Below are 224,705 nucleotides of genomic sequence, written 5' to 3' on the forward strand. Positions count from 1 at the left end.
TGTTGATGGTGGTCACCGGGTTCCTGATGACCCTGATCGCTTACACGTTTTTGCGAAATCAGCTGCGACCGATCCGCCGTTTGGCGCGCGCGGCTGAAGCCTTCGGGAAAGGGCAGGTGCTGCCCTACCGTTTGGCAGGCGCAACCGAGGTGCGTGCGGCGGGTAAAGCCTTTTTGGATATGCGATCCCGCATTGATCGCCAGATTGAACAGCGCACCCTGATGTTGTCCGGGGTGAGCCATGATTTGCGAACGCCTCTGACGCGGTTACGCCTTGGGCTCTCGATGCTCGAGGACGAGGCGCGCGAGGATCTTGAGCGGGATGTGGATGACATGGAGCGTCTGGTCGATGGTTTTCTGGGATTCGCGCGGGCGGATGCGCTTGAGGATGCGCCCGAGCAGGTGGACCCTGTCGAACTGATACATCACCTGGCAGAGAATGCGCAGCGTGCGGGGATGGATGTCACGCTGGGCGAGGTGGCAGATCCCGGCGAGCGCCCGCTCAGGCGCGCCTCGCTGGAGCGGGCGTTGGACAATTTGCTGGGAAATGCCACACGCTATGGAATGCGCGCGCGCCTGTCTTTGCTGCAGGGCCGGGGGGATTTGCGGTTTGTTGTCGAAGATGATGGGCCGGGTATTGCGGTTGAAGACCGCGAAGAGGCGTTGAAACCCTTCGCGCGTCTGGACAAATCCCGCAATCAGAACAAGGGATCCGGCGTGGGCTTGGGGCTGTCCATCGCCAGCGACATTGCGCGCGGACATGGCGGGCATTTGCGCTTGGGCGAAAGTGCTGATCTGGGTGGTTTGAAGGTCGAACTGGTTTTGCCGCTTTAAGCTGGTCGCAAATAGGCTCGACACGGCGCGAATTGACCTGTCTTCTGGACCAAATCGAAAGGAGCCCCCATGACCGCCACTACTCCCAATATTTCGCACTGGAATGAACGTGTTGATATGGCGGCGGCGTTTCGCTGGACCGCACGCCTGAATATGCACGAGGGCGTGGCGAACCATTTCAGCCTTGCGGTGAACGACAGCGGTACGAAGTTTCTGATGAACCCGAACCAGATGCATTTCGCGCGGATCCGGGCTTCGGACCTGCTCGAGATCGACGCGGATGATCCCAGCACGATGGACCGCCCGGATGCGCCGGACCCGACCGCGTGGGGTCTGCATGGCGGCGTCCATCGCCACTGCCCACACGCGCGTTGCGTGATGCATGTGCACTCGATCCACGCGACGGTTCTGGCGTCCTTGGCCGACAGCAACCTGCCGCCCATCGATCAGAACTGCGCGACCTTCTACAACCGCTATGTGATTGACGACGGCTATGGCGGACTTGCGTTCGAGGACGAGGGCGCGCGCTGTGCCGCGCTTCTGACCGACCCCAAGGTGAAGGTCATGATCATGGGTAATCACGGCGTTCTGGTGATCGGAGACAGCGTCGCGGACACGTTCAACCGGCTCTACTATTTCGAGCGTGCCGCCGAGACCTATATCCGCGCCCTGCAAACCGGCCAGCCCTTGCGGGTGCTGTCAGACGAGATCGCGGAAAAGACAGCGCAGGAACTTGAGACTTACCCCGAACAGGGGGATCGCCATATGGCCGAACTGAAGGCCATCTTGGATGACGAGGGCTGTAGCTATGCGTCGTGAGCGAGGCTGCATCGGCTATGTACGCTGTCAAAGGAGGTCAACGGGGAGTTGGCACGCGTAAGATCATCGCGGGCGAAACCACCCTCGAATTGCTACATCTGAAGCGCTACGAAACGCAACGAATACGGCCGCGGCGCTAAGTTATTCGGTCGCCGCTTTCTGAAGGACCAAAAAGGTCATCATCCCCAGAGGCGGGAGAGACCTTTGTTCTTCGAGTGTCAGGGTTTCTTCGTGCAACACTGTCTCGATCTCGAAGTCCGAGTGCCAGCCGATGGTGTTTGCGAATGGCGCAATGAGTCGTTCCAGTGACGCTATGGCCCCTTTGCTTCGTTGAAAATGATTGGTTATCACGATTTTGCCGCCCGGTTTGCATACGCGCGCGATCTCGGCCATTACCTTTTCCGGCTCTGGTACGACAGACAATACATGCATCGCTGCAATCGTATCAAAGTGGTTGTCCGGAAAATCGAGCTCGCGTGCATCCATCTGACGCAACTCTTTAACTTGGCCGAGCCCCAAGGCCTGCACCTTGTCGCGGGCTTTTTGAAGCATCTCTTCGCTGAAATCGATCCCGGTCACCTTCATCGCGGGGCTGTAGTGCGCAAGCGATAGGCCGGTGCCCACACCCACTTCAAGGATGTTTCCGCCCCGGTTGTTGATGTAGTCCACCGCGCGCCTTCTACCAGCGTTGGTGATGGCTCCGAATGTCTTGTCATAAACGGGGGCCCAGCGGGCATAGGATGCTTGAACAGCTTTGATGTCCATGTCAGATCCTTATCGATTTGGCAGAAAATCTTTTTCAAGCCACGCCCATATGACCATCGCAACATAACCGAGGCACAGCACGATCAGTGTGACCCAAGCGAAGGTCAGAAGCGCTGCCCCTGCAATGGCGACTCCGACCAGAAAGTATTTCACATTCCCTCGTGAAATCTTGGTGGTTTTGAATGACCAAGTTGGAATACGGCTGATGAGAAGAAGGCCAATGAAGGCCATGTAGATGCAGATCGCAATGGCGTTCGGCAAAGGCGCATCTGTAAACGCAAAAGACAGATACATTGGCAACATGACCAGCAACGCACCTGCCGGTGCTGGTACGCCTTGAAAATAAGAGCTCTCAAGTGTTGCGTCTTCGGATTTGCTGCCGACGTTAAAGCGGGCCAGCCGTATGACGCAACAAGCCGAGAATACCAGCACGAAAATCCAGCCTGCACTGGGAAATTCCTGCAATCCCCAGAAGTAGATTATGAGAGGCGGTGCTACTCCGAAATTCAGGAAATCAGCAAGTGAATCAAGTTCCGCGCCCATTTTGCTGTCGGAACCAAGAAGCCGCGCAATCCGCCCGTCCAGCCCATCCAGAATACAGGCTGCCATCACAAGCTGCACTGCGAGGGTATAGTTGCCTTGAACGCCAAATTTGATGGATGTCAAACCGGCGCAGATCGCTGTTATGGTTAGTACATTTGGTAACAGCTGAAGAAGCGAGAGCTCTTTTTCCTTTTTGTCGAGAGGGTCCGCCATCAATCTGATTTACCGGTCATCCGACAAATTAAGTTCCGCCAGAACGGTTTCACCTGCGATCATCGTTTGCCCAACGCGGACCAGCGGCTCCACATCGTCTGGCAAATAAACATCAAGCCGTGACCCGAACCGGATTAACCCAAATCTCTCGGCGGTCTGCATCCTGTCTCCCGGCTTCACAAAGCAGACAATGCGCCGTGCCACGAGGCCGGCAATCTGTACCACCGCAAGATCCTGACCGTTTGCCATCCGGATGCGCAGGCTGTTTCGTTCATTGTCTGCGCTGGCTTTGTCCAGCGAAGCATTGAAGAACTTACCAGGGCGATAGGCGATTGCAGTAATCTCACCTTCGATGGGCGTTCGATTTACATGGCAGTTAAATACACTCATGAACACGCTCACGCGGGTAAGCGGCGCATCTGGCATCCCAAGTTCCTGAGGTGGAACAGCTTGTTCGATCAGAGAGACAATGCCATCAGCTGGACTGACGATCAGGCCTTCTTTCTCCGGCGGTATGCGCTCGGGATCGCGAAAGAAGTAATAGCACCAGATTGTAAGACCCACACCGATCCAACCCATCAGGTTAGAAATCAGGAACAGGACAACTGTGATGGCGGCAAAAATGGCGACAAACTTGAAGCCTTCAGGATGCATTGGTTTAATGAACGTATCACGCATTCGCATCGCAGTATTTCCCAAAGGACAATCGACGACACGTTCATAAACGGATTACACCTAAAGGCAAGTGCGTGGAGTGGGTATTGTTCAGATACCGGTTGCTTGGGGCTCTAACCTGCCAACAGCAGCTATGTGCGGCCGATGTGGCATCAGCAAATCCCTAGGAGTTTTCAAAACAAAATATTGGGAAACTGGTAGGCCCGGCAGGACTTGAACCCGCAACCAAAGCGTTATGAGCGCTCTGCTCTAACCAATTGAGCTACAGGCCCACTGTTACTCTTGGTGGCGCCATTGCTAGCAAACTGGTCGGTGGGGTCAAGCAAGCCGTAGACTCTTTCTGCCCCTTACGCTATCGCAGGCGCAGAAAATTTGCCGCGCGACCACAGCCACCATGGGGGACAGACATGAGCGACGCATCCAAGGGCATCACATACGCAGACGCAGGCGTGGATATCGACGCGGGCAACGCGCTGGTTGAGCGCATCAAGCCAGCAGCCAAACGCACCAACCGTCCGGGCGTCATGGCCGGGCTTGGCGGCTTCGGCGCGCTGTTTGATCTGAAGGGCGCGGGCTTCAAGGATCCGGTTCTGGTCTCGGCCACCGATGGCGTGGGCACCAAGCTGCGCATCGCGATTGACACCGGTAACGTGGACACGATCGGCATCGATCTTGTGGCCATGTGCGTGAACGACCTTGTGTGTCAGGGCGCGGAGCCTCTGTTCTTCCTCGATTATTTCGCGACGGGCCGTTTGGAAACGGACAAGGCCGCACGGATCATCGAAGGCATCGCCAAGGGCTGTGAGCTGTCGGGCTGTGCGCTGATCGGTGGCGAAACCGCTGAAATGCCGGGCATGTACGAAGACGGTGATTTTGATCTGGCTGGATTCTCGGTTGGCGCGATGGAGCGTGGCACAGACCTGCCCAAAGGTGTCAAAGACGGTGATATTCTGCTGGGATTGGCCTCGGATGGTGTGCATTCGAATGGCTATTCGCTGGTTCGTAAACTGGTCGAGGTCTCGGGTCTTGGCTGGAACGCAGACTGCCCGTGGGATGCCGACATCTCGCTCGGTGAAGCTCTGTTGGCGCCGACTCGCCTGTACGTTCGTCAGGCGCTGGAAGCGGTGCGGGCAGGAGGCGTGCATGCGCTGGCCCACATTACCGGCGGTGGCCTGACCGAAAACCTGCCGCGCGTTCTGCCCGAAGGGCTGGGTGCTCTGGTCGATCTGGACGCATGGGACCTGCCGCCCGTCTTCAAATGGCTGGCCGAAACCGGACAGATGTCCGAAGCCGAAATGCTGAAGACCTTCAACTCGGGCCAGGGCATGGTGCTGGTGGTTGACGCGCAGGCCGCGCAGTCGCTGACCGATCTGCTGACCAAAGCAGGCGAGACCGTGACCCAGCTGGGCCGTATTCAGACGGGCGAAGGCGTCAGCTATCTGGGATCGCTCGCGTGAGCGACGCCGCCAAGAAACGGGTCGCCATCCTGATTTCAGGCGGCGGCTCGAACATGGTGACGCTGGCAGACTCCATGACTGGCGATCACCCGGGACGTCCCTGCCTTGTGCTGTCCAATGTGCCGGACGCGGGCGGCTTGGCCAAGGCAAAGGCGATGGGTATTCCCACCGCCGTCGTGGATCACCGCGACTTCAAAGGCGACCGCGAAGGGTTTGAGGCGGCTCTGAATGCCGTGTTGGACGCTGCCAATCCCGACATCATCTGTCTGGCTGGCTTCATGCGCATCCTAACGGAAGGCTTTACGGGTCATTGGGCCGGACGCTGCCTGAACATCCACCCCTCGCTTTTGCCGAAGTACAAGGGCCTGCACACCCACCAGCGTGCGCTGGATGCGGGTGACGCCGAGGCTGGGTGTTCCGTGCACGAGGTCACAGCGGAACTGGATGGTGGCCCGATCCTTGGACAGGCACGTGTGCCGGTCGAAGCGGGCGACACGGCGGACACGCTGGCCGCGCGGGTTCTGGTGCAAGAACACAAGCTGTACCCAGCCGTCTTGCGCCGCTTTGCGGAAGGGGACAAAACCCCGATCCTGCTGCCCTAAAGCCGCAGTCCTACGGCATCTTTGTGCAAGACTTCCCTTTCATGGCATTTCCCCTTAAACCCGGGCGAAACCCGTATCTGGTACGGTAAAAAGCAGGTAGAATTATATGATCACGATCACGACCACCGAGGCCCTGGAAGAATTTTGTATCCGCGCCACCTCGCACCCTTATGTGACCGTTGATACCGAGTTCCTGCGCGAGCGCACCTATTACTCCAAACTCTGCCTGATCCAGCTGGCCGTGCCGGGCAATGACGAACAGGACGCGGTGCTGGTGGACCCGTTGGTGGATGGCCTGTCACTGGAGCCGCTTTACGAACTGTTTCGCGATGAGCGTGTCGTCAAAGTGTTCCACGCCGCCCGTCAGGATTTGGAAATCTTCTTCGTCGAGGCCGGCGTGTTCCCGCGCCCGCTGTTCGACACACAGGTCGCTGCGATGGTCTGCGGCTTTGGCGATCAGGTCGGCTATGAAACCTTGGTGCGCAAGATCGAACGGGCGCAGTTGGACAAATCCAGCCGCTTCACCGATTGGTCGCGCCGCCCGCTGACCGATGCCCAAAAGAAATATGCGCTAGGGGATGTGACCCATCTGCGCGGCATCTACGAATACCTATCGAACGAGCTGGACAAATCGGGCCGCGCCCATTGGGTGCAGGAAGAGCTGACCAGTCTGACCTCCCCCGAGACCTATACGATCCACCCGGAAGACGCGTGGAAGCGTTTGAAAACGCGCACCAATTCGGGCCGTTTTCTGGGTGTGGCAAAGGAACTTGCGCGCTTCCGCGAGGCCTATGCACAATCACGCAATATTCCCCGCAATCGGGTGATGAAAGACGATGCGTTGTTGGAGCTGGCTTCCACCAAGCCGCGTAGCATTCAGGAACTTGGCCGCTCGCGCTTGCTTTTGCGCGAGGCGCGCAAAGGGGAGGTGGCCGAAGAAATCCTGCGCGCCATCGCCATGGGGCTGGAACTGCCGCAGGATCAGCTGCCCAAAGCCCCCGATCGCTCGAAAGAGAAATTGCAGGTGAACCCGGCCTTGGCCGACCTTCTGCGCGTCCTTCTGAAAGCGCGCTGCGAGCAGGAAAAAGTTGCGCAGAAACTGATCGCCTCGGCGGCTGATCTGGACGCACTGGCCGCGGGAAAACGCGATGTGGTTGCTCTGACTGGCTGGCGGGCCGAGGTTTTCGGAGACGATGCACTGCGCCTGTGCGAAGGCAAACTGGCGCTGGCCGCCAAGGGGCAACGCGTCGAAGTTTTTGAAGTCTAAGAAAGACTTAGCGGCGCGCCGAACGGCTGGTGTTCGCACCAACAACGCGGATCGTACGCACGCCCTGAAGCTTGATGTCCGACACGAAGTGACCCACATACACCTCGCGCTGTTTCGGGCGCCCGGTCTGGGTGCGATAATAGGGCTCGGTGATCCGGAACATATAGGTCAGAACGCCATTTTCCGCCCGTTCGAAATTCTCGGGCACCAGTTCGGCATCCCAATAGCCAAGGCGCGGAGGTAGGCCTTTTGCGCGAATGATGGCCCCACCTTGGGCGCGGAGAACCTCAAGCTCAATCACCTCGGTGACCAGACCGCGCGAGTCCTGATCCTCAAGAAAACCGCCTTCGGGGATCAGCGCAATTTCTTCGACGCCGTTAGAGCTGAACCAGCCAAAGGGATTGAGGCTTGCACTTCCACCGCAGGCCGTCAACGCCAGCAAAGATGCGGTCAGCAGGGCAGGGGCAGCAAATTGGCGGAAAATCATGTCGGCTCCTTTATCTATGCCCAAAGGGTTAGCTCATGTAAGCGCCTTTGAAAAGACAGCAATCCGCACCAAGGCTGGACCTTTGGCCGCGCAACGCTTAGGTCATGCCAAAACGAGGAAAGGATCCCCCATGGCCAGCCCTGCATTTGAAGAGATTGTCGAGGATTTTGCCTTCCTGGATGACTGGGAAGATCGCTATGCCACTGTGATCGACATGGGAAAATCTCTGCCTGATATGGATCCAGCCCTGAAAGTGCCAGCCACCAAGGTTGAAGGCTGCGCCAGCCAGGTTTGGCTGCACCCAGAAATCACCGATGGCAAGTTCAGCTTTGCAGGCGACAGTGACGCGATGATTGTGAAGGGCTTGATCGCGGTACTGTCTGCGCTTTACACCGATCTGCCATTGTCCGAGGTTTCCAAGGTTGACGCCCCTGCTGAACTGGCCCGCCTCGGTCTGAACGAACACCTGTCCTCGCAACGTTCAAATGGGCTGCGCGCGATGGTCGAGCGAATCCGCCAATACGCGTCAGAAGCGGCCTGATCCCCTTTTTCTTGTTTGAAGTATCCCGGGGGAGCGCCGTAGGCGCGGGGGCAGAGCCCCTCAGGCTCGCGACGTGAGCCCACCCAGCGCAGTTGCGAGATCACCATAGCCAGTAAATCGGCGTTCATAGGCCAACCCAAGCCGTTCGGCGGCGGCTTCGGCCATCTTGTCTAGTTCGGGATTGTCGGTTTGCGCCAGATACATCACCTTGGTGTAATGCCCAAAATACATGTCGCGCAGCTGCGGGTGGCGATCTAATCCAAGCGGTTTGACGATGAAACTCTCAAACCCACGCGCCAGAAAATCTGTCAGATAGAATACGTCGATCTCGCCTTCAGCGCGCGCGCTGAATGCATCATTGCCTTCAAAGAACGAATAGCAATGGGGACCGCGGATCATTTTGATCCCCAACTCTTCACACAGCGCGTCAAGTTGACCGCCGGTGCCGCAATCCGCATAAGCCAAAAAGACGTGGTCATAACCGTCGCGATGCTTGCCCACGGCAGCACGTACTGCGTCGGGAATCTTCTCGGGTGAATTGTGCAGGATTGCGGGCAGGCAGGTCAGGCTCATGTGATCCCAGCCGTTTAAGCGGATGAGCGCCAAGATTTCGTTTGCCAAGGCGCCACAGGCCAAGATCAGAACCGATCCCGAGCCTTGGGTCACATCAAGCCCATCATGGGTAAGCGCGTCGTCATTCAGCATCAGTCGTCCCGTCCTGCACTCAAGGCGCGCCACGCAATGGACGCCAGCATCACAAGCGGCAGCAATGCCATGGCAAGCTGCCCGTTTAACTGCCCCGCAGTAGCTGCCCATCCGGCAACAAGAACCGTTAGCCCGCCAGCGGCAATCACCATCGTGATCAGAAAGATGAAACGTGTTTTGCTCATAGGATCAATCTGGGGGCGGGTGGGGAAAAAGAAAAGGCCCCGCCAGATGGCGAGGCCCAAATTCTCGGACTAAACCCGCATCGGGATCAGTGCGCGGCCAGCTGGTTGTGCTTGCTGGCCATGTATTCCTTGGCGGTTTCAACGGCCACAGCCGCATCACGGCAATAGCTGTCAGCACCAATCGCCTTGCCGAACTCTTCGTTCAGGGGCGCGCCGCCAACCAGAACGGTATAGTCGTCGCGGATGCCTTTTTCGACCAGCGTGTCGATCACCACTTTCATGTAGGGCATGGTAGTGGTCAGCAGGGCCGACATGCCAAGGATATCGGGCTCTTCTTTTTCTAGAGCTTCCAGATAGGCCTCGACCGCGTTGTTGATGCCGATGTCTACGACCTCGAACCCGGCGCCTTCCATCATCATCGACACAAGGTTCTTGCCGATGTCGTGGATGTCGCCCTTTACGGTGCCGATCACCATCTTACCCATGCGCGGTGCGCCGGTTTCGGCCAGCAGGGGCTTCAGGATGGCCATGCCGGTTTTCATGGCGTTTGCGGCCAGAAGAACTTCGGGCACGAACAGGATGCCGTCACGGAAGTCGACGCCCACGATGGTCATGCCGCCAACCAGTGCATCGGTCAGGACATTGTAGGGCTGCCAGCCACGTTCCAACAGGATATTGACGCCTTCTTCGATCTCTTCAGCGAGACCGTCATACAGGTCGTCATGCATCTGCTGCACCAACTCTTCATCATTGAGTTCGCTCAGGATGATATCTTCTTCTTGATCAGACATGTGCGTCTTTCCCTGGCTAAAGGTCTATTTCATATCCCCTAATGCGACATCTTGGCGCTTTAGGTCTGGACAATTTGCGACATGGAGTGCCCTTTCACCGACCTGAAGGCAAATGAATATTCCGCGCCATGATTGTGAATATCATTTGATTGTTCTGCAAATGTTCCTATTTTGGTCCTATGGAAAAGATGGGTTCCGACAGAATTGATGCAGATTGCCGTCGCGGACGTGGGGCGGGCTCGAACAGCACTGGTCGATTCGAGGAATTTCAGCGTGAACGTGTCGATGATGGCTGGACAGAAGAGCCTCTGCCGCCGTTCCGAACCGAGGTTTCGATTGAACGGCCAAGGTCGGTTATTACCCGAAACAGTTCGCCCGATCTGGCGTTTGACCGCTCGTTGAACCCGTATCGGGGCTGCGAACACGGCTGCATCTATTGCTATGCGCGGCCGACCCATGCGTGGCTGGGGTATTCCGCAGGGCTGGATTTTGAAACCCGGCTGATTGCGCGTCCGGATGCGGCTACACAATTGGAACGCGAACTGCGGCGGAAGGCCTATCAGGTGGCCCCGTTGGCGCTCGGAACAAATACCGACCCGTATCAGCCGATTGAAGGGCAATACCGGATCATGCGGCAGGTGCTTGAGGTGCTGGAGGCGTTTCAGCACCCGGTTCTGATCATCACCAAGGGCACGCTGATTGAACGGGATCTGGATATCCTGTCGCGGATGGCGGCCAAGGGGCTGGCGCAGGTGGGGATCTCGGTCACAAGTCTACAAGCCGATCTGTCCCGCAAGATGGAACCCCGCGTGCCCAGCCCGGTGCGGCGGTTGAGGATGATCCAGAACCTATCGGATGCCGGAGTGCCGGTGCGGATCATGGCCTCTCCCATCGTGCCGGGCCTGACGGATCACGAGCTAGAACCGATCTTGCAGGCCGGGCGGGATGCGGGCGCGGTCGCGGCCAGCTATATCCTGCTGCGTCTACCCGGAGAGGTCGCCCCGCTGTTTCAGGACTGGCTGGATGAGAATTACCCAGACCGCGCCGCACGTGTCATGAACCGGGTGCGCGAAATGCGAGATGGGAAGGACTATAAATCCGAGTTTGGCGAGCGATTTGTCGGGCGTGGTGTGGTGGCCGAGCTTTTGAAGCAGAGGTTTCAGAAAGCTTGTCAGCGGCTGGGGCTAGTCAAGGATTTGCCGGATATGCGTTGTGATTTGTTCGCGCCGCCCTTGCGGAAGGGTGATCAGCTAAGCCTGTTTTAGGTCCGTGAACGGACCGGCGCCTGCGGCGGGCAGGGGGGCGCGCTGCGCGCGCGCCCGGTCAGTTTGGGAATGATGTCAATCAGCTTCGACGGCGGCGGGTGCGGCGCGCGGGTTGATCGGCGTCGTCACCTGTGCCGTCTGATGCAGAGGAAAACCCACCAATTGCGTCCGAGATCTGATCTAGCGTGGGGCGCGTACCGCTTGCCGGACGGGTCTCGAGCGCTTCGCGCATCGCTTTCAGGTGCTCGGGCGTCGTGCCGCAGCAACCGCCGATGATCTTGGCGCCACAATCGCGGGCGAGAACGGCGTAGTCGGCCATCAGTTCAGGCGTGCCGTCATAGTGGATATGACCGTCCACATATTGCGGAATTCCTGCGTTTCCCTTGGCGATGATCGGGCGTTCGGATCCTTGGGCGGCAAAGCCCAGCACGGTGCGCAGAAGGTCTGCAGCGCCCACGCCACAGTTGGCGCCGAAGGCGATCGGCGGATTCGGCAGAGTTTCCACCATCTTCGCCAGATCGGCCGAGGTCATACCCATCATGGTGCGACCTGCGGTGTCAAAGCTCATCGTGCCACACCACGGCATGTCCGCCAGTTCGGCGGCGCGTGCGGCGGCCTTGTATTCTTCTGGGGCCGAGATGGTCTCGACCCACAGCACGTCCGCGCCGCCTTCTTTCAGGCCCTCGGCTTGCTCGTGGAACATCTCGACCGCGCCGTCGAAGGTCAACGATCCCATGGGCTCCATAATTTCGCCGGTCGGGCCGATCGAGCCCGCCACGATGACGGTCCGCCCCGAGGCGTCGGCCACTTCACGGCCCAGTTCAGCGCCGACGCGGTTCAGTTCGCGCACGCGACCCTGTGCGTCGTGCAGCTTCAGGCGTGAGGCGTTGCCGCCGAAGGTGTTGGTCAGGAAAATATCTGACCCGGCCTCGACCGGGCCACGATAAAGCGCGCGGATGTTGTCCGGCTTGTCCACGTTCCACAGTTCCGGCGCATCGCCCGAGGTCAGGCCCATATTGAACAGGGTCGTCCCGGTGGCACCATCCGCCATCAGCCAATCGCGTTCGTTCATCAATTTTGTCAGGGCATCTGTCATGGGTGTCTCCGTTCACCGCTGGTCTCTGCGCTACCTGCCACGTAACGCCGCCCGGCGCAAATGCAATACGCTCATGTTGCATTTGAATGGCATTCAAACGCGCAGTTTGATGTGCGGCGCGATCTGAAGTCGAATTTGGGATCAATCGGCCCAGAAAATGCGGCTAGTGCTGCCGTTTCATGGATCCGAACTCAAATTTACGGCAGATCTCGCGCGAGACATCAAGCGCCCCGAACGCCAGCGCTAGACGCGAGGGTGCTGCCGCATAGAGCATCTCCCAACTGGGCGCGAAGGCGGTCTTGAACTGGCGCAGCCCGGCGGCCCCGCTGATCTTATCCAGTTTCAGCCGTGCATGGTGGAACGCCCATGGTTCGCCCGATTGTTCTTCTAACGGAACGGCTGCCAGAGACAAGCGCGTGCAGCCGTCAGTAGCTGCCCGCGCGATGGCGTAGTTCAAGAGCGCGTGCATCGTGCCGTCTGGGGCATCGGGGCGCATACGCATCAGGTCCAACACTTGTTCAGCAGCGTTTTCGTGAAGGGTCAGGAAGCCAATAAGATCTTCGTTTTGCCACGCCAGATAGACACGGGCATGGGGCAGGTGGTCGGGATGCCATTTGCCCATCGAGAAGCCACGCTCGCCTCCGCGGGCCTTGCGCCAGTCGTCAGCAATCCGTTGCATCTTTCCAAGCGGCAGGTCCGCGCCGGCTTCGCGCAGGGTTAGCCCCGCAGCATCAGCTTGCCGGAGTTTGCGACGCAATTGGCGCTTGTTTGACCCGTCCAGTGTAAATGTGGTCGGGTTGATCCAGCCTTCGCGTGCGATGGGCAAGACCTGCCACCCAGCTTGGCGCGCAGCTGCGGCCCAGCGGCCGCCAGCTTTGTATAGAAATGGTGTTAGAAAGCTGTTTTTTGCGAGCGAGCGTATCTCCGAGATCAACGCCCCGCGGTCGGTGGCTATTGAAAGTGGATCCGACAACACCAGAAGACTTTGGCCCGAGGACGCTGCCATTGCGACCGGAGCCCCTTGCGCTGATGTCATTAAGGAAAGTCGGCCTTGGCGCAGCAATCCTGCTTCAGCGCGCGGTGCCTCGGCGATGACCTGTGCTACATGCACGGGCAGGCTGGGCGCGGATTTCAGGGATACAAGTGCCGGGCCGCTGGTGTCCGCCTTGGAGCGGGACTTGGCTAAGGGGCCCCGGATCGTGACCACCGCAGCAATCAAAGCTGGAAGAGCATAATACACGGCGCGGAAGGCCAGAATGGCGGCCAGAAGGGGTTCGGCGTCAAGCGCAGGTAGTAGAGCCAGAAGCGTCACCTCGAACGCGCCCATGCCACCGGGGGCGCTGCTGATCAGGCCTGCGCCCAAGGCCAGAAGATAGGCTGCGATCAAAGGCAGAAGTGCGACTTCGCATCCGTCCGGCAGGACCATCCAGAGGGCCGCCCCGGCGGCGGCCGTATCAATCAGCGCCAGCGCCAGAAACGCGCCCATGGCGCGTATGGGCGGGATGTGCAGCGCGGACATGATCGAGGGGCGCTGGACCGATAAAACCGCGAACAGCGCAGCCCCGGCCAGAACGATCCATGCGATCCAGCCCGCCCACGGCAGGGTCATTGGGACGGTCAACGCAATCAGCGACGCCACAACGGCCCAAGCAGACAGGAATGACGCAGCCACGATCGCCGAGATCCGCATGGCTTGCATCAAAGAGAGGTCTGGCAGCATGCGCCAGCGCACAAAGGCCGACGAGATCACGCCCAGCCCCACGGTTTGCGACAGGGCGATGGCGGTGATCCCCGCACGCTCGGCCGCTTTGGACGAGACATCGGTGCCGATTAGGCGATGGACGACACCATCATATTTTCCAAGCGCCCAAAACGAGATGACCGAAAACATTGCAGCGCCAAGCCATTGCAGCGGCGAGACAGTTTTCAGCGAGGTATAGATATAAGGTAGATCCAATCCACCCGCGCGTTGCCAAAACAGGATCACCAGACCAATGGTCAGGCCAATCGGCAACAACTGACGCAGCGCCGCGCGGCGCAGGTCGAGCCCGTTTTCGGCACTGCGCGAAAGTGCCGCTGACAGCCCACGATTGGCTGTTCTACCTGATGTGTCCTTGGCGTATTTCATAGATCAAGGCCCCCATCTTATCTCAAGTGCCTCTGTGCAGCATCAGGGTTCGCGACGAAGGAAGTCTTAATGTCTCCAACTTTAGGAACTTTTCGTGCCCCACCGCCTGTGAGCAGCGCGATCGGTTCCTCTTGAGAAAAAGGCGCGTCTTGCGGACGCGCCTTCCAGCATTTTCACCTGATGACGAGGATTAGACCTCGTTCATGATCTCGTTTTTGGCTTGAGCCAGCAGTTCGGCGCGCTTGGCGCGAACTTCGTCAGCAGTGACGCTGTTCAGGTCGCCGGTGACTTTGCGCACCACATCTTCGTGGCCAGCTTCTTCGAAATCCGATACGATAACTTCGCGCGCATAGGCTTCGGCGTCGTCACCGGTTTTGCCCAGCTTTTCAGCCGCCCACAGGCCAAGTTTCTTATTCGCGCGGGCTTCGGCCTTGAACTTCATTTCCTCGTCATGCGCAAACTTGTTTTCAAACGCGTTTTCGCGATCGTCAAATGTGGTCATTGTGTTCCCTTATCACCTGGAGGGGTCTTGGTCTTACCGTGCACAAGCGGCAGGCGCCTGCGTCCGCATTCCTGTCTGATATGCCAATCACAGGCGCGCATCGCAACCCCGCTAGCGCTCTCACGGGGCTGATTTCCTGTATTTGTTGTTTCATGAGGCGATATTCTTGCCCCACATGGGCCTTTCCCGTATAGGGCGGGCAACGACGGAGTCGCGACCGGGCAGGGGGCCCGTGACGTGCATGCCCGTCCAACCTGACGCGAGGGACCCTATGGCACGGCGCAAGAAGCTTTATGAAGGCAAGGCAAAGGTTCTGTATGAAGGCCCCGAGCCCGGAACCATCGTTCAGTATTTCAAGGATGACGCCACCGCGTTCAACGCCGAGAAGAAGGACGTAATCGACGGCAAAGGCGTGTTGAACAACCGCCTGTCCGAGTTCTTCATGAACGGTTTGACCCAGATTGGCGTGCCGAACCACTTCATCAAACGCCTGAACATGCGAGAGCAACTGGTCCGCGCGGCCGAGATCGTGCCTCTGGAAGTGATCGTGCGCAACTATGCCGCAGGGTCGATGGCGAAACGTCTGGGGCTTGAGGAAGGCACCCGCTTGCCGCGTCCCATCGTTGAATTCTCGTATAAAGATGATGCGCTTGGCGATCCGCTGGTGCCTGAAGAATACATCATCGCCTTCGGCTGGGCCTCGCAGCAGGATATGGACGATATCGTTGCCATGGCGCTGCGTGTAAACGATTTCATGTCCGGCACGATGTTCGGCGTCGGCATCAAGCTGATCGATTTCAAGATCGAGTTTGGCCGCGTGTACGAAGGCGATTTCCCGCGTCTGATCGTGGCCGACGAAATCAGCCCTGACAGCTGCCGTCTGTGGGATATCGAAACTGGCCAGAAGCTGGACAAGGATGTGTTCCGTCAGGACCTTGGCAGCCTGAACGATGCTTATACCGAGGTCGCGCGCCGTCTGGGGGTTCTGCCCTCGAACGTGACCCATGCCACCACCAAACCGACCCTGATCAACTAAGGAAGTGTACCGATGAAAGTACGTGTTGATGTGATGCTGAAAACCGGCGTTCTGGACCCTCAGGGCGAGGCCGTGCGCCACGCGCTTGGCAATCTGGGCTTTGAAGGCGTCGAAAAAGTCCGTCAGGGCAAAGTGATCGAGCTGGACGTGGCTGAAGGCACCTCGGAAGCGCAGATCAAGGATATGTGCGAGAAGCTTCTGGCCAACACCGTGATCGAAAACTATGCCATTCAGGTGCTGTGATGAAGGCCGGTGTCATTGTCTTTCCCGGCTCGAACTGTGACCGCGATCTTGCGGTAGCGTTCGAGCGCGCCGGTGCGCAGGTCCAAATGATCTGGCACAAGGAAACCGAGCTGCCGACCGATCTGGATATCGTGGGTGTACCTGGTGGATTTTCGTTCGGGGATTACCTGCGCTGCGGGGCCATTGCAGCCCAGTCGCCGATCACCCGTTCGCTGATCAAGCACACCGAGCGCGGCGGTTATGCCATCGGCATCTGCAACGGCTTTCAGGTGCTGACCGAAACCGGCATTCTGCCCGGTGCGCTGATGCGCAACGCGAACCTGAAGTTCATCTGCAAACCCGTTGGTTTGAAAGTGGAAACCACCGAATGTGACTTCCTGTCGGGCTACGAGCAAGGGCAAGAGATTACCGTGCCGGTGGCGCACCATGACGGCAACTATAACGTCACGGATGAAAAGCTGGCACAGCTGCGTGACGAGGGTCGGATTGCCTTCACCTATAGTGACAACCCCAACGGCTCGACCGGGGATATTGCGGGCGTGATTTCCAAGAACCGTCGCGTTCTTGGCATGATGCCGCACCCGGAGCGCTGTGTGGATGCGCTTCACGGTGGCACTGACGGGGTGGCAATGTTCCGCTCGTTGGTCGACAGCGTCGTCGCTGCCTGATTGTGATGGGGCGTGATGCGCCCTATCTTTCCCCTATGGGGGATGAGACCACACACACCTTGCCTGACCCGCGGCCACCGCGCCCTGGGGTCAGCATGCGCGGGCGGCTGGTGCTGATCGCCCTGATTTCTTTGGCCGTGGCGGTCGTCTATTTCTCGAACCAACTGCTGACCGAGCGCTATACCGAAACGACTCGCAACCGGGCCGAACTGCGTGTCGCGCTGTATTCCGGCAACCTGATCAGCGAGTTACAGCGAAATTCCGTCGTCCCGCTGTTGCTGTCCCGCGATCCCGCGCTGATCTCGGCACTCAATACCTCGGACTATTCGCAAAGTACGGCCCGCCTGATCTCGTATCTGGACGAGATCGAGGCCGCATCGCTTCTGCTTTTGGACCGGGACGGGCGCGCCGTTGCGGCGAGCAACCGCGAAACACTGGGGTCCCAACATCGCACTGATCCCTATTTCGTCAGCGCATTGCGTAGCAACGATACCGTTTTCACGACCGTTCAGACCGAGGCCGGGCAATACGCCTTTACCTATTCGCGCAAGATTGAACAGGCAGGCAATCTGCTGGGCGTGATTGTCGTCGGCGTGGACCTGCGCAAGTTCGAAACCAGCTGGGCCGGGATCTCGGACGCGGTATTGGTGACGGACAGCGAAGGCAACGTAATCCTGGCAACAGAATCGCGATGGCGCGGCAAGCCTGAAGGCGAAGCGTTGGCGACCGTATCGGCGCCCGAGGCGATACGCCGCTCGGCCCGTCAGGCGATTGATTGGTCAGGCCTGCCTGCCGAAGTGCTCTATCTGGGCGAGGCGGTGATGCGCCATGAAACCCGCGTGCCGTTTCAGGGCTGGCGCATGACCTCGTTCACCTCATATGCGTCGGTGCGTGAGAAGGTGAATACGGTTTTGTCGTTGGAAATCATGACATTCGCGATCCTTCTTTCACTGCTTTTCTACGTAATCAGCCGACGCGCTCAATGGCGCAGCGCCGAGTTCGCGCAGGAATCAGCCGAACTGCGCCAGCTGAACCTTGCCCTTCAGCGCGAGATTGCCGAACGCAAACGGGCCGAAGAAAACCTGCAAGTGGCAGAACAAACTCTTGCCCAGAGCTCGAAGCTGGCCGCGTTGGGCGAGATGTCGGCAGCTGTCAGCCACGAGCTGAACCAGCCCTTGGCAGCGATGAAAACCTATCTCGCGGGCGCGCGTCTGCTGCTGCAACGCAAACGACCTGACGAGGCGTTGTCGAGCTTCCAGCGGATCGACGATCTGATTGGCCGCATGGGCGCCATCACCCGCCAGCTGAAATCCTATGCCCGCAAAGGCGGCGATTCCTTTGAACCGATGGACGTGCGCGACTGCGTGTCCTCGGCCCTGTCGATGATGGAACCGCAGCTGAAACGCCGCGAAGTTCGCATCACGCGCAATATTCCGCGCGATCCGGTGATGGTTATGGGCGATCGGTTGCGTCTGGAACAAGTCCTGATCAATTTGCTGCGCAACGCACTGGACGCGACCAAGTCGGTCGAGATGCCTCAGGTGGACATCATTGTCAGCCTTGGCGACTACGCCTTGATCACAGTGCGGGACAACGGAAACGGCGTGGACGATTTGGACAGTCTTTTTGAACCCTTCTACACCACGAAGGCCCCGGGCGACGGGGTTGGGCTGGGTCTGGCGATTTCGTCGGGCATCGTATCTGACCTTGGCGGGCGCTTGATTGCGCGCAATGGTCAGGACGGGGGGGCTGTATTTGAGGTCGAACTTCCTATCTTAAAAGCGGAAGACGCCGATATTGAAGCCGCTGAATAGCGGCCAAGACAAGAAGCGCACTTAGGAGGGCGCCATGGCACAGGCAATTAAAGTCGCGATCGTCGATGACGAACAGGATATGCGGCAGTCCATTTCTCAGTGGCTGTCCCTGTCGGGGTTTGAAACCGACACATTCCCCTCGGCCGAAGAGGCCTTGAAAAGCATCGGACAGGATTATCCGGGCATCGTTGTGTCCGATATCCGTATGCCGGGTTTGGATGGTATGGGCTTTCTGAAGAAGCTGATGAGCCAGGACAGCAGCCTTCCTGTCATCATGATCACCGGCCACGGCGATGTGCCGATGGCGGTCGAGGCGATGCGTGTGGGCGCCTATGATTTCCTCGAAAAACCTTTCAATCCGGATCAGCTGACCAAGCTGGTGAAAAGCGCGACCCATAAGCGCCGCATGGCGATGGACGCCCGCGCGTTGCGCCGCGAGCTGGGCGATGGCACTACTATCATGAAAAAGCTGATCGGTGCGTCTCCGGTCATGTCGCGCCTGCGCGAAGACATTTTGGATATCGGTCAGTCCGACGGCCACGTGTTGATTGAGGGCGAGACCGGCACCGGAAAAACCCTTGTGGCCCACGCGCTGCATGCGGTGGGGGCGAAGGCGGGGAAGCGGTTTGTCGTGACGTCCTGTGCCGGTGTGGACGAGGACGAACTGACCCGTCGTTTCTTTGGTCCGATCGACGAAGGCGGCGTTCTGCCTTTGGTCGAAGAGGCGCGTGGCGGTACTCTGGTGCTGGAAGATATTGAAGGCATGCCGATGGGGCTTCAGGCGCGGTTGCTTGCGTGGATTAACGATCAAGGCAGTCCTGCGGAAACACGTGTTGTGGCGATCTGCAACCTGCAAGAGCAGGGCAAAACCTGCGAGGATTGCCTGCGTCCCGACCTGTTTTATCGCCTGGCCGCCATGAAGATCACGCTGCCGCCTCTGCGTCAGCGGGGTGAAGACATCTTGATGTTGTTCACGGTCTTCGCGGACCAGTTCGCCGATGAATATGGCTGTGCTGCACCGGGCGTCAGTGCGCAAGAGGCCGCCCAGCTTCTGCAAGCGCCGTGGCCGGGCAACATCCGTCAGCTTGAAAACATCGCAGAACGTGCCGTGCTGCAATCACGTCGCGGCTCTGGCACGATTTCCTCGCTTCTGATGTCGGACCATGAAGAGGTTCAGCCGGTCATGACGACCGAGGGTAAGCCCTTGAAAGAATACGTGGAAGCGTTTGAGCGGATGCTGATCGACAACACGATGCGCCGCCATAAGGGGTCTATCGTGGGTGTGATGGAGGAACTCTGCCTGCCGCGTCGGACCTTGAACGAAAAGATGGCGAAATACGGTCTGCAGCGCTCGGATTACCTGAACTGACAACCAGAGGGGCTTGTCGGACGGGCAGGGATGTTCTAGCCTTATTGTTGCGATGTTAAGCAATGGAGGGCGCAATGCCAGCATCACCCAATACGCTGAAGAAGAACTTGGCCGTAGGTGACATGCAGATCGGCCTGTGGCTGAATCTTGGCGATGTCTCGGCGACTGAAATTGCGGCGGCGGCAGGGTATGACTGGTGTCTGATCGACGGAGAACATGCACCTTATGATCCTGTGACGATCCAGAACCAGCTGCGTGCGATGACGGGCTATGACAGCCATCCCATCGTGCGCGTTCCGATCGGCGAGGATTGGGTGATCAAGCAAGTCCTTGATCTTGGGGCGCAAAGCGTACTGGTGCCGATGGTCGACACCGCTGACCACGCCCGCCAGATGGTCGCGGCCACCCGCTATGCCCCGGAAGGACGGCGCGGTATGGGCGCGGCGGTTGCACGCGCCTCGGGCTGGGGGCGCGTTGCGGATTATGGCGCCAACATCAATGACGAGATCTGCCTGATCGTACAGGCCGAGACCCGCGTGGCGATGGAAAATCTTGACGAAATTGCCGCTGTCGATGGCGTCGACTGCGTCTTCATCGGCCCCGCTGACCTGTCCGCCGATATGGGCCATCGCGGAAATCCCGGCCATCCTGACGTAAAGGCGGCCATTGCCGAGGGCATCGCCAAGATCCGTGCCGCGGGGAAGGCGGCGGGCATTCTGCATTACGACAGCACCAACTTTGCCTATTACCGTGATCTTGGTGTGACCTTCCTTGGGGTTGGGTCCGAAGCCTCGCTTCTGAGGGCGGCGGTGCATCAGACGCTCTCGGATGCGCGAAAGTCCGTCACCGGCTGACACAGACGTGATAGGATGCGACAATAGCGCGCTTTGGCTGGGCTTTCGCAATCGATTAGCGCGCGTTACATCAGGGCAAGCCGAAAGGATCCCGCATGAGCAAGAAGCCCTATTTCCCGCCTCCACCCCCCATTCCCGAGAAAACGCGCCTGTTTCAGCGCACTCCACCCGCAATTTTTCCGCCGATCATGGGGGCGTTCGGGCTGGGTCTGGCATGGCGTCGTGCGGCTGACGGGTTCAGTGTGTCGGGAGCTTTCGGAGACATGATCCTTGGCGCGGTGACGCTACTTTACCTATTTTGTCTCGTGGCTTACATCGGGAAGTTGATGCAGAGATCCGCCACATTCACAGAGGATTTGAAGATCTTACCGGGGCGCGCGGGCATCATCGCGATGGTTCTGTCGGGCTATCTGCTGGCGGCAACTGTCGTGCCGTTTTCGACCACATTGGCAACCGTGATCTTTGGTCTGGCGCTGGCGGCCCATGTCGTCGTGGTTCTGCGCGTGGCGCATAGCCTCATCACAGGCCCGGTCGAGGCGCGATCCGTCACACCGGTCTGGCATCTGATTTTCGTGGGCTTCATTCTGAGCCCGTTGGCGGCACTACCGCTCGAGCTCCACACCTATTCCACCGCGGTCTTCTGGATCAGCCTCGCCATTGCGCTGGCCATCTGGGGCGCAAGCCTTGCGCAGTTTATCCGCGCAGATGTGCCGCCGCCTTTGCGCCCTCTGCTGGCCATGCACCTAGCGCCTGCAAGCGTGTTGGGAACGATCGCATTCCTAATCGGAGAGGTCCAAGTCGCTTATGGTCTGAGCGTTCTGGCCGTAGCACTGCTCAGTCTTTTGGTCCTGCGGGCCCGCTGGCTAACCGTCGCAGGCTTCAGCCCGCTGTGGGGGGCGTTCACCTTCCCGCTAGCCGCGTTCTCGACCGTGATGCAGATCGCCGCCGCGCACACGGGATCAGACGTTCTGCGCATCATCGCGGGGCTGAGCCTTGTGGCCGCGAGCCTGATTATCCCACCCATCGCCTATAAGGTCCTGATGATGTGGTCCAAAGGGGTGCTGGCTGTGAAAACCAATGCGGCACAGGCCTGATCATGGCTAAGCGGGGGAACAACCCGCTTGGCAGCCATCCGGAAGAGTGCTAGCGTCGCGCCCATGAAACGGAAAAGCATCATCATTATCTGCTGCATTACCCACTGACATCGTCAGGCGGGCCGTTCTTCTATTCCATACATGTCAAGAAGTTGCTAAGCCCGCACGGGAAATTCTGTGGGAACATTTGCGCGCGGACGCACGAGGACATCATGACGGACATCAAGCTTTACAACACGATGGCGCGGGCGAAGCAGGACTTCACCCCGATCGACGATAAGAATGTCCGCATGTATGTCTGTGGGCCGACCGTCTATGACCGCGCCCATCTGGGCAACGCGCGCCCCGTGGTGGTGTTTGATGTGCTGTATCGCCTGCTGCGTCACGTCTATGGGCCGGATCACGTGACCTATGTGCGCAACTTCACCGACGTAGATGACAAGATCAACGCCACCGCGCTGGCCCGCAAAGAAGCAGGGGCCCCCGGCACGTTGGAAGAGCTTGTCCACGAACGCTCGAACGAGACGATTGACTGGTATTTGAACGACATGCGCGCGCTGGGGGCGATGGATCCCAACGAAATGCCGCGTGCGACCGAGTTCATCCAGCCGATGATCGACATGATCGAGGATTTGATTGCCAAGGGCCATGCCTACCCGGACGGGGCAGGGCATGTGCTGTTCTCGGTCAAAAGCTATGGCGACTACGGCCAGCTATCAGGCCGCTCGGTCGATGACATGATCGCCGGCGCGCGGGTCGAGGTCGCGGACAACAAGCGCGACCCGATGGATTTCGTGCTGTGGAAGCCCTCGACCGATGATCTGCCCGGTTGGGACAGCCCGTGGGGCCGCGGTCGCCCCGGCTGGCATATCGAATGCTCGGCCATGAGCCACGACCTGCTGGGCGCATCGTTCGACATCCACGGCGGCGGCAATGACCTGCAATTCCCGCACCATGAAAACGAGATTGCCCAGTCGAAATGCAGCCATCCCGATGCGGGGTTTGCGAATTACTGGCTGCACAACGAGATGTTGCAGGTCGAGGGCAAGAAAATGTCCAAGTCGCTGGGCAACTTCTTCACGGTACATGACCTGTTGGAGCAGGGCGTTCCGGGTGAGGTGATCCGCTTTGTGTTCTTGGGGACACACTATCGCAAGCCGATGGATTGGACCGAGAAGAAGCGGGCCGAGGCCGAGGCAACATTGCGCAAGTGGCGTGGTCTGGTCGCTGGTCTTGAAGGCAATGAGAAACCCCATGATCTGATTGTTCAGGCACTTGCAGACGATCTGAACACCTCGTTGGCAATATCAGCTCTGCATACCCTCGCTAAGAAGGTCGAAGAAACTGGAGTAGGCGGAAGCGTTCTTAAGTCTTCTGCGAAACTGCTTGGGTTGTTGATAGATGATCTTGGCGATTGGGCCGTAGCCCCGTCTATCGATCTGTCTGGCTTGGCGCAAAAGCTCCACGAAACCCGTGTTGAAGCCATGCAAACCAAGGATTTCGCTGCAGTGGACGCGCTGAAGGCCGCGCTGACCGAGGCAGGTGTTCAGATCCGTATGTCCAAAGAAGGCGTCGAGTTGGAACCCGGTACCGGCTTTGACGCATCGAAACTGGAGGGGCTGCTATGACCGAGCGCCTATATCTCTACGACACTACGCTACGCGACGGCCAACAGACTCAGGGAGTGCAGTTCTCGCTGACCGAAAAGCAGCAGATCGCGACCGCTCTGGACGCACTCGGTGTGGATTACATTGAGGGCGGCTGGCCCGGTGCGAACCCCACCGACAGTGATTTCTTCGATGCGGCCCCCAAGACCCGCGCCACCTTCACCGCCTTTGGCATGACCAAGCGGGCAGGGTACTCGGCGGAAAATGACGACGTGTTGGCGGGCGTGATGAACGCGGGCACCTCGGCGGTCTGCTTGGTGGGCAAAAGTCACGACTTCCACGTCACCACCGCGCTTGGTATCACGCTGGACGAGAATGTGGAAAACATCAGCGCGACAATGGCTTACATGGTCAAAGAAGGGCGCGAGGCGCTCTATGATGCCGAGCATTTCTTTGATGGCTACAAGGCCAATCCTACTTACGCGCTCAGCTGCGTGAAAGCCGCCTATGACGCCGGTGCGCGCTGGGTTGTGCTGTGCGACACCAATGGCGGAACGCTGCCCCATGAAGTGTACGAGATCACCAAGGCTGTGATCGCCGCGGGCATCCCCGGCGACCATCTGGGCATCCACACTCATGACGACACCGGCAATGCGGTAGCGTGTTCGCTGGCCGCAATCGACGCAGGCGCACGTCAGGTGCAAGGCACGCTGAACGGGCTGGGCGAGCGCTGCGGCAATGCCAACCTGACCACGCTGATCCCGACTTTGCTGACCAAGGAACCTTACGCCAGCCAGTTCGAAACGGGTGTGAGCCAAGAGGCGCTGGCCGGTCTGACCCGCCTGTCGCGCCAGCTTGATGACATCCTGAACCGCGTTCCGAACAAGTCGTCGCCCTTCGTCGGCGCCTCGGCCTTTGCGCATAAGGCGGGACTACATGCGTCTGCGATCCTGAAAGATCCGACGACTTACGAACATATCCCGCCCGAAACTGTCGGGAACACTCGCATCGTGCCCATGTCCAATCAGGCCGGGCAATCGAACCTGCGGGCCCGTTTGGCCGATGCCGGGATCGACGTTGAACAAGGTGATCCGCGTCTGGGTGAAATCCTGAACCAGGTGAAAGAGCGTGAGGATCAGGGGTACGCTTATGACGGCGCGCAAGCCAGTTTCGAGCTGGTCGCGCGTGACGTGTTGGGCCAGCTCCCGCAGTTCTTCGAAGTGAAGCGCTACAAGGTCACCGTCGAGCGCCGCAAGAACAAGCGCAACCAGATGATCAGCCTGTCCGAGGCCATCGTCGTGGTGAAAATTGGCGACGACAAGAAGCTGTCCGTGTCCGAAAGCATGGACGCCTCTGGCACCGATCGCGGCCCGGTGAACGCGCTGGCTAAGGCGCTGGCGAAGGACTTGGGGCCGTATCAGGCGATCATCGAAGACATGCAACTGGTCGACTTCAAGGTGCGCATCACCCAAGGCGGGACCGAGGCTCAGACCCGCGTCATCATCGACAGCGAAGACGGGGCCGGGCATCGCTGGTCCACCGTGGGCGTCAGCCCGAACATCGTTGACGCCTCGTTCGAGGCGCTGTTGGACGCAATCATCTGGAAACTTCTGCGTGACGGGGCGAAACCCGCATGACATCGCCCCCTGAAGACTACGACCCAATTGCCGCCTGCGCCGAGCAGGTTCTGAAGGGCGATCCGGATCGTTTTCTGGCGGCGATGAGCGGCACGGTGGACGAGCGCAAACGGCTCTTTCCGCTTTATGCGTTCAATCTGGAAGTCGCGCGCGCGCCGTACATGTCGCAAGAACCAATGGTCGCTTTGATCCGGCTTCAGTTCTGGCGCGATGTGGTCACCGGCGCTGTCGACGGCACCGAGGCACCGCGTCATGACGTGGCCACACCGTTATCTCAATTGGTGATCTGGGGCGATATGCGGGCTGATCCGTTGCTGCGTATCATTGAGGCGCGCGAGGGTGATGTGCAGAGAAACCAGCCCCAAGGTGCGGATCAGATCCGCGCCTATCTGCGGGCAACATCCGGCGCTTTGATGCTAGCGGGTGGTCAGCTATGCGGCATGACCGAGTTTGCAGGCGATTACGAAATCGACACCGCTTTGGAAGATTTGGGCGAGGCCGCGGGGCTTGCCAATTGGTTGCTGGCTCAACCGGCTTTGGCAAAGGCCGGACGCGGTCATGTTGTGCCAGACGCCGCGATCATCCAAGAGCTCTGCGCTGGCGGTCTTAAGCACCTTAGCGCCGCGCGGGCGGCTTTGGGACGTCAGGGGAACCCCGCTTTGCGCAGCGCATGGCGGGCTCAAGGGATCCTGAAGCAAGCTGCAAAGCACCCCGCGCTTGTGGCAGATGGTGCACTTGGCGGCGCCGAGGTTTCCCGGCGCGGCCGTATGTTGTGGTTGGGGCTGACTGGCGGCTGGTAATCACGCCCAGTTTTCACCCCATGTACCATCTTTGATTCCAGCGGCGCAGCTCTTGCTTTGCGCGGATCTGGTCGTCGTTCAAGGCTTTCCTCTCATCCCGAAAGACAGGTTTCTGGCCATCGGTCTGACGCTCCATGCGTGTGGCAGTCCGAAACGAATTTGAAAGTATCGAGATCATCTTTCTTCTCCTCATTGCGTGTGTCCTGCTAAGTAAATAGGGTTGAAATACCATTTTTGGCAAAGCAGTATGATTTTCATCATGTAAGTTGAGGTAACAATATGGATTGGAGGTCTCTGCCATCGCTCGCTACGTTGCGCGCATTCGAGGCTGCGGCACGGCATCAAAACCTCAGTCAGGCAGCGCGTGAGTTGAACGTGACCCATGCAGCGATCAGCCAACATGTGCGCAAGCTGGAAGAAGAGCTGGGTGAGCCTCTGTTGCTGCGTCAGGGGCGCGGTATGGCCGTGACCGATGCAGGGCGACTACTGGCAGAAAGCCTTGGAAACGGCTTTGCCACCATCGCCGACGGGGTAGGGCAGATCCGGCGGCGGGGGCAGGACCGGGCAGTGCAGATTTCAGTTACGCCCGCTTTCGCCTCACATTGGCTGATGCCGCGGATAGGATCTTTCTGGTCCGAACATCCTGAGATCAGGATCAGCATCAACCCCAGCGCCGATTTGGTCGATCTGCGCAACGATGGAGTGGATTTGGCCGTACGTTATGGTGACGGCAACTGGCCGGGCCTCGATGCCGAGCTGTTGACCGATGGCGAGTTTGTCGTTGTCTCTCATCCTGATCTGGTGCGCGGGCGGCAGGTAAACAGCCTGTCCGATCTGGTGGACCTGCCTTGGGTGATGGAAGATCACATGATGGAGCGCCGCCGGATCGTTGAGGAAGAGGGCATTGATCTGGACACGGTCAAGCTGACCACAATGCAGACCAGCGATCTGGTCTCGTCCGCCGTGGCGGCAGGGTTGGGCGTGTCCGTGCAGCCCAGATCCTTGATCGAGGCACAGATCGAGGCCGGAACCGTCGTATCCCTACACCGCATCGCGCAGGCCGAGCTTGGTTATTACATCGTTACCAGGCCCGGGGCAGTAACCCCGAATACTGCGATTTTCCGAAAGTGGCTCCGGCGCAAAGGGGCCGAGGCGCTGACGACGTAACACGGAGTTATGCCGGAAGCGCAGCAGCTTCGGCGGCCAAGGCCTCGATCCCTGCCCAATCGCCAGCGTTGACCAAATCGCTTGGTGCAACCCATGATCCGCCCACGCAGAGCGTATTGGGAAGCGATAGATAGTCCTTCGCGTTCGTCAGGCTGATCCCACCGGTTGGGCAGAAGCGGATTTGGGGCAGGGGCGAAGACAGCGACTTTAGGAACGGTGCGCCGCCTGCGGCCTCTGCTGGAAAGAATTTCTGGACCGAGTACCCACGTTCGAGCAACCTCATGCTTTCCGAGGCCGAGGTCGCACCGGGCAGAAGCGGCAGATCATTGGCTTCGCAGGCGTCCAGCAACCGGTCTGTCGCGCCAGGGGATACGCCGAATGTCGCGCCCGCTTTTTTGGCGGCTTCGACGTCGTCCGAGGTCAGCAGCGTGCCCGCACCAACCACGCCGCCCTCGATTTGGGCCATCTCGCGGATGACATCCAATGCCGCCGGGGTGCGCAGGGTGACTTCCAGCGCTGGAAGGCCTCCGTTGACCAAGGCCTGTGCCAGCGGCGCCGCGTGGGCCACCTCTTTCACCACAAGCACCGGCACGACGGGGGCCAGACGGCAGATCTCTTCAGCGAGGTGGCTTGCCATTTCAGGTGTCATGTCTTTGTCATCCTTAGAAAATCGAGGTTGCGCCTTCGGTCGCCGGGCGGGCTGCACGGCGGAAGGTTTCAAAGAGTTCGCGGCCACAGCCATCGGCGTTTCCGCTGAGGTCCACCTGTACTGCAGCGCGGTCGGTGGCGCCTTCGGTCAGCACCTCAAGCGTTCCATTGGTGGCGTCCAACCGTATGATGTCGCCATCCCGGATGCGCGCGATGGGGCCGCCGTCAGCGGCCTCGGGGGCGATGTGAATGGCTGCAGGAACTTTGCCCGATGCGCCAGACATTCGCCCGTCGGTGACCAAGGCCACTTGCTGCCCGCGGGATTGTAGGACGGACAGCACCGGCGTCAGCCCGTGCAGTTCTGGCATGCCGTTGGCGCGTGGGCCTTGGAAGCGGACCACAAAGATGATGTCGCCGGTCAGCTCGCCTGCCTTGAAGGCGGCTTTGACGCTTTCCTGATCGTGGAAGACGCGGGCAGGGGCCTCGATCACGTGGCGTTCGGGGTCCACGGCGGAAATCTTGATTACGCCCTGACCCAGATTACCCGACAGCTGCGACAGCCCCCCGGTTTTCTGGAACGGATCGCTGGCAGGGCGCAGGATCTTGTCGTTCAGGCTTTCACGCGGCGCGGGCTCCCAGAGTACGCGGTCCCCGTCCAGCTTTGCCTCTTGCGCGTAGGCGGTCAGGTCGCCTGCGTTGGTGGTGGCGTCTGGGTGCAACAGGCCTTCCTCAAGCAGGTTGCCGATCATATAGCCCAGACCGCCCGCCGCGTGGAAATGGTTCACATCCGCCAGCCCGTTGGGATAAACCCGCGCCATTAGCGGCACCAGCGCCGAGATGTCGGCGAAATCTTCCAGCGTCAGGATGATGCCAGCAGCGCGCGCCATGGCGGGCAGGTGCAGCACAAGGTTCGTCGAGCCGCCTGTCGCCATCAGGCCGACCAGCCCGTTTACAAAGGCCTTTTCGTCCAGCACATGGCCGACTGGTGTGAATTGGTCCGTGCCATGGGCGATTTCCAGTACACGGCGCGTGCCCTCTGCGGTCAGCGCATCGCGCAGGGGGGTGCCGGGGGTGACAAAGGAGGCGCCGGGAAGGTGCAGCCCCATGAACTCCATCAGCATCTGGTTGGTGTTCGCGGTGCCATAGAAGGTGCAGGTGCCCGGCCCGTGATAGGCAGCCATTTCAGACGCCATCAGCTCTTCGCGCGTCGCGTCGCCGGTGGCGAAGCGTTTGCGCGTCTCGGCCTTTTCGTCATTCGTAATGCCCGAGGTCATGGGGCCAGCCGGCAGGAACAGAGTGGGGATATGGCCAAAGCTGGCGGTTGCGATGATCAGTCCCGGCACGATCTTGTCACAGACACCGAGATAAAGGGCGGCGTCGAAGGTGTTGTGGCTCATAGCGACGGCGGCGGCCATGGCGATTACGTCGCGGGAAAAGAGGCTCATCTCCATTCCCGTTTCGCCCTGCGTGACCCCGTCGCACATGGCGGGGACGCCGCCCGCAACCTGAGCCGTCGCGCCCTGTTCGCGGGCGACTTGCTTGATCAGGTCCGGGTAGGTGGCGAAGGGCGCATGGGCCGACAGCATGTCGTTATAGGCCGTGACAATCCCGATATTCGGCGCGCGCTCCGTGGCCAGTTTGGCCTGATCCACGCCCGCGCCTGCATAAGCGTGCGCTTGACCCGAACAGCTAAGATGCGCGCGGCGCGGGCCGTCCTCGATCGCATTTGCGATCTTTTTCAGGTAGGCGTCGCGGCTATCGCGCGAACGTTCTGCGATGCGATCGGTGATGGCTGTAAGTGTCGGATGGATGGCCATGTTGTGCTTTTCCAAGTGCTTACGGTTGCGCGTTGCGGTTAGGATACCGCGTTCCTGTCCCAGTTAACAGAAAATGATAGCGCTAACAATAGATGGAATTGCCTTAAGGGCAGATTGTTGGCGCGCCGCTGTGCCGCGTTTTGCCTTTCCGTTGTCCCTGCCACGGGTTAGGGAGGGCCAGACACGCACAGAACTTGCAGGCCGCCCATGACCCAAGACACCGACCGCCCAGTGATCCGCCTGAAGCCCAAAGCAAACGCGCGCGCCATCCGGCATGGGGCGCCTTGGGTCTATGATAACGAGCTGGTCACGGATCGGCGCACCAAGAAGATTGAAGCGGGCAGCATTGCCACGCTGGAAGATGCCGGGCGCGAGGTGATTGGCACCGTCGCCGTTACCCCAGGCTCGCGCATTTTTGCACGCATTCTGGATCGAGACCCGGCGGCGCAGATAGATCTGGAATGGTTTAAAGCCAAGTTTCAAGCCGCACTGGACCACCGCGCGCGCCTGTTTGATGCCCCGTTCTACCGTCTGATCCATGCCGAGGCGGACGGGTTGCCGGGCGTGATCATTGATCGGTTCGGCGATACGGCGGTGGTGCAGCCCAATGCTGCCTGGGCCGAAACGCATCTGGATCTTCTGACTGAGGCTCTGGTTCAGGTCACGGGCGTCACAAATGTTCTGAAAAACGCTTCAGGCCGTTCGCGGCAGTTGGAGGGGTTGGATGCGGATAACGCGGTCCTGCGCGGCGCTGCCCCCGACGCACCAGTCCACGTGCCGATGAACGGAGCGACCTATCTGGCGGACCTGACGGGCGGACAGAAAACCGGCCTGTTCTATGATCAGCGCCCGAACCACGCCTTTGCGGCGGGGCTGTCGAAGGATGCACGCGTGCTGGACGTGTTCTCGCATGTGGGCGGGTTTTCTCTGGCGGCTTTGGCGGGTGGCGCGTCCTCGGCGGTTGCTGTTGATGGATCGGCGGCGGCTTTGGCTCTGGCCGAAGGCGGGGCCGAAGCGATGGGTGCAGCTGACCGCTTCTCGACCCGTCAGGGCGACGCGTTTGATGTGCTGACCGCCCTGAATGACGAAGGCGCGCGGTTCGATGTGGTCATCTGTGACCCGCCCGCCTTTGCGCCGTCCAAAAAAGCGCTAGAGCCCGGTTTGCGTGCGTATGAGCGCGTGGCCCGTCTGGCGGCGCCTTTGGTGGCCCCCGGTGGCTATCTGGGCCTCTGTTCCTGTTCGCACGCAGCGACGATCGACAAATTCCGCAACGCCTCGATCCGCGGGATCGGGCGGGCAGGGCGCGCCAGCCAGTTGATCCACACGGGCTTTGCTGGGGCTGACCACCCGATGCACCCGCAGCTCGCGGAAAGTGGCTATCTGAAGTCGCTCTTCTTCCGGATCCTGCCGTGAAGGTTCTGATCGACGCCTGCGTCCTTTACCCGACCGTCATGCGCGAGATGGTGTTGGGCGCGGCGAAGCTGGGGTTGTTTACCCCTCTTTGGTCTCCTCGCATTCTGGAAGAATGGGCACGTGCAGCGACGAAACTTGGCCCGGATCAAGAGGCTTTCGCGCGCGGAGAGATTGCGCTGTTGAATGCTTATTGGCCCAAGGCGACGGTTCAGCCGGGCGCGGGCGTCGAGGCGCGCCTGTGGCTGCCGGATCAAAACGACATTCATGTTTTGGCCGCAGCCGTAACAGGTGGGGCTGACGTACTTCTGACGCTGAACAATGCGGACTTCCCGCGCCACACACTGGCCGAGGAAGGGGTGCGTCGCGATAGCCCGGATCTGTTCCTTCTGGAGTTTCTGAAAAGCCATCCCGCAGAAATGACCGTGCTCGGCCAGCGCGTGCTGTCCGAAGCGATCCGCTTGTCAGGTGATGACAGCTGGACGATGCGCAAACTGATGAAGAAGGCGCGTTTGCCTCGGTTGGGTAAGGCACTCGAAGCGCTCTAGCCCGTTTTCTTGCCAGAAAACGCAGCGGAGTTTTGCAAAACTCCGATCACACCCATTTCTCTTGGTTTTTCTCGATCGCAGCGATGCGGTCGGCGGTTTTCGGGTGGCTCATCAGCCACGCGGGCATCACGCCGCCACGCCCCTTGGTCAGCTCGTCCAGTTTCCCAAACAGGCTTTTCTGTCCCTCGGCCCCGATGCCCGACTTGATCAGAAGCGCGGTGGCATAAGCGTCGGCCTCGTATTCGTCGCCACGGCTCAGGCCCGCTGCCACCAACCGTGTCAAGATGCGCGCGATATAGACGCCAGCGCCGGGCAGGAAGCGCGAGATCATCATCGTCAACACCGTGCGCAGGGCGTTCTGGCCGGAAAAGTCGATCATCCGTTTGCGTGCGTGGCCCAAGGCGACGTGGCCCAACTCGTGCGCGATGACGCTGGCCAGTTCCTCACCGGTGACGCGCCCTTTCAGATACTCGTCGTAAAAACCCCGCGTGATGAAGATCCGGCCGTCCGGGGCCGCAAGCCCGTTCACCGGCTGGATCTCGTAAATATGCACAGGGATATCTGCCAGGTCCAAGCTGGCCGCCATCCGGTCCGTCAGCTCCTTCAGCTTCCGGTCCGCCAGCCGCGTGGACTTCGCATCCAGCTCGCGATGGGTGCGCCAGACCGAGAACCTGTAAAGGATCAGGCCATAAAGGATGGGCAAAAGGATCGGCAGAAGCTTAGTCATGGCCCCTATATGGGGGTAAATCGTCGGCCATGAAAGGGGCTAAGGGGCAGAGTTCGCTACCTCCTCCGCGAGATGCTTATGCCGTTCATGCGCGCGGATCATTGCCTTAATCCACACTAACGCGCCTGCAGCCACTACAAGAGCCGCCAGAAGGCCCGCGATGTTGCCCATCAAGTCGGCAAGGATTTCGATCCGCGAGGCAAATATGAAGCCAAGTCCGACATAGAGCGTGACCCAGATGGTCTCGCCCAGAATGTCCCAGATCGCAAAGCGAAGCCAGCCCAGACCAGTCGCGCCTGCGGCGAAATTCACCCACGGACCCAGCGGGGCAACCGCCCAGGTGGACAGGAACACGCCCAAGCCTCCGCGCCGATTGACGAAGGCATGCGCCTTGGCCAGTACGGCTTTCCGGGCGGGGTTGCGGGCCAGCTTTTCGAGCGCTGGGGTGCCTCCAAAGCGCCCAATGGCAAAGCCTGTTTGGTCTCCGATCACGGCACCGATGAAGGCCGCTGCGACCACATTGGTCAGCGCCAGATCTCCGGTCGCGGCAAAGGCTCCACCTGCCAGCATCATCAACGAGGTCGGGATGGGTAGGGCAAGGCAGGACAGGAAGGCCGAGGCAAACACCACCCACGGGCCATAGTCGGACAGAAGTGTAAAGACGAGCTCGGTCGAGATCATTACCGTCCGCCTTCATCCGGCGCAGAGGCCCGATGCGCCTCGATCGCGGCTTCAATTCGGGCGATCAGTTCGTCCAGCGGGATGCCCTGTGCTGCGGCAAGGCGTTTCAGGTTGCGCCCTTTCGGATCCTTGTCGCCCAAGGCCAGTGCCTCGATCATCACGGGGCGCGGTACGTCCCAAGAATGCGCGACATAATGCGGTGTCATCCACCCTGCGATCGGCTGGTCGATGTGATCAGGATCGTTCCAATACACCCAATTGCTGACGGTGCGCACGCCAAAGAAGGTCGAAGCCAACAGGGCAACAACCAAGATAACGGTGGCAACAGGGGCTGCGGCCCACATGCGGCGAAGGGAAGCGATCACTGGATTTCTCCTTCCTGTCAGGGTTACACGGGTGGAACCAGAATTTCCGTCACCATCTGTGCGACATTTCGCCGGATTTCGCCAGTGCGGTGGTGGCGTCTATGCCCGCCAGAACCAAATCTGCAGGGATCACGCATATGACCAAGGCCCGTTCCATCTGGATGTTCCGCAAAATCGCGTCCGTCGAAGGGTGGAGCTATATCGTGCTTCTGTTCGTCGCGATGCCCCTGAAATACTGGGCCGGCATGACCGAGATCGTCCCCTTAGTCGGGATGGCGCATGGCTGGTTATTCATTGTCTATATGGGCGCGCTGGTGTTCGCGTCCTCATATGGCGGCCTGTCGATGACGCGGGTAAACTGGGCCATTCTGGCCAGCTTGCTGCCCTTCGGCACCTTCGTTCATGATCCGTATCTGAAACGCGAAGAAGAGGCCGTGCGCGGCGAATCCGCTTAACGCCCCAAATCCTTCATACCGCGTTCGATCCCGTCGATGGTCATCGGCACCATGCGGCCTTCGAAGATCTGGTTGATCATCTGGACCGACTGGGTATAGCGCCAGTGATGCTCGGGCAGGGGGTTGATCCACATATTGTCCGGCCACTGCTCGCGCGCGCGCTCCAGCCAGACCTGACCGGTTTCATCGTTCCAATGCTCGTTCGCACCACCGCGATAGGCGATCTCGTAGGGCGACATCGAGGCGTCGCCGACGAAGATGCATTTGTAATCCGACCCATAGGTGCGCAGAACCTCCCACGTTGGGATTTGCTCGGTCCAGCGGCGTGAATTGTCGCGCCACACACCTTCGTAAAGGCAGTTGTGGAAATAGTAGTATTCGAGGTGCTTGAATTCAGACCGTGCGGCGGAAAAAAGCTCTTCCACCACTTTGATGTGTGGGTCCATCGATCCGCCAACATCAAGGAATAACAATACCTTGACGGCGTTCTTTCGTTCGGGGCGGGTCTTGACGTCCAGATAACCATGCTCGGCTGTGGCGCGAATGGTGCCGTCAAGATCCAGCTCGTCATGCGCGCCATCACGCGCCCAGTTACGTAGACGTTTCAGGGCGACCTTGATATTGCGGGTGCCCAGCTCGACCGAGTCGTCGAGGTTCTTGAATTCGCGCTTGTCCCAGACCTTCACGGCCCGCTGATGCCGCGAGCGATCTTGACCGATCCGCACACCTTCCGGGTTGTAGCCATAGGCGCCAAAGGGCGACGTGCCCGCCGTGCCGATCCACTTGTTGCCGCCTTGGTGGCGGCCTTCCTGTTCCTTCAGACGCTCTTTCAGCGTCTCCATCAGCTTGTCGAATCCGCCAAGCGCCTCGATCTCGGCCATTTCCTCGGGGGACATGAACTTCTCGGCCATTTTTTCCAGCCATTCCTGCGGGATATCGACGGCTTCAAGCATCTGATCAGCGCTGATCGCCTCGAGACCTTCAAAACTGGCGGCAAAGGCGCGGTCGAACTTGTCCAGATTGCGTTCGTCCTTCACCATCGCGGTGCGGGCGAGGTAATAGAACCCCTCGATGTCATAGGTGACCAGCCCGGCCTTCATCGCCTCCAGAAAAGACAGGTATTCGCGCAGGGATACCGGCACATTGGCGGCGCGGAGGTTTTCGAAGAAGGGTAAGAACATGGGCGGGCCTTAGGTTCGGGTGATCATGATGGCGATGAAGGTCGCGATCAGTGCCAGAACGATGCCGTAGACCGCCCCATATTGCGCCATATCCAGCCGGTTTCCGCCGCGTTTCTTTGCCCGCAGCGCACCAAAGGTTGCGCCCATCACAAAAGCCACAATTACAATCATCTTCGCATCCCTGGCTTATGGCCCCCTTGCCCCGGGGAACCCTGTCATCCTGCCTAGCCGGGTGCAATGGCTGCGATCTCGCGAAGCCGTGCCCCCACCTGAGCGTTTGAGCCGAAGCCATACCGCGCCCAGCCCAGACTGTCGAGCCGTAGGCGCGCAGCGTCACTTGCGTGACCTTTGCGATCCAATGCCTCGGCTTTGATCATCATCATCGTGGCCAGAAGGGCGGCATTTTGGGCCTGCCGGACCGCGGGAAGGTGACGGTTTACGGTTGCAATGGCCTGATCCAAATTGCCCGCCGACAGCGCATAGGCGGCCAGTTGTACACCGATATGCGCGGCATGCAGGTCAGTGCCGGCGCGGTCGCGATAGATGGCATTGGCGTCTTTGAAGGCTGCAAAAGCGAGCTTGCTGTCGGACTGAATATGCAACTGGCCCATGGCAAACAGGCTGAAGGCCAACCGATTGTCCTGCCACCCTTTCTGTCGCGCGATCGAGACTGCGCGCAGGGCTGCTAGCTGACGCTGCTTGATGGCTTTGCCCTGTCCCAGAGCGTCAGAGATAGCGCGCTTCCATGCCGTAGGCGTTGGGGGCGTAAGGCGTGGGGTGCCGGATCCGCCCGCTGGGTTCAGGCGCTTCAGCACGACGGGAAGGCGTTGCGCCACCTCGGCCCGCGACTGGCCCGAGCGCAGGTCCGGCGCGTAATAGGCCCGCAGGATCAGCATGTCGAAGCCGGTGAGCACCGTGTGGAAGTTATCGTCGTTGAATACGCTGTTTTCCAGCCGATAGAGGTCATTCACCGGGCCAAGCGCCTGTGCGACTTCCTCGTGCAGGCAGTCGCGCATCTCTTGCGGGCTGACATCGGACGGGATGATCACGGTCATCTGCCTGCGCTGCCGCATCCGTGTCCAATCGGTGCGCGCGGTGCCGCGATGGCGCAGGTAATCATCCCACCCTGCCACGTTGGGGGCTACGAAACAGGCCGCATGGGGCACGTGCCGTTGGAGCTTCCGCTTAGGGATCAGCTCGACGGTTATCTGTCCCCCTGACGCGCCCGCGCCGCGGCGAATGTCGATGCCGGCCTCTTGGCGCAGACGGAACAACAGCTGGTCCAGATCGGCCTGCATCCGGGCCGGAGCACGCCCGGCGACCGTGACGGAAATCGGGCCTTCAAACCGCGAGAGGGCGGCAAGGGGGCGACCGCTTTCCAACTGAAAGCTCAGATCCAGGAAGTCTCCTATGATCAAGCTGTTGGACCGGATCGGGCGTGTACCTTTTGTTGTCGGAAAGACCTTCATGGCGGGCAAGGTGGCTGGTAATCCAGCGCGCCGCGTTGCGACCTCGTCTACGCTGGTCCCGCGCGAATTGGGAACCGTCGCCACACATCCAGCTAGTAGAAAGGCGGCGGGGATCAGGAATGAGAGGCGGCGAGACCACATTAGAAGCTCCTTCCACAGCTGGCGGAGGACACGCGCCAAGGCGATCCACCGCGAACGTGATGTGTCAGAAGGGGGCGAACGCTCCCGGATAAATGCAAGCATCCGGCCGATCTGGGGTCAGATCGCCGGTAAAAACGCGCCACGTCAGCGCGCGCCCTGACGGGCGGGGCCCGGTCGCTCAGGGTCTCGTTCAAGGCGGTCAGGACTGCGTCGGACGGGGTGGTTTCATATCCCCGTGGCCCAACGTATTTCTCGCCATGCAGCCTGCGATCGTTCCACCGGTCGCAAGGCACTACATTGGCGCGGCTCGTCTCGCTCTGAACGGAAATGCAGGCATTGTTTCCCATTACAATACAAACACACCGTTTTTATGCCCCCCCAGGCATCAAAAAATCATAAGGGTGGTGGTGGTCCGATCCCAAGCAAAACCATCACATTAAGTGCAAACGGACCGTCAAAAAACACGTTTTGTCAATATGTTGTGGGGCTGAGTTGCATCGGCACAACGGCAAATGGACTGGGCCTGCGCACGGGGTCGAATCATAAACGGGGCCAAGTTGCCTTGACCCCGCCTGTATTTCGATTGAATTTCTGGTGCGTCAGCGCTGTCCACGTGCCATGAACGCCAGCCGTTCAAACAGGTGCACATCCTGTTCGTTCTTCAACAGCGCCCCATGCAGGGTGGGCAGTGCGCTGGCGCCATCACGCTTCAGCTCGGCCGGGTCGATATCCTCGGCCAAAAGCAGCTTCAGCCAATCCAGAACTTCCGAGGTCGACGGCTTTTTCTTCAGCCCGGGCTGTTCACGGATCTCATAGAACTGGGTCAGCGCTTCGGTCAGCAGGCGCGCTTTGATGCCGGGGTGATGGACTTCGACGATGCGGGCCATCGTTTCTGCATCCGGGAAGCGGATATAGTGGAAGAAACAGCGGCGCAGGAAGGCGTCGGGCAGCTCTTTTTCGTTGTTCGACGTGATGATGATGATCGGACGGTGGCGGGCCTTGATGGTTTCGCCGGTCTCGTAGACGTGGAATTCCATCTTATCCAGCTCTTGCAGCAGATCGTTCGGAAACTCGATATCCGCCTTGTCGATCTCGTCAATCAGCAGAACCACGCGCTCGTCGGCCTCGAATGCTTCCCAAAGCTTGCCACGCTTGATGTAGTTCTTGACGTCATGCACCCGTTCGTCGCCCAGCTGGCTGTCGCGCAGACGGCTGACCGCGTCATATTCATACAGACCCTGTTGCGCCTTGGTGGTGGACTTGATGTTCCACTCGATCATGCGCGCGCCCAAGGCACTGGCGACCTGCAGGGCCAGCTCGGTCTTGCCGGTTCCGGGTTCCCCTTTTACCAGAAGCGGACGTTCCAAGGTGACCGCTGCGTTCACAGCGACCTTCAGGTCATCGGTGGCCACATAGCTGTCGGTTCCGTCAAAGCGATTGGTCATGCCCATTCCTTACATCCGGTGCGTACGATGTGTGACGAGGTAAACGCCAACGTGCATTTTGGCAAGGCCAAGGCGCTTTGACGCTACGGCGTCAGATTGGAATCGTTCCTGCGTAATCTGCGGTCAATCTGCTCACAAATTGAACACGAGATGTCACACGCTATCAGTGGCTTAGTCGAAAGTGCCGAAATGCTTTTCTGGGTTAAGTTTTTCAGGCGTGACATTCCATGTAAGCGGGTGTACATCAGCGCCAGAAGAAACCGGGCGCTTACTGGCGAAAAGGTCTCCAGGAACCGCGATCCGGTATAAGAGGGAGTTGGTATGAAAGCCGAGACTTTCCTGTCCGACGATTATCGGCCAGCCGAAGACGAACCATTCATGAATGACAGGCAGCTGGAGTACTTCCGGCGCAAACTTGAAGCTTGGAAGGCCGAGCTTCTGGACGAAAGCCGTCACACGATCGAAGGCCTGCAAGACGGCACGCGCAACATTCCCGACATCGCGGATCGCGCCTCGGAAGAGACGGACCGCGCGCTGGAACTGCGCACCCGCGACCGCGCACGCAAGCTGGTTGCCAAGATTGATCAGGCGCTGCGCCGGATTGACGAAGGTGAATACGGGTATTGTGAAGACACGGGCGAGCCGATCTCGCTGAAGCGTCTGGATGCACGTCCGATCGCAACGCTGAGCCTTGAGGCTCAGGAGCGCCACGAGCGCCGCGAGAAGGTGCATCGCGACGACTGATCCGGGGTCGGGTGGGGCGTTCTGGTTGGAGGACGGCGCGTTTTGTCACGTACCCTTGGAAAAAGAACCATGTCACAAAGGCGGCGGGCTTACCGTCGCCTTTGTCGTTGAAGGGGGCAGAGCTTCAACGATGACGCAGACGCTGAGCAGGGACCGCAAGGCATGATTAAAGATCAGCAAATCACCATCTTGGGCGCCGGGATCGGCGGATTGGCTGCGGCCGTTGCCTTGGCCCAGCGCGGCGCGAAAGTAACCGTTCTGGAGCAAGCCCCTGCCATCACCGAGGTCGGCGCGGGATTTCAGATCAGCCCGAACGGTGTCCGTGTGCTGGACGCCTTGGGACTGGGGGATAAGGCGCGGGCACAGGCGGTGCGGGGGCAGGGTGTCTGGCTGCGGGATGGGGTCTCGGGGCATGGCGTTCTGGATTTGGACTTTCGCAAACTGAAACCTGACGACACGTTCCTGCTGTATCACCGCGCAGATCTTCAGAAACTGCTTCACCAGGCTGCGCTGGATGCGGGTGTCACAGTTCTCTGTGGACAGCGGGTGCAGGCGGTGCACCCGGGGCCGGATGGCTCCGAGGTGACGCTTGAAGGCCAAGACCCGGTCAACATGGGCTTTGTGGTCGGCGCGGACGGGCTGCATTCGGTCATGCGCGCGGCGCTGAACGGCCCGGCGACGCCTGAGTTCACCGGGCAGGTGGCCTGGCGTGCGCTGGTGCCCGCCACGGGGCGCGAGCAAAGCGAGGCGACGGTTTTTATGGGGCCGGGGCGCCACATGGTGACATATCCGCTGCGCGAAGGCCGCGTGGTTAACATCGTCGCGGTTGAAGAACGCGACACTTGGGCTGAAGAAGGCTGGTTTCACAAGGATGATCCAGCCAATCTGTTGGCGGCATTCTCGGACTTTTGCGACGATGCGATGGCGCTTCTTGAGCGCGTGGACAAGGCGCATATCTGGGGTCTGTTCCTGCACCCGGTGGCCGAGTATTGGCATCAGGGGCAGGCGGTGTTGCTGGGCGATGCAGCCCACCCCACCTTGCCCTTCATGGCGCAAGGGGCCGTGATGGCGTTGGAGGACGCGTGGGTGCTGGCAGACTGTCTGGATCGGTTCGGGGTCGAACGCGGGCCTGCGGTCTATCAAGACAAGCGCCGCCCGCGCACAGCAAAAATCGTGGCCGAGGCGCACAAGAACGCGCGCAACTATCACTATGCAAACCCGTTGGTGCGCAACGCGGGGCACACGGCGATGCGGCTGGTCGGGCGGTTTGCGCCGCACGCGTTGATGCGGCGCTATGACTGGATCTATGACTTCGACGTTACGGCTTAAAGCAACGCGTCGATCTTGTCGCCCGAGATGCCTTTACCCAAAAGGCTGAAATCTCCGTCTTCGAACATGCCGTGGGCCGCGTCAAAGATCACCCGATGCGTCGCACGGGCGAGCGCTGATCCAAGCGAGATCCGCGCCACGCCTGCCTTGGCAAAGTCCCGGCGGCTGTGTTGCGTGAACGGTCCTGCGGCCAAGGCATTCACGGGCAGATCCGTCGACGCACAAATCGCCGCCTGATCCTCGATCGTGCCGGGCAGGGGGATGTAAAGGCAGTCCGCCCCGGCGTCCTCGTACCCCTTCAAACGCGCCATCGCTTCGGACAGATTATATTGCCCGTTCATCACCCCATCCGCACGCGCGACCAGCACGAAGTCACCGGGAAGCGCGCGGGCGGCTGCCGCAGCCGCACGGATGCGCTCAATCGCCTTGTCGCGGGCATAGGGTTTGGCGTCGGGCAAAGCCGTATCCTCGATCGAGATGCCCGCCAGACCGGCCTCGTAGGCCAGCTTCACGGTCTCGGCGCAGGTGTCGGGATCATCGCCAAAGCCGTTCTCGAAATCGCCCGAAACCGGGATGTCTACAGCGGCCACCAGATCCTGCGCATGGGCCAGTGCTTCGTCGCGGGTCACATGACCCATATCCGGGCGGCCCAGCGTGAAGGCATGCGCGGCTGACGATGTGGCGATTGCCTCGGCCCCTAAGGCCGCCAGCATCTTGGCGCTGCCAATGTCCCATGCGTTGGCCAGAATGAACGGGTTGCCCTTTTGGTGCAGGACGCGAAAGGCGGTGCCGCGATTGGTGTCGGTCATGATGTGCCTCCCCATGTTCACATTTGTTCCCCTTCAGGAATTCACGTGCTATTCGGTTTGTCAAACCCCGGAAATCGGTGCGGAATGCGGTTCCCAAAGAAAACAGGTCCTTTAGGGACAGAAATATCACCTCGCCCCTTTCCAAATGCCCCAACCCATGAGATAGGGACGTGCCAAACGAAAACTCCCAAGGAGAACGCTCATGGAGATTCGCGAGGCCCTTACCTTTGATGATGTCCTGCTGGTGCCAGCGGCCAGCAACGTGCTGCCCTCGACTGCGGATACGTCCACCCATGTGACCCGCTCGATCGCGCTGAATATCCCGCTCTTGAGCTCGGCAATGGATACAGTGACCGAAGCCCGCATGGCCATTGCGATGGCGCAGGCTGGCGGCATGGGCGTGATCCACAAGAACCTGGACGCGGAAGAGCAAGCCCGTCAGGTACGTCGCGTGAAGCGTTTTGAAAGTGGGATTGTCTATAACCCGATCACACTGACCGCAGATCAGACGCTGGCAGATGCCAAGGCGCTGCAAGAACGCTATCGCGTCACCGGTTTCCCGGTTGTTGGCCCGGATGGCCGCGTGGTGGGCATCGTGACCAACCGCGACATGCGTTTTGCCACCTCGGATGATACGCCGGTCAGCGTCATGATGACCGCGGACAATCTGGCGATGTTGCAGGAACCCGCCGAGCTGGAAGAGGCGAAAAGCCTGATGAAGGCCCGCCGGATCGAGAAGCTTCTGGTAACCGATGCGAACGGCAAGCTGACGGGCCTTCTGACCTTGAAAGACACCGAACAGGCCGTGTTGAACCCGACCGCCTGTAAGGACGATCTGGGCCGTCTGCGCGTCGCTGCGGCAAGCTCGGTTGGGGACAGCGGGTTTGCGCGTTCAGAGATGCTGATTGATGCGGGTGCAGACATTGTGGTTGTCGACACCGCACACGGCCACTCTGAAGGTGTGATCGAGGCCGTGAAGCGTGTGAAAGCGCTGTCCAGCACGGTTCAGGTGATCGCGGGCAACGTGGCCACGGGTGATGCCACCCGCGCGTTGATTGATGCGGGTGCGGACGCGGTGAAAGTGGGCATTGGCCCCGGCTCGATCTGCACCACGCGGATGGTCGCCGGTGTGGGCGTCCCGCAGCTGACCGCGATTTCGGATTGTGCCGAAGCGGCTGGTGACATTCCGGTCATCGCCGACGGTGGCATCAAGTTCTCGGGCGACTTCGCCAAGGCCATCGCTGCGGGCGCAAGCTGTGCCATGGTTGGTTCCATGATCGCAGGCACCGATGAAAGCCCGGGCGAGGTGATCCTGTATCAGGGTCGTTCGTTCAAAGCCTATCGCGGTATGGGTTCGCTGGGTGCGATGGCCCGTGGTTCGGCGGATCGCTACTTCCAGAAGGACGCAGCCTCGGACAAGCTGGTGCCGGAAGGCATCGAAGGTCAGGTGCCCTATAAAGGCCCCGCAGGCACCGTGATTCACCAACTGGTGGGCGGTCTGCGGGCCGCCATGGGCTATACCGGCAATGCCACCGTGGACGAGATGCGCAAGAACTGCCAGTTCGTCAAAATCACTGGCGCAGGTCTGAAGGAAAGCCATGTGCATGACGTTCAGATCACGCGCGAGAGCCCGAACTATCGGATCGGCTAGTGCCATGACAGGGATCCTGCGATGACACCCGGCGCACGCGTCGCCGCTGCAATCGAGGTGCTGGACAGCTATCTGTCCGGCACACCGGTCGAGCAAGCCCTGACCGGCTGGGCACGCAGCCACCGTTTTGCAGGCTCGAAAGACCGGGCCGCCATCCGCGATCACGTGTTTGACGCGGTGCGCCGCTTGGCGTCGGCGCAGGCGCTTGGCGGCGGCACGGACGGACGCGCCGTGATGATTGGGCTTCTGCGCGGGCAGGGACTGGATCCGGAAGAGCTGTTCACCGGAGAAGGCCACGCACCTTCTGTGTTGAGTGACACCGAAGCGTCAGTCTCGGCAGATATGACCCGCGCGCAGTCGCTGGACTGCCCGGACTGGCTGTTGACAGAGTTTGATCGCAGCCTTGGCGCAGATGCAGACGCCGTGCTGGACAGTCTGCGCAACCGGGCGCCCGTGTTCGTGCGGGCAAATCTGGCGAAATGCGATCGCGAGAGGGCCGCGACGATCCTGGCGGAAGATGGGATCGAAACACGGCCGTCCGTATTGGCGTCCTCGGCACTTGAAGTGATTGAGAATCCCCGCAAAATCAAAACTTCACGCGCGTTTCTTGAAGGCTATGTCGAGCTTCAGGATGCCGCTTCCCAAGCCGTGATCGAGGCTTTGAACATTCAGCCTGGCATGCGGGTTCTGGACTATTGTGCTGGCGGTGGCGGCAAGGCGTTGGCGATGGCCGCACTGGGGGCGGATGTGACCGCGCATGACCTGTCGTGGGAGCGGATGAAAGACATCCCGGCGCGGGCCGCGCGTGCTGGTGTCTCGATCAAACGGGTCCGGCACGAAGACCTGAAAAACCTTGGCGGGTTTGATCTGGTGCTAGCCGATGCTCCGTGTTCTGGCAGTGGATCATGGCGGCGTGCTCCGCATGGAAAGTGGCTTTTGACGCCTGAAAAACTCGCCGGGATCCAGTCTGCGCAGTGGGACATCCTACGCGCGATGCCATCCTGTCTGACACCCGGCGGGCAAATGGCCTACGCCACCTGTTCGGTTCTGAAAAGCGAAAATCAGGATCAGGTGCAGGCGTTTCTAAGTGATTGTGATAATTACAAGATGTCGTCAGAGCGCCAGTTTACACCGCTGGACGGCGGCGACGGATTTTACGTGTCACAACTTATGCACAATTCGGGCAAATAAAAAACAATCATAGGTAGTCTACCTTCCTTCATTAATCGGGCATTAACCCTCTTCTTTCAGAAAAGAGGGGATTTCTGAGAAGGAACCATCGTGCATTCACTCGCCTTCACCTCGCATCCATTTGCTCTTGTTGCATTGCGCCTCGCGCCCAGAACGTGGCTATTGATGCTGATTGGCGCCGTGTTTTTAGGGGCATCTTGGTTGGTTGTGTCTCCTAAGGTCGGGCTTGGTCTGATTCTGACCGGGATGGCCTTCATCAGCTTGGCTACGGTCATTGGGGGACTCGCTTTATTGCAGAAACTGCGCAGGGGGCGGTTGGCGTCTGCTTTGTCGGGCCTGTTCGAGAATGACAAGACCGCGGCTTTCCTAACAGATGGCGATGGCGCGGTGATCTATCGCAATGCGGCATCACGAGATCTGTTCGAGGGCGCATCCAGCAATGCCCTGTCGATGCAACTGGCGGATTTCTATGCGGCACCGGCCTCGGTTCTTTATGGGTTGCAAAGGCGTGCGCAGGCGTTGGGAAACGCAACGGAAGAGGTCAATACAGCGCGCGGGCGGATCCGCATACAGATCCACCTTGTCGAAGAAGGTGGGTTTCTATGGAAGATAGAGCAGTATTCTTTGCGGGATGCGGGCGCGCGCGGGGGCGAGCACATTGGCCTTCCGATGATGACTGCCTCGAAAACCGGGACCATCCTGTTCATGAACGACGCTGCGCGGAACCTGTTGGGCGGGCGCGAAACCACGCTGGATCGAATTTTTACCGAGTTTCCACTGCAGCCGGGTACGATCATGCAGGTGTCCGGGCGTGATGGACCCGTGCCTGCCTTGGTATGCGAGCTTCCCACTTCTGCTGGGCGACGAGAGCTTTACCTGCTGCCGCCAAGCTCGGCGCCAGAGCTTTCAACCGATGAATGGGCGTTTATTGATGGGCTGCCGGTTCCCTTGTTAAAGGTCGATCTCGGCGGTCGCATCACCATGGCCAACCGCCGTGCCCGTGATCTGCTGGGGGATAAAGACGCGATTGGGTCCTTGATGGCGGATCAAGTTGAGGGGCTTGGGCGCCCGGTGTCTGAATGGCTCCGAGAGGCCCATGCCGGGCGGCATCTTGGCCGCTCTGAAATTGTCCGTGCAACACGCATTGATGAAGATGTCTTCATCCAGATTTCGCTGGCTCAAATCAGCGAAGAAAACAGTACCGCCCTTGTGGCTGTGCTGCAGGACGCGACCGAGTTGAAGTCGCTGGAAGCCCAGTTCGTGCAAAGCCAGAAGATGGAGGCGATTGGCCAGCTCGCCGGTGGTGTTGCCCATGATTTCAATAACTTGCTGACCGCGATCTCGGGGCATTGCGACCTTCTGATGATGGGGCGCGACGAGCAAGACCCGGCCTATTCCGACCTGTCTCAGATCATTCAGAATGCCAACCGCGCCGCCGCGTTGGTTCGGCAGCTTCTGGCATTCTCGCGCAAGCAGACGTTGAGGCCTGAAAAGCTTCTGTTGACCGAGTCGCTTGCGGATTTAACCCACCTGTTGAACCGTTTGGTGGGCGAAAAGATCTCGCTCCAACTGGATCACGATGCAGAGCTTATGCCCATTCGCGCCGACCGGCGGCAGCTGGATCAGGTGATTATGAACCTTGTGGTAAATGCTCGGGATGCGATGCAAAATGGTGGAACGATCCGCGTCGAAACCCGCAATGTTTTCCTTGAAACGGCCCTTCGGCGCGATCGCGCCAGCGTTCCTGCTGGGGACTACGTTGCCATTCGCGTGATAGATGAAGGAACGGGTATTCCGGCTGATAAAATCGGTAAAATTTTCGAGCCGTTTTTTACCACCAAAAAAGCCGGTAAAGGCACCGGGCTTGGTCTGTCGATGGCTTATGGCATCGTGAAGCAGATGGGCGGGTACATTTTCGTCGACTCACTGCCGGGGCAGGGCACGACCTTCACGCTGTATTTCCCGGTCAGTCGAGAGATCGATTTTCCGGAAGATGCCGTCGAGGCGGACGTGGACGATAATATCCAAGATATGGGCGCCCCGCAGGCAGTGTTAGAGCTGTCTCTTGATACGCCTGCGGTTACCCAAAAAACTGAGCCAACAAATGCAGATGCCGGTGGTGTGGTCCTGTTGGTCGAAGATGAAGCGCCCGTGCGCGCCTTTGCCTCGCGCGCACTTCGCATGCGGGGGTTCACGGTTTTGGAAGCGGACTGCGCCGAACAAGCCTTGCAGGTTCTGGAAGATACCGCGCTAAAGATCGACGTGTTTGTCACCGATGTGATCATGCCCGGAATGGACGGCCCAACTTGGGTGAGCAAGGCACTCAAGGATCGCCCGGACGCGAAGGTGGTGTTCATGTCGGGCTATGCCGAGGATTCGGTGTCGGATCATCAGGCGCGTATCCCAAACTCGGTCTTCCTGCCAAAACCGTTCTCGCTAACGGATCTGACTGCAACCGTGAATGACCAGATACACTGATAGCCCGGATCAGATCACCAAAATCGTCATCGGCACTTGGCATAACCTACCGTAATATAACACTATAATAGGCATTGTTCTGCTTTGTAACGCGCGTGAATCTGGCGTTAAGAAATTGGTTACCCTTTGCTCGTACACTGTCGATTAGCAAAAACTTTACTTGAATTGTTCTTTTTTTGTACTCATACAGATGGGTGAGAACAAGACGGGAACAATCCTGTGATTGCTGCATGCAGGCGGGTGTGGAATAAGTGAGGGCAAGAGATGGCAACAGCGGATATTTTTCAGATGAAGAAAGACAGCGACAAGCAAAAGGCGCTCGATAGCGCGCTGGCCCAGATCGAACGTCAGTTCGGCAAGGGCTCGATCATGAAACTTGGCGCGGACAATCCGGTTGCCGAAATTGAATCGACCTCGACCGGATCGTTGGGGCTGGATATCGCGCTGGGGATCGGTGGTCTGCCGAAGGGTCGGATCGTGGAAATCTATGGCCCGGAAAGCTCGGGTAAGACGACGCTGACGCTGCATTGTGTTGCCGAGGAGCAGAAAAAGGGCGGCGTCTGTGCGTTCGTGGACGCGGAACACGCGCTGGATCCGCTTTATGCCAAGAAACTGGGCGTCGATCTGGACGAGCTGCTGATTTCGCAGCCCGACACCGGCGAACAGGCGTTGGAGATCGTGGATACGCTGGTCCGTTCGGGCGCGGTGAACATGGTTGTGGTCGACTCGGTTGCGGCCCTGACGCCGAAATCCGAGCTTGAAGGAGATATGGGCGACAGTAGTGTGGGTGTTCAGGCCCGCTTGATGAGCCAAGCCATGCGCAAACTGACCTCGTCGATTGCACGCTCGAATTGCATGGTGATCTTCATCAACCAGATCCGTATGAAAATCGGCGTGATGTTTGGTAGCCCGGAAACGACGACGGGCGGCAATGCGCTGAAATTCTACAGCTCGGTCCGTCTGGACATCCGCCGTATCGGCGCGATCAAGGACCGTGACGAAGTGGTCGGCAACGCTACACGCGTGAAAGTCGTGAAGAACAAGGTAGCCCCGCCGTTCAAACAGGTCGAGTTCGACATCATGTATGGCGAAGGCATCTCGAAAATGGGCGAGCTTCTGGACCTTGGCGTAAAGGCCGGTGTGGTCGAGAAATCGGGCTCGTGGTTCAGCTATGGAGACGAACGGATCGGGCAGGGACGTGAGAACGCCAAGAACTACCTGCGCGAACACAAACGCACCGCGCTGGAAATCGAAGACAAGATCCGCGCCGCGCATGGTCTGGATTTCGATATGCCCGAGCATGAAAAGGGCGAGGATGATGACGGGCTTCTTGAGGCTTAATATCCCCCGATAATTTGATCAAAGGACTGGCCCCGGCCGGTCCTTTTTTCTTTGAACCCACCTGAAGGGCTTCGCGCTGTGGACAGCACGCGCGCGCAAGGGTAAACGAAACCGACAGCGCTTAAGAGACGAGACAAAATGGCCAGCCTCAACGATATCCGTTCGACTTTTCTGAACTATTTTGAACGCGAAGGGCACACGATCGTGGACAGCTCTCCGCTGGTGCCACGCAACGATCCGACGCTGATGTTCGTGAATTCGGGCATGGTGCAGTTCAAGAACCTCTTCACCGGGGTGGAGAAACGCGACTATGTACGGGCCACCACGGCGCAGAAATGTGTCCGTGCGGGCGGCAAGCACAACGATCTGGACAATGTGGGCTATACAGCGCGTCACCACACGTTCTTCGAGATGCTGGGGAATTTCAGTTTTGGCGACTACTTCAAGAAAGAGGCCATTCCCTTTGCCTGGAACCTGATCACCAAGGAATTCGGGATCCCGAAAGAGCGCCTTTACGTCACTGTCTATCACACGGATGACGAAGCGTTTGATATCTGGAAAAGCCTCGGCGTGCCCGAGGATCGGATCATCCGTATCGCGACGTCGGACAACTTCTGGCAGATGGGGCCGACTGGTCCTTGCGGACCGTGTACCGAGATTTTCTATGATCACGGCGAGCACATTTGGGGTGGCCCTCCCGGTTCGCCCGAGGAAGATGGCGACCGTTTCATCGAAATCTGGAACATCGTGTTCATGCAAAACGAGCAGTTCGAAGACGGCTCGATGATTGATCTGGACATGCAGTCGATCGACACCGGCATGGGGCTGGAACGTATCGGCGCGCTGCTTCAGGGCAGCCATGACAACTATGACACCGATCTGTTCAAGTCGCTGATCGAGGCGTCTGCCCATGCGACGGGCGTGGATCCATATGGCGACAACAACGTGCATCACCGCGTGATCGCGGATCACCTGCGCTCGACCTCGTTCCTGATTGCAGATGGCGTGATGCCGTCGAACGAAGGCCGTGGCTATGTGCTGCGCCGCATCATGCGCCGTGCCATGCGCCATGCGCACCTGCTGGGCGCAAAAGATCCGGTCATGCACCGTCTGGTGCCAGAGCTGGTGGCCCAGATGGGTCAGGCCTATCCGGAACTCAGCCGCGGTCAGATGATGATCGAGGAAACCCTTCTGAACGAAGAAACCCGCTTCAAGAAGACGCTGGATCGCGGTCTGAAGCTGCTGGATGACGAGGTGTCCGGTCTGGCTGAAGGTGCGGACCTGCCGGGTGAAACCGCGTTTAAGCTTTACGACACTTACGGCTTCCCGCTGGACCTGACACAGGATGCGCTGCGTGAAAAGGGTCTGGGTGTGGATCAGCCGGGTTTTGACGCCGCGATGGAAGAGCAGAAAGCACGTGCACGTGCCGCTTGGTCCGGTTCGGGCGAAGCTGCGGATGCGACCATCTGGTTTGACATGGCCGAAGAGCACGGCGTGACCGAGTTCCTTGGCTATGACACCGAACACGCCGAGGGACAGGTTCTGGCGCTGGTACAAGACGGCAAACCCGTCGACAGCGCGAAGGCCGGTGACGAGGTGCAGATCGTGGTGAACCAGACGCCGTTCTACGCCGAGAGCGGTGGTCAGGTGGGTGATACTGGCCTGATCCGCACCGAAAGCGGCTCGGCCCATGTGACCGACACCAAGAAGGTTGCAGATGTGTTCATCCACGTGGCCAAGATTGACGAAGGTGAAATCAGCAAAGGGCAGGGCGCGGAACTGGCCGTGGATCACCTGCGCCGCACCGCCATTCGCGCCAACCACTCGGCTACGCACCTGCTGCACGAGGCGCTGCGCAACGAGCTGGGAGAGCATGTCGCACAGCGTGGGTCGCTGAATGCGGATGATCGTCTGCGCTTTGACTTCAGCCACAACAAGGCCGTCACCCCGCAAGAGCTGGGCAACATCGCGCGCGAGGTGAACACCTATATCCGCCAGAACACGCCCGTTGAGACCCGGATCATGACGCCGGACGACGCGCGTGACATGGGTGCGCAGGCGCTGTTTGGCGAGAAATACGGGGATGAGGTGCGCGTGGTCTCGATGGGTCATGCGGCGACTGGCAAGGGTGCGAATGGCGAAACCTATTCGCTCGAACTCTGCGGCGGTACCCATGTGAAACAAACCGGCGATATCGGCATCTGTGTGATCCTGTCAGAAGGGGCCTCGGCCGCGGGTATTCGCCGGATCGAGGCGCTGACCGGTAAAGCCGCCGTCGCGCATATCGAAGCCGAAGCCGCGCGCGGGTCCGAGCTTCAGGGCATGCTGAAAGCCAAGCCTGAACAGGTAGTCGACCGTGTGAAAGGTCTGATGGACGAACGCAAGGCGCTACAGAACGAGATTTCGGCGCTGAAGCGCGAGCTGGCCAAGGCGGCTGGCGCGGGCGCAGAAGCCAAGGACATCAACGGTGTGAAATTCCTGGCCATGTCGATCTCTGGCGTGGGCGGAAAAGACCTGCAAGCGCTTGTGAATGAACAGAAAGATGCGCTGGGATCCGGCGCGGTTCTGATCATCTCGGACAATGACGGCAAGGTGGCTGTTGCTGCGGGCGTCACCGCAGATCTGACCGACAAACTGTCCGCGGTCGATCTGGTGAAAGCCGCTGTGCCTGAACTGGGCGGCAAAGGCGGCGGTGGCCGTCCCGAGCTGGCACAGGGTGGCGGTGCGGATGCCTCGAAAGCGGCTGAAGCCATCGCAGCTGCCGAGGCCGCAATCGCGGGCTAAGTCGCTCTTTCCAAAAGCATTAAGGCCGCGTATCGTTTGCCCGATACGCGGCCTTTTTTGCATTCGACCTTAAAGTCGAGACACGAATACCCTGCCATGCTTCGCATTCTCGGGACATTCGTGTCACTGTCTGCACGAGAAAGGTCGAATGCAAATAACTGGAGAACTGCCCATGCCCGCCCTTTGGATTGCTCACGTCACCGTCACGGATGAAGACGCCTATGGCAAGTACGCCAAGCTTGCTGGTCCTGCCGTAGCGAAACATGGCGGCAAGTTCATCGCCCGCGGAGGGCGCTATGTGCAGCTTGAAGGCAAAGACCGCCCGCGCAATGTCGTCGCGAAGTTTGAAAGCGTCGAAGCAGCCGAGGCTTGTTATCATTCGCCCGAATATCAAGAGGCGCTGAGCCACGCGCGCAACGCGTCCGAGCGTGAATTGCTGATCGTAGAGGTGGATGAATAAACCCGTCTAACATGCAGATATAAAAGAAAAAGGGGCCTTTCGGCCCCTTAACTATTCCTAAATGTGAAACACGTTACTGTGCAGCGCGTGCTTGGCGTTTGCGCTCGTGCGGATCCAGATAACGTTTGCGCAGGCGCACGTTCTCGGGAGTCACCTCGACCAGCTCGTCGTCGTTGATATAGGCGATGGCCTCTTCCAGCGACAGGGTGACTGGCGTGGTCAGGCGGACTGCTTCGTCGGTGCCCGAGGCACGTACGTTGGTCAGTTTCTTACCCTTCAGCGGGTTCACCTCGAGGTCGTTTTCACGGCTATGCTCGCCAATGATCATGCCTTGATAGACATCAACCTGAGAGCTGATGAACATCTTGCCACGATCTTCAAGGTTCCACAGTGCGAAGGCGACCGACTGGCCGTTTTCCATCGAGATCAGTACACCCGCGCGACGGCCGGGAATGGAGCCTTTGTGCTCGGTCCAGCCATGGAATACGCGGTTCAGCACACCAGTGCCGCGCGTGTCGGTCAGAAACTCGCCGTGATACCCAATCAAACCGCGCGATGGAACATGCGCGATGATGCGAGTCTTGCCGGCACCAGCGGGTTTCATCTCGACCAGCTCGCCTTTGCGCGCACCGGTCAGTTTCTCGATCACGGCGCCGGAATATTCGTCATCCACATCAATCGTGGCTTCTTCGACGGGCTCCATACGGACACCGTTTTCTTCCTTCATGATCACCTGCGGGCGCGAGATCGACAGTTCGAAGCCTTCGCGACGCATGTTTTCGATCAGAACGCCCATCTGAAGTTCACCACGGCCCGAAACCTCGAAGGCCTCGCCACCGGGAGTGTCTGCGATCTTAATGGCGACGTTCGATTCCGCTTCCTTCATCAGGCGATCACGGATGACGCGCGACTGGACTTTCTTGCCGTCACGACCTGCCAAGGGGCTGTCGTTGATGCCAAAGGTCACGGTGATGGTGGGCGGGTCAATCGGCTGGGCGTCCAGCGGCGTATCGACCGCCAGCGCACAGATTGTGTCGGCCACGGTGGCCTTTGCCATGCCCGCGATCGAAACGATGTCACCGGCCTGCGCTTCTTCGATGTCGGCCTCTTCCAGACCGCGGAAAGCGCGGATCTTGGTGACGCGGAACTGTTCGATTTTTTGACCGATGCGGCTGAGAGCCTGTACGGTAGCGCCGACTTTCAGCGTCCCGCTTTCAACGCGACCCGTCAGGATACGACCCACGAACGGGTCGGAACCCAGCGTGGTGGCCAGCATACGGAAATCTTCGTTCTGATGTGCGATCTGCTTGGGGGCGGGGACGTGGTTGACGATCAGGTCAAACAGCGCGTGCAGGTCTTTGCGCGGTCCATCAAGCTCGTGATCTGCCCAGCCCGAGCGGCCCGAGGCATACATGTGCGGGAAGTCCAGCTGGTCTTCGGTAGCTTCCAGGCTGGCGAACAGGTCAAAGCATTCGTCCAGTGCGCGATCGGGCTCGGCGTCGGGCTTGTCGACCTTGTTCAGGACCACGATCGGGCGCAGGCCCAGCGCCAGCGCTTTCGAGGTTACGAACTTGGTTTGCGGCATCGGGCCTTCTGCGGCGTCGACCAGCAGAACAACGCCGTCGACCATCGACAGAATGCGCTCGACCTCGCCACCGAAATCGGCGTGGCCGGGGGTGTCCACGATGTTGATCCGGGTGTTTTTCCATTCGACCGAAGTTGGCTTGGCGAAAATCGTGATGCCACGTTCGCGTTCAATCGCGTCGTTGTCCATGGCGCGCTCGGCCACGGCTTGGTTTTCCCGGAACGCGCCGGATTGTTTCAGAAGCTCGTCAACAAGGGTTGTTTTGCCGTGGTCAACGTGTGCGATGATCGCAATATTGCGCAGGTCCATAAGGGCCACCTTCGAAAGAAAAGGGATAAGTTAGGGCGCGCATAGCCCGGTTAGGACGTGATTGCCAGTGGAAATGCGCGCAGGCGCGGGTATTTCGCCTGTTCAGTGTTGGGCAGACTGCGAAAACAGGTGAATGATCAGAATTCCGCCAAGGATCATCGCAAGGCCCAGAATGGCGGGCAGGTCCAGTTTCTGGCCGAACAGCGCATAGCCAATACCCGCGATCAATACGATCCCAAGCCCCGACCAGATGGCATAGGCGACGCCCACGGCCATGTATTTCAGCGCCCAGCCCAACAGGAAAAAGCTGATCCCATAGGCCACGACCACGGTCACCGAAGGTCCAAGCCGCGTGAATTGCTGGCTGGCTTGCAGGGCGGTGGTGCCGATGGTTTCGGCGATGACGGCAAAGATCAGGATCAGATAGGGCATGGTTTGACTTTCTGTTTCAGCGTCGTTCTAGATCGCCGATGTGGGGCTGTCAGGCCTCAAAGCGACAGTTCTGTCGTTTCCTTCAACTCTTCCATGACGAAGCTGGCGGAGACATCGCTCAGGTCCACTTTCTCGATCAGACGCTGATAGAGAGCATCATAATCCTTCACGTCATTCACCCGCGCATGGATCAGATAATCCAGATCGCCTGTCATGCGATAGGCGCCGAGGATTTCAGGCATCAACTTCACCGCGCGTGAAAACTTCCCCAGCCAATCGGGGGCGTGGTTCGAGGTGCGGACCTGAATGAAGACGGACAGGCCAAGCCCCAGTTTCTGGGGGTCCAGAAGGGCCACACGTTTTCGGATGATCCCGCTTTCCTGAAGGATGCGCACGCGCCGCCAGCAGGCATTGCGCGACAGGCCCACCTTTGCGCCCAGATCCTCGAGGCTTTGGTCGGCGTCTTGTTGCAGGGCGCTCAGGATTTTGCGGTCGATTGTGTCAATGTCATGCATAAGTTAAGTATAGTGGGATAAACTCCCACAATCAATCGAAAGCGCCCTGAGATTGGGAACTCTGCACGGCCACAAGGCCTATCATGGTGTCACGCAACAGGAGACAGACCATGATCAACCGCATTTTCATCGAGCACCCACAGTCGGTCGACGAAACCTATTTCCAGCACGCCCGATTTGCCGCCACGTTCAGCTTTTGGCTCTTTCTGGCGGCGGGTGCTGCCCTTATACATGCGATCATTCCGGCCGCGTTTGAAAAGACGGGCAGCCGCATCATCGCGCGGCTTTATGCAAAGACCCATAATCGCGGCCAATAAGCCCGACGGGCTCAACTGGAAAGCAAGGGGGCAGCATGTGCCGTTGGGCAGCCTATCTGGGCGCACCGATTTTCATGGAAGAGGTCGTGGTTCAGCCCGGCCATTCGCTGATCCAGCAAAGCCAGGAAGCAGAAGAGGCAAAGACCGCCATCAACGCTGATGGGTTCGGGGTGGCGTGGTATGACCAGCGCCCCGAGCCGGGGCTTTATCGTGATGTATTGCCGGCCTGGTCCGACCCAAACTTGCGGGCCATTGCGCATCAGGTGAAATCGCGGCTGTTTCTGGCGCATGTGCGGGCCTCGACCGGATCGGCCACCAGTCGGAACAACTGCCATCCCTTTGCCTACAGGCAATGGAGCTTTATGCATAACGGCCAGATCGGCGGATTTGACCAGTTCCGCAAGCAGGCGGACATGCTGATCCCGGACGCGCTTTATCATAAGCGGCAGGGGGCGACGGACAGCGAAGTGCTGTTTCTGCTGATGATGGATGCGATCACGCGGGGCGCGACGGTCCCGCGCGCGTTAGAACAAGCAACGCGCGCTCTTTTGGATCTGTCGCACAATAGTGGGACTGCTCCACATCTGCGCCTCTCGGCGGCATTGTCAGACGGCACATCCCTCTGGGCCGCGCGCTGTGCGTCGGATCAATATGCGCCGTCCGTCTACTATCGCTGGTCAGAAAGCCGTCAGGGCTGGGCCGTCGTGTCCGAGCCCTTGGATCGGGACGAGGATGATTGGGTCTGTCTGCCCCCCGGCCACATCGCGCAGTTTAACGGGCGCGATGTGACGGTGGTGCCGTTTCAACCTTAGGCGTCTTCGGCCTGCGACCAGTCCGGATTGCGCTTCTCGATGAAGGCTTGGATGCCCTCGGCCGTGTCGCGTAACATCATGTTTTCCGCCATCACGCTGCCTGTGTAGGCATAGGCCTCTTCCAGATCCATCAAGGCCTGATCATAGAAGGCAGACTTGCCGATCTTCACGGCGGCCCCCAGTTTCGAAGCGACCGTTGCCGCAAGTTCGTCTGTTGCGGCGCACAGGTCTTCATGGGGAACGACGCGATTCACCAATCCCACTTCGCGGGCGCGGGTGGCGTCGATGAACTCGCCCGTGGTCAGCATCTCGAACGCGACTTTGCGCGGGACATTTCGGGACAGCGCCACCATCGGGGTCGAGCAGAAGAGACCAATATTCACGCCGTTTACGCCAAAGCGCGTGCCCTCGGCAGCCACGGCCATATCGCAGGTGGCGGCCAACTGGCAGCCAGCCGCGGTGGCGATGCCGTGGACCTCGGCGATGACGGGTTGGGGTAGACGGGGAATGAGGGTCATGACCTCGGCGCAGCGGCTAAAGAGGTCGTTGAAATAGGCGTGCCCGCCATCTTCGGCGGCGCGGCCAGCGGTCATTTCCTTTAGATCATGGCCCGCACAGAACACCTTTCCCGCGCCGGCAATCACCACCGCACGGATCGAGCTGTCATTGGCCAGCGCTTCAAGCTCGGCTTTCAAGGCCGCCAGCATCGCATCCGACAGCGCATTCAGCGCGCCGGGGTTGTTCAGCGTCAATCGCGCAACTGACGCTGCGTCCTCGCGGATCAGAATTGGGTCTGCCATCTTGTCCTCCCATGGTTCGCGTCACACGATAGGCGCGTGAAACGGAAGGGGAAACCATGCAATTGAAAATGACGCAGCGTGACTTGCAGGCTTTCCTGCATGCCGAGTTCCCGCAAGTATCAGATGACTTCGAAGTGGCCGAGGTCGCGCCGATGCGCGCCATCATACGCAAGAAGATTGACACCAAACACCTGCGTCCCGGAGGCACCGTGTCTGGCCCCAGCATGTTCGCCTTGGCGGATGTGGCAATCTATCTAGCGGTGCTTGCGATGATTGGGCCAAAAGCGTTGGCTGTCACCACCAACTGTTCGATTGATTTCATGCGCAAACCGGCATCCGGCGCGGATCTTCTGGCCCATGCGACCATCCACAAACTGGGCAAGGTCTTGGCCGTAGGCGACGTACTGATTTATTCCGAGGGCGACGATCGCCCCGTGGCCCGCGCCAGTTTGACCTATTCGATCCCGCCGGAACGGGGTTGACCCGGGCAGGGGAAAGGCGCACGACATTAGAAAATTGCAATATGTCGCGCGAGGATTATATCGCCTATGATTGACACGACCCAAGCCCCCGATCCGAACACCCCAATGGCCGGGTTCAGCCGTCTGGCGCATTTTCCGGTCACGTTTTTTGCCATCGTCATGGGGCTGATGGGACTGACCTTGGCCCTGCATGCAGGCGCCCCCGCAATGCCGATCTTAGAGCCCGCGTCATCGCTGATGCTGTTGATTGGCGCGGCGGTGATGATCGTGATCGCGATGATCTATATCGCCAAGGCGCTGCGTCATCCTGCCTCTGTGGCAGAGGAATGGCATCATCCGGTGAAACTGGCCTTCTTCCCGACGATCTCGATCTCGCTTCTGCTGCTGGCGACGGCGGTATTCCCATACAATACCACGCTAGCGGAATATGTCTGGCTGGCGGGGGTTGCGGGGCAGGGCGTGCTGACGATCGCCGTGATCTCGGGATGGATCAGCCATCGGTCCTTTCAGGTGGGCCATCTGACGCCCGCATGGTTCATCCCGGCGGTGGGCAACGTGATTGTACCCGTACTTGGTGCGCGCATGGGGTACATCGAGACGTCGTGGTTGTTCTTCTCGGGTGGCATGATCTTTTGGATCGTTCTTCTAACGCTGGTGATGAACCGCTTGATCTTCCACGACCCGATCGTGGCGCGGTTGTTTCCCACTATGGTCATTCTGATCGCGCCACCAGCAGTCGCGTTTCTTGCCTATGTCAGTATGACCGGCGACGTGGATGGTATCGCGCGGTTGCTGATTTATTCGGGCTATATCTTTGCCGTACTCGTCATCGCACAGGTGCCGCGTCTGGCCAAATTGCCCTTCGCGCTCAGCTGGTGGGCGCTTAGCTTTCCGATTGCGGCCCTGTCGATTGCATCTTTCCGCTTTGCGCAGCTGGATGGCTCGCGGACGCATCACAATATCGGATTTATTTTGTTGATCGTGTTGGTTTTGGTGGTTGCGGGCCTGATTTGGCGAACCGGGCAGGCGATCTTGCGCGGTGAAATCTGCCAGCCTGAATAAAAAATGGCCGGGGGAGTGCCCCGGCCCAGGAAAAGGTTTCGGTTCGGCGTTACCCACGCCAGAAGGGCTTTTCCGCCTCGATCTGTGCTTGGGTCTTGGTGATGCCAATATCTTTGTAGAGGTGATCTGGTAGATCCCTCAGGGCACATCGCGTATTGCGCGACATGCGCCATTTGGTGACGGTCACGGCGACAACAAGCGCGGCTTCTGCCAGGGCGGGCAGGGGGCGGTTCGTGTCAAGAAAGGCGAGCCGGTCATGCCGGTACGTGTTTCCGTGTTCCATCTTAAACTCCAGATATTGTATTGATACAATGTGGCGTGTATGCCATGTTGTACTGATACAAAGCGAATCAATGCCACACAATTGGAATATTGTTATGGGTACAATTTTTTCAGAGCAGCTTATGGACGGGCAGGGCCCCAAATATCGCCGTTTGGTGGACGGTCTGGTGGCCGCCATCAAGTCTGGCGATTTACCCGAGGGCGAGAAGTTGCCGCCTGTGCGCGAGTTGGCATGGGATTTGAAGATTACCCCGGGGACAGTGGCGCGGGCTTACTCGATCTTGGGAGAGGAGGGCTGGGTCTCGGCCGAGATCGGGCGCGGCACATTTGTGCGCCCCCTCAGTGCACGCCCAAAGGCGAAACCGGCCCTGAGCGACGGCTATATGAAGCATCAGGCGCATGCCTTGCACAGCGAGCCCGAGACGGATTTCCTGTTCGCGCCGCGCCTTCCGGATGTCGGGCAAGTCGACATCATTCGCGACGCCATCCGGGCTGCGGCGGATCTGCCTGACACGCTGCTGCTGCGCTATCCGTTCCACGGATCGCAAAGCTATTTGCGCGAAGCCTTGCTGAACCACATTCCTGAACAGGAAAGAGGCGGGATCAACCCGGATGACATCGTGGTCACCAATGGCGGGCAGAACGCGATCATGCTGTCGATGCAGACCCTGCTGTCAGAGGGGCCGCGCGTCGTCATGGTCGAAGAACACTCCTATCCCGGATTGCGCCGTGCGGTCGAATTGCTGGGGGCGAAGGTTGTTGCCGTGCCGATGGATGACGAAGGCGTGGATCCGCTGGCTTTGGAGCATGTGGCGCGCGGTAGTGGTGCCAGCCTGTTCTTCACAATGCCCGAAGCCCATAACCCGACCTGTCGTGTCACAAGCGAAGCGCGCCGACACGAGGTCGTGCGGATTGCGCGAAAACACGGGTTCCATGTTGTGCAGGACGATTGTTACCGCCTTGGTCCGGCTCAGGCGCCCAGCTATCGCGCTCTGTTGCCCGAGCAATCCTGGTTCATTTCCTCGTTCTCAAAGACCATCTCTCCGGCGCTGCGGGCAGGGTATGTCGTGACCCCTGCGAACTGGTCGGGCAAGCTGCGCCGCGTCGTTGATGTGAACTACTTCGGTATTTCGTCTCCAACGGCCGAGATCCTCTATCAGGTGCTCGTACATCCACAGCTGCCCAAGGCGATCGAGGATATGCGCCGTCGGAACCGGGAATATATTGAGATCGCGGTGAACATGTTGGGGCGGTTTGATCTTGGGTGGAGCCACGACGTGCCGTTCTTCTGGCTTCGCTTGCCCTTGGGGTGGCGGGTGTCGAATTTCTGCCAGGTCGCAGAAACCAAAGGCATTCGCGTGCGTCCCGGCGACGATTTTGCGCTTAGGGGCGGACCGTCTCCGCAGGCAGTGCGTATTTCGGTCAATGGGCAAATGCCGCTTGAACGGTTCAGAAGCGTTCTGGCGGATCTAATCGCGCTTTTAGACAATCCGAGCGATACATTAAGCGTCTAGGGGTGGTTTTGGGTGGGGTAAAATAATACCATATTTGCAACCCATTGTTATCACAGTATAAAAGCGGAAAGACAGTGCTTGACCCGGCCTGCAAAATCACTAAAACCACCCCATCCGAAACCCAATCAGGGCTGAATCAATGAAAACCTTCTCTGCAACGCCTGCAGATATCGACAAAAAGTGGATCATCATCGACGCCGAAGGCGTTGTTCTTGGTCGTCTTGCATCGATTATCGCTATGCGTCTTCGTGGCAAACACAAAGCCTCGTTCACGCCGCACATGGACATGGGTGACAACGTCATCGTGATCAATGCGGACAAAGTACAAATGACCGGCAAGAAGCGCACCGACAAAGTGCACTACTGGCACACCGGTTACCCGGGCGGCATCAAGTCGCGCACTGCTGGCCAGATCCTCGAGGGTGCCCACCCCGAGCGTCTGCTGACCAAAGCCGTGCAGCGTATGCTGCCGGGCGGCAAACTGAGCCGTCAGCAGATGACCAACCTGCGCATCTACGCCGGCGCCGAGCACCCCCACGAGGCCCAGAGCCCCGAAGTGCTGGACGTCAAGTCGATGAACCCCAAAAACACACGTGAGGGCTGATCATGACTGAAGAGATCAAATCGCTGGACGAGCTGAACGCCGTCGCAGAAGGCACCGAAGCCGTTGTTGAGGTTGCCGCCCCCCGTGAGCCCGTCCGTGACGAGCTGGGTCGTTCCTATGCCACCGGCAAGCGTAAAGACGCTGTTGCGCGCGTGTGGATCAAGCCGGGTTCCGGCAAGGTCACCGTGAACGGTAAGGAAATGGACAAATACTTCGCACGCCCCGTGCTGCAGCTGATCGTACGTCAGCCCGCACAGGTTGCTGGTGTTGAAGGCGAATTCGACGTTGTTGCCACCGTTAAAGGCGGCGGTCTGTCGGGCCAAGCTGGTGCTGTTAAGCACGGGATTTCGAAAGCTCTGCAGCTTTATGAACCCTCGCTGCGCGGCGCCCTGAAAGCTGCTGGCTTCCTGACCCGTGACTCGCGTGTTGTTGAACGTAAGAAGTTCGGCCGCCGCAAAGCACGTCGTTCGTTCCAGTTCTCGAAGCGTTAATCGCCGAGATGCAGAATTTGGGAAGGGCTGCCGGTTCGGCGGCCCTTTTCTTTTACGCTGGCTCGATTTGCATCTGTTTGATGTTGCGGGGGGCAGGGCGATGGCCTATATCCCGCCCTTAGGCACCCGTAGCTCAGCTGGATAGAGCGCTGCCCTCCGAAGGCAGAGGCCAGAGGTTCGAATCCTCTCGGGTGCGCCAAAAATAACTTAAAAACAACGCATTTTGGGTCCATAGTATTGGAAATGGCTCAAAATTTGCCCATCACAAAACATGCACAAATTCTGTGTCAGTGTTCTAACCTACTGATTACACTTGAAAAGTGTCAGGAGGTGAGATGGTGAGACGTTTCGAATCCGATCCGATTGATGTCAGGGGTGACGGTCGGGTCATGCTGTACAAGCGGGATGGGCTGAAGAAACCCAAGTATCAGGCTCGTATTCGGGTGCCGGGTTCTGCTGGCTACAAGCGTATCAGTACGAGGACCGGCGATCTTCTCGAGGCAGAGAGGTTTGCTCTAAATCTTTATGATGAGCTTGCCCTTCATGTGAAAGCGGGTGGGTCACTTAATACCAAAACCTTTTCTCAGGTATTCGATGAGTGGGAAAAGGCTCAACACACCATCAGACCAACAAAGCTAGGTGGAAAGTGGGATGCTACGGTCGAACGGGTTCGCTCGTACGCTTTGAAATACTTTGGGTCGATGAAGATCGACAAGATCTCCTCGAAAGAGTTCTCTGAGTACTGGCTTTGGAGGAAAACCAATTTCAACCGAAAATCACCTTCTAACGGTACTTTGAAACGTGAAAAGACTTGCTTGGTTCCTCTCTTCAAATTTGCAAAGTCGAAGGGATACATCTCTGACTTACCGGATTTTTCAACTCCAGCCGTCAAGCCTGAGCGACGGCCGACCTTCACACCCAAGGAATGGAAGCGAATAACACGGATGGCACGAGAGTGGATAAAGGATGGGCATACCAAGGGATCGTGGAGAGATAGATTTGTTGCTTGGCAATATTTCCTTATCCTTGCAAATTCCGGCCTTAGAGTGGGGGAGGCCAGAAGGTTAAAGTGGAGTGACCTGAGAACCGTATCTACGGAAGATGGGACGAGGATCATTGCTGAGGTTTATGGTAAAACGGGTCATAGGGAAGTCGTTTTCCAAACTGGAGCTAACGAGTACGTCAAGCGGTTATATGACCTACGGTTGAGTGAGTTGGGGGAGGCCCCAAAGCTTTCCGAGCACTTGTTCGTCCACCCCAATGGAGATGTTATCAAGTCAATGAAGCGAGCTTTGGTTTCGCTGCTTGAGTTTGTTGGAATCCCGGTAGAACGTCATGGGAAAAATCGGACGATCTACTCCCTACGGCACTTTTACGCTACCCAACGTTTAAGTAATGAAGTCAGCCCGTTCATCCTGGCAAAACAAATGGGGACGTCGGTAGAGATGCTTGAGAAGCACTATGGTCACATCGTAACTTCGACCTTGGCAGCGACGTTGACTAAAGGTCCACAACGAGCAACGATTAGTAGCGAGACGAAGTATCCGTTTGAGTGAGTGTTCCGATAAAGAAGGATTTTTTAATGTTTTGGACTACAGGCTTACCAAAAAGAATCTCGATGACAGTTTTGGCTGCCGTTGCTCTGTCGGGGTGCAAAGTTGACAGTGATTTCGATCTTTTTGTAACGGATGTTTTCGCTGTTTCCGAAAGTGGACAGTACCTAAATACTCCGACGCAAATTCGCATTGAAGCTGTTTCAAAAGAAAGGTGTGAGGAGAACAAGGAAGCCGTTCGTGAAATTTTGTCAAAATACTATCCTCTTAAAGATCCCCCGGTTTGCCAAAATGTAGGGCTGGACACATACGTGTCACTTCGGGTCCACGTTCCCGTAATGAAGCTCCCGGAAGGAAACTTCGAACTCCCGGAATCGGCTCCATCGGCTCTTGGTCTTAAAGAGCTACCCAACGGTTCGGTGGAGGTCTACGGACTGATTTCACCCTCACGTTTTAAATTGATGGAAAACGACTTTCAAAATCTCAACTCTTCGATCAGACTTCAAATAGGAGACGTACAGATAACTCTGACAAATGATGATCGAAATCCGCATAGAGTTTTTGGACCAGCTTCGTGGATCAATGACATCCCAAACTTCGGACCATCGATTGATGTAGAAGGACGAGAGCGAGTCGTGTGGAAAGCCTCGGACGTTGCAGAAGCATTTTTAGCAATCAATCACTTTGTCTGGCTAATGACCATCGAACCCTAATAGGCCAACCCCCAAAAAACTCTCTGTTAGAATGAACCTACGTCGAACTTGTCGTTATTTGAACAGGTAGGCAGATGTGTTGAGGTTGCACTCTTCCTGCCAGTGGGAGTCGTAACCACCAGCTTGAGTAATCAACCCCAAGAGAAAGAATTGATAGAGTTCACCATTCTTCAGCCTTTCTCTCACATTTTGAATCTGTTTGGTTGTAAGACCAGAATCTGAGAGACGTTCTTTGTACTTGGCTTCAATTCGTGCCCACATCGATGGTGGAATGTACCGGCCCTCATAGCAAAGTTCCAAAAATAGACGATCAAGCATAGAGTTCTCGAACTCCTTGCTTATAGTTGATGAACTATTTGATTGTGTGGCAACGCTGTCTAAAACCGCTGGTTGGTTTGTGCTTTCGTCTTGGGTGACAGTTTCTTTTGTAACCCTCAGGTATTTGGCTGACACCCAGCCTGTCATCCCATTTGGAGTGATGATCTCAAACCAAACTTGATTTCGTTGAAAACACTGAGAGCTTATTTCGTCCGAAATAACTGTACTTCCAGAAACTAGCTTTCTGCACATGGATTGGCATTCCCAATCGAGGAAGTACCTGTCACCCCCGTATCTGATACCGACTTCATTATGACGAAGCTCAGTCACAACTGGATACTTTGTGGTTGGCCCTGCTCGAACATTGAGAGTGTCGTCACTCATTACACCACCTACGGAAAATTCCATTTCCGACGTAGGAGTGCAGGTAACAGCATTCGCTGTCGAGTTCATGCCAAGAAATGCAAATATCAGAATGTAGAAGGTTTTTTTCATAGCTTTAGCGAGATTCTCTCAATTAATTAAACCAAGTTTACAAGCTTTCTGCGGACATTTGACTCCGACTCAATGTACCGCTGTGTGGTTTGGAGGGAAGAGTGTCCAGCAAGCAACTGAACGTCCCGGATGCTCCCACCTACCGTTGAAACCTTTCTCGCTGCATTAGTTATAAAGGTTCGTCGACCGCTGTGAGAAGAACATCCAGACAGACCTAGTGCCGAAAACCAACCGTGGAACATGTTGACTATGACTTGCGCAGTCGTGCATTCTGATCGTTCGGTTTGAATCAGCCTAGCTTCGGGGAGAAACGAACCATTGTCGTTCTGTTTATCCAATAGCTCCTGTATATGACGACGAAGCTCGTCGTTCATAGGAATCACACGTCCGGAGGTTCCCTTTGATGCAACGTTCTCGAGACGGATATTTTCTCCCAGATTTCCATCAGCGTCGATAACCATCGACCATGTAATGCTGGAAATTTCCTTGGCTCTTAGTCCAGCCTTGACAGATAGTAAGACGACCACCCGATTTCTCAATCCGTTTCTAAGTCCTCCAACATAGTGGAGTAATACCTTCACTTGCTTGCTGGTGAGTGTTTTTGCCTGCTTTCCAAGTGCCATAGTGTCCCCTAACTCGTTATCTTTTGGATCTTAGGAACAGTATCAAAACGAGAAGAAATCGAACACAGATTTGCACTTGGAATTTTCCAATACGTAACAATAAGTTACTGATTTTCATTACATTTTTTATAGAACATAACGAATTTTTCGAGCTCGAGGCCTAAGTAGCTTTGCCCCTGTGGGGGAAAATGAAATGAAAATGAGGTATGAAATGAAATTGTATGATTTTGAAAGTATGGATGTGGATTTTGGAGTAGGTGATGTATTGGATTCGATCGCTAGTACAAGATTAGAACACGAGATCGAGACAGAGCAGAGGGACCGACATCGTAAGAGTTTCACGGTAACGTTTCCAACCGTCAAAGTTCACGATCCAGAGTGCAACCTCGATCTTCCTGTTAGTATCCATTTCGATTGCTATCGGGTTTGCGGCACATTCAGAGTATTGACTGTCGTCTTCTATTGGCTGGATCGAAAGTGTGCAGAATGTTTCCTGTCCTGTGTCGAGCGACTAGCCGTGACAAGACTTGGAAGGATTTCGGCTCAAGCTTGAAGCAATACCATCGACTTTAAAACAAGGGTCTGCCACTCGGCAGGCCCTTTTTGTTGCACGTACCGTTCCGCACACGAACCGATCATTGCCCAACTTTTGTTTTTTGGGATCGGAGGATCAGCCGCAATATGAGTGATAGGTCATGATTTTGTGCTCCAACAAGCTTTACTTGCTGGTTCGGTTGAGTTGACTTTCTGATCAAGCTTGCAGTTCTGTTGATCCGTCTTGAAAGTCGACCTGCCAGTTCCGAATCTGTGTACTTGGCACGTTTCCATTCTTCCAAGGCCATAAAGGAGCTGAAGCTCATTGTCTTTCTGGAATGGTTCGGACTCATTGTAGTAACTCGTCTCTCCAAGAGTCGTCAGTAGCTTTGATACCGGAAGACTTTGACTCGGACCATTTTGGTGTCTTGCTGAGTTCCTGCTCCACAAAGTCCGAGATGAACAAATTGAGACGAGCTGTCATGGACAGGTGTTTGGCTCTGCAAAGTTTCTGGAATTCATTTTTCAGTGGGCTTGGGAGTCGGAAGTTCATGAGTGTGTCAACGTTTGTTTGTGTCATATACTGGTCCTCTTCTGTTTGGGTTCTTTTTTGACCTTTAGGCATAGTTAGAATTAAAGGTTGCTGGAGCAGCCTCATCGCATAGGTTCAACGATTGTGGATGTACGGAGTAAGGAAAATTATTTCAGCGAACTGTGTACATGTTTTCGACGTCTAGGGCATCCAGACGTCCGGATTTCATGATGTAATCCAACCAGCCGTCACTGTAGACGGATTGAACATCAAACTGTCCGTAGCCCCATCTGGTCTTCGACCAAGCTTCCCAAACTTCGGTTCGAAGCTGACTGATGTCATCGAAGGGGTTTCCGAGGAAGGCATGATAGTGGAGCCGGTTGTCTCTGGATCGTTCAAGAACAGGCAGAACCTGAAGCCGCTTTCCGTATCTTCGGAAAGCATTCCCATATGCCCTTTGATTGAGCCTGTTCATAAAGTGCCGAAAGTTTTTTCGGGCTTCAATCTCGTCCAGCCAACCATGCCGGTCACCTTGCTTCATGTTTAAGGTTAGGGCAGCACTTTTTTCAGGCAGAATCTCTAAGAGAAACCCTCGAACTTCATCATCAATCAATTTTCTTTCCCCACTTAAATAAGAACTATTTATGTGGTCTAAGGTGCTGATTATATTGATGAAATATAATGTTACTTAGGTGGGTGATTTCATAGTTCGAGGACGATTGAACTCACTTAGATAAGGAGTATTTGCACCCTACCACCAGTGTTCTAGATAGAGATGAATACTATTTCACATGCAGCTATAGGTTGCTTCGACCAGTCATTCTGTGTTTTCGAAAAAGCGCATTCTCGTGCAATCCAACTCTTGGGGTATCCGCTATTTTCTGTATGCTAACTAGCTAAGAGTGTCTGGAGTCGTGAATTTGAAGCTAAATTTTGTATCCGATCACCTTTCTATTAATAAATTCAATGCTGTAGAACTTCCGGATTTTACAGTAATTACCGGCATAAATGGGGCTGGAAAAAGCCATCTACTGCAGGCCATCGCAGCTAGAAAAGTTGCGATTTCCAACAGGCCCGCAAACTTAATTGTACATTTTAACTTTCAGAATTTTCGACTTCAGAACGAAGGAAGATTTTCCGTTTCACAATTGGAGGTAGAGCGGAAAAGTTTTTGGAAATCGGTTTCACAAGGAGCAAGTGGTAAGCCAAGTATTTTGGGGCAACTAGAAAATATTGCCGAGGTTGCTCTTAAAGGTGAATGCCTGCAAGAGTTGAAAAGTATTGCTCTAGAAAAACGAAAGCCGTTGCTCTCCCTTACACTCGACGACATCGGCGATAGCGAAGTTTACGAGGCATTCGACGGCTATCGAAATCGAGTATTGCAACACATTCGTGGAGACAGTCGGCTAAAAAACACACAGCAGCAAAAGGCTATGTTAAAGCTTGCCAATAGTATTCAATCAGCTGTGCACGAATTGGGTGAATCCGACTTTGTTGAGCTAGTAGACTTGACAGCGCAGGATGGAGTTCTTCCATCGCAGTTGAGTCGGATTTTTTCCGACTACTACTCAAAGTACGATTCAAATCGATATCGGAAATATCGAAATGCAGAGTGTGGAGAGAAACTCGATGTTCTTTCGGAGGAAGAATTTACTCAGAGACATGGTCCAAAGCCTTGGGACGTGATCAACGAAATTCTCAATTTATTTGGAACATTGCCATACAAAGTTACAGATCCCGAAGGACTAGATCGGAACGACGAATTTACTGTCGAGCTTGAGCATCAAAGCAGGTCTGACGTGAAGCCGACGTTTGAACAACTTTCGTCAGGTGAAAAAGTGCTAATGGCCCTCGTGGCAACTGTTTACAGTTCTTCCTCTGCGGAGATTTGGCCAGATGTGTTGTTGCTTGATGAGGTTGATGCTTCTCTCCATCCGTCAATGGTGCAAAATTTACTTAGTGTATTATCTGAAACTTTTGTTCAGCGTGGCACTTCAGTAATTTTAGTTTCCCACTCACCATCAACTATAGCTTTGGCTCCGGAGAGTTCAGTATTCGTAATGAATGCAGAAGGAGAAAATCGGATCGCCAAAAAGAGCAAGGCCGAGGCATTATCGGTTCTTACCGAGGGATTTGCGACACTTGATGAGGGAGTAAGATTGTTTGACCAGATTTCGCAGAGTGGTTTGGTCATTCTTACAGAAGGTCGAAATGTCTCCTTTCTTAAGATGCTACTGGATCAAAATGAGATTAGTGGAGTCGAAGTCATGGATGGATTGACTGACAGATCAGGAAAGTCGCAGTTGAAGTCGATGTTCGACTTTTTCTCCAAAGTTCCTCACCAGACACCTGTGTTGGTCGTTTGGGATTCAGATGCAAATGAATATAGGGGGCTAGAGGAAGTGAATAGTACTGTACCGTTTGTTTTTAAACAGAATATAGCAAATCAGGTTGCATCGAAAGGAATTGAAAATCTATTTCCTGAAAGCCTTTTTGACGGCTTCAAGATCACCGTCACGGACTCTCTTGGACGTACAAAAAGTAACTTTGATGGCAGTAGGAAGAGAGACTTTGAAGATTTCATTCTGACTAGGAACAATGCGTCAGATTTTGAAAATTTTGTTCCCCTGATTCAATGTATTGAGGGGAAGCTGAGTGAGAAAAGTTGACCTTCGAGCATTGCACAAATTAGGCACTTACTTTTTACGCAATGCGTAAGGTATTGTAAAATATATGCTTAATGCAATGGTCATTGCCCTCCGAAGGCAGAGGCCAGAGGTTCGAATCCTCTCGGGTGCGCCATTTTCTCAATTATATCTGAGGCATCTGCCCGCGGGCGGGCTTAGCTGCCCCGATACCGGTCCACGAAGTTCCGCAGGATTTGCGCTGGCGCGTGGACGTCGGCTGCGTGGACCATCTTGACCAGCGCGTCTGCTTCCTCTGGCGGGAAATAGCCGTGATGTTTGTAGATGCCGATCCGGGTTTCAAAGCCGTGCGCGTCAGCTTCCGGGTGGAATTGTGTCGCATAGACGTTCTGGCCAAAGCGGATCATTTGGAACGGGCAGGGGGCGGAAGTCACCAGTTGCACGCAACCTTCGGGCAGGCGTTGCATGGCTTCCTTGTGGCCCACGAAAGCCTCAAACGTGTTGGGAATGCCGGCCAACAGCGGATCTGTGCGTCCGTCGTCGGTGATGCGGCAGGGGCTGGCGCTGACGGGCTCTCCGAATTGGTCTTTTGACACCGCGCCAGGTTCAAGGTGATGGCCCAGAATGCCGATGCCATAGCAACAGCCCAAGAACGGGATGTCGCGCGACGTGATCTGCGGCATCAGCGACAGGCACTCGGCTTCGATCTTGGCTTCGATCTCGGATTTCTTCTCGGGCGCATCTGACACACAGCCGGGTCCTCCGCCAACGATCACGCCGGCATAGTTGGACAGGTCCAGATCGGCCGGAATGTCTTCTTGATCTAGACGGATGCGGTGAACTTGATCCTCGGTCAGGCCACCTTTTGACAGGAACGCTTGAAACTCGTCATCCGAGGCATCAGTTTCCGGGCGTAGTTGCAGGATCAGGAAAGGTTTCATCGGGGCCTCGTCAGTCGTTCAGGACTTGATGCCAAACAACCTACGGCGTCACAACAAAAAAGCGCCCGAGGGCGCCTTTGCTTCAGTCTATGCGTTCTGGGATCAGCGACCCCAAGTGCGCACCACGCCGCAATCCATATGCACGAAGTTCGATCCGGAGTACTTACCGACGCCACCGCCATTACACGCTACCGCAGCTTTGAAAATCTGGTTCACGGAACGAGTTTTCAGGCGCAAATCCGCAGCCTGACCCTTCATATGCAGCGAATTCTTCGCCACCCCGCGAGAGCGAGTACGCAGCATTGCGTTAGTTTTCGGCGAGCGATAGCCAGACAGCATGGTGTAAGGCTCGCGCACATCCATCAGGCCGTGGGCGGCTGCCATGATGTCGATGGTGCGGGTGTCGATCTTGATCGAGGTATCCGTGCGCCAGTCACGCATGAAATGATTGATCTCTTTCAGGGCATCTTTGATGTACTTGCCTTCAACCCAGTAGATCATGTTGATGGTTTCGCCGGTGCGGCCCGAATACATGGCCAGTCGGCGCACATCGCCGCCTCCGCGCAAAAAACCGGCTGCATTCGCATACATCGGGGCAGACGTTACAGCTGTTGCTGCAAAAGCCCCAAGTAGCCCGCGCCGAGTGATGCCCGATTTCAAGCCGTTCGAAGTCCCGTAGGTCATTGTCGTAGCGTGTCCCGTCGCTTGCCTGTCACCATACCCGCCTGACTCTGTGGTCAAATCGGGGTGGTATGTTTGCCTAATCCCCAGACGTGCCTTCTTATGACACAACTCGAATCGTGCGCCAAGTAGAGTTTTCAGTCCCTTAACGGGTTCAAGAAAAATCGGCAGGAATTTGCTGAAAATCCTCAATCTGAGGTTAATCGTGGCGTGGGTGCTGCATTTGATCCGATTTGGGTAAGGTATTCCGGAAGCAGTTTAAGTGCTTTGTATTAAACGTAACGTGGATTTCTTTATTGTGAATAGACAGACTTAACCAGATGTTGGAATACTGAACATCAGTACGATCTCATTTATTTCGGACATGACATGACGAAAACATTGCCCGCGCGTGCACCCTTTTTGACTTTTGCGTTTGCAGCTGTCGGGGTCGCTGTTCTGAGTATTTCTTCACCGGCTCCTGCGACCGCGCAGAGCTCGGTTTCCGCTTTTGCCCAATCGGTCGCCGAGGCTGCGGCCCGCGAGGGCGAGGTTGCTGCATTCTATCGGGCCACTGCGTATCAGCCGATTTGGACGGGCACGTCTGCCGAAGATCTGGCCCGTCGGAAAGCACTTTTTGCTGCATTGTCCAGGGCCGCCGATCACGGGCTTCCGGCCGTTGATCTACATGATCTGAAATCCCGCATGGCGAATGTCACGTCGGTGCGTGAACTTGGCGCGCTTGAGGTTGAACTGTCCACGCTGCTGGTGGACTATGCGCAAGGGGTGAACACGGGCATTCTGACCCCGTCAAAGATTGACAGTGGCATTGCCCGTAAGGTCGAGCGCATAGATGGCGCGGATATTCTGACCACCTTTGCTGCGTCCTCGCCCGCCGGATACCTGAAATCTCTGCCGCCCAGCCACGTCGAATATGGCCGTCTGATGCGCGAAAAGCTTCGGTTGGAAGCAACCATCCAGCATGGCGGCTGGGGCAAGACCGTTTCGGCGAAAAAATTGAAGCCCGGTCAGTCTGGGGACGCCGTCATTGCGCTGCGTAACCGTCTGGTGCGTATGGGGTATCTGAGCCGCTCGGCCAGCCGCACCTATGATGCGTCAATCCAGAAAGCCGTGCAGCAGTTTCAGGCTGATCACGGCCTGAATGACGATGGAGTGGCTGGCGCTGGCACCATTGGAGAGATCAACGTTTCCCCCGAAAAACGTCTGGCCTCGGTGCTTGTGGCGATGGAGCGTGAGCGCTGGACTAATTTCGACCGTGGCGAACGTCACGTTTGGGTCAACCTGACCGATTTCACAGCCAAAATCGTCGATCATGGCGCTGTGACATTTCAGACCCGGTCGGTTATCGGCAAGAATGTCTCGGATCAGCGCAGCCCCGAGTTTTCGGACGTGATGGAGCACATGGTGATCAACCCCACTTGGAACGTGCCGCGATCCATCGCGACAAAAGAGTATCTGCCGATGCTGAAGAAGAACCCCAATGCGGTCAGCCATCTGAAGCTGATTGACAGCCGGGGGCGCGTGGTCAGCCGCGAGGGGATGGATTTCAACGAGTTCACCGCGCGTAGCTTCCCGTTTGCGATCAAGCAGGCGCCGTCGTCACGCAATGCGCTGGGGCTTGTGAAGTTCATGTTCCCGAACAAACACAACATCTATTTGCACGACACACCATCCAAAAGCCTGTTTGCCCGTGAAGTGCGCGCCTTCAGCCATGGCTGCATTCGTCTGAGCGATCCGTTTGATTTCGCTTACGCGCTGCTGGCTAAACAAAGCCGCAATCCCAAAGCGACCTTCCACAAGGCGCTGGATACCCGCCGCGAGACCCAGGTCGATCTCGAGCAACACGTGCCGGTGCATATCGTCTATCGTACCGCGGTCGCGCCTGCGAAGGGTCGGGTGAACTATCGTCGCGACATTTATGGCCGTGACGCGAAAGTTTGGGCCGCTTTGCAGAATGCTGGGGTAGCACTTCACGCCGTGGATGGTTAAATCCTTTAGTGCGGTGTTCGGGCGCAGAAGCCCGGCACCCTTAAAGGAGCGTTGAATGACTTTCACCCTGTCCGAGATTGCCGCCGCATTGGGGGCTGAATTCCACGGCGATGGCAGCATTGTCCTGTCAGGCGCAGCCGAGCCTCAGGATGCCCGCGCGGATCAACTGGCGCTGGCAATGGACCCGAAATATGCCGATGGCATTGCCGACGGACAGGCCCGCGCAGCTTTGCTGTGGGACGGGGCTGACTGGCGGGCACTTGGACTGGACGGCGCAATTTGCATGTCGCGCGGCAAAACGGCGATGCCCGTTCTGACCCGCGCATTGGATCCGGGGCTGGGCATTGCACCGGGCATCCACCCGTCTGCAGTTGTCGATGACAGCGCCGAGATCGGAGAAGGCGCCCATATTGGACCACTGGTTGTGATCGGGGCGGATGTGAAAATCGGTGCGAATGCGCAGATCGGGGCGCATGCCTCGATTGGCTATGGCACGGTGATTGGCGACGACTTGACCCTGCACCCGGGCGCGCGCATCGCGCATCTCTGCAGCATTGGAAACCGCTATACCGGGCAATCCAATTCGGTCGTGGGCGGCGACGGATTTTCGTTCGTGACACTGGACAAGGAAAGCGCGGTTGAAAGTCTGCGCGGCGGTATGGCCGAAGGTGAAACGGCCGGATCCGTGGAAGGCAGCGCGCACTGGGCACGGGTCCATTCTCTGGGCGGTGTCGAGATCGGCGACGACGTGGAACTGGGGGCGAGCTCGACCATCGACCGCGGTACGATCCGGGCCACGCGCATTGGACGCGGCACCAAGATCGACTGTCAGGTTCAGGTCGGCCACAACGCCGAAGTGGGCGAAGACGTGATGATGTGCGGCAATGTTGGCGTGTCGGGATCGGCCAAGATCGGCAACCGCGTCGTGCTGGGCGGCAAGGTCGGCGTCAGCGACAATATCTTCATCGGGGATGATGTGATCGCGGGCGGCGGCACCAACATCTATACCAACGTGCCTGCAGGCCGTGCCGTACTGGGAAGCCCAGCCGTGAAGATCGAGACCGAGATGGCCATCCGGCGCGAATTACGCCGTTTGCCGCGTCTGGCCGAGACGCTGCGCGAACTTCAAAAAACAGTTACAAAACTGGTGGACAAGGGCTAGAAATTCGCCAACGCGAAAGGGAACCACATGTCTGAAACCATTCAGGACCGCGTCATTGCCATCATCGCCGAACAGGCCGTTCTCGAGCCGGGCGATGTCAGCCTAGATCAAACCTTGGAAGACCTTGGCATCGACAGCCTGGGCCTTGTTGAAAGCATCTTCGCGATTGAGGAAGCCTTCGACATCTCGGTGCCGTTTAACGCCAACGACCCATCGGCAAGCGAGTTCGACATATCGTCTGTGGCCGCCATCATTCGCGCGGTCGAAGGACTGGTTGCGGATCAAGCCGCCTAGTTATTATGAAACGAATTGTCATCACCGGCCAAGGCACAATCAACGCGCTTGGCCGTAACGTGCCTGAGACGCTTGAAGCCATGCGCGAAGGGCGCTGCGGGATCTCGGATCTCGAGTTTCAGGACGTTGAACGCCTGTCGATCCGCATCGGGGCGCAGGTCAAAGGCTATGAGCCGGAAGAAACCTTCAATCGTCAGCAAATCGCGCTTTATGACCGCTTCACCCAGTTCACTCTGATCGCCGCACGCGAGGCGATTGGCCAGTCCGGCCTGACTTTTTCGGGCGAATTGGCGGCGCGGTCCGGTGTGGTGCTGGGTACGTCCGGCGGTGGGATGAACACGCTGGATGAGAATTACCGCTCGGTCTACGAGGACGGCAAGAACCGGGTGCACCCGTTTGTCGTGCCCAAGCTGATGAACAACGCGGCCGCCAGCCATGTATCGATGGAGTGGAACCTGAAGGGGCCAAGTTTTACCGTGGCAACGGCCTGTGCAAGTTCCAACCACGCGATGGGGCAGGCGATGCAGATGATCCGGACGGGCATGGCGGATGTCATGGTCACCGGTGGGTCCGAGGCGATGCTGTGCTTTGGTGGGATCAAGGCTTGGGAAGGCCTGCGGGTCATGTCGAAAGACGCCTGTCGTCCGTTCTCGGCCAATCGCAACGGGATGGTGCAGGGCGAAGGCTCGGCCGTGTTCGTGTTCGAAGAGTACGAACACGCGAAGGCTCGTGGGGCCGAGATCCTGGCCGAGGTGGTCGGCTTTGCCATGACCTCGGACGCAGCGGATATTGTGATGCCATCGAAACAGGGCGCGTCTCGGGCGATTACCGGTGCGATGCGGGATGCACGCCTGAACCCGGAAGACGTGTGCTATATCAACGCCCACGGCACCGGTACAGCAGCCAATGACAAGACAGAGTGTGCGGCGGTGGCGGATGCGTTTGGGCATCACGCGGATGAGCTGATGATTTCGTCTACCAAATCCATGCATGGGCATCTGATCGGCGGCACCGGCGCGGTCGAGCTTCTGGCCTGCATCATGGCACTGCGTGACGGCGTAATTGCGCCCACGATTGGCTATGAAGAACCCGATCCGGAATGCGCGCTGGACGTGGTGCCGAATGTGGCGCGCGATGTGAAGGTTGGTGCGGTTCTCTCGAACGCATTTGCTTTTGGCGGGCTGAATGCGGTGCTGGCCCTGCGGGCGCACTGAGCGCGCAAAAAAGTGACATCCAAACAAAAACGCCGCCCAGCTAGGCTAGGGCGGCGTTTTGCGTTCATTTTTTAGGTGCTTACTGTGCTGCCGGTGCAGGGCGTGGAGCCGGTACCGACAGTTCGTCAAAAGAGGCTGTAAAGCCTGCCAGAGACATCGTCAGGTTGACGCGCTGATCAGGCGCGGCAGCTGGAACGATTGATATCATTGCGTTCGCACCTGCTTTGAAGCCCGCGATTTCGTCGTTGGTGAAGCCGATATTCGCGACACAGCCCAGCTGGGTGCAGAAGCGGAACGGATAGCGGCGGCCTTGTGTGCCATCAACCGAGATCGTCAGCTGTTGGGTCAGCAGCGTTTCCAGCGGGACAACCACGGTTGCGCCGGCCACGGCCTGAGTGCCCTCGGGCAGTTTGCCCAGCGAAATCTCGGCAACGGCGTTTCCGGTGTTGTCCTTCAGAAGCTGATACATCTGGCAGGGATCGTCCCCTTGGCCTTCTGGAAGGGCAATGCACTTGCGTTCCCAGTCCCCGGTGACCTTCTCGATATAGGTCTGCCCGGGCTGGCGGGTGCTGTTCACGGGTTCGCCCAGATCCACGGCGGGTTGGGTCGCCGGAGCCTCATCCGTGGTGGCGTCCGAATTCTCCTGTGCCGTGGCCGCAGTGCCAATTGACAGGGCTGCCACCAGTGAAAGGGATTTGATCAGCTCGATATTCATGATCGTTCCTTGTTTCGAAATCAATTTTGTTGGGGATGGGATAGCATGGCGCCACAGGGGTGTCAGGTGGAAATGCGTTGGATTGGTGGGAAAACAGGGCGAAACGCATGGGGTGGCGACAGACCGCCGATCGGAGTGGAGATCACCTAAATAGACAGGCAGAAAAGCGCCAAATCTGCGCCCAAAAAGAAAGGGACCCGCTGTCGCGGATCCCTTTCGAATTTCTCTCCCTGCCGGACTGACCGGCTTATGGGGGCGACGCTATGTCACTTGCATTGGTCGGTCAAGCTAGAAAGTGAGGTGTGTTTGACATAATCGGAACTTTTTACGTCACCGCTCAATTCTGCACGTCTTTTCGTGCAAGGTATTGAACATGATAAAAAAACCGCGCCCGAAGGCGCGGCAGTCTGACAGGGAGGAAGTCTTCCCAGACCCAATTGGTCAACGGGAATGAATACAGTATGGCCTGTTTTGGTTAATTTAGTATTGTCTCAGGCAAGACTATTTTGAAGCCTAGGAGGCAGGCACGTGGACGGTACGATTTTCATTGGTGGCGGTGGAGAAAACTACGGCGAGAAACAGGGGCTTTTGCTGAAATACGCGAACCGTCACGGGCTGGTCGCGGGCGCCACGGGCACCGGGAAAACCGTCACATTGCAGATCATGGCCGAAAGCTTTGCTGCCCAAGGCGTGCCAGTGTTTTTGTCAGATGTAAAAGGCGATTTGTCAGGTTTGGCCAAGGCAGGCAGCGAGGGGTTCAAACTGCACGACGCCTTTACCTCACGCGCTGAAAAGATTGGGTTCGACGACTACTCCTATGGCGCTTTCCCGGTCACGTTCTGGGATCTCTACGGCGATCAGGGGCACCCAATCCGCACCACGGTGTCCGAGATGGGCCCGCTTTTGCTGTCGCGCCTGTTGGAACTGACCGACGCACAGGAAGGGGTCTTGAACATTGCTTTTCGCGTAGCGGACGAACAGGGGCTTGGGCTTCTCGACCTGAAAGACCTTCAGGCGCTTCTGGTCTGGGTGGGCGAGAATGCCAAGGATCTGTCGCTGCGCTATGGCAATGTCTCGACGGCCTCGATCGGGGCCATCCAGCGCGCGCTTCTGGTGTTGGAAAACCAAGGTGGCCACAAGCTTTTCGGCGAACCCGCGTTAGAGCTGTCAGACATCATGCGGACCGACACGGATGGGCGCGGGCGGATCTCGATCCTTGCGTCCGACAAGCTGATGGGCGCGCCGCGGCTTTATGCGACCTTCCTGCTTTGGCTGCTGTCGGAACTGTTCGAGGAACTGCCCGAGGTCGGTGATCCCGACAAACCCAAGCTGGTTTTCTTCTTTGACGAGGCGCATCTGCTGTTCGACGACGCCCCCAAAGCGCTGGTGGACAAGGTCGAACAGGTCGCGCGTCTGATCCGATCCAAAGGCGTGGGCGTCTATTTCGTCACCCAGAACCCTGACGATGTGCCCGAGGACATTCTGGGCCAGCTGGGCAACCGCGTGCAACACGCTCTGCGCGCCTTTACTGCCAAAGATCGCCGCGCGTTGAAGCAGGCCGCCGAAACCTATCGCGACAACCCGCGCTTTTCGACCGAAGACGCGATCCGCGAGGTCGGGGTGGGCGAGGCGGTGACCTCGTTCCTGGAATCCAAAGGCGCTCCGGGTGTGGTGGAACGCACGCTGATCCGTCCGCCGTCGTCGCAACTTGGACCGATTGAAAAATCCGAGCGCAAAGCGTTGATCGACGCCTCGCCGATTGCTGGAAAGTACGAGACTCTTAAGGACCGCGAAAGCGCCTATGAAATCCTGACCAAGCGGGCCGCAGACGCTGCCAAGGAAGCTGAAGAAGCGGAGCGTCTTGAAGAGGAAGCCGTAAGCGCGGCGGAGCGGGAATATCGGGCCGGACGGCGCTATTCAGGCAGCAAGGTCGGGCGATCGACCTCGCGCCGCAAGTCGTCCTCGGGCGGGTTTGGAAAAGCCGTGACGGATGTGGTGATCAAGGAGCTGAAAGGCACCACAGGCAAACGCATCGTGCGTGGCATTCTGGGGTCTTTGTTCAAAGGGCGCTGATTAGCCCTTATGTGTTCAATCAAAGAAGTCTGTGTGCGATCGGGACGCCTGAGAGCGCCCAGATCGCTGATTCTGTCACGGTCTTGGAAGCCACGCGATGGCCGGTGACCAAGATTTCATTGTTACTAAGTTGCTGTCATTGCTCATTTGGCAGGCGGATAACGTAACAGCTATACCAATTAAAAGTAGAAAAGGTCTCATAACAATACTCCCTCTAAATTGAGAAACAATGATTCAGAATAGCACAAACTGTTGAGGGACTCAAAAATGGGCGCGGTCTTGGTCAGGAGAGGAGGCTGTTATAGCGGTCGGATCTTCAGCTGCTCGATCCGGTTTCCGTCGCGTTTCACAACTTCGAACCGGAAGCCGTGGAAGCTGAACACCTGACCCTCGTTGGGGATCATTTGCGCTTCGTGGATCACAAGCCCAGCAATGGTGTTTGCCTCTTCATCCGGCAAATGCCAATCTTTCGCACGGTTCAGGTCGCGGATGGTGACGCTGCCTTCCACCATAAAACTGCCGTCGCTTTGAGGCTTAATCTCGTGTTCGGTCTGGATGTCGAACTCGTCGGTGATTTCACCCACGATCTCTTCCAGAATGTCTTCCAGCGTGATCAGACCTTCAAGCGATCCATATTCGTCCACCACCAGCGCAAAATGCGTGTGGCGCTTCAGAAACTCGCGCATCTGATCGTCCAGCGTGGTGGTTTCGGGGATGAAATAGGGTTCCATCGCCACCTGAAGCACGTCGAATTCCTCGATCAGTTTACCTTCGCGCTGGAAGGCATACATCGCGCGCGACAGGTCTTTGGCGTGAATAACGCCAATGATGTTTTCCGGTTCATCGCGATAGATCGGCAAGCGCGTATGGCGCGATTCCAGAATTTGCTCCAGAACCTCGACGGCGGGGGCGTCGGCGTCAATCATCTCGATCTGGCTGCGGTGAAGCATGATCTCTTCGACCGCGCGGTCGCCAAGATCCAATGCGCCCAGCAGGCGGTCGCGGTCTTCTTTCTCGACCGCGCCTTCTGAATGGCCCAGCGCGATGGCGCCCATGATTTCCTCGCGTACGGCAAGGATCTGGCTATCCGGGTCGGTTTCCACGCCGAACAGGCGCAACACGCCACGGGTGATCATGCGGACGGCGGATACGATCGGGGCAAAGACAAGGATGATCAGGGCAATCGGTCCCGACGCGCGCGAGGCTGCCATCTCAGGCCGCGTGATCGCATAGGTCTTGGGCAGCACCTCGGCAAAGATCAGGACCAGCAGGGTCATGACAAGGGTCGCCAGTGCCACGCCGCTGTCGCCGAAAAGGCGCGTAAATAAAGCGGTCGCCAGCGATGTCGCCAGAATGTTCACAAGGTTGTTGCCCAGAAGGACCGAGCCGATCAGGCGTTCGTTGTCCTCGGTGATGTTCAGCGCACGGCTTGCACCTCGGTCACCTTTGTCAGCGCGCGAGCGCAGCTTGCCGCGCGACGCTGCTGTCAGGGCCGTTTCAGAGCCGGAGAAGAAGGCAGACAGCACCAAAAGCCCGGCAATCGCCGCGCAAGAGATCCAAAAACCGCTGTCCAAGTCCATCATATTCTCCATTGTTCTGCCCAATCTTATGGGCACTTGCGGCGGGGCTTTCAAGAGACCCGGTAAGCGCACGCTGCAAAAGGAAAAGGCGAAAGCTTGCGCCTCCGCCTTTCCCGGTGCCGTGAGTGAGCGATTTATGAGGTGATGTCGTAGGCGCGTTCGCCGTGTGCCGACAGGTCTAGACCGTTGACCTCGGTTTCCAGATCAACACGCAGGGGCGTGATGGCTGCGGTTACTTTGATCAGTACGTAGGTGACGACGAAGGTGAAAATACCGACGATGATCAGCGCGCCGAACTGGGCGACAAAACTGCCCTGGCCAAAGACCGCGATCATGATCGTGCCAAAGATACCGCCGACGCCGTGCACTGCGAAGACGTCCAGCGTATCGTCGATCTGCAGCTTGTTGCGGATGAAGTTAACCGCTTCCTGACACAGGACACCTGCGACGGCACCAATGATCAGGGCTGCGATCGGGCCAACGAAACCAGATGCTGGTGTGATCGAGGCAAGACCCGCGATGGTACCGGTGACGATGCCCACAAGGCTGGCTTTACCGTATTTGATCTTTTCATACAGCGCCCAGCTTAGCGATGCCGTGGCGGCCGAGATATGGGTGACGGTGATGGCCATTGCTGCGCCACCATCCGCGGCCAGTTGCGAGCCACCATTGAAGCCGAACCAACCGACCCACAGCATGGCAGCACCCACAAAGACCATCCACGGGGCGTGGGGCGGGGTTGTGCGATGCTTGCGCGGGCCAAGGGCCACGGCAATCATCAGGGCTGCAATGCCTGCGGTTTCGTGCACCACGATGCCGCCAGCAAAGTCGCGGGTGCCGATCTCGCCAAAGATGCCGCCATCAGCCAGAGCGCCGCCGCCCCAGATCCAGTGGACCACGGGCGCATAGCACAGCAGCATCCACAGCGACGAAAACGTCAGAACGAAGCCAAAGCCCACACGTTCCACATAGGCGCCGACAATCAGCGCAGGTGTGATGATGGCAAAGGTCATCTGGAAGGCAAAGAAAAGAACCTCGGGCAGGGTGCCCGACAGGCTGTCAGCGGTGACGCCCGACAGGAACGCCTTGTCCAGCGACCCGAACCAGCCATGCGAGGCGTCGCCAAACGCGATCGTATACCCAAAGGCCAACCACAGGATGCTCATCAGACAGGCGATGGCGTAAACATGCATGAAAACGCTTAGCACGTTGCGTGCCCGCACAAGGCCGCCATAGAAAAGCGCCAATCCCGGCAGTGACATGAACAGCACCAATGCTGTTGCTACGATGATCCAGGCGGTATCTGCGCCGTTCATAATCCCCTCCTTGGGTTTGAAACCGTTAAAGTGGGGTGTGATGGAAATTCTGGCGCAAAGCACCCGGAACGCGCATTTCAAAGGTGAAGGTAGGGCGGAAAACTGAAGCTGCTTAATAAATAGGCGGGTTGCCTAGCAGGATGCACGCAGATTGCGCGCGGTGAAAACAGATTAGGCTTCGGCTGATATTGCTTCTGCCCCTTGTGTAAGCAGTTCCAAAGCGCGTTTTGCAGCAGCCTCGCGTACCTTGTCGCGACCCAGCGCGCCGAAATCCTGCGTTTCGACATAGATCGTGTCGCCATAGGCCAATCCGAAACAAACGCGCCCTTCGGGCTTGTGTTCGGACCCGCCCGGACCAGCGATGCCGGTGATCGAGACCGCAATGTCAGCGCCCGACCGGGCCAGCGCGCCGGATGCCATCTCAGCCGCGACTTTCTCGGACACTGCCCCAAACGCCTCTAGACTGGCCGTCGTGACGCCCAGCATATCTTGCTTGGCGGTGTTGGAATAGGTGATGAAGCCGCGATCAAATACGTCCGAGCTGCCCGGAACCTCGGTCAGCCATGCGCCGACCATGCCGCCTGTGCAACTTTCTGCCGTTGCCAGCTTCAAGCCGTGAGCTCGGCACAGATCCAGAAGTGCGGCCGCGTTCATCACATCAGAAACCCATGCGCTGCATAGGCCGCAATGATGACAACGATTGCAGCCGCGACCCCCGCCCAGACGTCATCCATCATGACACCGGTGGCGTCTCCGCGACGGTCGGCTGTCCCAATTGGGCCCCATTTGGTGATGTCAAACAGGCGGAAGGCCAAGAAGGCGACGATCCAACCGGGATAGAGCGCCAGAATGTCCGCCCCCATCATCCGCGCGCCGAAGGACACCGGGAAGAGCGCGATCCACATGCCCACAACCTCGTCAATCACCACTTCGGATGGGTCGTGATCGGATTTTCCAGCCGTATAGGCCTCGGTCGCTTTCAAACCGATCAGGTAGGCCAGAATGGTCGCGCCGGTCAGGGCGACAGGGCCTCCGATCACATGCAGAATCCACGCAGCGGGCAGGGCGGCAAGACTGCCCCACGTGCCGGGGGCCGGACGCATCAGGCCGGAATAGAAGAATGTGGCGATCAGCTTGGCGGTCGAGGGGGTCATATTAAGCTCCGATCAGGGTTGCCGTGGCCATCGATGCGATGCCTTCCGACCGTCCGGTAAAGCCAAGACGTTCGCTGGTGGTGGCTTTCACGCTGATCCGGTCCACGGCCAAGCCCATAATGTCAGACAGCGCCGCACGCATCGCCTGTGCATTGGGTCCGATCTTAGGTTGCTCGCAAATCAGCGTCACATCTACGTTCGAAATCTGATAGCCACGTTCACCTGCCAGCGCGACTGCGTGGCGCAGGAAAATGTCGCTGGCAGCCCCCTTCCACTGCGGGTCCGAGGGCGGGAAATGCTGGCCGATATCGCCATCCGCCAGCGCGCCGTAAATGGCGTCGGTCAGCGCATGCATGCCCACATCGGCGTCCGAATGGCCTTTCAGCTTGCGCTCATGCGGGATTTTGACGCCGCAGAGGATCACGTGATCCCCGTCTTCGAACGCATGCACGTCGTAGCCACTGCCCACCCGAATATCCATCCGGTTCTCCTTGTTCTTGTCTTGGCGCTGCATGAGCAGACGCTCGGCCCGAGCGAAATCGCCGGGTGTAGTGATTTTCAAGTTCTGTTCATCACCGTCAACAATGGTGACGTCCAGCCCGGCGGCGCGGGCGACCTCGACATCATCTGCAGCGCCGCCCGAATGCGTTGCGTGCGCGGCCAGAATGTCGGCGAAGCGGAAGCCCTGAGGAGTCTGCGCACGAAACAGCCCGGTACGATCCTGCGTGCCCGTCACCTTGCCATCCGTCCCGCGCCACAAGGCATCCGTGACTTGAAGGGCAGGGGCGGCGCCCGGCGCGTGGTCTAGCGCAGCAATCACGTCGTGGATGACCTGATCCGAGACCAAGGGGCGGGCGACATCGTGGATCAGAACACGTTCCGGAGCGCCGGATTGCAGCGCTTGAAGCCCGGCAAAGACGCTCGCATCCCGCGTTGCCCCTCCATGGACCAAGGTGACGCCGTCGATTGGGTCTGCAAAACCGTGATCATCCGGGTGAATCACCAGAATGATCTGCGAGACCTCGGGATGCGCCCGAAACGCCTGCACCGTATGGGCCGCAACGCTGTTCCCGGCAAGCTGGCGCCATTGCTTTGGCACTTCGCCACCTGCACGCGTCCCGCGCCCGGCGGCCACGATGATGGCTGCTGTCGTCATACAAGTTGTTTAGGCTGTGCTTAGAGGAAGAACAACTGTGCAGTCTGCGCCCCTAAAACTGCCTAAATAATGTGCAAAAAATAAATCCGATGCTCGAATACTCCGCGAATTGTTGATATATTACGGGCGGTCAGCCCTAACTATACGCAGTGCACAAGGAATAAGCATGTCTCTTTCCGTCGGACCCCTTCAATTGGAAACGCCCGTGATTCTGGCTCCTATGGCTGGGATCACTGATTTGCCGTTTCGTAACCTCGTCGCGTCATTCGGGGCGGGGCTTGTTGTGTCTGAAATGGTGGCCAGCCAAGAGATGGTGCAGGCCAAGCCCGGTGTGCGTGAACGGGCCGAGTTGGGGTTTGGGCTTGATAAGACCTCGGTCCAGCTGGCGGCGCGAGACGTGTACTGGGCGGGCGAGGCGGCGCGTATGGTCGAACAAAACGGCGCGCGGCTGATTGATATCAATATGGGCTGCCCGGCGCGTAAAGTGGTCGGCGGAATGTCAGGATCCGCATTGATGCGCGATCTGGACCACGCGCTCCGCCTGATCGAGGCGATCGTCGGCGCAGTCAGCATTCCGGTTACGCTGAAAACCCGGCTGGGCTGGGACGACAGCAGTTTGAACGCGCCCGAGCTGGCCCGGCTGGCCGAAGGGGCGGGCATTCAGCTGATCACCATTCACGGGCGCACGCGCTGTCAGTTTTACAAGGGCACGGCCAATTGGGCCGCGATCCGCCCGGTGAAAGAAGCGGTTTCCATTCCGGTCATCGCCAATGGCGACATCGTCGACAGCACCACCGCGCGCGACGCCTTGGCGCAAAGCGGAGCAGATGGGGTGATGATCGGCCGTGGCTCTGGTGGGCGGCCTTGGCTGTTGGCACAGGTGGCGCATGACCTTTATGGCGCGCCGGCGCCTGACATTCCGAATGGAGAGGTGCTGGCAAATCTTGTCGCAGACCACTACCGCGCCAGTCTGGACTTCTATGGCCCCGATCTGGGCGCGCGTGTCATTCGCAAGCATCTGGGCTGGTATATGGATGACGCAGGCACCAATCCCGATCTGCGGCGACAGATCCTGTCGTCGCGCGAGCCAAAGCAGGTGATTGACCTGATCCCCCAAGCCCTAAGCCCTGAAAGGAAGGCCGCATGAGCCGGGATGATCGCATCTGGTCTGTCTTGCCCGTGCCGGGGCTGGAACTAGACAGGCAGGGTCTCGTGTTGCGCGTCAACGGCGCGGCTGAGAGCTTTCTGAACCTGTCCGAGCGGCGGTTGGTCGGCAGGCATCCCAATGTGACGCTTGGGTTCTCGCTGGATTTTGACGAGCTACTGAACCGCGTTCGTGAGAGCAGCAACGCGCTTTATGTGGACGGTGTAGACATGCGTTTGGCGGACGGGTCGTCGCGGGACGTTAATCTTCGCATCGCCCCTCTGCCCGAGGAGGCAGGAAGCAGCGCGGGCTATATCGTGATCCTTCAGCCGCGCGGCGGCTCGGACACGCTGGGGCAGGTCCAAGACACGAAATCCGCCGCACGTCAGGCCATCGGCATGGCCGAGATGCTGGCGCATGAGATCAAGAACCCGCTGGCGGGGATCTCGGGGGCGGCGCAGCTCTTGTCGATGTCTCTGCCGCCCGAAGATCAGGAAATGACCGATCTGATCGTGGCCGAAACTCGCCGCGTTGTCGCGTTGTTGGATCAGGTCGAACGGTTCGGAGACCTGCGCCCGCCCGAGCGGCAGCCGACGAATATCCACGATCTTCTTGATCGTGCGTGGGCAACGGCTCAGTTGGGTTATGCCTCTGGAATCGAAGTTTCAAAGCTGTATGACCCCTCGTTGCCGGACGTCTATGTGGACGCGGATCAGATCCAACAGGTGTTTCTGAATTTGATCAAGAATGCCTCGGAAGCTACTGGTAACATGGGGAATATCATCCTCAAGACATTCTATGATAGCGGATTGCGGGTGCCAATGCCCAACGGGGATCAAGCGCATTTGCCCATTCAGGTCGAGGTCATTGACGACGGCCCCGGCCTTCCGCCGGATATCGCCGACAGCGTGTTCGATCCCTTCGTCTCGGGCCGTGAAAACGGCACCGGGCTGGGGCTCGCCTTGGTCTCGAAAATCATCACCGATCACGGGGCGCTGATTTCCGTAAACTCGGTGCCGGGGCGTACAGCCTTTCGGATCAGCCTTCCCGTCGCGAAATCCCCTCGAAACGCAAGCAGTAAACCGTAAGGAGCCCACAGATGGATGGAACAGTTCTGGTGGCCGATGATGATCGAACGATCCGCACGGTTCTAACGCAGGCACTGACCCGCGCGGGGTGCCGTGTACATGCAACGGGGTCGATCCAGACTCTGATGAAATGGGTCGAAGAGGGACGTGGCGACGTTGTAATTTCTGATGTGGTGATGCCGGATGGCAATGGGCTTGAGGCGTTGCCACGGATCCTGAAACTGCGCCCGGACCTGCCGGTGATCGTGATTTCGGCGCAAAATACCATCATGACCGCCATTCAAGCGGCCGAAGCCGATGCGTTTGACTATCTACCCAAGCCGTTTGACCTGCCAGAACTGATGAAGCGCACCGCGCGGGCGTTGGAACGCAAACGAGTACGCCCCGCAGAGCTTACAAGCCCTCAACCACAAGTGTCGCGCGATGTGGATGACCTGCCCTTGGTGGGACACAGCCCGGCCATGCAAGAGCTCTATCGTCTTGTTGCGCGGGTTTTAAATGTGGATCTGCCGGTGTTGATCACTGGCGAAAGCGGGGTCGGGAAGTCGCTGATCGCACGTGCGTTGCATGACTTCTCGGATCGCGGCAATGCGCCGTTCATCATTGCTTCACCTGATGACCTCAGCCACTCGGACGCTGTGAACACGCTGCTGGCGCGGGCGCGTGATGGGGTTATCCTGTTTGACGGCATTCAGGATCTGGACGATGTGGCGCAAGGGCGTCTGGCCCGTGTTCTGGACGCAGTGACCGACAACAACACCCGCGTTTTGTCGATCTCGCAGGGGGATCTGGGGCGGGCTGCCGCGGATGGGCGGTTCCGGTCGGACTTGTATTACCGGTTGGCGGGGATCGTGATCCCAGTGCCGCCGTTGCGCGACCGGATTGAAGACATCGTTGGGTTGGCAGAGCATTTCTTGGGCCGCGCGGCGCAGGATGGGCTTCCAAAGCGGAACCTGCCGGAAGAGGCTGCATCCGTCCTGCGGGCCTATCCGTGGCCCGGCAACGTGCGCGAGCTTGAGAACCTGATCAGCCGTCTCGCCGTGACCGGTGTCGACGACAATATTTCTGCGACCGAGGTCGAAGCGGCCCTGGGCGCGACGGGCGCGCAACCCGTCAGCACGCCCAACGGATCAGGTGTCGTTCGGCAGGAAATGGCCGATGCGCGACTGGCCGACACGATTGCGCAGCATTTGCAGCGCTATTTCGATCTGCATGGCGGTGCGCTGCCGCCAACTGGCCTGTATCATCGCATTTTACGGGAAATGGAGCTTCCGCTGATCGAAATCGCCTTGGATGCCACAGGTGGAAATCAGGCCAGATGTGCTGATTTGCTGGGCATCAACCGCAATACCTTGCGCAAAAAGATCACCGAGCTTGGAATCGAGGTGACACGCCGTCGCAAGTTGATGTAAAAGGGCAACATAGCGTGACATTCGGGCACAAGATCCGAGTCATATTGGCGGCAACTGTCTGCAAGAGGCTGCGGACAGAGATTTTATGAGGGCGAGCACAGTGGCGCAGCGCGCGGTGCGGAAGTCGAATTACGAGCGTTACCTGTCGATGCGCCGTTGGCGCAAGTACAGTTCTTACGGCGCATTTGGAATGATCGTGTTCGGGCCGATTTTGGCCGTGACCACGTTCTTGGCGCTTGGCCCCTTTGCACAGGGCGCGGACAGCAATGCACTCCGCCTGATCATCCTTGCAGACATCATCTATGTGATACTGGTCGCTGGACTCGTGTTGGCCGGTGTAAGTCGCATGATTGTCGCGCGGCGCAAGGAAAGTGCGGGATCGCGTTTGCACTTGCGTCTGACCGGCGTGTTTGCCGTCATTGCGCTCAGCCCGACCATTTTGGTGGCGATCTTTGCCATGCTCACTTTGAATATGGGGCTCGAGGGCTGGTTCTCGGATCGTGTGCGCACGGTGGTGGGCAATTCGCGCGCCGCCGCTGAGGCCTATAAAGAAGAAAGCCGGGATGGACTGGTACAGGACGCCCGCGCCATCGCTGCATTTCTTGAAGGCCAGCGCCAATCCCAGCTTTTGTTAACCGACGCTGAGGTCGGCAATCTCCTGAAACAAGCTCAGGAACGCATTCAGCGCGGGTTGCGCGAGGCTTATGTGGTATCTGGCGACGGCTCGATCCGGGTGCGTGGCACGCGGTCGTATCTGTTTGATTATGAACAGCCCACGACCGATGAGTTCGCCCAAGCCGAGGCCGGCGAGGCCGTGGTGATCGAAGATTGGGACATCAACGAGTTTCGCGTTTTGATCCGGCTGAAAGACTTCACGGATCACTATATTCTTCTGACCCGTGACGTGAATGGCGACATTCTGGATCTTGTGGACGAAACGCAAGAGGCCGCACGGGTCTACACTCAACTTGAATCGCAACGCGGGCAACGCCTGTTCCAGTTTGGCCTGATATATCTGGGGTTTGCCGCCATCCTGATATTGGCCGCGATCTGGATGGGGATGTGGTTTGCCGAACGTCTGTCGCGTCCTGTAGGGCGTCTGGCCAGTGCAGCACAACGCGTTGGGGCAGGGGATTTGGATGTACGCGTCATCGAGGAAGAGGGTGATGACGAGATCTCGATGCTGGGCCGCTACTTCAACCAGATGACCAGCCGCTTGAAGGGGCAGCGTGATCGACTGCTTGAAAACACCGATCAGATTGAGCGCCGTCGACGTTTGTTCGACAGCGTGCTCGGGTCGGTCACAGGTGGTGTGATTGGCCTGAACGCTGACGGGCAGGTGACCTTCCTGAACCGCGCTGCCGAGCTTTTGCTGGATGTGCAGGATGAAAACGATCAAGAACATGAGCTGTCGTTGGTTGTGCCGGAATTCCAGCCGCTTCTGGATGCCGTCGCGCAGGGCCAACCCAGCGCCCAGCAAGAGATGCGCTTGACCCGCAATGGTAAGCAGGAAAACCTGCTGGTCCGCATTGCCACACGTTGGAATGACGACGGCGGGATTGAGGGCTACGTGATTGCCTTTGACGATGTCACCGATCTGGTTTCAGCGCAGCGGATGGCGGCGTGGGGCGATGTGGCCCGACGGATCGCGCATGAGATCAAGAACCCTCTCACCCCGATCCAGCTGTCGGCGGAACGGATCAAGCGGAAGTTCTCGAAGGTCGATGGCGTGGATGTGGATGCGTTGGAGCAATACACGGACGTGATCGTGCGCCAGACCAATGACCTGCGCCGGATTGTGGACGAATTCTCGAAATTCGCGCGGATGCCCGAGCCAGAGCGTCGTGAAACAGATCTGACCAAGCTGTTGCGCGACATCCTGTTGTTGCAGGAAACCGGGCAGGAAGGCGTACGGTTTACATCGCAGATCGTGGATTACCCTGTCTTGATTGAAATCGACCAGACCATGATTGGTCAGGCGTTGACTAATTTGATTAAGAATGCCGGGGAAGCTATTGAAAGTCTATATGAAAATGGTCGACCAGATGGGCACATATCTGAAGTGCAGGTGACCATGGAAGACGTAGATGGCGGTGTGTGTATCACCGTGGCCGACAATGGAATCGGGCTTCCCGAAGACCGTGCACGCCTGTTTGAACCCTATGTGACGACGCGCGAGAAAGGCACCGGATTGGGCCTGCCCATCGTCAAGAAGATCATCGAAGAACATGGCGGGCGTCTGACGCTTGAAGATGCGCCCGTTTTTCAGAGTGAACAAGAAAAAGGCGGCGCCCATTTTGGCGCTATGGCCCGCATCTTTCTGCCGCTTGGCAGTACGGATCGCGGTGCGAAAGCCACAAGTAAAGGAGAACCGACATGAGCGATATTCTGATTGTTGATGACGAACGGGACATCCGCGAACTGATTTCAGATATTCTTGAAGATGAGGGCTTTACGACCCGCTTGGCGGGCACCTCGGACGAGGCCGTCGCAAAGGTTAAGGCCGAACTTCCCGCCCTGATGATCCTGGATATCTGGTTGAAAGACAGCGCGATGGACGGGATCGACATCCTGAAAATGGTCAAGCGCGAACATCCCGAGGTGCCGGTGGTGATTATCTCGGGACACGGGAACATCGAAATCGCGGTCGCAGCGATCAAGCAGGGCGCCTATGACTTCATCGAGAAGCCGTTCAACATCGACCAGTTGATGGTTGTGATCACACGGGCGATGGAGACCAGCCGTCTGCGACGTGAGAACACAGAACTTAAGCGGCGCGATAGCTTGCCAACTGAAATGGTTGGGCAAAGTTCGGCCTTCAAGGCATTGAAATCAAACCTTGAAAAGGTCACGAAGTCCAATGGTCGCGTGATGTTGACGGGCCCGGCAGGGGTTGGCAAGGAACTGGCCGCACGCTTTATTCATGCGAATTCCGATCGTGCGTCCTCGCCCTTGGTCGTCGTCAACTCGGCCTCGATCGAAGCGGATCGTATGGAAGAGGTTCTGTTTGGTCGCGAAAGCGACGAACGCGGGATCGAACCGGGATTGCTGGAAGAGGCCAATGGCGGTGTGATCTATTTCGATGAGGTCGCCGATATGCCCATTGGCACCCAGTCCAAGATCCTGCGTGTTTTGGTGGACCAGCGCTTTCAGCGTGTCGGTGGGGCTGACAAGGTCTCGGTCGATTTGCGGGTGGTGTCGTCGACCAGCCGTGACCTTCAGGCCGAAATCGTCGCCGGGACCTTCCGGGAAGAGCTGTATCATCGCCTGAACGTGGTTCCGATTGCCGTGCCGCCACTGGACGAGCGGCGTGAGGACATTCCAGAGCTGGCCGAGTATTTCATCTCGATGTTCAACGCCGAGCAAGGCTTGCCGCTGCGCGAGCTGGCCGAAGATGCACAGGCTATGCTGCAGACGATGCAGTGGCCGGGCAACGTGCGGCAGCTGAAAAATGTCGTCGAGCGGGCGTTGATCTTGGGCGATGGCACGGATCCCATCGCTGCGTCCGAGCTTCCGGGGCAGGAAGCGGCTGCCGAAGAGACGACGGATCAGGCGGTTGTGGTATCTGGTGCGCTGGCCATGATGCCACTGCGCGAGGCGCGCGAAGCGTTTGAACGCGAATACCTTCTGACGCAAATCAATCGTTTTGGGGGCAATATTTCGCGTACCGCGAATTTCGTTGGCATGGAGCGTTCGGCGCTGCACCGTAAGCTAAAGTCTCTGGGTGTTGTAACGGGCTCGAAAGCGGGTGCGCGCATGGCCTATGTCGCTGGCGAAGAGGAGGAAGCTGCAGACGCCTGATCAGGCTGTAACCGCTTGGACGCACGCACATTCCCTCGGGGCCGGGACCATTGACCCTGCCGCGCCCTTCTGCCATCCCTTCATGCAGGATTGCGCATGTCACATGCGGTCGAAGCGGTGCCTGACCAGTTGCAGGCCTGCGGTCTAAGGAGAGCCGGATGAAGGTTATCATTTGCGGTGCAGGGCAGGTGGGCTGGCAGATCGCCCGCCACCTTTCAGGCGAAAAGAACGACGTGACCGTTGTGGACAACAACCCCGAGCTGGTGGCGCGGGCAACCGATACGCTGGACGTGCAGGGGATCGCGGGTCACGCCTCGCATCCGGATGTTCTGGACCGCGCCAATGCGCGTGATGCCGACATGATCATTGCGGCGACCTATTCGGACGAGGTGAACATGGTCACCTGTCAGGTGGCGCATTCGGTCTTCTCGATCCCGCGCAAGATCGCGCGCCTACGGTCGCAAAGCTATCTGGATGCGATCTATGCTGACCTCTATCGCCGCGATCACCTGCCGATTGATGTGGTCATCAGCCCCGAGCGCGAGGTCGCCGAGGCGGTTCTGAAACGCATTCAGGCGCCGTCTGCCTTCGACATTGAAAGCTTTATGGGGGGCAAGGTGCAACTTTTAGGCATTCAGTTGGGCGAAGATTGTCCGGTTCTGAACACACCTCTGCGCCAGCTGACGGACCTATTTTCCACGCTCAGCGCGATCGTCGTCGGAGTGCGCCGTGACAAGGGGCTGTTTGCACCCGAGCCCGGTGACCAGCTGTTCGCAGGCGACCAGATTTACGTGTTTACCCGTAGCGAGGACGTAAACCGCACGCTGGAAGTGTTCGGTAAGCCCACCAAGCGCCAGGAACGTGTGGTGATCCTTGGTGGAGGCAATGTGGGGCTTGCCGTAGCACGCGAGCTTGAGACCCGTACTGACCGTATCCGCGCTAAGGTGATCGAACTGAACCGCGACGTGGCCGAACGTGCCGCTGATACGCTGGAACGAACCGTGGTCCTGCATGGCGACGGGATGAATCGAGAGCTGTTGAAAGAAGCGGGCGTGCCGCGCGCCGACGCCATTCTGGCGGTGACCGACGATGACAAGGTGAACCTTTTGTCCTCGGTCCGGGCCAAAGCTGAAGGCTGTTCCATGTCCATCGCTCTGGTCAATGACCCGTCGCTTGTAGGCCTGATGGAACCCTTGAACATCGACGCGTATATCAACCCGCGCACGCAGACGGTCAGCTCGATCTTGCGCCATATCCGACATGGTAAAGTGCGCGAGGTCTATTCGCTGGGGGACGCCGAAGCCGAAGTGATCGAGGCACAGGTGCTATCGACTTCGCCCATCGCGGGCAAAGCGATCCGAGATGTGGATTTCCCCGAAGGCGTGCTGGTTGGGGCCTTGATGAAGGGCGAAACCGTGGTCAAGCCAGCGGGCAAGACCCGTATCGACGAGGGCGATGTGGTGACGTTGTTCTGCATGGCAGATGACGTGCCCGAAGTAGAGCGTCTGCTGCAGGTCTCGATCGACTTTTTCTAAGGCGCGCCCATGCTGACCCAGATCACCAAATTGCCGCTGCTTGTAATCCTGATGGGGATCAGCGTTATGGCAATGCTGCTGCCTGCAGGTTTTGCGTGGACAGTCGAGGAATACTATCAGGGTCGCGTGTTCCTGTATGGTGCGTTTCTTTTCGGATTTCTGACTTTCTTTCTTGCCATCGCGATGGCGGATCGACCCAGATCAACGCGGCATCGCCGACACCTGATGGCTCTTTTGGGCCTTTTTGTTCTGTTGCCAATTATGCTGGCCGTCCCGTTTCATCAGGCACTGCGTACCACCACTTTTCTGAATGCCTATGTGGAAATGGTATCGGCGCTGACGACCACGGGTTTGACGCTGTTTCCAGATCCCGACCGGCTTCCAAAGTCGCTGCATCTGTGGCGGGCCATGGTGGGCTGGATGGGCGGTTTTTTCATTTGGGTAAGCGCCATTGCCATTCTTGCTCCGATGGCGCTTGGTGGGTTCGAGGTGCGCACCCGGTTTGGCGCCCGCGGCTCGGCCCTTGATACACGGCTTGGGGCAGGGCACAGCCAGATCACGCGCATCGCCGATTTCTCGGATCGGATCAGGACGTATGGCGTGCGATTGCTTCCGATTTATGCCGGGCTAACCGCTGCCTTGTGGATTGGTCTAGTCGTTGCTGGGGAAACGCCTTTTGTCGGGCTGTGCCATGCCATGTCCACGATTGCGACCAGCGGGATATCCCCTGTTGGCGGACTTTCTGGAGGGGTGTCCGGTTTCGGTGGTGAGGTCATGATCGCCGCCTTCCTGATCTTCGCGATTTCGCGCCAGACCTTCGCCAGCGATATGCAACACAGTGACGTTCCATCGCTTTGGCGTGACCCGGAAATTCGTTTGGCCTTTGTGATCGTAGCCTCGCTGACCGGGTTTCTGTTCCTGCGCCATTGGATCGGGGCTTATGAGGTTGATGAGGCATTGACCCTGACGGCAGGTCTGACGGCACTTTGGGGGTCTCTGTTCACCGTACTCTCGTTCCTAACCACCGCAGGGTTTGAAAGCCAGGCATGGGAGGCCAGCACCAACTGGTCGGGACTTGAGACGCCAGGTCTTCTATTGATGGGGTTGGCGCTGATCGGCGGGGGTGTGGCCACGACGGCTGGTGGGGCCAAGCTGATGCGGGTCTATGCACTTTACCTGCATGGATTGCGCGAGATGGAGAAACTGGTCCACCCAAGTTCGGTTGGCGGATCAGGTACTGAGGCGCGACATCTGCGCGGGCGTGGTGCCTACATGGCATGGGTGTTCTTCATGCTGATGGCCCTGTCTGTCGCTGTGATCATGGCGTTATTTGCCCTGACGGGGCAGGACTTTGAAAGCGCGACAATTCTGACCATCGCGACGCTGACTACCACCGGTCCCGTGGTCGAGATTGCCTCGGTTGACCCGTTGTCGATCGTAGACCTGAGCGACGCCGCAAAGCTGGTGTTGACGTTCGCTATGATCCTGGGACGACTGGAAACACTCGCGATCATTGCCTTGCTCAGCCCGGATATCTGGCGCCGATAACGGACGGCGTGATCGGCCGGATCAGGGTCGTCTGTTGTTTACATGCCATACCCTGATTGAGGCCACGTAAATTGGGGGTGGAAACCGCCAAAAGAGCAAGCCATAGTGACAATCAGGTGAAATTCCTGCCGTTTTCCGGCAGCACGAAACAAAAAAGGCAATAAAAAATGGCTGCCGATAAGCAAAACCTGCAAGATGCATTCCTGAATCATGTGCGTAAGTCGAAAGTTCCGGTGACGATCTTTCTGATCAACGGCGTAAAACTTCAGGGCGTCATTTCCTGGTTCGACAATTTCTGCGTCCTTCTGCGTCGCGATGGCCAGTCGCAGCTGGTGTATAAACACGCGATTTCGACCATCATGCCGGGCCAACCGATCAATCTTTATGACGGCGAAGAAAGCTGACAGACCTCATTGAACAAGAGGAGAAGGCCACCCGTGCTTGGGTCCTTCACCCCGAACTGACCTCAGACCCCAATCGCCGGACCGCTGGTCCCGCGTTGGAAGAAGCCGTTTCACTGGCGGCGGCCCTCCCTCATCTCGAGGTTGCAGGGTCCGAAATCGTGCGTCTGCGCGACCCGCATCCCGGCAAATTGTTTTCCAAGGGCAAGCTTGACGATCTCAGCCAGCGCCTGAAAGTGGCCGAGGTCGATTTGGTACTGATCGACGGCCCTGTCAGCCCGGTTCAGCAGCGCAATCTGGAAAAGGAATGGAACGTCAAGATCCTTGATCGGACGGGCCTGATCCTCGAGATCTTCTCGGATCGTGCGCGCACCCGCGAAGGCGTGTTGCAGGTCGAGATGGCCGCGCTGTCCTATCAGCGCACGCGCCTTGTTCGGGCATGGACCCACCTTGAACGCCAGCGTGGTGGGCTTGGCTTTGTAGGCGGCCCCGGTGAAACCCAGATCGAGGCCGACCGCCGCGCCATTGACGACCACATGAACCGCCTGCGCAAGCAGTTGGAAAAGGTCGTAAAAACCCGCGAGTTGCACCGCGCCGCTCGTGCCAAGGTGCCGTTCCCGATTGTCGCGTTGGTGGGCTATACCAACGCCGGCAAATCGACGCTGTTCAACCGCATGACCGGGGCGAAGGTGCTGGCGAAAGACATGCTCTTTGCCACGCTGGATCCGACCATGCGCCAGATCGAGCTGCCGGCCTTGGGCAAGACGCCGGGGCAGGGTGGTGGCCGCAAGGTGATCCTGTCGGACACGGTGGGCTTCATCTCGGACCTGCCAACGCAGCTTGTTGCTGCCTTCCGCGCCACTTTGGAAGAAGTCTTGGCCGCTGATCTGATCCTGCATGTGCGCGACATCAGCCACGAAGGCACGGATGAACAGGCGCAGGATGTGGCCACCATCATGGCCGAGCTTGGCGTCAACGAAGAGACACCGCAGCTTGAGGTCTGGAATAAGCTGGACCTGCTGGACGAGGAAGAGGCCGACGCCCGCCGTCGCGAGGCGGCCCGTCACGATGATATTCTGACCCTGTCCGCGATTACCGGCGAAGGATTCGACGATCTAGTTGCCGCTATCGACCGCGCCTTGGATGAGCCGCGAAAGACCGTCACGCTGGACCTTGCGTTCTCGGATGGGCGCAGGCGGGCGTGGCTGTTTGAGAAGGGCATCGTGGAAGATGAAGAGCCGGGCGAGACCGGCTGGAAGATCACCGTGACCTGGACCGACCGGCAAGCCGCGGAATATGCTGCACTGTAACCCCGCTTTGCACCGCTGAGATATTCGAAGGCCACCCCGAGGGATGGCCTTCTGGCCGCGAGTGGCCAATCATCGTCCAGTTGTGGGGACGCGCTAGATGGCGTTTCGGACGACAATCTGCTGAAGCGGGGTATGAACACGCTCCCAACCTGCGGGAAACGGTTTAAGGGATGACGGTATTCAAGATCCGCCCAGATGTCTCAGGTAAGTTGATGTAACGAAAACTGAGCCCCTGAAATAAGGGGAAAAGCGGGCTGGATGTCACCCCGACGCACTGAATCTGCTGCGATTAAGGACGCGGAACCAAACGTGTGACGCCGACGGCCGCGGCGCGGGCCAGATCGCGATCAAGCGACATTGGTGTAAATTCGCCCCGCCGCCACAGTTCTCCCAAATCGTCATAGTGACGTGAAAGAGGGTGGCCGGATTGCCCGGTCGAGGTCACAAAGAGCGAACTGTCGGGGTCCGAGAAGTCATAGACGCCGCGATAAGCTGCGCCATGGACGTTCTGGAAGGGATTCTTACCTGTCCCGGAAGTCAGCCCACGCAAGAGTGTGTTATCCCCGCCCGAGGTCGACTGGCGGATGTTCACGAACCACTTCAGGAAGGGCACATCGCCCAGCACCGCGTGTTTGTGCACGGCTTGGTGATAGTCACCCCAGCGTAGACTTTCTTGTTTGCCGCCTGCATTTTCTGACAGCCACAACAGCGCGTCGTCCAGCGCGACACGGGCCATGTCGGTGCAGGTCTCGGTCGCAGCGGACTGGATCACGTCACACCAGACCGAGGCGCCGTCGATGTCGCGATAGACTTGCTCCATAAAGACCGGATCAACATGGGTGAAGGCCGTGGACAGGGGGCCAAGTTCATCCCGGATCAGCCGGTTCTGAAGGGCGCGCATCCACGTGGAATAGATCAGCGGCTCGGGCATGTGCTCGCTCATCTCGCCATTCCAATTGGCGAGCAGGCCTAGCGCATCCTGACGGTCGCGTTCAGGCGTGCCAACGGGGGCGGCTTCTCCGGTGAACCACAGGTCTGCGGCGACCAAGGGCAGCAACGTTCGTGCGGTGACCGAGACACTGTCCAGCTGCGCTTCGATAAAGCTGTCGCGCGTATGCACCTCGCGCGCCTGCATCAGGCGCTGCCAGCGTTGAATGCGCTGGCTATCGCCCCAGTTGAAGCTCATATGCGCCGGGAAGGGGCGGTCGATGATCTTGTTGTTGGTGTTGCCAAGGATCCCGCCCGAGGGCTGCACGAATTCCGGATTGGCGCTGTAGCTGAACGGGACGCCCCACTGGTTATCCTTGATCCAACCCGGGCTGGGAATGCGGCCCTGCGTCTGATGGCGCGGGCTACGGCCCGGCATTTGACCAATCACCTTCATGGCGATCGTATCCGTGTCTGCCATGGTCAGGGTCATGCTGGGGGCGACGAAATCCGAAGCGGCGGCGATCCCATCCATAACGGTTTTCGCACGCATCAAGCCGATCCCGGCGCTCATCGAGCGGTCCTTTTCGGTTAATAGCGTCCAGGACAGGGACATCGCGTGGCCCACGGGCGTGATCAGACCCAGATCATACATCTCGGACGGCAGGATTGGACCGTTGTCGGTCCATTGCAGCGTAACAGTGACTGGTGCCTCATCCTTGATCCGCACGATGGTTCCGCGCGTTTTGACAGGGGCATAGCCGTCGGGGGTCAGAACCTCGTCCGGGTTATCCGGGTTCAGCTTCTCAAGGTACAAGTCCTGATCATCGAGGTAGGACGAGGTGATGCCAAAGCCAAACCCGTCGGTCCGCCCGGCCATGATCAGGGGCATACCGGGAATAGATCCGCCAATCACGCCACCGGTGCTGAGCTCTAGCCTTGCCAGATACCAGATCGACGGGGCCGAGAATCCAAGATGCGGGTCATTGGCCAGCAGCGTACCGCCCGCGGCAGAGCGGGTCGGGGCAGCCGCCCATCCGTTCGATGCGCCTGCAAAGCCGCGTTTCGGGCTGGGCCAGAGGTCTGGACGGTCTTGTGCGTCGAAGGCCGCAAAACGCGGAACGTCCCCGTCAAACAGTGTTGCGTATTCCGGCAGTGCGGCGACGCCGGTGCCGGGCATGTCGGGCAGGATCTCGCGCACGCGGTCCTCGGGCAGGGCAAGCGAAACACGGGCGCGCAGGACTTCCTCTTCCAATTGACCTGCCAGTTGCACGCCCATCAGCTTCAGGATGGCGAGGCTATCCACCGGCTGCCATGGCGAGATTTCGCTCGAAAACAGGAAGAATTCAGGTGCGCCACGGCCCAGAGCCTCGGAATTCACCCGCGCCAGATAGGCATTCACGCCCGACGCATAGGCCGAGAGCGCTGCCTTGGTGTCGTCATCCTGATACTGTAGGGATCCACGTGCGAGAGTATAAAGATCAAGACGCCGCATCAGTTCATCGGTCTTCAAGGTGCGCGGGCCGAACATCTCGGACAGACGGCCCTGAACGGTGCGACGCATCATCATCATCTGCCACAGCCGGTCCTGAGCATGGACATAACCAAGGCCGAAGAACACATCATTGTCATTCTGGCCCAGAACATGCGGGATGTTGGCGTTGTTGCGGATGATCTCGACCGGGGCGGTGATGCCGGGCGTTTCGCGGGTCACATCATAGTCAGGCAGGGACTGTGAAGCCAGATAATAGACCAGCCCCATAATCGCGACGGCCAATCCTACCAAAGCAGCGGTGCCGCGGATCATCCACAGTATGATTTTGCCCATATGCAAACCTAATTTCTGGACCGTGCGCCTGAAACGCAGGTTGAACTTGCCCTCGTGAGCGGTAACTACTGTGAACTGAATGGGAATTCAACGAAAGGGTCTTGGTATGGCAAAATGTGCGTTTTTAGGCTTGGGCGTGATGGGCTATCCGATGGCCGGTCACTTGGTTGCGCAGGGTCACGAAGTGACAGTTTTCAACCGCACAACGGCCAAGGCCGAGGCGTGGGCGAAGGAACATGGTGGCAAATGGGCCTCGACCCCGCGCGAGGCGGCGATGGGCGCGGATTTTGTCATGGCCTGCGTGGGCAATGATGACGATTTGCGCTCGGTGGTGCTGGGGGATCAGGGCGCTTTGGCCGGCATGGTAGACGGTGCAATCTTCGTGGATCACACCACGGTGTCCGCAGCCGTGACACGTGAACTCTATGCGGAAGCCAAAGCCGCAGGCGTGTCCTTCGTGGATGCGCCTGTATCTGGCGGTCAGGCCGGGGCCGAGAATGGCGTGTTGTCCGTTATGTGCGGTGGTGATCAGGCTGCCTATGACGCGGCCGAGCCAATCATGCAGGCCTACGGCCGTACGGTAAAACGTCTGGGCGAGAGCGGCGCGGGGCAGCTGACCAAGATGGTCAACCAGATCTGTATTGCCGGGCTGGTTCAAGGCCTGTCTGAAGGGCTGCACTTTGCCGAGAAAGCCGGTCTGGACCTGCGCGAGGTTGTCGACGTGATTCAGGGCGGCGCCGCGGGCAGCTGGCAGATGGTGAACCGGCACGCGACCATGGCGGATGACCACTTTGACCACGGGTTTGCAGTGGATTGGATGCGCAAGGATCTGGGGATCTGCCTGAACACGGCCAATGAGAACGGCGCCAGTCTGCCGGTTACGGCGCTGGTCGATCAGTTCTATAAAGACGTGCAGAAGCTGGGCGGCGGGCGCTGGGACACCTCGAGCCTTATTAAGCGGCTGCGTGCTTTGGATTAAACGAAAAGGGCGGCCCAAGGGCCGCCCATTGAATGTTCGGAGTGTGTGCCGGTTCAGGGGATGATCCGGGTATATTTTGCGCCTTCGATCGTGGCACCTGCGATCAGGCCGGTCTGGCCAAACACAACAGCCACAACTGGCGAGGACGAGGTGATCGTATCAGCCGTCAGGCGATCACCTTCGTTCTGAAACGCGTATTTGATGTCCGCCGAGGCGACCCATCCCGCGTCAGCCCGGAAACTCTGCAGCGCTTCATCGGTCATGAAGAACAGGACATGGGCGTATTGTTGCGCACCAATCTGAAGGCCTGCGCTGGCTTGCGTCAGCGAATAGTAGTCCACCGTGACGTCGTTGATACGCAACGCGCCACGCCCATAAGCGCCACCCAGACCAAAGCCGGCCTCGGTCACCAGTGGCATGACCAGTTGGCCAGACGATTTCGCGGCCAATTCACGCGTGTCGGGATAGCGATTGTACAGATAGCTCAGCGTACTGTCGGCACGCGCGTCGATCCGCCCTCCGCCGTTGGACCCAATGCTGTTGTCACACGCCGCAAGCGCCATGCTTGCGCCGCCAACGACGGCCAGAAATCCACGACGAGAAAATTTCGATTTTTGCATGTCTTTGCCTTTATGCCTCATGCTGGGTCGCCATACCGCCGAGGCATGTGATCGACCGGGTTGCTCGAACGCGGATCTGTGTCCGCTTTGGCACAAAATATAGCGGATCACGCGCGGGCTGTCACCTAGAAGTAAGGCGTGCTGCGGAAAATCGCCTGTGAAGAGCGTCAGGTCAGCCGTCGGCCAGAAGGCGTGCCATGCGGGGCGCAAAGTAGGTCAGGATGCCATCACAGCCCGCGCGTTTGAACGCCATCAGGCTTTCGGCCATCACTTTGTCGCCGTCCAGCCAGCCGTTCTGCGATGCCGCCATCAACATCGCGTACTCGCCCGAGACCTGATAAGCGAAGGTTGGCACGCCAAAGCTGTCTTTCACGCGGCGGCAGATGTCCAGATAGGGCATGCCGGGCTTGACCATGATCATGTCCGCGCCCTCTTGCAGGTCGCGTTCGACCAGACGCATCGCCTCGTCACTGTTGGCGGGGTCCATCTGATAGGTCTTCTTGTCGCCCTTCAGCGCGCCCGAGGCCCCGACCGCGTCGCGGAATGGGCCATAAAAGGCACTCGCATATTTCGCGGTGTAGCTCATGATGGTCAGGTTGTGATATCCGGCGGCCTCGATCGCGCTGCGGATTGCGCCAATCCGCCCGTCCATCATGTCTGACGGACCAAGAATGTCGGCGCCTGCCTCGGCTTGCCCCAGAGCCATCTTGACCAGCGCCTCGACCGTTTCGTCATTCACGATCTCACCACCCCGAACGATCCCGTCATGGCCATTGGCGTTATAGGGATCCAGCGCGATGTCGGTCATCACGGCGATCTCGGGCACCGCGGCCTTGATGGCGCGAATGGCGCGGTTCGACAAGTTGTCGGGGTTCCAGGCTTCCTCGCACGCCTCGGTCTTCAGCGCGGGGTTCGTATAAGGGAAGATGCAAATCGCCGGAATACCCAGCGCATGCGCCTCGCGCGCGGCCTCTACCACCAAATCCACCGATTTCCGCGTCACACCGGGCATCGAGGGGATTTCTTGTTCCACATTTTCACCTTCAACCACAAAGACCGGCCAGATCAGATCCGCCGCCGTCAGTGTGTTCTCTCGCACCAGATCGCGCAACGCCCCGGACGACCGTGTGCGGCGCAGGCGCGTGGCGGGGAAGGGGGCGACTGTATTGGGCTGAGGAATGCGGCTCACAAGGCTCTCCTTGGCTGGGCGTGGCCGTGTCAGGGCCATAAAAGTGATCTGAAACTTCCTGCCACGGGTCCGACAAGTTCACAAGTCCGCAATTTTCCGTATTCCGGGCTGTTCCCGCTGGCACAGGCCTTGCCCCGACGCTAGGGTGAAGCGCAAAGGACCACCAACAGGGGACCATGTTTGGATCTTTACGCCACCCTTTTCGAAATCATTGATATGCGGTCCTTTTCCAACCTGTGGTACTGGATCGGGCTGGCTGTGGCGTGGTCGATGGCCAGCTATTGGGTGATGGGCGTGCCCTATGACATGATCCAGCGTGCCGGCCGCATCGAAGGCGCGGCGCAAGAGGATCTGGAAACCATCGTGCGGGTGAACTGCAATCGCATTACATCTCTGTCCGAGCAATCGGGGATGTCCGTGATCGCGGTTGCCTCGGCCATGTTGTCATCTCTGGTTATTCTAGGGTTCTGGTACGGCGTGGAGTTTGCCCAAGCTGTATTCCTGTTAATGTTTCCGATGGTGTTCGTCGGGCTATTGTCCGCGCGAACGGCCATCACAATCCAAAGCCAAGCGCTTGAGGGCGAAGACTTGCGCCGTTATCTGCTGCGACATCGCCTGATGGTGCAATTGATTGGAATGGTGGCAATCCTGATCACCGCGCTTTGGGGCATGTATCACAACCTTGCCTATGGTGTGCTGAGGTAATCCTGACCGATCCGGCCCTTGCGTGGCCCCAACTGCACGGATACATCCGCCGCATGGACAAGCTTCTTCTTTCTGGCGCCCCCGAGGGCTTTGACGCGACCCTTCTGGTGAAGGAGCTCGACCGGTCGGGCGGCCCCCTTGTGCACGTCGCGCGCGATGAAAAACGGCTGGCGGCGATGCAGGCTGCACTTGGCTTTTTTGCGCCGGACGTGACCTGTGTGACGTTCCCCGGCTGGGATTGTCTGCCCTTTGATCGGGTGTCGCCCAATGCGGACGTGTCCGCCGCGCGGATGGCGACGCTGGCAGGGCTGGCGACAGGCCAGATCAAGGGGCGGTTTGTCCTTCTGACCACACTGAACTCCGTCACACAGCGTTTGCCGGCACGCGCCACACTGGCCGAAGCCAGCTTCATGGCGCAGGTGGATCAACTGCTGGATGTGGATGCGCTGCGCGCGTTTCTGGTGCGCATGGGCTTTTCGCAATCCCCAACGGTGATGGAACCGGGGGATTTCGCCGTGCGCGGCGGGATTATCGATATCTTCCCACCGGGCGAGAGCGGCCCGGTACGTCTGGACCTGTTCGGAGACGTTCTGGACGGTGTTCGCCGCTTTGATCCGGCCACCCAACGCACAACCGAAAGCCTGAAGGGGATCGAGCTTGCCCCGGTCTCGGAAGTCATTCTGGATGAGGCCGCAATCACGCGGTTCCGGCAGAATTATCGGATCGAGTTCGGCGCTGCAGGATCTGACGATCCGCTTTACGAGGCCGTGTCCGCTGGGCGCAAGCATCAGGGGATCGAGCATTGGTTACCGTTTTTCCACGAAGAACTGGAAACGCTGTTTGACTATCTGCCTGACGCGTCCGTGATGCTGGATGATGGCCTGGATCCCGCGCGCCTTGCGCGGTGGGAAGCGATCACAGACCAGTACGAAACCCGCAAGATCGCGATCAACGCGAAGAACCGGATGGACAGCGTCTATAAGCCCTGTCCACCGGATCTGATGTATTTGGATGATCCGGCATGGGCGACTGCGCTGGACGGGCGACGCGTGGTGCAACTGTCCGCATTGCCTCAGCCTACGGGCGCGGGAGTTGTCGATGGCGGCGGACGGATTGGGCGCAATTTCTCGCCCGAGCGACAGCAAGAGAATGTAAACCTTTTCAAATCTCTGGCGGATCATATTGACGCAAAGAGTGAAGCCCCTGTCATCGTCGCTTCCTATTCCGAGGGCGCGCGGGAGCGTTTGCAAGGATTGCTGGCCGATGAGGGCGTGATTACAAGCAGTGTGATCACAAATTACCGTGACGTGCCAGACAAGCCGGGTGGCGTCTATCTGGCCGTCTGGGCGCTGGAACATGGGTTCGAGGGACCGGGATTGACGGTGATCTCGGAACAGGACGTGCTGGGCGACCGCTTGATCCGTGCCCCCAAGCGCAAACGCCGAGCCGAGAACTTCCTGACTGAAGCGCAAAGCCTCTCGCCCGGTGATCTGATCGTTCACGTAGACCACGGGGTCGGCAAATATAATGGGCTGGAAACCGTCACCGCGATGGGCGCGCCGCATGAATGCCTCGCGCTGGAATATGCGGGCGGGGATCGCCTGTTCGTACCCGTTGAAAACATCGAACTTCTGTCAAAATTCGGTCAGGACACCGGGCTTCTGGACAAGCTGGGCGGCGGCGCGTGGCAAGCCAAGAAAGCCAAGCTGAAGGAACGCATCCGCGAGATCGCGGACAAGCTGATCCGGCTGGCCGCAGAACGCGAGCTGCGCAAGGCGCCAACGCTGGAAGCCCCGCATCACGCGTGGGAAGAGTTCTCGGCGCGCTTCCCTTATCAGGAAACGGACGATCAGCTGTCGGCCATTGAAGATGTGATCGAAGATCTGGCCTCGGGTCGCCCGATGGATCGTCTGGTCTGTGGAGATGTGGGCTTTGGCAAGACCGAGGTGGCGATGCGGGCGGCATTCGTGGCTGCCATGTCCGGCCAACAGGTTGCCGTGATCGCACCCACCACGTTGCTGGCGCGTCAGCATTACAAAAGCTTCTCGGGACGGTTCCGAGGCTTCCCGATCAATGTCGGGCAACTGTCGCGTTTCGTTGGTCAGGCCGAGGCCAAACGAACCCGCGAGGGCATGTCGCGCGGCACGATGGACATTGTCGTCGGCACCCACGCATTGCTGGCCAAAGACGTGCGGTTTGAAAACCTTGGGCTGTTGATCGTCGACGAAGAACAGCGCTTTGGGGTGAGCCACAAGGAACGGCTGAAGGAACTCCGCTCGGACGTGCATGTGCTGACGCTCTCTGCCACGCCGATCCCGCGTACGCTGCAAATGTCGCTGTCAGGAGTGCGCGACCTGTCGATCATTGGCACGCCGCCCGTCGACCGCTTGTCGATCCGCACCTATGTGTCCGAGTTCGACGGCGTCACCATCCGCGAGGCGCTGTTGCGCGAGCATTATCGTGGTGGACAAAGCTTTTATGTGGTGCCGCGTGTGAAGGATATCCCGGATATCGAGGCTTTCCTGAAAGACCACGTACCGGAAGTCACCTTCGTCACCGCCCACGGCCAGATGGCCGCGGGCGAGCTGGATGACCGTATGAACGCCTTTTATGACGGCAAGTATGACGTGTTGTTGGCGACTACTATTGTCGAAAGCGGGATCGACATTCCGACCGCGAACACGATGGTCGTGCACCGCGCCGATATGTTCGGGCTGGCTCAGCTCTACCAGATCCGGGGCAGAGTGGGTCGCTCGAAAACCCGTGCCTATGCCTATCTGACGACCAAACCGCGCGTGCCATTGACGCAGACCGCGCAGAAGCGTCTGCGCGTGCTGGGGTCGCTCGACACGCTGGGGGCTGGATTTACACTGGCCTCGCAGGACTTGGACATTCGTGGCGCGGGCAATCTGGTGGGCGAAGAGCAATCCGGCCAGATGCGCGAGGTGGGCTATGAGCTTTACCAGCAGATGCTGGAAGAGGCGATTGCCAAAATTAAGTCCGGTCAGTTGGAGGGCCTATCGGATGCGGACAGCAGCTGGGCACCGCAGATCAACCTTGGCGTTCCTGTATTGATCCCAGATACTTACGTTCCAGATCTTGATGTCCGTCTGGGCCTTTATCGCCGCCTGTCGTCGCTGTCCAAGAAGGTCGAGCTAGAAGGCTTCGCCGCCGAACTGATCGACCGTTTCGGTCCGCTTCCGAAAGAGGTGAACACCCTGATGCTGATCGTCCGGATCAAGGGCATGTGTAAACGGGCTGGCATTGCCAAGTTGGATGGCGGACCGAAAGGGGCCACGATCCAGTTCCATAACGACAAGTTCGCTTCGCCTGTTGGATTGGTCGAGTTCATTCAGGCGCAAAATGGTCTGGCAAAGGTGCGTGACAACAAGATTGTCGTGCGGCGCGACTGGCGTAAAACGTCCGACAAAATTAGAGGCGCCTTTGCCATTGCGCAGGATCTGGCAATGAAGCTGAAAGAGGCCAAGGCGCAAGAAAAGAAAGCGTGATTGGCGCAGGATTTGCACCCCAAGGCAGCCAGATGTGCAACACCTCGCAAACACCGTGTTTCGCGCTTTGACAAGGCGGTATTGACCCCTTATCCACGTGGGCACTGGGATGTCTAAAGAAAGATAGAAATATGGCATTTTTTGAGGGGTCTGGCAGCGCAGCCGGGACATCGGCATTTAAAGCGCTGAGAGGACTGGCCAGCAGCAGTGGATTGGCTATTTTGCTAGCAATTTCAGGGGGGGCTGCCACCCTTCCGATGCCAGCTCAGGCGCAGACATATTCGTTTAACAAGGTCGAGATCGAAGGCACGCAGCGAATTGAGGCTGCAACCATCCTGTCCTACCTGGGAATCGCTCAGGGCGAAACGGTCAGCGCCGCACAGCTAAATGATGGCTATCAGCGCCTCGTCGCGTCCGGTCTGTTCGAAGACGTCAAAGTCATCCCACGCGGCAATGTTCTGGTCGTGCAGGTTCGCGAATACCCAACCATCAACGTTGTTTCGGTTGAGGGCAACCGGAAGGTCAAAGATGAGGTCTTTGAGGACCTGCTGAAGTCGCAGCCGCGCCAGGTATTCAGCCCGGCAACGGCCGAGCAAGACGTCCAGACCATCGTTGAAGTCTACCAAACGCAAGGCCGCCTGGCTGCTCAAGTCACGCCCAAGATTATCCGCCGCGCCAACAACCGCGTGGACTTGGTGTTCGAAGTTGTCGAAGGCAAAAACACCGAAGTCGAGCGCTTGTCTTTCGTCGGCAACCGCAAGTTCTCGGATGCGCGACTGCGCCGTGTTCTGGAAACCAAGCAGGCCGGCATTCTGCGCGCGCTGATCCAGCGCGATTCCTATGTTCCAGAGCGGATCGAGTTTGATAAGCAGGTCTTGAAGGATTTCTATCAATCGCGCGGTTACGTGGACTTCAAGACCACGGGCGTCACCAGCGAGTTTTCGCGCGAACGCGACGCGTTCTTCATTACGTTCCAGGTTCAAGAAGGTCTGCAGTTCCGCTTTGGCGACATCACGATCCTGTCCGAAGTGGATGGCGTTGATGCAGAAGAGTTCCAAGCGGCACAGAGCATCAAATCCGGCAACGTGTTCAGCCCTGCTCAACTGGACAATGCAATTGCCCGGTTGGAGCGTTTGGCCATTCAAAAAGGCCTGGATTTCATTCGCGTCGACCCGCGTGTCACCCGTGACGAGCGCAATCAGATTTTGGACATCGAGCTGGTTCTGACCCGCGGGCCGCGGATCATTGTCGAGCGCATCGATATCGAAGGCAACGCGACCACGCTGGACCGCGTCATTCGCGATCAATTCCGTGTGGTTGAGGGCGATCCCTTCAACCCGCGCGAAATCCGTGAAGCCTCTGAACGGGTGCGCGCCCTAGGCTTCTTTGCTGATACGAAGGTCGAGCCCCGTCAGGGTTCGGCACCAGATCAGGTCGTGATTGACGTTGATGTCGAGGAAGCGCCGACCGGCTCGCTCAGCCTTGGGGGTGTCTATAGCCTTGAGAAAGGGTTCGGTCTGAACATTGCTTTCAGTGAACGCAATTTCTTGGGTCGCGGCCAGTTCATTTCGGCGAGCTTCCAGAACACGGATGATACCGCCGACTTCTCGTTCAAATTCGCCGAGCCCGCTTTCTTGGGCCGCGATCTGGAATTTGCAATCGAGACCTATTACCAGTCGACCGATCAGGCATCGTCCTTCTACAATACCCGCTCACTGGCATTCCGTCCGTCGATCGCGTTCCCGATCAACGAGTATTCGCGCCTTGGCCTGCGGGTCTACGCCGATGGGACCGAGATCACTGATGTCAGCGCTGACAGCTCGGATCTGTTGAAAGCGGATGAAGCTCGCGGTCGCCAGATTGGTGGCGGTGTTGGTTTCTCGTACAGCTATGACACGCGTCGGACCGGATTGGACCCGAAGCGCGGTTATCTGTTCCAACTGGACGGTGACATTGGTGGCGTGGGTGCGGACTATCAATATGCACGTGCGACGGCTTTGGCGCAGGCGCTTACCCGCGTCTGGAATGATCAGGTCACGCTGTCGGCAACTGTCGAAGGTGGTTTCCTGACCAGCTTGAATGACGCAAACTCGCGCGTGACCGACCGCTTCCGCTTGGGCCCGTCCAAGCTGCGTGGCTTCGCGACCAATGGCGTAGGGCCTTACGACCAGACAGCGCCGAACCTTGACACGCTGGGGGGCAACATGTTTGCCGTCGCCCGTCTTGAGGCACAGTTCCCGCTGGGTCTGCCGGAAGAATACGGCATCACAGGCGGTCTGTTCGTCGACGCCGGTTCGCTGTGGGGGCTGGATGATACACTTGGCGGGACCATCGATGACAGCGCGCATCTGCGGTCGTCCATCGGCGCATCGATCTTCTGGGATACTCCGATTGGTCCACTGCGCTTCAACTACTCCAAGGTTCTGGCCAAGGAAAGCTATGACGAAGAAAACAACTTCGAGCTCACAATCTCGGCTCAGTTCTGATCAAGAAGTGCCTCGGGTGAACCGGGGCACTTTTTTTCGGCATGTGGCCTGCATTGCGGCACTCTCAGCGGTGATGTTTGGCGTGTCCTTGCCGAGGGCGGCCGTGGCGCAACAGCAAGCAGTTCAATCCGTTTCGCAAATTGTCACGATTGATCGCCAACGGCTGTTTTCGGACACCGCCTATGGGCAGCGTGTTCTTGCAACGGTCGAGGTCGAGCGGGCGCGTTTGGCGCAAGAGACCCGAGAAGCAGAAGCCGATCTGGCCAAGGAAGAAAAACAGCTGACCGAGCAGCGAAGCTCTCTGGATCCCACCTCGTTTCGCGTTCTGGCTGACGCTTTTGACCAGAAAGTCAACGAGTTGCGCGCCGAAGGTCAGCAGCGCGAACAAGAATTCGTGCGCGTACTTGAGCGCGAGCAATCAGCGTTTTTCGAACGCATTGGTCCGATTTTGGGCCGCTTGGTGCGCGAAGTGGGCGCCGTTGTGATCATTGATCGACGCGCGATTTTGTTGGCGACACAGAACATTGACATCACGGATGCCGCCATTCGCCGGATCGACCAGGAACTTGGGGATGGTGTTGCCAGCCCAGCCCCGCCCTCAGATGCGCCGTCCGAGGATGAAACGCCTGAAAAGCCAAGTGAAACACCAGACAGCACCACGTCCGGGGATGCCAGCGACAACTGAATCGGATTGTTTCGCCCTGACAGGGCTGATAATCAATGATGTCAGACAATTGGCGTGAAAAGCGCCGGGACAGAAGGAAAACACACTTATGGTCGACGTGCCCAGCACAGCTGATATTCAGCTTATTCAGGAATGTATCCCTCACCGCTATCCTTTCCTTCTGGTGGATAAGGTCGAAGACATCCGCGCCGGTGAATTTGCCCGTGGCATCAAGATGGTCACGATGAACGAGCCGCATTTCCAAGGCCATTTCCCAGGCCTTCCGATCATGCCGGGCGTGACGATCATCGAAGCGATGGCACAGACCTCGGCGGTGATGGTGTCGCTTTCGCTGGATCTGGTTGGGTCGGGTGCCGTGGTTTATTTCATGGGCATCGATACTGCGAAGTTCCGCCGCAAAGTGGTGCCGGGCGATCGGCTCGAACTGGAAGTCACCACCGTACGTGGCGGCGCAAAGGTCTGGAAATTCGATGGTGTGGCCAAGGTTGACGGAGAGGTCGCCTGCACTGCCACCTTCATGGCGATGATCGACGTCACTGCTGGAAAGGGCTGAACATGGGGATTGATCCCTCGGCCAAGGTCCATGCCAGCGCCATCATCGACGATGGTGCTGTTATTGGCGCGGACTGCCAGATTGGCCCTTTCTGCACAGTTGGCCGGCAGGTCAAGCTGGGTAAAGGTGTCGAGCTGAAGTCGCATGTCGTCGTCACTGGCGACACCGAGATTGGCGATGAAACCGTGGTGTTCCCGTTCTCAGTCATCGGTGAAATTCCGCAAGATCTGAAGTTTGCGGGTGAAAACACCAAGCTGATCATCGGCAAGCGCAATCGCATTCGCGAGCATGTGACCATGAACACCGGCACCGCCGGCGGTGGATACATCACCCGCGTGGGCGATGATGGGCTGTTTATGGCAGGGTGCCACGTGGCGCATGACGCCCAGATTGGCAACAAGGTGATCTTGGTGAACAACGTGGCCGTTGCCGGGCATGTGGTGATCGAAGATGACGTGATCGTTGGCGGCTTGTCTGGTCTGCATCAATGGGTGCGCATTGGACGTGGAGCGATTATCGGCGCCTTGTCCATGGTTACCGCCGACGTGCTGCCGCATGCTCTGGTGCAAGGACCGCGCGGCGAGTTGGACGGTCTGAACCTTGTTGGCTTGAAGCGCCGTGGCGTTGATCGCGCGGACATCACCGCCTTGCGCGCGGCTTTCCTGATGCTGAAACAGGGCGAAGGCTCGTTTCAGGAACGGGCTGCGCGTCTTGGGGAAGAAAGCGACAGCGATTATGTGCGCGAAATGGTCGAGTTCATCACGGGCGACAGCGACCGTGGTTTCCTGACGCCGAAGTAAGCGCACATGTCGGATCGCCTTGCCATCATCGCCGGAACCGGAGAGCTGCCGCAACTGATTGCGGCGGCCAATTCGGACGCGCTTTTCGTGACCATCAAAGGTGTTGACGTTTCTGTGCCCGACGGGTTCGAGCATGTGGCCGCGAGCTATGAAAAGCTTGGGGCCTTGTTCAACGCGATGCGCGGGGCAGGGGTCGCGCGTGTTGTGTTTGCGGGCAAGGTGGACCGGCCCAAGCTGAACCCTCTGCGCATGGACCGGGTGACGCTGGGGCTGTTTCCCCGGGTGAAGGCTGTTCTGGGCAAGGGCGATGACGCACTTTTGCGCCTTGTGGCGGAGGTGTTCGAGGAGCAGGGCTTCACGGTCGTGGGCGCGACAGATGTGACCGCCGCGCTGGCCATCGAGGCCAGTCACGCCGGTCGCGCGACCAGCGCGCGGGACCGTGAAGATGCGGACCGGGGCTGGCAGTTGTTGGACGTTCTGGCCGGTGAAGATATCGCGCAGGGCGTGGTGATCGCAGGCGGGCAATGCCTGGGTATCGAGAGCATTCAGGGGACCGACGCGTTACTGGCTTTCGCCGGGCACACATCCGAACATCTGAAACAAGGCGCGCGTGGCGTCTTTGTGAAACGCCCGAAGCCTGGTCAGGACGGGCGGATGGATATTCCGACCATCGGGCCTGATACGGTGCGTGCGGTGGCAGCAGCCGGCTTAGGCGGTATCGTGTTGGAGGAAGGCGTGATCGTGCTGGAGCGGGCCGAGGTCGAGCGCTTGCTGGCCGAACATGATCTGTTTCTGGACGTGCGAAAGGGGCAATCATGAAGGTATTCATGATCGCGGGCGAACCCTCGGGCGACCGTTTGGGTGCGGCCTTGATGGAAGGCTTGAAAACCCTGCGCCCTGACGTCGAATTCATGGGCATCGGCGGTGTCGCGATGGAAGAGCAGGGGCTGACCTCGCGCTTTCCGATGTCCGAGCTGTCCATCATGGGAATTGCCGAAGTCGCCCCGAAATACTTCCACCTGAAACGTCGCATTCGTGAAACCGCCGAGGCCGTCGTCGCGGCCGATCCGGACGTGTTGATCACCATCGACAGCCCGGATTTCTGTCTGCGCGTGGCGCGGATCGTGAAGGAAGAAGAGGTTGAAGGGCAGACTTTCGGTCATGACATACCGATCGTGCATTACGTGGCCCCGTCGGTCTGGGCATGGCGTCCGAAACGCGCCGCCAAAATGGCACGCTGGGTGGACCACGTTCTGGCGCTTCTCCCGTTCGAGCCGCCCTATATGCAAGCCGCCGGCATGGGTTGTGATTTCGTCGGGCACCCGGTCGTGGCCGAGCCACAGGCAGATGACGCAGCAGCGCAGGCCTTCCGCGATGCACGCGGTATCAGCGACGCGCCGCTTCTGCTGGTTCTGCCGGGGTCGCGCAAGGGCGAAGTCTCGCGTCTGGCAGAGCGGTTTGGCGAGGTGATTGCCCATGCCAAACGCGCCAAGCCTGACCTGCAGGTGGTGTTGCCAATGGCGCAAGGCGTGGAAGACCTTGTGCGCGAATTGACCGCGAAGTGGTCCGTGTCGCCCATTCTTATCCCAGCCGCGCAGCAGGACGACAAACGCGCGGCGTTCAAGGCCGCAGATGTGGCGCTGGCGGCCTCCGGTACGGTGTCCTTGGAACTCGCGGCAGCCCATACGCCGATGGTCATCGCCTATGACATGAATTGGCTCAGCCGGTTCCTGATTGGACGCATGCTGAAAATCGACACTGTGACTCTGGTCAATCTGGTCTCTGACACGCGTTCGATTCCTGAGTTCCTTGGAAAAGACTGCACCCCGGATCGCATCACGCCTGCGCTGTTGGCCGTTCTAGATGCGCCGGAAGCACAGAACGAGGCGATGCGTGTGACGATGGAGCGTCTTGGAAAAGGCGGTGAAGCGCCCGGATTACGCGCTGCACGATCCGTGCTAGGCGCGATTGGTTAAACTTTTCCACGTTTTACGAACTGTCTCGTGGAAACGCTTTAACCGCGCCAGATCCACCCACCGCCGAAGATGCGTGGTCCATCCATCTCATAGAATACGCAGGCTTGACCGGGGCTGACGCCTTCCTCGGGCGTCAACAATTCCACTTCGGCTTCCGTGTCCGAGATCGGGCGAATGATCGCCTCGCGCGGGGGACGGGTCGAGCGGATTTTGACACCCAGATGCCACTCTTTGCGGGACGTGAAGGGCTCATCCCCCAGCCAGTTGATCTCGCGGACCGGAACAATGCGGGTCGCCAGCAAGTCTTTCGGGCCAACGACGACCTGTTTATTGTCGACATCCAGTTTCACCACGTAAAGTGGCTCGGACAATCCGCCGATGCCAAGGCCGCGCCGCTGGCCGATCGTGTAGTGAATGACGCCCCCGTGCTGGCCCAGCACGCGACCATCCGCATGGACGATCTCGCCGGGTTCAGCGGCACCAGGGCGAAGCTTCTCGATTACGCCGGCATAGTTGCCGTCGGGCACGAAACAGATGTCCTGGCTGTCGGGTTTATCTGCGACTTCTAGTCCATATTTTCGCGCAAGTTCACGGGTTTCTGCTTTGGTCTTCAAGTGACCAAGCGGGAATCGCAGATAGTCCAGTTGCTCGGGTGTGGTGGAGAACAGGAAGTAGCTTTGATCGCGCACAGGGTCGGCGGCGCGGTGCAGTTCCGCGCCGTGATCGCCCATCTCGCGTTGGATATAGTGGCCGGTCGCCATGCAATCGGCGCCCAGATCACGTGCGGTTTCCAGAAGGTCCTTGAACTTCACGCGCTCGTTGCAGCGAATGCAGGGCACTGGTGTTGCGCCACCCAGATAGCTATCCGCAAACTCCTCGATCACGGCATCCTGAAAGATGTTTTCATAGTCGAGGACATAGTGGGGAAAGCCCATATCTTCGGCCACACGGCGGGCGTCATGGATGTCGATCCCGGCACAGCACGCACCTTTTTTGGCCAGCGCAGCTCCATGGTCATAGAGCTGAAGCGTAACGCCAATCACGTCATAGCCTTCCTCGGCCAGTTTCGCCGCGACAACCGAACTGTCCACGCCGCCGGACATGGCAACAACAACCCGCGTCTCAGCGGGGGATTTGGCAAAGCCAAGAGAGTTCAGCGCAGGCGCGACCGATGCATTAACCGACATGTTGGGATCCTTATCGAAGCGTATCGGAATATAGGAAAATTCGAACGAACAACAAGGGGGCGCTTCACAGATCTTTAAGCCTGTCTGGTCATGGTCGGTCCAGATCATTTGCGAGGGTTCATCATGTATCTGAAAAAAATCGAAGGGCCGCGTGCGGTCACTCTACCAGACGGCTCGATCATGACGCGAGCAGATCTGCCGCCGCAAGACACGCGCAGATGGGTGGCAAGCCGGAAAGCACGTGTGGTCAAGGGGATACGCCATGGCCTTCTTACCAACGACGAAGCCTGTTCACTCTATGGTCTTTCAGATGAAGAGCTGGATGAATGGCTACGCGCCGTTGAGGTGCATGGGGAATCTGCCCTGAAAGCCACAGAATTACAAAAATATAGACAACCATAGGTGGTATTCGCTAAAAGTTCTTATAGGGTAACCTGTGATTAACCAATTCACGCAATGTTCAACCCAAGACAGAACCAGATGCGGAGAAACCCATTATGAGAATCCTTCTTGTTGAAGATGATCCGACAACATCGCGCAGCATCGAATTGATGCTGACACATGCGAACCTGAACGTCTATGCAACGGACCTGGGCGAAGAGGGGATCGATCTGGCAAAGCTTTATGATTACGATCTTATTTTGCTTGATTTGAACCTTCCGGACATGAATGGTCACGAAGTCCTGCGTCAGCTGCGCATGGCCCGGATTGACACGCCGATCCTGATCTTGTCAGGGGCCGACGACACCGAAAACAAGATCAAAGGTTTCGGTTTCGGGGCGGACGACTACATGACCAAGCCCTTCCACCGCGAGGAACTGATCGCCCGCATTCATGCCATTATTCGGCGATCGAAAGGGCACTCGCAGTCCGTGATCAAAACGGGCAAGGTCTCGATTAACCTGGATGCGAAAACCGTCGATGTGGAAGGCCGTTCAGTGCATCTGACGGGCAAGGAATACCAAATGCTCGAACTGCTGTCGCTTCGTAAAGGTACGACACTGACGAAAGAAATGTTCCTGAACCACCTTTATGGCGGCATGGATGAACCCGAGCTGAAGATTATTGATGTGTTCATCTGCAAGTTGCGCAAGAAACTGTCGGCAGCGACGGAGGGTGAAAACCATATCGAAACTGTCTGGGGGCGCGGATATGTGTTGCGGGATCCGGAACCCGTCGAGCTGAGCGCACAGATCGCGATTGGGGCCTAGGCACAATAACTGACCGAATATCCAGCATCTAGCATAAGAAAGGGCGGCTTGGCCGCCCTTTCGTTGTTACACACCTGCGAAAGCACGTGCGATTTGTGACGCAAGGCGCGCATTGTTCTTTACCAGAGCAATGTTGGCGGCCAGCGAAGCACCTTCGGTCGCATGGAAGATGCGATCCAGCAGGTAGGGGGTGACGTTCTTGGCCGAAATGCCCTCGGCTTCGGCGGCAGCGAGCGCTTCTTCGATCACAGGAGTGATAACCTCGCGCGGGATCTCTGCCTCGACCGGGATCGGATTGGCGATCAACTGCCCGCCCTCAAGCCCCATCAAGGCGCGGGTTTTAGCAGCTGAGGCAATCTGATCGGCGCTGTCCATACGCAGAGGGGCAGAAAGGTCTGAAACCCGAGACCAGAACGCTGGGAAACTGTCCTGCCCATAGGCAATCACCGGAACGCCTAGTGTCTCAAGAACTTCCAGCGTTTTAGGCAAATCCAGAATGGCTTTGGCCCCCGCGGCCACCACGGTCACGGGAGTCTTCGACAACTCGCGCAGGTCGGCCGAAATATCAAAACTGGTTTCAGCACCACGGTGCACGCCGCCAATCCCGCCGGTCGCAAAAACCGAGATCCCCGCCAGATGCGCGGCAATCATGGTGGCGGCAACGGTGGTGGCACCGGTGCCGCCCGTTGCAATGCACGCGGCCATGTCGGCGCGCGACAATTTCGCGACGCCTTTGGCTTGACCCAACGCGTCCAGTTGTTCGTCATTCAGGCCGATATGCAGCTGTCCATCCAGCACAGCGATTGTCGCGGGCACCGCACCGTTTTCACGAATGACCGCTTCGACCGCACGGGCGGTTTCGACGTTCTGCGGAAAGGGCATGCCGTGCGTGATGATGGTGCTTTCCAGCGCGACGATTGGCGCGCCGGCATCGCGGGCGGCGGCGACCTCGTCCGAGAAATGCAGAGGCAGGGTCATAGGTCTTCTCCTGATACATAGTGGGCGGCGGTTTTTTGCGCCATTTCGAGCGCGACAGCGGGCGCATTCCCGGCAAGTTCGGCCGCGATATGCGCAGCCATAAACGTGTCTCCGGCCCCGGTAATCCGCCGCACGCGGACCGGGGGGCAGGGGGTCTGGATCACGCCCCGCTGGTGATGACCGTCAGCGGCGAAGCTGCCGCCATCGGTGACCAATACCCGCGTCGCTCCAGCGTCCAGAAGCCCCTGTGCGGCAGTGCTTGCGCTGTCATATTGGGCTTCAGTCAGATAACCGGCTTCCTCGCGATTTACATAAAGCGTTGCCCCTGGGTGGCGCATCAAAGGGGCCAAGCGACGCGCTTTGCCGGGGCTGGCCGGGGCCACACGCAGATCAGCGCAGGCAAAACTGGCATGGGTCGCGATGTCATCCAACAGTGTGCGTGTCAGGTTTCCATCAAGCGCAATCGTGCCGACATACGGCGCGCGCGCGCTGCCCAACCGTCCGTCCTCTAATGGGGCAAGGATCGCGTCACCGGCGGCTTCAAGTGTATGCGCATCAGCCACGGCCGCGATCAAACCCTCGGGACCTTCGATGGCCATATAACGATCCGTTGGCAGTTCCTCCGGACGATAAATGAACTCGGTATTCATGCCGCGCGCTGCACAATCATCCAACAGCTCGTCACCCTCGCGATCCCGTCCGACGGCCGTCAGAAGCGCCGAGCGCAGCCCGAACCGATGCAGCGTCATCGCGATGTTCATCGCAACGCCACCGGGCAGGCGGGTAATCCGGCCCGGTTCGTCAGACCCCACGCGCATGGGATGTGGTGTGCGCCCGATCACATCCCAAAGGACCGAACCAATACAAAGAATATCCTGTGTCATCCCAGTTTTGTGCCGTTATTTCCGGGGAAGGACAAGCCATGACCACGCGAGACCATGCTTCGTCGTTTTTGGCTTGCACGGTCGGCATGCGCCCTGTATACGCGCGCTCGTAAACCACAGGTGCTGTGCGGGCCTATGGGGGAGACATCCCCATCGTGTCCACCGGTTGAAGGGCAACCTTCGAAACGCAGCGCCGAGGATGAAACCGGAAAGGATATAGAAATGGCATTGCCTGATTTCTCGCTGCGCCAGCTGCTCGAAGCTGGTGTTCACTTTGGTCACCAGACCCAACGTTGGAACCCCCGTATGGCCCCGTTTATCTACGGTGAGCGCAACGGCATCCACATTTTTGACCTGACACAGACCCTGCCGATGCTGGACGCTGCGCTGAACGCTGTGCGCGACACCGTTGCAAAAGGTGGCCGCGTTCTGTTCGTTGGCACCAAGCGTCAGGCTGCTGGCCCGATCGCTGATGCTGCTGAAAAGTCGGCTCAGTACTACATGAACCACCGCTGGCTGGGCGGCACGCTGACCAACTGGCAGACCGTTTCGAAGTCGATCAACCGCCTGAAAGAGGTGGACGAGAAGCTGGCATCGGGTGCTGAAGGCCTGACCAAGAAAGAGCGTCTGGGCATGGAACGTGACCAGCAGAAACTGCAAGCCTCGCTGGGCGGGATCCGCGAAATGGGCGGCGTTCCTGATCTGCTTTTCGTCATTGACGTTAAAAAAGAAAGCCTGGCCATCGCAGAAGCCAACAAACTGGGTATCCCGGTTGTAGCTGTTGTCGACACCAACTGCCCGCCGGAAGGCGTGGATTACATCATCCCGGGCAACGATGACGCGGCCCGCGCCATTGCTCTGTACTGCGACCTGGCTGCCCGTGCAGCTCTGGACGGCATGTCGGCCCAGATGGGCGCTGCTGGCATCGACCTAGGTGCGATGGAAGAAGCTATGGCCGAAGAAGCCGTTGCTGAAGAAGCTGCTCCGGCAGAATAAGACAGACCGCGTGCGCGGGGCAGGGGACTGGCCCGCGCAACTGTCACTGAATTGATACCGGGCGGGACTATCACCCGATCGGAGACCCCAAGGAGTAGAGACATGGCAATCACCGCTGCACTCGTAAAAGAACTGCGCGAATCCACTGGCGTTGGCATGATGGACGCGAAAAAAGCGCTGGTCGAAAACGACGGCGACATGGAAGCTGCCCAAGACTGGCTGCGCACCAAAGGGCTGGCGAAAGCCGCCAAGAAAGCTGGCCGTACCGCCGCTGAAGGTCTGGTCGCTGTGACCGTGGCTGGAGGCAAAGGCGTTGCTGTCGAAGTGAACTCGGAAACCGACTTTGTTGCTAAGAACGGTGAATTCCAAGACATGGTTTCGGGCATCGCTGCTGCGGCACTGACTGTTGCTGACGTTGACGCACTGAACGATGCTGACATGGGCGGCAAAACCGTTGCTGGTACCATCACCGACAAGATCGCCACCATCGGCGAAAACATGTCGCTGCGTCGCATGGCGTCGGTCGAAGGCGAAAACGTTGTGACCTATGTGCACAACGCTGTCACCGACGGCATGGGTAAAATCGGCGTTCTGGTTGCCATGAACGGTGGCGACGAAGCATTCGGCCGTCAGATTGCAATGCACATCGCAGCTGCCAACCCGCAGGCTCTGAACGAAGCCGCGCTGGATCCGGCCATCGTTGAAAAAGAGCGTCAGGTTCTGACCGATCAGGCCCGTGAAAGCGGCAAGCCCGAGAACATCATCGAGAACATGATCAAAGGCCGCATGAAGAAGTTCCTGGCAGAAGTTACCCTGCTGGGCCAAGACTTCGTCATCAACCCGGATCTGACCGTTGAAGCCGCTGCCAAAGAAGCCGGTGCCGAGATCGTCGGCTACGTGCGCATGGAAGTTGGCGAAGGCATCGAAAAAGAAGAAGTCGACTTCGCTGCTGAAGTAGCTGCTGCCGTTCAGGGTTAAGACCCACAGGGCAGGGCGCAAGCCCGCGACTTGATAGAATGTTCAAGGCCGGTCAAATCGACCGGCCTTTTTCGTGGGCATCCGCCTAACCGCCATCGCGCCGTAGGTAACGGTAGAATCGAAAAAGCGCCGACGAGAGTCAGCGCTTTTTCTGCAAGCAGAATATTCTGTATTCCGAGTGCTGGTGCCTTTGGGATCAATGCTCCATCGACACCAGCTCCGTTTTACCGGAAGAATGAAACGCAATCTGAAATCACAGTCCGTTCACCCCAAAAATGTCCCAAGGCTAAAGCCACCACTCACGGAACACTAAAATGATGCCTGATTCGTGCAACTATTGGAAGTACGGGAATCCCTACCATTTCTTCCGTAACGTCAACAAAACACCTTCTTATTCGAAAACTGTTTCGGATTAAGTGTCTAATCTAACGTGTAAACTTAACGCATTAGGATCTGTCAGGGGTGAAGATCTGGTTAAGAAATGACATTTTTAGAACCGCCTGAGCCGACGTATCAACGCCGAGCTTATCCCGCGCAATGCGCAGATGTTTTTCGATCGTGGCCGGCGTAACACCCAGAATGGTGGCAATATCTTGATTGGTTTTTCCATCGCCAACCCACTCTAGAACTTCGCGCTGACGCTTGGACAGATCAGAGCGTTCCGTGCTAAGCGGGAGCGAAATAATCTTCAGATGCGCCACGTTGTTCAGCGCTTCGATCTCATCCCCGCGCTCTTTCCAGATCTCATCGACGTCATCTTGGCTGAGCCCACGACGCGCCGTGAGTGCAATGACGCCTTTGGACCGGCGTGAGGTTTCCTGAAATGAGAGGGTGTAGCCAGCGGTCACGCCCATCTTCCTGTTCAGTTCGATGACCTTGCGATTATTGTCATCCATCAGGTTCATGTTGTCCTGAATCCAGGACCAACTGCAGGCACCGGTGTTTTCTGTCGCCCAAAGAAGCATCGGACTCGATCGATAGAGTTCTGGACCATAATAGTGCTCCATGTACTCTGGATCATGTGACGACAAGGTCATCACGTCTTCACGCGGCCCAAATGAGTTGGGTGTCATGAAGTGCGTGACGCCATAGATCAACCTGTCAAAGCCGAAACTTTCCATCTTCTTGCAATGGATGTCCCAAACTTCGGCCATGGTTTCACATTGGCAGATGCTTTTGATGTATTGAAGCATCAGGGTGCCTCGGAAAGTCCAGCTGCTGCCGCGATTGCCAACTCATAGCCTTTTGCACCAAAGCCGCAAATCTGGCCGACCGCAACGCGTGCTATATACGAACGATGGCGGAATTCTTCGCGGGCATGGATGTTGGACAGGTGAAGTTCGATGGTTGGAACCTCGGCGGCGATGATCGCATCCATCAAGGCAATAGACGTGTGTGTGTAGGCGCCAGCATTCAGAATGATCGCGTCGTGAACGCCACGCGCTTCCTGAATTCTGGTCACCAGCGTACCTTCGTCGTTGGACTGCTCGAATACACACGAGAACCCAAGCTTTTCAGCATGCGCGAGACATGAGGCCTTGATGTCCTCAAGGCGCAGTGACCCATAGATTTCGGGTTGACGCACGCCAAGCATGTTCAGGTTGGGGCCATTTAGAATAAGCAGAGAGTTCATGTCGTCTTCCTTGTTCGGACACTGTTTTATCTGCATTATTTCGGGCGATGTCGAGTGAATTGAACAATGAAACGTATCGGTTTCAGGATAGTCGCACGAATGCAATATTAACATAATATGGATTATGCGCATTAGTGTTTGTGTTGGATAGTCGCGTGACCTGCTTCTGAATTCTCCTTCTATAATGCGACTAGATCACAAAAAACATTGCCGTGCTTGGGGGCTCTCAAAAGCACGAATAGCGAAAATGTAGTTTCTTATCTCGGAGTGTTAATGAAGAAGTGACTGCAAGGCATTGATACCTCTATCATTCTCTGTGGCGCAGCGGGTCAGAGTCTCTGAGAAAAAGGGGCAGTTCCCTGCCCCTTTTGATTTTTCGTGAGTGGTGGGTGCTGTAATCAGCTCAGATCAAAACGATCCGCGTTCATGACCTTGGACCAAGCGGCCACGAAGTCTTCGACGAATTTCTGACCAGCATCGGCTTGTGCATAGACTTCGGACAAGGCCCGCAGTTGCGAGTTTGATCCGAAGACCAGATCGACCCGCGTGGCAGTCCATTTCTGCTCCCCCGTGGTGCGATCCGTACCTGCATAGCTGCCGTCGCCCTGATCTGCCCATTTGGTGTTGATATCCAACACGTTGGCGAAGAAATCGGTGCTCAGTTTGCCGGTATTCTGCGTGAAGACACCATGGGTGCTTCCGCCGTGATTTGCGTCCAGAACGCGCAGACCGCCGACCAGAACGGTCATCTCCGGCGCGCTGAGACCCAGAAGCTGCGCCTTGTCGATCAGAAGCTCTTCGGGCGAGATGGTGAACTCGGTCCGTTGCCAGTTGCGGAAACCGTCTGCAGCCGGCTCCAGATAGCCGACGCTTTCCTTATCGGTCATCTCTTGCGTGGCGTCCCCGCGCCCCAAGGTGCACGGGACCACAATGCAGTGACCCGCATCGGCGGCGGCTTGCTCCACTGCAGCGGCGCCGGAAATCACGATCAGGTCGGCCATTGAGACTGGCTTGCCGAAACTGCCACGCAGCTCTTCCAAACGGCTCAGGACACGGTCCAGCGCCTCGGGTTCGTTCACGTCCCAGCGGTTCATCGGTTCAAGACGGATCCGGGCGCCATTGGCCCCGCCGCGCATGTCCGACCCCCGGAAGGTAGAGGCAGAGGCCCAGGCGGTCTTCACCAGGTCCGAGATGCTTAGCCCCGTATCAAGCACAGCCGCCTTCAACGCCTTCACATCCTCGTCGCTCAGATCCGTTTCCGAGGCCGGAATTGGGTCCTGCCAGATCAGCTCTTCGCCCGGAACATCCGCGCCCAGATAACGGGCACGTGGGCCCATATCGCGGTGAGTCAGCTTGAACCATGCACGGGCAAAGGCGTCTGCGAACTCGTCGGGGTTTTCGTGGAAGCGCTTGGAAATCGGGCCATAAATCGGGTCCATCCGCATCGCCATATCCGCCGTTGTCATCATGGTCGGCACCTTCTTCGACGCGTCATGGGCCTGCGGGGCCATGTCGTCATCGGACACGCCGACGGGTTCCCAGATATAGGCGCCCGCGGGCGATTTGGTCAGGTTCCAGTCATAGCCGAACAGCAGGTCGAAATAACCGTTGTCCCACTGGATCGGGTTCGCGGTCCATGCGCCCTCGATCCCACTGGTGGTGGTGTCATCGCCGTGGCCCGTGCCATGCGCGTTGATCCAGCCAAGACCCATTTCCTCGATTGCGGCGGCTTCGGGTTCGGGGCCAACCAGACCTGGATCCCCTGCCCCATGCGCCTTGCCGAAGGTATGCCCGCCCGCGACCAGCGCGACGGTTTCCTCGTCATTCATCGCCATACGCGCGAAGGTCTCGCGGATGTCGCGGCCCGAGGCCAGAATGTCAGGCTCTCCGTTCGGGCCTTCCGGGTTTACATAAATCAGGCCCATCTGAACAGCGGCCAACGGGTTTTCCAGATCGCGTTCGCCGGAATAGCGGCTGTTGGGGTTGTCGTCAGAGGCCAACCACTCGGTCTCGGCGCCCCAATAGGTGTCCTCTTCCGGCTCCCAGACATCGGCGCGACCGCCTGCAAAGCCGAAGGTCGGGCCGCCCATCGAGGTGATGGCGACATTACCCGCAAGGATCATCAAGTCCGCCCAGGATATCTTGTTGCCGTATTTCTGTTTAATCGGCCACAACAGGCGCCGGGCCTTGTCCAGATTTCCGTTGTCTGGCCACGAATTCAGCGGTGCAAAGCGTTGCTGCCCGGTCCCTGCCCCGCCGCGGCCATCTGCAGTACGATAGGTTCCGGCGCTGTGCCATGCCATGCGAATGAACAGGCCTCCATAGTGGCCGTAATCGGCGGGCCACCAATCCTGGCTGTCGGTCATCAGTGCAGTCAGATCGGCCTTCAAGGCCTCAAGATCCAGCGACTTGAACGCCTCGGCATAATCAAAGTCATCCCCCATCGGGTCCGACTTCGCCGTGTTCTGATGCAGCATTCTGAGGTTCAGCTGATTGGGCCACCAGTCCTTGTTGGACCGCATCCCGACATTCGTTGCGCCATGCGCTACCGGGCATTTTCCCATGCTGTTTCCGTCCATCTTCCGACTCCCATGTTTGGTATTTAGCTCGAGACGGCAAATTCCGTCTGTATGGGTTTATATTAACGTGGTTGAGTGATAAGAGGAAATTACACCTTTTAATCCCAGCGATAGGATTACCTTATGAGCAACATCACCCTGCGCCAGCTTCGGTACTTTGATGCACTTGCGGAACATGGGCATTTCGGCCGCGCCGCCGATGCCTGTGCCGTGTCCCAACCGGCCCTCTCAGTTCAGATTAAAGAGCTTGAAGAGGCGTTGGGCTGTATCCTGTGTGAGCGTATGCCGCGCCAGGTACGTCTGACGACCTTAGGGCGGGAGTTTCTTCGGCGAACGCGGGACATTCTGCGCGCGGTGGATGAGCTTGAGGACGTATCGCGCGCCGCCCGCAATCATTGGGTGGGAGAGCTGCGGATTGGGGTGATCCCCACCATCGCGCCATATCTACTACCGCGTATCGCAAAAGAGCTAACCGAGCATTTTCCCGAAGCCGAAATCCACATGCGCGAAACCATGACTTCGAACCTGATCCGTGAACTGATTGAGGGTCGAATCGACACGGCCATTCTTGCCTTGCCCATTTCCGATCCCGCGCTGACCGAAGTGCCTCTGTTTGATGAGGAATTCGTGTTGGTCCGCCCACTGGCCGACAAAGACAAACCCGTCCCCAATCGCGATGGGCTGCGTGAAATGCGATTGCTGTTGCTCGAAGAGGGGCATTGCTTCCGCGATCAGGCGCTATCGTTTTGCGGCATGCACAACACCAATCCCCGCGAGACGTTGGACGGAAGCGCGTTGTCTACGTTGGTTCAAATGGTCGGCGCAGGAATGGGCGTCACATTGATCCCGGATATGGCCGTCGGCGTCGAAACACGTTCCGCACCTGTAACGGTATCGCGCTTTGACGCACCAAAGCCCAACCGCACCATTGGTATGCTTTGGCGGGCAAGCTCGCCGCTATCACAGCAATTTCACCGAATGGCCGATTGCGTAAAGCGAGCCGCAAAAGCGTGAGGTTTAGGGGCAGAACAAATCGTTCGTCAGGCCAAACACCATCAATGTCAGCACCAGTGCCAAGCCGACAGCCAAAAGGAAGTTCAAGGCCTTATCCGACGGTGGTTTGCCTGTGACCGCTTCCCACGCGTAGAAGACCAGATGCCCGCCGTCCAGAACCGGGATTGGGAACAGGTTCAGCATTCCGATGGCCGTGGACAGCATGGCAATGAAGGCAACAAAGCTAACCGCGCCCTGTGAGGCCACCTGCCCCGAGACCTGTGCGATCCCAATCGGGCCAGACAGATTACAGCTCGAGATTGCCCCGGTGATCATGTGCCATAGGCCCGACAGGCTGCTTTGAATGATATAGATCACCCGATCCACGCCAGAAGACAAGCTCTCCCACACGCCCGCGGGACGGGTTGCGGGTTCGAACACAAGCCCCGAGGTGATGCCGATCAGCCAGCGGGTCTCGAACCCGCCATCGGCCGAGGGGATGTCTTGCCGACGCGGAGTCAGTGTTACATCCATTGACGCTCCGTCGCGCAGAATGCCCAAAGACAGCTCGGCCCCATCACCATTCACGACGATTTCGCGCAGGGTGCTGAAGGTCGGGACCGTTTCTCCGTCGACGGTTTGGATGAGATCGCCTTCGCGCAATCCAGCGTCCATTGCAGCGGATTGAGGGCTGACAGACCCGATCAGCGGCGGATAGGGATGCGTGGCCGACAAGGTCAACACCTGCCCGTCACGCTCGACGCGGTAGTCCACCAGCGCGGTTTCGGGCAGCTTCTCAACCACCTCATAGAACTCGGCCAAGGGAGGCGTCTCAAAGCCCGCGATGGACAGGATCGTGTCGCCTTCGCGCAACCCCTGCTCCATCCCCGGCACGTTCAGTACCGTTTTCACCGCCAGCGGATCGCGGGCGACGCCGGTTGACATCATCAGGCCCGCAAAGATCAGGGTGGACAGGATGAAGTTGAAAACCGGACCGGCAGCCACTGTGGCGGTCCGCGCCCATAGGGGGGCACCGTGCATCGTGTGGCGACGGTCTTCGTCGGACAGTTGGGCCATGACGGCCTCATCCGCCCCACCCGAGGCTGCGTTCGCGTCGCCTCGAAATTTCACATATCCGCCAATGGGAAAGGCCGCGATCTGCCACTGGGTGCCGTGCCGGTCGGTCCGCGCCAACAGGACCGGACCCATCCCGATCGAGAACACATCGGCCTTGATGCCGCTCCACCGTCCAACGATGTAATGGCCATATTCATGCACCGCGACAATCACGGTCAACGCGGCGACAAAGGCAAGGACCGTGAAGGCAAGATTGCCGAAATCGGGCAGGAAGCTGATCAGATCCATGTCTTAGAAATGTCCTTTGGGTTCAGCGCGTGGCGCGTCTGCTCAGTTTTTATTGGCGAGGATTTCGCGGGCGACCTTACGTCCCATCTGGTCAGCGGCCAGTACATTATCAAGGGTCATGGTGGTGTGGATCAGGCTGACATTTCCGTCAAGACGGGTCAGCGTGTCTTCCACCAGCCCGGCCATGTCCATGAAACCGATCTGGCCCGCAATGAAGCCGTCCAGCGCAATTTCTTTGGCGGCGTTGAACACGGCGCCTGACAGACCGCCTGCCGCCATGACCTCGCGGGCAAGGCGCAGGGCGGGATAGCGTGTCTCGTCTGGGGCGCGGAATTCCAGCGTGGCAACCTTGGCCAGATCCAGCCGCTCGACGGGCAGATCGCGGCGTTCGGGCCAGTGCAGTGCATAGCCGATGGCATGGCGCATATCCGGCGCGCCCAGATGGGCCATCAAAGCCCCATCGTTGAAGCCAACCAGCGCGTGGACCAGGCTTTGCGGATGCACCAGAACCTCGATCTGGCTGGGGTCGATCTGGAAGAACTCTTTGGTCTCAATGACTTCCAGCGCCTTGTTGAACATCGAGGCACTATCGATGGTGATCCGCTGCCCCATGTCCCAGTTTGGATGTGCGCTGGCCTGTGCCAGCGTTGCCGTGGCCAGCTTTTCCAGCGGCCAATCGCGGAACGCGCCGCCTGAGGCAGTGATGATGATCCGCTCGACAGCGTCCATATCCTCGCCCACAAGCCCTTGAAAAACGGCGGAGTGTTCACTGTCCACGGGCAAGATCCGAGAATGGTGCGCCTGCGCGGTCGCCATGATGAGCGGCCCGGCGGTCACTAGGCTTTCCTTGTTGGCGAGCGCAAGCGTGGCGCGTGCTTCCAAGGCGCGCAGACCGGGCAAAAGTCCAGCGGCGCCAACAATCGAGGACATGACCCAGTCACAGGGGCGCGTGGCCGCTTCTTCGATGGCAGAAGCGCCTGCAGCGGCCTCGACACCGCTACCAGACAGCGCCTCTTTCAGCGCGGGCAGCTTGTCTTCATGTGCAGTGATGGCGATGTCGGCACGCAGCTCGATGGCGTCTTTGGCCAGCTGCGTGACGTTGTGCCCCCCGGTAAGCGCGACCACGTCATAAGCGTCGGCATCACGTCGGATCAGGTCAATCGTGGATTGCCCGATTGACCCCGTTGACCCGAAGATCGAAATGCGGCGTGTGCCCGTTTCTGTAGTCATGCCCTGCCCTTAGCCAGCAAAAATCAGCGACCCAGCGCCCGTCAAAAGGGCCAAAGCCCCCGCAGCGCCAATCATGGCATCGAAACGGTCCAGCACACCTCCGTGTCCTGGGATCAGGTTCGAGCTGTCCTTAACGCCAACCTTCCGCTTGATGGCGCTTTGAACGATATCCCCCATCTGGCCTGCAAAAGCGATGAATGGGAAAGCTAGCGCGTCGACTACCGAAAATTTGCCAAGCGCCATACCGATCAGGCCCAGGATTAACGCGCCGACCCATCCTGCAATCGTCCCCGACCAGGTTTTCTTGGGGCTGACACGCGGCCAGAACTTTTTGCCGCCGATCATGCGCCCGGCAAAATATCCGGCGACGTCCGAGATGATGATGATCAGGATGAACCAGACCAAGGCAGCCCCCGGTCCCATAGATAGAAAGCCCAGCCCGGCGAGCATGATCAAAAGCCCATAAGAGAAGAACAGGACGCGATGCTGGCTGGCCAGAATTGCCCCCATGACCGGGGCAACGAACAGAGCCGCGATCTGGGGCGACAGGATAACATTGGGCGCGTTGATTGGACCAAAGCTGCTTAGGAAAATCCCGGCTGCTGCTGCCAAGCCCACAACAATGGGCAATGCCGTAGGTGTAGGGTTCAGAAGACGCCCGAACTCCCACATACACAGGCCGATTACGACAATGATCAGTGCCTGGTACACCGCCCCGCCGATCCAAATTGCAGAAATTGCTATGCCAGCCATCGCGATGGCCGACAAAACGCGCGGCGCCAGATCGGCCCATTTCGAGGAAGATGCTTCAGAATTCATTTGGAGGTTATCGCATTGCGTGGGCTGGGTCTCAAGTCAAAGTAGGGCCCATACCCCACCTATTCTGCGGCGGGTTTGACTGTCCCGAACCGTCGGTCACGGTTTGAAAAGCGAGCGATGACATCGGCAAACACCTCAGACGTGAAGTCCGGCCAGAGCGTTTCGATGAAATCGTACTCAGCATAGGCGGATTGCCAGAGGAGAAAATTTGAGACGCGCATCTCGCCTGAAGTGCGAATGACCAGATCGGGATCCGGTAAAATGCTTGTATCCAAGTAGCTTGCGATGGTTTCTTCATCCACCGCCTCTGGCGATAGTGCACCACTGGCGATGTCTTGTGCCATGCGCTTCGAAGCGCGGGCCAGTTCATCACGGCCGCCATAGTTCAGAGCGATGGTCAGATTCATATGGTCATTGTGACCTGTCATTCCCTCCAACTCGTCCATCAACTTGATCAGCTTTTTATCAAGCCGGCTGCGATCCCCGATGAAACGGACGCGCACGCCCTCTTCGACCAGCGCACGGGCTTCCTTGGTGATGTAGCGGCGGAACAGATTCATCAGCCCGGTGACTTCAGTCTCCGAGCGTTTCCAGTTCTCGGTCGAGAAGGCAAAAATGGTCAGGTATTTGACGCCCAGATCTGGACAAGCGCGCACGATCTCGCGTACGCGCTTGGCCCCGGCACGGTGTCCGAATAAGCGAGGTTGACCACGGCGCTGCGCCCAGCGACCATTGCCGTCCATGATGATGGCAACGTGCCGCGGCGATGTTGCCTCGGCTTGTATGCTCATCTTGTTCATGTTCACCACCAAATCCAATACCTTTAAAAAAACAGGACCCTGCAGGATCAGACCTGCAGGATCAGACCTGCATGATCTCTTCCTGTTTGGTTTCCAAGGCCTTGTCCACGACGCCTACAAATTTGTCGGTCAGTTCCTGTACTTCATCCGACCACATCTTGGCATCGTCTTCGGACATGTTGTCCTTACCTTTTTTGATCTGCTGCATACCGTCCTGACGCACGTTGCGCACCGCGACACGGGCGTGTTCGGCATATTGCGCGGCCACGCGAGTCAGCTCGCGGCGACGTTCTTCGTTCAGCTCGGGGATCGGCAGCATGATGATCGTGCCGTTAAGCTGTGGGTTGATGCCCAGACCGCTTTCGCGAATGGCTTTCTCGACCGCCTGAACCATGCTTTTGTCCCAAACGTTCACTGTCACCATACGCGGTTCGGGCACGTTCACAGTGCCAACTTGGTTCAAAGGGGTACGCTGGCCATAGGCTTCAACAGTGATCGGGTCCAGCATCGCGGCCGAGGCCCGCCCCGTGCGCAGCGATGCAAATTCGGTTCTCAGTGCGCCAATCGCGCCTTCCATCCGGCGTTCCAGATCGTCGATATCCAGTTCAAACTCTTCATCAGCCATCGCTCGGCATTCCCTTCGTCTTTCAAGCTCTTATCGTTAATGAGCATGTTTTGCCCGGTATAACGCCACCGCCCCCCAATTGTATAGATCAGGCTCTACCAGCGGTGGCAAAGATTAATTTATGGGCAATAATCCGCCCTTATGCGCGGTTAGCCCCCTACGCGTGTGTAGGTACCCTGCCCGTCCAGAATACCACGGAACCCACCCGGTTCATCCAGCGAAAACACGATGATCGGCAGGTTGTTGTCGCGGGCCAGTGCGATGGCCGAGGCGTCCATGACGCCCAAACGCTTGGCTAGCACATCGTCATAAGACACGGTGTCATAACGGACGGCGTCGTCGTTCTTGACCGGGTCCTTATCGTATACGCCATCTACTTTCGTGCCCTTGAAAATGGCTTCGCATGCCATTTCGTTGGCGCGCAGCGTGGCGGCGGTGTCCGTGGTGAAGTAAGGATTGCCGGTGCCGGCGGCGAAGATGCAGACACGCTTTTTCTCAAGGTGGCGTACTGCGCGGCGGCGAATGTAGGGCTCACAAACCTGATCCATCGGAATGGCCGAGATCACGCGGGTAAACACACCTAGACCTTCCAGTGCGGATTGCATCGCCAGCGCATTCATCACCGTGGCCAGCATCCCCATATAGTCTGCCGTGGTGCGTTCCATCCCCTGCGCCGAGCCCTGAAGCCCACGGAAAATGTTGCCGCCGCCGATCACCATGCAGATCTCGACGCCCATGTCGTGCACCGTTTTCACTTCGCGGGCGATGCGTTCGACCGTCGGCGGGTTCAGGCCGAACCCCTGGTCGCCCATCAGGGCCTCGCCCGAGATTTTCAGCATGACACGTTTATAGGTCGGCTCCGGGATTTCACCCTCTGCCGTGGTCTGGGCCTGATCACTCATCTGTTGCCACTCTCTGATTGTCGTGATTGTGTTGCCCGGCAATTTGACCGATTAGGGCCGGATGATCAATGAGCGATCCGCCCCGGGCCTCAAAAAAGTAAGGACTACAGCACGTGTCGACCGCGCAAGACAGCATCATGGAACTGGCCCGTCAGGTGGGGCCCGATCAGCCGGTCCTGATCGCTGGCGCGACCGCGTCGGGCAAGTCTGCGCTGGCATTGGCCATCGCGGAAGCCTCGGGCGGGGTGATCGTGAACGCCGATGCGCTGCAGGTGTTTGAAAACTGGCGCGTGGTGACCGCGCGTCCGTCACCGGAGGATGAGGCCCGCGCGCCGCATCTTCTGTATGGGCATATTCCGGGGGATCAGGACTATTCCGTGGGGCATTGGCTGCGCGAAGTTGGGCCGATCCTGCAAGGCACTCAACGTCCCATTATTGTGGGTGGAACAGGCTTGAATCTGACCGCACTGACCGAGGGCCTGGCTGACATCCCTCTGACCCCACCCGCTATCCGCAAAGAGGGCGAGGCTCGTTTTGCCGAAGGCGGTTTGCCTGCCCTACTGGCCGATCTGGACTCGGACACATTGGCCCGTATCGACACAAGAAACCCCGCCCGCGTCGCCCGTGCATGGGAGGTGCAGCACACCACCGGTCGTGGACTGGCCAGTTGGCAGGACGACACCCCGCCGCCGCTTTTACCCCTCTCGTCTACGTGCGCCTTCCATCTGGACGCCGAGCGCGATTGGCTACGCGACCGAATAGAACGGCGCTTCGACATCATGTTGAGCGAAGGCGCGCTAGAGGAAGCTCGTCGAAGCCTCGCCACTTGGGATCCCAAAGCGCCCTCCTCCAAAGCCATCGGTGCGCCAGAGCTGATCGCCCATCTACAAGGCAAGACGTCCCTAGACGAAGCGCGCGAAGCGGCCATCATCGCAAGCCAGCAATACGCCAAACGCCAACGCACCTGGTTCCGCAAGCGGATGCGGAACTGGCAAGTGATTCCCCTTGGGACGGATCGCTGACATCCGACTTATCCACAGGCTGATTTCTACTCTTGTGGAAAACCCTGTGGAAAAGTTGTAAACTGTCAAAAATACTGAGACAGGTCGAACAGAGTAAGCTAGCGATTGAGCGGTAAGGTAATTCTACTGGCTGCTGTGATTGTGTTCTTATGACTGATACGACCCACCCGGATTCCTCGTTTCGTGCCCTGCCAATTGCCCGTCTGGGCGTCGGCGGTCGATGGCGCACCGAGGCGATGCGATCTTACGGTGCACCGGTCCTGTTGTGGTTTACGCGTGGGCAGGGGCGCATAACCATCAATGGCGTGACCTCTGGCTACGGTCCGCATAACTGCATCTTTCTTCCTGCTGGTACCATGCACGGGTTCGAGATGAGCAGTCAGGTCGCTGGAACGATCATCGTGTTTCCGCAAGACAGTGAAGTTCAACTTGGGCTTCCACGAGATTCCGTTCATTTGCGCTTGCGCGATGCAGACCGGCAGATCGAACTCAGCAACCTTGTCGACAACCTGCAGCGCGAGATGGAAAAGGGCACCGCGCGGGCCAGCCGTGCCATGATGTGTCATGCCGGGCTGATCTCGGTTTGGTTGGATCGCCAACTAGAGGCGCTGGACGAGGATGAAGTGAAGCACAAATCCGGGCAGAGACTGGTCAATGCCTTCACCGCGCTTGTCGAACAGGATTTCCACAGCGCGAAAACCGTGCGGGATTATGCGGCTGAGCTTGGCATCACACCCACACACCTATCGCGCGTATGCAATAATGCCTGCGGGCGTCCGGCCTCGGTCATTTTGCAGGACCGCGTGACTTATGAAGCGCGGCGTTTGCTGACTGAAACCCGCGTGCCGATCAAAGACATCGCGGCATCACTTGGCTTTACCTCGGCGGCTTACTTTACAAGGTCCTTTCAGAAGCAAACCGGACAGACACCTTCAGCCTTCCGTAAACGGGGGTAAGCAGCGCCCTGCCCTTCGTTGGTCTTTCACACAGTAATCGTTGCAAATGAAATGAATGTTGTGTATATCCACCGTCAATAGGAGGACGCCCATGAAAATCGAACAGATTCACCACGTCGCGTATCGTTGCAAGGACGCGAAAGAGACCGTCGAATGGTACGGTAAAATGTTGAACATGGATTTCATTTTGGCCATTGCCGAAAACCATGTGCCGTCAACCCACGAGCCTGACCCGTATATGCACGTGTTCTTGGACGCTGGGAACGCGAACGTATTGGCGTTTTTCGAGCTGCCCACCAAGCCGGAAATGGGCCGTGACCCGAACACGCCAATCTGGGTGCAACACATTGCATTCAAGGTGAAGGATCGCGCGGAACTGATTGAATTCAAAGAGCATCTAGAAGCCAATGGCGTCGATGTTCTGGGCGTGACCGATCACTCGATCTTCCATTCGATCTATTTCTTCGATCCAAACGGACACCGCGTTGAGCTGGCCTGCCCCGATCCCGAGGAAGAAGCCATGCTGAAGCGCATGGACGAAGTGAAATGGGACATGCTGAACGAATGGTCGGAAACCAAACGCGCGCCCAAGCACGCAGAATGGCTGCATAAGAAAGAACTGTCAGACGTCTAAGTGATAGGGCTGACGTAAAGCTTCGATTGATTTATGCATGGGCGTATCTTTGAAAGGATGCGCCCATGTCTTTTGACGAAATCCGTTTCGCCCCCCTACCCGAGCCGCCCTATTACGCGGTGATTTTCACCAATCAACTGACATCGACGGTGCAAGGCTATGAACAGATGGCTGACAAGATGGTTGAACTGGCTGAACAGCAGGACGGCTATATCGGCGTCGAAAGCACGCGTGATGCGTTCGGGGTTGGGATCACCGTGTCCTATTGGCGAGACGAGTCCGCGATTTCCGCGTGGAAAGCGGATGTTGCTCATCTGATGGCGCAAAAACTTGGGAAGACACGGTGGTACGCGCAGTATCACCTGCGCGTCGCAAAGGTCGAACGCGCCTATTCCGGACCTGAAGGACGAGATATCTAGCTGCCGAGAATGGCTTTCACGTAACCTTGAGTTTCTTTGTAGGGCGGAACGCCATTGTATTTGGCGACCGCCTCGGGACCCGCATTATAGGCTGCAAGGGCAAGGCGCCACGAGCGGAACCTGTCATATTGCTGACGCAGATAACGTGCGCCGCCTTCTAGGTTTTGCGTTGGATTCCATGGGTCTACGCCAAGTTTTCGGGCGGTAAACGGCATCAACTGCGCAAGCCCGATAGCGCCTGCGTGGCTTTTTGCCTTGGGATTCCAACCGCTTTCCTGCTGCACCAGACGCAAAAACAGATCCTCGGGAATCCCATGCTGTCGGGCAGCTGCTTGCGCGATCGGTAAGAACTGGCCTTTATAGTTCCCCGAATAACTGGGAATGCCATAGCTCGTTGGCGTTGTCGGGGCGTTTGGTGTCAGCTTGATCGAGTTTGAATACTGCTGGGCCGCCCGCGTATCCAGCACACCCACCTGAGACTTGAAGGTGCTGCGCCCGCCCGAACTGCCAAACAGACTCTCTGCTGTCGCCATATTTTGTGGCGCTTCCATAGCGAGGACTGCAACAATGCTTAGCCCAGCAATGGTAAAAACTCTTTGGCGCAATGCTCCGCCCCCAGCTTGAATACGATGCCAATATAGGTGCTGGATGTCCGTCTGGGAAGTGCCGTGCGACCAATCGCGCAAAACTAAGCGCACTCGCAGTTTCGCCTGACAGAAATCACGTTTCTCTTGCCCGTATATGGTGTAACCATATGGCCCAATCTAGAATCGAAAGGACGCAGGATGGCAGGTTCGCTTAACAAGGTCATGCTTATTGGTAATCTGGGTGCAGATCCCGAGGTACGGACCTTCCAGAACGGTGGCAAAGTGTGCAACCTGCGCATTGCAACCTCGGAAACCTGGAAAGACCGCAACACTGGCGAGCGTCGCGAAAAGACCGAATGGCACACCGTGTCGGTCTTCTCGGAAGGTCTGGTGCGCGTATGTGAGCAGTTCCTCCGCAAGGGCTCGAAGGTCTATGTCGAAGGTCAACTGCAAACCCGCAAGTGGCAAGACCAATCCGGCAACGACCGCTACTCGACCGAAGTTGTGCTACAAGGGTTCAACGGCACGCTGACCATGCTGGATGGTCGCAGCGGTGGCCAAGGCGGTGGTGGCCAAGGTGGCGGCGGCTATGGTGGCGGCGCTGGCGGAGGTTACGGTGGCGGCAATCAGGGCGGTGGCTTTGGTGGCGGCGGTCAAGGTGGGGGCGGTTCAGCCCCGGCTGGCGGCGGTTTCGACGACGAAATCCCGTTCTAAGACACACAGAATACACACAAAACAAGGAGGCGCACGATGTCATGGTCATTTCCCATCGGGCGCCTCTTTGGCTCGCAGCTGCGCGTCCATGTGACCTTTTTTCTGCTGCTGGCCTTCATTGGCGCCTCGACTTGGTCTGAACAAGGGCCCGAGGCGGCGCTTTGGACCATCGTCTTCGTTCTTCTGCTCTTTGCCTGCGTCGTGGCGCACGAGTTCGGCCACGCCCTGATGGCGCGCCGGTTTGGCATTCGCACGCCCGACGTGACGCTTCTGCCCATCGGTGGGTTGGCGCGGCTGGAACGCATGCCCGAAAACCCGCGGCAGGAAATCTTGGTGGCCTTGGCCGGACCCGCCGTAAACGTGGTGATCTGGGCGGTTCTGACGCTGCTGATCGGTGCCCCGACCGAGACCGAACAGTTGACCGGCATGGCGATCACGCCGTCCACCCTGCCCTCACAGCTTGCGACACTGAACCTGATCCTCGCCGTCTTCAACATGGTTCCGGCCTTCCCGATGGATGGCGGACGGGTGCTGCGCGCAGTTCTGTCGATGTTTACCGACCGCGTCAGGGCCACCCGCATCGCCGCCGGCGCGGGGCAATTTGTGGCCTTTCTAATGGCGCTGACGGGTCTTATGTCCGGCAACCTGATGTTGGTTCTGATCGCAGGCTTTATCTTCGTCGCGGCGGGGGGCGAAAGCGCAGACGTCGCCATGCGCGACGTGGCCCGCAAGCTGATGGCCCGCGATGCGATGATCACTGAATATGAAAGCCTTCGTCCTGAAGATCCCATCGCGCTTGCCGCAACCACGTTGATCCGCACCACGCAGCACGAGTTTCCGGTACTCGATATCGAAGGCCATCTGGCCGGGTTCCTGACCCGCGAGGCCCTTTTTCACGCGATGGCCGAGGGTGCCTCGGACACCCGTGTCGGCGATGTGATGAAAAGCGTTCCAGCGGCTGCTTTGACTGACGGGCTTGAGTTGGTGTTGGAGCGGATGGGGACCGCACCCACGGTGGCGGTTCTGGATTCCGAAGGGCATCTTTTGGGTTATATCACCCGCGAAAATGTGGGTGAGCTGATGGTGATCGCCAACGCGCGCAAGTAGCCCGAGGCCTAGGCGTCTGCCAGCGCCTCGGTCAGCACGTCTTTGACCACGCCCATGTCAACGTCATCGGCCACGAAAGCATCGCCAATCGACCGGGCCAGAATAAAGCGTAGCTTGCCCTGAACCACCTTCTTGTCCTGCGCCATGAGGGCGATCAGACCATCAGCATCGGGCAGATCCCCTTGAATGTCACGGATGTCTTTCTTCATGCCCATCGCTGCCAGATGTTCGCGGAAGCGCGAGGGGCTTTCCTGACTGAGCAATCCCAACCGGGCCGAGGTTTCAAACGCCAGTGCACAGCCAATGGCAACGCCTTCGCCATGCAACAGACGGTCGGAATATCCAGTCGCGGCTTCAAGCGCGTGACCAAAGGTGTGGCCAAGGTTCAAAAGCGCGCGGTCGCCTTGCTCGGTCTCATCCCGTACGACGATGTCGGCTTTCATCTGCACTGACCAACGCACGGCCTCTTCCCGCAGTGCCAAATCGCCCGCCGCCAGCGCGGGGCCGTTGACCTCGAGCCAATCAAAGAAGGACGCATCGCCAAGACCGCCGTATTTCACAACCTCGCCATATCCTGCCAGAAAATCACGCGGCTTCAGCGTGCCCAGCACGTCGATATCCGCCAGAACAAGCGAGGGCTGATGGAACGCACCAATCAGGTTCTTGCCCTGTGGTGCGTTGATCCCGGTCTTGCCGCCAACCGAGCTGTCGACCTGCGCCAGCAGGGACGTCGGCAGCTGCACGAAGCGCACGCCACGGCGCAGGATCGCGGCGGCAAAGCCCACGAGGTCTCCGATCACGCCACCGCCAAAGGCCAGCACGACGTCTTTGCGCTCGACTTTCTGCTCGAGCAGCCATTCGACGGTTTGCATCAGATAGGGCCAACTTTTTGTGCTTTCCCCGGGCGGCAGGATCAGCGCCTCCGACGCGATCCCCTCGGCCGACAACCCGGTTTTCAAAGCCTCCAGATGCAGCCCTGCAACGGTTTCTTCCGTCACGATCCAGACCTTCGGACGCGGCAACAAGGGGGCGATCTCGGCCCCGGCACGCGCAATCAATCCCGGCGCAATGCGGACGTCATAGGCGCGATCATCCAAGGGGACGTGAACGGTGGTCATGCGGGGATCTCCTCAAGCACATCCGGGCGGGTCTTCAGAACCTCGATTACCGCCTCGGTCATCTGCGCGATGGTATAGTCAGGATGAGCGTCCACAGCTACATCTGCCAGCTCGTAAACGGGCACGCGGGCCTCGTAAATTTCGGTTAGCGTGGCCTTTGGATCGGGGGTGCGCAGCAAAGGACGCGTATCTTTGTGTTTGACCCGGTTCCACAGCAATTCCAGATCCGCGCGCAGCAGAAGCGAGACGCCCCGGTCGCTGATCATCGTGCGATTACGTTCGGCCATAAAGGCCCCGCCGCCGGTCGACAGAATTGCCCGCGGACCGTCCAGAAGACGCCCTATCACCTCGGTCTCGCGGTCGCGAAAAAACGCCTCTCCGTCGCGTTCGAAGATCTCGGCGATCGACATATTCGCCGCGCGCACGATCTCTTCGTCGCTGTCCAGAAACGGAACCTCGAGACGGGTGGCCAGCGCCTGCCCGACGGCGGTTTTCCCCGCTCCCATCATGCCCACCATGACGATGGATTTCTTTAATTTGAATGCCAAAGCGGCGCCCACTTGCCCAAATTCAGATTTCTTTCCTGAATGGCGTGATCTTGTCGGAAATACCAGTTATAAAATCAGCAAAACGAAGACCGAGGCAGAAAATAGGTGATCCTCTATGCTGATCCGCTTGATCAAGCTTGCGTTCTTTCTGGCAATTCTGGGCGTGATTGGGCTGTCTGGCTATGCCTATCTGGGCGATATGTCCCCCCCCAGCGCGCCGCAAAGCACCACTGTGACGCTGAATGGCGGTTAACGGTCCTTGTAAGGCCGCGATTTTAGGCGCGGTTTTCGCTCTGTCCGCGGGATTGGTGCAGGCGCAAACGTCGCATGGCGCGCCCATGTCGGCGATCGGCTGGCTTTCGGATAGCGTGGCACTACCGCCCCCGTCCATCGACAGTGCCGTACTTCCTCCGGACCCAAATGAGCCCGATGTGACGACCGGCGCTTCCGTCGCGCAAGTCACCATGAGCCTGCTGGAAACCCCGGTGTTGGATGCCGTTGGACTGCTGTCCAGCGCGACCACGGGGTTTTCGCGCGATTTGTGGGGGGTATCTCGTCCAGATGATCTGGCGCGACGCATCACAAGCATGCCTTTGTACCTGTATCCTGCGATGCAAGAGCTACTGAACACACTGCTTTTGGCCGAACTGAATCCACCCAAAGGGGCGCGCACAGGGGATGATCGCCTGTTCATGGCGCGGGTTGATCGGCTTTTGTCCATCGGCGCACTGGATCAGGCCGAAGCCCTTTTAAATCGGGCCGGCACCACCAATCCGCGCGTGTTTCGCCGTGGGTTCGATACCGCATTGCTTTTGGGGTCCGAGGATCGCTTTTGCGATATCCTAACGAACTCGCCTGACCTCAGTCCGACCTTTACCGCGCGTGTCTTCTGCTTGGCGCGATCAGGGGATTGGGACGCTGCGGTCCTGACGCTCGAAACGGGGCGGGCGCTTGGGTATATCTCGGATTTCGAGGACCCGCTTTTGGCCCGTTTCCTTGATCCTGATCTGTTCGAAGGCGAGCCGCCCTTGCGCAGGCCGCCAGACCTGACCCCCCTAACCTTCCGCATGTTCGAGGCGATCGGGGAGCATATTCCGACCGGAAACCTGCCCTTGGCGTTTGCGCAGGCAGATCTACGCGCCAATATCGGTTGGAAAGCCCGCGCCGAAGCGGCCGAGCGTCTGGCCCGTGTGGGCGCTGCTACGCCAAATCAACTGCTTGGACTTTACACGGAACGCCGACCTGCAGCCTCGGGTGGGATCTGGGATCGCATGCAGACCGTGCGCCGATTGGAGCAAAGCCTGAACAGTGGGAACGAGGCTGCGCTGAGCGCATCGTTGACGGCCCTGTGGCCGCAGATCGAGGACGCCGCGTTGGAAGTCCCCTTCGCACAGTTGTTCGGAGAGCGCCTGATATCGAACATTCCGCAAGATCGAGACGCCCGAAACGTTGCGCTGTCGCTGGGTCTGCTGTCGTCAAAAAGCGAAGAGTTTGCAACGTCATGGCCAACTCGCGGCGATGGAGGGAAAGAAGCCCTGCTGACGGCAATCGCCTTGGGCAACACGGAATCTGAGACGGGTTACAACGCCACATCGCGGGCAGTGGTTGAGGGGCTGAACGCGCGCGATATCCCGGTGCGCTTTAAGTCTCTGATGGACAGCAACCGCATGGGCGAGGCGATCCTGCGCGCCATCGCGCTCTATGAAAGCGGCACTCATGGCAATCTGGACGAGATTGCGGATGCGCTGGCGTTCTTCCGTCAGATCGGGTTGGAACGGGTTGCGCGTCAGGCGGCCCTTGAGGTTCTGATCCTCGAGAGGCGCGGATGACTCCCAACCACGCGCGCTGGATCTCGGCCTTTCTGGATGCGCAAGCGGCCGAGCTTGGGGCATCAGAAAACACGCGGCTGGCCTATGGGCGCGATCTGAAGGCCTTTACGGAATTCATTGAGGAAACATCCGCGCGTTTCGACGATCTGTCGCGCGCAGATATTGAGGCCTATCTGGTGGATTGTGACGTGCAAGGATTGGCCGCCTCAACCCGTGCGCGCAGGCTGTCCTCGATCAAGCAACTGTTCCGTTTTGCCTATGAAGAGGGTTGGCGCACGGACAATCCCGCCTTAAAAATTCGCGGGCCGGGGCAGATGAAATCCCTGCCCAAAACCCTGTCCGAGGACCAAGTCGAAGCGCTTCTGAGGGCCACACGCGACGTGGGCCGCACTGATGCGGATCGGCTGCGCAATATCTGTTTGATGGAGCTTCTTTATGCCACGGGGATGCGCGTGAGCGAGCTTGTCTCGCTGCCCGTCGCTGCCGCGCGTGGTGATCCTCAGCTTCTGCTGATCCGTGGCAAAGGAGATAAAGAACGCCTTGTGCCCCTGTCGACCGAGGCACGCACTGCTGTGTCTGACTGGCTGGAATCCCGGGTCGACGCTGAAAACACCGCGCGGACCGAAAAAGGGGCCAAACCCTCGCCCTACCTGTTCCCGTCGTCAGGTGCGTCCGGGCATTTAACCCGGCACCGGTTTTACGCGATCATCAAAGACATCGCGGTCGCCGCCGGCGTGTCGCCTAAGGACGTCACACCGCACCGGTTGCGCCACGCGTTCGCGACGCATCTACTGGCCCATGGCGCTGACCTCAGGTCAATACAGGCCCTTCTAGGACACGCGGATCTTGCCACCACCGAAATCTATACGCATGTTCTGGAAGAACGCCTGCGCGAGCTGGTCTTTACCCACCACCCGCTTGCCGAGAAGGACTAGGTCATGAGTGTTCTGGTAACTGTGCTGATCTTACTGATCGCAGCGCTACACCTCTATATCCTCTGGTTCGAGATGTTCGCCTGGGAAAGCCGCGGCCCGAAGGTGTTTCGCAGCTTCCCACGCGATCTGTTTGCGTCAACGAAGGCCATGGCGGCCAATCAAGGCCTTTATAACGGTTTTCTGGCCGCTGGCCTGATCTGGTCGCGCCTGATTTCCGATCCCGATTGGGCGCAGAATGTCGCGCTGTTCTTTCTGGCCTGTGTTGCCGTCGCCGGCATATTCGGCGCAGCGACCGCGTCCAAAAAGATCTTTCAGGTGCAAGCCTTGCCCGCCCTGATCACCATCGCGGCCCTTTTGATCAGTTGATCAGCCGTCGTAGAGCGCCTTGGCGCGCTTTTCGAATGCTGCCACGATCCGGTGCATGGCCTCGTTGAAGACAAGGCCGATCACCTTTTGCAGCATTGGGCTTTTGAATTCGAAATCCACAAAGAATTCGACCTCGCAGCCCTGCGGGTGATCGTTGAAGATCCAGAAGGATTTCAGGTACTTGAACGGTCCATCCAGATATTCCGTATCAATCCGGCACCCCGCCTGATCCAAGGTCACGCGGCTGGTAAAGCGTTCACGGAAAACCTTGAAGCTGATCACAAGATCCGCCTCCATCAGCTTCCGTCCGTCCGCTATCGGCACCACCCGGCGTACCCGCGCAGCTGAATTCCACGGCAAAAACTCGGGATATCGACCAACATCCGCCACCAGATCGTACATCTGTTCGGCCGTATACGGCATCACGCGTTTTTCGCCATGAGTGGGCATATTGGGCTTTTTCCTTCTCTGTCAGACGCACATGTCTTAGGAATGCAGACGAGAATCAAGGGGGAAGCAATGGTTCAGCGACCATATGTCATTGATACGCTCATCTCGGCCAAGCAAATCGCCGCGCGGGTGGAAGAACTGTCGAAAGAAATCCACGACGAGTTCGATGGTACCGACAAATTGATTGTTGTTGGGTTACTTAGGGGATCGTTCGTCTTCATCGCCGATGTTGTACGCGAGCTGGATCTGCCCGTCGAAGTCGATTTTCTAGAGGCGTCATCCTACGGCAACTCTACCGAAAGCAGCCGAGAAGTTCGTATTCTCAAGGATTTGCGTGGCGAGATCGCCGGGCGCGACGTTCTGGTGGTTGAAGATATCGTCGATACCGGCTTTACGCTGCAGCATGTGATCAAGCTGTTGCATGCGAAAGGCCCGCGCAAGCTGCGCACCATCGCGCTTCTGGACAAACCGTCCCGGCGCGAGGTCGATGTGAAGGCCGATTGGACCGGATTCGAGATCCCTGACGAGTTCGTTGTGGGCTATGGCATCGACTATGCCCAACGCAATCGTAACCTACCCCATATCGGCAAAGTGCGCTTCTTGGACACCCAAGACGGCGAGAGCTAAGTCATGAACCCGCTTTGGCTTCTCAGGATGTCAAAATGGGCGCGTAATCCGCCCTCGGACAAACGGGTGGCGCTTGTGTTTGTCGTGATTGCGATCTGTTTGGCTTTGTTCGCGTATGAATACTTCTTCGGCGCGCCCGACTGGATGAAAGTCGAGCGCGTCAAAAGGCCATAAACCCTAAAATATCAAGATTTTGCAAGGCTTTCTTCGCGTGCTTTTCGCAGACGTTCAAAGTCATCGCCCGCGTGATAGGACGAGCGCGTCAGCGGTGTGGCCGAGACCATCAGGAAGCCTTTTCCGTAGGCCGCCGTCTCGTAATCCTTGAACTCGTCGGGATGCACGAACCGTTCGACCGCATGGTGTTTCGGCGTCGGCTGCAGATACTGCCCGATGGTCAGAAAATCGATATCTGCGGCACGCATATCATCCATGATCTGCATGACAGACTGTCGATCTTCGCCCAGACCAACCATGATGCCTGACTTTGTAAACATCGAGGGATCCAGCTCTTTCACACGCTGAAGCAGGCGGAGCGAGTGGAAATAGCGCGCGCCGGGACGCACCTGAGGATAGAGGCCCGGAACAGTCTCAAGGTTGTGGTTGAATACGTCAGGACGCGCCTCAACGACGGTTTCCAGCACGCTATCCTCGCATTTCAGGAAGTCAGGTGTCAGGATTTCGATCGTCGTCTCGGGCGACTGGTGACGCACGGCGCGGATGGTCTGGGCAAAGTGCTCTGCCCCGCCATCCTTCAGGTCGTCGCGGTCCACGGACGTGATTACAACGTGGTTCAAACCCAGTTTCTTGACCGCATGCGCCACGCGACCCGGTTCGAACGCGTCCAAGTCATCCGGCTTACCGGTAGCAACGTTGCAGAAGGTACAGCCACGCGTACAGATCTCGCCCATGATCATCATGGTGGCGTGGCCTTGGCTCCAGCATTCACCGGCATTCGGGCAGCCCGCCTCTTCACAGACGGTGACCAGATTGTTCTCGCGCATGATCTTATGCGTCTCGGCATAGCCCTTGCCGCCGGGTGCCTTCACACGGATCCAGCTGGGTTTCTTGGGCTGAGCGTTATCCTTGCGATGCGCCTTTTCGGGGTGGCGGCTTTCAGGGATTTTCAGATCACGCATGGCTTTCCTCCGGGCCAGTAGTTCTGACCTATATAAGCGCCCCATGCCCCCAAGTCACCTTGAAAGCCTGCTTTTCTGATATGCATCACGCGCATAGCCGAAAGCAGGGGTCGAGCAAATTGTCGCGCTGCAGAAAATCCCCGTTGAGCGTCATTTGGAATCGTTCTAATCCTTCCCTTAACGCGCGAAGCGATTCCCAGCCACGCGCTTAGACAGTAAAGGATTTATCCAATGAAAGCAGGCGTTAACGTCCCCAACATCACCTTCCGCACCCGCGTTCGTGATGAGAGTATCGAAGGCCCGAACCCGTTCCGCTGGCAGGACATGACCTCGGACGATTACTTCAAAGGCAAGCGCGTTGTTCTGTTCTCGCTGCCCGGCGCGTTCACCCCGACCTGCTCGACCTATCAGCTGCCCGGCTACGAGAACGGCTTTGCCGATTTCGCCGCGGAAGGCATCGACGAGATCTACTGCATGTCGGTCAACGACAGCTTCGTCATGAACGCCTGGGCCCGCAACCAAGAACTGGAAAACGTCAAAGTCATCCCCGATGGCTCGGGCGAGTTCACCCGCTTGATGGGCATGCTGGTCCAGAAAGACAATTTGGGCTTCGGCGCCCGCTCGTGGCGCTATGCTGCTGTCATCAACGACGGTGTTGTAGAAGCATGGTTCGAAGAGCCCGGCCGCACAGACAACCACGGTGAAGACCCCTATGGCGAAAGCGCGCCGGAAACCGTTCTGGCATGGCTGAAAGAAGCCAAAGAAGCCGTCGCGTAAGCGATTGCCGCAAAAATCAGGAAGGGTCGCTCAATCGAGCGGCCCTTTTTTTGTGGTGATAGAGCAAACTATCTCTACACGTCGGCTGTGCACATCAGAGTTCGGTGTAAGACCGAAAAGAGACCATCTTAGCCGCAGGTGCGTTTTGGCCCCTTACATTCGTCCCCGATAATTGCGCCGGGGTTGTCGGTTCCATCAGTTCCGGGACGCCCATTCTCGTTGGGCTTACCTGCTGCAAGTGCACCTGATGCAACGGAGGCAATAACAAAGGCTATTAGTACAGATTTCTTCATGTGTTTCTCCCCTTCTTTGTCGGGGTGGTCGGATATCAAACTCTAATGTTCACCCGAAAACGACAAAGGAATTCGAAGGGCTTAATTGCCCCAACGAGCGTTTAAATTAACACGAATTAACCTTTTAATCAAAATTCCCACATTTTGACGTGAGGAGATACCGGGTAAGACTGATTGCTTTCCAAGCTGTGCGGCCTCGGGCAAAAGCGCATCAATGTCGCGCCAAATTTCCCGTTCAGCCAAACGCAGGAACAACAGATCTAGGCGTCTAGTGCCCGCAAGCCCTTCAAGAACCGCGCCGCATTCGCCTGATATCCCAGCGCCGAGGCTTCGAGCCCCTTGATCGCCGCGTCATCCAGCTCGCGCACCACTTTGCCCGGTGCGCCCAGAACCATCGAGCCGTCAGGGATCACCTTGCCCTCGGTCACCAGCGCCCCTGCCCCGATTAGGCAGTTTTTGCCGATCACCGCGCCGTTCATCACGGTGGCATTCATGCCGATCAGGCTGCCGTCTCCGATGGTGCAACCGTGCAGTAGCACTTTGTGGCCCACGGTGACGTTCTGGCCGATGGTCAGCGGAAAACCCATATCGGTATGAAAGACGCTGTTTTCCTGCACGTTCGTGCCCGCACCCACATGGATCAGCTCGTTGTCGCCGCGCAGGGTCGACCCGAACCAGACCGAGGCTTTCGAATCGATTTGCACCTTGCCGATCAGGTTAGCATCCGGTGCGATGAACGCGTCTTCGGCGATTTCCGGGGCGATCCCGTCCAGTTCGTAGATCATGCGTCTCCCTCCTCAAACTCGGCTTGCAGCTTGCGTACGTGATCCAACAAGCTGGGCTGCTGGTTTCGACGCTGGCGGGTGGCTTCGACGATGGTAATTAGCTTTTGCGCCGTCGCCTCAAGATCGTCATTCACCAGCACATAGTCATAGCTGCCCCAGTGGCTGATCTCGTCCCAGCTTTTCTGCATCCGTTTCTGGATTACCTCGTCGCTGTCTTGTCCACGTCCAACCAGACGGGACCGCAGTTCAGTGATCGAGGGCGGAAGGATGAAGATCGACAGGGAATGCGACGCCATCGAAGAATTGCGGATCTGCACTTCACCCTGCCAGTCCACGTCAAACAACACATCCTTGCCGCTTTCGATCGCGCGGCGCACCGGTTCTGCGGGCGAACCATAGAAATTGCCAAAGACGTGGGCGTGCTCCAGCATCTCGCCTTTGATCACCATGTCCTTGAACTTCCCTTCTTCAACGAAGTGGTAATCCTTGCCGTCGACTTCGCCCTCGCGCGGCGCGCGCGTCGTGGCCGAGACCGAGAAGCTGAGCGTCGGGTCCCAGTCCATCAGCCGCTTGGCCAAGGTCGATTTTCCTGCGCCCGAGGGCGAAGACAGGATGATTAGAAGACCGCGACGGTTTTCCGGGTTGTTTTCGGCGGCACTCATGGGGTTACTCCACGTTCTGAACTTGCTCGCGCATCTGATCAATCACATGCTTCAGGTCAAGACCCACTCGGGTCAGTTCGTTAAATTGTGCTTTTGAACACAACGTGTTGGCTTCGCGATTGAATTCTTGCATCAGGAAATCAAGCTTGCGGCCAGCGGGGTCCCCAGCGGTCAGATGCGACCGGGCAACGGTGATATGGGCGCGCAAACGGTCCAATTCTTCGCGCACATCGGTTTTCACGGCAATCAGGGCAAGTTCTTGCGCCACGCGGTCGGGGTTGGCCCCGTCTGTCGCGTCCATGATCCGGGCCAGCGCATCGCGAAGCCCGTCCGCTTGTGCCTGGCTGCGCTCTTCCAGCAACGCCTCAGCCTGCCCGACCAGCACCTCTACTTGCTCCACCTGCCCCGACAGGATGTCGGACAGTGCCTGCCCTTCTTCCTGACGCGAGGCCACGAAGTCGTCGACCAAACTGGGGATCTGTTCTTTCAATGCGTCAATCAGTGGCGCACGACTGTCTGCATCCGCTGCCCGCACCTCGATCACGCCACGCAGCTGCGCGATATCTGCTGCCGATACGGGCGAGACTGCCAGTCCACGCATCTCGGCCTCGGCGGCGATCGACAAAAGGTGAGACACCGCCTGCCCCAACCGCTCGGGGTTCACGGCATATTGCCCGTCATCGTCAGGATGCGAGACTCGCAACGTCACAGACACGTTCCCACGCGCGATCTTTTGCTTCAGCGCCTTACGCAGCGTGTCCTCGACGCCATCAAGTCCGTCTGGTAGCCGCAGTCGGATATCCAGCCCGCGTGCATTCACCGATCGCAGGTCCCAAACCCAGGTAAATCCGTTCAGTTCACCAGTTGCGCTGGCATATCCGGTCATCGAGTAAATCATGAGTGGTTAACCATTTGATAAGATTTTCCGCCAAATTCGATCAGAATATGGCATATTAAGGTATCGGTAAGCATTACCTACGTATTCGTTAACAAACGGTCACCGAATGGACAAGGATCAGACAGATCCCATCCGGGGCCAGGTCGCCGGGAACAAAGAGATGAAAATCGAGTATCTGCGTAACGGGAATGTTGTCTCGCTGTTATCGGCCCGGCAGGGCAAAACCTATCCTGCGATCGCACAGGTTAAAGCCTATTGGCACGGGCTGCGCAACGGACGTCTTTGCCCCACCCGGCAAGAGGTTGATCCCCGTGGAATGGCGGGTGCGCTGCACGAAGCCTTTATCCTTGAAAAGATCGCACCGGGGCTGGCCCGCATTCGGCTGGCAGGGCAGCATCTGAATGACGTTCTGAACATGGAGGTCCGCGGGATGCCGATCTCGGTCTTTTTCGAGGCCGATGCCCGCAACGAATTGCACCGCGCGCTTGAAGCGCTTTTCGATATGCCCGCACAAATCACCCTGTATTTGGCCGCCGCCGGCGGCGCTTTCCGAAAACCCGTTGAGGCGCAGATGGTGATGCTGCCTTTGCGTGATGAGGATGGCCAGGTCACACGTGTTCTGGGCGCGTTACAGGTGGATGGCGCACTAAAAAGCGGTCCGCATCGGTTTTCGATCCAATCCGTCGAAACCTCAGCCATCGTGGTCAAGAATGACGCGTTAGCGTCGATGTCAAAGCCTCAGACTGCCTATGATGAAGAAAAGGCTGCGGCAGCACGATCGCGCGAAGCATTGGATCTGCGCCTGGGCGCCAATCCGGGATTGCATATGGGACATGTTTATCGCGAGCCCGTTCCCGGCGGTGACGACACATTTCGAAGCTTCGTCGAAGCACAACGTCATTTTGACATGCGCACGGAATTGGACCAGCCTGATGCGGGGAAATCAGGACAACAGGCACATCTGAAACTGGTGACGTCCAACTAATTTTGCCTGTATGTGGGAGCAAGGGGCGTTCTGCACTGCTTCGGGCAAATAGAAACGCCCCGGCGACATTGCCGGGGCGTTTACTTTTTCGACCTATGCTAACGCTTAGCTGGCTTTGGCGGCCAGAGCATCCCCGTTGCGACGGGCCGACAACTCTTCGGCCACCAGGAAGGCCAGTTCCAGCGACTGGCTGGCATTCAGGCGCGGGTCGCAGGCGGTGTGATAGCGATCCGACAAATCTTCGTCGGTCACGGCACGTACGCCGCCCGTGCACTCGGTCACGTCCGAGCCGGTCATCTCGAAATGCACGCCACCGGGGACCGAGCCCTCGGCCTTGTGCACGGCGAAGAACTCTTGCACTTCTTTCAGCACGCTGTCGAACGGACGGGTTTTATACCCCGAGGCCGACTTGATCGTGTTGCCGTGCATCGGATCACAGGACCAGACCACGTTGGCGCCTTCTTCCTGCACGGTCTTGATCAGACGCGGCAGGTGTTCACCAACTTTGCCGGCACCAAAGCGTGCGATCAGGGTCAGACGGCCCGCTTCGTTTTCTGGGTTCAGTTTTTCAAGCAGGATCTTCAGATCTTCGGCAGTGGTGGTCGGGCCACATTTCAGGCCAATCGGGTTGATCACGCCACGCAGGAATTCAACATGCGCGCCGTCCGGCTGACGGGTACGGTCGCCGATCCACAGCATGTGGCCAGAGCCTGCAACCGTCTTGCCGGTGGTGGCGTCCAGACGGGTCAGCGCCTCTTCATATTCCAGCAGCAGGCTTTCATGAGAGGTGTAGAAATCCACCGTTTGCAGCGTGTGCATACGATCTGCAGTTACGCCAGCAGATTGCATAAAGTCCAAGCTGTCCTGAATACGCTCGGCCATCGCGCGATACTTTTCAGCCTCGCCCGAGGCGGTGAAATCCAGCGTCCATTTGTGCACCTGATGCACGTCTGCCAGACCACCGGTCGAGAACGCGCGCAGCAGGTTCAGCGTTGCAGCGGACTGCGTATAGGCCTGCAGCATCTTCTGCGGATCCGGGATGCGGGCGTCCGAGGTGAAATCCAGCTCGTTGATGATGTCACCGCGGTAGCTGGGCAGTTCAACACCATCCAGGGTTTCGGTAGGGGCCGAGCGCGGTTTGGCGAACTGGCCAGCCATACGCCCCACTTTGACAACGGGCACCTTGGCACCAAAGGTCAGCACCATCGCCATCTGCAGCATGACTTTGAACGTGTCACGAATGCCATCAGCCGAGAAATCGGCGAAGCTTTCAGCGCAGTCACCGCCTTGCAGCAGGAACGCTTCACCACGCGAGGCACGGCCCAGCTCTTCGCGCAGGCGCATGGCCTCGCCGGCAAAAACCAAGGGCGGATACTTTGCAAGTTGCGCCTCGACCTCGGCCAGTGCGGCCGGATCAGTATAGTCTGGCATCTGTACCCTTGGCTTGTTGCGCCAGGTCGACTTGTCCCACTCCGTCATGGTTTTCTCCGTTAACTATCTGTCTTCGCCCACGATACGGGGCGACGCCTCTTTTATCCTGTCCGACGTTAACGTGCAAACAGAGTTGCGAAACAGTAATATGACGGAAATTTCCCATCGTTTGTCGCATATGTATTGGTGCGCTATGATCGGTAAAAAAAGCGACTTGCTGCGGGCCTCTAAACCTGCTGAATTTGTCGCTACCTTTATAGAACCCATGAAGAAAAGGGTGAGTCGGATGACCAAACTGTCAGAGATGAATGATCAAGCTGCACGTCGGTTTGTGTTCGTTCTTGTTGACGGGTTTACCCTTTTGAGTTTTGCCGGTGCTGTCGATGCATTGCGGATCGCCAATCGCGCCAGCGGCAAGAAGCTTTATGACTGGGTGATCCTGTCTGAAGACGGCGGAGAAGTTACGTCCTCTGCTGGCCCCAGCTTTCTGGCCGATGGCGCGTTGGAAGAGCTTCGCCGCGACGACACGCTGGTTCTGGTGTCCGGCGTCGACGTGCAAAGCAATTGCAGCACCAAGTTGTTGAACTGGCTCCGCCGCGAATCCCGTCGGGGGGTGCGTATTGCCGGTCTGTGTACCGCGGCACATATCTTGGCCAAGACCGGGCTACTGAATGACAAACGCGCAACGATCCACTGGGAAAACCATGACAGCTTCTCTGAGGAGTTCGACGAGGTTGAACTGACAAAGCGCGTATTCGTGGTCGATGGTAAGATCATGACCGCTGCCGGCGGCACCGCTGCCATTGACCTGATCCTGAAGATTATTGCCGAGGATCAGGGCGAGGACGTGGCCAATGTGGTGGCCGATCAGCAGATCTACACGACGATCCGTACCGAAAGCGACAGCCAGCGCCTGTCCGTGCCAACCCGTATCGGCGTGCGCCACCCCAAGCTTTCCGATGTGATCCGCAAGATGGAAGCCAACATAGAAGAGCCGATTTCACCGTCGGTTCTGGCCAGCGAAGTGGGCATGTCCACACGCCAGCTGGAGCGCCTGTTCCGCCGCTATCTGAACCGCTCGCCCAAGCGCTACTACATGGAACTGCGCCTGCAAAAAGCGCGCAACCTGCTGATGCAAACGGATATGAGCGTGATCAACGTGGCCTTGTCCTGCGGGTTTTCCAGCCCCTCGCATTTCTCGAAATGCTACCGGTCGCATTATGACACCACCCCCTATCGCGAACGCGGCAGCCGCGGGGCCAGGCCTGCGTAAGCCAATATCTCATGTTGCGTTTAAGAATCAGTGTTTGGCGCATTTCGGGGCCAAGCTGACGTATTCTGTGCACGAAAAATCGGGCTCGTTGAAATCGAAAACGACACCGAATACGCCTAGCCGCAGCGAGACCCTGACGACCCGTAAACCTCGGCGGTTTTTTGAGCAAATCATCTGCTTCGGCCTTTTCTTTTCCGGTATGCGCGCCTAGGGTCGAGACCGGAATTTTCCAATTGGGAGAACAAAAATGAAAAAACTTCTTATGGCCACCGCTGCAACTGCACTGGTTGGCGGCGCTGCATATGCAGACGACCACGCAATCAAACTGGGCACCATTCTTGGCTATACTGGCCCGATCGAAAGCCTGACCCCGCATATGGCGGGTGGCGCTGAACTGGCGATGGAAGAAGTGTCGGCCTCGGGCCTGCTTCTGGGTGGCAAGTCGGTCGTCAGCGTCCGTGCCGATTCGACCTGTGTAGACAGCGCAGCCGCGACCGCCGCAGCTGAACGCCTGATCACTTCGGATGGCGTCAAAGGCCTGATGGGCCCGGATTGTTCGGGTGTGACCGGCGCTGTGCTGGCCAACGTAGCCCTGCCCAACGGCATCGTCATGATCTCGCCGTCGGCGACCTCGCCGGGTCTGTCGACCGCAGAAGACAACGGCCTGTTCTTCCGCACCGCTCCTTCGGATGCCCGTCAGTCGGACGTGATGGCTGCAATCCTGAAGGAAAATGGCGTGGGATCGGTTGCTGTGACCTACACCAACAACGACTACGGCAAGGGCATGGCTGACGCGTTCAAAGCTGCCTTTGAAGCCGCCGGTGGCGAAGTGACCATCGTGGCCTCGCACGAAGACGGCAAAGCGGACTACACCGCTGAAGTCGGCGCTCTGGCCTCGGCCGGTGGCGACGTGCTGGTTGTGGCTGGCTATGTGGACCAAGGTGGTGCAGGCATCGTGCGCGGTGCGCTGGACACCGGTGCATTCGACACCTTCCACTTCCCCGATGGCATGATCGGCTCGAACCTGGAGGCCAACTTCGGCTCGGACATCGACGGCTCGACCGGTCAGGTTCCGGGCACCGACAGCCCCGGTGCTGCCACTTTTGCTGAATTGGTCGGTGACAAGTTCGACGTGACCTCGCCCTACACCGGCGAAAGCTATGACGCAGCTGCTCTGATCATGCTGGCCATGCAGGCTGCTGGTTCGGCTGAGCCGGGTGACTATGTTTCGAAAGTCGAAATGGTTGCCAACGCTCCGGGCGAAAAAATCTATCCGGGTGAGTTGGCCAAAGGCCTGCAGATCCTGGCCGACGGCGGCGACATCGACTATGTCGGCGCAACCGCGGTTGAGCTGGTAGACGGTGGCGAAGCTGCTGGTTCGTACCGCGAAATCAAGATCGAAGGCGGCAAGATGGTAACGGTCCAATACCGTTAATCTAACGCCAAGTTGACCTGAAGCAGCCCGGACTTTCCGGGCTGTTTCAATATGTTAGGCAACCATCTTTAGGTTGTAGAGGGAACAGACATGATCGTCATCGAAGACGTCCATAAGCATTTTGGCGGCTTTCGTGCCGTTGATGGGGCAACCCTGACCATCCAAGACAAGTCCATCACCGGACTGATCGGCCCGAACGGTGCGGGCAAAACGACGCTATTCAATGTCATCGCGGGCGTGTTGAAGCCGACTTCGGGTCGGATCACCATGGCAGGCGAAGACATCACCGGCCTGCCTCCGCACGAGCTGTTCCACAAAGGCCTTCTGCGCACTTTCCAGATTGCGCATGAATTCGGTTCGATGACCTGCCGCGAGAACTTGATGATGGTCCCCGGCGGCCAGTCAGGCGAACGCCTTTGGGATACTTGGTTCGGTCGCAAGCGCATCGCAGATGAAGAACGCGCCCTGAAAGCCAAAGCAGACGAAGTGCTGGAGTTCCTGACGATCTCGCACATTTCCAACCTGCGCGCGGGTGAAATCTCGGGCGGCCAGAAAAAGCTTCTGGAACTGGGCCGCACCATGATGGTGGACGCCAAAATCGTTTTCCTCGACGAAGTCGGCGCCGGTGTGAACCGTACGCTGCTATACACCATCGCCGACGCAATCAAACGTCTGAACGAAGAGCGTGGCTACACCTTCGTTGTCATTGAGCACGACATGGATTTCATCGAGAAAATCTGTGACCCTGTGATCTGTATGGCCGAAGGCAAAGTGCTGGCAGAAGGTACTCTGGCCGAAATCAAGGCCAACGAACAGGTGATCGAAGCCTATCTGGGCACGGGCCTGAAGAATAAGAAAGAGAACGCATAATGAGCGAACCTTTCCTCATTGGAGACAGCATGACCGGCGGCTACGGCAAGGGCCCGGACATTCTGCATGACTGCACCATCGCCGTCGACAAGGGCGAGATCGCTGTGATCGTCGGCCCCAACGGCGCAGGCAAATCTACCGGCATGAAGGCCGTATTTGGAATGTTGAACGTGCGCTCGGGCGCGGTTCGGTTGGGTGGTGAAGACATCACCAACCTGTCGCCTCAGGATCGCGTGCGAAAAGGCATGGGCTTTGTGCCGCAGACCCACAACATCTTCACGTCGATGACCGTGGAAGAGAACCTCGAGATGGGTGGTTTCATCCGTACCGACGATATCCACGAGACGATTGAACAGGTCTATGAGCTGTTCCCGATTCTGCGCGAAAAGCGCAACCAGCCTGCGGGCGAGCTGTCGGGCGGTCAGCGTCAACAGGTGGCCGTGGGCCGCGCGCTGATGACCAAACCGACCGTTCTGATGCTGGACGAACCCACAGCGGGCGTTAGCCCTATCGTGATGGACGAGCTGTTTGACCGGATTATCGAGGTCGCCCGCACCGGAATCTCGATCCTGATGGTGGAACAAAACGCCCGTCAAGCGCTTGAAATCGCAGACAAAGGCTATGTCCTTGTACAGGGCCGCAACGCGCACACAGGCTCGGGCAAAGAGCTTCTGGCCGACCCCGAAGTCCGCCAATCGTTCCTAGGGGGCTGACGCATGCGTTTCGCCCTTACCCTGACACTGGCCCTGAGCCCCGCGCCGCTTCTGGCGCAGGACTGCAGCTTCGTGACCGAGTGTTACGAGGACCAAGCCTGTCAGGACACAGACTTTTCGCTGACCGCCGACTTGACCAGCGAGCGTCTGATCACCGGCTTCGGAGATCTGACCATCGTCGCCGCCAAACAGGCTGGCGCCTTGACCACGTTGTTCGCCACTGGCGACGGCGCTGAATATCTTCTGTCCCGCAACGGTGACGCTGCCCGCTTCACGGCCCACTCTAATGTGGGTCCGGCGGCAATCACCTATTTGGGCACCTGTAAGGGAGAGTTCTGATGGACTTTCTGAACGCGCTTGTCGCGCTTTCAAACTTTGTACTGATCCCCGCGATCGCCTATGGCAGCCAGCTTGCGCTAGGCGCGCTTGGGGTCACGCTGATTTACGGCATCCTGCGGTTCTCGAACTTCGCCCATGGCGATACGATGGCCTTTGGCGCGATGGTGACGATCCTGTTTACATGGTGGTTCCAGTCGATGGGGCTGTCCATTCATCCGCTGCCCACGGCCCTTCTGGCCTTGCCCTTTGGTATCGTCGTCACATCGATGCTTCTGATCGCCACGGACCGCACAGTGTATCGTTTCTATCGTCGCGTAAAAGCGAAACCGATCGTGTTTGTCATGGCCTCGATGGGCGTGATGTTCATCATGAACGGCGTGGTACGCTTCATCATCGGGCCGGGCGATCAACGCTTTGCCGATGGCGAGCGGTTCATTATCCGCGCGCGTGACTTCAAGAACGCCACGGGGCTGAACGAAGGCCTGGCTTTCAAAACTTCGCAGGGCATCACCATTGTGACCGCGATCATCGTGGTCGCCGTACTGTTCTGGTTCCTGAACCGCACCCGCACCGGCAAGTCGATGCGCGCTTTCTCGGATAACGAGGATCTGGCGCTTCTGTCGGGCATCAACCCGGAGCGCGTGGTGATGATCACATGGATCATCGTCGCTGCCCTGATTACCATCGCAGGCACGCTGTATGGGCTTGATAAAAGCTTCAAACCCTTCACCTATTTCCAGCTTCTGCTGCCCATCTTCGCCTCGGCCATCGTAGGCGGTCTGGGCAACCCGCTGGGGGCCATCGCAGGCGGGTTCGTCATCGCGTTCTCCGAGGTCACGATCACTTATGCCTGGAAGAAAGTCGCGGTCTATCTGCTGCCCGAAAGTCTGGAGCCGTCCAGCCTCGTCCAGCTGATGTCCACCGACTATAAATTCGCAGTCAGCTTCGTGATCCTGATCGTCGTCTTGCTGTTCAAACCAACCGGTCTATTCAAGGGGCAATCGGTATGAGCCAATCACTTCGTACTCCGCTTCTGTTTGGCGCCGTCGCGCTGCTGTTCATTCTTCAAGGGTCGACCGACTGGTGGATCTTCGCGGGCAGCTGGAACGCATCTCTGACCATTCTGAACATGGCGCTGATCTCGGCGATCATGGCGTTGGGCGTGAACCTGCAATGGGGTTATGCTGGCCTGTTTAACGTTGGTATCATGGGCTTTGTCGCACTTGGGGGCTTGGCCACCGTGCTTGTGGCCATGCCCACAACCCCCGGTGCGTGGAGCCAAGGCGGCGTTGGCATTGTTTTCGGACTGTTGGTCGGGGCAGCCACGGTTATCGCCGCAGTCCTCATAAACACGCGCATGGCGGCGGGTCGCAACCGCACCTTGGCGACACTGGCCACTCTAATCGTCGGCTTCTTCGTCTACCGCTATATCTTTGATGCGGGTGTCGCGGGCGTCGAGGCCATTAACCCTGCGCAAACCGGCTATCTTGGCGGGCTGAACCCCGGTGGCCCGGACAACTACAAAGCCCACGGCTATATGACCATTCTGGCATGGCCGGTCGGCGGCCTGTTGGCTGCAGGTGCGGCGTGGGTCGTCGGCAAGACCGCGCTGGGGCTGCGCTCGGACTATCTTGCGATTGCGACCCTTGGGATTTCCGAGATTGTCATCGCGATCATCAAGAACGAAGACTGGATGGCCCGGGGCGTGAAGAACGTCATCGGCATTCCCCGCCCGGTACCGTATGAGATCGACCTGCAGCAAAGCGCAGATTTCGTTGCGCGCGCAGAAAGCCTCGGGCTGGATGCCACGACTGCATCGACACTGGCCGTGAAGCTGTCTTATTCGGCGCTCTTCACCGTCGTTCTGGTGATCCTGATTATCTTGGCACAGCTGTCGCTGAACTCGCCCTGGGGCCGCATGATGCGCGCCATTCGCGATAACGAGGTTGCGGCGCAGGCTATGGGTAAAGACGTCACCAAGCGGCATCTTCAAATCTTCGTCCTGGGCTCGGCTCTCTGCGGTCTGGCGGGTGCGATGATGACGACGCTGGACGGCCAGTTGGTTCCCGGCACCTACCAGCCCCTGCGCTTCACCTTCCTGATCTGGGTGATGGTGATTGTCGGTGGATCCGGCAACAATCTGGGCTCGGTTCTGGGCGCGTTCCTGATCTGGTTCCTGTGGATCCAGGTGGAACCGATCGGTAACTGGCTGATGTCGGTTGTGACTATGGGGCTTGAGGACGGATCGGCCCTGAAGACGCACCTGATCAACTCGGCTGCGCATATGCGCCTGTTCTCGATGGGGATCGTGCTGCTTCTGGTGCTGCGGTTCAGCCCACGTGGCCTGATCCCCGAGAAGTAAACCATGACGGCGGCCAATATTGCAGTTGTGCTGTTGGCCGCCGGTCTGTCCCGACGTATGGGGCAAGACAAACTTCTGAAGCGGCTTCCCAACGGGGCACGCCTTCTGGAAGATCGCATTCACGCGATTATCGCATCCGGGACTGTTCCCTATGTCGCGATCCCAGACGACCCTCAGAAATCTGTAATGGTTGAAGCAACCTCAGCCGTTCCAGTTCAGATTTCCAACGATGTGCATGGGATGGGAGACAGCATTTCTGCCGCGATACGCGCGCTGCCCGATACCATCACAGGAATCATGATCATGCTGTCTGATTTGCCTGACGTGACCTGTGGTGACCTGCGGGGACTGATGGTCCGCTTTGATGGTAAAACGATCCTGCGCGCAGCAACCGAAGACGGTACACCGGGCCATCCGGTGATCTTCCCTGTCCGCTACCGCCCGTCGCTAGAGCTTCTTTCAGGTGCGCAGGGCGCACGCACCTTGCTACAGTCCGAGCCCGTCGACCTGCACCCCCTGCCCGGGCAAAACGCGGTGCGGGATCTGGATACACCAGATGACTGGAAAGCTTGGGAAAGTGAAAGGCTCACGCCCCCGAAAAAATGACGCTCGCTTCGCGCTTATCGATTACCAGATAGTCACGCAGGTAAGAGGAAATGCCCTGACGGCTGCGCAACTTTGGACACGCCTCCAGAATCTCCTCGGCGGCGTCTGGCGCATCACGCCGGATTACATCAATTTCGGGGATCAGGCTTTCTACCCAATAGTCGCCGCAGCGGATCATCTCGGTCTTGTCGAGAAGGATATGCACCATCATGGGCGATACAGTCACGTCCACTTCGGCCTGCCCGACTTCCGCCAGCATATTGGCCAAACAGACCACCTGAGCTTCGCCGGTCAGCATCTCACATAGCGGATGATCGACAAGGACAAGGCTGCGGGGCGTCAACAACGCGCCGGATTGGCCATTAGTCGGCTCTGGAAATCGGATCGGCGATACTTTTTGGGTCTTGGACATCGCCGAGTGGCCCAGCCACTGGATAGGCGCAAGTCGACCTTTCAGGGTGGGTATTTGATCGTCAGCCTGCAGTTCCCGCGCTGGCACGGCCCCACGCGCGGTTTCGACCATGGTGTTTGCAGAGATACCTGACAATGCCCCGCTAAGATTTGCGCGGCGGGATTCATTTTGCGTGGAAACCGATGCGTCATTGCAAGCAGTCGGGACGCCCGGCCACGATACACTCATGTCTTCTTCAATTCTAAAATCACGAAGTACCACGTGTTGATCCGCTACTCGTCATGGCTGGCTGGATAGCTACTTTTCCAGCTCTGATTAAAGAAATTATAGGGACAGAACATGCCTAAAGTATGGAAGTGGACAAACGAAAGCCCGAGTGCACCGAGCAGACGCGATCTCTTTCTACGCCCCTTTGATCGGAGTCAACGTCGTCGTCAGTAACTTATTGTATTAGTTGATGTTTCATTACATCCAGAATCTCGACACTCAAAGCACGCGCTCAACAAACAACTGCCGATTGTTTCGTTTCAGAGGTCAGTTCAACACAAACTGGTCAACCTTCCACAATCACGCCACTCTCAATCATTGAGCGGTATGCACGCATACTGATCTATGGTGGATCGCCGCGGCTTTTCCCCGCCAAATACGGCGCAAAGAAGGCACGTATTCCTAGCGTTCAAGCTGATCAAGGGAATCAGTCAGGTCTTTCAAAAGAACCTCAGCTGGTTCGCACCCGATGGACAGACGGACATAGCCTGCGGGCACGTCATCCCCCCATCGCGCGCGGCGTTCCGCAGAGCTGTGCACGCCCCCGAACGAGGTTGCCGGGCGCAGATAGCGGCTGTGGTTGATGAAGCGTTCAGCGCGCTCCTCAGACCCAAGATCGATCCCGATCAGGAAGCCGAACCGGGTCATCTGCGTCGCGGCCAAATTGTGCGATGGGTCTGTCGGAAGGCCCGGAAAGCGCGCTGTTTGAACGGCAGGGTGCGCGGCCAGGACCGGGGCGATCACTTCGGTCGTGTCGCACATGCGGGAAAAGCGCAGCTCCAGCGTCTCGAGCCCGCGATAGAGCGCCCACGCGGCGTGTGGCGACGGGATCGCACCAGACATCTTTCGCCAATCTTTCACCCGCGCCAACAGCGCTGCATCGCGCGTTGCCACATGGCCCATCAGAAGGTCCGAGTGCCCACCCGGTGCCTTGGTGTCCGAGGCAACAACAACATCCGCACCAAGATCCAGCGGGCGTTGTCCAAATGGGGTCAAAGTGGTGTTGTCGACGATGCTGATCCCTCCGGCAGAGCGCACCGCGGAACAGATGGCCTGAATGTCACACAGATCAAGACCGGGATTGGACGGCGTTTCGATGAAGACAACGTCAAACCCGTCAAATCCACCCTCGGCAAACCGAGCGGTTGGGCGTTCTGTGACCTCTACGCCAAACACGGCCAGAAACTCGGACGACAGGACGCGCGTCACATAGTACCCATCCGACGGCACCAGCAGGCGCTTGCCTGCCCCCAGCGTTGCAAAAAGAGCGGCAGAAATGGCCGCCATCCCTGACGGAAGCGCTACGCAGGGTGCATCTTCCAAAATGGCCAACGCGTCTTCCAGAGCCTCCCATGTAGGATTGTCCACGCGCCCATAGCCGGGCGTGTCTGCGGGATCCCCGGGCAGATGGAACATCGAGCTTGTGGTGATCGGAAGCGCGATCGGATCGCCTTTCGACAGCCCTTGCCCGCGGTGGTGCAACAGCTCGGCCGCACGGCTCAACGAATTGAAATCTTTGGATGTTTCGCGCATAGCATGCTCCGGTCAGCCACCGGCAGTCATGTATCACGAATTCGGCGGGAAATTGGTGCCCAAGGTGGGACTCGAACCCACACGCCCGTGAAGGCGGGGGATTTTGAATCCCCTGCGTCTACCATTCCGCCACTTGGGCACTGTTCGGTTTGGATATCCAAGCAACGGGGCAAGGTCAACGGCATTTCCGACCCTGCCCCGTGCTATTTTTTGTCGTCAGAACAAGACGCCGACCAGCCAGAGCGTGATGCCCGGGAAAGCCACCAGAACCACGACACGGATCAGGTCGGATAGGACGAAGGGCGCCACGCCGCGATAGGTCGCACTCATCGGGATGTCGCGGGCCATCGAGTTGATGATGAACAGGTTCATCCCAACCGGCGGCGTGATCAATCCAACCTCAACCACGATCAGGGCGAGGATGCCAAACCAGATGCCGGCCTCTTCCGGGGTCAGACCAAAGTCCAAGACCTCGATGATCGGATAGAAGATCGGAATGGTCAGCAGGATCATCGACAGGCTGTCCATGACGCAACCAAAGACCAGATAGGCGATCAGCATCAGCGTCAACACCAGCAAAGGCGCATAGCCCTGTGCGGTCACCCATTCAGCCAACATCTGCGGGGCTTGCGTAAAGGCCAAGAACGAGTTGAAGATCTGCGCGCCCAGAACGATGAAGAAGATCATCGCGGTGGATTGAGCGGTGGCCAGTACGCTGTCCAAGAAGCCTTTCCAAGTCAGCCCCCCGGTCATCACACCGTAAAGACCCGTGGCAACGGCACCAACAGCGGCACCTTCGGTCGGGGTAAACAGCGCCTGAACGCCAACTTTCGACCAGTTCCAGTCGCCTGCGATCCCGCCCATCACAAGGCCAAAGATCACCACAACCGGCCAGATCGACAGAAGCGTCTTGAAGCGCTCAGTATAGGGAACGCGCTCTGCGGTGGTGGCGCTGTCGGGATTAATCCGAACCATCACGGCCACGGTCAACATATAGCCAAGCGCGGCCAGAATACCCGGCACCAGTGCCGCGATGAACATCTTCACGATGTTCTGCTCGGTCAGGATTGCGTAGATCACCAGAATAACCGACGGCGGGATCAGAATGCCCAATGTGCCGCCTGCGGCCAGAACACCAGTCGACAGTGCGTCGGAGTAGCCGCGTTTACGCATCTCGGGCAAAGCCACCTGCCCCATGGTCGACGCAGTTGCCAGAGACGAGCCACAGACCGCGCCAAAGCCGGCACAGGCGCCAACAGCCGCCATCGCCACACCGCCCTTGCGGTGCCCCAGCCAGTCCGAGGCCGCGTTAAACAGCGCACCGGACATACCTGACTTGGTCGCGAATTGCCCCATCAAGAGGAACAGCGGCACAATCGACAACGAATAGCTTGAGAACGTGTCATACGAGAGCGTTTTCAGCTGGCTCAGCGTGACCGATGGACGTCCCATCATATACCAGATGCCAAAAAAGCCGGTCAGACCCATGGCCAGACCAATGGGCAGGCGCAGGAAGATCGCCAGAAGCATCAATGCAAAGGCGACAATCGCAAGTTCGATACCGGTCATACGCGTTGTTCCTTACCGTCAAGAACCCAGTTGAAGGATCGCCACATCGTGTAAATAGCGACCACAAGGAAGAATGCCGCGCCGATCAGGCACATGCCGAAGGGGATCCACAGGGGAACTTCCAGTTCGTAAGTGCTTTCGGCGAAAAAGGGCTTTGACCCCATGCCAAAGACGCTGCGGATAGCGTCAGATCCGAAGGGAAACTTCTCGCCAAAGCCCAGCCACAGACGCCACAGGATGATGAAGGCGGCCCCGGTCAGGAACACGTCGCCGATGAAGCCCAGAAGCGCCTGAATACGTTCGGGAAGGCGCGTGATGAAGATGTCAACGGTCACGTGGCCGCGTTTGAACTGACACCACGGCATGAAGGCAAAGACGGCAACAGCGCAGCCCATCTCGACGATCTCGAAGTCGCCTTTGACCGGTGCCAGACCATAGCCCGACAATGCCCGCCCGATGATCGACACCACTGTGGTCATTGCGATGCCAACCAGAACGGCACCCCCCGAATACGCCATCCAGCGGCTCAGGAATTCCATGATACGCCCCACCCGGAGCTCGGCAGATTTCGCGATCGCCACGACCTTCCCCCTTCTAACCGTTCAGCACGGGCCTTGATGCCCTTGCTTCAAAGAAAAACTCCGGGCAGCCCAACAGGCCACCCGGAGCTGTGTGTGTTACCAGATCACTGGTCCGAGTATTTAGCAACCAGCTCTTTCGCCAGTGCGACCATACCTTCGCCGTCCAGACCTTTCGAGGTCATGTCAGCAGCCCAAGCTTCAACTTGCTTGTCACCCATTGCGCGGATTTCAGCCACCAGAGCCGGGTCCAGTTCGTGGATGTTGTTGTCAGTGCCTGCAACGATCTCGCGGCCGATGACGTCACCTTTATCGAACGAAGCGCCTGCCCAAGCCGAAGCTTCCAGACCCGAGTTTGCGTCGATGACGGCTTTCAGGTCATCCGGCAGACCGGCATAGGTGTCTTTGTTCATCGCCCAGATGAAGAAGGTGTTGTACAGCGAACGGTCACCGGGGATCTCGGTGTGGCTGTCTGCCAGTTCATGCACTTTCAGCGGCGGTACGATTTCCCACGGAATTACACCACCTTCAACAACGCCTTTCGACAGGCTTTCCGGGAAGGTCGGGAGCGGCATGCCAACCGGCGTTGCGCCCAGCGTTTCAAACAGGGTGTTTGCCTGACGCGACGGACCGCGCAGTTTCAGACCTTCAAAGTCCGACAGAGCTGCAACCGGCTCGCCTTTTTTGTGGATAACGCCCGGGCCGTGTACGTGAACAGCCAACAGTTTGACGTCGCCCATACGCTCCATCAGGTACTTTTCCGAGAACTCCCAAGCGGCTTTCGACGACGCAGCTGCATTGCGCGAGGTCATGAAGGGCAGTTCAAAGGCTTCAGCTTCCGGGAAACGGCCCGGGGTGTATGCGGGCAGCGCCCAGCCACAGTCGATCACGCCATCACGGATCTGGTCATACAGAGCCTGCGGCTTACCGCCCAGCTGCATAGCCGGATAGAGTTCAACCTTGATGCGGCCACCCGAGTCTTTTTCGATCTTCTCGGCCCACGGCGCCATGAAGTACAGCGGGGTCGAGCCCTTCGGCGGCAGGAAGTGCTGGCAGCGCAGCGTGACGTCCTGTGCAAAGCTGGCGGTTGCACTCAGTCCAAGTGCAAAGGCACCTGCCAAGGTGGCTTTCATGGTAAGTTTCATATCGCTTCCTCCCAACGCGAGTGTGTTTCAGCTGCCAAGGCACCTGCCCCGACAATTGACGACAATACAAACAGGCTCGGCTGACTCGTGCAAGCTTTTTTGACCACCCGGTCGGCTTTGTTGATCCTGTCGCTGAAATTTGTGTAAACAATATTCGTTGCGTTCGCAACATTGTATCTAGAATAAGAGTATTTCTACGATTTTACTGCAAACGGACTGTTATTTCGCTTATCGGAATCTACACCCCGGATCACATAATGAACCGAAAGGAATCACAGATTTCATAACGTACATGTCACGATGGCGCACACATCAATGCTCTCAGCCCCGTGTGAACCAGTAACCTAAACACTTTGAGATGTGATGTTTGACGAAGGGTACCCGCGCCACAGATACAAACTCGGCGACTTTGGCACCAACGCACTATTCCAGTCAGTTTACCGCCCTAATCACTGACATCAAGAACAGCTCTCTTGACCTTGGGCCACGCGCATGTTTCGTCAGGTACAAGAATAAAGGGCACGAGCATGGTTAAACGACTTTACGATTGGACGATGGGTCTGGCCAACACGCCCCACGCGCTTTGGGCGCTGGCGGTGGTGGCCTTTCTGGAAAGCTCGGTCTTTCCGATCCCGCCAGATGTACTGATGATTCCCATGATCATCGCCCGCCCCTCGCGCGCGTTCGTGATCGCAGGTGTCGCGCTGGTCGCCTCGGTTCTGGGGGGCATGTTCGGCTATTACATCGGCTGGGGCATGTTCGAGACCGTCGGACGTCCCGTGCTAGAGTTCTACGGCAAGGACGCCTATTTCGACGAATTCGCCACGCGCTATAATGAATGGGGTGCCTGGGCCGTCCTGATCGCGGGCGTCACCCCCTTCCCCTATAAGGTCATCACGATCCTGTCGGGCGCGACCGGGCTGAACTTCGCCGTCTTTATGGTGGCAAGTATCATCGCCCGCGGACTGCGCTTCTTCATCGTGGCAGGCTTGCTGTGGAAATTCGGCGCGCCGATCCGTGACTTCATCGAACGCAGGCTGGGCCTGATGTTTTCTCTGTTCTGCCTGCTGCTTGTCGGCGGTTTCTATGTGGTGAAATTTCTATGAGCATTCTTGACCGTCTTTCGACCAAAACCCTAATCATCGCAGCCGCTCTGGCTTCGGCCAGCATTCTGGCGGGGGCCTTCATCTTTCAGGCTTTGGGATACGCGCCGTGCAAAATGTGCCTGTGGCAGCGCTGGCCCCACGCGATTGCGATCGCACTGGGTGGTGCCGCACTGGCCACCAAAATGCACCTTCTGCGCTGGGTGGGCGCGCTGAACATGGCTGTGTCCGCCGGACTTGGCTTCTACCACTCTGGTGTCGAGCGGAAATTGTGGGAGGGTCCGTCGTCTTGCTCTGGCGGAGGTGTAGGCAACTTGTCGGTCGACGACCTGCTGGCGCAGATCCAAGCCGCCCCGCTGATCCGCTGTGACGAAATCCCGTGGCGCCTGTCCGACATGATCCCGATTGAGGCACTGGACATTACCATGGCCAACTTCAACGCCGTTGGGTCATTGGTTTTTATGGCACTATGGATCGTCGCGGCTCGCCGCGCAGATTAATCCTTGTTGCGCAATAGCTGACGCAAAATTCCATGGAACATCTGAACGTCCAGACGGCTCAGGTTCAGACGGCTCCACATATTGCGTTGCGTGATCTTCATCACTTCCGCCTTGGTCTCGGGGAAGAAATATCCTGCCTCGTCCAGACGCTTTTCATAGTGCTCGGCTAGCTTTTCGACCTCGATCGCGCTTGCGGGGTCGCTGCTGGCCCATTCCATCACATGATGCGCGGTCTCGTGGCTTTGGCGACGATATTCATAGGCCGTCAAAAGCACGCATTGCGCTAGGTTCAGGGATGCGAATTCCGGGTTCACGGGGACCGAGATCAGGGCATTCGCCCGCGCGACCTCATCATTCTCAAGACCCGTACGCTCCGGGCCGAACAGCACGGCGACCTTCTTGCCCTGAAGGCGCATCTGGCGGGCTTCCTCCATGGCGCGTTCGGGACTCAGCACCGGTTTCGCCAAATCGCGCGACCGCGCAGTCGTCGCATAGACATAGTCGCAATCGCCGATCCCCTCGGCCAATGTGTCATAGACCCCTGCCGCATCCAGAACCCGTCCCGCACCCGAGGCCATTGCAACGGCGGATTGGTTCGGCCAGCCATCACGCGGCGCGATGATCCGCATCCGCTCCAACCCGAAATTGAGCATCGCACGGGCTGCCGCGCCGATGTTTTCCCCCATCTGAGGGCGTACCAGTACGATTTCAGGCTGTGGTCCCAGCGGGGTCTCGGGGGTATCCATTGCGGCATTCTCTTTCAATTGGTCGGGCGCGTGATACGCTGAGCAGGATCATTCGGCAAGCAGGAGCTTCCCCATGGCTTATGACAGCGGTCTTTATGAAATCCTCAAAGACGATCTGGGCGACCGTCCCGATCTGGTGGAAAAGAAGATGTTCGGCGGTATTGCCTTCATGCTGAACGGCAACATGCTGTGCGGTGTGCACAAGGTCGGCGCGATGTACCGGGTGGGAAAAGAGCATGAGACACAAGCGCTTGCCCTACCCGGCGCCCGCAAGATGGATTTCACAGGGCGCCCGATGGGCGGGTTCATCGACGCGGGTGAAGAGGCAATGGCGGATGACGACACCCGCGCCGAATTATTGCGTCTGGCCGTCGATTTCGTCTCCTCCCTGCCCGCAAAGTAACGCCTACGCTTGCAATAGCGCCAAACCCGGCTATGAAGCCTTTCAGACAGAACAAAGAGGATCGCGCAGATGTCCGATACTGAAATGGACCGCCCCCAGCTTTATCTTGTGACGCCGCCCGAGATCGAGCTGTCGCGCTTTCCCACCGAGCTGGCCAAGGTGCTGGATACATTCGACACCGCCTGCTTGCGCCTGTCGCTGGCCACCACGGACGAAGACCGCATCACGCGCGCCGCTGACGCCTGTCGCGAGGTCGCCCATGCCCGCGACGTGCCGATCGTGATCGCAGAACACGCGCTGCTGGTCGAGCGTCTGGGGCTGGATGGTGTGCATCTGGGCGACGGCGCGCGTCGCGTACGCAAGACCCGCGACGATCTGGGCGCAGATGCGATCGTGGGCGCATACTGCGCCGCCTCGCGTCATGACGGGATGAACGCAGGCGAAACTGGCGCGGATTACGTCAGCTTTGGCCCCGCTGGGTCGACCCCGCTGGGTGACGGCACCCGCGCAGAACATGACCTGTTTGCATGGTGGAGCCAGATGATCGAAGTGCCTGTGGTCGCAGAAGGCGCGTTGGATGAAGACACGATCCGCGCCCTTGCCCCGGTCACCGATTTCTTTGCCATCGGAGAAGAGATCTGGCGCACCGAGGATCCCTCGGCCACGCTGCACCGCTTGCTGGCGGCAATGAACGGTTAACGTTCGACGTTCAAATCGCCAAGACCTTCACGAATGGCCGCCTCGCAATGGGCGGCCAATTCTTTTCGGCCTTTGAACTCCGACACCTTCACCGGTTGGTGATAGACCAGTTCGACCTGCCCTTGGCGCCTCACAGCCAAGGTCTGCAGCAAATGCGGCCCGAACTCCATATCGCCCCACCAACCATAGAAACGAGGGTCACGGCCTTCCGGCGCGAAATAGCGAATTGTGACGGGTTGCACCCACATGAAATCCCGCAGGTCAGGCGTAAAGAACGCAGCAAAGAGTGTTGATTTAAAGGGCAAAACCCTCTGACTGTCCGAGGACGTCCCTTCGGGGAAAAAGAGCAGCTTATGTCCGGCCATCAGACGGGTGCGGAAGACCTCGATCTGACTTTGCGCCTCTTTCCGGTCGCGGTTGATGAACACCGTCCCCGTCGCGCGCGCAAGCCAGCCAATACCGGGCCAACCCGCGACTTCGGATTTCGACACGAAATACACCCGTTTGCGCGCGTTCAGCGAGAATATGTCTAGCCATCCTGCGTGATTGGCCACCACCGCCCCCTTCTGGCGCATCGGCTGTCCATTCGTCGTGAACCGAATGCCGAGGATCCGAAAGGCGTTGCGACATACGAACTGCGTAATACGTGGCGTAACTGGCCGCTGCGTGCCAAAAATCGGGCGTTCAAACAGCCGTACCAGCAATAGCAAGATCAAACCGCCAAAGACCAGAATGCCAAGTGGCAATCCGCGCCGAACAATACGCAAATACTCTAATTTCGTGGGGTGAAACGCGTGCGGTTCGTTCCCGCCCTGCCATGTCGCATTCATTTTTTAGCTCCTGCATAGATCGCTCTTGATCGCTCATTGACCAAGGACATGTCGATGATCAGGCAGACATCGGTGGTGTTGAAGACATGATCGACAAACGCGCCCTCTCCTACGAAACCGCCAAGGCGGAGATAGCCTTTGATTAGTGCCGGAACCGCGCGCATGGCAGCGGGCCGGTTGATGTCGCTTTCCGGCATCAGATCCATCGGTTGAAACACGTCTGGCTGCGCGCGAGCGCGGATGGCTTTGGGCGCAAGGTGACGGTGATGCAGCAAGGACAGAGGCGCCTTCAGTGCATCAATATCCGTCCCATGGAACGAGGCCACGCCGAACAGGATCTCAATCCCATGTTCCTCGACATATTTGGCCAATCCGCCCCATAGATGCATCATCGCCGCCCCGCCACGATAATCCGGATGCAGGCAAGACCGCCCCAATTCCAAGAGGTTACGGCCCGAGTCTTTCAAGATGCGGAGGTCATACTCGGCTTCAGAATAGAAATGGCCTGGCCCGTCAGGCGTGTTCAACTTGTCCCCATGCAGCAGCCGGTACACCCCAACCGCAGGGGACCCGTCGCGGGCGTGATCAAACAGGATCAAATGATCATAAAACGGATCAAACGCATCACGCTCCAACCCGTTTTCGTGGTCCACCAAAGGACCATCCCCGCCCAATTCACGCACAAAGACATCGTAACGCAGCCGTTGTGCTGCGATCAGATCTGCGTCACTCTGGGCCAGTCTCAGTTCAAAATCGGGCGCAGTCATTCGGATTAACCATTTGATAACCTTGTTCAGCTCATATGGCTCAGACACCGGACGCGCAATGGGCATCCGCGCGGCACCTTAGCGTTCAGGAGGCGTAAATACAGGCATCAAGTCAACATGTTCAATCATGATCACCTGCTTCCCGGCGTGCTCAAAATTCACCGTGACGCGTCCACCGATATTGGATTGCACCTGCCCCAGCCCCCAATCGGTTTTTTGCGGGTGACGCACCAACATTCCCGGCTCAAGAAGTGATCCAATTCCCATGACACTCATCCCTATCAGGCTTCAAACATGACCAAACAAGACCGCGACCTGACCGCGTTGATCGGATCCCGTATCTGCCATGACCTTATCAGCCCTTTGGGCGCGATCGGCAATGGGGTAGAGCTGTTGCAGCTTTCTGGCATGGGGGATAGCCCCGAAATGGCGCTGATTGCAGAGAGCGTGACCAACGCAAACTTGCGGATCCGCTTTTTCCGCGTGGCGTTTGGCGCTGCGGCAGACGGCCAATCGCTGTCCGAGAAGGAAATCCGCGCGGTGCTGGCCCCCGGCGTCGATGGGCGCAAGATCAACATCAATTGGCAACCCGCAGGTGATCTGCCACGGGCCGAGGTCAAGCTGGCCTTCCTCGCGCTGCAGTGTTTTGAAAGCGCGATGCCGTGGGGTGGTCACCTGACGGTGTCACGCGCGGGTGGGCGCTGGCAGATGTCCGCGCAGGGCGAACGCTTGAACATCAATCCTGATCTGTGGGCTTTGCTGTCGGCAGGTAATCCTGACGTTGAGGTCCCGCCAGCTCAGGTCCATTTCGCTTTGGTTCGGCCGGAATTGCAACGGCAAGACCGTTCGGCCACGGTTCGGACCGCAGATCACTCCATCGACCTGACCTTCTGAACGAAAAAGCCGCCCCTTAGGGCGGCTTCTTAACTCAGGCGCGTGTGGTGCCGTCACCCACGACCAGATACTTGAACGAAGTCAATTGCTTGGAGCCCACCGGGCCGCGTGCATGCATCTTGCCGGTCGCGATCCCGATCTCGGCCCCCATGCCAAACTCGCCGCCATCGGCAAACTGGGTCGAGGCATTGCGCATCAGGATCGCGCTGTCCAGACGCGTAAAGAAGTGATCCGCGGTCGCATCATTTTCCGTCATGATCGCATCCGTATGAGACGAGGAATAACGGTTGATATGGTCAATCGCGCCGTCCACATCATCGACCAGCTTGGCGGCGATGATGCTGTCCAGATACTCGGTTCCCCAATCGTCTTCGGTTGCAGCGACACTGCCTGTCAAACCTTCGCCTACGCGCACTTCAACCCCGGCGGCCATCAGATCATCGATCACCGCCTGCCCCAATTCCTGCGCACCGCGGTGGATCAGCAGGCACTCGGCCGAGCCGCAAATCCCGGTCCGGCGAGTCTTGGCGTTCATCACCACGTTCCGGGTCTTTTCGACGTCGGCATCCTTGTCGATATAGATATGCACGATGCCTTCCAGATGGGCGAAAACCGGCACGCGGGCCTCGCGTTGGACCAGACCAACAAGCCCTTTACCGCCGCGCGGTACGATTACGTCTACATGGTCCGTCATGGTCAGCAACTCGCTGACCGCGGCGCGATCGCGGGTCGGGATCAACTGAATGGCGTCCTCGGGCAGATCTGCGGCGCGCAGTCCATCCTGGAGACATTCATGGATCAGCCCTGCCGAATGAAAGCTCTCCGAGCCACCACGCAAGATCACCGCGTTCCCGGCCTTCAGGCACAGCGCACCCGCATCTGCGGTCACATTGGGGCGGCTTTCGTAGATCACACCAATTACACCCAACGGGGTACGCACGCGGCGAATGTTCAGGCCCGAGGGACGGTCCCATTCCTCCATCACCTCGCCGACCGGGTCATCTTGCGCGGCTACGGCACGCAGTCCGTCGCACATACCCTTGATGCGGTCTTCATCCAGCATCAGACGGTCCATCATCGCGTCCGACAGACCTTTATTGCGTCCAAACTCCATGTCTTTTTCGTTGGCTGCGATGATCTGGGCACGACGTTCCCAGCAGGCATCGGCCGCGGCCATCAAGGCCTTTTCCTTGGCCTCGGCTGGCGCGAAAGCAAGGTCACGTGCGGCCGCGCGGGCGCGGGTGCCAATGTCGGTCATCATGGTTTTGATGTCGTCGCTCATCTTGCTTTCTCCGTTAAGGTGGTCTTGTATCTTGCTGTTTTAAAGGGACATATCGTCCCGGTGAATCAGGGCCGCGCGGCCCGGATGACCCAGAATGCGTTCGATCTGATCGGACCGCTGCCCTTTGATCGCGCGCGCTTCATCTGCCGTATAGCCTGCAAGTCCCGCGCCTAGGTGTGTGCCATCTGCGCCCTGAATGTCCACGGGATCGCCGCGCATGAACGCACCGATCACATCCGTGACACCCGCCGCCAACAGCGACTTTCCGGATCGCAGCGCCTGTACCGCGCCGTCATCCAGCACCAGCACGCCCTGAGGTTTCATCGACGCGATCCAATGCTTGCGCGCAGCTTTCGGCGTAGTACGTGCGGTGAACAGCGTTGCTGCTGCGCCTTCGATCAACGATGCCAGCGGATTCATCCGCGAGCCTTCGGTGATCGTCATATCGCACCCTGCCCCAGTCGCGGTTTTTGCGGCCATGACCTTGGTTTTCATCCCGCCTTTCGACAGGCCGGTACCAGCGTCGCCGGCCATCGCCTCGATCTGCGGTGTGATTTCGTCGATCACGTCATAGCGCGTGGCCGTCGGGTCATCCTTGGGATTACCGGAATAAAACCCATCGACATCCGACAAGAGCACCAGATGGTCCGCTCCGATCGTCACAGCCACCTGCGCGGCCAGGCGGTCATTGTCACCGAAGCGGATTTCGTCGGTCGCAACCGTATCGTTTTCGTTCACGATCGGCACCACGCCCAGCGACAGAAGTGTCTCGAGCGTTGCACGCGAGTTCAAATAACGGCGGCGATCCGCGCTGTCCTCGAGTGTCACCAAAACCTGTGCGGTGGTAGCACCCAGCGGGGCCAAAGCCTCTTCATACGCGCGCGCCAGCCGGATCTGACCTACAGCGGCGGCAGCCTGAGATTGTTCCAGCGACAGCGCCCCCATGGGCAAGCTAAGCACGCCCCGGCCCAACGCGATCGAGCCTGAAGAGACCAGAATTACGTCCGAACCGCGCGCTTTCAACGCCGCCACATCCGCACAGAGCGATCCTAGCCAATCCGCTTTCAACGCACCGGTTTTCGCGTCCACCAACAGTGCCGAGCCGATTTTGACAACGACACGTTTTGCCGTGTTCAGGGCTGCCACGTCTCTTCTTCCTCTTGCGGCTTTTGCCGAATGCGATCTTCCGAGATTTCCTTGCGCAGCGCGCGCAAAACATCTGTCGTACCTTGCTGGGCCACGCCCGACATCAGCATCACCGGACCACCGACAGCTTCTTCCAAAGCGGCCAATTTCTCGGCCCGTTCATCGTCATCCAGCGCGTCGATCTTGTTCAGAACGGTCACGCGGGGCTTGTCGCCCAGAATGTCGCCATAGTTTTCGATCTCGGTGATGATGGTCTGCCAGTCGGCAACCACATCCTCGGCGGTGCCGTCAACCAGATGGAGCAGCACGGCGCAGCGTTCGACGTGACCCAGGAATAGATCGCCCAGCCCACGGCCTTCGGACGCGCCTTCGATCAGGCCGGGAATGTCGGCCACAACGAACTCGACCCCATCCACGCCCACAACACCCAGATTGGGGTGCAGTGTGGTAAACGGGTAATCCGCAATCTTCGGCCGCGCATTCGAGGTCGCAGCAAGGAAAGTCGACTTGCCCGCATTCGGCAGCCCCAAAAGACCCACATCCGCGATCAGTTTCAGGCGCAGCCAGATCGTGCGATCAACGCCAGCAAGGCCGGGATTGGCGCGACGTGGTGCGCGGTTGGTCGAGCTGGTGAAGTGTAGGTTGCCAAAGCCACCATTGCCGCCCTTGGCAATGACCACGCGCTGACCGACCTCGGTCATGTCGGCGATGACGGTTTCTTCGTCCTCGTCCAGAATCTCTGTGCCTACTGGCACGCGAAGTACAATGTCGTCGCCATCCGCACCTGTGCGCTGCTTGCCCATGCCGGGGATGCCATTGCCCGCGAAGAAGTGTTGCTGATAGCGGAAATCGATCAGGGTGTTCAGGCCGTCGACAACCTCGACCACAACATCACCGCCGCGCCCGCCATCGCCGCCGTCCGGGCCACCATATTCGATGTATTTCTCGCGCCGGAACGACACGCAGCCAGACCCGCCCGAACCGGACCGGATATAGACCTTTGCTAGATCGAGAAACTTCATGACGCGCGCCTTTCTGTTATGTCACAGGCGATAGAGGGAAATTGGCCGAGGCTCAAGTCCAGAGCCTGCAGCAAGGGCAATTGGATCAGCTTTCTGGTCGCAAAAGCTGAAAAACACGCAATGGAGCGCATCCGTCCCGTGCGACACTGTGGCCCGTACTGCCATCAAGCTCTTCAAAGCCCAGCTTTTTCAAGACATGGGCCGAGGCGGGATTGTCCGAAAACGCATCGGCGCGGATGATCGGCCAGTCATAGGTTGCCCGGCAATGGTCGACCAGCGTGCCCTCCAGCAAGACCACGCCCACCATGCCATGTGCAGGATCAAACGGCTGGCACCGTTCGCGCGTCAGATTGGGATCTGCGGGATGGGGCCATGTCGCTGTCATGCGCGCGACGTCAATGTCCGAGACAAGGTCATACAAGGCATCGAAATCAGAGCGCTGACAGCGCCGCATGGTCAGGCGTTCACTGACAAGGCACGTTTTCACTGCCTTGCCTCCCAATCGGGACGCGACAGGCTGAGCTTGATCAGCACTTCGTCACAACTGCGCGACACGCAATGCGCCTTTTCGGTCTTCCCGGTATCCTTAAACCCCAGCCCCATTAGCACCGCGCGCGAAGCGTGGTTGCCCGTGAAGTGGCCCGAGCCAATCTGGTCAAGATCCGTGGTCGCAAAAACTTGCGTAATCAAAGCACCAGCGGCTTCGCGCATGACGCCCCGGCCATGATGCTTGCGCCCCAGCCAATAGCCGAGCGTCGGGTCAAGTCCGACCACGCCCAAAACCTCGCCACCCTCGTCGATGGCCAATCCACCTAGCGGATTGGAGCTGGCGAGATAGTCCAGAAACCCATCAAAATCCGCCCGCGTGTAGGGATGCGGCACAACCGTCAGCCAGCGCGCCACCTCGATATCATCAAGCAGCGCAACCACCTGATCACCGTCATCGGGCGTCAGGGGACGAAGCGTAAACCGCGCCGTCCTGATCTGAATATTGTGTTCCATGGCAAAGCGTTACGCCATCTTTTTGACGTACGTCCAGGTCGGAACATTGGCGCCGCGCGCCACCGAATGGCTTTCCGCGTCGCCAATATACTCGAACCCTGCATGGGTCAGCACACGGGCGGAGGCCGGGTTATCCTGAAAGACTTCTGCAAAGATGGTGCTGTTATTCTGAGGGTTCGCCTCGATCAGCGCACAGACGGCTTCCGACGCTATGCCCGAGTTCCAGAACCCCGGCGCGACCCAATAGCCCAACTGGCTTTGCCCACGATCCAGCGCGTTCAGCGTAATCACGCCCAGAACGTCATCTTGATCTTCACGCAAACTGTCCATGACCCAGACATCCTCGTTCCGGTCCTCGGCCAGAGCACGATCAATAAATGCTTCGGTTACACCCGGCGGAAGCGGATGCGGGATCGAGCGCGTGGCCTCGGCCACCCGTTTGTCCGAGACAGACAGGACCAAAGCCCCAAGATCGGATTGCCGTACAGGGCGCAGCACAAAACGTTCCGCCTGAATGGTCGGCTGAGTTCTGATATCTACATGCTTCATGGCTTTCCCTCCTCTGAAAAGCGCTGAATGCACCGTCCGTTCTTCCCGTGAAGGCCATAACGTATTCCGCGTTTCTGGCGCTTTTAGGGCGTTCGTATGAACGTTGGATGAACAGGCAAGTAAGTACTACAAACAAAAAGAAAAGGGGCCGGCTATCACAGCCGGCCCCTGAAATTTCACAACCTCGTTAGGTTCGGCTTACTCAGCGGCCTCCGCCACTGGGAGAACCGAAATAAAGGTGCGGCCTTTCAGGCCTTTGTGGAATTTGACGGTGCCTTCGCTGGTTGCAAAGATGGTGTGATCTTTGCCCATGCCAACATTGTCACCCGGCCACATCTTGGTACCGCGCTGACGCACGATGATGTTGCCCGGGATCACAACCTGACCACCGTATTTCTTTACACCAAGGCGACGACCGGCTGAGTCGCGGCCGTTACGGGATGAACCGCCTGCTTTTTTATGTGCCATGCTATCTCTCCTTAGCTCTTGTTAGCCGTTGGCCAGTTCTTTGGCCTGCTCTACCCAGCCTTCACGCTCGATACGGCCTTTGAACGACAGTTTCTCGTCGAACTCAGCGATATCAGCTTCGCCCCAAGCGGCGATCTGAGCAAAGGTGGTGATGCCAGCGTCCAGCAGTTTCTTCTCAAGCGCGGGGCCAACGCCCGACAGCTTTTTCAGATCGTCAGCACCAGCGGGTGCTTCTGCCTTGGCGGCTTTCTTCGGAGCTGCTTTCTTTGCAGGCGCTTTGGCCGGAGCAGCCGCTGCAACAGCAGCACCCGATACCGAACCTGCACCGATGGCAGCTTTCACGCCCGACTTGTCGGCACCCTTTTCCAGAATGTCGGTTACGCGGAGCAGCGTCAGTTGCTGACGGTGACCCTTGGTGCGCTTCGAGCTGTGCTTACGGCGACGCTTCACGAAGTGAATGACTTTTTCGCCTTTGATCTGGTCGATGACTTCTGCCTGTACACCAGCACCTTCTACGGTGGGGGCGCCAACAGTCGAGCCGACCATCAGAATCTCGTTGAACTGGACTGTCTCGCCAGCATCGGCCGCCAGCTTTTCAACGCGCAGAACGTCGCCAGCCTGGACCTTATACTGCTTGCCGCCGGTTTTCATAACCGCAAACATATGATCTTCCTTCATAATCCGCGTCCTGTGGCCCCGACTTATGCCGGTGTTTGACGAAGGGCCAATCCCTTCAATTGCCTCGAACTGCGCATCCGCCACTTGCGTTTTGGACATAGATTTCTAGCCCCGCACGGGAAAATCCCGGCAGGAATGGCGGCTTATCGGGTGGATCGGGTTGAAAGTCAAGACTTTTACACAAGCGCATCATGCTTATTTTCAAGGTCACCGGCTGGGCCTTGCAGGTCTGTGCTGGTCATAATAGCCAAGTGCTGAATGCCTTTCCAGCCTGAATAGGTCCGACATGCTGCCTTTGAACTCAAATCAGATCCCTGCCCTGTTTCAAAAAGCAGGCAATCTTGCACGATCAGGCAAGCCGGATGAGGCGCTGAAGGTTCTGACGCAGCTTCAGACCATGGCGCCCAACCGGGCCGAGGTCCCGTTTCAGATCGCGCAACTTCATCAACAGATGGGCCAAACCGACGCGGCTCTGAAAGCTTATGGCACAGCGGCACGCTTGGCCCCGTCCGAAATCACCGTCTGGCGGGCCTACTCTAATCTGGCGCTCACCCTTGATGCGTCAACGCGCGCCATGGTCGCCAAGCAGCTGAAGAAAGCGAAGCTGCCGCAAGCAGAGTTGAAAAGACTGACAGCCGTTTTGAAGGGATCCGGATCCAGCACCAAACGCGTCAGCAAGACCGCTTCCAAGGCCGAGATCGACGCGCTGACCGCTCTTCTGAATGCAGGCCGTGCAAAAGAGGCTGAGGCGCAGGCTCGCGCGCTTCTGGTGCGAGGTGCAAACGAAGCCGTATCGATGGTCCACGGCGTCGCACTTGCCGCTTTGGGGCAGCCCGACAAGGCCGAAGAAGCCTTCAAAACTGCGCTGGCTGCCGATCCTGACTATGGCGAGGCGCTGGCGCAATATGGGCAATTCTTGATGCAGCAAACACGGCGCAGCGAGGCCCGCAAGGTTCTGGAGCACGCTCGTCGGATCATTCCCGACAACCCGATTGTCCTTGGCAACCTTGGCTTGGTTTACACCGACATCAATGCTCCGCGTGAAGCGATCGAATGCCTAGATGCCCTGCTAAAAAAAGTACCCGATAACGCTGCCGGGTTGTTCACCCGTGCCAAGGCGCGTCTGACGCTGGAAGATGCTGCCGGGACGCTTGAAGATCTAGACGCGCTGGCTGCTAAATCTGCCCCGACAGGCGAGATGCTGGCGCTACGCGCGATGGCGGAAAATCTGCTGGGCAATGTCGAGGCCTCGCGCAAGGCCATTGATGCGGCGCTTCAGACGGATCCGAACCACCTGCGTGTCGTGACACTGGCCGCCAATCTGCTTCAACGCAGCGGTGACTTCGACGCCGCGGAAAAGGTACTGCGCGACGCCATTGCACGTGGGGCCCGATCGGGCGGGGTTTATCGCATGGTCGCGCAGGGCCGAAAGCTGGACAGAGATGACCCGCTGATCGACGAGATGAAAGACCTGTGGGATCACCCTGACCTGCCGGATGAGGCCAGGATTGATCTGGGGTATGGTCTTGCAAAGGTGATGGAAGACCACAAAGAGGCCGAAGCTGCCTGGACCTATCTGTCGCGTGCGAACGACGTGATGGCTGGTCTTCACCCCCATGACATGACCAAGGAACAAGGTGATTTCGATCGTTTCAAAGCGTTCATGAAGGACTTTGATCCAGACCGCATTGGCAGCTGTGGCTATGCGCAGAACAGCACCATCTTCATCACCGGCCTGCCGCGCTCCGGCACGACGCTGGTCGAACAAATCCTTGCCAGCCATTCGACGGTAACCGGTGGGGATGAGCTGGGGATATTCCATCCCTTGGGCTTCGAACAGGTGGCGAAAGTCGCCCGCGCAGGCGGACATATCAGTGACATGACGGACGCGCAGCTGGAAGATCTTGGCCGCGCCTATCAGAACGCCGTCGACACCCGCCTGCCGAATGCGGATCGGATCACGGATAAGACGATCTCGACCTATCAGATTGCGCCATTGGCGTGGCTTGCCATGCCCAATGCCAAGATCGTCGCCCTGCGCCGTGACCCACGTGACAATCTGTGGTCCATCTTCAAGAACCGCTTTGTGGCCGGTCTGCATCTCTACAGCTATTCTCAGGCCGCATTGGTCCAAACCTATCGCCTGTACACCGAATATCTTGATCTGTGGCGCGAACTTGCCCCGGACCGGATTTACGAAATTTCCTATGAGGCTCTGGTCGACGATCCGGAAACCGAAATCCGCAAACTTCTAAAGTTCTGCGATCTGGAGTGGGAAGACGCCTGTCTGGACTTCCACAAAACCAAGCGCGATGTGAAAACTCTGTCGGTCGCGCAGGTGCGCCAGCCGCTTTACAAAAGTTCGGTCGGCAAGTGGGAGCCCTATGCCGAGCACCTGACAGAATTGCTGGATGGGCTGGCGAAGATAGACGCCGGGAAAAGCTAAGGCTTACAGCTCTTCTTCGCGCGACATGGTGCCGACGACGCGGCCCAAATCGCCTGACAAGCGTAAATAGACCGCGTCAAAAGCCGCAAACAGCGCATGATTCAGCGCTTGCCCTGCTGGCGTTTCAGAAAATGCGACATAGCGATCCAGTGCGGTGCTGTCGATGGGCGCATAGGCCGTGTGCAGATAGGCAAAGATCCATTCCGTGGTGTCGCTCCGGATGTCCGCCTCTTGCGACCAGACATGGGTCAGGATGTCTTGCTCGCTCATCTGCCCCAACGCTTCGGGCAAGGCTTGATTCAGCGTGTTCAGAAAAACATAGTTCGAATTGAGCGCGCCCATGACGTTCAGTTCGATCAGGTCATTCAGATCAACATAGTACCGGATGGTGTCGTCCAGAGTGTCTGACGTGTCCCCTTGCAGCCAACGATCGCGGGCAAGCTGTTCGAACTCCAAATCCAGAAACGCACGGCGCGCCGCGATCTCGTTCCGGATGATCTGTTGCATCTCCACGCTCTCGTAAAATTCGCAAAGCGCCACGACATGGTCCTGCGCCAGTTCGTGCTCGAATTGCGCATGCAATTCACCCTGCAGCGTCTTTTCGTCATAGATGGCCTGAAGCGCGCCTTCCCACCGCGGGCCACCGTCATGCCCCAGAAGATCCATATCCGAGTCCAACGCCATGGCCAGACCTTCATCATGCAGGATCGAAACCATCTCTGGCATGCCCAGAAGATTCCAAAGATCCTCAAATCGCTCTTTGTCCGACCGCTGGGTTTGATCCGACGCAATTGCAGCGCCCACAGTGAGTACGCACAGCAATAATGCCGCGCCAGCGCGCCGCAGTGTTTGGAAAAACAAGGTCACAGCTCGGTCTCGGGCGCAAGTTCGTCAAGCCGGCTGGCCATTGTTTCATAGCGATTTGCCATAATCTCGAACTGGACGGCATTCAATATCTCATAGACCTGCCCCATACGCGGGTCTTGCAGCGCCGCCAGATAGTCGATCAGGTCCGCCTCATCAATGGCGCGATAGGCATAGGCATTCGCCACCAACGAGTTCTCTTCGATCCCTTCGCGCATCAGATCGGATTGGCTTTGCAGAATGCCGCGCAAATCATCCTCGTCCAGTTCCAGATCGCTGGCGCCTGCCGCCATCGCGGCCATCAAATAGCGAACCTGAATTTCGATGAGCGAACGGATCGCAACATCGGTCGAGCCAATTGCATCCCCCATCGCCTTGTAAAGCTGAACACGTAGATCGCCACTTTCCAGAAGCTCGGCCACAATCTCGGCGCCTTCGGTGTATTTCACCGCGTCATCCGTCATATGGCTTTCGTTCTCGACCTCGACCAGCCGTTGTCCCAAGGGGCTTTCGTAGAACGCCATGCCGTGATCCAGAACGTCCTGCGGCAAAACGGCGACCAGCATTTCGATGGCATCTTCGACCATTGCGTCAGGTTCGAACACCTCGCGGGCCAGCTCCTGCCATTGTCGCCCAAACACTTCGGGGTCTTCCCCAGTCATTCCCGGCCCAGCCATCGCGCCCAGTTGGATCGATTCAATCGCGACATCAAACCCGGTGATCTTCAGAAAGGATCGGATTTGATCTTCGTCGCTGGCAAATGCGCTTGTCGCGGTCACGACAAGTGCCGCTGTAAAAGCTATTAATCTTTTTACTATCATAGGCTTATATATGTTTTCCAACAGTGCTGTTGCCCCAAGACTAGCGCCGGGCACTGCCCTTGCCAAGTTGTTGCCGATCACGTTTTCCCCAGCATTTTGAAAATAGGTGAAAAAAGTGGTTGCACATGCCGCGCGGTCGAATTATCTCCCCCTCCACAGACCCCCGCGGAGAGGTGCCGGAGTGGTCGAACGGGGCGGTCTCGAAAACCGTTGTGGGTGCAAGCCCACCCAGGGTTCGAATCCCTGTCTCTCCGCCACTTACCCTTACTTTAAAGGGTAAAGGCCAGCCAATAGCTTCACCCGACATGCTATCACATTACGTACACAGGCGGGCACTGTGACTTATGTCTCTTTCGGCTGCTTTATCCGCTGACGAATGGTTCCCGTAGAAAGACCCTGTCCCTTCCCCAGACGCGCCAGATAGTCCGCCATAGCTCGTTTGCTCAACGTCGGATTTTGCTTCCAAATTGCATTCGCGTTTTCCTGAACCTTTTCCACCAGTGTATCCGCCAGGTCTTGCCGTGCTTTGGCAATCTCTTTCGCAGCACAGCGTCCATTTGCGAGATTCTTAGAGGAAATTGCGCCTTGCGTTGCAAGTGCACCTACTTCTTGTTTGGTTGGATCTGCCACCGCGATGCAAGCAAGCATGCGTTCTTTGGCTTGCCCAAAAGCTATTGATGCAACGCGAAGACGGTCCGCATTGCGCGCTCTTACATCAAAGTCCTGCGCTTCTGACGACTGCAGTCCCCTCATGGCTGCAGACACACAAAGCGCTGACCTGACGACGAGGGTTGCACAGAAATACGAGCTGTGGCGTCCATAGGCCTTGGCGTCATCCCAGCTCTGAATGCCCGCGCCCTGAACAATCGCGATGCACTTCTTCACGAGCCATGCATCGGCGTCGAAAATCTCTTCGGGGGGCGCTAGCTCGAAATTGGCCCACGAGTTGAGGGCGTTGCCCCTCATTCCAGTACCGCCCTTGCCACGCCTTGTGAGGCGCGCGCCAGAAAACCGTGCACAGCGCGGGTGGTTTTTCGCCCTGATCCGGCGTGTTTCAGATGCTTTAATTCAAAACGCGAACGCTCTTCGACAAATCCTGGCATCGCACACCCATTTAAATCCCCATCTAAAAGAATAGCTAAATTTGCGACGCATTTCTATGCGTAGCGCAAGTTGCGTATCTTCCGCACGAGTGAACAGTGGGTAAGTAAACGGCGGAGGAACATACTAGAACCTTGATTTCAGGCTGTATTCATCCGCCACAGACACGCAGCACAATTCATTTCTCGGAGGCGTTTTCAGAGCAGTATTTTCGCTGCGACGAGAGATGTTGGGGCTGACTAGACACTCAGCCCAGAGCGTACCCGGTGCCCCGCACCGTACGCAAAGGGTCATCGCCCCCATTGCGGCACAGCGCTTTGCGCAGGCGTCCCACGTGGACATCCACGGTGCGCGTATCCACATAGACATCACGCCCCCAGACGCGATCCAAAAGCTGCTCGCGGCTCCAGACCCGGCCGGGTTTTTCCATCAATGTGGTCAGCAGACGGAATTCGGTCGGGCCAAGCTTCACCGGCACCCCCGCCCGTGTGACGCGATGGCTTTCGCCGTCCAGCACGATGTCTGAATATTCCAGCTTTTGCCCTACGGCCACCGGACGGGTGCGGCGCAGCTGAGTGCGGATGCGCGCCATAAGTTCGCCCACCGAATAGGGTTTGACCACATAGTCATCGGCCCCTGTTTCCAAGCCGCGCACGCGATCCACCTCTTCCGAGCGCGCGGATAGCATGATCACCGGAATGGCGCGGGTTTCCTTGCGGCTTTTGATCTGGCGACAAATCTCGATCCCCGAGACACCGGGAAGCATCCAGTCCAGAAGGATCATATCGGGCATGACCTCGTCTATCAGGATCAGCGCGTCATCGCCGTTTTCGGCCAGAGTGACATCATAGCCTTCGGACGTCAGGTTATAGCGCAGAATTTCGCGCTGCGCTGGTTCGTCTTCCACCAGCAGCACGCATGGCTTGTCCGTGGTCATGCCTCGGCCTCGTCTTCGCCTTCATCCGGCAATTCATAGTTGGCCGAGTTACCCTTCGGACGCGCTTCGTCCGGCAGTTCACCGCTGACCAGATAAATCACCTGATCCGCAATCGAGGTTACATGGTCTCCCATACGCTCGATATTCTTGGCGATGAAATGCAGGTGCATGCAGGATGAGATGTTGCGCGGGTCTTCCATCATGAAGGTCAGGAACTCGCGGAACAACGCGTTATACATCTGGTCCACTTCCAGATCGCGGTGACGCACATCCTGTGCCAGTTCCTCGTCCCGGCGGATATAAGCATCCAGTGCATCCGTCAGCATCAGGCGCACTTCGCTCGCCATCCGTTTGATCGCACCCGAGGCACCGTCAATCGGTTGCATATGCACCAGAACCGTGGTCCGCTTGGCCATATTCTTGGCATAGTCACCGATGCGTTCGAGGTTCGCGGCCACTTTCATCACCGTCAGGACGGTGCGCAGGTCCGAGGCGATCGGCTGACGAAGCGCAAGCACGCGGGCGCATTCTTCCTGAATTTGCATATCCAGCGCGTCGATCTTCTTGTCGGCACGACGGACTTCCTCGGCCAGCTCTTCGTCGCGGCGTTTCAAGGATTTTGCGCCTTCGCGGATCGAGTCCTCGACCATGCCGCCCATCTTCATCAGGTGGGCTTGAATTTCTTCCAGATCGCGGTCGAAAGCGGATGCAATATGTTGATCAATCATGTCTTTTCTCCTGCCTGTATAAGGGCTTAACCGATACGGCCGGTGATATAGCTTTCAGTGCGCGGATCTTCGGGATTGGTGAAGATCTTGGTCGTGTCGTCGTACTCCACCAGATTTCCAAGGTGGAAGAAGGCCGTTTTCTGGCTGACACGCGCGGCCTGCTGCATCGAGTGGGTGACGATCACCACCGAATAGCTTTGGCGCAGTTCATCAATCAACTCCTCGACCTGTGCCGTCGCAATCGGGTCAAGGGCCGAGCACGGTTCGTCCATCAAGAGAACTTCGGGTTCGGTCGCGACGGCGCGCGCGATGCACAGACGCTGCTGCTGACCGCCCGACAGGCCGGTGCCCGGGGCATGCAGACGGTCTTTCACCTCGTCCCAGATGGCGCCGCGACGCAGGGATTTCTCGACGATCTCGTCCAATTCTGCCTTGTTGCGTGCCAGACCGTGAATACGCGGACCATAGGCGATGTTGTCATAGATCGACTTGGGGAACGGGTTGGGTTTCTGAAACACCATGCCCACCTTGGCGCGCAGCTGCACCGGATCGACGCGCTTGTCATAGATGTCTTCGCCATCCAGTAGGATGTCACCTTCCACGCGACAGATATCAATCGTGTCGTTCATGCGGTTCAGGCAGCGCAGGAAGGTCGACTTGCCGCAGCCCGACGGGCCGATGAAGGCGGTAACAGTCTTGTCTTCGATCTCGACCGAGACGTCTTTGATCGCGTGCGTATCACCGTAATAGACCTGCACATTCTTGGCCGAGATTTTCATATCGTTCATCTCAAGAGCCCTTTCGATTTTCGTCATATCATTCATGTCTGCAGCCCTTGTTACCAGCGGCGCTCGAAACGGCGGCGCAGAATGATTGCAATGATGTTCATGGTCATCAGGAAGACCAGAAGGATGATGATCCCGCCCCAGGCACGCTCATAATACGCGGGGTCGGCGCGTTTTGCCCATTCATAGATCTGGGCCGGCATGGCCGAGTTCGGGGACATGAAACCTTCAATAATCCCGCCCGGATAGTTCGAAGCGATATAGCCCACCATCCCGATCAGAAGCAGCGGTGCGGTTTCACCAAGTGCCTGTGCCAAACCGATGATTGTGCCGGTCAGAATGCCCGGCATGGCCAGCGGCAGCACGTGGTGGAACACGGTTTGCATCTTCGAGGCACCGACACCCAGTGCAGCTTCGCGGATCGATGGTGGCACCGATTTCAGCGACGCGCGGGTCGAAATGATAATGGTCGGAAGCGTCATCAGGGTCAGCACCAGACCACCGACCAGCGGGGCCGATTGCGGCAGATGCGCGAACTGGATGAACACAGCCAGACCCAGAATACCGAAGACGATCGACGGCACGGCGGCTAGGTTCGAGATATTCACCTCGATCAAATCCGTGATCCAGTTTTGCGGCGCGAACTCTTCCAGATAGATCGAGGCCGCAACCCCGATGGGCAGCGCACAGGCCAGCACAACCAGCATCATATAAAGACTGCCCAGCATCGAGACACCAATCCCCGCTTGCTCGGGCCGGCTTTCGGATGCATCCGCGCCGGTGATGAAGCCAAGGTTGAAGCTTTTCGCCACAACGCCCGCGCCTTTCAGCTGATCCACCACGTCCAGATGCACTGGCGTCAGGTTCTTGTCACGCGCAAGGCTTTCACGGGTCACGCGGTCTTTCAGATAGCCATCCACGCGGGACGACGCCAATAGGCGGAACTGGACGGTGTCACCGATGCGATCCGGGTTGGCGATCACGAAGCGGCGCAGGTCGGCGGCGGCACCCGACGACAGCATTTTGCGCAGATCCTTGCCCTTGGCGAAGGGGTTGTCGACACCTGCTTCTTCCATCGCCGCTTTCAGCGCGTTTTCGATCAGAGGGTTGTACCCAAAGGTCGTGACTTTCTTGATCTTTTCGATGTCCCGCTCACCGGTCTTGTCCAGCTTACTTTCCAAAAGCTCCACATCCAGCGTGATGAAGGTCTGCTGAAACGCGCCCACACCTTTGAAGAAGATCGACGTGATCAAGACCACCAGGAACACCAAACCCACGGCAATCGCGGCAATGCCATAGGCGCGGAAGCGGGCTTCGGCAGCGTTACGTTTCTTGGTGCGCTGGTCCAGTTGCAGGATCGAGCTTTTGGCGCGCGGCGTGCCCATTTCGGGGCCGCTCTGAAGGCTTGCGTCGCTCATTCGTATTGCTCCCGATATTTGCGCACGATGTAGAGCGCGAGAACGTTAAGACCCAAGGTCAGAAGGAACAGGGTCATGCCAAGTGCGAAGGCCACCAAGGCCTCGGGGCTGGCAAAATCGCTGTCGCCGGTCAGCTGGCTGACGATCTTGGCGGTCACGGTGGTCATGGCCTCGAACGGGTTCAGGTCCAGACGGGCCGCGGCCCCTGCCCCCATCACCACGATCATGGTCTCTCCGATGGCACGCGATGCGGCCAACAGGATCGCACCCACGATGCCCGGCAGAGCGGCGGGCAGCACAACTTGTCTAACCGTTTCTGATTGCGTCGCGCCCAGCCCATAGGATCCATCGCGCATCGCCTGCGGCACTGCGTTAATGATGTCATCGGACAAGGACGACACGAAGGGGATCAGCATGATGCCCATCACCAGACCGGCGGTCATGACCGAGCGTGCGCCCTGCATCCAGCCCAGCCCATCGGCACCGAAGAAGTTCACCAGCAGAGGGCCAACCACGGTCAGGGCAAACAGACCGTAAACGATGGTCGGGATGCCTGCCAGAACCTCGAGCAAAGGTTTTGCGAAGGCGCGGGTTGCGCGGCTAGCATATTCCGACAGGTACACGGCGGCGAAAAGGCCGATGGGCACCGCGACCAGCAGAGCCACGATCGAAATATAAATCGTACCCCAAAGCAGCGGCAGAATACCCAGATGCTCGGACCCGCCACGGCCTTCCGGCGACCATGTCAGGCCGAACAAGAAATCGCTTGCGGGGAACATCCCAAAGAAAGTGATCGTGTTGAAGATCAGCGACAGAACGATGCCGATGGTGGTCAAGATCGCGATGGAGGCAGCAGCGATCAGCAAGGCCTTCACGCCGCCTTCAACTGCGTTCCGGGCACGGAAGTCTCCGCGTGTCTTCAGCATTGCGGCAACGAAACCGGCTGCAGCCACGATCAGCACGACGATGGTCATGAACAGGTTTCCGCTGGTGGTTTTGCTACGCATCTCTTGCGCCGCGTTCAGGACCGAGGGATCAACATCGCTGCCAAGCGCCACGCCTACTTCGCCCAGCAAGGCGCGGACGTCCGTGGTCTCGGTGTTCAGCTGGCTTGCGCCTTCTGCAGACATCAGCCCTTGAGCAACAGCAACGTCCAAACCATCGGCCACGCGCTTTACGTCGCTCATGATCAGGTTCAGCTGACCGGCATCTTCGTAAAGCGCTGCAGGGATATGGGTCGACACCTGCGAACTGATCATCATGGGCTGGATGATTACCCATGCGCCCAAGACCAGAACGGCCGGCACAAAGGCCAGCATCGCAACGTTGAAACCATAATAGTTGGGAAGCGAGTGAAGCAACCGCCGATCCCCTTGAACCGAGGATATGGCGCGACTTCGTCCCAGTATGAACCCCAAGGCGGCCAGCGCCAGGATGATCACAAATAGCCAAAATGCAGACATTGAACGCTCTTGTAGCAGAGATGCAGATCTTTGCCCCGACCTGCGGAAAGGGTGTGGTGACGCAAGGCAATCTGCCCCGCGCCACCGAAGGGATTTAGTTGGTCAGCACGTCTTCAGCGGCAACCATCGCTTGCGTCGCAGCCAGTTCCGGATCGGCAACCAGACCGTACTCAGCCAGCGGGCCGTCGGGGCCTGCAATCTCATCCGCAACGAAGAATTCAGCAAATTCCTTCAGGCCGGGGATCACACCGATATGGGCTTTCTTGATGTAGAAATACAGCGGGCGCGAGACGGGGTATTCACCGGTTGCGATGCTCTCGGTCGAGGGTACGACACCCGACATGGTGGCAACATTCAGCGTGTCGGTGTTGTTTTCATAGAAAGCCAGACCGAAGATGCCGATGCCGTCTTTGTTGGCGTCGATCGAGGCCAGCGTCTCGGTGTAGTCGCCGTCGATATCAACCGATTTGCCGTCGGTGCGTACGTGGTAGCACATTTTCTTGGCGGCTTTGGCTTTGGCTTTGTCGGTGTCGCCTTCGGCAGTTGCCAGGAAGGCGTCGTAAGCGCCGGTGGCTTTACATCCAGCTTCCATCACCTTCACTTCAAACACTTCACGGGTCCCGTGCTTGGTGCCAGGGATGAAGGCGGCGATATCAACGGCCGGCAGGGCGGCGTTGAACTCGGCCCACTGGTTGTAGGTGTTGTCGATCAGCTTGCCGTCAACCATCACCTGAGCGCCCAGAGCGTTGTAGATGTCAGCCGGTTCAAAAGCCGAGAAGTCCGGGCCGTCGATCTGCGAGGCAAATACGATGCCATCATAACCGATGCGGACTTCGACAATGTCGGTCACGCCGGCTTCGGCACAGGCTTTGATTTCTTTGTCCTTGATGGCGCGCGATGCGTTGGCAATGTCGATGGTATTTTCGCCGACACCTTCACAGAAGCGCTTCAGACCAGCCGAGGAGCCGCCCGATTCTACAACCGGGGTCGGGAAGTCGAAGTTTTCGCCGAAAGCTTCAGCGACGATCGACGCGTATGGCAACACGGTCGAGGAACCAGCAACCTGCACCTGATCACGGGCGGTAGCGGCAGTAGCGGAAACGGCAGCAATCGCCAGGGTCGAGGCGGTCAGTTTCACGAAGGACATGGATAACTCCTGTTTAATCATTGTGACGCCCCTTGGACGTCTAGGCGCTGTCCTAGCGCTGCTGATCAAAGCTTTTGTGAAAGTTATGTAACAGCCGTGTGACAAACGGCAAAATTCGTCAGAAAAACTGAAAAACTAAGGGAAATTCACATCCGCGGAGGGTGTTTAATTGTTAAAGATCGTCACGCAGCAGGACCGAAAACGTGCTGCCCTGCCCCACTTCGCTTTCGATCCGCAGCCGTCCACGGTGGCGATTGACGATGTGCTTTACAATTGCCAAACCTAATCCGGTCCCGCCCAGTTCGCGCGAGCGATGGCTATCGACGCGATAGAACCGTTCGGTCAAACGTGACAGGTGATGCACCGGAATACCCGGCCCATCATCTTGAACGGACACGCAAATTGCGGGGCCTTTAAAGGCGGGAAACATCGGCATCCGCGAGACCGAGACGACCACTGCCCCGTCACTCTGACCATATTTGATCGCGTTTTCGATCAGGTTGGTGAACACCTGCGCCAATTGGTCCAGATCCCCTGCGACCAATACCGGTGGCTCAAGCTGCGAGTCGATCGACACGGAGACGCCCCGCGCTTCCGCCGTTTGTGACAACGCATTTCGGACCGAATTCAACACGGCACAGACATCTACGCTGTCGGAGGGTCGAATGCACGCCATATCCTCGACCCGGCTGAGCGACAGAAGATCGGCCACCAAGCGATTCATCCGCTTGCCTTCGACTTCCATGATGCCAAGAAAGCGGTCCCGCGCTTCGGCATCGTCTCGTGCAGGGCCGCGCAGCGTTTCGATAAATCCGGTCAGGGCGGTCAGCGGCGTGCGCAGCTCGTGGCTGACATTGGCGACGAAATCCGACCGCATCTGTCCGGCCTCTTCATGGGATTTGACGTCCATAAAAGACAGAAGGACGCCGTTTTCGCCCCTGTCCTGGGTGATGATCCGCCCAAGGTGCACCTCATAGACGACCTCTCGTCCAGCTTCGGTATGGATGAAGTCAACGCGTCCATCAACGCCATCCGCCATCGTCTTTTCGATATGATCCGAAAGCGACGGCTGACGCAACGCGGTCACATAATGGCGCCCGTCGATCTGCATATTCAGCAAGGCCCGCGCCTGCGCGTTCGAACGACGAATCCGATTGTCTTCACCGATAAAAATCGCCGGGATTGGCAAAGCATCCAGCATGCTGTGCGCGACCATATCCTGTCCTGCCTTCTCGCCAGATCATCTGTTTTGCAATCCCGCAAGACATGACCCGTCGTCCGACCCGGGTCAATAAATGTTTTCATTATCGCCATGGTAGTGTTGCTGTCCAATTGTTGCGCTATGCGGCGATATTTTCTTTCGTTCGGACATTTCACAGATTAAGAAACTCGAAAAACATCGCGCCTAATAGTAAAGAAGGCAGGTCGTGCAGCCACACTCAAAGATCCTATCGCTGGGACCCGCCAAGGACGTGGCGTTCCTCGATACAACATCCGAACGGGAAGTGTTCATGCCGTGCAGCGCGTTCGAGCAGCTGACCGAAAAGCAGATCGCGGACCTTGATCTTGATGTTGTAATCTCAATGTTCGTCTGCGGATCGCTTGATTGCCTTGAAATCAGCCAAAGGCTTGCACGCGCGGGTTTCACCGGCCGCTACTATGTGCTGGTTCCCGATCTGCCCAATCCTCAGATCATCATCGACGACATCACCCGGTCCTGTCCTGACATCGACATTCAGATCGTTACCAGCCCGCCATCTCTCGAGAACGCCGATCAGTAGATCAGCTCATGATCCTCACCCGGCTGGCTATCGTAGTGTCGTGCCAGATATTTCAGCGTGATCCGCAGCATGTATTTGCCTGATCGGGCAGGCATCGATAGCTCTCGTTCGACACATTCCATCCCTTTCTCATGACAACACACGGCCACGGCCAGCTCTGCCAGCTCCGGCCCGATGGCTTTGATGGCGATGGCGAACCGGCGGCGAGCATCAAGCTTCCGATCAGATGCGTGGCCGGTCTGATGCGTAGCGCCCGAGGCCTCTCCGTCCCGCATCCACGCGGCCCATCCCCCCTGCGCTTCGGAATGCTCGAACTGGCCCAGGGCGAAGTCCCGGTTCAAGCGCTCTGCCGCAATCACCAGATCTGCACACAAGTAAGGTTTGTCCTTTCCGCGTTTGCGTGCCAGCACGCGAACCGGCGTTTCGGCCCCGGCGGCGCGCGGTTTACGACGAAGGGCACGCGCCTTTGACGCGCTCGCAGCGCTGCTGCCGACCAAGAAACTCGCCTGACTTTCGGCGAACCCGGTCGCCAGCGTTTCCTGTTGCGCAAGAAGCTTGTTCAGCGCCTGCCGACCGGCCTGAGTGATTTGATAGCGCACCACGCGCCCTTTTACGTCACCCGAGATCCACTCCCAAAGCGCCATCAGCTCGACCACGCTAATCGGCGCCTTTGCGACCGCAGCTGGATCCCCGTCCGGGCCGGTTTTCAGAACCACCGCGGTTTCGACGCCCTCGCCGACCACTAGACTGGTGCTGGGGGCCAAAAGCGCACGCAACACGCGGGTCAAATGCGGGGTCATGGGGTCATCAGCGGCGTCACTGAACGAAAACGTCACCTCGTGATCCGAGCGTTCGCGCAGTTCGTCCCCCAGCCGCGACAGTAACGAATCTACCAAAGGATCGTCACGGCGGGCCTCAGTTTTGCGCACTTGCCGAAGCACAGTCGATGCGTGAACCCCCATACCCCGCGCAATGGCGCGAATGGATTCACCTTCTTCCGTATGCTTCAGATAGGTGTGAACCTCGTTGGGCAACCAGTTCATGATGGATTTGCTGTTGATCTCGGTCCCGATTGAGTTGTGCATTTACGCCCCTTCCAGATTGTAACACCGTGGCACGTACCGAACCTCTCGACCGCGCAACCTTCGGTTGTTATCGAGCCGAACAGACCTATCGTTTTATGGTTACTGGTTCGTTAACCTTGCCATCACATCTCAACACTAGTTTCTGAAATCATAACAACTATTAACGGTGGCGTACGGCCATCTCTACCAACGCAACACCCTTTATGGTTGAGTCATCATGTCGCTGAATCACAACAGCGAGGCACATATGACAACGACCACCGACATGCTGAAATCACTGCGCCGTCCCCGCCTTCTGGTTCGCGCAGCCCGCTTTGGCCTTAGCGAGTATGATCGCGACAAAGACCTGAAAAAACTTATGAAAACAAATTCGACACCATCGCCAGCTCAGGCCGTGGATGGTCTTCTGATCGCTGAAGCACAGCTGGAAGACACCCGCAAATCCGGCGATGCGTCCTATTCCTGTGCCCGCCATGTCGAGGTTCTTATCGCCCTTCTGGCAGAGCTTCAGCTGCTCCCGCGCAGTTTCAACCAGCCTGAGCCTTCATAACTGACGGATAAAAAAGAAAGGGGGCCGTTAAGCCCCCTTTCCGGATTGTTAATCAATCTGAACGCCGGTTCACTTACGTAAACGCGTCCGGCATCGATGCTTTCTTCTCGGCGATATAGTCTTTCAGACCCTCTGCGATCCCCGGATCCAGCGCTGGTTCCTGATAGTCGGACAGCATCTTCTTGACCTTCTCGGAGGCCAGCGCCTGCGTATCGCGTGCGCCTTCCTCTTCCCAGGTTTCATAGGGCTTGTAGTCCAGAAGCTCAGACCGCCAGAAAGCCGATTTGAAGTTCTTCTGGGTGTGATCGCAGCCCAGATAGTGACCACCCGGGCCCACTTCGCGGATCGCGTCCATCGCCTGACCATTCACGTCAACTTCGACGCCCTTGGCGATACCGTGCAGCACGCCCAGTTGATCCGCATCCATCACGAACTTCTCGAACGATGCCACCAGACCGCCTTCAAGCCAACCGGCCGAGTGCAGCATGAAGTTCACGCCCGACAGAAGGCCAGTGTTCAGGCTGTTCGCGGTCTCATAAGCGGCCTGCGCATCGGGCAGTTTCGAGCCGTTGAACGACCCGGCCGAGCGGTACGGCAGTCCCAAACGGCGGAACAGCTGGCCCGCGCCGTAAGTGACGTTGGCGGCTTCCGGGGTGCCGAAGGTCGGTGCGCCCGAGTTCATGTCGATCGAGCTGACGAACGTACCGGCGATCACCGGGGCGCCCTTACGGATCAGCTGGCTGTAGGCCACACCGGCCAGAACCTCGGCCAGAACCTGCGTCAGCGTGCCTGCAACCGATACCGGCGCCATTGCGCCGCCCACGATGAACGGCGAGATGATCGCAGCCTGATTGTTGGCGGCGAAAACTTCCAGTGCGCCCATCATCACATCATCAAACTGCATCGGCGAGTTGATGTTGATCAGTGACGTCGTGACAGTGTTCTGCTGAACGAAGTCCTTACCAAACAGGATGCCGCACATGTCCACGGTGTCCTGAGCACGCTCAGGTGCTGTGACCGAGCCCATGAAAGGCTTGTCCGACAGGGTCATGTGGGCGTGCAGCATGTCCAGGTGACGCTTGTTCACCGGCACGTCGGTCGGTTCACAAACGGTACCGCCCGAGTGGTGCAGCCATTTGGACATATAGCCCAGACGCACGAAGTTGCGGAAATCCTCGATCGTGGCGTAACGACGACCGCCATCGGCGTCGCGGACGAAGGGAGGTCCGTAAACCGGGGCCAGAACCATGTTCTTGCCGCCAATCTCGACATTCCGCTCGGGATTGCGGGCGTGCTGAGTGAAGCTGGACGGCGCCGTTTTGCACAGCTCGCGCGCCAGACCACGTGGAATGCGCACGCGTTCACCGTCAACATCGGCACCGGCTTCTTTCCAACGCGCAAGCGCGGCGGGGTTCTCGACGAAGTTTACGCCCACCTCTTCCAGCACGGTCTCGGCGTTATATTCGATGATCTCCATCGCCTCTTCATTGAGGATCTCGAGATTCGGGATGTTGCGCGTGATGAACTTTGCGCATTCGAAACTGACAGCAGTGCGTTCTGCGCGTCGGGCGGCACCTCCGCCACCACGGCGGCGTGTTCGAGCCTCGGCCATGGGAAACCTCCAATTTGTCCTGTTGTATCTTTGATAGGTCAGAGCGGCGCGTAAAGCTGTCCCCAAACGGCCATGCAGAGGCAAAAACGACATTCCGACAATTTTGGCGTTTTTTACCTTTTGTCGTGTCAGAAGTTAGTCGTCGTTTGCTGCTTCCCAAGATAGCGACCTAATATTTTGATCCAGCATCAACGGCGCGACCGCCGTCTTGATCAGGCTGTCGCTGTTGTCTTCCACGTTGACCAATACCTCGAGCGTGCTGTCTTCACCGCTTTCAGTCGCGTCGATCGACACCAGTGCCAGACCGGGCAATGCAAGCTTGTGCACAACGGTCGAACGCACCTTGTTTTCATGCTTTGATCGGCAGGAAATCCACAGACGGAACTCCAACAACAAGGGCTGCCCCGCACGCGTTTTCCGCTTTAGGAACTTCACCAAAGGCCGCAGGCCTAAATTAACGAAGATGATTAAGCCGCACATCAAGGCGGCAAACGCGATGGCACCAACCCCGGCCATGACGCCGATGGCCGCCGAACACCACAATGTCGCGGCCGTATTCAGCCCGTGAACGGTGAACCCGTGGCGGAAGATGATCCCGGCGCCCAGAAAACCGATGCCCGAGACAACTTGGGCCGCAACGCGCGTTGGGCTGACTTCATGTGGGAAAAGGGCGGCAAAAACGACGAAACCCGCTGCGCCCAGTGCCACCAACGCGTTGGTCCTGAGCCCCGCCATGCGCTGACGCACCTGCCGCTCGGACCCGACCAAGGCTCCGAAAATCACTGCCGCCGTCAGGTTTATGGCGGCCACGTCCAATGTAATGGCTTCTATTGTCATTGCGCGTCACCTCTTTTTGGCGAGTGTCGGGCCTAAGCAGCGCTTTTGATCGGGCAAATGCGACGGTTTTGACGCCGGAATGATCCAAACGCGTCGATTACCGGTTCATCTACGTCGGAATTGTCTGTTCCCGCTCGGCTTGGGGCTTGCGCAAACCCGCCCCCTGCCCTAATCGGTCAACATGACAGATCAGAGCCATGACCGCCTTCTTATCATCGACTTCGGAAGCCAGGTGACGCAGCTGATTGCGCGCCGCCTGCGCGAGCTGAATGTCTATTGTGAAATCCACCCCTACCAGAACGTGACCGCCGAGTTCATCCGCGAGATGGGCCCGAAAGCGGTGATCTTGTCTGGTGGCCCCGACAGCGTGACCCGCGAGGGCAGCCCGCGCGCGCCGCAGGAACTGTTCGAGATGGGCCTGCCCATCCTGGGCATCTGCTATGGCCAGCAGGTGATGATGACCCAACTGGGCGGCAAGGTCGAAAGCGGCCACGGCACCGCCGAGTTCGGGCGTGCTTATGTCACCCCGCAGGGCGAGCATATCGACCTTCTGCGCGGTTGGTTCCTGGAAGGCGACGAGCAAGTCTGGATGAGCCACGGCGACCACGTGAGCGAGATCGCTCCGGGGTTTGAGGTCTACGGCACCTCGCCCAACGCGCCTTATGCCATCACCGCCGACATGGACCGGCATTTCTATGCGGTACAGTTCCACCCGGAAGTGCACCACACCCCGAACGGCGCCACGCTATACGAAAACTTCGTTAAGATCGCGGGCTTTGCAGGCGACTGGACCATGGGCGCCTATCGCGAAGAGATGATCCGCAAGATCCGCGAACAGGTTGGCGATAAGAAAGTGATCTGCGGCCTGTCCGGCGGGGTCGATTCGTCCGTTGCTGCCGTGTTGATCCACGAGGCAATCGGCGACCAACTGACCTGCGTTTTCGTTGACCACGGCCTGCTGCGTAAGAACGAATCGCAGGAAGTCGTTTCGATGTTCCGCGAACATTATAACCTGCCGCTGATCCACGCAGATGAAAGCGACCTATTCCTGGGCGAGCTGGAGGGCCAGTCAGACCCGGAAACCAAACGCAAGATCATCGGCAAACTGTTCATCGACGTGTTCCAGAAACACGCCGACACCATCGAAGGCGCCGAGTTCCTGGCCCAAGGCACGCTCTATCCGGATGTGATCGAGTCGGTGTCCTTCTCGGGCGGACCCTCGGTCACCATCAAATCGCACCACAATGTGGGCGGCCTGCCTGAGAAGATGGGTCTGAAACTGGTCGAGCCGCTGCGCGAACTGTTCAAAGACGAAGTGCGCGCATTGGGTCACGAACTGGGCTTGCCCACCAGCTTCATCGGCCGCCACCCCTTCCCTGGTCCGGGTCTGGCGATCCGCTGCCCGGGCGAGATCACCCGCGAGAAGCTGGACATCCTGCGCGAAGCCGATGCGGTCTATATCGACCAGATCCGCAAGCACGGTCTGTATGACGAAATCTGGCAGGCCTTCGTGGCCATTCTGCCGGTTCGCACCGTTGGCGTGATGGGCGACGGGCGCACCTACGACTACGCCTGCGCGCTGCGTGCGGTGACCTCGGTCGACGGGATGACGGCGGATTACTATCCGTTCACCCACGAATTCCTTGGCGAAACCGCCACACGGATCATCAACGAGGTAAAAGGCATCAACCGTTGCACCTATGACATCACCTCGAAGCCTCCGGGCACGATTGAGTGGGAGTGAGCCACGACCCAGCGGGGTGAATTTGTCCGGTGGACAAATTCAAGTGGCGAACACCCGAAGGCTCTGCCTGAGGGTTTGAAACGATAAAATCATCAAGACGCCGTCCAATTGGGCGGCGTTTTCTTTTTCTCTCGCCAAGGCGTCCACCGCTTGCTAGCCCTTGGGGCATGACACAGACCCCCAATATCGTTCTGACCGGCCATATCGACGTCCCCGAAGATCGGCGCGAGGCCGTTCGGGCCGCTTTGCCCGTGCATATTGACCTGACGCGTGCCGAACCGGGCTGTCTGTCCTTTCTGGTGGTCGAAGACCGCTGCCACCCCGGACGCTTCAATGTCTCGGAGCGCTTTACGGATCGCACGGCCTTTGACGCGCATCAGGCCCGCATGAAAACCTCGGACTGGGCGACCATTACAGCAGGCATCCCGCGGCACTACACCGTGACCGAGGTCCCTGCGTGACCCCAACCGCCCGCGCCGCCATATGGATGACCGGAGCAATCGGTTCGTTTTCGGTCATGGCGATGGCCGGACGGGCGGTCAGTCTTCAACTGGATACGTTCGAGTTGATGATGTATCGCTCTGCGGTCGGGCTGTGCATCATTCTGGCTGTTCTGACACTGTCACGGCGCTGGCACATGGTCTCGCGCCAAAATCTTGGCCTGCATTTCATCCGCAACCTGGCCCATTTCGCGGGCCAAAACCTTTGGTTCTACGCGCTGACCCTGATTCCCTTGGCACAGGTCTTCGCGCTAGAGTTCACCTCGCCGCTGTGGGTCGTGTTTCTAGCCCCGTTTCTGCTGGGTGAACGTCTGACACGCCTGCAAGTGCTATGCGTGGCCAGCGGCTTTGTCGGAATTCTGATCATCACCGCATCTTCGCTGTCTGAACCGACCACGTCGACAGGTACGCTGTCAGCGGCGGCGTCCGCGGTCTGCTTCGCGCTGACGGCCGTCTTCACCCGCAAACTGACCCGAACCCAGTCGACACTATCGATCCTGTTTTGGCTCACAGGCATGCAACTTGGGCTTGGTGTGCTTTGTGCCGGGATAGACGGATCGGTCGCCGTCCCGCAGGGATGGAACTATCTATGGCTGTTCATCATCGGCTGCGCCGGATTGTTGGCGCATACCTGTCTGACACAGGCACTGTCGCTTGCGCCGGCCTCGGTTGTGATCCCGATCGACTTCACCCGCCTGCCGCTGATCGCGCTTGCCGGTGCCGTGTTCTATGACGAACCAATTGGTGTCGCGCTAATCGTCGGCGGACTGATCATCGTTGCTGCCAACATCGTCAGCATCCGCATGACCGAAACCTCGCGCGCAGTATAGACCTTCAAACGTATGGAAACGCACGGCAAATCCAGCATAACCGTGTCAATTCCACATCGCCATTTAGTCAATTTGCGACCTGACGTCACATTACCTGAGGTAAAGATTGACCGAATTAGTCACCAGCAAATACGTTTTCTGAATATTGCCGCCCCGGAGGAGACGGCTCTTATTCATAAGTCCCAGGGAGGAGACATGAAAAAGCAAACCCTAACGATCGCGGCAGCATTGACCGTCGCGGCGACAGCAGCGCAGGCTGGCATTGACCGCTCAGGCCAGGATATCGGCGTGCTGTTCGAAGAAGGTAACTACTTTAAATTTAGCTTCGCGAATGTCGACCCGGACATCACCAGTGATGCGACAGGTACCACTCAATCTGCCGTTCCGTTCTCGACCTTCTCGTTTGGCTATAAGCACCAGTTCAGCGAAAACCTGAGTTTCGCCTTGATCTGGGATCAGCCCTATGGCGCGGATATTCAATATATCGACGGCCCCGCAGCCGGCGGATTTGCGGTTATCGACAGCCAACAGCTGACCGGTATTCTGCGCTATGAAATGGGCAACGGATTCTCGGTCCACGGTGGTGCATTCATGCAGAAACTATCAGGCCAGATCGCGTCTGGTGCCGGCCTGCTTGAGGCGACCAGCAACAGTGAGCTCGGCGGTGTCGTTGGTGTCGCCTATGAAAAGCCCGAGATCGCCCTGCGTGTCGCTCTGACCTATTTCACTGGCGTTGATCACGAGCTGACCGGCACCCACAATTTTGCTCCGACGACCGGCGCCGTGTCGATGCCTGAAGCCTTCAATCTGGATTTCCAGACGGGTATCGCGCAGAACACTTTGCTGTTCGGCTCGGTTCGCCATGCCAAATATGACGGTATCTCGCTGGATACCGCCGGTCCCGTGAACTGGGTGAACTTCGTCGATGATGTCACCAGCTATGAGCTGGGTGTTGGGCGCAAGCTGAACGACAACTGGTCGGTTGCCCTGACATTGGGCTACAGCGGTGGCGCGGATACCGGCACCACCTTCCTTGCCCCTGCAGGTTCGGCCACCTCGGTTGGCCTTGGCGCATCGTACACCACCGGTGACATCAAGATCTCGGGCGGTGTGCGCTATACCAAGTTCAGCGAAAAGTTCGTGGGTCCAGTCCCCTTCGAGGGCGATGCGATTTCTGCAGGTGTCAGCGTAGGGGTCGCTTTCTAATCTGAGAACAAAATTTCTTTGGATACGCCCTGCCCGTCGGTGGGGCGTTTTCTTTTGTGACAGAAGCATTTGACCCCGTAGCGCGGGCGATTTACCAAAGGGCCGAAACACAAGGTGACAGGCATGCTTTATCAATCCTCAGCGGACTGGCAGTCAGCAACGCATAAGCGGGTGCTTTTCTTTGGTATGTCCGGGCTTGGTAAGACCTATCTGTCCAATCTTCTGCGCGATCAGGGCGACTGGTTCCACTATTCGATCGATTACCGCATCGGCACCCGCTATATGGGCGAGCACATCGCCGACAACTTCAAGGCCGAGGCCATGAAGGTCCCCTTCCTGCGCGACCTTTTGATGTCGGATTCGATCCGCATCACCTCGAAGATCAGCTTTGAAAACCTGACGCCGGTTGCGACCTATCTGGGCAAGCCCGGTGACGTCGACAAAGGCGGCCTGCCGATTGATGAGTATCGCCGCCGACAGGATCAGTTCAAAACGGCCGAGATCTCGGCCCTGATGGATACAGCGTCCTTCATTGACCGGGCCGAGCGCATCTATAGCTATCCGCATTTCATCTGCGACAGCGGTGGGTCGATCTGCGAATGGATCGACGCCGCCCTTGGCGAGCACGACACCCTTCTGTCCGAACTCAGCAAGCATTGCCTTCTGGTCTGGCTCCGCGGAGACGAAGCCCACACGCAAAAGCTGGTCGAACGCTTTGACCGCGCGCCCAAACCGATGGCGTACCAGCCAGAGTTTCTGGCGCGTGTTTGGGGTGAATATCTAAACGAATTCAACGTGAAAGAAGATGACGTTGATCCTGACGCCTTCATCCGCTGGACCTATGCGCAGGCGCTGAACCACCGTCAGCCGCTTTACGAACACATGGCGCGCTATGGCGTTTCCCTCTGTGCGCATGAAGTCGCACAGATCAAGTCGCCGCAAGACTTTGATCGTATGATCGCTGCGGCCATTGACGCGCGCTAAGCGCGCCCCATCTATATCCATTACCTAGAAGAAGGACCGGTTCCATGCCCATCAAGATCCCCTCGACCCTACCAGCCGTAGATGTGCTGAAGGACGAAGGCGTGATGGTCATGCCCGAAGATCAGGCCGCCAAGCAGGACATTCGCCCCATGCGGATTGCCCTTCTGAACCTGATGCCCAAAAAGATCGAGACCGAGACCCAGTTCGCCCGTCTGATCGGATCACATCCGCTTCAGATCGAGCTGACGCTTCTGCGCCCGTCCGAGCACACTTCGAAAAACACGAGCGAAGCGCATATCGGCGCCTTCTATCAGCCGTGGGAAGAGGTGAAGGACCAGAAGTTCGATGGTCTGATCATCACTGGCGCCCCGATCGAGCATCTTCCCTTCGAAGAGGTCACCTATTGGGATGAACTGACCCAGATCCTCGACTGGACTCAGACCAACGTACATTCCACTTTCGGCGTCTGCTGGGGTGGCATGGCGATGATTTACTATTTCCACGGTGTGAAGAAGCACATTCTGGACGCTAAGGCATTTGGGTGCTTTCCACAGAAAAACTTGGCCCCTTCCTCGCCCTATTTACGCGGTTTCTCAGACAGTTGCGTGGTTCCCGTTAGCCGCTGGACCGAAATGAAGCAGGACGAAGTGGACGCCGCTACGGGACTTCAGACCCTACTTGGCTCGGACGACACCGGCCCCTGCCTGATCGAGGACAAGGCCCATCGGGCGCTCTATATCTTCAATCATTTCGAATATGACGACCTGACGCTGAAGGGCGAATATGACCGCGACGTGGCGAAAGGCGCGCCGATCAATGTGCCGATGAACTATTATCCGGACGATGATCCAACCCAGCCGCCCGAAAACCGCTGGCGCAGTCACGCGCATCTTCTGTATCAGAACTGGATCTCAGAGATGTATATGACCACGCCCTATGACATCACGCAAATCGGTCAGGCGATGAAGGATCGCCGCGTCTAAGCTGATTGCCAAACGCATTCTCGACCCCCATATTGGTGTGAAATCAGGAGTTTGCCTATGTCATTGCCTTTTGACGGCGCCATATCCGAGTTCTTTCACAAGGCCGCCCCAGATGCGGTGCGCGACGCCATTACGAATGGATCGAAAAAGGACATTTTGTCCGAAAGCTATCCGTACGAAAAGCCCATCGACAAGAAGGTCTACGAAGCCGAGCTTGAGGCGCTTCAGCTGGAACTGGTGAAGTTGCAGGCGGATGTGAAGGCAACCGGAAAGCGCGTCGTCGTGGTGTTTGAAGGCCGCGACGCGGCAGGCAAAGGTGGCACGATCAAGCGCTTCCGCGAGAACCTGAATCCGCGGGTCGCGCGTGTTGTGGCGCTGTCCAAACCCTCGGACCGAGAGGCTGGAGAATGGTATTTCCAGCGTTATGTCAAACACTTGCCCACCGAAGGCGAGATCGTTCTGTTCGACAGAAGCTGGTACAATCGCGGTGTGGTCGAAAAGGTTTTCGACTTCTGTGAGGCTCCCCAGCGCGAGGCCTTCTTCCGCCAGCTACCGGATTTCGAGGAAATGTTGGTCGACGAGGGCATCCACTTCGTGAAGATCTGGCTGAACGTGGGACGCGCCGAACAACTCCGCCGCTTCTTGTCACGTGAAAAAGACCCGCTAAAACAATGGAAACTCAGCTGGATCGACGTCGAAGGCTTGAACCGCTGGGATGCTTATTCGGACGCGATCAAGGAAACTTTGGATCGTAGCCACCGCAACGTCGCGCCCTGGACTGTGATCCGCTCCGACGACAAAAAGCGCGCCCGACTTTCTGCTTTGAAAGCCGTCTTGCAAGGCATTGAATACGCTTCAAAAGATAACAACATCGCCTGCGCACCGGATGACCAAATCTGCGGCGGGCCCGAGCTTTGGAACAACAATGCCTAAGCGCGGCTATCACCACGGGAACCTCCGTCAGGCGTTGGTTGATGCGGCCCTCGCCTTGATCGAGGAGAAGGGACCGACCGGCTTTACCTTGTCTGAGGCCGCCAAACAGGCGGGCGTAACGCCTGCCGCGGTCTATCGCCATTTCGCTGGCCGTGAAGACCTGATCGCGGAAGCGGCGCGTCAAGGCTATGAAATCTTCGCGGACCTTATGGAATACGCCTATGACAAGGGCCAACCCTCGGCGCTCGCCAGTTTCGAAGCCACCGGCCGCGCCTATCTGGCTTTCGCGCGCAAATACCCGGGCCACTATATCTCGATGTTCGAAAGCGGGATTTCGGTGAACCGCTCGCCGGAATTGGCCATGGTCTCGTCCCGCGCCATGGGCGTGCTGGAAAAAGCCGCAAGCAAACTGACCGAGAACATGTCCGCAGACAAACGCCCCCCCGCGCGCATGGTCAGCGCCCATATCTGGGCCATGAGCCACGGCGTGGTCGAGCTGTTCGGCCGCGGAAGCCCCGGCCAGAAAAGCCCGTTCCCCCCCGAAGAACTTCTGGAAAGCGGGATCGGCATATATCTGCGCGGGCTTGGCCTGATCAAAGCGGACGATTAGTCCAAACCACGCATTTTCTTGCCAGAAATATCCTGGGGGAGTCTGAGGGCCATCAGGCCTCAGGCGGGGGCAAAGCCCCCTATAGGCTCACGAAGTGAGCCACTGGCAGTCTAAGCCAACAGCTTGTGGCACAGCTCCAGCCCTTCAACCAACCGTTCGACTTCCTCGGTCGTGTTATAAAGCCCGAAGGACGCACGCGCCGTCGCCGCCACGCCCAGATGCTCCATCAAGGGTTTCGCACAATGGTGCCCTGCCCGCACCGCGATGCCCTTCTTATCCAGAATGGTCGAGATATCATGTGCATGCGCTGCACCTTCCATCGTCAGCGAGAAGATCGCGGCCTTGCCCGGCGCATGTCCCTGCACATTCACCCAGTTCAACCCAGCAAACCGCTCGGCCGCATAGGTTGCCAGAGACGCCTCATGCGCCGCGACATTATCCATGCCCAAATCCATCAGATATTCCAGCGCGGCGCCCATGCCGATGGTCTGCACGATCCCCGGCGTACCGGCCTCAAATTTCAGAGGCGGCTTGGCATAGGTCACGGTGTCTTTCGTGACCTCATTGATCATGTCTCCGCCACCAAAGAACGGCTGCATCTCGGATTGGCGGTCGGCGCGGATATAGATCGCGCCGGACCCCGACGGACCATAGAGCTTGTGACCGGTGATCGCATAGAAATCACAGCCGATATCCTGCACATCCACCGGCATATGAACGGCCCCTTGCGAGCCATCAACCAGAACCGGAACGCCCTTCGTGCGGGCACCCGAGCAGATTGTTTTCACATCAACCACGGTGCCCAAAACGTTCGAGCATTGGGTGATCGCAATCAGCTTGGTCCGGTCCGTGATCGCGTCCAGCACCTTCTGCGGGTCCAGCGACCCGTCCAGTTCCGGGTCGATCCATTTCAGGACCACGCCCTGACGTTCGCGCAGGAAGTGCCACGGAACGATGTTTGCGTGATGCTCCATCGTGGACAAGATGATCTCGTCGCCAGCCTTCATCCGCGGCGCGGCCCAGGCATAGGACACCAAATTGATCCCCTCGGTCGTTCCCGAGTTGAAGACAATCTCGTCTTCAGATCCTGCGTTCAGGAACTTGGCCACAATCCCGCGCACGGCCTCATAACGTTCGGTCGACAGGTTCGACAGGTAATGCAGCCCGCGATGGACGTTCGAATACTCTTCCGCATAACCGCGCGTGATCGCGTCGATCACCACTTGCGGCTTCTGGGCGGACGCCCCATTGTCCAGATAGGTCAACGGTTTACCGTTCACTTCGCGCGCGAGGATCGGAAATTCGCTGCGGATCTTGTTGATATCATACATGAACGGCTCCGATCATTGTGCGGGCAATTCGATGGGTTCGACCCCAAGAAGCACCAGAATAAAGGACAGGGCAAACACGGCCAGAACCATGAAAATCAGGATCGACGTAAAGACCAGCCCGGCCGACCGGAATCCATGGTTTTCAACCGTGAAATGGGTCAGCACCCAGAAGAAGAAGAAGACCGAGGCGAACATCAAAAGGGCCGCCATCGCCGGGGCGATCAACGACAGGATCACGGTCAGAACTTGCAGGCCCAGAAAGACGAACTCCATCCAGACGACGGTCATGATGGCGTTTTCCAGACTGCCCTGCCCGCCCATCAGGCGCCCGATCACATAGATCGCCGTGGCCAGTCCAAACATGAACGCACCTTCCAACAGGCCCAGCGTGGCAGGGCTGGACAGAAGCGGCCCCATCAGCTGGGCATCAATTGGGAACAGTATATCCGCGACAACGCTAAGGCCCGTGGCCAGCACCACCATCAAAAGCAGAGCGGTCCACAATGCCTCTCGGCTTAGCCCCAAATCAAACAGGTCACGCGCCACTTTGCGCGGTTCCGGCACAGTCTGAAGTGCCATTCCAATCAGGTATCCGGGGGTGAATTGCATCACTCTGCCTTGTTCGTTTCTACCGGGCTACGTTCAGCCTCGCGCAGATTGATAGACCAGAACAAGACAAACACCACAAGGGCAAGAAGCCCCACCAGCGACAATTGGACACCCGGGCCGATGAAGCCAGCCACAAGCCCCCAAAGCAGCCAAATGGGCGCTGCACAGAGAAGCGCCCAGAACAACGCGAAACGCGCAGAGTACGCGCTTCCTTTTCCTCCGATCAGCCGGGCGATCACGTGGCTAATCGTACCAAGCGCATATAGCACCAATGGCATGATGAAGAGCCACCCCAAAAGGGTCGCTCCTAACAGCATGTTCAGCTCTTCGCCAGTTTCATGTGCCTGCCGTGCCAGTCGCGGCATTTGGGCCGCAAAAACCATTGCGCAGGCGAACATCAAGACCGCCAGCGCCCGGTCTTCACGCGGGCCGTCCCCCACGCGGCGTCGAAACACCGCGCGTGGGTTGCGATAGGACTGAACCATATCCTGTAGGACCGACACCTAACGCCCCCTTCAGGTCAGCCGCGGCGACGGGTCAACCAAGCGTCCAGACGCCCGGTGACTTCGGCTGCGATGTCTTCGTCTTCGATTTCTTCGATCGCATCGGCCAGAAAGGCCAGCACCAGCAGATCTGTCGCAATCGGCGTCGGGACACCGCGCGAGCGCAGATAGAACAGAGCTTCTTCGTCGATCGCACCCGTAGTCGAGCCGTGCGAACAGATCACATCATCAGCGTAAATCTCAAGCTCGGGCTTGGCTTGGAAGCTTGCATCGTCATCAAGCAAAAGCGACTGAGACTTCTGATACCCGTCCGTCTTCTGTGCATCGGGCTTCACAAGGATCTTGCCTTGGAATACGCCTTTAGCGCCGTTCTTCAGCACTTTCTTGAACACCTGACGGCTTTCACAGGCCACCGCATCATGGGTGATGAACACGGTGTCGTCGTGATGGAATTCGTTCTCTGCCCCATCTCCAAGCGCGGCACCTGCGATATGCGCCACAGCATCGTCGCCGATGATATCAATTACGCATTCATTTCGGGTCAGCTTGCCGTTCACCGTCATGGTGAAGCTTTTGAAGGTCGCTTCTGCGTCCACGCGAGCGAAGATATGGGTGATCGCTTGACGGTCATGGTCACGGCCCTGGGCACGGACGTGGTGGAATTCGGCACCCTTGGCCACGTCCACTTCGGTCACTTGGTTGAAGCGGGCAGCAGCAGCGCCGTTTTCCAAGAGTGTCAGGGTCGCGCCCTCTTCCACCTTGATCACGTGGTGCAGGATCACGTCCGAGGCACTGTCTTCGTGGCGATAGATCAGCGAAACCGGGCGCGTCGGCTTACCGGTCACGCGGACAACCACACCGTCGGTGGCCATCGCCGAGTTATAGACAGCGAGCGGACTCTGTACCGGAGTCTGGCCCGCAGTTTCGAGAACACCATACAGGTCTTTAGCCCAATGGATGTCTTTCTCAGAAGCGGTCGAAAGGCGTTCGATTTCAAGCCCTTCACCTTCCAGGTCGTCCGAGGCATCCGCATCGAATACGCCATCCACGAAGACCAGCTTCAGGCGGTCAATCTCGTGGAACACCAGCGGTTCGCCTTGGTTGTCAAAGACTTCTGCCGTGGCTGGCGCGGCCGAAATCAGGCTATCTGGACGGGTCCATTTCCAATACTCGTCCCGGCGCGTGGGCAGACCCATCGCAGCCAGACGGCTGGCTGCATCTGTACGTGCCTCCGCCGCCCAAGCACCCGAGGCCGGACGCGCATCGGCGCTGATCTGACCCGCCTGCGTTTTCACAGCGGTGCTCATGCGTCGATCTCCGCCAGAATGTCGGCATAGCCGTTGTTTTCAACTTCCAGCGCCAGCTCGGGACCGCCTGACTTCACAATGCGGCCAGCGGCCATAATGTGCACCACGTCCGGTTTGATGTGGTCCAGCAGACGCTGATAGTGGGTGATCACAAGGAACGAGCGGCCTTCATCGCGCAGCGCGTTCACGCCTTCCGACACCAGCTTCATCGCATCCACGTCCAGACCCGAATCCGTTTCGTCCAAGATGCACATCTTGGGCTCCAGCATCGCCATCTGCAGGATCTCGTTGCGCTTCTTTTCACCACCCGAGAAGCCCACGTTTACTGGGCGCTTCAGCATATCCGCGTCGATCTTCAGATCTTTTGCCTTGGCGCGGACGAATTTCAGGAAGTCAGCAGCCGACATTTCCTCTTCCCCGCGCGCTTTGCGCTGTGCGTTCACGGCGGTGCGCAGGAAGGTCATGTTGCCCACGCCGGGGATCTCGACAGGGTATTGAAAGGCCAGAAACAGACCAGCTGCAGCGCGCTCTTCTGGCTCCATGTCTAGCAGCTCTTCACCGTCCAGCGTGGCGTCGCCTTCTGTCACCTCATAGCCGTCACGTCCCGACAGCACGTAAGACAAAGTCGACTTACCCGAGCCGTTCGGCCCCATGATCGCATGCACTTTGCCAGCCGGCACTTCCAGATCCACGCCCTTGAGGATGCGCTTATCCTCTTCTTCAAGTTTGACGTGCAGGTTATTGATTTTCAGCATCTTTATCGTCCTTCAAGACCATCGCCAGCATCGTGGCGGTCAAATATCTTCGGTCGGGGGTTAGCCCACAGACCCTTCAAGCGAGATCGCCACAAGCTGTTGGGCTTCCATCGCAAATTCCATCGGCAGGGCTTGCAGCACTTCCTTGGCGAAGCCGTTGACGATCAGGGCCACGGCCTCTTCTTCGTCCATGCCCCGCTGGCGGCAATAGAACATCTGTTCCTCGTCCACCTTCGATGTCGTTGCTTCGTGCTCGACCCGCGACGAGTTGTTCTTCACCTCGATATAGGGAACCGTGTGCGCCCCGCATTTGTCACCGATCAGCAAGCTGTCGCACTGCGTATAGTTGCGCGAGTTTTTGGCTTTCGGGTGCATCGACACCAGACCACGATAGGTATTCTGCGCCTTGCCTGCCGAGATCCCCTTGGACACGATGCGCGATTTGGTATCGCGGCCCAGATGCACCATTTTGGTGCCGGTGTCGGCCTGCTGATAGTTGTTGGTGATCGCGATCGAATAGAACTCGCCCTGGCTTTCGGCCCCGCGGAGGATGCAGGACGGGTATTTCCACGTCACAGCGGATCCGGTTTCCACTTGCGTCCACATCACTTTCGAACGATCCCCGCGGCAATCCGCACGTTTGGTCACGAAGTTATAGATGCCGCCCTTGCCTTCTTCATCCCCGGGGAACCAGTTCTGAACGGTCGAGTATTTCACCTCGGCATCTTCTTCGATGATGATCTCAACCACTGCGGCGTGAAGCTGGGCGGTGTCGCGTTGCGGCGCAGTACAGCCTTCCAAGTAGCTGACATAGCTGCCTTTATCGGCGATGATCAGCGTACGCTCGAACTGGCCGGTGTTTTCCGCGTTGATGCGGAAATAGGTCGACAGTTCCATCGGGCAACGGGTATTGGGCGGGATATAGACGAACGACCCATCCGAGAACACGGCCGAGTTCAGCGTCGCATAATAGTTGTCCGAGACCGGTACCACCGAGCCCAGATACTTTTTCACCAGCTCAGGATGTTCTTTGATCGCTTCCGAGATCGAACAAAAAATAACGCCAGCCTTCTTCAGTTCGGCCTGAAAAGTCGTGCCAACTGAAACCGAGTCAAACACTGCGTCCACAGCGACCTTGCGGCCTTCTGCGGGCATATCCTCGGCGCCTTCGACGCCCGCTAGGATCATCTGCTCTTTCAGCGGGATGCCCAGTTTTTCATAGGTGGCCAGCAGCTTGGGGTCGACCTCGTCCAGCGACTTGGGCTTCTCTTCCATCGATTTCGGACGGGCATAGTAATACTGGTCCTGAAAATCGATTTCCGGATAGTTCAAAAGCGCCCAGCTGGGCTCTTCCAGCTTTTCCCAACGCGCGAACGCTTCAAGACGCCATTCGGTCATCCATTCGGGTTCGTCGTTTTTCTCGGAAATCAGCCGGACGATATCGGGGTTCACGCCTTTGGGGGCGTATTCCATCTCGATCTCGGTTTCCCAGCCGTATTTATAGGCCCCGGCAAGCGATTTCACCGCTTCTACGGTTTCCTCTTCAACGCCTTCTTTGGCGATCAGTTCATCCACACCGGCCACTTTTTATCCTTTCAATCCGCAGGGGATCAGCGTCCCCGCGCGCGGAATTTCTCATGTTCGCGAAGCCAAGCCTGTGCAAAGGCTCGGACCTCATCCTCACTCGTCGTGGGGCCAAGCGAGACGCGCAAAGCGCATCCCGCGTGATCCCGGTCAAATCCCATTGCCGCCAAGGCAGCGCTGGTTTTTACCTTCCCAGATGAACAGGCCGAGCCCGCGGAAACCGCAAATCCGGCCAGGTCCATCACCATCACCTGCGTCTCACCTTTCCAGCCCGGAGTGATGAAACACGATGTGTTGGGAAGCCTGTTCGCGTCTTTCCCGACAAAAATAGTCTTATTCGCCGATTCCGCAATGGTGTTTTCTAGAATCTTTCTAAGTTTCTCGACCTTCGACCAGGTTCCGGCTTCCAATTCTTTCTGTGCAGCGGTGGCCGCAGCGGCAAACCCGGCAATCCCGATGACATTTTCGGTTCCGGACCGACGCCCCATTTCCTGCCCGCCCCCTTTGATCCGCGCCTCGATATCGGTACCGCGCTTTACGATCAGCGCCCCCACGCCCTTGGGGCCACCAAGTTTGTGGGCCGAAACGATCGCCATATCGGCACCGCACCAGTTGAAAGCAAAGGGGATCTTTCCGAAAGCCTGCGTGGCATCGGTCATCATGAGCCCCTCGGGCAGTTTCTGAATGATGCCAGTTTCGGAATTGGCCAGTTGCAAAGTGCTTTGCGCCGTATCCGGAACATGGACTGCGCCCTGCTCGTCGATCACCAAGTCTTCCTGACACCAAGACCGCACCGCATCATGCTCGATCCCAGCACAGGACAGGCCACGCCCCGCCAAAGCCAGTGCTGCGGCTTCGGTCGCAGATGAGGTGAAAATGATATCCGCCCCCTCAGCCCCCAGCGCAGCCGCCAGATCCTTGCGTGCCCGTTCGATCAGCCCCTTGGCCGCACGACCTTCGGCATGGACCGAGGACGGATTGCCCACAAGTTCCATCGCCTCGATTATCGCGGCCTTGGCCTCGGCTCGTAAAGGCGTCGTGGCATTCCAATCCAGATACACACGGCTCACCGGCGCACTCCTTCGCATTTTCTTTTCATAAATATCCTCGCCGAAGGCCTAAAATCGCCGCGCAGCGGCCTAGTCCTCGTCCACCACCGAAAACAGCGTGGGCACAGCGGGGCATGGGGTCAGTTCGTTCTTCACCACATCCGACAGGCGGGTCTGGTGCAAGAAAACATAGACATGGGCCGACAAGCCTTCCCACAACCGGTTGGTCATGGATTGCGCGCGTGAACCCGAGGACGCGCCGGATGCGCCCGCGCCCTTGTGCATGGCCGATACGGTTTCATCTACAGCTTCCAGCACCTCGGACACACGAATTTCCGACGCTGAACGCGCCAGCTTGTATCCTCCGCCAGGTCCGCGGACACTATCAACCAAACCAGCGCGCCGCAGTTTTACGAAAAGCTGTTCCAGATAGGGAAGCGAAATATCCTGCCGCTTGGCAAGATCGGTCAGTGACAGAAGAGCGCCATCGTCCTGCATTGCAAGATCCGCCAGCGCAACCATTGCATATCGACCTTTTGTGGACAGCTTCATACCGTTCCCCCTGCAAAAACATTGACCTTTTCGGCCCTGACCACTAGGTCACTTAGGACTGGTGAGAATGCGGCCATGCCGCGTCCGGATCACCAACTCCGTATTATGGTGCGGGCCAGCCAGCGTCAAGAAAACCGGTTTTCAGACAGCTGCTGCCCCAGACAAAAGAAAAAGAGGCCCAGACCAGATGCCCGAAGTGATTTTTGCAGGCCCCGAGGGCCGACTTGAAGGCCGCTATCACGCTCAGAAAGAAAAAGACGCCCCCATCGCCATCATCCTGCATCCGCATCCGCAATTCGGCGGCACGATGAACAACAAGGTCGTCTACAATCTGCACTATGCCTTCCACAACATGGGCTTCAACGTGCTGCGCTTCAACTTCCGCGGCGTGGGCCGCAGCCAGGGTGAATACGACCAAGGCGTGGGCGAGCTGTCGGACGCGGCCTCGGCCTTGGATTACCTGCAGTCGATGAACCAGAATGCCAAGCATTGCTGGGTGGCTGGCTTTTCGTTCGGGGCATGGATTGGCATGCAGCTTTTGATGCGCCGTCCTGAGATCACCGGCTTTGTCTCGGTCAGCCCGCCCGCGAACATGTACGACTTCAGCTTCCTGGCGCCCTGCCCCAGTTCGGGCCTGATCATCAACGGCACTGCCGACCGTGTCGCCCCACCGGCAGATACACACACGCTGGTCAACAAGCTGCACGAGCAGAAGGGCATCACCATCACCCATGAAGAAATTCAGGGCTCGGGTCACTTCTTTGAAGACGACCACATGGACACGATGATCACCCATGTAGACGAATATGTCCGCCGTCGCCTGACCGAGACCACACGCTGAGGCCAACATGGATCTGCTGGAACAAGTCGCCGACAAACTGGCTCAGGAAGTTCTAGAAGCCACTCGGCTGACAGGAAATGACGCATTGGTGGACGAAGTGAAGAAAACCATCGGTGCGTCTTCCACAACTTTGGAAGAAGCGTTTATGACCGCGGTGCGCATCCGTCGGGCTGAAGCACGCGGGCGTGATACCCTCCGACAGCTTCTGGAAAAAGAGATGTTGGACTGAAATCACCTCAGGCAATTCGCTTGGGGTTTTCCAAATCAAGATAAGATCGCAGAGCTTTCAACGTGGTAATTGAGACCACGTGCTTGCCCTTTCCGTTCGCCCATCCCCCAAATTTTTGCGAGATTTTTTGCTGCGACTAGGATCACCCGGTCGCATTTTGGACATATTCTGAACTCATTTGTGGCAATTTACGGATCTTTGTGTCAAAATGGCCATTATTTGACTAAAGTTTGTGTCTTTTTCGACCAACGAATTTTGTGAAGCAGTACTTTAAAGGGGTGAAAAATGCTTACACATAAGACAGCGCTGGCCGCGCTTGCAATGGCTGGTGCGATGTGGGGGGGGTCCACACAGATCGCACAAGCAAAGCAATACTGTACTGTATCGACAGCGAGGCTGTCGCTGGATACTGACGTTCTTTGCAAATGCGAAGTCGTGACCAGGCAGATGCTTCGGTATATCCATAGACAGGATGAATTCCTGAATGTTCTCGCGGATGTTACTCAAGAATGTCCGGCGTTCGCAGATGCATTGAATGCGCTGCCAACCGCAACGACGATACCCGGCGATGGACCCGGTGACGGTCCTGGCGATGGGCCCGGTGACGGTCCTAGCGATGGACCCGGTGACGGTCCTGGCGATGGGCCCGGTGACGGTCCTGGCGATGGGCCCGGTGATGGCCCTGGCGATGGACCCGGTGACGGTCCTGGCGATGGGCCCGGTGACGGTCCTGGCGATGGGCCCGGTGACGGTCCTGGCGATGGGCCCGGTGACGGTCCCGGCGATGGGCCCGGTGACGGTCCTGGCGATGGACCCGGTGACGGTCCCGGCGATGGGCCCGGTGACGGTCCTGGCGATGGGCCCGGTGGTGGTCGAGGCGGCCCGCAGGGGAATAATGGCTTCGGCACCGGCGGTGGCGATGGTGTGCCCGGTAAATCGGACAAGCCCGACAACGACCGCTGATATCTTGAGCCCCTAATTAAGGGCGAAGAGAAGATCGTTGGAAAAACTTAGCCCGGCAAGAAGAGTTATCCTGCCGGGTTATTTCACTGAGATTCAGTTTAGGCTCGGTGTTTGCTGAAGCTGAATGCTGTTGGCGACGATCGATCCGGCGATAGTGACACTTAGGTCGCGTGTAACTTATGAATAGATTGCTGTTCCACAAACCGAGGCTGGCTTCAGCCCCGCTTACCCACCAGCGATGACGTTCACCCATCGCGACGGGCTACTGGGATCCTGCATCCGCAAGAAAAAATAGCGCGTGTCACGCCAATTCCGGATCGAATTTGTAACGTTGTCCAGAACCATGTCGCCTTTTTCCGTGCGCACAACCAGCACCGCATGTGGACGACGGCGTCTGTCCAGAACAGTTGCGATTAGCAGGCGCTGAGGATCAATCCCCTTGCTGATTAAGGCCCTTTTCTTCGCCAAGGCGTAATCTTCGCAATCACCACCGCGACTGGTGGGAATCGCCCAACGCTCGGCCTCGCCATATTGTTGACTGTCTTCAATTGCCCGGGTCGATCGATTGATTTGTGTATTTACCGCGCGCACAACTTTCATTTGCCCTTGCGTGACAGCGCCGTTTGACGATCCGCGCGCGCAAGCCCAGCTATAGGTGGAACACAGGCGTTGCGCACCCGGCGGGGCCGTTCCTAATCCGCGCGATTTCAGGAAATCGGGTCCGATGGCGCCCCCTTCCGTCGGCGCGGCAAAGCTTGCCAGCACCGCCAACAAAGCTGCGCCAATGATTTTACGTCCAAGTGCACGAATACTGCCCGGACCAGAGAGCGTGGTCATCCATAAACCTCCATCGATCGCAAACTTAAAGGCACAAACATTTACAATTTGTGTCTTTGGCGTCGGCGACCAAAGTTGCCCCCCTCAGGCAAGCTCGACCATGAACAGAACCAATGACCAAATCCAGTACTACATGCTCACTTACTGCAATATTTTAACGTGTGTGACAAAGCACACACCCTACGCCCGCGCGTATTTCCGCCGACCCTTTTTAAGCCGGAGAGCTCAGCGCGCACGGATCGCTGGGTGAAGTTTCACCAGCAACCCGCTGATCTTCATGTGAAAGGTTAGCCGAAATAGATTCCGTCGAACTTATTTTCCAAGTACGCCAACAGCGGCTCCACCGAGACAGGCTTGCCCGTAGCATGCTCAATCGTCGCGCGCGGCGTGCGCAAACTGCCATGCTGTTGCAGCTTGTCAGACAGCCAAGCCGTGGCTGCGGACGAATCCCCCTGCCCCAACTTCGCGTCCAGATCTGGCAGATCACTGCGCAGCGCGTCATAAAGACAGCCCGCATAGATGTTGCCAAGCGCGTAGGTCGGGAAATAGCCAAACAACCCGACGGACCAATGCACATCCTGCAACACGCCGTTCGACGCCTTGTCGACCTCGTATCCGAAATCAGCCGCGAACCGTTCGTTCCACGCGGTTTCCAGATCCGCGACGTCCAGTTGACCGCCAATCAGGCGACGTTCCAAGTCGAAGCGCAGCATGATGTGTAGGTTGTACTGCACCTCGTCCGCTTCGGTGCGGATGAAGCCCTTTTGAAGCCGGTTCACCATGCCATAAAACGCATCCGCATCGGTTGCCGGTGTTTTGCCAAACCGTTTCTCCATCTGGTCAAACAGCCAACCCGTGAACGCGCGCGAGCGGCCCAATTGGTTTTCATAGATGCGCGATTGGCTTTCATGCACACCCATCGACGCCCCACGCCCAATCGGCGTCAGCAAGTAAGCGTTGTCGATATTCTGCTCGTAGCAGGCGTGCCCGACCTCGTGGATCGTCGAATAGAAGCAATTGAACGGATCTTCTTCCGAGGTCCGCGTGGTGATGCGCACATCCAGGCCCGAGCCCGAGCTGAACGGATGCACCGCCTTGTCGATCCGCCCATGCTTCAGATCATAGCCAAAGCTCTTTGCAAGCTTGGTTGACAGCTTCAACTGCTTCTTCTCAGCCCAGTTCCCCACAAGAACTTCAGGCTGGTTGGGCGCCCCAAGTGCTTTGTCGCGCAAGGTCACCAGACGCGGACGCATCGCGTCGAACAAAGTTTGGATATCGCCCCCTGTGATGCCGGGCTCGTAGTCATCCAGCAGCGCATCATAAAGATCACCGCCATCTGCCAGCGCGCTGGCTTCCTCGCGACGCAGATTCACCACTTCTTCCAGAACCGGCTTGAAAGCGGCGAAATCATCCGCCGCCCGTGCTTCGGCCCATTTGCCCTGCGCGGCCGAGGTCACACGGGCCAGTTCTGCCGCAAGCGCCACAGGTACTTTCGCGGCGCGGTCGCGTGCCCGGCGGATCTCACGGATCTGAGCACGTCCAGCGTCGTCCAGAGCGCTTTCGTCGACAGCTTCGAGCCACTCTCCCACACGCGGGTCATTGCGGCGGGCATGGAGGATCTTCTCCATCGCCGCCATTTCCTCGGCCCGCTGCGGCCCTGCCCCGTCAGGCATCACCGTTTCCTGGTCCCAGCCCAAACGGCCCGCGACTTCGCCCAAGGCTTGGGTGTCGCGGGCAAATTCCATCAGATGGTCAAATGCGCTCATGTATCAGCTCCGAATGCTTTGTTCGGTGGGATAGCCCGCAAGGAACCGGGCGTTCAGGACCAATACCCACACCAGCATCGCGCCGATCTGGTGGGTGATGGCCACATGTAAAGGCGAGGCCTGAAGGACAGTTACAATGCCCAGCACCGCCTGCGCTCCGACCATCGAACAGGCCAAGGTAAAGCCCGTACGCACCATCTGGTTGCCCGACTTGCGCGAGACGCGCCAGACGACAATCGCAAAGATTACAAGCACATAGCCCACCATGCGGTGCATGAACTGAACAAGACCGGCATTTTCAAAGAAGTTGCGCCAGATGGGCGTGATATCGAAGGCCTCGGGTGGGAAGAACTGATCGCCCATCCACGGCCAATCGACGAAGGACCGACCCGCGTCGATGCCCGCCACCAAAGCACCCAGCAGGATTTGCAGGAACGCCAGATGCAACAGCCCCGTGCCCATGCCAAAAAGCTTGCGCTCGCGCAGACGGCGCGCCGCCATCAGGCTGGCCTCTTTCCGGCCCAGAAGCAGCATATACCATGCAATGAAGCCCAAGATCACGAAGGCCAATCCTAGATGCACCGCCAAACGGTACGAGGCCACGTCGACGCGGTCCCCCGTCAGACCCGATGACACCATCCACCAGCCAATAGCCCCCTGCAGCCCGCCAAGCGCGCCCAGAAGCAACAACCGCCCTGTCCAACCGTTGGGGATCTTACGGGCTGCCAGAAAGCCAAAAAAGCCAATCGCCCAAACCAAACCAATGAAGCGACCCAACTGACGGTGACCCCACTCCCACCAATAGATCGATTTGAACGCTTCAAGATCCATGTGGCTGTTCTGCAGTTTGAATTCAGGAATTTCCTGATACTTGGCGAACTCGTCCTCCCACGCGGCCTGATCCATCGGCGGCATCGCCCCGGTAAAGGGTGCCCATTCGGTGATCGACAGACCAGAATCGGTCAGGCGCGTCAAACCGCCCACGACGACCATGATGGCCACCAAAGCAAACAGAAGCATCAGCCACAGTCGGACTGCCCCACGCGCGCCGCCACCGCCCGACCCACGCTCGATCGCGCCGGTCTTGGGGGTGTCGCGCACCTCTTCTTTGGTGTCGCTGACTTCCTCGAAAATGCTGCGGGGCTTGGACATCTGGATCTCCGTTTCGGGTTTGCGCGATAATGGCCTCAGCCGCCCGGAATGCCAAGGGGCCAAAACCCGGGAATTGACGCAAAAAATCGCCCGCAGATCACCTGAAACGCCCCCTTTTGGTTGCCCCCAGATCGGGCGTTCTGCTAAGGTGGCGTGACCTATATATAGTGTGAAACGCACAAAAACGGCGGACAACGTGACAGATACCCCTGATACCCCGGAAAACATGGACGATAGCCCCGAGCGCCCCGTCTATGACGGCCCCCAGATTTCCATCGAAGAGGAAATGAAAAGCTCGTATCTCGACTATGCGATGAGCGTAATCGTGAGCCGCGCCATCCCGGATCTGCGCGACGGTCTGAAGCCAGTGCACCGCCGCATTCTGTATGCGATGTATGAAACCAACAATGGTCACGACAAGCCCTATCGCAAGTCGGCCCGACCGGTTGGCGACACGATGGGTAAGTATCACCCACACGGTGACTCGGCCATCTATGACGCGCTTGTGCGTATGGCGCAGCCGTTTTCCATGTCGCTGCCGCTTCTGGATGGTCAGGGTAACTTTGGCTCGATGGACGGGGACAACCCGGCGGCCATGCGTTATACCGAAGTCCGGATGGACAAGCCCGCCTCTTCGCTGCTGGCCGACATTGAAAAAGACACGGTTAACTTTCAAGACAACTATGACGGCAAAGACCTTGAGCCGACCGTCCTACCCGCCCGTTTCCCCAACATGCTGGTTAATGGCGCGGGTGGTATTGCGGTGGGTATGGCCACGAACATTCCGCCCCACAATCTGGGCGAAGTGATCGACGGCACCTTGGCGCTGATCGAAAACCCGGACCTGACCTCGGAAGGGTTGATGGACTACATCCCCGGCCCCGATTTCCCGACGGGCGGGATCATGCTGGGCCGTTCCGGTGCGCAAAAAGCCTATCTGGAAGGCCGTGGCAGCGTCATCATGCGTGCCAAGACGCGGATCGAAGAAATTCGTAAAGACCGCTATGCGATCGTGTTGGATGAGATCCCCTATCAGGTAAACAAAGCCACGCTGGTCGAGCGCATCGCCGAGGGTGTACGCGACAAAAAGCTTGAGGGCATTTCGTCTGTGCAGGATGAAAGCGACCGGATTGGGGTTCGTGTTGTCGTCGAGCTGAAGCGCGACGCGACGCCCGAAGTTGTCCTGAACCAATTGTTCCGTCATACGCAGATGCAGACCTCGTTTGGGTGCAACATGCTTGCGCTGAACGGTGGTCGCCCTGAACAACTTACCTTGCGCGATTTCCTGAGCTATTTCATCACCTTCCGAGAGGAGGTTGTGACACGACGCACGGCCTATGACCTGCGCAAAGCGCGCGAACGCAGCCATGTCCTGTGTGGTTTGGCAGTTGCGGTTTCCAACGTAGACGAAGTCGTCGCGACGATCCGATCATCGGCAGACCCCGCAGACGCGCGCGCTAAGTTGATGGAACGCCGTTGGCCGGCCCATGACATCGCGGAATATATCCAGCTGATCGACGATCCGACCCATAAGATGAACGAGGACGGCACCTATAACCTCTCTGAGACGCAAGCTCGTGCCATTCTGGAACTGCGTCTGCAACGTCTGACCGCGATGGGCGTGAAAGAAGTTACGGACGAACTTCAAGAACTGGCTGCAAAGATCCGGGATTACTTGGATATTTTGCGTTCGCGAGAACGAATCATGTCGATCATCTCGGACGAGCTAAACGAGGTGAAAGACGCCTACGCCGTGCCCCGCCGCACCCAGATTGTGGACTGGTCGGGCGACATGGACGACGAGGACCTGATCGAGCGCGAGGATATGGTTGTCACCATCACCGCCTCGGGCTGGGCCAAGCGGACGCCGCTGGCAGACTTCCGCGCGCAGAAACGTGGCGGCAAGGGTCTGTCGGGCATGCAGACCAAGGACGAGGATGTCATCACCACCCTCTTCGTGGCCAACACCCACACGCAGCTACTGTTCTTCACCGATGACGGCATGGCGTATAAGCTGAAAACCTGGCGACTGCCTCAGGGCGGCCGTACCGCCAAGGGCAAGCCGCTGGTGAACATCCTGCCGATCCCGACCGGTGTGTCGATCGCCGCCATTCTGCCCGTGGATCGGGACGAAAAAGAATGGGACGATCTGCAGATTGTCTTTGCCACATCGAAAGGTTCGGTCCGTCGCAACCGCCTATCGGATTTCACCAATGTGATGCGCAACGGCAAGATCGCGATGAAATTCGAAGGCGACGATGAAGGCACCCGCCTGATCAACGCCCGCATCTGCGACGAAAACGACGACGTGATGCTGGTGACGTCCGGCGGGCGGGCTATCCGCTTCCCGGTCACGGACGTGCGCGTTTTCAACTCGCGCTCGTCGACAGGTGTACGCGGCATCAAGCTTGTGAATGCCGGGGACGAAGTCGTTTCGGCCTCGGTCATTCGCCACTTCGACGCCACCCCGGACGAACGTGGGGCCTTTATCAAGCGCTTCCGTGGCGAATTTGGCAGTGATTCCGATGAGGACACGGGCGAAGAGGTCTCGGGCGATCTGGCCGAAGATCGCTATCAAGGCATGCTGGCCGCCAATGACCTGCTGGTCACGATCAACAAAGGCGGTATCGGCAACCTGACCTCGAGCCATGACTATCGTGTCAGCGGACGTGGTGGCCAGGGTGTAGCCGCCATGAAAGGCGGCGACATCGTTGCCTGCTTCCCGATCGAGATCGAAGACCAGATCATGCTGGCGACCTCAAAAGGTCAGTCGATCCGCTGCCCCGTGGACGGTATCAGCTTCCGCTCGCGCGGTGCTGGTGGCGTCAAGGTCTTCAACACTGGCAAAGGCGAAGAAGTCGTGTCGGTCGCACGGATTGTCGAAAACTCGGACGAAGACGAAGTGAATAGCGACGAAGGCTAACTTACCCCTTCTGCTCTTTCGAAAAGCCCGCCGATCCCTCTGATCTGGCGGGCTTTTTTCACATGCGAATGTGTCCAGTCTGCCACATCTTTTGCACCCTGAGTGCGGACCAATTCACCGCCTATTGTATAGCCACTCGAATCGTATCAATTGGGACGCGAGTAATTCGGAGATTATTATGAAAAACATTACCATCGCCCTGCCCGCATTAATGTTGAGCGCCGCGCCGCTTCTGGCTGAAACGAACTATATGTCCGGTGCGCTAAGCTATGACCGCTGGAGCATTGAAGACTTCTCGATCAGCGAGACGAGCGGTGCCGTCGGTTACGAAGGCACCAACGGCAAACTAACCTACGGGGTAGATCTGGACATCACCCGCTTGAGTGTGGATGGCAACAGCCTCACTTTGACCCACGGTGCGATCACTGCGGGCTACGCTTTTACGCAGAACTTCACGGTGCTTGGCAGCTATAGCAGAACTGGCTTTTCCGAGGGTCCGTCCGACGTTTTTGAAACGTATCTGGTGGGTGGCGAGTACCGCTTGAACGACTACACGTTCGGCCTGTCGGCCTCGCGATTCAGCTTTTTCGGAAACGACACCGATTTCGTGCAGGGCTTCGCCGAGTATAGCAATGGCGAATACATGGCCTATGCGTCGGTCGCACGCAGCTTTGAGGTTGATGAAAATGTCTATCTGCTTGGGTTTGAGCGTGAAACCGACCGCTATGAAGCATCTTTGGACTATATGCACATTGAAGGCTTCGACAGTGTCAGCCTGTCGGGCAAATACAACATCCGTCCGAACATGCGTATTCTCGCTGGTGTGAACTGGTTTGATTTCGGCCCGGGAGATATCACGCAGTATGAACTGGGCGCTGGTTATATGGTCGCACAGGACACCTGGTTCGATGTTGGCATCGGGCGCCTTGATTTCGGCCCGGACGCCATAAATCAGGTCAGCCTGTCGCTGACCTTCGAGACCGGCAAGCGTCGTCTGCGCACCACCGAGCGTAGCTTCGACCCGTTCGACCTGTATGACGGCATGCCGCTGCTCTTCTAAACCGGACGGCTTCCGAAAAGCCCGTCCTCTGCCCCGATGATCGGGGCTTGCATACTAACGCTCCTGCTGTCTTTCTTCATAGTCGGACAGCAGGAATTCCCATGACCCATTTCAAAAATCGCCTCGCCTTGATCAGCTTTCTGACCGACGACTATGACGCAGCCATCGCGTGGTTTCAGTCTGCGTTGGGTTTTGTGTTGCTGGAAGATACCAATATGGGCGGTGGCAAGCGCTGGGTTCGCATGGCCCCTCATCCTTCGGCTGAAACCGCCTTCCTGATTGCTAAAGCTGTTGGAAATCAGGCGGACAGCATCGGTCGCCAAGCAGGCGGTCGCGTTGGGCATTTTCTGTTTACCGATGACTTTGACGGAATGTACACGCGGATGCAGAAATTCGGAGTGACCTTCCGAGAATACCCTCGCCTTGAGCCCTATGGAAAAGTTGCGGTGTTCGAGGATCTCCACGGAAACCCATGGGACCTGATGCAGCCAAGCAATCCCTGATTTCCGCGCGGCCTTTAGCTGTAGTTTTGCGCCCTAAATCTGCCTTAAATTGTGCTTTAAGCTCAGTTTCGCCACGAAGTTTCATATTTTCGCCTCAATTGCCCATATATTGACTTCAACCCTAACGCGCTCACTAGGATCAAAGAACAACTCTACATTCGATCAGAGCACGGCTGACCAGTTGCCTTATTGCAATATGGAAATGCCTGTTCAGCTCTGAAGAAATTCCTTTCTGGTCCACCCCACCCCAAAGATCAGGAAGGACGTCCCCGATTTCCGGGGCGCGGGTGAATTTTCCCTCACCCGGAAAAGCCTGCCATTCCCCATGGCGGGCTTTTCTTTTTCCGGATGATACCCTATCTGCGGGGCATGACAGACAAGACTTTGCATATCGTCGGCGGCGGAATGGCCGGATCGGAAGCGGCCTGGCAGGCCTCGCACATGGGTGTGGACGTGGTTCTGCATGAGATGCGCCCACAGGTTGAGACATTCGCCCACCAAACCGGCGATTTCGCTGAAATGGTGTGCTCGAATTCCTTCCGCTCGGATGATGACGAACAAAACGCGGTGGGCCTTTTGCATTGGGAGATGCGCCAAGCGGACGGATTGATCATGACCACCGCTGATCAGCATCGTCTGCCCGCTGGCGGTGCTCTCGCTGTGGACCGCGATGCTTTCAGCGCTGCCGTCACCGAAAAGCTGCGCGCCCGCGACAACATCCGCGTGGAATATGGCGAAGTTTCGGACCTTCCCACAGATGGTACTTGGATTTTCGCAACAGGCCCTCTGACCTCGCCCGCACTCGGCGAAGCGATTGCCCGCGAAACCGGCGCCGAACGTCTGGCCTTCTTCGACGCCATCGCCCCCATCGTCTATGCCGACACGATTAATATGGACGTGGCTTGGGCGCAGTCCCGCTATGACAAGGGCGAGACCGAGGAAGAGCGCAAAGCCTATCTGAACTGCCCAATGACCAAGGACCAGTACGAAGCTTTCATCGACGCTCTTCTGGCCGCCGACAAAACCGAGTTCCACGAAGGCGAAACCGCCACCTACTTCGACGGCTGCTTGCCGATCGAGGTGATGGCCGAACGTGGCCGCGAGACGCTCCGTTTTGGCCCGATGAAACCCGTCGGCCTGACCAATGCGCATGACCCCGAGAACAAACCCTATGCGGTGGTACAGCTACGCCGTGACAACGCGCTTGGCACGCTGTTCAACATCGTGGGTTTCCAGACCAAGATGAAATACGGCGCACAGGCCGAGGTGTTCAAAACGATCCCGGGCCTTGAAGACGCTTCTTTCGCGCGTTTGGGCGGTATCCACCGCAACACGTTCATGAACTCGCCCACGCTTCTGGACGACCAGATGCGCCTGACATCCCGCCCGAACTTGCGTTTTGCTGGTCAGGTGACAGGCGTTGAAGGCTATGTGGAAAGTGCCGCAATGGGTCTGCTGGCCGGTCGTCTGGCCGCGGCTGAGATCCTGGGCCTCGACCTTCCCACCGTACCGCAAGACACCGCCATGGGCGCGCTGATCCACCACATCACCGGCGGGGCCGAGGCGAAAACTTTCCAACCGATGAACGTGAATTTCGGCCTGTTCCGCCCGGTCGACGGGCTGAAAGGCGGACGTCGCGGGCGCAAGGATCGCTACAAAGCATACACAGACCGCGCCAAGGCAGAATGGTCTGATTGGCTGTCGAACTTCTCGTAAAGGCTGCGCGCAAATGGCTGATTTCATAACCAGATTTGCGCCCAGCCCGACCGGCCCCCTGCATCTTGGTCACGCCTATTCCGCGCTTCTGGCGCATGACATGGCGCGCGCTGTCGGTGGAAAATTCCTGCTCCGGATCGAGGATATCGACAGCACCCGTTCTCGCACCAGTTGGGAAGAACAAATCTATGACGATCTGACATGGCTTGGCATCACATGGGACGACACGCCCGTGCGCCAGTCAGATCGATTGTTAGAATACAAGCAAGCGCTTCACACCCTGTGGGACCGTGGCTTACTCTACCCCTGCACCTGCACTCGACGCGATATTGCCGCTGCCGCCAGCGCACCGCAAGAAGGCACGGAGCCCGCCTATGGCCCCGATGGGCTGATCTATCCGGGCACCTGCCGCACAAAGACCGACAGCCGCGCGGCCTTTCCCGAGCACCAAGCCCTACGCTTGGACATACGAAAGGCGCTCGACGCAGTCGACCAATCCGAATTCTGCTACACCGAGCAATCGTCGGGAATAGATAAAACCCTCTGCATCCCCGCCCAAGACATGGTGAAAGACGTCGGAGACATCGTCCTCTCGCGCCGCGATTTCCTTGGCTCCTACCATCTGTCCGTCGTATTGGACGATGCATCCCAAGGCATTACCCATGTGGTGCGCGGCAAAGACATCCAGCCCGCAACACACATCCACATTCTGCTGCAGAGCCTCTTGGGCCTAACTACGCCCACCTATCACCACCACCGCTTGATCCGCGATGAGAACGGCAAACGCCTTGCCAAACGGGACGACGCGCGCGCCATCGCGACCTATCGCGCCGAAGGCAAAACACCGGGCGACATCCGCCACATGGTTGGGCTGTAAGCCCCTCTTTTCTTGCCAGAAATATCCTGCGGGGGTTCGGGGGTGCAAAACCCCCGGCGTGGCTCACGCCATCGGCGCCATCAACTCGACTTCTTCCCCATCGCGCACCGCCGTATAGAAACACGAGCGCCGATTGGTGTGGCAGGCAGCACCGGTTTGACGGATGCGCACCAACAAGCAATCTTTGTCACAATCAAACCGGAAATCCACCAGTTCCTGCACATGGCCCGACGTTTCGCCCTTGATCCAGAACGATTGACGCGAGCGCGACCAATAAGTGACCCGGCGTGTCTCAAGCGTTTTCTCCACCGCCTCGCGGTTCATCCACGCCATCATCAGGACCTCTCCGGTCTCGTCATCCTGTGCGATGGCCGGGATCAGGCCCTTGTCATCAAACTTCAGCTGGCTGGCATCAAACTTCATGGCCCGTCCTTTTCTTTCCGGTACTGCGCTTCTATGTAGAGCGGATGAACGCCCGACGAAAGGCCCGGACATGAGCGATACTGACCTGATCAAGCTTTATTCCAAGCAGATCCTGTCCTTGGCGGCGTCCATCCCGCACCAAGCCCCACTGGATGCGCCTCAGGGCGAGGCCAAAGTGCGCTCGCCGCTCTGTGGATCGACAGTGACCGCTGCCCTGACCCTTGAGGGCGAACAGATTTCAAGTTTCTCGCAAAACGTCAAAGCCTGCGCGCTGGGTCAGGCGTCCGCGTCGATCCTTGGTAAGGTCATCATCGGCTTGGATCGTCCAGCATTGGATCGTGGCCGTACCGAGCTGACCACAATGCTGAAAGACCAAGGCCCCGTCCCGGCGGCCCCCTTCGACGGCTACGAGGTGCTTCAGCCCGCGCGGGAATTCAAAAACCGCCACGCGTCGATCCTGTTGGCCTTTAACGCGGCCATCGAAGCGTTCGACGACGCAAAAGCCAACGCATAAAAAAACCGCCGCGCTCCTGGCAGGGAGGCGGCGGAAGTGGTGCGGTTTGGGTCATCCAAATAGCGTCGGGAAGAGGCAAACATTCCGACAGGCAGGTGACGGGCGGTACTCCGTCGAAGGCATCGTGAAGGCTTCGGGACAGAAGGCTTCGTTGGGACATGATGCTGGATCAGACCATCCGCAGGCAGAAACTGTATGGGATCAGATCATCCCGGGCAGATGCAGTGCACCCAGAAGCAATACAAGCAAGGAAATCGCCCCGAGCGTGTCCGAGACAATCGTGGTCGAGGACCGGGACAATGCGATTTTGACATCGTTCAACATGGGGTTACTCCTGCTCTCTGTCTGTGTGGGCAGCGTGTGTCACTGCGTCCGTGTTGCTATTTTGTTCGCATATTGAGAGCCGTTCTGTAAAGAACTTTTTAAGAACATTTGTGAACTTTTGAGAACAAAGGTGCTAACCCACTGAAATCAAACGGATCGCTTCATCCTGTCGCATGAGCCAAAGAAGAACACGCGCGGCGTGCCCCCGCGGCGTGCTTAGATCCGGGTCCTGCTGTAGCAACAGGCGCGCGTCTTTTTGCGCCACAGCCATCAACCCGGCCTGATGTTCCAAATCCGCGACCCAGAACCGCGGCAGGCCGGATTGCGCGGTGCCCAGAACATCCCCCGCCCCGCGCATTTCCAGATCAGCCTCAGAAATCACGAAGCCGTCTTCGGTATCACGCATCACCGACAGTCGCTTTTCACCGCCCTCTGTCAAAGGCGCCTGATACATCAACAAGCAGGTCGACGCCGCTTGCCCGCGCCCCACGCGTCCGCGCAATTGGTGCAGCTGCGCCAAACCGAAATGCTCGGCCCGTTCGATCACCATGATCGAGGCATTGGGAACGTCCACCCCCACCTCGATCACCGTGGTGGCGACCAGAAGTTTGGTCTTTCCTGCCACGAACTCCGCCATTGCAGCGTCTTTTTCACCGATAGGCATCTGACCATGCACCATGCCCACAACGCCTTCGCCCAGTTCGGCGCGTAGGTGCTTGAACCGTTCCTCGGCCGCGGTCATGTCCATGACCTCGCTTTCCTCGACCAAGGGGCAGACCCAATAGCATTGAGCCCCTTCCGCGATGGCCCCGCGAAGCCGTTCCACGACCTCATCCAGCCGTCCGGTGTTGATCAGCACTGTCTTGATCGGTTTGCGCCCCGGTGGTTTTTCGTCCAGCACCGAGACATCCATGTCGCCATATTGCGCTAGGGCCAAACTGCGCGGGATAGGTGTGGCGGTCATCACCAACACATCCGAGGCCGCGCCTTTCGCCCCCAACTCCATCCGCTGCGCCACACCAAAGCGGTGCTGTTCGTCCACGACGGCAAGACGAAGATCTTGAAATTCCACTTCTTTCTGGAACACCGCGTGCGTACCGACCAGAATGTGAATGTCACCAGCCTTGAGCGCCTCAAGTTTGCGCCGACGTTCGGCACCCTTGTCGCGCCCGGTCAGGATCTCGACCACGACGCCAGCTTCCTCGGCCAAGGGGCGCAGCCCTTCCAGATGCTGACGGGCCAGAATTTCCGTGGGGGCCATCATCACGCCCTGCCCGCCCGCCTCGACCGCAATGAGCAACGACAGCAGCGCGACCAAAGTCTTGCCCGCACCCACATCACCTTGCAGCAAGCGGTTCATGCGGGTGCCTGCGGCCATGTCGGCGGCGATCTCCTCGACCGCGCGGGATTGCGCGCCGGTGGGGGTATATGGAAGGGCGGACAGCACCTTGTCGCGCATAGTGCCGGTGCCGATACTGACCCGCCCCTTGCCACGGCGCACCGTCGCACGCGCCAATGCGAGCGTCAGTTGATGCGCAAAGAACTCGTCATAGGCCAACCGCCGCCGCGCTGGCGATTGCGGCGACAGGTCATCCGGACCGTCAGGTGTGTGGGCTGCACGTAATGCTTCGTGCCAGTCGGGCCAGTGCTCACGCTCTTTCAGCGCCGGATCAACCCATTCCTGCAACATCGGCAGGCGGGTCAGAATATCGCCCACGCCCTTGATCACCGTCTTGCCGGTCACGCCCGCTGTCAGACGATAAACAGGTTCAAAATCAGGGATCTGCCCAGCGTCACCCGGAGGCAGAATGAAATCAGGATGCACGATCTGCGCACGCCCGTCGAAATGTTCCACCTTGCCCGAGATCACACGTTTCGCGCCCACTGGAAGCTGCTGTTCCAGCCAGCGCGTATTGGCATGAAAAAACACCAGTTCAAACGTGGTCAGAGGGTCCGAGACCTCGACCCTATAGGGCGCGTTGCGCGACCGTCCGGGACGAAGCGGGCCGACCTCGACCTCGACAGTCGCCATATCACCCGGCTGTACTTCGGTGACCGACGCGCGGAATTTGCGGTCGATCCCCGCATGGGGCAACCAGAACAGCAGGTCACGCGGAAGGGTTATCCCAAGCGTTTCCATAGACTTAGCGGTCTTCGGCCCGATCCCACCCAGCGTTTCCAGCTTGGCGAACAGAGGGAACAGGATTTCGGGCCGGGTGGACATCAGGCGTCTCCGATCAGCTCAAGCCAGCCGTCTTCGTCGATGGTCTCGACCCCAAGATCGGCAGCCTTCTTGGCCTTCGATCCCGCGCCTGGTCCGGCCACCAGAAGGTCCGTTTTACCAGAGACTGATCCCGACACCTTCGCGCCCAGCGATTCCGCACGGGCCTTGGCCTCGGCACGGGTCATCTTTTCCAACGTGCCCGTGAAGACAACGACCTTGCCTGCAACGGGGCTGCCGTCTGTTTCCGGCGCTTCGACAGGTTGCACGTTCAGCTCTGCCACCAGACGATCAATCGAGGCACGCTCGCGCTCCTGCGCAAAAGCCGCGACCAGCGACCCGGCCATCACCGCGCCGACGCCGTCGATGGACACCAGATCGTCCCATTCTGGCGTGTCGGGCTTGGCGGCGGTCACGGCGGTCTCGAACGCGTCCCACGTGCCATAATGGCGCGCCAAAAGGTTGCCCGCGCTTTCGCCGACATGACGAATGCCAAGCGCAAAAATTACTTTATTCAAGGGCATTACACGACGATCTTCAATTGCTTGAAACAATTTCTCGGCGCTTTTCTCCCCCCAGCCATCACGGTTCTTCAGCCGCGCCAATTGGCCCGCATCGCGGGGTCTCAAGGTGAAAATATCGGCAGGTTCGCGGATCGGCAGGACCTCGTCGTGATAGAACATCTCGACCTGTTTGGCGCCCAGACCGTCAATGTCAAACGCCCCGCGCGAGACGAAATGCTTCAGTTTTTCAACGGCCTGCGCGGGGCAGATGATGCCGCCTGTGCACCGGCGCACCGCGTCGCCTTCGTCACGGATCGCATCCGACCCACATTCCGGGCAGACATCAGGGAATTCAAAGACCCGCGCATTCTCAGACCGCTTCGACAGATCCACATCCGAGATCTTGGGGATCACGTCACCGGCGCGATAGACCTCAACCCAGTCGCCGACACGGATGTCCTTGCCGCCCCGGATCTCGGCCCCGGTATTGTCGCGTCCAGCGATGTAGTCTTCGTTATGCAGCGTGGCGTTGGACACAACCACGCCCCCAACAGTCACAGGCGTCAGGCGCGCCACGGGCGACAGCGCCCCGGTGCGCCCGACCTGAATGTCGATAGCTTCCAGCCGCGTCCACGCCTTTTCCGCCGGGAACTTGTGCGCAATCGCCCAGCGTGGCGTGGTCGAGCGGAAGCCAAGCCGCGCCTGAAGCGCCAGATCGTCCACCTTGTAGACCACTCCGTCAATGTCATAGCCCAGCGTGGCGCGCTGCGCTTCGATGCTGCGATAGTGGGCCAGAAGGTCTTGAAGATCGGTAAATTTCTGGGTCAGCGGGTTGGTCTGAAAGCCGAGCGATGCCAGTCGTTCGACCGCGCCCATTTGGGTCTCGGCCAGCGGTGCAGACAACGCCCCCCAGGCGTAGGCGAAGAAATGCAGCGGACGATCCGCCGTGATCGAGGCGTCCAGTTGGCGCAATGACCCTGCCGCCGCGTTGCGCGGGTTGGCAAAGCTCTTGCCGCCGCGTGCGGTGTAGCGTGCGTTCAAGTCGGCGAAATCCTCGTGGGTCATATAGACTTCGCCCCGCACCTCTAACACCTCGGGGGCACCTTCAAGAACATGCGGTATGTCTTTGATTGTCAGCGCATTTTCGGTGACATTCTCGCCAACAGAGCCATCCCCACGGGTCACCGCATGGACCAGCTTTCCGTTCTCGTAACGGATCGACAGCGACAGCCCGTCAATCTTCGGCTCGGCCGTCAGGGCCAGCGGGGCATCATCGGCAAGCCCAAGAAACGAGCGGATGCGCCCCTCGAACTCTTCAACATCCTCGTCACTGAAGGCATTTCCCAGCGACAGCATCCGCACTTCATGCGCGATCTTGCCAAAGCCGTCCGAGGGCGCGGCCCCCACCTGATCCGAGGCGCTGTCGGCGTGCTTCAACTGCGGAAAGCGCGCCTCGATCTCGGCATTTCGGCGTTTGGCGGCGTCATAGTCCGCATCCGAAATCTCGGGCGTGTCCTTGCCGTGATAGGCCAGATTGGCAGCGGCCAGAAGCTCGGCTAAGCGGGCAAGTTCGTTCTTGGCCTGAGCTTCAGTCAGGTGTGTTACTGCGATTTGGCTAGGCGCGATCATCGGGGGTCGGCTACTTTCTAAATGGGTCACTTAGGAAAGTGATAGGCGCATCCGTTACAGCACGTCCAGCCCCAACCCGCCAGCCGGGTGGCCTAAGCCTCTGAAAATCCCGGCTTCACAGGACAACTAACAAGGCTAATTGACGTTAGGGCTATTGCCGATTTCACCCCAAGCACATAAGTTTTGCGCGAGCACGATACGGGAAGCCACCTTCATGAACGACTTGGACGACCATCACAGGCGCAAGTGGCGCCCTTTTACCGGTCTGCGCAACAACTTCCTTGCGGGTCTTGTGGTTGTGGTTCCCATCGCCATCACCATTTGGATGATCTGGACCTTCGTAGGTTGGATCGACAGCTGGGTTCTGCCCTTCGTGCCGACCGCTTATCAACCGGACGCACTGATTGACTGGCTGTTTGGCGACAGCGCATGGTTCAAGATGCTTTTTGGCGAAGACGTGCGCGTCAATGTGCGCGGGCTTGGCGTGGTGGTGTTTCTGATATTCACCGTTCTGGTGGGCTGGATCACCAAGGGCCTGATTGGCCGGTCGTTCCTGTCTTGGGGCGAAGGGCTGGTAGACCGCATGCCGGTCGTGCGTTCGCTCTATAACGGGTTGAAGCAGATCGCCGAGACAGTGTTCAGCCAGTCGACCGATACCAAGTTCGACAAGGCCTGTCTGGTGGAATATCCGCGCAAGGGGATTTGGGCGATAGCCTTCATCTCGACCAAGGCCAAGGGCGAAGTAGACAACCGAATTCCGGTGGACGAAGACATTATCTCGGTCTTTCTGCCGACCACACCGAACCCAACTTCGGGCTTTCTGCTGTTCGTGCCACGTCATTCGGTGATTGAACTGGACATGACGGTCGAGGATGCGGCCAAGCTGGTGATCTCGGCCGGGCTGGTCTATCCGAACTCCAAGGACCCCAGCCAATCCGTTGAGGTGGCTGAGGCCGAATGAGCATCGCCCCTGCCCTGACCGGATTTGCCACGGGGTTCTCACTGATCCTTGCGATCGGCGCACAGAACGCTTTTGTTCTGCGGCAAGGGCTGATGAAGCAGCATGTCTTCTGGTTGTGCCTGTTCTGTGCTGCCTCTGACGCATTCCTGATCGCTGCGGGCGTGGCGGGGTTCGGCGCCTTGGTCGAGGCCATGCCGTCCCTACCCACCGTCATGGCGCTGACCGGGGCTGCTTTCCTGATCATCTATGGACTGATGCGCTTCATGGCGGCGTGGAAAGGCAACTACGCGATGGAGATCGCCGGAAAATCACGCGGGCTGTGGCCCACGCTGGCCATCGCGGCAGCCTTCACTTGGGCCAACCCGCATGTCTATCTGGACACGCTAGGCCTGATCGGTGCGATTTCGACCTCTTATCCCGACTGGCCAACACGCATTACCTTTGGCACGGGGGCCGTGATTTCCAGCTTCGTCTTCTTCTTCTCGCTTGGCTATGGTGCCCGTTTCTTGGCCCCAGTCATGCAAAAACCCGCCTCGTGGCGGGGTCTTGACGTGATCATCGGTGCGGTGATGTGGGCGATCGCAGCCAAATTATTGCTGGGTGTCACAAACGGAACGCTTCACTAAGAAACGTCCCGTATCTTGACCGGTCCCGCGAATTACAGCGCCGTCCAGCCACCATCGACCGAGATCGTCGTGCCGGTGATCTGTGCGGCAGCATCCGAACACAGGAAGGTCGCCGTGCCGCCCATCTGTTCAACAGTGGCGAAATCCTTAGACGGCTGGCGCGCCAGCATCACTTCGCGCACAACTTGGTCGCGGTCCATGCCGTGGGTTTTCATCTGATCCGGGATCTGGCTTTCGACCAGCGGGGTCAGCACATAACCGGGACAAATCGCATTGGCGGTGATCGGATCCTCGGCCGTTTCCAGCGCCACAGTTTTGGTCAGCCCGACAACGCCGTGTTTCGCGGCGATATAAGCGGATTTATAGGGTGACGCGGTCAGCCCATGTGCCGACGCGATATTGATTACGCGGCCCCAGCCATTGGCGCGCATCTGCGGCACCGCGACAGCGGTGGTATGGAAGGCCGAACTGAGGTTGATGGCGATGATCGCGTTCCACTTGTCGATCGGGAAGTCCTCGACCGGGGCAACGTGCTGAATGCCCGCGTTGTTCACGAGGATGTCACAACGGCCAGCCTTCTCGACCAGGGCACGGCAATCCTCGGCCTTGGACATGTCTGCTTGCACATAGCGCGCGGACACGCCAAATTCTTTCGCAACCTCAGCCGCAATGGCGTGATCTTCTGCCGAATCGGTGAACGAGTTCA

Annotated in this window: 224 protein-coding genes and 4 tRNA genes (2 of these 228 only partly in view); 118 read left to right on the forward strand and 110 right to left on the reverse strand. The window is 58.1% G+C overall.

Annotated features, from left to right (window positions below):
• Positions 1-833, forward strand: partial view of an ATP-binding protein gene (locus G0Q00_RS01420; protein ID WP_239058296.1) — the 3' portion only. 520 nt of this gene lie to the left of the window's left edge; only the last 833 of its 1,353 coding nucleotides appear in the window; the start codon falls outside the window, past its left edge; its stop codon occupies positions 831-833.
• Positions 834-902: 69 nt separating this feature from the next.
• The gene (locus G0Q00_RS01425; protein WP_163035693.1) at positions 903-1,652 is read left to right on the forward strand and encodes a class II aldolase and adducin N-terminal domain-containing protein; all 750 of its coding nucleotides are present in this window, start codon (positions 903-905) and stop codon (positions 1,650-1,652) included.
• A 141-nt stretch (positions 1,653-1,793) separates the two neighbouring features.
• Here the strand turns inward: G0Q00_RS01425 and G0Q00_RS01430 are convergent, their stop codons facing one another.
• From G0Q00_RS01430 to G0Q00_RS01445, 4 genes are all read right to left on the reverse strand, one after another.
• Entirely contained in the window at positions 1,794-2,417 is a 624-nt protein-coding gene (locus tag G0Q00_RS01430) for a class I SAM-dependent methyltransferase (protein WP_163035695.1), read from the reverse strand.
• A gap of 9 nt (positions 2,418-2,426) precedes the next feature.
• The gene (pssA, locus tag G0Q00_RS01435) at positions 2,427-3,173 is read right to left on the reverse strand and encodes a CDP-diacylglycerol--serine O-phosphatidyltransferase (protein WP_163035697.1); all 747 of its coding nucleotides are present in this window, start codon (positions 3,171-3,173) and stop codon (positions 2,427-2,429) included.
• Between the two features lie 9 nt (positions 3,174-3,182).
• Complete coding sequence (locus G0Q00_RS01440) at positions 3,183-3,857, reverse strand: phosphatidylserine decarboxylase (RefSeq protein WP_163035699.1); 675 nt, start codon at positions 3,855-3,857, stop codon at positions 3,183-3,185.
• Between the two features lie 186 nt (positions 3,858-4,043).
• A tRNA-Ile gene (locus tag G0Q00_RS01445) sits at positions 4,044-4,120 on the reverse strand.
• Between the two features lie 135 nt (positions 4,121-4,255).
• Between G0Q00_RS01445 and purM the strand changes: the two genes are divergently transcribed.
• From purM to rnd, 3 genes are all read left to right on the forward strand, one after another.
• Positions 4,256-5,305: a phosphoribosylformylglycinamidine cyclo-ligase gene (gene purM / locus G0Q00_RS01450; protein WP_163035701.1), complete on the forward strand. Its 1,050-nt coding sequence runs from the start codon at positions 4,256-4,258 to the stop codon at positions 5,303-5,305.
• Positions 5,302-5,907 (forward strand): phosphoribosylglycinamide formyltransferase, encoded by a 606-nt coding sequence (gene purN, locus G0Q00_RS01455; protein WP_370458514.1) that lies wholly within the window; start codon positions 5,302-5,304, stop codon positions 5,905-5,907. Before purM ends, purN begins: the two co-directional genes overlap by 4 nt.
• Before the next feature lie 106 nt (positions 5,908-6,013).
• Positions 6,014-7,174, forward strand: a complete 1,161-nt coding sequence (gene rnd / locus G0Q00_RS01460; protein ID WP_163035703.1) for a ribonuclease D — start codon at positions 6,014-6,016, stop codon at positions 7,172-7,174.
• Positions 7,175-7,181: 7 nt separating this feature from the next.
• On the opposite strand, the gene G0Q00_RS01465 is transcribed toward rnd, so the two are convergent.
• Positions 7,182-7,661 (reverse strand): hypothetical protein, encoded by a 480-nt coding sequence (locus G0Q00_RS01465; protein ID WP_163035705.1) that lies wholly within the window; start codon positions 7,659-7,661, stop codon positions 7,182-7,184.
• A 130-nt stretch (positions 7,662-7,791) separates the two neighbouring features.
• On the opposite strand from G0Q00_RS01465, the gene G0Q00_RS01470 reads away from it, so the two are divergent.
• Positions 7,792-8,202, forward strand: a complete 411-nt coding sequence (locus G0Q00_RS01470) for a SufE family protein (RefSeq protein ID WP_163035707.1) — start codon at positions 7,792-7,794, stop codon at positions 8,200-8,202.
• Positions 8,203-8,262: 60 nt separating this feature from the next.
• Here the strand turns inward: G0Q00_RS01470 and G0Q00_RS01475 are convergent, their stop codons facing one another.
• The 3 genes from G0Q00_RS01475 to G0Q00_RS01485 all read right to left on the reverse strand — a co-directional run bounded on the left by G0Q00_RS01475 (position 8,263) and on the right by G0Q00_RS01485 (position 9,883).
• Complete coding sequence (locus G0Q00_RS01475) at positions 8,263-8,907, reverse strand: DUF1638 domain-containing protein (RefSeq protein WP_163035709.1); 645 nt, start codon at positions 8,905-8,907, stop codon at positions 8,263-8,265.
• Positions 8,907-9,092 carry a hypothetical protein gene (locus G0Q00_RS01480; protein WP_163035711.1) on the reverse strand — a complete coding sequence of 62 codons (186 nt, stop codon included), beginning with the start codon at positions 9,090-9,092 and terminating at the stop codon, positions 8,907-8,909. The genes G0Q00_RS01475 and G0Q00_RS01480 overlap by 1 nt, the downstream gene beginning before the upstream one ends.
• 86 nt (positions 9,093-9,178) lie before the next feature.
• Positions 9,179-9,883 (reverse strand): B12-binding domain-containing protein, encoded by a 705-nt coding sequence (locus G0Q00_RS01485; protein WP_163035712.1) that lies wholly within the window; start codon positions 9,881-9,883, stop codon positions 9,179-9,181.
• Between the two features lie 188 nt (positions 9,884-10,071).
• On the opposite strand from G0Q00_RS01485, the gene G0Q00_RS01490 reads away from it, so the two are divergent.
• Positions 10,072-11,148, forward strand: a complete 1,077-nt coding sequence (locus G0Q00_RS01490) for a PA0069 family radical SAM protein (RefSeq protein WP_163035713.1) — start codon at positions 10,072-10,074, stop codon at positions 11,146-11,148.
• A gap of 79 nt (positions 11,149-11,227) precedes the next feature.
• Here G0Q00_RS01490 and bmt read toward each other — a convergent pair whose 3' ends face one another.
• From bmt to G0Q00_RS01505, 3 genes are all read right to left on the reverse strand, one after another.
• Positions 11,228-12,244, reverse strand: coding sequence for a betaine--homocysteine S-methyltransferase (bmt, locus tag G0Q00_RS01495; RefSeq protein ID WP_163035714.1), 1,017 nt, complete (start codon positions 12,242-12,244; stop codon positions 11,228-11,230).
• Between the two features lie 163 nt (positions 12,245-12,407).
• Positions 12,408-14,372 carry a phosphatidylglycerol lysyltransferase domain-containing protein gene (locus G0Q00_RS01500; RefSeq protein ID WP_163035715.1) on the reverse strand — a complete coding sequence of 655 codons (1,965 nt, stop codon included), beginning with the start codon at positions 14,370-14,372 and terminating at the stop codon, positions 12,408-12,410.
• Positions 14,373-14,562: 190 nt separating this feature from the next.
• Complete coding sequence (locus G0Q00_RS01505; RefSeq protein ID WP_163035716.1) at positions 14,563-14,874, reverse strand: DUF1476 domain-containing protein; 312 nt, start codon at positions 14,872-14,874, stop codon at positions 14,563-14,565.
• 271 nt (positions 14,875-15,145) lie between these two features.
• Here G0Q00_RS01505 and purC point away from each other — a divergent pair, with 271 nt between their 5' ends.
• The 10 genes from purC (at position 15,146) to G0Q00_RS01555 (ending at position 25,996) form a co-directional block, all read left to right on the forward strand.
• A complete protein-coding gene (gene purC, locus G0Q00_RS01510) occupies positions 15,146-15,910 on the forward strand; it encodes a phosphoribosylaminoimidazolesuccinocarboxamide synthase (RefSeq protein ID WP_163035717.1) in 765 nt (254 codons plus the stop codon).
• Between the two features lie 12 nt (positions 15,911-15,922).
• Positions 15,923-16,153, forward strand: coding sequence for a phosphoribosylformylglycinamidine synthase subunit PurS (gene purS / locus G0Q00_RS01515; protein WP_142853066.1), 231 nt, complete (start codon positions 15,923-15,925; stop codon positions 16,151-16,153).
• The gene (gene purQ, locus G0Q00_RS01520; protein ID WP_163035719.1) at positions 16,153-16,821 is read left to right on the forward strand and encodes a phosphoribosylformylglycinamidine synthase subunit PurQ; all 669 of its coding nucleotides are present in this window, start codon (positions 16,153-16,155) and stop codon (positions 16,819-16,821) included. The genes purS and purQ overlap by 1 nt, the downstream gene beginning before the upstream one ends.
• Before the next feature lie 95 nt (positions 16,822-16,916).
• Positions 16,917-18,635 carry an ATP-binding protein gene (locus G0Q00_RS01525; RefSeq protein ID WP_239058297.1) on the forward strand — a complete coding sequence of 573 codons (1,719 nt, stop codon included), beginning with the start codon at positions 16,917-16,919 and terminating at the stop codon, positions 18,633-18,635.
• 34 nt (positions 18,636-18,669) lie between these two features.
• Entirely contained in the window at positions 18,670-20,004 is a 1,335-nt protein-coding gene (locus G0Q00_RS01530; RefSeq protein WP_163035723.1) for a sigma-54 dependent transcriptional regulator, read from the forward strand.
• Positions 20,005-20,078: 74 nt separating this feature from the next.
• Positions 20,079-20,858 (forward strand): HpcH/HpaI aldolase/citrate lyase family protein, encoded by a 780-nt coding sequence (locus G0Q00_RS01535; protein ID WP_163035725.1) that lies wholly within the window; start codon positions 20,079-20,081, stop codon positions 20,856-20,858.
• Between the two features lie 95 nt (positions 20,859-20,953).
• The gene (locus G0Q00_RS01540; protein WP_163035727.1) at positions 20,954-21,952 is read left to right on the forward strand and encodes a tellurium resistance protein; all 999 of its coding nucleotides are present in this window, start codon (positions 20,954-20,956) and stop codon (positions 21,950-21,952) included.
• Between the two features lie 212 nt (positions 21,953-22,164).
• Entirely contained in the window at positions 22,165-23,580 is a 1,416-nt protein-coding gene (cysS, locus tag G0Q00_RS01545) for a cysteine--tRNA ligase (RefSeq protein WP_163035729.1), read from the forward strand.
• Complete coding sequence (cimA, locus tag G0Q00_RS01550) at positions 23,577-25,196, forward strand: citramalate synthase (protein WP_163035731.1); 1,620 nt, start codon at positions 23,577-23,579, stop codon at positions 25,194-25,196. Before cysS ends, cimA begins: the two co-directional genes overlap by 4 nt.
• Entirely contained in the window at positions 25,193-25,996 is an 804-nt protein-coding gene (locus tag G0Q00_RS01555) for a squalene/phytoene synthase family protein (protein ID WP_163035733.1), read from the forward strand. The genes cimA and G0Q00_RS01555 overlap by 4 nt, the downstream gene beginning before the upstream one ends.
• 13 nt (positions 25,997-26,009) lie before the next feature.
• On the opposite strand, the gene G0Q00_RS01560 is transcribed toward G0Q00_RS01555, so the two are convergent.
• The gene (locus G0Q00_RS01560; protein ID WP_163035735.1) at positions 26,010-26,174 is read right to left on the reverse strand and encodes a hypothetical protein; all 165 of its coding nucleotides are present in this window, start codon (positions 26,172-26,174) and stop codon (positions 26,010-26,012) included.
• A gap of 101 nt (positions 26,175-26,275) precedes the next feature.
• Here G0Q00_RS01560 and G0Q00_RS01565 point away from each other — a divergent pair, with 101 nt between their 5' ends.
• The gene (locus G0Q00_RS01565; protein ID WP_163035737.1) at positions 26,276-27,163 is read left to right on the forward strand and encodes a LysR family transcriptional regulator; all 888 of its coding nucleotides are present in this window, start codon (positions 26,276-26,278) and stop codon (positions 27,161-27,163) included.
• A gap of 7 nt (positions 27,164-27,170) precedes the next feature.
• Here the strand turns inward: G0Q00_RS01565 and eda are convergent, their stop codons facing one another.
• Positions 27,171-27,812 carry a bifunctional 4-hydroxy-2-oxoglutarate aldolase/2-dehydro-3-deoxy-phosphogluconate aldolase gene (gene eda / locus G0Q00_RS01570; RefSeq protein WP_163035739.1) on the reverse strand — a complete coding sequence of 214 codons (642 nt, stop codon included), beginning with the start codon at positions 27,810-27,812 and terminating at the stop codon, positions 27,171-27,173.
• Positions 27,813-27,825: 13 nt separating this feature from the next.
• The gene (edd, locus tag G0Q00_RS01575) at positions 27,826-29,628 is read right to left on the reverse strand and encodes a phosphogluconate dehydratase (protein ID WP_163035741.1); all 1,803 of its coding nucleotides are present in this window, start codon (positions 29,626-29,628) and stop codon (positions 27,826-27,828) included.
• 207 nt (positions 29,629-29,835) lie between these two features.
• On the opposite strand from edd, the gene G0Q00_RS01580 reads away from it, so the two are divergent.
• Together G0Q00_RS01580 and G0Q00_RS01585 are read left to right on the forward strand one after the other, a co-directional pair.
• Entirely contained in the window at positions 29,836-31,041 is a 1,206-nt protein-coding gene (locus G0Q00_RS01580) for an RSP_2647 family RNA methyltransferase (protein WP_163035743.1), read from the forward strand.
• Positions 31,038-31,586, forward strand: a complete 549-nt coding sequence (locus G0Q00_RS01585) for an RSP_2648 family PIN domain-containing protein (protein ID WP_163035745.1) — start codon at positions 31,038-31,040, stop codon at positions 31,584-31,586. The genes G0Q00_RS01580 and G0Q00_RS01585 overlap by 4 nt, the downstream gene beginning before the upstream one ends.
• Positions 31,587-31,632: 46 nt before the next feature.
• Here the strand turns inward: G0Q00_RS01585 and G0Q00_RS01590 are convergent, their stop codons facing one another.
• The 3 genes from G0Q00_RS01590 to G0Q00_RS01600 are packed head-to-tail and all read right to left on the reverse strand — an operon-like array spanning position 31,633 to position 33,359.
• Positions 31,633-32,313 carry a M48 family metallopeptidase gene (locus G0Q00_RS01590; protein WP_163035747.1) on the reverse strand — a complete coding sequence of 227 codons (681 nt, stop codon included), beginning with the start codon at positions 32,311-32,313 and terminating at the stop codon, positions 31,633-31,635.
• Between the two features lie 39 nt (positions 32,314-32,352).
• On the reverse strand, positions 32,353-32,994 hold the full coding sequence (locus tag G0Q00_RS01595) for a DedA family protein (RefSeq protein ID WP_163035749.1): 642 nt from the start codon (positions 32,992-32,994) through the stop codon (positions 32,353-32,355).
• Positions 32,994-33,359 (reverse strand): hypothetical protein, encoded by a 366-nt coding sequence (locus G0Q00_RS01600; protein ID WP_370458515.1) that lies wholly within the window; start codon positions 33,357-33,359, stop codon positions 32,994-32,996. The genes G0Q00_RS01595 and G0Q00_RS01600 overlap by 1 nt, the downstream gene beginning before the upstream one ends.
• Positions 33,360-33,496: 137 nt before the next feature.
• Between G0Q00_RS01600 and G0Q00_RS01605 the strand changes: the two genes are divergently transcribed.
• Positions 33,497-33,814 carry a DUF3817 domain-containing protein gene (locus G0Q00_RS01605; protein WP_203564877.1) on the forward strand — a complete coding sequence of 106 codons (318 nt, stop codon included), beginning with the start codon at positions 33,497-33,499 and terminating at the stop codon, positions 33,812-33,814.
• Here G0Q00_RS01605 and G0Q00_RS01610 read toward each other — a convergent pair.
• The 4 genes from G0Q00_RS01610 to G0Q00_RS01620 form a co-directional block, all read right to left on the reverse strand.
• A complete protein-coding gene (locus G0Q00_RS01610) occupies positions 33,811-34,995 on the reverse strand; it encodes a VWA domain-containing protein (protein ID WP_163035751.1) in 1,185 nt (394 codons plus the stop codon). The genes G0Q00_RS01605 and G0Q00_RS01610 overlap by 4 nt on opposite strands.
• A 9-nt stretch (positions 34,996-35,004) precedes the next feature.
• Complete coding sequence (locus G0Q00_RS15780) at positions 35,005-35,166, reverse strand: hypothetical protein (RefSeq protein WP_203564878.1); 162 nt, start codon at positions 35,164-35,166, stop codon at positions 35,005-35,007.
• Positions 35,167-35,219: 53 nt separating this feature from the next.
• Entirely contained in the window at positions 35,220-36,605 is a 1,386-nt protein-coding gene (locus G0Q00_RS01615; protein ID WP_163035752.1) for a DUF2927 domain-containing protein, read from the reverse strand.
• A 599-nt stretch (positions 36,606-37,204) separates the two neighbouring features.
• Positions 37,205-38,050: a MoxR family ATPase gene (locus tag G0Q00_RS01620; protein WP_163035754.1), complete on the reverse strand. Its 846-nt coding sequence runs from the start codon at positions 38,048-38,050 to the stop codon at positions 37,205-37,207.
• Positions 38,051-38,371: 321 nt separating this feature from the next.
• On the opposite strand from G0Q00_RS01620, the gene dksA reads away from it, so the two are divergent.
• Both dksA and G0Q00_RS01630 read left to right on the forward strand, forming a co-directional pair.
• Positions 38,372-38,794, forward strand: coding sequence for an RNA polymerase-binding protein DksA (gene dksA, locus G0Q00_RS01625; protein WP_163035756.1), 423 nt, complete (start codon positions 38,372-38,374; stop codon positions 38,792-38,794).
• 162 nt (positions 38,795-38,956) lie between these two features.
• Positions 38,957-40,123 carry an FAD-dependent monooxygenase gene (locus G0Q00_RS01630; RefSeq protein ID WP_163035758.1) on the forward strand — a complete coding sequence of 389 codons (1,167 nt, stop codon included), beginning with the start codon at positions 38,957-38,959 and terminating at the stop codon, positions 40,121-40,123.
• Here the strand turns inward: G0Q00_RS01630 and G0Q00_RS01635 are convergent.
• Complete coding sequence (locus G0Q00_RS01635; protein ID WP_163035760.1) at positions 40,120-40,932, reverse strand: oxaloacetate decarboxylase; 813 nt, start codon at positions 40,930-40,932, stop codon at positions 40,120-40,122. The genes G0Q00_RS01630 and G0Q00_RS01635 overlap by 4 nt on opposite strands.
• 202 nt (positions 40,933-41,134) lie before the next feature.
• Between G0Q00_RS01635 and guaB the strand changes: the two genes are divergently transcribed.
• The 6 genes from guaB to G0Q00_RS01665 all read left to right on the forward strand — a co-directional run bounded on the left by guaB (position 41,135) and on the right by G0Q00_RS01665 (position 50,837).
• Positions 41,135-42,583, forward strand: a complete 1,449-nt coding sequence (gene guaB / locus G0Q00_RS01640; protein WP_163035762.1) for an IMP dehydrogenase — start codon at positions 41,135-41,137, stop codon at positions 42,581-42,583.
• A gap of 21 nt (positions 42,584-42,604) precedes the next feature.
• Positions 42,605-43,774 (forward strand): RsmB/NOP family class I SAM-dependent RNA methyltransferase, encoded by a 1,170-nt coding sequence (locus G0Q00_RS01645; protein WP_163035764.1) that lies wholly within the window; start codon positions 42,605-42,607, stop codon positions 43,772-43,774.
• A 165-nt stretch (positions 43,775-43,939) separates the two neighbouring features.
• Positions 43,940-46,252: an ATP-binding protein gene (locus G0Q00_RS01650; protein WP_163035766.1), complete on the forward strand. Its 2,313-nt coding sequence runs from the start codon at positions 43,940-43,942 to the stop codon at positions 46,250-46,252.
• Positions 46,253-46,516: 264 nt separating this feature from the next.
• Positions 46,517-47,593 carry a recombinase RecA gene (gene recA, locus G0Q00_RS01655; RefSeq protein ID WP_163035768.1) on the forward strand — a complete coding sequence of 359 codons (1,077 nt, stop codon included), beginning with the start codon at positions 46,517-46,519 and terminating at the stop codon, positions 47,591-47,593.
• A 138-nt stretch (positions 47,594-47,731) separates the two neighbouring features.
• Positions 47,732-50,377, forward strand: a complete 2,646-nt coding sequence (alaS, locus tag G0Q00_RS01660) for an alanine--tRNA ligase (RefSeq protein WP_163035770.1) — start codon at positions 47,732-47,734, stop codon at positions 50,375-50,377.
• Between the two features lie 172 nt (positions 50,378-50,549).
• Positions 50,550-50,837 carry a DUF1330 domain-containing protein gene (locus G0Q00_RS01665; RefSeq protein WP_163035772.1) on the forward strand — a complete coding sequence of 96 codons (288 nt, stop codon included), beginning with the start codon at positions 50,550-50,552 and terminating at the stop codon, positions 50,835-50,837.
• 73 nt (positions 50,838-50,910) lie between these two features.
• Here the strand turns inward: G0Q00_RS01665 and typA are convergent, their stop codons facing one another.
• The 3 genes from typA to G0Q00_RS01680 all read right to left on the reverse strand — a co-directional run bounded on the left by typA (position 50,911) and on the right by G0Q00_RS01680 (position 53,678).
• Positions 50,911-52,731 carry a translational GTPase TypA gene (gene typA, locus G0Q00_RS01670; protein WP_163035774.1) on the reverse strand — a complete coding sequence of 607 codons (1,821 nt, stop codon included), beginning with the start codon at positions 52,729-52,731 and terminating at the stop codon, positions 50,911-50,913.
• A 102-nt stretch (positions 52,732-52,833) separates the two neighbouring features.
• A complete protein-coding gene (locus G0Q00_RS01675) occupies positions 52,834-53,163 on the reverse strand; it encodes a multidrug efflux SMR transporter (protein ID WP_163035776.1) in 330 nt (109 codons plus the stop codon).
• 56 nt (positions 53,164-53,219) lie between these two features.
• Positions 53,220-53,678, reverse strand: a complete 459-nt coding sequence (locus G0Q00_RS01680) for an Lrp/AsnC family transcriptional regulator (RefSeq protein ID WP_163035778.1) — start codon at positions 53,676-53,678, stop codon at positions 53,220-53,222.
• A gap of 110 nt (positions 53,679-53,788) precedes the next feature.
• On the opposite strand from G0Q00_RS01680, the gene G0Q00_RS01685 reads away from it, so the two are divergent.
• Positions 53,789-53,995: a DUF6356 family protein gene (locus G0Q00_RS01685; RefSeq protein ID WP_203564879.1), complete on the forward strand. Its 207-nt coding sequence runs from the start codon at positions 53,789-53,791 to the stop codon at positions 53,993-53,995.
• Between the two features lie 35 nt (positions 53,996-54,030).
• Positions 54,031-54,807, forward strand: coding sequence for a class II glutamine amidotransferase (locus G0Q00_RS01690; protein WP_163035782.1), 777 nt, complete (start codon positions 54,031-54,033; stop codon positions 54,805-54,807).
• On the opposite strand, the gene G0Q00_RS01695 is transcribed toward G0Q00_RS01690, so the two are convergent.
• Complete coding sequence (locus G0Q00_RS01695; protein ID WP_163035784.1) at positions 54,804-55,607, reverse strand: enoyl-CoA hydratase; 804 nt, start codon at positions 55,605-55,607, stop codon at positions 54,804-54,806. The two genes, G0Q00_RS01690 and G0Q00_RS01695, sit on opposite strands and share 4 nt — an antisense overlap.
• Before the next feature lie 56 nt (positions 55,608-55,663).
• Here G0Q00_RS01695 and G0Q00_RS01700 point away from each other — a divergent pair, with 56 nt between their 5' ends.
• Complete coding sequence (locus tag G0Q00_RS01700) at positions 55,664-56,089, forward strand: PaaI family thioesterase (RefSeq protein WP_163035786.1); 426 nt, start codon at positions 55,664-55,666, stop codon at positions 56,087-56,089.
• 66 nt (positions 56,090-56,155) lie between these two features.
• Complete coding sequence (locus tag G0Q00_RS01705) at positions 56,156-57,151, forward strand: SLAC1 anion channel family protein (protein ID WP_239058298.1); 996 nt, start codon at positions 56,156-56,158, stop codon at positions 57,149-57,151.
• Between the two features lie 49 nt (positions 57,152-57,200).
• Here G0Q00_RS01705 and G0Q00_RS01710 read toward each other — a convergent pair whose 3' ends face one another.
• Positions 57,201-57,434: a DUF1127 domain-containing protein gene (locus G0Q00_RS01710; RefSeq protein WP_163035788.1), complete on the reverse strand. Its 234-nt coding sequence runs from the start codon at positions 57,432-57,434 to the stop codon at positions 57,201-57,203.
• Between the two features lie 94 nt (positions 57,435-57,528).
• Here G0Q00_RS01710 and G0Q00_RS01715 point away from each other — a divergent pair, with 94 nt between their 5' ends.
• From G0Q00_RS01715 to G0Q00_RS01740, 6 genes are all read left to right on the forward strand, one after another.
• Complete coding sequence (locus G0Q00_RS01715; RefSeq protein ID WP_163035790.1) at positions 57,529-58,947, forward strand: PLP-dependent aminotransferase family protein; 1,419 nt, start codon at positions 57,529-57,531, stop codon at positions 58,945-58,947.
• A 139-nt stretch (positions 58,948-59,086) separates the two neighbouring features.
• Positions 59,087-59,551, forward strand: a complete 465-nt coding sequence (rplM, locus tag G0Q00_RS01720) for a 50S ribosomal protein L13 (RefSeq protein ID WP_163035792.1) — start codon at positions 59,087-59,089, stop codon at positions 59,549-59,551.
• A gap of 2 nt (positions 59,552-59,553) precedes the next feature.
• A complete protein-coding gene (rpsI, locus tag G0Q00_RS01725) occupies positions 59,554-60,042 on the forward strand; it encodes a 30S ribosomal protein S9 (RefSeq protein WP_142853027.1) in 489 nt (162 codons plus the stop codon).
• A 122-nt stretch (positions 60,043-60,164) separates the two neighbouring features.
• Positions 60,165-60,241 (forward strand) — tRNA-Arg (locus G0Q00_RS01730).
• 139 nt (positions 60,242-60,380) lie between these two features.
• Positions 60,381-61,598, forward strand: coding sequence for a site-specific integrase (locus G0Q00_RS15835; RefSeq protein WP_163035794.1), 1,218 nt, complete (start codon positions 60,381-60,383; stop codon positions 61,596-61,598).
• A gap of 26 nt (positions 61,599-61,624) precedes the next feature.
• Positions 61,625-62,308: a hypothetical protein gene (locus tag G0Q00_RS01740; protein ID WP_163035796.1), complete on the forward strand. Its 684-nt coding sequence runs from the start codon at positions 61,625-61,627 to the stop codon at positions 62,306-62,308.
• A 54-nt stretch (positions 62,309-62,362) separates the two neighbouring features.
• Here G0Q00_RS01740 and G0Q00_RS01745 read toward each other — a convergent pair whose 3' ends face one another.
• From G0Q00_RS01745 to G0Q00_RS01755, 3 genes are all read right to left on the reverse strand, one after another.
• Entirely contained in the window at positions 62,363-63,121 is a 759-nt protein-coding gene (locus G0Q00_RS01745) for an SH3 domain-containing protein (protein ID WP_163035798.1), read from the reverse strand.
• A gap of 26 nt (positions 63,122-63,147) precedes the next feature.
• Entirely contained in the window at positions 63,148-63,744 is a 597-nt protein-coding gene (locus G0Q00_RS01750) for a site-specific integrase (protein WP_163035800.1), read from the reverse strand.
• 1,238 nt (positions 63,745-64,982) lie between these two features.
• A complete protein-coding gene (locus tag G0Q00_RS01755; protein WP_163035802.1) occupies positions 64,983-65,423 on the reverse strand; it encodes a hypothetical protein in 441 nt (146 codons plus the stop codon).
• Positions 65,424-65,724: 301 nt separating this feature from the next.
• On the opposite strand from G0Q00_RS01755, the gene G0Q00_RS01760 reads away from it, so the two are divergent.
• Positions 65,725-67,479: an AAA family ATPase gene (locus G0Q00_RS01760; RefSeq protein WP_163035804.1), complete on the forward strand. Its 1,755-nt coding sequence runs from the start codon at positions 65,725-65,727 to the stop codon at positions 67,477-67,479.
• Between the two features lie 173 nt (positions 67,480-67,652).
• Here the strand turns inward: G0Q00_RS01760 and G0Q00_RS01765 are convergent, their stop codons facing one another.
• Positions 67,653-68,396, reverse strand: a complete 744-nt coding sequence (locus G0Q00_RS01765) for a glutamine amidotransferase (protein ID WP_163035806.1) — start codon at positions 68,394-68,396, stop codon at positions 67,653-67,655.
• A gap of 102 nt (positions 68,397-68,498) precedes the next feature.
• Entirely contained in the window at positions 68,499-69,080 is a 582-nt protein-coding gene (locus G0Q00_RS01770) for a DUF882 domain-containing protein (protein ID WP_163035808.1), read from the reverse strand.
• Between the two features lie 366 nt (positions 69,081-69,446).
• On the opposite strand from G0Q00_RS01770, the gene G0Q00_RS01775 reads away from it, so the two are divergent.
• From G0Q00_RS01775 to G0Q00_RS01790, 4 genes are read left to right on the forward strand one after another with little or no spacing between them, the layout of a single operon-like run.
• Positions 69,447-71,066 carry a murein L,D-transpeptidase gene (locus G0Q00_RS01775; RefSeq protein WP_163035810.1) on the forward strand — a complete coding sequence of 540 codons (1,620 nt, stop codon included), beginning with the start codon at positions 69,447-69,449 and terminating at the stop codon, positions 71,064-71,066.
• Between the two features lie 55 nt (positions 71,067-71,121).
• Entirely contained in the window at positions 71,122-72,228 is a 1,107-nt protein-coding gene (locus G0Q00_RS01780; protein WP_163035812.1) for a UDP-3-O-(3-hydroxymyristoyl)glucosamine N-acyltransferase, read from the forward strand.
• A gap of 27 nt (positions 72,229-72,255) precedes the next feature.
• Positions 72,256-72,522, forward strand: a complete 267-nt coding sequence (locus G0Q00_RS01785) for an acyl carrier protein (protein WP_163035814.1) — start codon at positions 72,256-72,258, stop codon at positions 72,520-72,522.
• A 5-nt stretch (positions 72,523-72,527) separates the two neighbouring features.
• Positions 72,528-73,736, forward strand: a complete 1,209-nt coding sequence (locus G0Q00_RS01790) for a beta-ketoacyl synthase (RefSeq protein WP_163035816.1) — start codon at positions 72,528-72,530, stop codon at positions 73,734-73,736.
• Between the two features lie 79 nt (positions 73,737-73,815).
• Here G0Q00_RS01790 and G0Q00_RS01795 read toward each other — a convergent pair whose 3' ends face one another.
• Entirely contained in the window at positions 73,816-74,451 is a 636-nt protein-coding gene (locus G0Q00_RS01795) for an invasion associated locus B family protein (RefSeq protein WP_163035818.1), read from the reverse strand.
• Between the two features lie 528 nt (positions 74,452-74,979).
• Between G0Q00_RS01795 and G0Q00_RS01800 the strand changes: the two genes are divergently transcribed.
• A complete protein-coding gene (locus G0Q00_RS01800; protein WP_163035820.1) occupies positions 74,980-76,524 on the forward strand; it encodes a helicase HerA-like domain-containing protein in 1,545 nt (514 codons plus the stop codon).
• 299 nt (positions 76,525-76,823) lie between these two features.
• On the opposite strand, the gene G0Q00_RS01805 is transcribed toward G0Q00_RS01800, so the two are convergent.
• The 5 genes from G0Q00_RS01805 to G0Q00_RS01825 form a co-directional block, all read right to left on the reverse strand.
• Positions 76,824-78,116: an HlyC/CorC family transporter gene (locus G0Q00_RS01805; RefSeq protein ID WP_163035822.1), complete on the reverse strand. Its 1,293-nt coding sequence runs from the start codon at positions 78,114-78,116 to the stop codon at positions 76,824-76,826.
• Between the two features lie 122 nt (positions 78,117-78,238).
• Positions 78,239-79,420 (reverse strand): ammonium transporter, encoded by a 1,182-nt coding sequence (locus G0Q00_RS01810; protein ID WP_163035824.1) that lies wholly within the window; start codon positions 79,418-79,420, stop codon positions 78,239-78,241.
• Between the two features lie 171 nt (positions 79,421-79,591).
• Entirely contained in the window at positions 79,592-80,074 is a 483-nt protein-coding gene (locus G0Q00_RS01815) for a CinA family protein (RefSeq protein ID WP_163035826.1), read from the reverse strand.
• Positions 80,074-80,574, reverse strand: a complete 501-nt coding sequence (locus tag G0Q00_RS01820) for a phosphatidylglycerophosphatase A (RefSeq protein WP_163035828.1) — start codon at positions 80,572-80,574, stop codon at positions 80,074-80,076. Before G0Q00_RS01820 ends, G0Q00_RS01815 begins: the two co-directional genes overlap by 1 nt.
• A gap of 1 nt (position 80,575) precedes the next feature.
• Entirely contained in the window at positions 80,576-81,730 is a 1,155-nt protein-coding gene (locus tag G0Q00_RS01825) for a bifunctional 2-C-methyl-D-erythritol 4-phosphate cytidylyltransferase/2-C-methyl-D-erythritol 2,4-cyclodiphosphate synthase (protein WP_163035830.1), read from the reverse strand.
• A 166-nt stretch (positions 81,731-81,896) separates the two neighbouring features.
• Here G0Q00_RS01825 and dusB point away from each other — a divergent pair, with 166 nt between their 5' ends.
• The 9 genes from dusB (at position 81,897) to hflX (ending at position 93,969) form a co-directional block, all read left to right on the forward strand.
• Positions 81,897-82,877 (forward strand): tRNA dihydrouridine synthase DusB, encoded by a 981-nt coding sequence (gene dusB / locus G0Q00_RS01830; protein ID WP_163035832.1) that lies wholly within the window; start codon positions 81,897-81,899, stop codon positions 82,875-82,877.
• Complete coding sequence (locus G0Q00_RS01835; protein WP_163035834.1) at positions 82,874-83,962, forward strand: nitrogen regulation protein NR(II); 1,089 nt, start codon at positions 82,874-82,876, stop codon at positions 83,960-83,962. Before dusB ends, G0Q00_RS01835 begins: the two co-directional genes overlap by 4 nt.
• Before the next feature lie 11 nt (positions 83,963-83,973).
• Positions 83,974-85,374: a response regulator gene (locus tag G0Q00_RS01840; RefSeq protein WP_163035836.1), complete on the forward strand. Its 1,401-nt coding sequence runs from the start codon at positions 83,974-83,976 to the stop codon at positions 85,372-85,374.
• A gap of 85 nt (positions 85,375-85,459) precedes the next feature.
• Positions 85,460-87,754 carry a PAS domain-containing sensor histidine kinase gene (locus G0Q00_RS01845; protein WP_203564880.1) on the forward strand — a complete coding sequence of 765 codons (2,295 nt, stop codon included), beginning with the start codon at positions 85,460-85,462 and terminating at the stop codon, positions 87,752-87,754.
• Complete coding sequence (locus G0Q00_RS01850; protein ID WP_163035838.1) at positions 87,751-89,175, forward strand: sigma-54 dependent transcriptional regulator; 1,425 nt, start codon at positions 87,751-87,753, stop codon at positions 89,173-89,175. The genes G0Q00_RS01845 and G0Q00_RS01850 overlap by 4 nt, the downstream gene beginning before the upstream one ends.
• A 158-nt stretch (positions 89,176-89,333) precedes the next feature.
• Positions 89,334-90,710: a Trk system potassium transporter TrkA gene (trkA, locus tag G0Q00_RS01855; RefSeq protein WP_163035840.1), complete on the forward strand. Its 1,377-nt coding sequence runs from the start codon at positions 89,334-89,336 to the stop codon at positions 90,708-90,710.
• A 9-nt stretch (positions 90,711-90,719) separates the two neighbouring features.
• Positions 90,720-92,258: a TrkH family potassium uptake protein gene (locus tag G0Q00_RS01860; protein WP_163035842.1), complete on the forward strand. Its 1,539-nt coding sequence runs from the start codon at positions 90,720-90,722 to the stop codon at positions 92,256-92,258.
• A gap of 167 nt (positions 92,259-92,425) precedes the next feature.
• On the forward strand, positions 92,426-92,662 hold the full coding sequence (hfq, locus tag G0Q00_RS01865) for an RNA chaperone Hfq (RefSeq protein WP_133488330.1): 237 nt from the start codon (positions 92,426-92,428) through the stop codon (positions 92,660-92,662).
• An 8-nt stretch (positions 92,663-92,670) separates the two neighbouring features.
• The gene (gene hflX / locus G0Q00_RS01870; RefSeq protein WP_163038237.1) at positions 92,671-93,969 is read left to right on the forward strand and encodes a GTPase HflX; all 1,299 of its coding nucleotides are present in this window, start codon (positions 92,671-92,673) and stop codon (positions 93,967-93,969) included.
• A 289-nt stretch (positions 93,970-94,258) separates the two neighbouring features.
• Here the strand turns inward: hflX and G0Q00_RS01875 are convergent, their stop codons facing one another.
• On the reverse strand, positions 94,259-96,724 hold the full coding sequence (locus G0Q00_RS01875; protein WP_163035844.1) for a penicillin acylase family protein: 2,466 nt from the start codon (positions 96,722-96,724) through the stop codon (positions 94,259-94,261).
• Between the two features lie 106 nt (positions 96,725-96,830).
• Between G0Q00_RS01875 and G0Q00_RS01880 the strand changes: the two genes are divergently transcribed.
• Positions 96,831-97,703, forward strand: coding sequence for an NAD(P)-dependent oxidoreductase (locus G0Q00_RS01880; protein ID WP_163035846.1), 873 nt, complete (start codon positions 96,831-96,833; stop codon positions 97,701-97,703).
• A 53-nt stretch (positions 97,704-97,756) separates the two neighbouring features.
• Here G0Q00_RS01880 and G0Q00_RS01885 read toward each other — a convergent pair whose 3' ends face one another.
• Together G0Q00_RS01885 and hemB are read right to left on the reverse strand one after the other, a co-directional pair.
• Entirely contained in the window at positions 97,757-98,323 is a 567-nt protein-coding gene (locus G0Q00_RS01885; RefSeq protein WP_163035848.1) for a YSC84-related protein, read from the reverse strand.
• A gap of 172 nt (positions 98,324-98,495) precedes the next feature.
• Positions 98,496-99,512: a porphobilinogen synthase gene (gene hemB, locus G0Q00_RS01890; RefSeq protein ID WP_370458518.1), complete on the reverse strand. Its 1,017-nt coding sequence runs from the start codon at positions 99,510-99,512 to the stop codon at positions 98,496-98,498.
• A gap of 180 nt (positions 99,513-99,692) precedes the next feature.
• On the opposite strand from hemB, the gene G0Q00_RS01895 reads away from it, so the two are divergent.
• The 8 genes from G0Q00_RS01895 (at position 99,693) to lpxB (ending at position 110,226) form a co-directional block, all read left to right on the forward strand.
• Positions 99,693-100,217, forward strand: coding sequence for a component of SufBCD complex (locus tag G0Q00_RS01895; RefSeq protein WP_163035852.1), 525 nt, complete (start codon positions 99,693-99,695; stop codon positions 100,215-100,217).
• Positions 100,218-100,270: 53 nt separating this feature from the next.
• Positions 100,271-103,726 carry a transcription-repair coupling factor gene (gene mfd, locus G0Q00_RS01900; protein ID WP_163035854.1) on the forward strand — a complete coding sequence of 1,152 codons (3,456 nt, stop codon included), beginning with the start codon at positions 100,271-100,273 and terminating at the stop codon, positions 103,724-103,726.
• A gap of 131 nt (positions 103,727-103,857) precedes the next feature.
• Positions 103,858-106,212: an outer membrane protein assembly factor BamA gene (bamA, locus tag G0Q00_RS01905; RefSeq protein ID WP_203564881.1), complete on the forward strand. Its 2,355-nt coding sequence runs from the start codon at positions 103,858-103,860 to the stop codon at positions 106,210-106,212.
• A 103-nt stretch (positions 106,213-106,315) separates the two neighbouring features.
• Positions 106,316-106,897: an OmpH family outer membrane protein gene (locus G0Q00_RS01910; protein ID WP_163035856.1), complete on the forward strand. Its 582-nt coding sequence runs from the start codon at positions 106,316-106,318 to the stop codon at positions 106,895-106,897.
• A gap of 88 nt (positions 106,898-106,985) precedes the next feature.
• Positions 106,986-107,450: a 3-hydroxyacyl-ACP dehydratase FabZ gene (gene fabZ, locus G0Q00_RS01915; RefSeq protein WP_163035858.1), complete on the forward strand. Its 465-nt coding sequence runs from the start codon at positions 106,986-106,988 to the stop codon at positions 107,448-107,450.
• A gap of 2 nt (positions 107,451-107,452) precedes the next feature.
• On the forward strand, positions 107,453-108,250 hold the full coding sequence (gene lpxA, locus G0Q00_RS01920) for an acyl-ACP--UDP-N-acetylglucosamine O-acyltransferase (protein ID WP_163035860.1): 798 nt from the start codon (positions 107,453-107,455) through the stop codon (positions 108,248-108,250).
• A gap of 6 nt (positions 108,251-108,256) precedes the next feature.
• Complete coding sequence (locus G0Q00_RS01925; protein ID WP_163035862.1) at positions 108,257-109,069, forward strand: LpxI family protein; 813 nt, start codon at positions 108,257-108,259, stop codon at positions 109,067-109,069.
• The gene (lpxB, locus tag G0Q00_RS01930; protein WP_163035864.1) at positions 109,066-110,226 is read left to right on the forward strand and encodes a lipid-A-disaccharide synthase; all 1,161 of its coding nucleotides are present in this window, start codon (positions 109,066-109,068) and stop codon (positions 110,224-110,226) included. Before G0Q00_RS01925 ends, lpxB begins: the two co-directional genes overlap by 4 nt.
• Before the next feature lie 38 nt (positions 110,227-110,264).
• On the opposite strand, the gene mnmA is transcribed toward lpxB, so the two are convergent.
• Complete coding sequence (gene mnmA, locus G0Q00_RS01935; protein ID WP_163035866.1) at positions 110,265-111,413, reverse strand: tRNA 2-thiouridine(34) synthase MnmA; 1,149 nt, start codon at positions 111,411-111,413, stop codon at positions 110,265-110,267.
• A gap of 123 nt (positions 111,414-111,536) precedes the next feature.
• On the opposite strand from mnmA, the gene G0Q00_RS01940 reads away from it, so the two are divergent.
• Both G0Q00_RS01940 and ctrA read left to right on the forward strand, forming a co-directional pair.
• A complete protein-coding gene (locus tag G0Q00_RS01940) occupies positions 111,537-111,815 on the forward strand; it encodes a DUF1153 domain-containing protein (RefSeq protein ID WP_163035868.1) in 279 nt (92 codons plus the stop codon).
• Positions 111,816-111,910: 95 nt separating this feature from the next.
• A complete protein-coding gene (gene ctrA / locus G0Q00_RS01945) occupies positions 111,911-112,624 on the forward strand; it encodes a response regulator transcription factor CtrA (protein ID WP_163035870.1) in 714 nt (237 codons plus the stop codon).
• 66 nt (positions 112,625-112,690) lie between these two features.
• Here ctrA and G0Q00_RS01950 read toward each other — a convergent pair whose 3' ends face one another.
• On the reverse strand, positions 112,691-113,602 hold the full coding sequence (locus tag G0Q00_RS01950; RefSeq protein WP_163035872.1) for a pseudouridine-5'-phosphate glycosidase: 912 nt from the start codon (positions 113,600-113,602) through the stop codon (positions 112,691-112,693).
• Positions 113,599-114,486 carry a carbohydrate kinase family protein gene (locus G0Q00_RS01955; protein ID WP_163035874.1) on the reverse strand — a complete coding sequence of 296 codons (888 nt, stop codon included), beginning with the start codon at positions 114,484-114,486 and terminating at the stop codon, positions 113,599-113,601. Before G0Q00_RS01955 ends, G0Q00_RS01950 begins: the two co-directional genes overlap by 4 nt.
• A 222-nt stretch (positions 114,487-114,708) precedes the next feature.
• On the opposite strand from G0Q00_RS01955, the gene rpsB reads away from it, so the two are divergent.
• Complete coding sequence (gene rpsB / locus G0Q00_RS01960; protein WP_163035876.1) at positions 114,709-115,482, forward strand: 30S ribosomal protein S2; 774 nt, start codon at positions 114,709-114,711, stop codon at positions 115,480-115,482.
• A 102-nt stretch (positions 115,483-115,584) separates the two neighbouring features.
• A complete protein-coding gene (gene tsf / locus G0Q00_RS01965) occupies positions 115,585-116,460 on the forward strand; it encodes a translation elongation factor Ts (protein ID WP_163035878.1) in 876 nt (291 codons plus the stop codon).
• Between the two features lie 446 nt (positions 116,461-116,906).
• Here the strand turns inward: tsf and G0Q00_RS01970 are convergent, their stop codons facing one another.
• The 3 genes from G0Q00_RS01970 to katG form a co-directional block, all read right to left on the reverse strand.
• Positions 116,907-117,614 (reverse strand): LuxR family transcriptional regulator, encoded by a 708-nt coding sequence (locus G0Q00_RS01970; RefSeq protein WP_239058301.1) that lies wholly within the window; start codon positions 117,612-117,614, stop codon positions 116,907-116,909.
• Between the two features lie 38 nt (positions 117,615-117,652).
• Positions 117,653-118,093 carry a type II 3-dehydroquinate dehydratase gene (gene aroQ, locus G0Q00_RS01975; protein WP_163035882.1) on the reverse strand — a complete coding sequence of 147 codons (441 nt, stop codon included), beginning with the start codon at positions 118,091-118,093 and terminating at the stop codon, positions 117,653-117,655.
• 398 nt (positions 118,094-118,491) lie between these two features.
• On the reverse strand, positions 118,492-120,672 hold the full coding sequence (gene katG, locus G0Q00_RS01980; RefSeq protein WP_163035884.1) for a catalase/peroxidase HPI: 2,181 nt from the start codon (positions 120,670-120,672) through the stop codon (positions 118,492-118,494).
• 123 nt (positions 120,673-120,795) lie between these two features.
• On the opposite strand from katG, the gene G0Q00_RS01985 reads away from it, so the two are divergent.
• Complete coding sequence (locus G0Q00_RS01985) at positions 120,796-121,686, forward strand: LysR substrate-binding domain-containing protein (protein WP_163035886.1); 891 nt, start codon at positions 120,796-120,798, stop codon at positions 121,684-121,686.
• 3 nt (positions 121,687-121,689) lie between these two features.
• On the opposite strand, the gene rseP is transcribed toward G0Q00_RS01985, so the two are convergent.
• The 6 genes from rseP to pyrH form a co-directional block, all read right to left on the reverse strand.
• On the reverse strand, positions 121,690-123,030 hold the full coding sequence (rseP, locus tag G0Q00_RS01990; RefSeq protein WP_163035888.1) for an RIP metalloprotease RseP: 1,341 nt from the start codon (positions 123,028-123,030) through the stop codon (positions 121,690-121,692).
• A 42-nt stretch (positions 123,031-123,072) separates the two neighbouring features.
• Positions 123,073-124,260, reverse strand: coding sequence for a 1-deoxy-D-xylulose-5-phosphate reductoisomerase (gene dxr, locus G0Q00_RS01995; protein ID WP_163035890.1), 1,188 nt, complete (start codon positions 124,258-124,260; stop codon positions 123,073-123,075).
• Positions 124,261-124,269: 9 nt separating this feature from the next.
• Positions 124,270-125,079 carry a phosphatidate cytidylyltransferase gene (locus G0Q00_RS02000; RefSeq protein ID WP_163035892.1) on the reverse strand — a complete coding sequence of 270 codons (810 nt, stop codon included), beginning with the start codon at positions 125,077-125,079 and terminating at the stop codon, positions 124,270-124,272.
• A 59-nt stretch (positions 125,080-125,138) separates the two neighbouring features.
• Complete coding sequence (locus tag G0Q00_RS02005) at positions 125,139-125,870, reverse strand: isoprenyl transferase (RefSeq protein ID WP_239058302.1); 732 nt, start codon at positions 125,868-125,870, stop codon at positions 125,139-125,141.
• 70 nt (positions 125,871-125,940) lie between these two features.
• A complete protein-coding gene (frr, locus tag G0Q00_RS02010) occupies positions 125,941-126,504 on the reverse strand; it encodes a ribosome recycling factor (protein WP_163035896.1) in 564 nt (187 codons plus the stop codon).
• Between the two features lie 149 nt (positions 126,505-126,653).
• Positions 126,654-127,406 (reverse strand): UMP kinase, encoded by a 753-nt coding sequence (gene pyrH / locus G0Q00_RS02015; protein ID WP_163035898.1) that lies wholly within the window; start codon positions 127,404-127,406, stop codon positions 126,654-126,656.
• A 137-nt stretch (positions 127,407-127,543) separates the two neighbouring features.
• On the opposite strand from pyrH, the gene miaA reads away from it, so the two are divergent.
• From miaA to G0Q00_RS02035, 4 genes are all read left to right on the forward strand, one after another.
• Entirely contained in the window at positions 127,544-128,428 is an 885-nt protein-coding gene (gene miaA / locus G0Q00_RS02020) for a tRNA (adenosine(37)-N6)-dimethylallyltransferase MiaA (RefSeq protein ID WP_163038241.1), read from the forward strand.
• Positions 128,429-128,577: 149 nt separating this feature from the next.
• Positions 128,578-129,384, forward strand: a complete 807-nt coding sequence (locus G0Q00_RS02025; protein ID WP_163035900.1) for an AraC family transcriptional regulator — start codon at positions 128,578-128,580, stop codon at positions 129,382-129,384.
• 91 nt (positions 129,385-129,475) lie between these two features.
• Positions 129,476-130,018 carry a VOC family protein gene (locus tag G0Q00_RS02030; RefSeq protein ID WP_163035902.1) on the forward strand — a complete coding sequence of 181 codons (543 nt, stop codon included), beginning with the start codon at positions 129,476-129,478 and terminating at the stop codon, positions 130,016-130,018.
• A 65-nt stretch (positions 130,019-130,083) separates the two neighbouring features.
• Entirely contained in the window at positions 130,084-130,437 is a 354-nt protein-coding gene (locus tag G0Q00_RS02035; protein WP_163035904.1) for an antibiotic biosynthesis monooxygenase, read from the forward strand.
• On the opposite strand, the gene G0Q00_RS02040 is transcribed toward G0Q00_RS02035, so the two are convergent.
• Positions 130,434-130,970: a lytic transglycosylase domain-containing protein gene (locus G0Q00_RS02040; RefSeq protein WP_239058303.1), complete on the reverse strand. Its 537-nt coding sequence runs from the start codon at positions 130,968-130,970 to the stop codon at positions 130,434-130,436. The two genes, G0Q00_RS02035 and G0Q00_RS02040, sit on opposite strands and share 4 nt — an antisense overlap.
• A 252-nt stretch (positions 130,971-131,222) precedes the next feature.
• Between G0Q00_RS02040 and ssb the strand changes: the two genes are divergently transcribed.
• Both ssb and G0Q00_RS02050 read left to right on the forward strand, forming a co-directional pair.
• Entirely contained in the window at positions 131,223-131,738 is a 516-nt protein-coding gene (ssb, locus tag G0Q00_RS02045; RefSeq protein WP_163035908.1) for a single-stranded DNA-binding protein, read from the forward strand.
• Between the two features lie 36 nt (positions 131,739-131,774).
• A complete protein-coding gene (locus tag G0Q00_RS02050) occupies positions 131,775-132,845 on the forward strand; it encodes a site-2 protease family protein (protein ID WP_163035910.1) in 1,071 nt (356 codons plus the stop codon).
• Between the two features lie 8 nt (positions 132,846-132,853).
• Here the strand turns inward: G0Q00_RS02050 and aroB are convergent, their stop codons facing one another.
• Together aroB and G0Q00_RS02060 are read right to left on the reverse strand one after the other, a co-directional pair.
• The gene (gene aroB / locus G0Q00_RS02055) at positions 132,854-133,963 is read right to left on the reverse strand and encodes a 3-dehydroquinate synthase (protein WP_163035912.1); all 1,110 of its coding nucleotides are present in this window, start codon (positions 133,961-133,963) and stop codon (positions 132,854-132,856) included.
• Positions 133,960-134,511 carry a shikimate kinase gene (locus G0Q00_RS02060; RefSeq protein WP_163035914.1) on the reverse strand — a complete coding sequence of 184 codons (552 nt, stop codon included), beginning with the start codon at positions 134,509-134,511 and terminating at the stop codon, positions 133,960-133,962. The genes aroB and G0Q00_RS02060 overlap by 4 nt, the downstream gene beginning before the upstream one ends.
• 115 nt (positions 134,512-134,626) lie before the next feature.
• Between G0Q00_RS02060 and G0Q00_RS02065 the strand changes: the two genes are divergently transcribed.
• From G0Q00_RS02065 to G0Q00_RS02080, 4 genes are read left to right on the forward strand one after another with little or no spacing between them, the layout of a single operon-like run.
• Positions 134,627-134,764: a hypothetical protein gene (locus G0Q00_RS02065; protein ID WP_163035374.1), complete on the forward strand. Its 138-nt coding sequence runs from the start codon at positions 134,627-134,629 to the stop codon at positions 134,762-134,764.
• The gene (locus G0Q00_RS02070) at positions 134,754-136,340 is read left to right on the forward strand and encodes a hypothetical protein (protein WP_163035916.1); all 1,587 of its coding nucleotides are present in this window, start codon (positions 134,754-134,756) and stop codon (positions 136,338-136,340) included. The genes G0Q00_RS02065 and G0Q00_RS02070 overlap by 11 nt, the downstream gene beginning before the upstream one ends.
• A complete protein-coding gene (locus G0Q00_RS02075; protein ID WP_163035918.1) occupies positions 136,337-137,275 on the forward strand; it encodes a site-specific tyrosine recombinase XerD in 939 nt (312 codons plus the stop codon). Before G0Q00_RS02070 ends, G0Q00_RS02075 begins: the two co-directional genes overlap by 4 nt.
• 3 nt (positions 137,276-137,278) lie before the next feature.
• A complete protein-coding gene (locus tag G0Q00_RS02080; protein ID WP_163035920.1) occupies positions 137,279-137,641 on the forward strand; it encodes a DUF1304 domain-containing protein in 363 nt (120 codons plus the stop codon).
• Here G0Q00_RS02080 and G0Q00_RS02085 read toward each other — a convergent pair whose 3' ends face one another.
• Complete coding sequence (locus G0Q00_RS02085; protein ID WP_163035922.1) at positions 137,642-138,091, reverse strand: type II toxin-antitoxin system RatA family toxin; 450 nt, start codon at positions 138,089-138,091, stop codon at positions 137,642-137,644.
• A gap of 69 nt (positions 138,092-138,160) precedes the next feature.
• On the opposite strand from G0Q00_RS02085, the gene hpt reads away from it, so the two are divergent.
• A complete protein-coding gene (hpt, locus tag G0Q00_RS02090; RefSeq protein WP_163035924.1) occupies positions 138,161-138,718 on the forward strand; it encodes a hypoxanthine phosphoribosyltransferase in 558 nt (185 codons plus the stop codon).
• A gap of 3 nt (positions 138,719-138,721) precedes the next feature.
• The gene (locus G0Q00_RS15785; protein ID WP_203564882.1) at positions 138,722-138,892 is read left to right on the forward strand and encodes a hypothetical protein; all 171 of its coding nucleotides are present in this window, start codon (positions 138,722-138,724) and stop codon (positions 138,890-138,892) included.
• A gap of 11 nt (positions 138,893-138,903) precedes the next feature.
• Here the strand turns inward: G0Q00_RS15785 and lipA are convergent, their stop codons facing one another.
• Positions 138,904-139,854 (reverse strand): lipoyl synthase, encoded by a 951-nt coding sequence (gene lipA, locus G0Q00_RS02095; protein WP_163035926.1) that lies wholly within the window; start codon positions 139,852-139,854, stop codon positions 138,904-138,906.
• A gap of 231 nt (positions 139,855-140,085) precedes the next feature.
• Here lipA and G0Q00_RS02100 point away from each other — a divergent pair, with 231 nt between their 5' ends.
• Positions 140,086-140,631, forward strand: a complete 546-nt coding sequence (locus G0Q00_RS02100) for a peroxiredoxin (protein ID WP_163035927.1) — start codon at positions 140,086-140,088, stop codon at positions 140,629-140,631.
• Positions 140,632-140,759: 128 nt separating this feature from the next.
• Here the strand turns inward: G0Q00_RS02100 and G0Q00_RS02105 are convergent, their stop codons facing one another.
• From G0Q00_RS02105 to G0Q00_RS02120, 4 genes are all read right to left on the reverse strand, one after another.
• Positions 140,760-140,924, reverse strand: coding sequence for a hypothetical protein (locus G0Q00_RS02105; RefSeq protein WP_163035929.1), 165 nt, complete (start codon positions 140,922-140,924; stop codon positions 140,760-140,762).
• A 260-nt stretch (positions 140,925-141,184) separates the two neighbouring features.
• Positions 141,185-141,709, reverse strand: a complete 525-nt coding sequence (locus G0Q00_RS02110; RefSeq protein WP_163035931.1) for a gamma carbonic anhydrase family protein — start codon at positions 141,707-141,709, stop codon at positions 141,185-141,187.
• Positions 141,706-142,371: a guanylate kinase gene (gmk, locus tag G0Q00_RS02115; protein ID WP_163035933.1), complete on the reverse strand. Its 666-nt coding sequence runs from the start codon at positions 142,369-142,371 to the stop codon at positions 141,706-141,708. Before gmk ends, G0Q00_RS02110 begins: the two co-directional genes overlap by 4 nt.
• Positions 142,372-142,375: 4 nt before the next feature.
• Positions 142,376-143,269: a YicC/YloC family endoribonuclease gene (locus tag G0Q00_RS02120; RefSeq protein ID WP_163035935.1), complete on the reverse strand. Its 894-nt coding sequence runs from the start codon at positions 143,267-143,269 to the stop codon at positions 142,376-142,378.
• Positions 143,270-143,375: 106 nt separating this feature from the next.
• Between G0Q00_RS02120 and G0Q00_RS02125 the strand changes: the two genes are divergently transcribed.
• The gene (locus G0Q00_RS02125) at positions 143,376-144,254 is read left to right on the forward strand and encodes a PAS domain-containing protein (RefSeq protein WP_163035937.1); all 879 of its coding nucleotides are present in this window, start codon (positions 143,376-143,378) and stop codon (positions 144,252-144,254) included.
• Between the two features lie 105 nt (positions 144,255-144,359).
• Here G0Q00_RS02125 and G0Q00_RS02130 read toward each other — a convergent pair whose 3' ends face one another.
• Complete coding sequence (locus G0Q00_RS02130) at positions 144,360-145,733, reverse strand: class II 3-deoxy-7-phosphoheptulonate synthase (RefSeq protein ID WP_163035939.1); 1,374 nt, start codon at positions 145,731-145,733, stop codon at positions 144,360-144,362.
• Between the two features lie 238 nt (positions 145,734-145,971).
• On the opposite strand from G0Q00_RS02130, the gene G0Q00_RS02135 reads away from it, so the two are divergent.
• From G0Q00_RS02135 to G0Q00_RS02170, 8 genes are all read left to right on the forward strand, one after another.
• On the forward strand, positions 145,972-146,958 hold the full coding sequence (locus G0Q00_RS02135; RefSeq protein WP_203564883.1) for a GlxA family transcriptional regulator: 987 nt from the start codon (positions 145,972-145,974) through the stop codon (positions 146,956-146,958).
• Positions 146,959-147,205: 247 nt separating this feature from the next.
• Entirely contained in the window at positions 147,206-148,393 is a 1,188-nt protein-coding gene (locus G0Q00_RS02140; RefSeq protein ID WP_163035941.1) for an ABC transporter substrate-binding protein, read from the forward strand.
• Between the two features lie 90 nt (positions 148,394-148,483).
• Positions 148,484-149,263 carry an ABC transporter ATP-binding protein gene (locus G0Q00_RS02145; protein WP_163035943.1) on the forward strand — a complete coding sequence of 260 codons (780 nt, stop codon included), beginning with the start codon at positions 148,484-148,486 and terminating at the stop codon, positions 149,261-149,263.
• On the forward strand, positions 149,263-149,976 hold the full coding sequence (locus tag G0Q00_RS02150; protein WP_163035945.1) for an ABC transporter ATP-binding protein: 714 nt from the start codon (positions 149,263-149,265) through the stop codon (positions 149,974-149,976). The genes G0Q00_RS02145 and G0Q00_RS02150 overlap by 1 nt, the downstream gene beginning before the upstream one ends.
• Before the next feature lie 3 nt (positions 149,977-149,979).
• Positions 149,980-150,315 carry a hypothetical protein gene (locus G0Q00_RS02155; RefSeq protein WP_163035947.1) on the forward strand — a complete coding sequence of 112 codons (336 nt, stop codon included), beginning with the start codon at positions 149,980-149,982 and terminating at the stop codon, positions 150,313-150,315.
• Positions 150,315-151,325, forward strand: a complete 1,011-nt coding sequence (locus tag G0Q00_RS02160; protein ID WP_163035949.1) for a branched-chain amino acid ABC transporter permease — start codon at positions 150,315-150,317, stop codon at positions 151,323-151,325. The genes G0Q00_RS02155 and G0Q00_RS02160 overlap by 1 nt, the downstream gene beginning before the upstream one ends.
• A complete protein-coding gene (locus G0Q00_RS02165; RefSeq protein ID WP_163035951.1) occupies positions 151,322-152,677 on the forward strand; it encodes a branched-chain amino acid ABC transporter permease in 1,356 nt (451 codons plus the stop codon). Before G0Q00_RS02160 ends, G0Q00_RS02165 begins: the two co-directional genes overlap by 4 nt.
• Before the next feature lie 3 nt (positions 152,678-152,680).
• Positions 152,681-153,283, forward strand: coding sequence for an NTP transferase domain-containing protein (locus G0Q00_RS02170; RefSeq protein ID WP_163035953.1), 603 nt, complete (start codon positions 152,681-152,683; stop codon positions 153,281-153,283).
• On the opposite strand, the gene G0Q00_RS02175 is transcribed toward G0Q00_RS02170, so the two are convergent.
• From G0Q00_RS02175 to G0Q00_RS02200, 6 genes are all read right to left on the reverse strand, one after another.
• A complete protein-coding gene (locus G0Q00_RS02175) occupies positions 153,264-153,923 on the reverse strand; it encodes a Hint domain-containing protein (RefSeq protein WP_163035955.1) in 660 nt (219 codons plus the stop codon). The genes G0Q00_RS02170 and G0Q00_RS02175 overlap by 20 nt on opposite strands.
• 441 nt (positions 153,924-154,364) lie before the next feature.
• Positions 154,365-155,495: a cystathionine gamma-lyase gene (locus tag G0Q00_RS02180; protein ID WP_163035957.1), complete on the reverse strand. Its 1,131-nt coding sequence runs from the start codon at positions 155,493-155,495 to the stop codon at positions 154,365-154,367.
• Between the two features lie 53 nt (positions 155,496-155,548).
• Positions 155,549-155,634: transfer RNA gene (locus tag G0Q00_RS02185), tRNA-Leu, on the reverse strand.
• A 77-nt stretch (positions 155,635-155,711) separates the two neighbouring features.
• Positions 155,712-157,064 carry a TRAP transporter large permease gene (locus tag G0Q00_RS02190; RefSeq protein ID WP_163035959.1) on the reverse strand — a complete coding sequence of 451 codons (1,353 nt, stop codon included), beginning with the start codon at positions 157,062-157,064 and terminating at the stop codon, positions 155,712-155,714.
• The gene (locus tag G0Q00_RS02195) at positions 157,061-157,645 is read right to left on the reverse strand and encodes a TRAP transporter small permease (protein WP_163035961.1); all 585 of its coding nucleotides are present in this window, start codon (positions 157,643-157,645) and stop codon (positions 157,061-157,063) included. The genes G0Q00_RS02190 and G0Q00_RS02195 overlap by 4 nt, the downstream gene beginning before the upstream one ends.
• 104 nt (positions 157,646-157,749) lie before the next feature.
• Positions 157,750-158,787 carry a TRAP transporter substrate-binding protein gene (locus tag G0Q00_RS02200; RefSeq protein WP_163035963.1) on the reverse strand — a complete coding sequence of 346 codons (1,038 nt, stop codon included), beginning with the start codon at positions 158,785-158,787 and terminating at the stop codon, positions 157,750-157,752.
• Positions 158,788-159,314: 527 nt separating this feature from the next.
• On the opposite strand from G0Q00_RS02200, the gene G0Q00_RS02205 reads away from it, so the two are divergent.
• Entirely contained in the window at positions 159,315-159,893 is a 579-nt protein-coding gene (locus tag G0Q00_RS02205) for a YqaA family protein (protein ID WP_163035965.1), read from the forward strand.
• Positions 159,890-160,390: a disulfide bond formation protein B gene (locus tag G0Q00_RS02210; protein ID WP_163035967.1), complete on the forward strand. Its 501-nt coding sequence runs from the start codon at positions 159,890-159,892 to the stop codon at positions 160,388-160,390. The genes G0Q00_RS02205 and G0Q00_RS02210 overlap by 4 nt, the downstream gene beginning before the upstream one ends.
• Here the strand turns inward: G0Q00_RS02210 and G0Q00_RS02215 are convergent.
• Positions 160,387-161,136, reverse strand: a complete 750-nt coding sequence (locus G0Q00_RS02215) for an RNA methyltransferase (RefSeq protein ID WP_163035969.1) — start codon at positions 161,134-161,136, stop codon at positions 160,387-160,389. The genes G0Q00_RS02210 and G0Q00_RS02215 overlap by 4 nt on opposite strands.
• Positions 161,137-161,209: 73 nt before the next feature.
• Here G0Q00_RS02215 and G0Q00_RS02220 point away from each other — a divergent pair, with 73 nt between their 5' ends.
• On the forward strand, positions 161,210-161,539 hold the full coding sequence (locus G0Q00_RS02220) for a TfoX/Sxy family protein (RefSeq protein ID WP_163035971.1): 330 nt from the start codon (positions 161,210-161,212) through the stop codon (positions 161,537-161,539).
• Between the two features lie 69 nt (positions 161,540-161,608).
• Positions 161,609-162,238 (forward strand): thiamine phosphate synthase, encoded by a 630-nt coding sequence (locus G0Q00_RS02225; protein ID WP_163035973.1) that lies wholly within the window; start codon positions 161,609-161,611, stop codon positions 162,236-162,238.
• Here the strand turns inward: G0Q00_RS02225 and G0Q00_RS02230 are convergent.
• From G0Q00_RS02230 to G0Q00_RS02240, 3 genes are all read right to left on the reverse strand, one after another.
• Positions 162,235-163,068 carry a 1-acyl-sn-glycerol-3-phosphate acyltransferase gene (locus tag G0Q00_RS02230; protein ID WP_163035975.1) on the reverse strand — a complete coding sequence of 278 codons (834 nt, stop codon included), beginning with the start codon at positions 163,066-163,068 and terminating at the stop codon, positions 162,235-162,237. The genes G0Q00_RS02225 and G0Q00_RS02230 overlap by 4 nt on opposite strands.
• Positions 163,065-163,835, reverse strand: coding sequence for a GNAT family N-acetyltransferase (locus G0Q00_RS02235; RefSeq protein WP_163035977.1), 771 nt, complete (start codon positions 163,833-163,835; stop codon positions 163,065-163,067). The genes G0Q00_RS02230 and G0Q00_RS02235 overlap by 4 nt, the downstream gene beginning before the upstream one ends.
• 78 nt (positions 163,836-163,913) lie before the next feature.
• Positions 163,914-164,102, reverse strand: a complete 189-nt coding sequence (locus G0Q00_RS02240) for a DUF3553 domain-containing protein (protein WP_370458519.1) — start codon at positions 164,100-164,102, stop codon at positions 163,914-163,916.
• Positions 164,103-164,129: 27 nt separating this feature from the next.
• Here G0Q00_RS02240 and G0Q00_RS02245 point away from each other — a divergent pair, with 27 nt between their 5' ends.
• The gene (locus G0Q00_RS02245; RefSeq protein ID WP_163035981.1) at positions 164,130-164,729 is read left to right on the forward strand and encodes a histidine phosphotransferase family protein; all 600 of its coding nucleotides are present in this window, start codon (positions 164,130-164,132) and stop codon (positions 164,727-164,729) included.
• Between the two features lie 34 nt (positions 164,730-164,763).
• Here G0Q00_RS02245 and G0Q00_RS02250 read toward each other — a convergent pair whose 3' ends face one another.
• The 8 genes from G0Q00_RS02250 to G0Q00_RS02285 all read right to left on the reverse strand — a co-directional run bounded on the left by G0Q00_RS02250 (position 164,764) and on the right by G0Q00_RS02285 (position 170,861).
• Positions 164,764-166,011 carry a glutamate-5-semialdehyde dehydrogenase gene (locus G0Q00_RS02250; protein WP_163035983.1) on the reverse strand — a complete coding sequence of 416 codons (1,248 nt, stop codon included), beginning with the start codon at positions 166,009-166,011 and terminating at the stop codon, positions 164,764-164,766.
• A 39-nt stretch (positions 166,012-166,050) separates the two neighbouring features.
• Positions 166,051-167,157 carry a glutamate 5-kinase gene (gene proB, locus G0Q00_RS02255; protein ID WP_163035985.1) on the reverse strand — a complete coding sequence of 369 codons (1,107 nt, stop codon included), beginning with the start codon at positions 167,155-167,157 and terminating at the stop codon, positions 166,051-166,053.
• Positions 167,145-168,179, reverse strand: a complete 1,035-nt coding sequence (gene obgE, locus G0Q00_RS02260; protein ID WP_163035987.1) for a GTPase ObgE — start codon at positions 168,177-168,179, stop codon at positions 167,145-167,147. Before obgE ends, proB begins: the two co-directional genes overlap by 13 nt.
• A gap of 85 nt (positions 168,180-168,264) precedes the next feature.
• Entirely contained in the window at positions 168,265-168,666 is a 402-nt protein-coding gene (locus G0Q00_RS02265) for a GNAT family N-acetyltransferase (RefSeq protein WP_163035989.1), read from the reverse strand.
• Positions 168,663-169,181, reverse strand: coding sequence for a GNAT family N-acetyltransferase (locus tag G0Q00_RS02270; protein ID WP_163035991.1), 519 nt, complete (start codon positions 169,179-169,181; stop codon positions 168,663-168,665). The genes G0Q00_RS02265 and G0Q00_RS02270 overlap by 4 nt, the downstream gene beginning before the upstream one ends.
• A gap of 9 nt (positions 169,182-169,190) precedes the next feature.
• Entirely contained in the window at positions 169,191-169,730 is a 540-nt protein-coding gene (locus G0Q00_RS02275) for a GNAT family N-acetyltransferase (protein ID WP_163035993.1), read from the reverse strand.
• A 198-nt stretch (positions 169,731-169,928) separates the two neighbouring features.
• On the reverse strand, positions 169,929-170,198 hold the full coding sequence (rpmA, locus tag G0Q00_RS02280) for a 50S ribosomal protein L27 (protein ID WP_108856322.1): 270 nt from the start codon (positions 170,196-170,198) through the stop codon (positions 169,929-169,931).
• Between the two features lie 21 nt (positions 170,199-170,219).
• Positions 170,220-170,861, reverse strand: a complete 642-nt coding sequence (locus tag G0Q00_RS02285; RefSeq protein WP_163038245.1) for a 50S ribosomal protein L21 — start codon at positions 170,859-170,861, stop codon at positions 170,220-170,222.
• Positions 170,862-171,162: 301 nt separating this feature from the next.
• Here G0Q00_RS02285 and G0Q00_RS02290 point away from each other — a divergent pair, with 301 nt between their 5' ends.
• Positions 171,163-173,322, forward strand: coding sequence for a sulfotransferase (locus G0Q00_RS02290; protein ID WP_163035995.1), 2,160 nt, complete (start codon positions 171,163-171,165; stop codon positions 173,320-173,322).
• A gap of 3 nt (positions 173,323-173,325) precedes the next feature.
• On the opposite strand, the gene G0Q00_RS02295 is transcribed toward G0Q00_RS02290, so the two are convergent.
• On the reverse strand, positions 173,326-174,048 hold the full coding sequence (locus G0Q00_RS02295; protein WP_163035996.1) for a hypothetical protein: 723 nt from the start codon (positions 174,046-174,048) through the stop codon (positions 173,326-173,328).
• A gap of 137 nt (positions 174,049-174,185) precedes the next feature.
• Positions 174,186-174,965, reverse strand: a complete 780-nt coding sequence (locus tag G0Q00_RS02300) for a DUF2059 domain-containing protein (protein ID WP_163035998.1) — start codon at positions 174,963-174,965, stop codon at positions 174,186-174,188.
• A gap of 209 nt (positions 174,966-175,174) precedes the next feature.
• On the opposite strand from G0Q00_RS02300, the gene G0Q00_RS02305 reads away from it, so the two are divergent.
• Positions 175,175-175,264, forward strand: a tRNA-Ser gene (locus G0Q00_RS02305).
• An 85-nt stretch (positions 175,265-175,349) separates the two neighbouring features.
• On the opposite strand, the gene G0Q00_RS02310 is transcribed toward G0Q00_RS02305, so the two are convergent.
• From G0Q00_RS02310 to G0Q00_RS02345, 8 genes are all read right to left on the reverse strand, one after another.
• Positions 175,350-175,973 carry a hypothetical protein gene (locus G0Q00_RS02310; RefSeq protein ID WP_163036000.1) on the reverse strand — a complete coding sequence of 208 codons (624 nt, stop codon included), beginning with the start codon at positions 175,971-175,973 and terminating at the stop codon, positions 175,350-175,352.
• A gap of 382 nt (positions 175,974-176,355) precedes the next feature.
• Entirely contained in the window at positions 176,356-177,045 is a 690-nt protein-coding gene (gene phoB, locus G0Q00_RS02315) for a phosphate regulon transcriptional regulator PhoB (RefSeq protein WP_163036002.1), read from the reverse strand.
• A complete protein-coding gene (phoU, locus tag G0Q00_RS02320) occupies positions 177,042-177,773 on the reverse strand; it encodes a phosphate signaling complex protein PhoU (RefSeq protein ID WP_163036004.1) in 732 nt (243 codons plus the stop codon). Before phoU ends, phoB begins: the two co-directional genes overlap by 4 nt.
• Positions 177,774-177,799: 26 nt before the next feature.
• Complete coding sequence (gene pstB / locus G0Q00_RS02325; protein ID WP_370458520.1) at positions 177,800-178,561, reverse strand: phosphate ABC transporter ATP-binding protein PstB; 762 nt, start codon at positions 178,559-178,561, stop codon at positions 177,800-177,802.
• A gap of 50 nt (positions 178,562-178,611) precedes the next feature.
• Positions 178,612-179,976 (reverse strand): phosphate ABC transporter permease PstA, encoded by a 1,365-nt coding sequence (gene pstA / locus G0Q00_RS02330; protein ID WP_163036008.1) that lies wholly within the window; start codon positions 179,974-179,976, stop codon positions 178,612-178,614.
• Positions 179,973-181,439, reverse strand: a complete 1,467-nt coding sequence (gene pstC, locus G0Q00_RS02335; RefSeq protein WP_163036010.1) for a phosphate ABC transporter permease subunit PstC — start codon at positions 181,437-181,439, stop codon at positions 179,973-179,975. The genes pstA and pstC overlap by 4 nt, the downstream gene beginning before the upstream one ends.
• Positions 181,440-181,533: 94 nt before the next feature.
• Entirely contained in the window at positions 181,534-182,586 is a 1,053-nt protein-coding gene (locus G0Q00_RS02340) for a substrate-binding domain-containing protein (protein WP_163036011.1), read from the reverse strand.
• Positions 182,587-182,758: 172 nt separating this feature from the next.
• The gene (locus tag G0Q00_RS02345; RefSeq protein WP_163036013.1) at positions 182,759-183,802 is read right to left on the reverse strand and encodes an ATP-binding protein; all 1,044 of its coding nucleotides are present in this window, start codon (positions 183,800-183,802) and stop codon (positions 182,759-182,761) included.
• 211 nt (positions 183,803-184,013) lie between these two features.
• Here G0Q00_RS02345 and G0Q00_RS02350 point away from each other — a divergent pair, with 211 nt between their 5' ends.
• Positions 184,014-184,367, forward strand: coding sequence for a hypothetical protein (locus G0Q00_RS02350; protein WP_163036015.1), 354 nt, complete (start codon positions 184,014-184,016; stop codon positions 184,365-184,367).
• Here G0Q00_RS02350 and G0Q00_RS02355 read toward each other — a convergent pair.
• Positions 184,361-185,452 (reverse strand): DUF6456 domain-containing protein, encoded by a 1,092-nt coding sequence (locus G0Q00_RS02355; protein ID WP_163036017.1) that lies wholly within the window; start codon positions 185,450-185,452, stop codon positions 184,361-184,363. The genes G0Q00_RS02350 and G0Q00_RS02355 overlap by 7 nt on opposite strands.
• A gap of 217 nt (positions 185,453-185,669) precedes the next feature.
• Between G0Q00_RS02355 and G0Q00_RS02360 the strand changes: the two genes are divergently transcribed.
• Positions 185,670-186,002, forward strand: coding sequence for a DUF6477 family protein (locus tag G0Q00_RS02360; protein WP_239058304.1), 333 nt, complete (start codon positions 185,670-185,672; stop codon positions 186,000-186,002).
• Between the two features lie 73 nt (positions 186,003-186,075).
• Here the strand turns inward: G0Q00_RS02360 and G0Q00_RS02365 are convergent, their stop codons facing one another.
• The gene (locus G0Q00_RS02365; RefSeq protein WP_163036019.1) at positions 186,076-187,614 is read right to left on the reverse strand and encodes a trimethylamine methyltransferase family protein; all 1,539 of its coding nucleotides are present in this window, start codon (positions 187,612-187,614) and stop codon (positions 186,076-186,078) included.
• A 135-nt stretch (positions 187,615-187,749) separates the two neighbouring features.
• Positions 187,750-188,451 (reverse strand): MgtC/SapB family protein, encoded by a 702-nt coding sequence (locus tag G0Q00_RS02370; RefSeq protein ID WP_163036021.1) that lies wholly within the window; start codon positions 188,449-188,451, stop codon positions 187,750-187,752.
• Positions 188,452-188,632: 181 nt separating this feature from the next.
• Between G0Q00_RS02370 and guaA the strand changes: the two genes are divergently transcribed.
• The 8 genes from guaA (at position 188,633) to G0Q00_RS02410 (ending at position 196,241) form a co-directional block, all read left to right on the forward strand.
• Positions 188,633-190,195 (forward strand): glutamine-hydrolyzing GMP synthase, encoded by a 1,563-nt coding sequence (guaA, locus tag G0Q00_RS02375; protein ID WP_163036023.1) that lies wholly within the window; start codon positions 188,633-188,635, stop codon positions 190,193-190,195.
• Positions 190,196-190,362: 167 nt separating this feature from the next.
• A complete protein-coding gene (locus G0Q00_RS02380; protein ID WP_163036025.1) occupies positions 190,363-190,656 on the forward strand; it encodes a putative quinol monooxygenase in 294 nt (97 codons plus the stop codon).
• A gap of 26 nt (positions 190,657-190,682) precedes the next feature.
• Entirely contained in the window at positions 190,683-191,525 is an 843-nt protein-coding gene (locus G0Q00_RS02385; RefSeq protein WP_163038249.1) for a DMT family transporter, read from the forward strand.
• Between the two features lie 195 nt (positions 191,526-191,720).
• Positions 191,721-192,731 (forward strand): transporter, encoded by a 1,011-nt coding sequence (locus G0Q00_RS02390; protein WP_163036027.1) that lies wholly within the window; start codon positions 191,721-191,723, stop codon positions 192,729-192,731.
• A 123-nt stretch (positions 192,732-192,854) separates the two neighbouring features.
• Entirely contained in the window at positions 192,855-193,715 is an 861-nt protein-coding gene (locus G0Q00_RS02395; protein WP_163036029.1) for an ATPase, read from the forward strand.
• A 44-nt stretch (positions 193,716-193,759) separates the two neighbouring features.
• Positions 193,760-194,698, forward strand: a complete 939-nt coding sequence (gene metA, locus G0Q00_RS02400; protein WP_163036031.1) for a homoserine O-succinyltransferase — start codon at positions 193,760-193,762, stop codon at positions 194,696-194,698.
• 57 nt (positions 194,699-194,755) lie between these two features.
• Positions 194,756-195,631, forward strand: coding sequence for a polyphosphate kinase 2 (gene ppk2 / locus G0Q00_RS02405; protein WP_163036033.1), 876 nt, complete (start codon positions 194,756-194,758; stop codon positions 195,629-195,631).
• Positions 195,624-196,241, forward strand: coding sequence for a TetR/AcrR family transcriptional regulator (locus G0Q00_RS02410; RefSeq protein ID WP_163036035.1), 618 nt, complete (start codon positions 195,624-195,626; stop codon positions 196,239-196,241). Before ppk2 ends, G0Q00_RS02410 begins: the two co-directional genes overlap by 8 nt.
• A gap of 110 nt (positions 196,242-196,351) precedes the next feature.
• Here the strand turns inward: G0Q00_RS02410 and G0Q00_RS02415 are convergent, their stop codons facing one another.
• The 8 genes from G0Q00_RS02415 to G0Q00_RS02450 form a co-directional block, all read right to left on the reverse strand.
• Positions 196,352-197,572 (reverse strand): cysteine desulfurase, encoded by a 1,221-nt coding sequence (locus G0Q00_RS02415; protein WP_163036037.1) that lies wholly within the window; start codon positions 197,570-197,572, stop codon positions 196,352-196,354.
• Positions 197,573-197,584: 12 nt separating this feature from the next.
• Positions 197,585-198,181, reverse strand: coding sequence for a YIP1 family protein (locus tag G0Q00_RS02420; protein ID WP_163036039.1), 597 nt, complete (start codon positions 198,179-198,181; stop codon positions 197,585-197,587).
• Positions 198,181-198,684 carry a YIP1 family protein gene (locus G0Q00_RS02425; RefSeq protein WP_163036041.1) on the reverse strand — a complete coding sequence of 168 codons (504 nt, stop codon included), beginning with the start codon at positions 198,682-198,684 and terminating at the stop codon, positions 198,181-198,183. The genes G0Q00_RS02420 and G0Q00_RS02425 overlap by 1 nt, the downstream gene beginning before the upstream one ends.
• A 17-nt stretch (positions 198,685-198,701) precedes the next feature.
• Positions 198,702-199,991 carry a Fe-S cluster assembly protein SufD gene (gene sufD, locus G0Q00_RS02430; protein ID WP_163036043.1) on the reverse strand — a complete coding sequence of 430 codons (1,290 nt, stop codon included), beginning with the start codon at positions 199,989-199,991 and terminating at the stop codon, positions 198,702-198,704.
• Positions 199,988-200,746 carry a Fe-S cluster assembly ATPase SufC gene (gene sufC, locus G0Q00_RS02435; RefSeq protein ID WP_163036045.1) on the reverse strand — a complete coding sequence of 253 codons (759 nt, stop codon included), beginning with the start codon at positions 200,744-200,746 and terminating at the stop codon, positions 199,988-199,990. Before sufC ends, sufD begins: the two co-directional genes overlap by 4 nt.
• 60 nt (positions 200,747-200,806) lie before the next feature.
• Entirely contained in the window at positions 200,807-202,330 is a 1,524-nt protein-coding gene (sufB, locus tag G0Q00_RS02440; RefSeq protein ID WP_163036047.1) for a Fe-S cluster assembly protein SufB, read from the reverse strand.
• A 26-nt stretch (positions 202,331-202,356) separates the two neighbouring features.
• Positions 202,357-203,400 carry an aminotransferase class V-fold PLP-dependent enzyme gene (locus G0Q00_RS02445; protein ID WP_163036049.1) on the reverse strand — a complete coding sequence of 348 codons (1,044 nt, stop codon included), beginning with the start codon at positions 203,398-203,400 and terminating at the stop codon, positions 202,357-202,359.
• A 69-nt stretch (positions 203,401-203,469) separates the two neighbouring features.
• A complete protein-coding gene (locus G0Q00_RS02450) occupies positions 203,470-203,931 on the reverse strand; it encodes an Rrf2 family transcriptional regulator (protein ID WP_163036051.1) in 462 nt (153 codons plus the stop codon).
• 187 nt (positions 203,932-204,118) lie between these two features.
• On the opposite strand from G0Q00_RS02450, the gene G0Q00_RS02455 reads away from it, so the two are divergent.
• The 3 genes from G0Q00_RS02455 to G0Q00_RS02465 all read left to right on the forward strand — a co-directional run bounded on the left by G0Q00_RS02455 (position 204,119) and on the right by G0Q00_RS02465 (position 205,980).
• A complete protein-coding gene (locus G0Q00_RS02455; RefSeq protein ID WP_163036053.1) occupies positions 204,119-204,772 on the forward strand; it encodes an alpha/beta hydrolase in 654 nt (217 codons plus the stop codon).
• 7 nt (positions 204,773-204,779) lie between these two features.
• Complete coding sequence (locus G0Q00_RS02460) at positions 204,780-205,001, forward strand: hypothetical protein (protein WP_163036055.1); 222 nt, start codon at positions 204,780-204,782, stop codon at positions 204,999-205,001.
• A 568-nt stretch (positions 205,002-205,569) separates the two neighbouring features.
• Positions 205,570-205,980 carry a hypothetical protein gene (locus tag G0Q00_RS02465; RefSeq protein WP_163036057.1) on the forward strand — a complete coding sequence of 137 codons (411 nt, stop codon included), beginning with the start codon at positions 205,570-205,572 and terminating at the stop codon, positions 205,978-205,980.
• Positions 205,981-206,189: 209 nt separating this feature from the next.
• Here G0Q00_RS02465 and G0Q00_RS02470 read toward each other — a convergent pair whose 3' ends face one another.
• From G0Q00_RS02470 to ctaA, 3 genes are all read right to left on the reverse strand, one after another.
• Positions 206,190-206,801 carry a transglutaminase-like cysteine peptidase gene (locus G0Q00_RS02470; RefSeq protein ID WP_163036059.1) on the reverse strand — a complete coding sequence of 204 codons (612 nt, stop codon included), beginning with the start codon at positions 206,799-206,801 and terminating at the stop codon, positions 206,190-206,192.
• Positions 206,802-207,088: 287 nt separating this feature from the next.
• Entirely contained in the window at positions 207,089-208,567 is a 1,479-nt protein-coding gene (locus G0Q00_RS02475; RefSeq protein WP_163036061.1) for a carboxypeptidase M32, read from the reverse strand.
• A gap of 3 nt (positions 208,568-208,570) precedes the next feature.
• Positions 208,571-209,719, reverse strand: a complete 1,149-nt coding sequence (gene ctaA / locus G0Q00_RS02480; protein ID WP_163036063.1) for a heme A synthase — start codon at positions 209,717-209,719, stop codon at positions 208,571-208,573.
• A gap of 196 nt (positions 209,720-209,915) precedes the next feature.
• Between ctaA and gyrA the strand changes: the two genes are divergently transcribed.
• From gyrA to gluQRS, 5 genes are all read left to right on the forward strand, one after another.
• Complete coding sequence (gene gyrA / locus G0Q00_RS02485; protein WP_370458521.1) at positions 209,916-212,642, forward strand: DNA gyrase subunit A; 2,727 nt, start codon at positions 209,916-209,918, stop codon at positions 212,640-212,642.
• 178 nt (positions 212,643-212,820) lie between these two features.
• Positions 212,821-213,702 (forward strand): hypothetical protein, encoded by an 882-nt coding sequence (locus G0Q00_RS02490; protein WP_163036065.1) that lies wholly within the window; start codon positions 212,821-212,823, stop codon positions 213,700-213,702.
• Positions 213,703-213,803: 101 nt separating this feature from the next.
• Entirely contained in the window at positions 213,804-214,205 is a 402-nt protein-coding gene (locus G0Q00_RS02495; protein ID WP_163036067.1) for a VOC family protein, read from the forward strand.
• 369 nt (positions 214,206-214,574) lie between these two features.
• The gene (gene trmFO / locus G0Q00_RS02500) at positions 214,575-215,921 is read left to right on the forward strand and encodes a methylenetetrahydrofolate--tRNA-(uracil(54)-C(5))-methyltransferase (FADH(2)-oxidizing) TrmFO (protein WP_163036069.1); all 1,347 of its coding nucleotides are present in this window, start codon (positions 214,575-214,577) and stop codon (positions 215,919-215,921) included.
• A 13-nt stretch (positions 215,922-215,934) separates the two neighbouring features.
• Positions 215,935-216,798, forward strand: coding sequence for a tRNA glutamyl-Q(34) synthetase GluQRS (gene gluQRS / locus G0Q00_RS02505; RefSeq protein WP_163036071.1), 864 nt, complete (start codon positions 215,935-215,937; stop codon positions 216,796-216,798).
• A gap of 63 nt (positions 216,799-216,861) precedes the next feature.
• On the opposite strand, the gene hisI is transcribed toward gluQRS, so the two are convergent.
• Entirely contained in the window at positions 216,862-217,221 is a 360-nt protein-coding gene (gene hisI / locus G0Q00_RS02510; protein ID WP_163036073.1) for a phosphoribosyl-AMP cyclohydrolase, read from the reverse strand.
• 70 nt (positions 217,222-217,291) lie between these two features.
• Between hisI and G0Q00_RS02515 the strand changes: the two genes are divergently transcribed.
• The gene (locus G0Q00_RS02515; RefSeq protein WP_163036075.1) at positions 217,292-217,735 is read left to right on the forward strand and encodes an iron-sulfur cluster assembly scaffold protein; all 444 of its coding nucleotides are present in this window, start codon (positions 217,292-217,294) and stop codon (positions 217,733-217,735) included.
• A 201-nt stretch (positions 217,736-217,936) separates the two neighbouring features.
• Here the strand turns inward: G0Q00_RS02515 and G0Q00_RS15945 are convergent, their stop codons facing one another.
• From G0Q00_RS15945 to ligA, 3 genes are all read right to left on the reverse strand, one after another.
• Positions 217,937-218,059 (reverse strand): hypothetical protein, encoded by a 123-nt coding sequence (locus G0Q00_RS15945; RefSeq protein ID WP_255464714.1) that lies wholly within the window; start codon positions 218,057-218,059, stop codon positions 217,937-217,939.
• Positions 218,060-218,192: 133 nt separating this feature from the next.
• On the reverse strand, positions 218,193-220,283 hold the full coding sequence (gene recG / locus G0Q00_RS02520) for an ATP-dependent DNA helicase RecG (protein ID WP_163036077.1): 2,091 nt from the start codon (positions 220,281-220,283) through the stop codon (positions 218,193-218,195).
• Positions 220,283-222,412, reverse strand: coding sequence for an NAD-dependent DNA ligase LigA (ligA, locus tag G0Q00_RS02525; protein ID WP_163036079.1), 2,130 nt, complete (start codon positions 222,410-222,412; stop codon positions 220,283-220,285). The genes recG and ligA overlap by 1 nt, the downstream gene beginning before the upstream one ends.
• Before the next feature lie 214 nt (positions 222,413-222,626).
• Between ligA and G0Q00_RS02530 the strand changes: the two genes are divergently transcribed.
• Together G0Q00_RS02530 and G0Q00_RS02535 are read left to right on the forward strand one after the other, a co-directional pair.
• Positions 222,627-223,373, forward strand: coding sequence for a DUF502 domain-containing protein (locus tag G0Q00_RS02530; RefSeq protein WP_163036081.1), 747 nt, complete (start codon positions 222,627-222,629; stop codon positions 223,371-223,373).
• Positions 223,370-223,999 (forward strand): LysE/ArgO family amino acid transporter, encoded by a 630-nt coding sequence (locus tag G0Q00_RS02535; protein ID WP_163036083.1) that lies wholly within the window; start codon positions 223,370-223,372, stop codon positions 223,997-223,999. The genes G0Q00_RS02530 and G0Q00_RS02535 overlap by 4 nt, the downstream gene beginning before the upstream one ends.
• Before the next feature lie 32 nt (positions 224,000-224,031).
• On the opposite strand, the gene G0Q00_RS02540 is transcribed toward G0Q00_RS02535, so the two are convergent.
• On the reverse strand, positions 224,032-224,705 hold the 3' portion of the coding sequence (locus G0Q00_RS02540; protein ID WP_163038253.1) for a 3-hydroxybutyrate dehydrogenase. It continues 100 nt past the right edge of the window; only the last 674 of its 774 coding nucleotides appear in the window; the start codon falls outside the window, past its right edge; it ends in the stop codon at positions 224,032-224,034.

The organism is Aliiroseovarius sp. PrR006 (assembly GCF_010500215.1).
GTDB lineage: Bacteria > Pseudomonadota > Alphaproteobacteria > Rhodobacterales > Rhodobacteraceae > Aliiroseovarius.

Excerpts from the sequence above, each read along its gene's own strand:
- G0Q00_RS02215 (WP_163035969.1), bottom strand. The coding sequence starts at position 161,136 with ATGGATACCCCCGAGACCCCGCTGGGACCACAGCCTGAAATCGTACTG.
- G0Q00_RS01560 (WP_163035735.1), bottom strand. The coding sequence starts at position 26,174 with ATGATCTCGATACTTTCAAATTCGTTTCGGACTGCCACACGCATGGAG.
- G0Q00_RS02515 (WP_163036075.1), top strand. The coding sequence starts at position 217,292 with ATGAGCGATACTGACCTGATCAAGCTTTATTCCAAGCAGATCCTGTCC.
- G0Q00_RS01500 (WP_163035715.1), bottom strand. The coding sequence starts at position 14,372 with ATGAAATACGCCAAGGACACATCAGGTAGAACAGCCAATCGTGGGCTG.
- G0Q00_RS01715 (WP_163035790.1), top strand. The coding sequence starts at position 57,529 with ATGGGTACAATTTTTTCAGAGCAGCTTATGGACGGGCAGGGCCCCAAA.
- G0Q00_RS01770 (WP_163035808.1), bottom strand. The coding sequence starts at position 69,080 with ATGACCTACGGGACTTCGAACGGCTTGAAATCGGGCATCACTCGGCGC.
- G0Q00_RS01805 (WP_163035822.1), bottom strand. The coding sequence starts at position 78,116 with ATGGAGAATATGATGGACTTGGACAGCGGTTTTTGGATCTCTTGCGCG.
- G0Q00_RS02085 (WP_163035922.1), bottom strand. The coding sequence starts at position 138,091 with ATGCCCACTCATGGCGAAAAACGCGTGATGCCGTATACGGCCGAACAG.
- guaB (WP_163035762.1), top strand. The coding sequence starts at position 41,135 with ATGGAGATTCGCGAGGCCCTTACCTTTGATGATGTCCTGCTGGTGCCA.
- tsf (WP_163035878.1), top strand. The coding sequence starts at position 115,585 with ATGGCAATCACCGCTGCACTCGTAAAAGAACTGCGCGAATCCACTGGC.
- mnmA (WP_163035866.1), bottom strand. The coding sequence starts at position 111,413 with ATGTCGGTTAATGCATCGGTCGCGCCTGCGCTGAACTCTCTTGGCTTT.
- phoB (WP_163036002.1), bottom strand. The coding sequence starts at position 177,045 with ATGACCACGGACAAGCCATGCGTGCTGCTGGTGGAAGACGAACCAGCG.
- G0Q00_RS01970 (WP_239058301.1), bottom strand. The coding sequence starts at position 117,614 with ATGGCCGAAGTTTGGGACATCCATTGCAAGAAGATGGAAAGTTTCGGC.
- G0Q00_RS02000 (WP_163035892.1), bottom strand. The coding sequence starts at position 125,079 with ATGAATTCTGAAGCATCTTCCTCGAAATGGGCCGATCTGGCGCCGCGC.
- phoU (WP_163036004.1), bottom strand. The coding sequence starts at position 177,773 with ATGATTGATCAACATATTGCATCCGCTTTCGACCGCGATCTGGAAGAA.
- G0Q00_RS02145 (WP_163035943.1), top strand. The coding sequence starts at position 148,484 with ATGATCGTCATCGAAGACGTCCATAAGCATTTTGGCGGCTTTCGTGCC.
- G0Q00_RS01790 (WP_163035816.1), top strand. The coding sequence starts at position 72,528 with ATGAAACGAATTGTCATCACCGGCCAAGGCACAATCAACGCGCTTGGC.
- G0Q00_RS01465 (WP_163035705.1), bottom strand. The coding sequence starts at position 7,661 with ATGATTTTCCGCCAATTTGCTGCCCCTGCCCTGCTGACCGCATCTTTG.
- G0Q00_RS01485 (WP_163035712.1), bottom strand. The coding sequence starts at position 9,883 with ATGTCTGATCAAGAAGAAGATATCATCCTGAGCGAACTCAATGATGAA.
- G0Q00_RS01860 (WP_163035842.1), top strand. The coding sequence starts at position 90,720 with ATGCTGACCCAGATCACCAAATTGCCGCTGCTTGTAATCCTGATGGGG.
- recA (WP_163035768.1), top strand. The coding sequence starts at position 46,517 with ATGGCAACAGCGGATATTTTTCAGATGAAGAAAGACAGCGACAAGCAA.
- G0Q00_RS02030 (WP_163035902.1), top strand. The coding sequence starts at position 129,476 with ATGAAAATCGAACAGATTCACCACGTCGCGTATCGTTGCAAGGACGCG.
- G0Q00_RS02360 (WP_239058304.1), top strand. The coding sequence starts at position 185,670 with ATGTCGCTGAATCACAACAGCGAGGCACATATGACAACGACCACCGAC.
- G0Q00_RS02270 (WP_163035991.1), bottom strand. The coding sequence starts at position 169,181 with ATGGAACACAATATTCAGATCAGGACGGCGCGGTTTACGCTTCGTCCC.
- lipA (WP_163035926.1), bottom strand. The coding sequence starts at position 139,854 with ATGCGTGATCTGAAAATCCCTGAAAGCCGCCACCCCGAAAAGGCGCAT.
- G0Q00_RS02140 (WP_163035941.1), top strand. The coding sequence starts at position 147,206 with ATGAAAAAACTTCTTATGGCCACCGCTGCAACTGCACTGGTTGGCGGC.
- G0Q00_RS15785 (WP_203564882.1), top strand. The coding sequence starts at position 138,722 with ATGAACCCGCTTTGGCTTCTCAGGATGTCAAAATGGGCGCGTAATCCG.
- G0Q00_RS02130 (WP_163035939.1), bottom strand. The coding sequence starts at position 145,733 with ATGACGGAGTGGGACAAGTCGACCTGGCGCAACAAGCCAAGGGTACAG.
- G0Q00_RS02165 (WP_163035951.1), top strand. The coding sequence starts at position 151,322 with ATGAGCCAATCACTTCGTACTCCGCTTCTGTTTGGCGCCGTCGCGCTG.
- G0Q00_RS02395 (WP_163036029.1), top strand. The coding sequence starts at position 192,855 with ATGCTTTATCAATCCTCAGCGGACTGGCAGTCAGCAACGCATAAGCGG.
- ligA (WP_163036079.1), bottom strand. The coding sequence starts at position 222,412 with ATGATCGCGCCTAGCCAAATCGCAGTAACACACCTGACTGAAGCTCAG.
- G0Q00_RS15945 (WP_255464714.1), bottom strand. The coding sequence starts at position 218,059 with ATGTTGAACGATGTCAAAATCGCATTGTCCCGGTCCTCGACCACGATT.
- trkA (WP_163035840.1), top strand. The coding sequence starts at position 89,334 with ATGAAGGTTATCATTTGCGGTGCAGGGCAGGTGGGCTGGCAGATCGCC.
- aroQ (WP_163035882.1), bottom strand. The coding sequence starts at position 118,093 with ATGAACTCTCTGCTTATTCTAAATGGCCCCAACCTGAACATGCTTGGC.
- ctrA (WP_163035870.1), top strand. The coding sequence starts at position 111,911 with ATGAGAATCCTTCTTGTTGAAGATGATCCGACAACATCGCGCAGCATC.
- G0Q00_RS01950 (WP_163035872.1), bottom strand. The coding sequence starts at position 113,602 with ATGACCCTGCCTCTGCATTTCTCGGACGAGGTCGCCGCCGCCCGCGAT.
- G0Q00_RS02065 (WP_163035374.1), top strand. The coding sequence starts at position 134,627 with ATGCTGATCCGCTTGATCAAGCTTGCGTTCTTTCTGGCAATTCTGGGC.
- G0Q00_RS02125 (WP_163035937.1), top strand. The coding sequence starts at position 143,376 with ATGGACAAGGATCAGACAGATCCCATCCGGGGCCAGGTCGCCGGGAAC.
- G0Q00_RS02005 (WP_239058302.1), bottom strand. The coding sequence starts at position 125,870 with ATGAGCATACAAGCCGAGGCAACATCGCCGCGGCACGTTGCCATCATC.
- obgE (WP_163035987.1), bottom strand. The coding sequence starts at position 168,179 with ATGAAGTTTCTCGATCTAGCAAAGGTCTATATCCGGTCCGGTTCGGGC.
- ctaA (WP_163036063.1), bottom strand. The coding sequence starts at position 209,719 with ATGTCCAAGCCCCGCAGCATTTTCGAGGAAGTCAGCGACACCAAAGAA.
- G0Q00_RS01620 (WP_163035754.1), bottom strand. The coding sequence starts at position 38,050 with ATGACCAATCGCTTTGACGGAACCGACAGCTATGTGGCCACCGATGAC.
- G0Q00_RS01840 (WP_163035836.1), top strand. The coding sequence starts at position 83,974 with ATGGATGGAACAGTTCTGGTGGCCGATGATGATCGAACGATCCGCACG.
- G0Q00_RS01535 (WP_163035725.1), top strand. The coding sequence starts at position 20,079 with ATGCCAGCATCACCCAATACGCTGAAGAAGAACTTGGCCGTAGGTGAC.
- G0Q00_RS01850 (WP_163035838.1), top strand. The coding sequence starts at position 87,751 with ATGAGCGATATTCTGATTGTTGATGACGAACGGGACATCCGCGAACTG.
- G0Q00_RS02070 (WP_163035916.1), top strand. The coding sequence starts at position 134,754 with ATGGCGGTTAACGGTCCTTGTAAGGCCGCGATTTTAGGCGCGGTTTTC.
- pssA (WP_163035697.1), bottom strand. The coding sequence starts at position 3,173 with ATGGCGGACCCTCTCGACAAAAAGGAAAAAGAGCTCTCGCTTCTTCAG.
- G0Q00_RS01875 (WP_163035844.1), bottom strand. The coding sequence starts at position 96,724 with ATGGGCAAAATCATACTGTGGATGATCCGCGGCACCGCTGCTTTGGTA.
- G0Q00_RS02205 (WP_163035965.1), top strand. The coding sequence starts at position 159,315 with ATGGTTAAACGACTTTACGATTGGACGATGGGTCTGGCCAACACGCCC.
- G0Q00_RS02495 (WP_163036067.1), top strand. The coding sequence starts at position 213,804 with ATGACCCATTTCAAAAATCGCCTCGCCTTGATCAGCTTTCTGACCGAC.
- G0Q00_RS02470 (WP_163036059.1), bottom strand. The coding sequence starts at position 206,801 with ATGACCACGCTCTCTGGTCCGGGCAGTATTCGTGCACTTGGACGTAAA.
- G0Q00_RS01540 (WP_163035727.1), top strand. The coding sequence starts at position 20,954 with ATGAGCAAGAAGCCCTATTTCCCGCCTCCACCCCCCATTCCCGAGAAA.
- G0Q00_RS01785 (WP_163035814.1), top strand. The coding sequence starts at position 72,256 with ATGTCTGAAACCATTCAGGACCGCGTCATTGCCATCATCGCCGAACAG.
- G0Q00_RS02120 (WP_163035935.1), bottom strand. The coding sequence starts at position 143,269 with ATGATTTACTCGATGACCGGATATGCCAGCGCAACTGGTGAACTGAAC.
- G0Q00_RS01710 (WP_163035788.1), bottom strand. The coding sequence starts at position 57,434 with ATGGAACACGGAAACACGTACCGGCATGACCGGCTCGCCTTTCTTGAC.
- G0Q00_RS01630 (WP_163035758.1), top strand. The coding sequence starts at position 38,957 with ATGATTAAAGATCAGCAAATCACCATCTTGGGCGCCGGGATCGGCGGA.
- G0Q00_RS02035 (WP_163035904.1), top strand. The coding sequence starts at position 130,084 with ATGTCTTTTGACGAAATCCGTTTCGCCCCCCTACCCGAGCCGCCCTAT.
- G0Q00_RS02530 (WP_163036081.1), top strand. The coding sequence starts at position 222,627 with ATGAACGACTTGGACGACCATCACAGGCGCAAGTGGCGCCCTTTTACC.
- G0Q00_RS01425 (WP_163035693.1), top strand. The coding sequence starts at position 903 with ATGACCGCCACTACTCCCAATATTTCGCACTGGAATGAACGTGTTGAT.
- G0Q00_RS02150 (WP_163035945.1), top strand. The coding sequence starts at position 149,263 with ATGAGCGAACCTTTCCTCATTGGAGACAGCATGACCGGCGGCTACGGC.
- cimA (WP_163035731.1), top strand. The coding sequence starts at position 23,577 with ATGACCGAGCGCCTATATCTCTACGACACTACGCTACGCGACGGCCAA.
- gmk (WP_163035933.1), bottom strand. The coding sequence starts at position 142,371 with ATGAGTGCCGCCGAAAACAACCCGGAAAACCGTCGCGGTCTTCTAATC.
- G0Q00_RS01695 (WP_163035784.1), bottom strand. The coding sequence starts at position 55,607 with ATGGCAGACCCAATTCTGATCCGCGAGGACGCAGCGTCAGTTGCGCGA.
- hfq (WP_133488330.1), top strand. The coding sequence starts at position 92,426 with ATGGCTGCCGATAAGCAAAACCTGCAAGATGCATTCCTGAATCATGTG.
- G0Q00_RS01885 (WP_163035848.1), bottom strand. The coding sequence starts at position 98,323 with ATGCAAAAATCGAAATTTTCTCGTCGTGGATTTCTGGCCGTCGTTGGC.
- G0Q00_RS01470 (WP_163035707.1), top strand. The coding sequence starts at position 7,792 with ATGGCCAGCCCTGCATTTGAAGAGATTGTCGAGGATTTTGCCTTCCTG.
- G0Q00_RS01610 (WP_163035751.1), bottom strand. The coding sequence starts at position 34,995 with ATGTTCTTACCCTTCTTCGAAAACCTCCGCGCCGCCAATGTGCCGGTA.
- G0Q00_RS02235 (WP_163035977.1), bottom strand. The coding sequence starts at position 163,835 with ATGACTGCGCCCGATTTTGAACTGAGACTGGCCCAGAGTGACGCAGAT.
- G0Q00_RS02210 (WP_163035967.1), top strand. The coding sequence starts at position 159,890 with ATGAGCATTCTTGACCGTCTTTCGACCAAAACCCTAATCATCGCAGCC.
- G0Q00_RS01645 (WP_163035764.1), top strand. The coding sequence starts at position 42,605 with ATGACACCCGGCGCACGCGTCGCCGCTGCAATCGAGGTGCTGGACAGC.
- G0Q00_RS02250 (WP_163035983.1), bottom strand. The coding sequence starts at position 166,011 with ATGAGCGACGACATCAAAACCATGATGACCGACATTGGCACCCGCGCC.
- G0Q00_RS01490 (WP_163035713.1), top strand. The coding sequence starts at position 10,072 with ATGGGTTCCGACAGAATTGATGCAGATTGCCGTCGCGGACGTGGGGCG.
- G0Q00_RS01820 (WP_163035828.1), bottom strand. The coding sequence starts at position 80,574 with ATGACCCCCTCGACCGCCAAGCTGATCGCCACATTCTTCTATTCCGGC.
- G0Q00_RS01940 (WP_163035868.1), top strand. The coding sequence starts at position 111,537 with ATGTATCTGAAAAAAATCGAAGGGCCGCGTGCGGTCACTCTACCAGAC.
- rpmA (WP_108856322.1), bottom strand. The coding sequence starts at position 170,198 with ATGGCACATAAAAAAGCAGGCGGTTCATCCCGTAACGGCCGCGACTCA.
- eda (WP_163035739.1), bottom strand. The coding sequence starts at position 27,812 with ATGACACCTGAAATGGCAAGCCACCTCGCTGAAGAGATCTGCCGTCTG.
- G0Q00_RS02110 (WP_163035931.1), bottom strand. The coding sequence starts at position 141,709 with ATGATCTACGAACTGGACGGGATCGCCCCGGAAATCGCCGAAGACGCG.
- G0Q00_RS02040 (WP_239058303.1), bottom strand. The coding sequence starts at position 130,970 with ATGGCGACAGCAGAGAGTCTGTTTGGCAGTTCGGGCGGGCGCAGCACC.
- G0Q00_RS01675 (WP_163035776.1), bottom strand. The coding sequence starts at position 53,163 with ATGCCCTATCTGATCCTGATCTTTGCCGTCATCGCCGAAACCATCGGC.
- G0Q00_RS02200 (WP_163035963.1), bottom strand. The coding sequence starts at position 158,787 with ATGAAACTTACCATGAAAGCCACCTTGGCAGGTGCCTTTGCACTTGGA.
- G0Q00_RS02420 (WP_163036039.1), bottom strand. The coding sequence starts at position 198,181 with ATGCAATTCACCCCCGGATACCTGATTGGAATGGCACTTCAGACTGTG.
- G0Q00_RS02105 (WP_163035929.1), bottom strand. The coding sequence starts at position 140,924 with ATGAAGAAATCTGTACTAATAGCCTTTGTTATTGCCTCCGTTGCATCA.
- recG (WP_163036077.1), bottom strand. The coding sequence starts at position 220,283 with ATGTCCACCCGGCCCGAAATCCTGTTCCCTCTGTTCGCCAAGCTGGAA.
- G0Q00_RS01635 (WP_163035760.1), bottom strand. The coding sequence starts at position 40,932 with ATGACCGACACCAATCGCGGCACCGCCTTTCGCGTCCTGCACCAAAAG.
- G0Q00_RS01765 (WP_163035806.1), bottom strand. The coding sequence starts at position 68,396 with ATGAAACCTTTCCTGATCCTGCAACTACGCCCGGAAACTGATGCCTCG.
- pstA (WP_163036008.1), bottom strand. The coding sequence starts at position 179,976 with ATGAGCGACGCAAGCCTTCAGAGCGGCCCCGAAATGGGCACGCCGCGC.
- G0Q00_RS01440 (WP_163035699.1), bottom strand. The coding sequence starts at position 3,857 with ATGCGAATGCGTGATACGTTCATTAAACCAATGCATCCTGAAGGCTTC.
- G0Q00_RS02160 (WP_163035949.1), top strand. The coding sequence starts at position 150,315 with ATGGACTTTCTGAACGCGCTTGTCGCGCTTTCAAACTTTGTACTGATC.
- G0Q00_RS01775 (WP_163035810.1), top strand. The coding sequence starts at position 69,447 with ATGACGAAAACATTGCCCGCGCGTGCACCCTTTTTGACTTTTGCGTTT.
- G0Q00_RS01815 (WP_163035826.1), bottom strand. The coding sequence starts at position 80,074 with ATGAACGCGGCCGCACTTCTGGATCTGTGCCGAGCTCACGGCTTGAAG.
- G0Q00_RS02220 (WP_163035971.1), top strand. The coding sequence starts at position 161,210 with ATGGCTTATGACAGCGGTCTTTATGAAATCCTCAAAGACGATCTGGGC.
- guaA (WP_163036023.1), top strand. The coding sequence starts at position 188,633 with ATGACAGATCAGAGCCATGACCGCCTTCTTATCATCGACTTCGGAAGC.
- purQ (WP_163035719.1), top strand. The coding sequence starts at position 16,153 with ATGAAGGCCGGTGTCATTGTCTTTCCCGGCTCGAACTGTGACCGCGAT.
- G0Q00_RS01430 (WP_163035695.1), bottom strand. The coding sequence starts at position 2,417 with ATGGACATCAAAGCTGTTCAAGCATCCTATGCCCGCTGGGCCCCCGTT.
- G0Q00_RS01475 (WP_163035709.1), bottom strand. The coding sequence starts at position 8,907 with ATGCTGAATGACGACGCGCTTACCCATGATGGGCTTGATGTGACCCAA.
- G0Q00_RS01740 (WP_163035796.1), top strand. The coding sequence starts at position 61,625 with ATGTTTTGGACTACAGGCTTACCAAAAAGAATCTCGATGACAGTTTTG.
- G0Q00_RS02135 (WP_203564883.1), top strand. The coding sequence starts at position 145,972 with ATGACCAAACTGTCAGAGATGAATGATCAAGCTGCACGTCGGTTTGTG.
- G0Q00_RS01505 (WP_163035716.1), bottom strand. The coding sequence starts at position 14,874 with ATGACCACATTTGACGATCGCGAAAACGCGTTTGAAAACAAGTTTGCG.
- G0Q00_RS02380 (WP_163036025.1), top strand. The coding sequence starts at position 190,363 with ATGACACAGACCCCCAATATCGTTCTGACCGGCCATATCGACGTCCCC.
- G0Q00_RS01810 (WP_163035824.1), bottom strand. The coding sequence starts at position 79,420 with ATGAACGGCGCAGATACCGCCTGGATCATCGTAGCAACAGCATTGGTG.
- G0Q00_RS01685 (WP_203564879.1), top strand. The coding sequence starts at position 53,789 with ATGATCAACCGCATTTTCATCGAGCACCCACAGTCGGTCGACGAAACC.
- G0Q00_RS02075 (WP_163035918.1), top strand. The coding sequence starts at position 136,337 with ATGACTCCCAACCACGCGCGCTGGATCTCGGCCTTTCTGGATGCGCAA.
- dxr (WP_163035890.1), bottom strand. The coding sequence starts at position 124,260 with ATGACTACAGAAACGGGCACACGCCGCATTTCGATCTTCGGGTCAACG.
- G0Q00_RS01590 (WP_163035747.1), bottom strand. The coding sequence starts at position 32,313 with ATGACTAAGCTTCTGCCGATCCTTTTGCCCATCCTTTATGGCCTGATC.
- bmt (WP_163035714.1), bottom strand. The coding sequence starts at position 12,244 with ATGACAGATGCCCTGACAAAATTGATGAACGAACGCGATTGGCTGATG.
- G0Q00_RS02275 (WP_163035993.1), bottom strand. The coding sequence starts at position 169,730 with ATGAAGCATGTAGATATCAGAACTCAGCCGACCATTCAGGCGGAACGT.
- G0Q00_RS02170 (WP_163035953.1), top strand. The coding sequence starts at position 152,681 with ATGACGGCGGCCAATATTGCAGTTGTGCTGTTGGCCGCCGGTCTGTCC.
- G0Q00_RS02240 (WP_370458519.1), bottom strand. The coding sequence starts at position 164,102 with ATGGGAATTGGATCACTTCTTGAGCCGGGAATGTTGGTGCGTCACCCG.
- ssb (WP_163035908.1), top strand. The coding sequence starts at position 131,223 with ATGGCAGGTTCGCTTAACAAGGTCATGCTTATTGGTAATCTGGGTGCA.
- metA (WP_163036031.1), top strand. The coding sequence starts at position 193,760 with ATGCCCATCAAGATCCCCTCGACCCTACCAGCCGTAGATGTGCTGAAG.
- G0Q00_RS02225 (WP_163035973.1), top strand. The coding sequence starts at position 161,609 with ATGTCCGATACTGAAATGGACCGCCCCCAGCTTTATCTTGTGACGCCG.
- G0Q00_RS01985 (WP_163035886.1), top strand. The coding sequence starts at position 120,796 with ATGAGCAACATCACCCTGCGCCAGCTTCGGTACTTTGATGCACTTGCG.
- G0Q00_RS01700 (WP_163035786.1), top strand. The coding sequence starts at position 55,664 with ATGCAATTGAAAATGACGCAGCGTGACTTGCAGGCTTTCCTGCATGCC.
- G0Q00_RS02465 (WP_163036057.1), top strand. The coding sequence starts at position 205,570 with ATGGACCCGGTGACGGTCCTGGCGATGGGCCCGGTGACGGTCCTAGCG.
- G0Q00_RS02455 (WP_163036053.1), top strand. The coding sequence starts at position 204,119 with ATGCCCGAAGTGATTTTTGCAGGCCCCGAGGGCCGACTTGAAGGCCGC.
- trmFO (WP_163036069.1), top strand. The coding sequence starts at position 214,575 with ATGACAGACAAGACTTTGCATATCGTCGGCGGCGGAATGGCCGGATCG.
- typA (WP_163035774.1), bottom strand. The coding sequence starts at position 52,731 with ATGGACCTGCGCAATATTGCGATCATCGCACACGTTGACCACGGCAAA.
- G0Q00_RS02100 (WP_163035927.1), top strand. The coding sequence starts at position 140,086 with ATGAAAGCAGGCGTTAACGTCCCCAACATCACCTTCCGCACCCGCGTT.
- sufC (WP_163036045.1), bottom strand. The coding sequence starts at position 200,746 with ATGCTGAAAATCAATAACCTGCACGTCAAACTTGAAGAAGAGGATAAG.
- G0Q00_RS02310 (WP_163036000.1), bottom strand. The coding sequence starts at position 175,973 with ATGAGGGGCAACGCCCTCAACTCGTGGGCCAATTTCGAGCTAGCGCCC.
- G0Q00_RS02175 (WP_163035955.1), bottom strand. The coding sequence starts at position 153,923 with ATGAGTGTATCGTGGCCGGGCGTCCCGACTGCTTGCAATGACGCATCG.
- G0Q00_RS01605 (WP_203564877.1), top strand. The coding sequence starts at position 33,497 with ATGACCAAGGCCCGTTCCATCTGGATGTTCCGCAAAATCGCGTCCGTC.
- sufD (WP_163036043.1), bottom strand. The coding sequence starts at position 199,991 with ATGAGCACCGCTGTGAAAACGCAGGCGGGTCAGATCAGCGCCGATGCG.
- G0Q00_RS01845 (WP_203564880.1), top strand. The coding sequence starts at position 85,460 with ATGAGGGCGAGCACAGTGGCGCAGCGCGCGGTGCGGAAGTCGAATTAC.
- G0Q00_RS02450 (WP_163036051.1), bottom strand. The coding sequence starts at position 203,931 with ATGAAGCTGTCCACAAAAGGTCGATATGCAATGGTTGCGCTGGCGGAT.
- G0Q00_RS01530 (WP_163035723.1), top strand. The coding sequence starts at position 18,670 with ATGGCACAGGCAATTAAAGTCGCGATCGTCGATGACGAACAGGATATG.
- mfd (WP_163035854.1), top strand. The coding sequence starts at position 100,271 with ATGGACAAGCTTCTTCTTTCTGGCGCCCCCGAGGGCTTTGACGCGACC.
- G0Q00_RS01925 (WP_163035862.1), top strand. The coding sequence starts at position 108,257 with ATGTCGGATCGCCTTGCCATCATCGCCGGAACCGGAGAGCTGCCGCAA.
- G0Q00_RS02490 (WP_163036065.1), top strand. The coding sequence starts at position 212,821 with ATGAAAAACATTACCATCGCCCTGCCCGCATTAATGTTGAGCGCCGCG.
- G0Q00_RS01565 (WP_163035737.1), top strand. The coding sequence starts at position 26,276 with ATGGATTGGAGGTCTCTGCCATCGCTCGCTACGTTGCGCGCATTCGAG.
- G0Q00_RS02475 (WP_163036061.1), bottom strand. The coding sequence starts at position 208,567 with ATGAGCGCATTTGACCATCTGATGGAATTTGCCCGCGACACCCAAGCC.
- G0Q00_RS01525 (WP_239058297.1), top strand. The coding sequence starts at position 16,917 with ATGCGCGGGCGGCTGGTGCTGATCGCCCTGATTTCTTTGGCCGTGGCG.
- G0Q00_RS01615 (WP_163035752.1), bottom strand. The coding sequence starts at position 36,605 with ATGTGGTCTCGCCGCCTCTCATTCCTGATCCCCGCCGCCTTTCTACTA.
- G0Q00_RS01825 (WP_163035830.1), bottom strand. The coding sequence starts at position 81,730 with ATGACGACAGCAGCCATCATCGTGGCCGCCGGGCGCGGGACGCGTGCA.
- hpt (WP_163035924.1), top strand. The coding sequence starts at position 138,161 with ATGGTTCAGCGACCATATGTCATTGATACGCTCATCTCGGCCAAGCAA.
- pstC (WP_163036010.1), bottom strand. The coding sequence starts at position 181,439 with ATGTCTGCATTTTGGCTATTTGTGATCATCCTGGCGCTGGCCGCCTTG.
- aroB (WP_163035912.1), bottom strand. The coding sequence starts at position 133,963 with ATGACCACCGTTCACGTCCCCTTGGATGATCGCGCCTATGACGTCCGC.
- G0Q00_RS01835 (WP_163035834.1), top strand. The coding sequence starts at position 82,874 with ATGAGCCGGGATGATCGCATCTGGTCTGTCTTGCCCGTGCCGGGGCTG.
- G0Q00_RS02180 (WP_163035957.1), bottom strand. The coding sequence starts at position 155,495 with ATGCGCGAAACATCCAAAGATTTCAATTCGTTGAGCCGTGCGGCCGAG.
- G0Q00_RS02410 (WP_163036035.1), top strand. The coding sequence starts at position 195,624 with ATGCCTAAGCGCGGCTATCACCACGGGAACCTCCGTCAGGCGTTGGTT.
- rplM (WP_163035792.1), top strand. The coding sequence starts at position 59,087 with ATGAAAACCTTCTCTGCAACGCCTGCAGATATCGACAAAAAGTGGATC.
- G0Q00_RS02535 (WP_163036083.1), top strand. The coding sequence starts at position 223,370 with ATGAGCATCGCCCCTGCCCTGACCGGATTTGCCACGGGGTTCTCACTG.
- frr (WP_163035896.1), bottom strand. The coding sequence starts at position 126,504 with ATGGCTGATGAAGAGTTTGAACTGGATATCGACGATCTGGAACGCCGG.
- pstB (WP_370458520.1), bottom strand. The coding sequence starts at position 178,561 with ATGAACGATATGAAAATCTCGGCCAAGAATGTGCAGGTCTATTACGGT.
- G0Q00_RS01665 (WP_163035772.1), top strand. The coding sequence starts at position 50,550 with ATGCCCGCCCTTTGGATTGCTCACGTCACCGTCACGGATGAAGACGCC.
- hisI (WP_163036073.1), bottom strand. The coding sequence starts at position 217,221 with ATGAAGTTTGATGCCAGCCAGCTGAAGTTTGATGACAAGGGCCTGATC.
- G0Q00_RS02285 (WP_163038245.1), bottom strand. The coding sequence starts at position 170,861 with ATGTTTGCGGTTATGAAAACCGGCGGCAAGCAGTATAAGGTCCAGGCT.
- G0Q00_RS01750 (WP_163035800.1), bottom strand. The coding sequence starts at position 63,744 with ATGGCACTTGGAAAGCAGGCAAAAACACTCACCAGCAAGCAAGTGAAG.
- fabZ (WP_163035858.1), top strand. The coding sequence starts at position 106,986 with ATGGTCGACGTGCCCAGCACAGCTGATATTCAGCTTATTCAGGAATGT.
- G0Q00_RS02415 (WP_163036037.1), bottom strand. The coding sequence starts at position 197,572 with ATGTATGATATCAACAAGATCCGCAGCGAATTTCCGATCCTCGCGCGC.
- G0Q00_RS01955 (WP_163035874.1), bottom strand. The coding sequence starts at position 114,486 with ATGACACAGGATATTCTTTGTATTGGTTCGGTCCTTTGGGATGTGATC.
- G0Q00_RS01690 (WP_163035782.1), top strand. The coding sequence starts at position 54,031 with ATGTGCCGTTGGGCAGCCTATCTGGGCGCACCGATTTTCATGGAAGAG.
- purC (WP_163035717.1), top strand. The coding sequence starts at position 15,146 with ATGGCACGGCGCAAGAAGCTTTATGAAGGCAAGGCAAAGGTTCTGTAT.
- dusB (WP_163035832.1), top strand. The coding sequence starts at position 81,897 with ATGTCTCTTTCCGTCGGACCCCTTCAATTGGAAACGCCCGTGATTCTG.
- G0Q00_RS02290 (WP_163035995.1), top strand. The coding sequence starts at position 171,163 with ATGCTGCCTTTGAACTCAAATCAGATCCCTGCCCTGTTTCAAAAAGCA.
- G0Q00_RS02050 (WP_163035910.1), top strand. The coding sequence starts at position 131,775 with ATGTCATGGTCATTTCCCATCGGGCGCCTCTTTGGCTCGCAGCTGCGC.
- G0Q00_RS02155 (WP_163035947.1), top strand. The coding sequence starts at position 149,980 with ATGCGTTTCGCCCTTACCCTGACACTGGCCCTGAGCCCCGCGCCGCTT.
- alaS (WP_163035770.1), top strand. The coding sequence starts at position 47,732 with ATGGCCAGCCTCAACGATATCCGTTCGACTTTTCTGAACTATTTTGAA.
- G0Q00_RS01595 (WP_163035749.1), bottom strand. The coding sequence starts at position 32,994 with ATGATCTCGACCGAGCTCGTCTTTACACTTCTGTCCGACTATGGCCCG.
- G0Q00_RS02365 (WP_163036019.1), bottom strand. The coding sequence starts at position 187,614 with ATGGCCGAGGCTCGAACACGCCGCCGTGGTGGCGGAGGTGCCGCCCGA.
- G0Q00_RS02355 (WP_163036017.1), bottom strand. The coding sequence starts at position 185,452 with ATGCACAACTCAATCGGGACCGAGATCAACAGCAAATCCATCATGAAC.
- G0Q00_RS02080 (WP_163035920.1), top strand. The coding sequence starts at position 137,279 with ATGAGTGTTCTGGTAACTGTGCTGATCTTACTGATCGCAGCGCTACAC.
- cysS (WP_163035729.1), top strand. The coding sequence starts at position 22,165 with ATGACGGACATCAAGCTTTACAACACGATGGCGCGGGCGAAGCAGGAC.
- G0Q00_RS02340 (WP_163036011.1), bottom strand. The coding sequence starts at position 182,586 with ATGTCCTTCGTGAAACTGACCGCCTCGACCCTGGCGATTGCTGCCGTT.
- rpsI (WP_142853027.1), top strand. The coding sequence starts at position 59,554 with ATGACTGAAGAGATCAAATCGCTGGACGAGCTGAACGCCGTCGCAGAA.
- G0Q00_RS02190 (WP_163035959.1), bottom strand. The coding sequence starts at position 157,064 with ATGACCGGTATCGAACTTGCGATTGTCGCCTTTGCATTGATGCTTCTG.
- pyrH (WP_163035898.1), bottom strand. The coding sequence starts at position 127,406 with ATGAGTGATCAGGCCCAGACCACGGCAGAGGGTGAAATCCCGGAGCCG.
- miaA (WP_163038241.1), top strand. The coding sequence starts at position 127,544 with ATGGAACTGGCCCGTCAGGTGGGGCCCGATCAGCCGGTCCTGATCGCT.
- dksA (WP_163035756.1), top strand. The coding sequence starts at position 38,372 with ATGAAAGCCGAGACTTTCCTGTCCGACGATTATCGGCCAGCCGAAGAC.
- G0Q00_RS02245 (WP_163035981.1), top strand. The coding sequence starts at position 164,130 with ATGACCAAACAAGACCGCGACCTGACCGCGTTGATCGGATCCCGTATC.
- rseP (WP_163035888.1), bottom strand. The coding sequence starts at position 123,030 with ATGGATCTGATCAGCTTCCTGCCCGATTTCGGCAATCTTGCCTTCACG.
- rnd (WP_163035703.1), top strand. The coding sequence starts at position 6,014 with ATGATCACGATCACGACCACCGAGGCCCTGGAAGAATTTTGTATCCGC.
- lpxB (WP_163035864.1), top strand. The coding sequence starts at position 109,066 with ATGAAGGTATTCATGATCGCGGGCGAACCCTCGGGCGACCGTTTGGGT.
- G0Q00_RS01480 (WP_163035711.1), bottom strand. The coding sequence starts at position 9,092 with ATGAGCAAAACACGTTTCATCTTTCTGATCACGATGGTGATTGCCGCT.
- G0Q00_RS01680 (WP_163035778.1), bottom strand. The coding sequence starts at position 53,678 with ATGCATGACATTGACACAATCGACCGCAAAATCCTGAGCGCCCTGCAA.
- G0Q00_RS01745 (WP_163035798.1), bottom strand. The coding sequence starts at position 63,121 with ATGAAAAAAACCTTCTACATTCTGATATTTGCATTTCTTGGCATGAAC.
- G0Q00_RS02345 (WP_163036013.1), bottom strand. The coding sequence starts at position 183,802 with ATGGTCGCGCACAGCATGCTGGATGCTTTGCCAATCCCGGCGATTTTT.
- G0Q00_RS02025 (WP_163035900.1), top strand. The coding sequence starts at position 128,578 with ATGACTGATACGACCCACCCGGATTCCTCGTTTCGTGCCCTGCCAATT.
- edd (WP_163035741.1), bottom strand. The coding sequence starts at position 29,628 with ATGGCCATCCATCCGACACTTACAGCCATCACCGATCGCATCGCAGAA.
- purM (WP_163035701.1), top strand. The coding sequence starts at position 4,256 with ATGAGCGACGCATCCAAGGGCATCACATACGCAGACGCAGGCGTGGAT.
- bamA (WP_203564881.1), top strand. The coding sequence starts at position 103,858 with ATGGCATTTTTTGAGGGGTCTGGCAGCGCAGCCGGGACATCGGCATTT.
- G0Q00_RS01555 (WP_163035733.1), top strand. The coding sequence starts at position 25,193 with ATGACATCGCCCCCTGAAGACTACGACCCAATTGCCGCCTGCGCCGAG.
- G0Q00_RS15780 (WP_203564878.1), bottom strand. The coding sequence starts at position 35,166 with ATGATTGTAATTGTGGCTTTTGTGATGGGCGCAACCTTTGGTGCGCTG.
- lpxA (WP_163035860.1), top strand. The coding sequence starts at position 107,453 with ATGGGGATTGATCCCTCGGCCAAGGTCCATGCCAGCGCCATCATCGAC.
- G0Q00_RS02460 (WP_163036055.1), top strand. The coding sequence starts at position 204,780 with ATGGATCTGCTGGAACAAGTCGCCGACAAACTGGCTCAGGAAGTTCTA.
- gluQRS (WP_163036071.1), top strand. The coding sequence starts at position 215,935 with ATGGCTGATTTCATAACCAGATTTGCGCCCAGCCCGACCGGCCCCCTG.
- purS (WP_142853066.1), top strand. The coding sequence starts at position 15,923 with ATGAAAGTACGTGTTGATGTGATGCTGAAAACCGGCGTTCTGGACCCT.
- G0Q00_RS01795 (WP_163035818.1), bottom strand. The coding sequence starts at position 74,451 with ATGAATATCGAGCTGATCAAATCCCTTTCACTGGTGGCAGCCCTGTCA.
- G0Q00_RS02370 (WP_163036021.1), bottom strand. The coding sequence starts at position 188,451 with ATGACAATAGAAGCCATTACATTGGACGTGGCCGCCATAAACCTGACG.
- G0Q00_RS01580 (WP_163035743.1), top strand. The coding sequence starts at position 29,836 with ATGACCCAAGACACCGACCGCCCAGTGATCCGCCTGAAGCCCAAAGCA.
- G0Q00_RS02385 (WP_163038249.1), top strand. The coding sequence starts at position 190,683 with ATGACCGGAGCAATCGGTTCGTTTTCGGTCATGGCGATGGCCGGACGG.
- G0Q00_RS02230 (WP_163035975.1), bottom strand. The coding sequence starts at position 163,068 with ATGAATGCGACATGGCAGGGCGGGAACGAACCGCACGCGTTTCACCCC.
- G0Q00_RS02295 (WP_163035996.1), bottom strand. The coding sequence starts at position 174,048 with ATGCCAGAGATGGTTTCGATCCTGCATGATGAAGGTCTGGCCATGGCG.
- ppk2 (WP_163036033.1), top strand. The coding sequence starts at position 194,756 with ATGTCATTGCCTTTTGACGGCGCCATATCCGAGTTCTTTCACAAGGCC.
- rpsB (WP_163035876.1), top strand. The coding sequence starts at position 114,709 with ATGGCATTGCCTGATTTCTCGCTGCGCCAGCTGCTCGAAGCTGGTGTT.
- katG (WP_163035884.1), bottom strand. The coding sequence starts at position 120,672 with ATGGACGGAAACAGCATGGGAAAATGCCCGGTAGCGCATGGCGCAACG.
- G0Q00_RS01880 (WP_163035846.1), top strand. The coding sequence starts at position 96,831 with ATGGCAAAATGTGCGTTTTTAGGCTTGGGCGTGATGGGCTATCCGATG.
- G0Q00_RS01705 (WP_239058298.1), top strand. The coding sequence starts at position 56,156 with ATGATTGACACGACCCAAGCCCCCGATCCGAACACCCCAATGGCCGGG.
- G0Q00_RS01780 (WP_163035812.1), top strand. The coding sequence starts at position 71,122 with ATGACTTTCACCCTGTCCGAGATTGCCGCCGCATTGGGGGCTGAATTC.
- G0Q00_RS02390 (WP_163036027.1), top strand. The coding sequence starts at position 191,721 with ATGAAAAAGCAAACCCTAACGATCGCGGCAGCATTGACCGTCGCGGCG.
- G0Q00_RS01650 (WP_163035766.1), top strand. The coding sequence starts at position 43,940 with ATGCTGATTGGCGCCGTGTTTTTAGGGGCATCTTGGTTGGTTGTGTCT.